General features: G+C 60.8%; 187 protein-coding genes, 1 tRNA gene and 8 pseudogenes (1 of these 196 only partly in view). 99 read left to right on the forward strand and 97 right to left on the reverse strand.

From position 1 onward, the window contains the following. Window positions 1-338: 338 nt before the first annotated feature. Window positions 339-560 carry a hypothetical protein gene (locus ACZ5Y5_RS14950; protein WP_464811293.1) on the forward strand — a complete coding sequence of 74 codons (222 nt, stop codon included), beginning with the start codon at window positions 339-341 and terminating at the stop codon, window positions 558-560. A gap of 13 nt (window positions 561-573) precedes the next feature. Further along, window positions 574-1,272, forward strand: coding sequence for a spermidine synthase (locus ACZ5Y5_RS14955; protein WP_464811294.1), 699 nt, complete (start codon window positions 574-576; stop codon window positions 1,270-1,272). Here the strand turns inward: ACZ5Y5_RS14955 and ACZ5Y5_RS14960 are convergent. From ACZ5Y5_RS14960 to ACZ5Y5_RS14975, 4 genes are all read right to left on the reverse strand, one after another. Continuing rightward, complete coding sequence (locus tag ACZ5Y5_RS14960) at window positions 1,269-2,078, reverse strand: transglutaminase-like domain-containing protein (protein WP_464811295.1); 810 nt, start codon at window positions 2,076-2,078, stop codon at window positions 1,269-1,271. The genes ACZ5Y5_RS14955 and ACZ5Y5_RS14960 overlap by 4 nt on opposite strands. Window positions 2,079-2,216: 138 nt before the next feature. After that, entirely contained in the window at window positions 2,217-2,390 is a 174-nt protein-coding gene (locus ACZ5Y5_RS14965) for a hypothetical protein (protein WP_464811296.1), read from the reverse strand. A gap of 238 nt (window positions 2,391-2,628) precedes the next feature. Beyond that, a complete protein-coding gene (locus ACZ5Y5_RS14970; protein WP_464811297.1) occupies window positions 2,629-2,844 on the reverse strand; it encodes a hypothetical protein in 216 nt (71 codons plus the stop codon). A gap of 294 nt (window positions 2,845-3,138) precedes the next feature. Further along, window positions 3,139-3,921 carry an SDR family NAD(P)-dependent oxidoreductase gene (locus ACZ5Y5_RS14975; RefSeq protein ID WP_464811298.1) on the reverse strand — a complete coding sequence of 261 codons (783 nt, stop codon included), beginning with the start codon at window positions 3,919-3,921 and terminating at the stop codon, window positions 3,139-3,141. Between the two features lie 27 nt (window positions 3,922-3,948). On the opposite strand from ACZ5Y5_RS14975, the gene ACZ5Y5_RS14980 reads away from it, so the two are divergent. Next, complete coding sequence (locus ACZ5Y5_RS14980) at window positions 3,949-4,347, forward strand: L,D-transpeptidase family protein (protein WP_464811625.1); 399 nt, start codon at window positions 3,949-3,951, stop codon at window positions 4,345-4,347. Here the strand turns inward: ACZ5Y5_RS14980 and ACZ5Y5_RS14985 are convergent. The 3 genes from ACZ5Y5_RS14985 to ACZ5Y5_RS14995 form a co-directional block, all read right to left on the reverse strand. After that, complete coding sequence (locus ACZ5Y5_RS14985; RefSeq protein WP_464811299.1) at window positions 4,335-4,712, reverse strand: response regulator; 378 nt, start codon at window positions 4,710-4,712, stop codon at window positions 4,335-4,337. The two genes, ACZ5Y5_RS14980 and ACZ5Y5_RS14985, sit on opposite strands and share 13 nt — an antisense overlap. Next, the gene (locus ACZ5Y5_RS14990) at window positions 4,712-6,982 is read right to left on the reverse strand and encodes a PAS domain S-box protein (RefSeq protein WP_464811300.1); all 2,271 of its coding nucleotides are present in this window, start codon (window positions 6,980-6,982) and stop codon (window positions 4,712-4,714) included. The genes ACZ5Y5_RS14985 and ACZ5Y5_RS14990 overlap by 1 nt, the downstream gene beginning before the upstream one ends. 150 nt (window positions 6,983-7,132) lie before the next feature. After that, window positions 7,133-9,253, reverse strand: a complete 2,121-nt coding sequence (locus ACZ5Y5_RS14995) for an oxidoreductase (protein ID WP_464811301.1) — start codon at window positions 9,251-9,253, stop codon at window positions 7,133-7,135. A gap of 117 nt (window positions 9,254-9,370) precedes the next feature. On the opposite strand from ACZ5Y5_RS14995, the gene ACZ5Y5_RS15000 reads away from it, so the two are divergent. The 5 genes from ACZ5Y5_RS15000 (at window position 9,371) to ACZ5Y5_RS15020 (ending at window position 13,616) form a co-directional block, all read left to right on the forward strand. Then, the gene (locus ACZ5Y5_RS15000) at window positions 9,371-9,988 is read left to right on the forward strand and encodes a TetR/AcrR family transcriptional regulator (protein WP_464811302.1); all 618 of its coding nucleotides are present in this window, start codon (window positions 9,371-9,373) and stop codon (window positions 9,986-9,988) included. Window positions 9,989-9,999: 11 nt separating this feature from the next. Beyond that, window positions 10,000-10,431 carry a nuclear transport factor 2 family protein gene (locus tag ACZ5Y5_RS15005; RefSeq protein ID WP_464811303.1) on the forward strand — a complete coding sequence of 144 codons (432 nt, stop codon included), beginning with the start codon at window positions 10,000-10,002 and terminating at the stop codon, window positions 10,429-10,431. Window positions 10,432-10,479: 48 nt separating this feature from the next. Beyond that, window positions 10,480-12,483 carry a pyrroloquinoline quinone-dependent dehydrogenase gene (locus tag ACZ5Y5_RS15010; RefSeq protein ID WP_464811304.1) on the forward strand — a complete coding sequence of 668 codons (2,004 nt, stop codon included), beginning with the start codon at window positions 10,480-10,482 and terminating at the stop codon, window positions 12,481-12,483. 63 nt (window positions 12,484-12,546) lie between these two features. Beyond that, window positions 12,547-12,993, forward strand: coding sequence for a VOC family protein (locus tag ACZ5Y5_RS15015; protein ID WP_464811305.1), 447 nt, complete (start codon window positions 12,547-12,549; stop codon window positions 12,991-12,993). A gap of 164 nt (window positions 12,994-13,157) precedes the next feature. Then, window positions 13,158-13,616: a hypothetical protein gene (locus ACZ5Y5_RS15020; RefSeq protein ID WP_464811306.1), complete on the forward strand. Its 459-nt coding sequence runs from the start codon at window positions 13,158-13,160 to the stop codon at window positions 13,614-13,616. Window positions 13,617-13,650: 34 nt separating this feature from the next. Here the strand turns inward: ACZ5Y5_RS15020 and ACZ5Y5_RS15025 are convergent, their stop codons facing one another. The 6 genes from ACZ5Y5_RS15025 to ACZ5Y5_RS15050 form a co-directional block, all read right to left on the reverse strand. Then, window positions 13,651-14,244 (reverse strand): nitroreductase family protein, encoded by a 594-nt coding sequence (locus ACZ5Y5_RS15025; RefSeq protein ID WP_464811307.1) that lies wholly within the window; start codon window positions 14,242-14,244, stop codon window positions 13,651-13,653. A gap of 179 nt (window positions 14,245-14,423) precedes the next feature. Beyond that, a complete protein-coding gene (locus ACZ5Y5_RS15030) occupies window positions 14,424-16,946 on the reverse strand; it encodes a TonB-dependent receptor (RefSeq protein WP_464811308.1) in 2,523 nt (840 codons plus the stop codon). 383 nt (window positions 16,947-17,329) lie between these two features. Next, complete coding sequence (locus ACZ5Y5_RS15035) at window positions 17,330-19,600, reverse strand: TonB-dependent receptor (RefSeq protein WP_464811309.1); 2,271 nt, start codon at window positions 19,598-19,600, stop codon at window positions 17,330-17,332. A 58-nt stretch (window positions 19,601-19,658) separates the two neighbouring features. Beyond that, window positions 19,659-20,951 (reverse strand): sulfotransferase family protein, encoded by a 1,293-nt coding sequence (locus ACZ5Y5_RS15040; protein ID WP_464811310.1) that lies wholly within the window; start codon window positions 20,949-20,951, stop codon window positions 19,659-19,661. A gap of 222 nt (window positions 20,952-21,173) precedes the next feature. After that, window positions 21,174-22,247 (reverse strand): AraC family transcriptional regulator ligand-binding domain-containing protein, encoded by a 1,074-nt coding sequence (locus tag ACZ5Y5_RS15045; protein ID WP_464811311.1) that lies wholly within the window; start codon window positions 22,245-22,247, stop codon window positions 21,174-21,176. Window positions 22,248-22,426: 179 nt separating this feature from the next. Continuing rightward, window positions 22,427-23,695, reverse strand: coding sequence for a hypothetical protein (locus ACZ5Y5_RS15050; protein WP_464811312.1), 1,269 nt, complete (start codon window positions 23,693-23,695; stop codon window positions 22,427-22,429). Window positions 23,696-24,140: 445 nt separating this feature from the next. Here ACZ5Y5_RS15050 and ACZ5Y5_RS15055 point away from each other — a divergent pair, with 445 nt between their 5' ends. From ACZ5Y5_RS15055 to ACZ5Y5_RS15070, 4 genes are all read left to right on the forward strand, one after another. After that, entirely contained in the window at window positions 24,141-25,085 is a 945-nt protein-coding gene (locus ACZ5Y5_RS15055) for a VOC family protein (protein WP_464811313.1), read from the forward strand. Window positions 25,086-25,155: 70 nt separating this feature from the next. Continuing rightward, window positions 25,156-26,385 carry a cytochrome P450 gene (locus tag ACZ5Y5_RS15060; RefSeq protein WP_464811314.1) on the forward strand — a complete coding sequence of 410 codons (1,230 nt, stop codon included), beginning with the start codon at window positions 25,156-25,158 and terminating at the stop codon, window positions 26,383-26,385. Window positions 26,386-26,420: 35 nt separating this feature from the next. Further along, window positions 26,421-26,897 (forward strand): nuclear transport factor 2 family protein, encoded by a 477-nt coding sequence (locus tag ACZ5Y5_RS15065; protein ID WP_464811626.1) that lies wholly within the window; start codon window positions 26,421-26,423, stop codon window positions 26,895-26,897. Between the two features lie 205 nt (window positions 26,898-27,102). After that, the gene (locus ACZ5Y5_RS15070; RefSeq protein ID WP_464811315.1) at window positions 27,103-27,963 is read left to right on the forward strand and encodes a hypothetical protein; all 861 of its coding nucleotides are present in this window, start codon (window positions 27,103-27,105) and stop codon (window positions 27,961-27,963) included. 64 nt (window positions 27,964-28,027) lie between these two features. Here the strand turns inward: ACZ5Y5_RS15070 and ACZ5Y5_RS15075 are convergent, their stop codons facing one another. Further along, window positions 28,028-28,945: a helix-turn-helix domain-containing protein gene (locus ACZ5Y5_RS15075; protein WP_464811316.1), complete on the reverse strand. Its 918-nt coding sequence runs from the start codon at window positions 28,943-28,945 to the stop codon at window positions 28,028-28,030. 269 nt (window positions 28,946-29,214) lie between these two features. Here ACZ5Y5_RS15075 and ACZ5Y5_RS15080 point away from each other — a divergent pair, with 269 nt between their 5' ends. Together ACZ5Y5_RS15080 and ACZ5Y5_RS15085 are read left to right on the forward strand one after the other, a co-directional pair. Next, window positions 29,215-30,036, forward strand: coding sequence for an SDR family NAD(P)-dependent oxidoreductase (locus ACZ5Y5_RS15080; RefSeq protein ID WP_464811317.1), 822 nt, complete (start codon window positions 29,215-29,217; stop codon window positions 30,034-30,036). A gap of 2 nt (window positions 30,037-30,038) precedes the next feature. Further along, the gene (locus ACZ5Y5_RS15085; RefSeq protein WP_464811318.1) at window positions 30,039-30,950 is read left to right on the forward strand and encodes a VOC family protein; all 912 of its coding nucleotides are present in this window, start codon (window positions 30,039-30,041) and stop codon (window positions 30,948-30,950) included. Window positions 30,951-30,963: 13 nt separating this feature from the next. Here ACZ5Y5_RS15085 and ACZ5Y5_RS15090 read toward each other — a convergent pair whose 3' ends face one another. The 3 genes from ACZ5Y5_RS15090 to ACZ5Y5_RS15100 all read right to left on the reverse strand — a co-directional run bounded on the left by ACZ5Y5_RS15090 (window position 30,964) and on the right by ACZ5Y5_RS15100 (window position 33,859). After that, on the reverse strand, window positions 30,964-32,181 hold the full coding sequence (locus ACZ5Y5_RS15090; protein WP_464811319.1) for an MFS transporter: 1,218 nt from the start codon (window positions 32,179-32,181) through the stop codon (window positions 30,964-30,966). Between the two features lie 191 nt (window positions 32,182-32,372). Next, window positions 32,373-32,834 (reverse strand): SRPBCC domain-containing protein, encoded by a 462-nt coding sequence (locus tag ACZ5Y5_RS15095; protein ID WP_464811320.1) that lies wholly within the window; start codon window positions 32,832-32,834, stop codon window positions 32,373-32,375. Beyond that, window positions 32,831-33,859 (reverse strand): aldo/keto reductase, encoded by a 1,029-nt coding sequence (locus ACZ5Y5_RS15100; protein WP_464811321.1) that lies wholly within the window; start codon window positions 33,857-33,859, stop codon window positions 32,831-32,833. The genes ACZ5Y5_RS15095 and ACZ5Y5_RS15100 overlap by 4 nt, the downstream gene beginning before the upstream one ends. A gap of 244 nt (window positions 33,860-34,103) precedes the next feature. Between ACZ5Y5_RS15100 and ACZ5Y5_RS15105 the strand changes: the two genes are divergently transcribed. Next, window positions 34,104-34,625, forward strand: a complete 522-nt coding sequence (locus tag ACZ5Y5_RS15105; protein ID WP_464811322.1) for a VOC family protein — start codon at window positions 34,104-34,106, stop codon at window positions 34,623-34,625. 71 nt (window positions 34,626-34,696) lie between these two features. Then, window positions 34,697-35,479, forward strand: coding sequence for an SDR family oxidoreductase (locus tag ACZ5Y5_RS15110; protein WP_464811323.1), 783 nt, complete (start codon window positions 34,697-34,699; stop codon window positions 35,477-35,479). 120 nt (window positions 35,480-35,599) lie between these two features. On the opposite strand, the gene ACZ5Y5_RS15115 is transcribed toward ACZ5Y5_RS15110, so the two are convergent. Beyond that, window positions 35,600-37,933 (reverse strand): TonB-dependent receptor, encoded by a 2,334-nt coding sequence (locus ACZ5Y5_RS15115; protein WP_464811324.1) that lies wholly within the window; start codon window positions 37,931-37,933, stop codon window positions 35,600-35,602. A 282-nt stretch (window positions 37,934-38,215) separates the two neighbouring features. Here ACZ5Y5_RS15115 and ACZ5Y5_RS15120 point away from each other — a divergent pair, with 282 nt between their 5' ends. The 3 genes from ACZ5Y5_RS15120 to ACZ5Y5_RS15130 all read left to right on the forward strand — a co-directional run bounded on the left by ACZ5Y5_RS15120 (window position 38,216) and on the right by ACZ5Y5_RS15130 (window position 43,615). Further along, window positions 38,216-39,361 carry an LLM class flavin-dependent oxidoreductase gene (locus ACZ5Y5_RS15120; RefSeq protein ID WP_464811325.1) on the forward strand — a complete coding sequence of 382 codons (1,146 nt, stop codon included), beginning with the start codon at window positions 38,216-38,218 and terminating at the stop codon, window positions 39,359-39,361. 318 nt (window positions 39,362-39,679) lie between these two features. Beyond that, window positions 39,680-41,032, forward strand: a complete 1,353-nt coding sequence (locus ACZ5Y5_RS15125) for an FAD/NAD(P)-binding protein (protein ID WP_464811326.1) — start codon at window positions 39,680-39,682, stop codon at window positions 41,030-41,032. A gap of 291 nt (window positions 41,033-41,323) precedes the next feature. After that, the gene (locus tag ACZ5Y5_RS15130) at window positions 41,324-43,615 is read left to right on the forward strand and encodes a TonB-dependent receptor (RefSeq protein ID WP_464811327.1); all 2,292 of its coding nucleotides are present in this window, start codon (window positions 41,324-41,326) and stop codon (window positions 43,613-43,615) included. Window positions 43,616-43,711: 96 nt separating this feature from the next. On the opposite strand, the gene ACZ5Y5_RS15135 is transcribed toward ACZ5Y5_RS15130, so the two are convergent. From ACZ5Y5_RS15135 to ACZ5Y5_RS15165, 7 genes are read right to left on the reverse strand one after another with little or no spacing between them, the layout of a single operon-like run. Continuing rightward, window positions 43,712-44,869 carry an LLM class flavin-dependent oxidoreductase gene (locus tag ACZ5Y5_RS15135; protein ID WP_464811328.1) on the reverse strand — a complete coding sequence of 386 codons (1,158 nt, stop codon included), beginning with the start codon at window positions 44,867-44,869 and terminating at the stop codon, window positions 43,712-43,714. Window positions 44,870-44,883: 14 nt separating this feature from the next. Continuing rightward, window positions 44,884-45,837, reverse strand: a complete 954-nt coding sequence (locus tag ACZ5Y5_RS15140; RefSeq protein WP_464811329.1) for an LLM class flavin-dependent oxidoreductase — start codon at window positions 45,835-45,837, stop codon at window positions 44,884-44,886. Beyond that, window positions 45,834-46,442 (reverse strand): nitroreductase family protein, encoded by a 609-nt coding sequence (locus ACZ5Y5_RS15145; protein ID WP_464811330.1) that lies wholly within the window; start codon window positions 46,440-46,442, stop codon window positions 45,834-45,836. Before ACZ5Y5_RS15145 ends, ACZ5Y5_RS15140 begins: the two co-directional genes overlap by 4 nt. Next, window positions 46,442-47,296: an ABC transporter ATP-binding protein gene (locus ACZ5Y5_RS15150; protein WP_464811331.1), complete on the reverse strand. Its 855-nt coding sequence runs from the start codon at window positions 47,294-47,296 to the stop codon at window positions 46,442-46,444. The genes ACZ5Y5_RS15145 and ACZ5Y5_RS15150 overlap by 1 nt, the downstream gene beginning before the upstream one ends. 14 nt (window positions 47,297-47,310) lie before the next feature. Further along, entirely contained in the window at window positions 47,311-48,075 is a 765-nt protein-coding gene (locus tag ACZ5Y5_RS15155) for an ABC transporter permease (protein ID WP_464811332.1), read from the reverse strand. Further along, a complete protein-coding gene (locus ACZ5Y5_RS15160) occupies window positions 48,072-48,866 on the reverse strand; it encodes an ABC transporter permease (protein WP_464811333.1) in 795 nt (264 codons plus the stop codon). Before ACZ5Y5_RS15160 ends, ACZ5Y5_RS15155 begins: the two co-directional genes overlap by 4 nt. After that, the gene (locus tag ACZ5Y5_RS15165; RefSeq protein ID WP_464811334.1) at window positions 48,866-49,909 is read right to left on the reverse strand and encodes an ABC transporter substrate-binding protein; all 1,044 of its coding nucleotides are present in this window, start codon (window positions 49,907-49,909) and stop codon (window positions 48,866-48,868) included. Before ACZ5Y5_RS15165 ends, ACZ5Y5_RS15160 begins: the two co-directional genes overlap by 1 nt. Before the next feature lie 348 nt (window positions 49,910-50,257). Between ACZ5Y5_RS15165 and ACZ5Y5_RS15170 the strand changes: the two genes are divergently transcribed. From ACZ5Y5_RS15170 to ACZ5Y5_RS15205, 8 genes are all read left to right on the forward strand, one after another. Continuing rightward, window positions 50,258-51,310: an ABC transporter substrate-binding protein gene (locus tag ACZ5Y5_RS15170; protein ID WP_464811335.1), complete on the forward strand. Its 1,053-nt coding sequence runs from the start codon at window positions 50,258-50,260 to the stop codon at window positions 51,308-51,310. 98 nt (window positions 51,311-51,408) lie between these two features. Further along, entirely contained in the window at window positions 51,409-52,515 is a 1,107-nt protein-coding gene (locus tag ACZ5Y5_RS15175; protein ID WP_464811336.1) for a sigma-54 interaction domain-containing protein, read from the forward strand. Between the two features lie 218 nt (window positions 52,516-52,733). Next, complete coding sequence (locus ACZ5Y5_RS15180; RefSeq protein WP_464811337.1) at window positions 52,734-53,858, forward strand: ABC transporter substrate-binding protein; 1,125 nt, start codon at window positions 52,734-52,736, stop codon at window positions 53,856-53,858. Window positions 53,859-53,869: 11 nt separating this feature from the next. Then, window positions 53,870-54,613: a class II aldolase/adducin family protein gene (locus ACZ5Y5_RS15185; RefSeq protein WP_464811338.1), complete on the forward strand. Its 744-nt coding sequence runs from the start codon at window positions 53,870-53,872 to the stop codon at window positions 54,611-54,613. A 55-nt stretch (window positions 54,614-54,668) separates the two neighbouring features. Then, the gene (locus ACZ5Y5_RS15190) at window positions 54,669-56,030 is read left to right on the forward strand and encodes an LLM class flavin-dependent oxidoreductase (protein WP_464811339.1); all 1,362 of its coding nucleotides are present in this window, start codon (window positions 54,669-54,671) and stop codon (window positions 56,028-56,030) included. Between the two features lie 12 nt (window positions 56,031-56,042). Continuing rightward, complete coding sequence (locus tag ACZ5Y5_RS15195) at window positions 56,043-57,101, forward strand: ABC transporter substrate-binding protein (RefSeq protein WP_464811340.1); 1,059 nt, start codon at window positions 56,043-56,045, stop codon at window positions 57,099-57,101. Window positions 57,102-57,172: 71 nt separating this feature from the next. Next, window positions 57,173-58,894 (forward strand): ABC transporter ATP-binding protein, encoded by a 1,722-nt coding sequence (locus ACZ5Y5_RS15200; RefSeq protein WP_464811341.1) that lies wholly within the window; start codon window positions 57,173-57,175, stop codon window positions 58,892-58,894. A gap of 4 nt (window positions 58,895-58,898) precedes the next feature. Then, window positions 58,899-60,767, forward strand: coding sequence for an ABC transporter ATP-binding protein (locus ACZ5Y5_RS15205; RefSeq protein WP_464811342.1), 1,869 nt, complete (start codon window positions 58,899-58,901; stop codon window positions 60,765-60,767). Between the two features lie 74 nt (window positions 60,768-60,841). Here ACZ5Y5_RS15205 and ACZ5Y5_RS15210 read toward each other — a convergent pair whose 3' ends face one another. From ACZ5Y5_RS15210 to ACZ5Y5_RS15220, 3 genes are all read right to left on the reverse strand, one after another. Then, the gene (locus tag ACZ5Y5_RS15210; protein ID WP_464811343.1) at window positions 60,842-60,994 is read right to left on the reverse strand and encodes a hypothetical protein; all 153 of its coding nucleotides are present in this window, start codon (window positions 60,992-60,994) and stop codon (window positions 60,842-60,844) included. A 212-nt stretch (window positions 60,995-61,206) separates the two neighbouring features. Further along, window positions 61,207-62,331 (reverse strand): DUF1214 domain-containing protein, encoded by a 1,125-nt coding sequence (locus ACZ5Y5_RS15215; RefSeq protein WP_464811344.1) that lies wholly within the window; start codon window positions 62,329-62,331, stop codon window positions 61,207-61,209. A 214-nt stretch (window positions 62,332-62,545) separates the two neighbouring features. Next, window positions 62,546-63,412 carry a helix-turn-helix domain-containing protein gene (locus ACZ5Y5_RS15220; RefSeq protein WP_464811345.1) on the reverse strand — a complete coding sequence of 289 codons (867 nt, stop codon included), beginning with the start codon at window positions 63,410-63,412 and terminating at the stop codon, window positions 62,546-62,548. Between the two features lie 306 nt (window positions 63,413-63,718). Between ACZ5Y5_RS15220 and ACZ5Y5_RS15225 the strand changes: the two genes are divergently transcribed. The 3 genes from ACZ5Y5_RS15225 to ACZ5Y5_RS15235 are packed head-to-tail and all read left to right on the forward strand — an operon-like array spanning window position 63,719 to window position 68,791. Beyond that, a complete protein-coding gene (locus tag ACZ5Y5_RS15225) occupies window positions 63,719-65,821 on the forward strand; it encodes a TonB-dependent receptor (protein ID WP_464811346.1) in 2,103 nt (700 codons plus the stop codon). Between the two features lie 40 nt (window positions 65,822-65,861). After that, window positions 65,862-67,463 carry an arylsulfatase gene (locus ACZ5Y5_RS15230; RefSeq protein ID WP_464811347.1) on the forward strand — a complete coding sequence of 534 codons (1,602 nt, stop codon included), beginning with the start codon at window positions 65,862-65,864 and terminating at the stop codon, window positions 67,461-67,463. Next, window positions 67,460-68,791 (forward strand): MFS transporter, encoded by a 1,332-nt coding sequence (locus tag ACZ5Y5_RS15235; protein WP_464811348.1) that lies wholly within the window; start codon window positions 67,460-67,462, stop codon window positions 68,789-68,791. The genes ACZ5Y5_RS15230 and ACZ5Y5_RS15235 overlap by 4 nt, the downstream gene beginning before the upstream one ends. A gap of 101 nt (window positions 68,792-68,892) precedes the next feature. Here the strand turns inward: ACZ5Y5_RS15235 and ACZ5Y5_RS15240 are convergent, their stop codons facing one another. Further along, a complete protein-coding gene (locus tag ACZ5Y5_RS15240) occupies window positions 68,893-71,445 on the reverse strand; it encodes a TonB-dependent receptor plug domain-containing protein (RefSeq protein ID WP_464811349.1) in 2,553 nt (850 codons plus the stop codon). A gap of 343 nt (window positions 71,446-71,788) precedes the next feature. Here ACZ5Y5_RS15240 and ACZ5Y5_RS15245 point away from each other — a divergent pair, with 343 nt between their 5' ends. The 9 genes from ACZ5Y5_RS15245 to ACZ5Y5_RS15285 all read left to right on the forward strand — a co-directional run bounded on the left by ACZ5Y5_RS15245 (window position 71,789) and on the right by ACZ5Y5_RS15285 (window position 79,914). Next, complete coding sequence (locus ACZ5Y5_RS15245; protein ID WP_464811350.1) at window positions 71,789-73,120, forward strand: LLM class flavin-dependent oxidoreductase; 1,332 nt, start codon at window positions 71,789-71,791, stop codon at window positions 73,118-73,120. Beyond that, window positions 73,117-74,697 (forward strand): FAD-binding protein, encoded by a 1,581-nt coding sequence (locus tag ACZ5Y5_RS15250; protein ID WP_464811351.1) that lies wholly within the window; start codon window positions 73,117-73,119, stop codon window positions 74,695-74,697. The genes ACZ5Y5_RS15245 and ACZ5Y5_RS15250 overlap by 4 nt, the downstream gene beginning before the upstream one ends. Further along, on the forward strand, window positions 74,694-74,963 hold the full coding sequence (locus ACZ5Y5_RS15255; RefSeq protein ID WP_464811352.1) for a 4Fe-4S dicluster domain-containing protein: 270 nt from the start codon (window positions 74,694-74,696) through the stop codon (window positions 74,961-74,963). The genes ACZ5Y5_RS15250 and ACZ5Y5_RS15255 overlap by 4 nt, the downstream gene beginning before the upstream one ends. Before the next feature lie 346 nt (window positions 74,964-75,309). Next, a complete protein-coding gene (locus tag ACZ5Y5_RS15260) occupies window positions 75,310-76,644 on the forward strand; it encodes an LLM class flavin-dependent oxidoreductase (protein ID WP_464811353.1) in 1,335 nt (444 codons plus the stop codon). A gap of 25 nt (window positions 76,645-76,669) precedes the next feature. Continuing rightward, entirely contained in the window at window positions 76,670-77,341 is a 672-nt protein-coding gene (locus ACZ5Y5_RS15265) for a peroxiredoxin-like family protein (protein ID WP_464811354.1), read from the forward strand. A gap of 44 nt (window positions 77,342-77,385) precedes the next feature. Then, a complete protein-coding gene (locus ACZ5Y5_RS15270; protein WP_464811355.1) occupies window positions 77,386-78,234 on the forward strand; it encodes a hypothetical protein in 849 nt (282 codons plus the stop codon). A 21-nt stretch (window positions 78,235-78,255) separates the two neighbouring features. Further along, window positions 78,256-78,669: a DUF6152 family protein gene (locus tag ACZ5Y5_RS15275; RefSeq protein WP_464811356.1), complete on the forward strand. Its 414-nt coding sequence runs from the start codon at window positions 78,256-78,258 to the stop codon at window positions 78,667-78,669. Then, window positions 78,666-79,490: a hypothetical protein gene (locus ACZ5Y5_RS15280; protein ID WP_464811357.1), complete on the forward strand. Its 825-nt coding sequence runs from the start codon at window positions 78,666-78,668 to the stop codon at window positions 79,488-79,490. The genes ACZ5Y5_RS15275 and ACZ5Y5_RS15280 overlap by 4 nt, the downstream gene beginning before the upstream one ends. A 13-nt stretch (window positions 79,491-79,503) precedes the next feature. After that, entirely contained in the window at window positions 79,504-79,914 is a 411-nt protein-coding gene (locus ACZ5Y5_RS15285; RefSeq protein ID WP_464811358.1) for a DUF6152 family protein, read from the forward strand. Between the two features lie 44 nt (window positions 79,915-79,958). Here the strand turns inward: ACZ5Y5_RS15285 and ACZ5Y5_RS15290 are convergent, their stop codons facing one another. The 11 genes from ACZ5Y5_RS15290 to ACZ5Y5_RS15340 all read right to left on the reverse strand — a co-directional run bounded on the left by ACZ5Y5_RS15290 (window position 79,959) and on the right by ACZ5Y5_RS15340 (window position 91,244). Further along, window positions 79,959-80,435, reverse strand: a complete 477-nt coding sequence (locus ACZ5Y5_RS15290; RefSeq protein WP_464811359.1) for a DUF6644 family protein — start codon at window positions 80,433-80,435, stop codon at window positions 79,959-79,961. A 29-nt stretch (window positions 80,436-80,464) separates the two neighbouring features. Next, the gene (locus ACZ5Y5_RS15295; protein WP_464811360.1) at window positions 80,465-80,986 is read right to left on the reverse strand and encodes a DUF6644 family protein; all 522 of its coding nucleotides are present in this window, start codon (window positions 80,984-80,986) and stop codon (window positions 80,465-80,467) included. A 72-nt stretch (window positions 80,987-81,058) separates the two neighbouring features. Beyond that, window positions 81,059-83,341 carry a TonB-dependent receptor gene (locus ACZ5Y5_RS15300; RefSeq protein ID WP_464811361.1) on the reverse strand — a complete coding sequence of 761 codons (2,283 nt, stop codon included), beginning with the start codon at window positions 83,339-83,341 and terminating at the stop codon, window positions 81,059-81,061. Between the two features lie 122 nt (window positions 83,342-83,463). Beyond that, entirely contained in the window at window positions 83,464-84,513 is a 1,050-nt protein-coding gene (locus tag ACZ5Y5_RS15305; RefSeq protein ID WP_464811362.1) for an ABC transporter substrate-binding protein, read from the reverse strand. A gap of 1 nt (window position 84,514) precedes the next feature. Further along, window positions 84,515-85,381 carry a TauD/TfdA dioxygenase family protein gene (locus ACZ5Y5_RS15310; protein WP_464811363.1) on the reverse strand — a complete coding sequence of 289 codons (867 nt, stop codon included), beginning with the start codon at window positions 85,379-85,381 and terminating at the stop codon, window positions 84,515-84,517. A 210-nt stretch (window positions 85,382-85,591) separates the two neighbouring features. Continuing rightward, window positions 85,592-86,551: an ABC transporter substrate-binding protein gene (locus tag ACZ5Y5_RS15315; protein WP_464811364.1), complete on the reverse strand. Its 960-nt coding sequence runs from the start codon at window positions 86,549-86,551 to the stop codon at window positions 85,592-85,594. Window position 86,552: 1 nt separating this feature from the next. Beyond that, complete coding sequence (locus ACZ5Y5_RS15320) at window positions 86,553-87,641, reverse strand: LLM class flavin-dependent oxidoreductase (RefSeq protein ID WP_464811365.1); 1,089 nt, start codon at window positions 87,639-87,641, stop codon at window positions 86,553-86,555. 99 nt (window positions 87,642-87,740) lie between these two features. Beyond that, the gene (locus ACZ5Y5_RS15325) at window positions 87,741-89,015 is read right to left on the reverse strand and encodes a rhodanese-like domain-containing protein (protein WP_464811366.1); all 1,275 of its coding nucleotides are present in this window, start codon (window positions 89,013-89,015) and stop codon (window positions 87,741-87,743) included. After that, window positions 89,012-89,626, reverse strand: a complete 615-nt coding sequence (locus ACZ5Y5_RS15330) for a cysteine dioxygenase family protein (protein ID WP_464811367.1) — start codon at window positions 89,624-89,626, stop codon at window positions 89,012-89,014. Before ACZ5Y5_RS15330 ends, ACZ5Y5_RS15325 begins: the two co-directional genes overlap by 4 nt. Next, window positions 89,623-90,423 (reverse strand): ABC transporter ATP-binding protein, encoded by an 801-nt coding sequence (locus ACZ5Y5_RS15335; RefSeq protein WP_464811368.1) that lies wholly within the window; start codon window positions 90,421-90,423, stop codon window positions 89,623-89,625. Before ACZ5Y5_RS15335 ends, ACZ5Y5_RS15330 begins: the two co-directional genes overlap by 4 nt. A gap of 2 nt (window positions 90,424-90,425) precedes the next feature. Then, complete coding sequence (locus ACZ5Y5_RS15340; RefSeq protein WP_464811369.1) at window positions 90,426-91,244, reverse strand: ABC transporter permease; 819 nt, start codon at window positions 91,242-91,244, stop codon at window positions 90,426-90,428. 285 nt (window positions 91,245-91,529) lie between these two features. Between ACZ5Y5_RS15340 and ACZ5Y5_RS15345 the strand changes: the two genes are divergently transcribed. Next, the gene (locus tag ACZ5Y5_RS15345) at window positions 91,530-92,366 is read left to right on the forward strand and encodes a LysR substrate-binding domain-containing protein (RefSeq protein WP_464811627.1); all 837 of its coding nucleotides are present in this window, start codon (window positions 91,530-91,532) and stop codon (window positions 92,364-92,366) included. Window positions 92,367-92,383: 17 nt separating this feature from the next. Here the strand turns inward: ACZ5Y5_RS15345 and ACZ5Y5_RS15350 are convergent, their stop codons facing one another. From ACZ5Y5_RS15350 to putA, 4 genes are all read right to left on the reverse strand, one after another. Next, complete coding sequence (locus ACZ5Y5_RS15350; protein WP_464811370.1) at window positions 92,384-92,515, reverse strand: hypothetical protein; 132 nt, start codon at window positions 92,513-92,515, stop codon at window positions 92,384-92,386. 7 nt (window positions 92,516-92,522) lie between these two features. Next, on the reverse strand, window positions 92,523-93,551 hold the full coding sequence (locus ACZ5Y5_RS15355; RefSeq protein ID WP_464811371.1) for an ABC transporter substrate-binding protein: 1,029 nt from the start codon (window positions 93,549-93,551) through the stop codon (window positions 92,523-92,525). A 398-nt stretch (window positions 93,552-93,949) separates the two neighbouring features. Then, window positions 93,950-94,162 (reverse strand): hypothetical protein, encoded by a 213-nt coding sequence (locus ACZ5Y5_RS15360; RefSeq protein WP_464811372.1) that lies wholly within the window; start codon window positions 94,160-94,162, stop codon window positions 93,950-93,952. Between the two features lie 131 nt (window positions 94,163-94,293). After that, window positions 94,294-97,899, reverse strand: a complete 3,606-nt coding sequence (gene putA / locus ACZ5Y5_RS15365; RefSeq protein ID WP_464811373.1) for a trifunctional transcriptional regulator/proline dehydrogenase/L-glutamate gamma-semialdehyde dehydrogenase — start codon at window positions 97,897-97,899, stop codon at window positions 94,294-94,296. Between the two features lie 98 nt (window positions 97,900-97,997). On the opposite strand from putA, the gene ACZ5Y5_RS15370 reads away from it, so the two are divergent. Beyond that, a complete protein-coding gene (locus ACZ5Y5_RS15370) occupies window positions 97,998-98,465 on the forward strand; it encodes an Lrp/AsnC family transcriptional regulator (protein ID WP_464811374.1) in 468 nt (155 codons plus the stop codon). 247 nt (window positions 98,466-98,712) lie between these two features. On the opposite strand, the gene ACZ5Y5_RS15375 is transcribed toward ACZ5Y5_RS15370, so the two are convergent. The 4 genes from ACZ5Y5_RS15375 to ACZ5Y5_RS15390 form a co-directional block, all read right to left on the reverse strand. Beyond that, the gene (locus ACZ5Y5_RS15375; RefSeq protein ID WP_464811375.1) at window positions 98,713-101,244 is read right to left on the reverse strand and encodes a M14 family metallopeptidase; all 2,532 of its coding nucleotides are present in this window, start codon (window positions 101,242-101,244) and stop codon (window positions 98,713-98,715) included. Window positions 101,245-101,309: 65 nt separating this feature from the next. Beyond that, window positions 101,310-102,755, reverse strand: a complete 1,446-nt coding sequence (locus ACZ5Y5_RS15380) for an amidohydrolase family protein (protein ID WP_464811376.1) — start codon at window positions 102,753-102,755, stop codon at window positions 101,310-101,312. A gap of 135 nt (window positions 102,756-102,890) precedes the next feature. Further along, window positions 102,891-105,860, reverse strand: coding sequence for a TonB-dependent receptor plug domain-containing protein (locus ACZ5Y5_RS15385; protein WP_464811377.1), 2,970 nt, complete (start codon window positions 105,858-105,860; stop codon window positions 102,891-102,893). Window positions 105,861-106,409: 549 nt separating this feature from the next. Further along, window positions 106,410-106,850 (reverse strand): Lrp/AsnC family transcriptional regulator, encoded by a 441-nt coding sequence (locus ACZ5Y5_RS15390; RefSeq protein WP_464811628.1) that lies wholly within the window; start codon window positions 106,848-106,850, stop codon window positions 106,410-106,412. 159 nt (window positions 106,851-107,009) lie between these two features. On the opposite strand from ACZ5Y5_RS15390, the gene ACZ5Y5_RS15395 reads away from it, so the two are divergent. After that, entirely contained in the window at window positions 107,010-108,059 is a 1,050-nt protein-coding gene (locus ACZ5Y5_RS15395) for an ornithine cyclodeaminase (protein ID WP_464811629.1), read from the forward strand. 366 nt (window positions 108,060-108,425) lie between these two features. Here ACZ5Y5_RS15395 and ACZ5Y5_RS15400 read toward each other — a convergent pair whose 3' ends face one another. Then, window positions 108,426-110,642 carry a glycoside hydrolase family 3 N-terminal domain-containing protein gene (locus tag ACZ5Y5_RS15400; protein ID WP_464811378.1) on the reverse strand — a complete coding sequence of 739 codons (2,217 nt, stop codon included), beginning with the start codon at window positions 110,640-110,642 and terminating at the stop codon, window positions 108,426-108,428. A 913-nt stretch (window positions 110,643-111,555) separates the two neighbouring features. Here ACZ5Y5_RS15400 and ACZ5Y5_RS15405 point away from each other — a divergent pair. The 7 genes from ACZ5Y5_RS15405 (at window position 111,556) to ACZ5Y5_RS15435 (ending at window position 123,293) form a co-directional block, all read left to right on the forward strand. Further along, complete coding sequence (locus ACZ5Y5_RS15405) at window positions 111,556-112,344, forward strand: SDR family oxidoreductase (RefSeq protein WP_464811379.1); 789 nt, start codon at window positions 111,556-111,558, stop codon at window positions 112,342-112,344. A 626-nt stretch (window positions 112,345-112,970) separates the two neighbouring features. Continuing rightward, complete coding sequence (locus ACZ5Y5_RS15410) at window positions 112,971-113,309, forward strand: hypothetical protein (RefSeq protein WP_464811380.1); 339 nt, start codon at window positions 112,971-112,973, stop codon at window positions 113,307-113,309. Then, the gene (locus ACZ5Y5_RS15415; protein WP_464811381.1) at window positions 113,309-114,019 is read left to right on the forward strand and encodes a cellulose synthase operon protein YhjQ/BcsQ; all 711 of its coding nucleotides are present in this window, start codon (window positions 113,309-113,311) and stop codon (window positions 114,017-114,019) included. The genes ACZ5Y5_RS15410 and ACZ5Y5_RS15415 overlap by 1 nt, the downstream gene beginning before the upstream one ends. A gap of 5 nt (window positions 114,020-114,024) precedes the next feature. Then, window positions 114,025-118,392, forward strand: a complete 4,368-nt coding sequence (gene bcsA / locus ACZ5Y5_RS15420; RefSeq protein ID WP_464811630.1) for a UDP-forming cellulose synthase catalytic subunit — start codon at window positions 114,025-114,027, stop codon at window positions 118,390-118,392. Continuing rightward, window positions 118,389-121,838 carry a cellulose biosynthesis protein BcsC gene (locus ACZ5Y5_RS15425; RefSeq protein WP_464811382.1) on the forward strand — a complete coding sequence of 1,150 codons (3,450 nt, stop codon included), beginning with the start codon at window positions 118,389-118,391 and terminating at the stop codon, window positions 121,836-121,838. The genes bcsA and ACZ5Y5_RS15425 overlap by 4 nt, the downstream gene beginning before the upstream one ends. A 35-nt stretch (window positions 121,839-121,873) precedes the next feature. After that, window positions 121,874-122,299 carry a cellulose biosynthesis protein BcsD gene (gene bcsD, locus ACZ5Y5_RS15430; protein ID WP_464811383.1) on the forward strand — a complete coding sequence of 142 codons (426 nt, stop codon included), beginning with the start codon at window positions 121,874-121,876 and terminating at the stop codon, window positions 122,297-122,299. Further along, window positions 122,289-123,293 (forward strand): glycosyl hydrolase family 8, encoded by a 1,005-nt coding sequence (locus ACZ5Y5_RS15435; RefSeq protein ID WP_464811384.1) that lies wholly within the window; start codon window positions 122,289-122,291, stop codon window positions 123,291-123,293. The genes bcsD and ACZ5Y5_RS15435 overlap by 11 nt, the downstream gene beginning before the upstream one ends. Window positions 123,294-123,556: 263 nt before the next feature. Here the strand turns inward: ACZ5Y5_RS15435 and ACZ5Y5_RS15440 are convergent. Beyond that, window positions 123,557-123,904, reverse strand: a pseudogene (locus ACZ5Y5_RS15440) (winged helix-turn-helix transcriptional regulator). A gap of 101 nt (window positions 123,905-124,005) precedes the next feature. On the opposite strand from ACZ5Y5_RS15440, the gene ACZ5Y5_RS15445 reads away from it, so the two are divergent. Both ACZ5Y5_RS15445 and ACZ5Y5_RS15450 read left to right on the forward strand, forming a co-directional pair. Next, window positions 124,006-125,031 (forward strand): zinc-binding alcohol dehydrogenase family protein, encoded by a 1,026-nt coding sequence (locus ACZ5Y5_RS15445; protein ID WP_464811385.1) that lies wholly within the window; start codon window positions 124,006-124,008, stop codon window positions 125,029-125,031. Beyond that, window positions 125,024-125,335 carry a putative quinol monooxygenase gene (locus ACZ5Y5_RS15450; RefSeq protein ID WP_464811386.1) on the forward strand — a complete coding sequence of 104 codons (312 nt, stop codon included), beginning with the start codon at window positions 125,024-125,026 and terminating at the stop codon, window positions 125,333-125,335. The genes ACZ5Y5_RS15445 and ACZ5Y5_RS15450 overlap by 8 nt, the downstream gene beginning before the upstream one ends. A gap of 9 nt (window positions 125,336-125,344) precedes the next feature. On the opposite strand, the gene ACZ5Y5_RS15455 is transcribed toward ACZ5Y5_RS15450, so the two are convergent. Next, a complete protein-coding gene (locus ACZ5Y5_RS15455; protein ID WP_464811387.1) occupies window positions 125,345-126,286 on the reverse strand; it encodes a GlxA family transcriptional regulator in 942 nt (313 codons plus the stop codon). 117 nt (window positions 126,287-126,403) lie between these two features. Between ACZ5Y5_RS15455 and ACZ5Y5_RS15460 the strand changes: the two genes are divergently transcribed. The 3 genes from ACZ5Y5_RS15460 to ACZ5Y5_RS15470 all read left to right on the forward strand — a co-directional run bounded on the left by ACZ5Y5_RS15460 (window position 126,404) and on the right by ACZ5Y5_RS15470 (window position 128,986). After that, complete coding sequence (locus ACZ5Y5_RS15460; RefSeq protein ID WP_464811388.1) at window positions 126,404-127,057, forward strand: SDR family NAD(P)-dependent oxidoreductase; 654 nt, start codon at window positions 126,404-126,406, stop codon at window positions 127,055-127,057. Between the two features lie 29 nt (window positions 127,058-127,086). Next, window positions 127,087-127,851: an SDR family oxidoreductase gene (locus ACZ5Y5_RS15465; RefSeq protein ID WP_464811389.1), complete on the forward strand. Its 765-nt coding sequence runs from the start codon at window positions 127,087-127,089 to the stop codon at window positions 127,849-127,851. 520 nt (window positions 127,852-128,371) lie between these two features. Beyond that, complete coding sequence (locus ACZ5Y5_RS15470) at window positions 128,372-128,986, forward strand: TMEM175 family protein (protein ID WP_464811390.1); 615 nt, start codon at window positions 128,372-128,374, stop codon at window positions 128,984-128,986. Between the two features lie 446 nt (window positions 128,987-129,432). Here ACZ5Y5_RS15470 and ACZ5Y5_RS15475 read toward each other — a convergent pair. The 10 genes and pseudogenes from ACZ5Y5_RS15475 to ACZ5Y5_RS15520 form a co-directional block, all read right to left on the reverse strand. Further along, window positions 129,433-129,879: pseudogene (locus ACZ5Y5_RS15475) on the reverse strand (tyrosine-type recombinase/integrase); the annotation flags it as partial. A gap of 13 nt (window positions 129,880-129,892) precedes the next feature. Further along, window positions 129,893-130,644, reverse strand: a protein-coding gene (locus tag ACZ5Y5_RS15480; RefSeq protein ID WP_464810428.1) for an IS5 family transposase whose coding sequence is annotated in 2 segments (ribosomal slippage) — window positions 129,893-130,308 and window positions 130,308-130,644 — 753 coding nt in all. Because the reading frame shifts where the segments join, the coding sequence is not laid out codon by codon here. Between the two features lie 55 nt (window positions 130,645-130,699). Then, window positions 130,700-130,894, reverse strand: a pseudogene (locus tag ACZ5Y5_RS15485) (tyrosine-type recombinase/integrase); the annotation flags it as partial. Between the two features lie 309 nt (window positions 130,895-131,203). Continuing rightward, the gene (locus tag ACZ5Y5_RS15490) at window positions 131,204-132,082 is read right to left on the reverse strand and encodes a hypothetical protein (protein ID WP_464811391.1); all 879 of its coding nucleotides are present in this window, start codon (window positions 132,080-132,082) and stop codon (window positions 131,204-131,206) included. Next, complete coding sequence (locus ACZ5Y5_RS15495) at window positions 132,082-134,649, reverse strand: excinuclease ABC subunit UvrA (RefSeq protein WP_464811392.1); 2,568 nt, start codon at window positions 134,647-134,649, stop codon at window positions 132,082-132,084. Before ACZ5Y5_RS15495 ends, ACZ5Y5_RS15490 begins: the two co-directional genes overlap by 1 nt. Window positions 134,650-134,735: 86 nt before the next feature. Further along, complete coding sequence (locus ACZ5Y5_RS15500; protein ID WP_464811393.1) at window positions 134,736-135,575, reverse strand: aldo/keto reductase; 840 nt, start codon at window positions 135,573-135,575, stop codon at window positions 134,736-134,738. A gap of 53 nt (window positions 135,576-135,628) precedes the next feature. After that, a complete protein-coding gene (locus tag ACZ5Y5_RS15505) occupies window positions 135,629-136,204 on the reverse strand; it encodes a type 1 glutamine amidotransferase domain-containing protein (RefSeq protein ID WP_464811394.1) in 576 nt (191 codons plus the stop codon). 67 nt (window positions 136,205-136,271) lie between these two features. Continuing rightward, window positions 136,272-136,616, reverse strand: a complete 345-nt coding sequence (locus ACZ5Y5_RS15510) for an antibiotic biosynthesis monooxygenase (protein ID WP_464811395.1) — start codon at window positions 136,614-136,616, stop codon at window positions 136,272-136,274. 289 nt (window positions 136,617-136,905) lie between these two features. Then, window positions 136,906-137,307: a hypothetical protein gene (locus tag ACZ5Y5_RS15515; protein WP_464811396.1), complete on the reverse strand. Its 402-nt coding sequence runs from the start codon at window positions 137,305-137,307 to the stop codon at window positions 136,906-136,908. A gap of 113 nt (window positions 137,308-137,420) precedes the next feature. Continuing rightward, a complete protein-coding gene (locus tag ACZ5Y5_RS15520; protein ID WP_464811397.1) occupies window positions 137,421-138,680 on the reverse strand; it encodes a PAS domain-containing protein in 1,260 nt (419 codons plus the stop codon). Between the two features lie 877 nt (window positions 138,681-139,557). On the opposite strand from ACZ5Y5_RS15520, the gene groL reads away from it, so the two are divergent. From groL to ACZ5Y5_RS15545, 5 genes are all read left to right on the forward strand, one after another. After that, the gene (gene groL / locus ACZ5Y5_RS15525; RefSeq protein ID WP_464811398.1) at window positions 139,558-141,180 is read left to right on the forward strand and encodes a chaperonin GroEL; all 1,623 of its coding nucleotides are present in this window, start codon (window positions 139,558-139,560) and stop codon (window positions 141,178-141,180) included. 195 nt (window positions 141,181-141,375) lie between these two features. After that, window positions 141,376-141,750 (forward strand): hypothetical protein, encoded by a 375-nt coding sequence (locus tag ACZ5Y5_RS15530; RefSeq protein WP_464811399.1) that lies wholly within the window; start codon window positions 141,376-141,378, stop codon window positions 141,748-141,750. Between the two features lie 6 nt (window positions 141,751-141,756). After that, window positions 141,757-142,041: a hypothetical protein gene (locus tag ACZ5Y5_RS15535; protein ID WP_464811400.1), complete on the forward strand. Its 285-nt coding sequence runs from the start codon at window positions 141,757-141,759 to the stop codon at window positions 142,039-142,041. A 12-nt stretch (window positions 142,042-142,053) separates the two neighbouring features. Then, the gene (locus ACZ5Y5_RS15540; protein WP_464811401.1) at window positions 142,054-142,278 is read left to right on the forward strand and encodes a hypothetical protein; all 225 of its coding nucleotides are present in this window, start codon (window positions 142,054-142,056) and stop codon (window positions 142,276-142,278) included. A 79-nt stretch (window positions 142,279-142,357) separates the two neighbouring features. Continuing rightward, a complete protein-coding gene (locus ACZ5Y5_RS15545) occupies window positions 142,358-142,486 on the forward strand; it encodes a hypothetical protein (RefSeq protein WP_464811402.1) in 129 nt (42 codons plus the stop codon). 427 nt (window positions 142,487-142,913) lie between these two features. Here ACZ5Y5_RS15545 and ACZ5Y5_RS15550 read toward each other — a convergent pair whose 3' ends face one another. The 8 genes from ACZ5Y5_RS15550 to ACZ5Y5_RS15585 all read right to left on the reverse strand — a co-directional run bounded on the left by ACZ5Y5_RS15550 (window position 142,914) and on the right by ACZ5Y5_RS15585 (window position 151,259). Next, a complete protein-coding gene (locus tag ACZ5Y5_RS15550) occupies window positions 142,914-143,600 on the reverse strand; it encodes a hypothetical protein (RefSeq protein WP_464811403.1) in 687 nt (228 codons plus the stop codon). 29 nt (window positions 143,601-143,629) lie between these two features. After that, the gene (locus tag ACZ5Y5_RS15555) at window positions 143,630-144,556 is read right to left on the reverse strand and encodes a hypothetical protein (protein WP_464811404.1); all 927 of its coding nucleotides are present in this window, start codon (window positions 144,554-144,556) and stop codon (window positions 143,630-143,632) included. Window positions 144,557-144,607: 51 nt separating this feature from the next. Next, window positions 144,608-145,216 carry a hypothetical protein gene (locus ACZ5Y5_RS15560; protein ID WP_464811405.1) on the reverse strand — a complete coding sequence of 203 codons (609 nt, stop codon included), beginning with the start codon at window positions 145,214-145,216 and terminating at the stop codon, window positions 144,608-144,610. Between the two features lie 136 nt (window positions 145,217-145,352). Further along, window positions 145,353-146,516, reverse strand: a complete 1,164-nt coding sequence (locus ACZ5Y5_RS15565; protein ID WP_464811406.1) for a hypothetical protein — start codon at window positions 146,514-146,516, stop codon at window positions 145,353-145,355. 70 nt (window positions 146,517-146,586) lie between these two features. Further along, window positions 146,587-147,339 carry a hypothetical protein gene (locus ACZ5Y5_RS15570; protein ID WP_464811407.1) on the reverse strand — a complete coding sequence of 251 codons (753 nt, stop codon included), beginning with the start codon at window positions 147,337-147,339 and terminating at the stop codon, window positions 146,587-146,589. Further along, complete coding sequence (locus tag ACZ5Y5_RS15575; RefSeq protein WP_464811408.1) at window positions 147,305-150,178, reverse strand: HsdM family class I SAM-dependent methyltransferase; 2,874 nt, start codon at window positions 150,176-150,178, stop codon at window positions 147,305-147,307. The genes ACZ5Y5_RS15570 and ACZ5Y5_RS15575 overlap by 35 nt, the downstream gene beginning before the upstream one ends. 49 nt (window positions 150,179-150,227) lie before the next feature. Beyond that, window positions 150,228-150,416, reverse strand: a complete 189-nt coding sequence (locus ACZ5Y5_RS15580; protein WP_464811409.1) for a hypothetical protein — start codon at window positions 150,414-150,416, stop codon at window positions 150,228-150,230. A 369-nt stretch (window positions 150,417-150,785) separates the two neighbouring features. Next, complete coding sequence (locus ACZ5Y5_RS15585) at window positions 150,786-151,259, reverse strand: hypothetical protein (RefSeq protein WP_464811410.1); 474 nt, start codon at window positions 151,257-151,259, stop codon at window positions 150,786-150,788. On the opposite strand from ACZ5Y5_RS15585, the gene ACZ5Y5_RS15590 reads away from it, so the two are divergent. Continuing rightward, entirely contained in the window at window positions 151,221-152,372 is a 1,152-nt protein-coding gene (locus ACZ5Y5_RS15590) for a hypothetical protein (protein WP_464811411.1), read from the forward strand. The genes ACZ5Y5_RS15585 and ACZ5Y5_RS15590 overlap by 39 nt on opposite strands. A gap of 477 nt (window positions 152,373-152,849) precedes the next feature. Here the strand turns inward: ACZ5Y5_RS15590 and ACZ5Y5_RS15595 are convergent, their stop codons facing one another. Next, window positions 152,850-154,463: a GMC family oxidoreductase gene (locus ACZ5Y5_RS15595; RefSeq protein WP_464811412.1), complete on the reverse strand. Its 1,614-nt coding sequence runs from the start codon at window positions 154,461-154,463 to the stop codon at window positions 152,850-152,852. 509 nt (window positions 154,464-154,972) lie between these two features. Between ACZ5Y5_RS15595 and ACZ5Y5_RS15600 the strand changes: the two genes are divergently transcribed. From ACZ5Y5_RS15600 to ACZ5Y5_RS15610, 3 genes are all read left to right on the forward strand, one after another. After that, window positions 154,973-155,659: a pentapeptide repeat-containing protein gene (locus ACZ5Y5_RS15600; protein WP_464811413.1), complete on the forward strand. Its 687-nt coding sequence runs from the start codon at window positions 154,973-154,975 to the stop codon at window positions 155,657-155,659. Between the two features lie 99 nt (window positions 155,660-155,758). After that, on the forward strand, window positions 155,759-156,109 hold the full coding sequence (locus ACZ5Y5_RS15605) for a hypothetical protein (RefSeq protein WP_464811414.1): 351 nt from the start codon (window positions 155,759-155,761) through the stop codon (window positions 156,107-156,109). A gap of 764 nt (window positions 156,110-156,873) precedes the next feature. Further along, a complete protein-coding gene (locus tag ACZ5Y5_RS15610) occupies window positions 156,874-160,566 on the forward strand; it encodes an RNA-directed DNA polymerase (protein WP_464811415.1) in 3,693 nt (1,230 codons plus the stop codon). A 95-nt stretch (window positions 160,567-160,661) separates the two neighbouring features. Here the strand turns inward: ACZ5Y5_RS15610 and ACZ5Y5_RS15615 are convergent, their stop codons facing one another. Together ACZ5Y5_RS15615 and ACZ5Y5_RS15620 are read right to left on the reverse strand one after the other, a co-directional pair. After that, window positions 160,662-161,375 carry a hypothetical protein gene (locus ACZ5Y5_RS15615; protein WP_464811416.1) on the reverse strand — a complete coding sequence of 238 codons (714 nt, stop codon included), beginning with the start codon at window positions 161,373-161,375 and terminating at the stop codon, window positions 160,662-160,664. Between the two features lie 28 nt (window positions 161,376-161,403). Next, complete coding sequence (locus ACZ5Y5_RS15620; protein ID WP_464811417.1) at window positions 161,404-163,149, reverse strand: RNA-directed DNA polymerase; 1,746 nt, start codon at window positions 163,147-163,149, stop codon at window positions 161,404-161,406. A 523-nt stretch (window positions 163,150-163,672) separates the two neighbouring features. Here ACZ5Y5_RS15620 and ACZ5Y5_RS15625 point away from each other — a divergent pair. Next, window positions 163,673-164,305, forward strand: a complete 633-nt coding sequence (locus ACZ5Y5_RS15625) for a tyrosine-type recombinase/integrase (RefSeq protein ID WP_097093754.1) — start codon at window positions 163,673-163,675, stop codon at window positions 164,303-164,305. A 272-nt stretch (window positions 164,306-164,577) separates the two neighbouring features. On the opposite strand, the gene ACZ5Y5_RS15630 is transcribed toward ACZ5Y5_RS15625, so the two are convergent. Together ACZ5Y5_RS15630 and ACZ5Y5_RS15635 are read right to left on the reverse strand one after the other, a co-directional pair. Beyond that, window positions 164,578-166,179, reverse strand: coding sequence for a GMC family oxidoreductase (locus ACZ5Y5_RS15630; protein ID WP_464811418.1), 1,602 nt, complete (start codon window positions 166,177-166,179; stop codon window positions 164,578-164,580). A 48-nt stretch (window positions 166,180-166,227) separates the two neighbouring features. After that, a complete protein-coding gene (locus ACZ5Y5_RS15635) occupies window positions 166,228-166,602 on the reverse strand; it encodes a RidA family protein (RefSeq protein WP_097093752.1) in 375 nt (124 codons plus the stop codon). 183 nt (window positions 166,603-166,785) lie between these two features. Here ACZ5Y5_RS15635 and ACZ5Y5_RS15640 point away from each other — a divergent pair, with 183 nt between their 5' ends. Beyond that, the gene (locus tag ACZ5Y5_RS15640) at window positions 166,786-169,113 is read left to right on the forward strand and encodes a TonB-dependent receptor (protein ID WP_464811419.1); all 2,328 of its coding nucleotides are present in this window, start codon (window positions 166,786-166,788) and stop codon (window positions 169,111-169,113) included. A 39-nt stretch (window positions 169,114-169,152) separates the two neighbouring features. Here ACZ5Y5_RS15640 and ACZ5Y5_RS15645 read toward each other — a convergent pair whose 3' ends face one another. After that, on the reverse strand, window positions 169,153-169,722 hold the full coding sequence (locus ACZ5Y5_RS15645; RefSeq protein WP_464811420.1) for a TetR/AcrR family transcriptional regulator: 570 nt from the start codon (window positions 169,720-169,722) through the stop codon (window positions 169,153-169,155). A gap of 80 nt (window positions 169,723-169,802) precedes the next feature. On the opposite strand from ACZ5Y5_RS15645, the gene ACZ5Y5_RS15650 reads away from it, so the two are divergent. From ACZ5Y5_RS15650 to ACZ5Y5_RS15660, 3 genes are all read left to right on the forward strand, one after another. Further along, window positions 169,803-171,050, forward strand: coding sequence for an MFS transporter (locus ACZ5Y5_RS15650; protein WP_464811421.1), 1,248 nt, complete (start codon window positions 169,803-169,805; stop codon window positions 171,048-171,050). 25 nt (window positions 171,051-171,075) lie between these two features. Beyond that, on the forward strand, window positions 171,076-172,392 hold the full coding sequence (locus ACZ5Y5_RS15655; RefSeq protein ID WP_464811422.1) for an NAD(P)/FAD-dependent oxidoreductase: 1,317 nt from the start codon (window positions 171,076-171,078) through the stop codon (window positions 172,390-172,392). Window positions 172,393-172,484: 92 nt separating this feature from the next. Beyond that, entirely contained in the window at window positions 172,485-173,261 is a 777-nt protein-coding gene (locus ACZ5Y5_RS15660; RefSeq protein ID WP_464811423.1) for an SDR family NAD(P)-dependent oxidoreductase, read from the forward strand. 362 nt (window positions 173,262-173,623) lie between these two features. Here the strand turns inward: ACZ5Y5_RS15660 and ACZ5Y5_RS15665 are convergent, their stop codons facing one another. The 7 genes and pseudogenes from ACZ5Y5_RS15665 to ACZ5Y5_RS15695 form a co-directional block, all read right to left on the reverse strand. Next, window positions 173,624-174,040, reverse strand: a complete 417-nt coding sequence (locus ACZ5Y5_RS15665; RefSeq protein ID WP_464811424.1) for a RidA family protein — start codon at window positions 174,038-174,040, stop codon at window positions 173,624-173,626. 25 nt (window positions 174,041-174,065) lie between these two features. Next, on the reverse strand, window positions 174,066-175,325 hold the full coding sequence (locus ACZ5Y5_RS15670; protein WP_464811425.1) for an aminotransferase class V-fold PLP-dependent enzyme: 1,260 nt from the start codon (window positions 175,323-175,325) through the stop codon (window positions 174,066-174,068). A gap of 638 nt (window positions 175,326-175,963) precedes the next feature. Beyond that, window positions 175,964-176,467 (reverse strand): Hsp20/alpha crystallin family protein, encoded by a 504-nt coding sequence (locus ACZ5Y5_RS15675; RefSeq protein ID WP_464811426.1) that lies wholly within the window; start codon window positions 176,465-176,467, stop codon window positions 175,964-175,966. A 55-nt stretch (window positions 176,468-176,522) separates the two neighbouring features. Next, entirely contained in the window at window positions 176,523-177,020 is a 498-nt protein-coding gene (locus ACZ5Y5_RS15680; protein WP_464811427.1) for an Hsp20 family protein, read from the reverse strand. A gap of 240 nt (window positions 177,021-177,260) precedes the next feature. Then, complete coding sequence (locus tag ACZ5Y5_RS15685) at window positions 177,261-177,449, reverse strand: hypothetical protein (protein WP_464811428.1); 189 nt, start codon at window positions 177,447-177,449, stop codon at window positions 177,261-177,263. 484 nt (window positions 177,450-177,933) lie between these two features. Continuing rightward, entirely contained in the window at window positions 177,934-178,368 is a 435-nt protein-coding gene (locus tag ACZ5Y5_RS15690) for a hypothetical protein (RefSeq protein WP_464811429.1), read from the reverse strand. Between the two features lie 20 nt (window positions 178,369-178,388). Beyond that, window positions 178,389-178,520 (reverse strand): annotated as a pseudogene (locus tag ACZ5Y5_RS15695) (IS3 family transposase); the annotation flags it as partial. 250 nt (window positions 178,521-178,770) lie between these two features. Here ACZ5Y5_RS15695 and ACZ5Y5_RS15700 point away from each other — a divergent pair. From ACZ5Y5_RS15700 to ACZ5Y5_RS15715, 4 genes and pseudogenes are all read left to right on the forward strand, one after another. Then, window positions 178,771-180,129 (forward strand): site-specific DNA-methyltransferase, encoded by a 1,359-nt coding sequence (locus tag ACZ5Y5_RS15700; protein WP_464811430.1) that lies wholly within the window; start codon window positions 178,771-178,773, stop codon window positions 180,127-180,129. 61 nt (window positions 180,130-180,190) lie between these two features. Next, the gene (locus tag ACZ5Y5_RS15705) at window positions 180,191-180,721 is read left to right on the forward strand and encodes a DUF5681 domain-containing protein (RefSeq protein WP_464811431.1); all 531 of its coding nucleotides are present in this window, start codon (window positions 180,191-180,193) and stop codon (window positions 180,719-180,721) included. After that, a complete protein-coding gene (gene terL / locus ACZ5Y5_RS15710; protein ID WP_464811432.1) occupies window positions 180,718-182,193 on the forward strand; it encodes a phage terminase large subunit in 1,476 nt (491 codons plus the stop codon). The genes ACZ5Y5_RS15705 and terL overlap by 4 nt, the downstream gene beginning before the upstream one ends. Before the next feature lie 239 nt (window positions 182,194-182,432). After that, window positions 182,433-182,602, forward strand: a pseudogene (locus tag ACZ5Y5_RS15715) (IS110 family RNA-guided transposase); the annotation flags it as partial. A gap of 105 nt (window positions 182,603-182,707) precedes the next feature. On the opposite strand, the gene ACZ5Y5_RS15720 reads toward ACZ5Y5_RS15715, so the two are convergent. After that, the gene (locus ACZ5Y5_RS15720) at window positions 182,708-184,129 is read right to left on the reverse strand and encodes an NAD-dependent epimerase/dehydratase family protein (protein WP_464811433.1); all 1,422 of its coding nucleotides are present in this window, start codon (window positions 184,127-184,129) and stop codon (window positions 182,708-182,710) included. Between the two features lie 368 nt (window positions 184,130-184,497). On the opposite strand from ACZ5Y5_RS15720, the gene ACZ5Y5_RS15725 reads away from it, so the two are divergent. The 3 genes and pseudogenes from ACZ5Y5_RS15725 to ACZ5Y5_RS15735 all read left to right on the forward strand — a co-directional run bounded on the left by ACZ5Y5_RS15725 (window position 184,498) and on the right by ACZ5Y5_RS15735 (window position 186,604). After that, window positions 184,498-185,352 carry an SDR family NAD(P)-dependent oxidoreductase gene (locus ACZ5Y5_RS15725; RefSeq protein ID WP_464811434.1) on the forward strand — a complete coding sequence of 285 codons (855 nt, stop codon included), beginning with the start codon at window positions 184,498-184,500 and terminating at the stop codon, window positions 185,350-185,352. A 2-nt stretch (window positions 185,353-185,354) separates the two neighbouring features. After that, entirely contained in the window at window positions 185,355-185,810 is a 456-nt protein-coding gene (locus ACZ5Y5_RS15730; RefSeq protein ID WP_464811435.1) for a nuclear transport factor 2 family protein, read from the forward strand. Continuing rightward, window positions 185,807-186,604 (forward strand): annotated as a pseudogene (locus ACZ5Y5_RS15735) (SDR family NAD(P)-dependent oxidoreductase). The gene ACZ5Y5_RS15730 and the pseudogene ACZ5Y5_RS15735 overlap by 4 nt, the downstream one beginning before the upstream one ends. Window positions 186,605-186,675: 71 nt before the next feature. Here the strand turns inward: ACZ5Y5_RS15735 and ACZ5Y5_RS15740 are convergent. Beyond that, window positions 186,676-188,031: a glycoside hydrolase family 1 protein gene (locus tag ACZ5Y5_RS15740; RefSeq protein WP_464811436.1), complete on the reverse strand. Its 1,356-nt coding sequence runs from the start codon at window positions 188,029-188,031 to the stop codon at window positions 186,676-186,678. Between the two features lie 183 nt (window positions 188,032-188,214). On the opposite strand from ACZ5Y5_RS15740, the gene ACZ5Y5_RS15745 reads away from it, so the two are divergent. Continuing rightward, on the forward strand, window positions 188,215-190,662 hold the full coding sequence (locus ACZ5Y5_RS15745) for a TonB-dependent receptor (protein ID WP_464811437.1): 2,448 nt from the start codon (window positions 188,215-188,217) through the stop codon (window positions 190,660-190,662). 166 nt (window positions 190,663-190,828) lie between these two features. Here the strand turns inward: ACZ5Y5_RS15745 and ACZ5Y5_RS15750 are convergent, their stop codons facing one another. The 3 genes from ACZ5Y5_RS15750 to ACZ5Y5_RS15760 are packed head-to-tail and all read right to left on the reverse strand — an operon-like array spanning window position 190,829 to window position 194,976. Next, window positions 190,829-191,275: a nuclear transport factor 2 family protein gene (locus ACZ5Y5_RS15750; protein ID WP_464811438.1), complete on the reverse strand. Its 447-nt coding sequence runs from the start codon at window positions 191,273-191,275 to the stop codon at window positions 190,829-190,831. 31 nt (window positions 191,276-191,306) lie between these two features. Then, on the reverse strand, window positions 191,307-192,785 hold the full coding sequence (locus ACZ5Y5_RS15755) for an alpha/beta hydrolase domain-containing protein (protein WP_464811439.1): 1,479 nt from the start codon (window positions 192,783-192,785) through the stop codon (window positions 191,307-191,309). Between the two features lie 13 nt (window positions 192,786-192,798). Then, window positions 192,799-194,976, reverse strand: coding sequence for an outer membrane protein assembly factor BamB family protein (locus ACZ5Y5_RS15760; protein WP_464811440.1), 2,178 nt, complete (start codon window positions 194,974-194,976; stop codon window positions 192,799-192,801). Between the two features lie 348 nt (window positions 194,977-195,324). Between ACZ5Y5_RS15760 and ACZ5Y5_RS15765 the strand changes: the two genes are divergently transcribed. The 3 genes from ACZ5Y5_RS15765 (at window position 195,325) to ACZ5Y5_RS15775 (ending at window position 199,912) form a co-directional block, all read left to right on the forward strand. Further along, entirely contained in the window at window positions 195,325-195,894 is a 570-nt protein-coding gene (locus ACZ5Y5_RS15765) for a TetR/AcrR family transcriptional regulator (RefSeq protein WP_464811441.1), read from the forward strand. A 133-nt stretch (window positions 195,895-196,027) separates the two neighbouring features. Continuing rightward, window positions 196,028-196,339 (forward strand): hypothetical protein, encoded by a 312-nt coding sequence (locus tag ACZ5Y5_RS15770; protein ID WP_464811442.1) that lies wholly within the window; start codon window positions 196,028-196,030, stop codon window positions 196,337-196,339. Window positions 196,340-196,558: 219 nt separating this feature from the next. Beyond that, window positions 196,559-199,912 carry a glycosyl hydrolase gene (locus ACZ5Y5_RS15775; protein WP_464811443.1) on the forward strand — a complete coding sequence of 1,118 codons (3,354 nt, stop codon included), beginning with the start codon at window positions 196,559-196,561 and terminating at the stop codon, window positions 199,910-199,912. Between the two features lie 254 nt (window positions 199,913-200,166). Here the strand turns inward: ACZ5Y5_RS15775 and ACZ5Y5_RS15780 are convergent, their stop codons facing one another. From ACZ5Y5_RS15780 to ACZ5Y5_RS15790, 3 genes are all read right to left on the reverse strand, one after another. Beyond that, window positions 200,167-201,228, reverse strand: a complete 1,062-nt coding sequence (locus ACZ5Y5_RS15780) for an alpha/beta hydrolase (RefSeq protein ID WP_464811444.1) — start codon at window positions 201,226-201,228, stop codon at window positions 200,167-200,169. 173 nt (window positions 201,229-201,401) lie between these two features. Next, window positions 201,402-203,906, reverse strand: a complete 2,505-nt coding sequence (locus ACZ5Y5_RS15785) for a TonB-dependent receptor (protein ID WP_464811445.1) — start codon at window positions 203,904-203,906, stop codon at window positions 201,402-201,404. A 634-nt stretch (window positions 203,907-204,540) separates the two neighbouring features. Then, entirely contained in the window at window positions 204,541-205,308 is a 768-nt protein-coding gene (locus tag ACZ5Y5_RS15790; protein WP_464811446.1) for a hypothetical protein, read from the reverse strand. 206 nt (window positions 205,309-205,514) lie between these two features. Between ACZ5Y5_RS15790 and ACZ5Y5_RS15795 the strand changes: the two genes are divergently transcribed. From ACZ5Y5_RS15795 to ACZ5Y5_RS15815, 5 genes and pseudogenes are all read left to right on the forward strand, one after another. Then, window positions 205,515-205,640 carry a hypothetical protein gene (locus ACZ5Y5_RS15795; protein ID WP_464811447.1) on the forward strand — a complete coding sequence of 42 codons (126 nt, stop codon included), beginning with the start codon at window positions 205,515-205,517 and terminating at the stop codon, window positions 205,638-205,640. Window positions 205,641-205,713: 73 nt separating this feature from the next. Further along, window positions 205,714-207,225, forward strand: a complete 1,512-nt coding sequence (istA, locus tag ACZ5Y5_RS15800) for an IS21 family transposase (RefSeq protein WP_464811448.1) — start codon at window positions 205,714-205,716, stop codon at window positions 207,223-207,225. Further along, a pseudogene (gene istB / locus ACZ5Y5_RS15805) lies at window positions 207,212-207,945 on the forward strand (IS21-like element helper ATPase IstB). The gene istA and the pseudogene istB overlap by 14 nt, the downstream one beginning before the upstream one ends. 159 nt (window positions 207,946-208,104) lie before the next feature. Next, window positions 208,105-208,269, forward strand: a pseudogene (locus ACZ5Y5_RS15810) (histidine kinase dimerization/phospho-acceptor domain-containing protein); the annotation flags it as partial. Window positions 208,270-208,299: 30 nt separating this feature from the next. Then, window positions 208,300-209,187 carry an ATP-binding protein gene (locus ACZ5Y5_RS15815; RefSeq protein WP_464811631.1) on the forward strand — a complete coding sequence of 296 codons (888 nt, stop codon included), beginning with the start codon at window positions 208,300-208,302 and terminating at the stop codon, window positions 209,185-209,187. A gap of 221 nt (window positions 209,188-209,408) precedes the next feature. On the opposite strand, the gene ACZ5Y5_RS15820 is transcribed toward ACZ5Y5_RS15815, so the two are convergent. The 4 genes from ACZ5Y5_RS15820 to ACZ5Y5_RS15835 form a co-directional block, all read right to left on the reverse strand. Continuing rightward, window positions 209,409-212,021 (reverse strand): AAA-like domain-containing protein, encoded by a 2,613-nt coding sequence (locus tag ACZ5Y5_RS15820; RefSeq protein WP_464811449.1) that lies wholly within the window; start codon window positions 212,019-212,021, stop codon window positions 209,409-209,411. Next, complete coding sequence (locus tag ACZ5Y5_RS15825) at window positions 212,018-213,568, reverse strand: esterase/lipase family protein (protein ID WP_464811450.1); 1,551 nt, start codon at window positions 213,566-213,568, stop codon at window positions 212,018-212,020. The genes ACZ5Y5_RS15820 and ACZ5Y5_RS15825 overlap by 4 nt, the downstream gene beginning before the upstream one ends. 473 nt (window positions 213,569-214,041) lie before the next feature. Beyond that, the gene (locus ACZ5Y5_RS15830; protein WP_464811451.1) at window positions 214,042-214,278 is read right to left on the reverse strand and encodes a hypothetical protein; all 237 of its coding nucleotides are present in this window, start codon (window positions 214,276-214,278) and stop codon (window positions 214,042-214,044) included. 70 nt (window positions 214,279-214,348) lie between these two features. Further along, a complete protein-coding gene (locus ACZ5Y5_RS15835; protein ID WP_464811452.1) occupies window positions 214,349-214,561 on the reverse strand; it encodes a helix-turn-helix domain-containing protein in 213 nt (70 codons plus the stop codon). A 113-nt stretch (window positions 214,562-214,674) separates the two neighbouring features. Here ACZ5Y5_RS15835 and ACZ5Y5_RS15840 point away from each other — a divergent pair, with 113 nt between their 5' ends. From ACZ5Y5_RS15840 to ACZ5Y5_RS15870, 7 genes are all read left to right on the forward strand, one after another. Further along, window positions 214,675-215,886 carry a hypothetical protein gene (locus ACZ5Y5_RS15840; RefSeq protein WP_464811453.1) on the forward strand — a complete coding sequence of 404 codons (1,212 nt, stop codon included), beginning with the start codon at window positions 214,675-214,677 and terminating at the stop codon, window positions 215,884-215,886. Continuing rightward, window positions 215,883-216,566, forward strand: coding sequence for a PDZ domain-containing protein (locus tag ACZ5Y5_RS15845; RefSeq protein WP_464811454.1), 684 nt, complete (start codon window positions 215,883-215,885; stop codon window positions 216,564-216,566). Before ACZ5Y5_RS15840 ends, ACZ5Y5_RS15845 begins: the two co-directional genes overlap by 4 nt. Then, on the forward strand, window positions 216,563-217,243 hold the full coding sequence (locus ACZ5Y5_RS15850) for a hypothetical protein (RefSeq protein ID WP_464811455.1): 681 nt from the start codon (window positions 216,563-216,565) through the stop codon (window positions 217,241-217,243). The genes ACZ5Y5_RS15845 and ACZ5Y5_RS15850 overlap by 4 nt, the downstream gene beginning before the upstream one ends. Beyond that, window positions 217,240-217,635, forward strand: coding sequence for a hypothetical protein (locus ACZ5Y5_RS15855; protein WP_464811456.1), 396 nt, complete (start codon window positions 217,240-217,242; stop codon window positions 217,633-217,635). Before ACZ5Y5_RS15850 ends, ACZ5Y5_RS15855 begins: the two co-directional genes overlap by 4 nt. Window positions 217,636-217,821: 186 nt before the next feature. Further along, complete coding sequence (locus tag ACZ5Y5_RS15860; RefSeq protein WP_464811457.1) at window positions 217,822-218,409, forward strand: DUF3489 domain-containing protein; 588 nt, start codon at window positions 217,822-217,824, stop codon at window positions 218,407-218,409. Further along, window positions 218,409-218,813 carry a DUF2924 domain-containing protein gene (locus tag ACZ5Y5_RS15865; RefSeq protein ID WP_464811458.1) on the forward strand — a complete coding sequence of 135 codons (405 nt, stop codon included), beginning with the start codon at window positions 218,409-218,411 and terminating at the stop codon, window positions 218,811-218,813. The genes ACZ5Y5_RS15860 and ACZ5Y5_RS15865 overlap by 1 nt, the downstream gene beginning before the upstream one ends. Continuing rightward, window positions 218,810-220,459, forward strand: coding sequence for a recombinase family protein (locus ACZ5Y5_RS15870; protein WP_464811459.1), 1,650 nt, complete (start codon window positions 218,810-218,812; stop codon window positions 220,457-220,459). Before ACZ5Y5_RS15865 ends, ACZ5Y5_RS15870 begins: the two co-directional genes overlap by 4 nt. 192 nt (window positions 220,460-220,651) lie before the next feature. On the opposite strand, the gene ACZ5Y5_RS15875 is transcribed toward ACZ5Y5_RS15870, so the two are convergent. Then, window positions 220,652-220,726: transfer RNA gene (locus ACZ5Y5_RS15875), tRNA-Gln, on the reverse strand. Between the two features lie 125 nt (window positions 220,727-220,851). Here ACZ5Y5_RS15875 and ACZ5Y5_RS15880 point away from each other — a divergent pair. Continuing rightward, the gene (locus ACZ5Y5_RS15880; protein ID WP_464811632.1) at window positions 220,852-221,379 is read left to right on the forward strand and encodes a MarR family winged helix-turn-helix transcriptional regulator; all 528 of its coding nucleotides are present in this window, start codon (window positions 220,852-220,854) and stop codon (window positions 221,377-221,379) included. Window positions 221,380-221,448: 69 nt separating this feature from the next. Beyond that, window positions 221,449-221,763 carry a hypothetical protein gene (locus ACZ5Y5_RS15885; RefSeq protein WP_464811460.1) on the forward strand — a complete coding sequence of 105 codons (315 nt, stop codon included), beginning with the start codon at window positions 221,449-221,451 and terminating at the stop codon, window positions 221,761-221,763. 59 nt (window positions 221,764-221,822) lie between these two features. Here the strand turns inward: ACZ5Y5_RS15885 and ACZ5Y5_RS15890 are convergent, their stop codons facing one another. Further along, complete coding sequence (locus ACZ5Y5_RS15890; protein WP_464811461.1) at window positions 221,823-222,683, reverse strand: PAS domain-containing protein; 861 nt, start codon at window positions 222,681-222,683, stop codon at window positions 221,823-221,825. A gap of 361 nt (window positions 222,684-223,044) precedes the next feature. On the opposite strand from ACZ5Y5_RS15890, the gene ACZ5Y5_RS15895 reads away from it, so the two are divergent. From ACZ5Y5_RS15895 to ACZ5Y5_RS15920, 6 genes are all read left to right on the forward strand, one after another. Then, complete coding sequence (locus ACZ5Y5_RS15895) at window positions 223,045-224,982, forward strand: YadA family autotransporter adhesin (protein ID WP_464811462.1); 1,938 nt, start codon at window positions 223,045-223,047, stop codon at window positions 224,980-224,982. Then, on the forward strand, window positions 224,957-225,760 hold the full coding sequence (locus ACZ5Y5_RS15900) for an OmpA family protein (protein WP_464811463.1): 804 nt from the start codon (window positions 224,957-224,959) through the stop codon (window positions 225,758-225,760). Before ACZ5Y5_RS15895 ends, ACZ5Y5_RS15900 begins: the two co-directional genes overlap by 26 nt. 167 nt (window positions 225,761-225,927) lie before the next feature. Further along, entirely contained in the window at window positions 225,928-226,335 is a 408-nt protein-coding gene (locus ACZ5Y5_RS15905; RefSeq protein WP_464811464.1) for a Csu type fimbrial protein, read from the forward strand. Between the two features lie 13 nt (window positions 226,336-226,348). Next, window positions 226,349-227,092, forward strand: coding sequence for a fimbrial biogenesis chaperone (locus tag ACZ5Y5_RS15910; protein WP_464811465.1), 744 nt, complete (start codon window positions 226,349-226,351; stop codon window positions 227,090-227,092). A 12-nt stretch (window positions 227,093-227,104) separates the two neighbouring features. After that, complete coding sequence (locus tag ACZ5Y5_RS15915) at window positions 227,105-229,477, forward strand: fimbria/pilus outer membrane usher protein (protein ID WP_464811466.1); 2,373 nt, start codon at window positions 227,105-227,107, stop codon at window positions 229,475-229,477. 15 nt (window positions 229,478-229,492) lie between these two features. After that, the gene (locus ACZ5Y5_RS15920) at window positions 229,493-229,966 is read left to right on the forward strand and encodes a Csu type fimbrial protein (RefSeq protein ID WP_464811467.1); all 474 of its coding nucleotides are present in this window, start codon (window positions 229,493-229,495) and stop codon (window positions 229,964-229,966) included. Window positions 229,967-229,987: 21 nt separating this feature from the next. On the opposite strand, the gene ACZ5Y5_RS15925 is transcribed toward ACZ5Y5_RS15920, so the two are convergent. Further along, window positions 229,988-230,686: the 3' portion of a TIGR03619 family F420-dependent LLM class oxidoreductase gene (locus tag ACZ5Y5_RS15925; RefSeq protein WP_464811468.1), read on the reverse strand. Its footprint extends 201 nt past the window's final position; only the last 699 of its 900 coding nucleotides appear in the window; its start codon lies off the right edge, out of view — the gene reads right to left on this strand; its stop codon occupies window positions 229,988-229,990.

Below are 230,686 nucleotides of genomic sequence, written 5' to 3' on the forward strand. Positions count from 1 at the left end.
TTTGGCCAATGCGGCGCCCTTGCAAATAAAAAAGCATGTCTCTCCGCGCCACTGCCGCAAGCGCCTGATTACAGGCCGCGCCGTGGCGCGAGGGACATATATGAAAGTGCGGCTCAGGCCGCGAGGATCATCTATGAATAAATTTTCCAAACCCGATAAACGCCTAACGCATTCCTCATCTTCACGCAGGCAAGAGGCGCGGTCCGCTGCTCCTCGCCGCCCGGCAACCCTGTCGAGCTGTGAACTGAAGCGCGTCGTCATGGCGATGGTGGGCTGACCTCCATTCCCGGCAGCGCATCTGCGCTGCCGATCGTTCAAATTACCAATCAGGAGTCTCCATGAGCCGAGAAGCAATCCGCCCCTATCTGATCTCCAAGGATGATGATGGGAACTTCCGGCTCACGGTTCGGGAGACCCGTTATAATTCTCAAGGCTATCCGCTGGTGACGTCGCATCTGCAGGAGGAGACGTTCAAGTCCGCGGCTGCGGTGCGTACCTTCGCCCGCGACGTGTTCAAGGCTGAACCCGGTCAATACGCCCTGACTAAGTCGCGGCCGTAAACGCGGAATGAGCATGCTGGCGGCACAAGATGACAGCGCGGAAATTCCGGTAGAACTGGTCGACACCGCGCAGCTTCCGGGCGGCGGTGAATTGCTCCTGTGGCGCAGGGGGGATGATTATTCCATCCAGTTCGAAGACGACGAGCTGATGGGCAATCAGGTTCGCCATTCGGAAGAAGCGCTGGCCACGCTGGTATGCGAACGGCTGCCCCATCGCGATGGCCGTATCCTTATCGGCGGGCTGGGGATGGGCTTCACGCTGGGAGCGGCGCTGAGGTCGCTTTCATCAAAGGCTGAGGTCGTCGTGGCCGAACTTGTCCCTGAAGTCGTCAAATGGGCGAAGGGGCATTTGTCCCACCTGTTTCAGAATTATCTCGACGATCCGCGCCTGTCGCTTGAAATGGCTGATGTGCATGACGTGATCATCAGGCAGTCGGCGGCTTTCGACGCCATCCTTCTCGACGTGGATAATGGTCCTGACGGGATGATCCACCTTCCCAACGAACGGCTCTACTGCAACTGGGGATTACGGGCAGCCCGTGGCGCACTGAAGCCAGGTGGCATCCTCGCGATATGGTCAGCCTATACGGATGACGATTTTGTCGATCGCCTGCACAAGGCCGGTTTTGAGGTGGAGGAAGTGAGCATCCCTGCCCTGGCTGGCGAGGAACATGTCACCCATACGATCTGGCTTGCGACCAAAGGCAATTAGGTCGGGGTGACGCTGTCCGTTGCGTCGGGAGCGAGCTGTGTCACGCAAACCTCCTGACTAACTAACTCCGCATATCCGAAGATGGTCATGAAGGAGATGTCGGTGGCATCTCGTCCAACCGCAACGCGCACAAGCCCTTCCACCGGAGCAAGGCCGCTGGCATCGATGAGATGCCAGTCGCCGTCCAGCCAGACATCCACGACAGCGTGGAAATCGGGTGGCTCCAGCTTCCAGGCATAGGCTGAGACGAGGCGCGCGGGGATACCCGCTGCCCTGGCGAAGGCCGCCATCACATGCGAAAAGTCGCGGCATACGCCCTCGCGCGCCACGAAGCTGTCGACCGCGCTGGTCGTCCCGTGGCTCGCACCTAGCCTGTAGTCGATGTTTTGGCGTATCCATTGCGCCATCGCATCGATCTTCGCTCCGCCCTCCAACTCGCCAAACTCCCGCGTCACGAAAGAGACGAACCGGTCGGACTCGCAGAAACGGCTGGGCCAAAGATAGGGTATGACATGTGCAGGAAGATCGGGGCGCGAGGAAATCGGCAGTCCGACCAGCGATCTGGCCGTCCGCTCGACATCAAAAATGCCGCTATATTCCGCCAGAAAGTCGCCCTGAGCGCTGGCCCAGGTTCTGCGGCCGATGCCGTCGTCCCCCGGCACCGTGCGCAGCGGCTCGGCAGCGCTGACGGTGAGCAGGTCATTCACCAACCGTTGCTCCGGCATCTGCGCGCCCTCGATCGCCAGCAGCACATCGGCCTGGAGCGGCATATGGTAGGCGAGCCTGGCTTTTACTTTAAGGCGCATGCGATATCCTGATCTGCTCGCGGCCGGTTCAGCGCCGCGAGCGACCAAAGAACTTCGCCAAGCCGACTCGCGTTCCGAGCGCGACCCACAAGCCGCATCGGACGCAGAAAGGCAATCCAGCCAATGGGACTGTGGTCGTCAGCTGCGCAAGCGCATCACGGCTTCTTGTCCTTCGCGGCTCAGCACATCGATGATCTTCGCATAGGCGCGGGCCTGCTCCTCATGTTCGCTCTTCTGCCGCGGGCATTTCGCCAGAAGAGCTTGGGCCAGCGCGGCGAGCCTGCCGCGTTCTAGACGGCGGAACTGCTCCATCAATATCTCCGCGTACCACTCGGCAACTGCCTGGCGATGTGAGAGGGAGAACGCTTCACCTCACCCAGGATCAGCTTGTGCTTCATGAGGACACGAAGAGCATCCGCGTCTCTGGGGTCGAGCAACACGACTCTCGAGCCGCCCGATAGGAGGGGTTCTACGGTGGATACCCGGAACATATGTTTCGCGCACAGCGCTTCGATGGCGTCAGGGCTTTGATCGATGTGGATGGCCCGGCTCATGCTTGAATTCCCCAGGGCCCAAAAGGAAAGGGGTTGAAGTGCGTGGACCCGTCCACCTTCTTCGACCGATATGGGAGGCGATGATCACGAATGAGGCGGGCATAGTCTTGCGCCAGCCCCTGATGCGCGATCCGTGATGATGCACAAGACGCCGATTGCGCGCGCAGCAACTCTTCCTGCTCGCATCGCAGCAAATGATTGAGATCGTCCATGGCGGCTCCTCGGCTTGCAAGCGGGAGCGCGTTGGTCTCTCAGTCACGGCGGATGCCTGCAGCAAATTCCGCGCAATGTTTATGGCATAGCGGATATCCGCCGTGCTGTCGCGCACAATATCCTGGGTCGCTTCGATCTTCATAGTTTGGTCGGCGATGAATAGGCCCCCCGTTCTGGTCATTACGAGCCCCGCGTCACGGCCGGAAATCAGTCAGTAGCTTATCACGCTTGTGGACCAGTTATCTTTCAGGCGTCATTCTCCGCGCCAATCTTCTTTACATTCATCGCGTGGATTATCGCGGCACGACCTGCGGAGGGCGGCCGATCATGGCTCCGGCGTCGACGGTGATCAGCTGCCCCGTCACCGCGCTGGCGTCGTTGACGAGCCACCGGATGGTGGAAGCAATGTCCTCCGGCGTGCACAAGCGGCCGAGCGCGGACGCCTCCTCAAAGATTTTGCGAGCCTGGTCGAAACCGGCCTCGCCCAGCCCCCTACGCAGCCAGTCGCCATCGATCACGCCGGGCAGAACGGCGTTGACCCGAACTGGAGCCAGATTGCGGGCGAGCGCCATGGTCAGCGTGTTCAGCGCGCCCTTGGACGCCCCATAAGCATAGGAGCTGCCGGTGCCGTTCAGGCTGGAGATCGATGAGACCAACACGATGGCACCCCGTTCCTGTGTGCTCATCGCTGGCTGCACGGCCCGCGTCATCTGATAGGCACCGATGACATTGACGCCATAGATGCGCTGGAAATCCTCTGCGCCCTGCCCTTCCAGATCGCTCATCGACACGAATTGGGTCAGTCCCGCCGAGTGCACCAGAGCATCGATGCGACCCCAGCGTTCAACCGCCGCCGACGCGAGCGCCCGGCAGTCCTGGTCGTTGGCGACATCGGCGCGCAGTGCGAAAGCGTCGCCGCCCCCTGCGAGGATGTGAGACACAACATCAGCCGCCGCGTCCGCGCTGCGGGCATAGTTCACCAGGATGTCATATCCATCAGCAGCGAGAGCTTTGGCCGACGCGGCCCCGACGCCGGTGCCACCACCGGTAACGATCGCGACGGGTCTATCAGCCATATCAATCCTCTCTCCAGCCTGCTTTCAATTTGCTACCAGCTTTCCCGGCGCGGGAAAGCCGCCAAGGCCGGAGCGGATGCGCGTCAGAGCGGAGCCGGCTCCGGCAATATGATGGGCGCAGTCAAGTTCATGCTGCCAAATCGCCTCGGCATCTACCTTCACGACACGCCCGGCAAATCGGCCTTCGTGAAGCAGGATCGCCGTCTGAGTTCGGGTTGCGTACGGCTCGCCGATGCGCCGTTGTTTTATCGTTGGCTTATGCGCGGCAAGGTCATGACTGCTGCTGCCGCGCCCGAAACGCATGTGCCACTGCCGCAGCCCGTTCCTGTTTACATCCTCTATCTTACGGCCTTGCCGACCGAAAAGGGCATCGTTCTTCAGGATGACGTTTACCAGCGCGACACCCCCGCCGCCTACTCATCCTGAAGCATGTTCGCCAGCATCCTTACCACCCTGCGAACATCCACCGGCTTCTCGAACCGGACGACGCTGGCGAACTCCTCGGGAATAGTGCTGCGATCATAGCCCGTGACAAAGGCGAAAGGCACGGCCCGCTCCGAAAGCGTGCGCGCTAGGTCGAAAGAGGGCCCCTGCCCCAGGTTCACGTCGACGAACGCGCAGTCGGGCTGGACGTCGGTAAGAGCGCGACCCGCATCCGCTTCGTCCGCGAAGGGACCAATGACGGTAGCGCCCTCGTCTTCCAGCGCAGCCTGGAGATCGGAGGCCAAGTAAAAATCATCCTCGACGACAAGGACCTGCGCATTGCGCAGGCTGTGCGCAGTATCACCCATCATCCTACTCCGTTCGGCTGAAGGATACTGTCTCCCGGGCGCAGCGGGAACTCGATACAGCTTTCAAGGCCACCGGGCTTCAGCGTGATGCTCCCTTTCCCCTTCAGTTCATAAGGGATGCGGCGGGATATGAGTTCGGAACCGAACCCCTTGCGTCGCGGCGCTGAATCGAGAACCGGAACACCCCGCTCGACCCAGTGCAGGACCAGCCATTGCTGCCCTTTGCGCATCTCGCTTTTCCAATGCACCTGAAGCCTGCCGCTGGGCCGGGTGAACGCGCCATATTTGGTGGCGTTTGTCGCCAGTTCGTGGATGGATAGGGTCAACACCTCTGCCGCTTTTGGCGATAGTTCGACGTCTGGGCCCGCCAGTTCGATCTGCCCTTCCTGAGCCGCCTGAGCCAGCAGTTCGTCGCGGATAATATATTCCAGATCGACCCCCGCCCCGGCCTTTCGGGTCAGCAACACCTGCGTGCGAGCGAGCGCCGAAATCCGGCCCTGGAGATGCTGTATATATTCCTCGGTCGGGCGATCCCCATTGTCAGACCGGCTGATGATCGACCGTATGACGGCCAGAATATTGCGGACCCGATGCTGCAGTTCCGCCAGCAATATCTTTTGCCGTTCCGTAGATTCCCGCCGCTCCGTAATGTCCATCACGGCGCCGATCATGCGAATGGCCTCGCCTGCCTCATCATAGATGAAGCGGCCGCGGCCATAGAGCCAATGGATTGATCCGTCCGGATGCACGACGCGGAATTCTCGCACATATTCCTCGTGCGTTGCCCTGGCATGCCGAAGCGCCGTCTCGGCGCCTTCCAGGTCATCAGGGTGGATCCGCTCAGCCCATGCGCTATAGCTCGGCTTCACCTCTCCGACCTGATAGCCCTCCATCCGGAAATGCTCGTCCGACCAGTGAACTTCGTCGGTCAGCACGTTCCAGTCCCACAATCCCAGTCGACCGACCTCGACCGCGCTGCGCAGGCGTTCCTCGCTCTCCTCCATTATCTCCTGGTTCAGCTTCGCCTCTGTGATGTCCTCGCCGATGCCGCCGATCAGCGTGACCTCACTACCCGCAGTGACGATCGGGAAGTCTGTATTACGCAGCCAGCGGATTGCGCCATCGCCCGGCCGCTTGACGCGATATTCGAAGGTCACATGCTCGCCCGCGCGAACCCTCTCCATGGCATCTTTGGCCGCTGCCCGGTCTTCCGGCACGATCAGTTCCAGCCAGCTGCGATAATTGTCGCCGGACAGCGCCTCCTCCCGGCTGAGGCCGTAAATCGTTTCGAACGCGGGGGTCAGATATTGCCACTGCATCGTGGCTGCGTCGCGTATCCACAGCACATCCTGTGAAGCGTCGCCAAATTGCCGGATTCGCTCCTCACTCTCGCGTAATGCCTCGGCGCTGCGCTTGGCATCGTCTATGTCCGATATCGTTTCCACGACGCCGGTGACATTACCCTTCTCATCAAAGGTCGGCGCCGTCGCGACGCTGGTCCAGATCTCGCGGCCGTCGTCATCGGTATAGAGCATCTCCTGCCCGGGCGTGACGCTCTCTCCGCGAAATGCCCTGGCGGCAGGGAAGTCATCGGGGTCCAGCGGCCGGCCTTCCTTGTCCCAGGCGCGCCATCGCGCAACCCGATCCGGATCACGCGAGGGGATGACTCCCGTGGGCAAAAACCGGCGGAATTCGCTGTTTGAAACCACGGCTTTCCCGTCCAGGCCTATGACGGCTGCGCCGACCGGGACGCTTTCAAAGGCTGCGGCCAAGCGCGCTTCGGTGCTGCGCAAGGCGGCTTCCGCCGACCGGCGCCGGGTCACTTCGAACAGAGTCTGCAGAACGCCGCTGGCATGGCCATCGTCATCGAATAGCGGCGACCAGCTGGTGTCGAACACATGTTCCGCCAAACTGCCATCCGGCTCGCGGAGCGCCACTATATAGTCAAGGAGCTGCACGGCCCTTCCGGCGCGCGCTTCATTAAGCAACGGAGCCATCACCGCGTCATAGACCTCAGGCCATCCTTCGGCCACCGGGCGGCCAAGCAGCTGCGGATGACGATCCTTGGCGATATCGATATAGGCATCATTATAGAATTGAAGATGCGCGGCGCCCCACAGGATCGTCGCGGGCTGAGGCAAGGCCAGCATTATATCGATGGCCGTCCGCAGCGCTCCGGGCCAGCCTTCCATAGCCCCCAGCGTGGTCGCCGACCAATCATGGTCTCTTATCCGGGCCGCCATCTCGCCAGAAGCGTTCGGCCATGTCATTGCATTTTCTCCGGCGTCATGCCTGGCCAACGCCTAGCCCGCGAAACCGTGCGCGAGGCCGATCCTAATTCCTACAGTCGAACGCTGCAATTACATCTGGCGACAAGAACTGGCGGCTACTCCGCCATCGCGGAAACTGAGTTAATTGCCTTAGATCTTAGCGGCGGCGTCCGCCGCCCCGCGCATGGCCCCTTCTATATAGCCGATGCCCGTCGCATCGCCGATCCGATGCACTTGAAAGCCTGCCGCCTCCAACTCATCGCCCAGCTCGGAATCACCGCGAGCGCCCTTCGCGACGATCACATGATCAGCGTCGAGCGCGCGTGCCAAACCATGGCCATCTTGAAACGTCACGCTCTTGCGCCCGATGACGATGCCGGATGACGAGGGGTATAGTTCAGTCCCATGCTCGCGCAGTTCATCCAAAATGCGCATGCGGCGGACAATAGTGAGACCCTTGCCGAAGCGCGGCGCATCGTCCACCACCGCGACACTACGGCCCCGCTCCATCAGAAATTCGGCAAGCTCCAGCCCCACTAGCTCACCGCCGATGATGACGATCCGCTTGCCCAGCGGCATCCAACGGCGGGTGGCAGCGCGAACAAAATCGAGATTGGCGGTGAGGCCGGTCGCCGCGCCGATCTTCGTCGCAAGGCGCGTACCTACGCCCATCTTGTGCTTCAGCTGTTCCGATTTTTCACCCAGCATCAACTGGCGCAGCTCGTCGCCGGATAGCACATGCGGAAGGTCACTGCCTGGTATAGGAGGCATCTCTCGAACAGCGCCCGTGGCGACGATGACCGCGTCGGGCGCAAGGCTGCGCATCAACTCGACCGTGCAGGCTGTGCCTAGCCTCACATCGACGCGCGAGCTTTTGACCTTGCGTTTCAGCCAGTTCAGCAACAATTCGTTCGGCGTGTAGGCAAGCGCTGCAAAGCGCAAGGTGCCGCCAAGCCGGGCCGAACGCTCCACGAGCACGACCTCATGTCCCGCTTCATCAAGCCTGCGGGCGGCTTCCATGCCTCCTGGACCGCCGCCGACGATAACTACCCGCTTCCGTTCGCGCGGGCGGTCATCGCGAAGATATTCGAAACCGGTCTCGGCGTTGACGGCACAGCGTAGCGGCTGGCCATGATAAATGGCGCTGATGCACGTATAGCAATAGATGCAGGGCATCACATCTTCGCGCTGACCTTCGGCCAGTTTCCGCGGCAGATGCGGGTCTGCGAGCAGCGGACGCCCCATCGATACGAAATCAAGCGAGCCGTCGGCTATCGCTTGTTCAGCGCGTTCAGGCGTGATGCGGCCGGACGCGATCACGGGAATCGAGATGGCCGCCTTGATGCGCGCGCCGAAGGGGATGTTAAGGCCGGGTTCGTGCGGCGTGTGCGACGCGGAATGCAGCTTGCCGAAACTGGGATCATGATAGGCAGTGACGGTGATGGCATTGACGCCCGCCGCCTCCACCATCTTGGCGACGCGGACGGCATCCTCGATCGTTATCCCGTCCTTCTTCCCGACTTCACGCGAGTCCAGTTTGCACCAGATGGGGAAGTCCGCACCCACCGCCGCCCGCACATCCGCTATGACTTCCAATAGAAAGCGTGCCCTGTTCTCCAGCGGGCCTCCATAGTCGTCCGTCCGCTTGTTCGTTGCTGGCGAAAGGAAGGAGGACAATAGGTAGCCGTGGCCGCCATGGATTTCGAGGCCATCGAAACCCGCCTGTTTCGCCCGGAAAGCCGCCGCCGCGAACTGTTCGCGGACAGTCCGGATATCCTCGACCGTCATCACTTTGAACTCGACGGACGCTATCTTGCCAAAGGGTGCCTCCGCAAGTTCCTCAAGCAGGAAGCTTTCCGTGAAGTCGCCCTTCGGCGCATCGGGAATGGATGGGCACCAGACAGGACGGCCCGCCAGGAGATCGCCCTGCGCCACAAGCCCGCCATGGTGAATTTGCGGCGCGATCTTCGCGCCATGGGCATGCACCGCTTCCACCAGCGCTTTCAGCCCCGGGAGAAAACGGTCGTCGGAAATGGCGATCTGGTTGATTTGATTGCTGCCGACGGGCCAGGCGACGCCAGCAACGCCGGTGATGATCAGCCCCACGCCGCCTTTTGCCTGTTCCTCATGATAGGCGCGGATGCGATCACCGCAATGACCGTCCGGCTCGGCTAGGCTGGCGCCCATCGCGGTCACGGCGATGCGGTTGCGTAACGTCATCGTCCCTATGTGGCCTGGCGACAGCAGAGCCCCGAACGCGTGCTTCGGCATGCCTTGATCCTCTCCTACTTGTCGCCATTTTGGCCATACACATCATTTGCCCGTACACTATGTATTGTCAAGCTGTAGGCTAGGGGATAAGGCTTGCCGAAAGACGGGAGATGAGATGTGAACGCGGCCAGCCCCCGGCGTAATCATTTGCAGGAGGAGCAGCGGACCCGCACACGCGGCTTGATCGCTCACGCCGCATTGAAGGTGTTTTCCGAACGCGGCTATGTTGCAAGTTCGATAGAACAGATATTGGTGGCGGCGGGCGTCAGCCGCGCCGCTTTTTACAGCCATTTCGACGGCAAGCTGGCAGTCGTGATGGCCATTGCCGAAGAATTCGAGCCTGCGTGGAAGCCTGTTTTCCGTTACCTCGCGGACTTGCCCAACCCTCAACTCCCCGAACTGATGGAATGGGCGCAGCGCCACCTCGATCTTCACCGGTCCAATGCCGAAACCTGCACACTCCTCACCCAGGTCGCTACGCTGGAAGAGCCACTCTATCGCAAGGTCTCGCTTCAGCGCGACGCGCTGATCGACATGCTGGCGGAGCGGCAACCGGCTTTCGCCGCCGCCAAGCAGGACGCCGATGTCATGCTGGAGGCGCAGATCCTCCTCTTGGGGATCGACCAGACCTGCTTCCACCTCGTCCGTCAGCATGTGCGCGATCCGGGCGGTAGGGCGACAAGGATCATGGCGGAACAGATGCTGCAATTCATGCAAAGGCACGAAAGCCGATGAGCGGAGGGGATATGACCTTGGAGGATTTGATCGCCCATCACCAGATCGCGCGCCAGTTGGCCGAGTTCGCACGGGCGATGGATGAACGCGACTGGGGCAGGATTGCCGAAATACTTGTCGATGATGCAGTGGCCGATGTTGGTGAAGGCCGCCTTGACGGCAGCGCCGCCTTCATCGCCACCATGCGCCGCTATCTCGACGCATGCGGGCCGACGCAGCATCTCCTGGGCAACCTCCTAGTCGATGTGAATGGGGATGAGGCACAGAGCCGCTGCTATGTCAGCGACATGCATTTGGGCCTTGGAGAACGCGAACATCTCACCTTCGCCACCTTGGGTGACTATCATGATCGCTGGCGCAAGATCGACGGCAGCTGGCGCATGGTGGAGCGGATCAAACATAACCGCGCCCATATTGGCTCATTCGACGTGTTCCAGATGTAGTTTGCGGGCCGGACCGCTCAATCATTCACACCAGATGAGAGAATAGATGTGACCTCCAGCGCGCCTGCTCGCGGTTTCCGAAGGCTGAACCGCATCCTCCTCCTGATCCTGTTGCCGGTCGCGCTGATCGGCCTGGCTCTGCACGGCTATGCTCAGGGCTGGTTCACGTCCAACCCGCATATCGAGATGACGGGACCGGTGGCCGGTTGGGATCATTGGGGTGGGGACGCTGGCGGGACGCGATATTCCCCACTGACGCAGGTCACGCCGGAAAATGCCTGGGCGCTGAAGCCCGCATGGACCTACCATATTGGGATGATCAAGGCGCAGGGACAAAGCTCCCCGACATTTGAAGCGACGCCGATCATAGCGGAAAATCGGCTCTATACCTGCTCGGGCATTACACGGATCGTGGCGCTGGATCCCGAAACCGGCCGCGAAATCTGGGCCTTCGATCCCAAGTCCGACAATTTCAGCACATATCAATTGAACTGCCGCGGGGTCACTTATGTCCGCGATCCCGCCGTTGCCGCGAGCGCGCCGTGCGCTGGACGCATCGTGGCGGGAACGCTGGACATGCGCTTGATTGCGCTGGACGCGGCGACCGGCCGCCTTTGCGCGTCGTTCGGGGCGGGCGGCATCCTCGACCTGCGGCAGGGGCTGGGGAAATATGAGCGCGGAGACATGGCGGTATCGTCGCCGCCCGTCTTCATCGACAACAAAATCGTCGTGAACGCGCGCGTGATCGACAATATGCGAGTGGACGTTCCCGCTGGCGCTATCCGTGCCTTCGATGTTCATTCAGGCAAGCTCGCCTGGGCTTGGAATGCCGTCCCGCCGGGCATGGAGACTGCACGGAGCACGCCGTCGGGCGAGGCACTCGTCCGCGCCACTCCCAACAGTTGGGCACCGATGTCGGCAGACCCGGCGTTGAACATGATCTACGTGCCCATGGGCAATGCAGCGCCGGATCATTTCGGCGGAGAACGCCGAGGGCTTGATTATTATTCAAGCTCGGTCGTCGCCCTGGACGCTTCCACCGGCAAGGTGCGGTGGCGCTTCCAGACGGTGCATCATGATCTATGGGACTATGACCTGCCATCGCAGCCGGTGGCCTTCGACCTGCCAACGTCCGGAGGCGTCGTCCCCGCTCTCGCCCAGTCCACCAAGCAGGGCCACATCTTCATCCTCGACCGCCGCACCGGCAAGCCGGTCTTCCCGGTCGTAGAGCGCCCTGTTCCCCAAGCTGGCGCAGTTCCTGGCGAAAAACTCTCCCCAACGCAGCCCTTCCCTGCCAATCCAGCCTTCATCGTCCGTGCAAAGGATCTGACCGAAGAAGACATGCACGGCTTCACGCCTTATGATCGTGGCAAATGCCGCGACCTGTTCCGCTCGGCCAACTATCAGGGACTGTTCACGCCGCCATCCACGCGGGGCTGGATACAATTTCCAAGCTTCATGGGCGCAACGAACTGGGGCGGCGTCTCGATCGATCCGCGCCGCAATATTCTGATCGTGAACACGACGCAGGCGGCAGCCTTGATGAAGCTCATTCCACGCCAGCAGGTGGCGCAGCTTCAGAAAGCGGGACAAAATGTACTTCCCTCGACGGGGTCGCCTTATGGCCTTACGCTGGGCCCGATGCTGTCGCCCTTTGGCGCGCCATGCAACCGCCCGCCTTGGGGCTCCCTCATCGCGATCGATCTGAAGGCGGGCAAGAAGCTGTGGGAAGTTCCGTTTGGGACGACACGCGACCAGGCACCCTTCCCGATATGGCTGAAGACGGGCGTCCCCAATATCGGCGGATCAGTCATAACCGCTTCCGGGCTGGTGTTCATCGGCGCAGCGACCGACAGCTATTTCCGCGCCTTCGACATCCACACTGGGCAGATCGTCTGGAAGGCGCGCCTGCCCGGCGGAGGACAGGCCACGCCGATGACATACCGACTGCGCAAAAATGGCCGCCAGTTCGTCGTGATTGCCGCAGGGGGTCACAAATATCTGGGCACTCGCCAGAATGACGCTCTGGTCGCCTATGCTCTCCCGGAGTGACGCGCTGGTACAGGCGATGGGATCAGACAGAGCCAAAATCATGTCAAACATGTGGAGATCGCCATGAATCTCAAGGGCGTGAACAGAGTGATGATTGCCGTCAACGATCTCAACGAGTCCAAAAAACGCTATAGCGATCTGCTGGGCGCGACCTTCCATGATGCCCACTGGACCGGCGAACCTTTCGGCATTCTTGTCGCCATCTCCTGGGATGCGGGGATAGAATTATGCGCTCCCATGCCGGACCGTAAACATGACTCCGCCGTATCGCATTTTCTCGCGACCCGTGGCGAAGGGGTGATGAACGTGTTTTTCGGGGTGGAAGATGGCGATGCGGCAATGGCCCGCGCGCGCGCCAATGGCTTTGAATGCGTCCATTCACTGGACTACTCCCAAGAGGAGATTGATGCCCATCTGGGAGGCTTTTTCAAAAGATATCAGGAGTTCATGATAGACACTGCTGAACGCTGTGGATTTGCCATCAGCTTGGCGCGAATTGACCCCAAATAATTCCCTTTTCGATCAAAAGAGCCAGTTAGAAGCTGGGCCCGAGGCGTCGCCCGGGCAACCGCTACTGCCTTCTGGCTGTTAATGAGGCTGAGCCTCCATGTATCTCGATTTGCTCGAACGGGCCCGGATGCTTTAAGCTGAGTTGGTTCGCAGAGGAGAGTCGCGTGCGCTTCTTGCTTCTCATCGGGTTGGCTATTCTCGCCTCCTGCGGGTTTGGCGATAAAAAGCAGGAGGCCGTTACCGCAGCGCCGAGCAACACGTTGGAGACGCAGCAAACCGCTCCCACTGTTTCAAGCCCAAGCCCCGCCAGTCAAACACCGCCTCCGCCCGACTTCACCATGCCCGACTTTGCGCCGCTATATCCAGGAGCGACGATCCAATCGCTCAACAGTGCTGTCGATCGATCCAATAATGAAGTTCGGCTGGCGACCACTGACGATGCCGCCAAAGTGGTCGCCTTTTACCGCGACAGGTTTGCGGAAGCGGGCATGAAGAAAACCTCTGAATTCATATCAGGAGGAACGGCGATGATGTCAGCAATTGGCAAGGGCAGGCAAGCTTCGATCGCGATCACAAAGGAAGCCGGCCATAACGCCGTCATAGTCACCTATTCGGGCGAATAGTTTCTCCAGGAAACCGCGCCCCGCAAGAGCCGGTTTATCCCTGGAAATTTCCCACGCCGACAAATTCGGAAATGTCCTTGCGCCCGCTTGGCGCTTCCCGCGCCTGAAGCGCTTCGGGTAGGATTGCCTTATCTGCGATACGGCCGATCGCCACGGCCGCCTCGATCCGAAAGCGATCGGGGACATCCAGTTCCTGCCGCGCCTTGTCGAAGTCGATCCCGGTCATGGCATGGCTGTGATAACCGAGCCGCGTGGCCTGCAGCGCCATCAGCGCCCAAGCCGCACCGGCATCGAAGCTGTGGCTGTGCGAAGGCTTGGCATCTTCCGATCCGCGCGTGGTAATCAGCGTGTCGGACAGGATGAAGATCAAGGCTGAGGCATTTTGCACCCAGCTCTGGTTGAAGGGCAGAAGCAAGCCGAGGAAGCGATCCCAGTCCGCGCCGTCGCGGGTGGCATAAAGCAGCCGCCAGGGCTGATAATTGAAGGCCGATGGCGCCCAGCGCGCGGCTTCGAATATGGTATCAAGATCGGCCTGCGGTATCGAAGACGCATCGAACGCACGCGGCGACCACCGATCAAGAAAAAGCGGTTCGACGGGGCGCGTCACGGCGCGAGCAGCAGCTGACATATTTTCTCCGATAAATTTGCGCATCGATATCGGGGGAGAAATCGAAAACCGCAAGCCTTCGCGATCAAGCGGAGTCGTATGACCGCTTCCGCGCATGACAAATCGGCCGGCCCCGCGTTGCTGGACCGGCCGATTGCTTAACCCCGGCGCTCAGCCTTCAGCAGAAGGCCGGCCTGCTCTCACTCTCCGCCAAAACGGTAGCGGAGCTTGAGGCCGTACATGCGTGGCTCGCCATAGATCGTGGCCCAGGAAAGCAGGGAGCCGCCCTGATACACGTCGGTGTTGCTGATCCGGTAGAGCTTGTTCGTGGCGTTGGTCACAAACACGCCCGCATCGAAGCCGGAGCCTGCGATATTGTTCCAGTCCAGCGACATGTTCAGCAAACCAAAGGCCTCAAGCTTTTCGCCCGGTTGCTGCGGCGGAACCACCGTCGCTTCGCTATGCTGCGGCGAATTATGCGCATAGTTCACGAAGAAGGACATGTTGCCCAGCCTTTCGGCGATGGGCAGGTTCACCGCCACATGAAAGCTGTAGATGTACGGCACCACATATTGGCCGGGCAGGCAGGTCAGGTCCGTGGGCGTGCCGGGGGGTGGTACCAAGCCGGAGCAATCCGCCAGCAAGCCGTTCGATATAAGGCTATATTCGGTATACTTGAAATGCGTGTAGCTGAAGTTGCCTCCAATCTCAATTGGCTTCCATGGACGGATGGACGCATCAAGCTCAACGCCCGAGACATGGGCCTTGGCCGCGTTGATTCGTGCGCCGCTAGCGCGGGTGACTTCGTTGAAGTCGCCAGTCGCCTTCTGGATATTCTGGTAATTCAGATAATAATAGGATGCGTTGAGCCGTGTGGGTACGCCAGCAATACGGAAGTCCGATTTGAATCCCGCCTCATAGGAGGTCACCTTTTCCGGCTCGAAGGTGCGCGTGTTTTCGCGGACGGCATAGGGATTGAAACCGCCCGCCTTGTAGCCGCGACTGATCTTACCGAAAATCATCAGGTCGCGGACCGGCTTGTAATCAAGCCCGACCAGCCAGGTCGCCGCCTTGCTCTTTAACGAAGCGGTGAAATTGCAGTCCGAAACCGCATTCACCAGCCTCGAGTCAGCCGAGCAGACGAACTGACCCGTCAGGGTTGGCGTATAGCTTTGCGAGAAGCCGTTGATCTTGTCCCAGGTATAGCGGAAGCCGCCTGTCAGGCGCAAACTGTCGAGCGACGGCGTCATCGCCCCGAAATCAAATGTACCTTGTGCGTAGAGCGCCTTTGATATCGTCGCGACATAACCGGGTGTCGCGTTGGCGACGCAGAATGATGCGCCTGTAAACGCTGCGGGGCAGTAATTTATGGCGCTACCTGCTTGATCACCGTCGGGCTTCTGACTGTAGTAGAAGGCACCCGCAGTGAAAGTTAGCCTGTTGTCGAGATAGGTTCCCTGTATCTGCAACTCTTCAGTGAACTGCTTGTAACTGTCACGAGGCAACGTGACGGGTGATGTATTATTATATACAACTGGAGTTCCATTCCCTGGGAGCGTGACCTGTCCCGGCGCGGGCAGCTTGTAGGGATCTACGTCATATTGCTGAAGGACGGTGCCATCGCCATCATAACGGTAGAAGCTCTTGAACTTCTGATAGCTGATGATGTTGCGCAGGACGAGTTCGTCGTTCAGGTCGAACGACAATGTGTCCGTGATGCCCCAAGTCTTGGTCTTTTGATAATCATCAACGCCATGCGCCGTCTGGCGAGGACCAAGCGCGTTCGCTTGGGCAGTCGCCGCGCGATAAACGTTGCATGATGCTACCGCGCCCGGGATCGTTGGGCCTTCAATACAGAAGGGGGCTGGTGAACCATCAGCGGGATTTATAATCGCCTTCAGGCCATCGATATTGAAGCCCTTGTGGATAAGGCCGGTGCCGTTGAAGCGCGAATAGGCGCCATAGGCCATCAGATAATTTTCGATGCGCTCGGTCGGACGGAAGGTGATGCCAATACGGCCGGAATACCAGTGCGTATCGTCACGATCCTTGTTCCAGATCACGTCATGGGTGTAACCGTCGCGATCATGATAGGTGCCGACCACGCGGACCAGCAGCTTATCATCGACAACGGGCACGTTGATGACGCCTTCGATCTCCTTGGCGTCGTAGTTGCCATATTTGGCAAGCAGCGAACCGGAAAAGTTGTTGGTCGGCTTGTGCGGTACGAGCAGGATCGCGCCGCCAGTCGTATTGCGGCCGAACAACGTGCCCTGCGGGCCTGCAAGAACCTGCAGATTTTCAAGATCGACGAAGTTGCCGGGGCCACCCTGCTGGCTGAGCGTAATCGGCGCAGGCAGCGGCACTTCATTCAGATAAAGCACGACGCCGGGCGAAGCCTGGAAAGTCGCGCCTTGTCCGCGCAGTGTGAAGGTCTGGGAATCGCGCGATCCCTGCCCCGCTGATCCGACGACCAGTGACGGCACGCTGGCGTTGAGGTCCTGGGACTGGGTGATATTCTGCTGCTGCAGGCGCTCTGGCGAAAAGGCCGTGATGGAGATTGGAACGTCCTGCGCACGTTCCTCGCGGCGCTGCGCAGTCACGATGATATCGGCTGTCGCGCCGAGTTGGGCGGCTGATGTGTCCTGCGCGAAGGCTGGAGTGGCCGCCAGTACGGCGACAGACGCAACGGTACCAAAAAGCAGTGCGGAATGCCTGGTCAAGTTCCCCTCCCATTTTAGCTCGCCGCGTTTGTTCAAGCGGTCGAGGCTTCAGATTATGATAAGGAAACAATCTTCGCAATCGAGCAATGCGCAATTGTGATGTATTTTGGCCACTATGATGAGCTATTTTATTTTGCATAGGAGGGCCTGCGTCAGGCCGCTTGCAAAGGCACACGCTTCGATCGGTCTAGCTCGCACCCTCCTGCATTTGACGCGATGACGGCCAGAGCGTGTCCCAAAGCGTCGCGGTCAGTGTTCGCCAGCGGTCTCTCAAACCGCGCGCAAGGTGCTTTAGCGTGTGGCGGAAAGAGCGGAAGACGAAGCGACATGGGGATCGCCGAGGTGGGAGGGAGCGAAGGCCCCCTGCCCCGTCATCGAAAGGCTCAGAATTTCAGAGTCAGGTCCACGCCATAGGTCCGCGCTGGCAGATAGTAGCCAGCCAATGTCGGCCCTACCGCGCCGCTGAAGGTGAATGAGCGGTTGTTGGTGAGATTCTTACCCCAGGCCTGAACCGATGTCTTGAGGCCGCCGATTGGGAGGTCGGCCAGCGTGGCCCGCGCATTGACGAGCCAACGTTCGGGCGTCTGTGCCTCTGCCTTGTAGATTGGATCGGTGGCGGTGAACTGCTTGGCCGTACCTTGAGTATCCGCACCGATGGAGAGAATGGCACCGTTGCTCATCTCCGGGAAGGCATAGTTCGCGCCAAACGATGCCGTCCATTTCGGGCGATAGGCCTCAAGGAAGGTGTCGGGGTCACCGACCGACGGATCCAGTTCCTGATATTTGAAGTTGGTGTAGCCGTAGTTGCCGGTCAGAGTGAGGCCCTCGACGGGTATGAAAGTCGCTTCGACCTCAGCACCCCAGATGCGTGACTTGCCCGCATTAAGGATGATCGCCGACCCATTGGGGAAGACCGTGAATTGAAGGCCCTTATAGTCCTGGTAGAAGGCAGCGGCGTTCAGGCGCAGCCGGCGATCCATCAGATCCGTCTTGGCACCGATTTCATAGTTGGTCACTTCTTCCGGCGCGAAGGGCGTGCCATTGTTCGTGCCGCCCGACAGGTACCCGGTCGAAGTTGAGGCATAAACCATCACATCCGAGTTGGGCCGATAGGTTATGTTCGCGAGATAGTTGAACCGTTGCTTGCGGTAGTGGAAAGTACCAAGGATCGGGCCGTTGCTATAGACGGCCACCTTGCGATCGAAGGTTTCTCGGCCGCCCAGGGTGACGTCAAGCTGATCGGTCAGATGGAAAGTTGCCTGTGCGAACGCCGCGTAGGAAGTCGACTGGAAACGATTGTCCGGAACCGCTGGTGCGTTGACGACGAAATTGGGTACGGTCTGAAAGAAGAAGACCTGCGGAACGCCCGGCCCGCCGCTCACCAGCTTCTCATTGAAGTAGAAGAGGCCGCCGACGACGTCCAATGTATCCGTGGAAACGTTAAGCTGCAATTCCTCGGTGATCTGCTTGAAGTCAGTTTCGCTGACAATGGTCGTCGCCAGCAGCGGGTCGCCTGTGCTGTCGTCGATCAGGCCGCCAAGACCGTCGAGCTGATTGATGGAATTACCCCTCTGCTTGCGCAGAGCGGCGATATTCTTGACCTTCACACTGTCGGACAGCGTGAAGTCCGCAGTTAAGGTGTGACCTTGTACCAGTTGGTGTGAGTTGGAGGTGAACCAGTTATTTACCGCCTTGGGCCGCTTGTCATGTTCCGTGAAATCACCGCTCACCGTTCCCCGACCGAACAGAAAGCTGTTGTAGAAGTTAACGGTGCCCTGGCTTTGCGCGGGAGGCAAGATAGAGGCGGTGGCGCCCGGTGACCCCTTGTTGAGCGTGCGATCATATTTGTAGTTGATATCGACGTCGCTGTTAGGATTGTAACGCAGCGCCGCACGGAAGGCAGTCGTATCCTCGGCCCCCAGCGTATCAGCGGCGCGGTAGATGGTGCGACGCCCATTGGTCGCGTCGGTGAAGTCCCAAGTTGTGCCGGCGCCAATATTGCGAACGTCACCGTCACGCTTCTTCTTGTAGAAGTTAAGCTGTGCGCTGAACCCATTCCATTCCGGCGTGTCCAGGCGAACCTTGACACGGCGTAGGTCGTAATTGCCGAGCGAGCCCTGCACATAGCCGCCAAGCTCGCCCGTAGGGTTGGCGGTAATGACGCTGATCGCGCCCCCGGTTGAGTTGCGGCCGAAGAGTGTGCCCTGCGGACCGCGTAGCACCTCGATCCGTTCGATGTCGGCAAAATCGAACTGCGCGCCTACCGCCCGGCCGAGATATACCCCGTCCACATAGATGGAGATCGGATTATCCGATTCCGGCGCAGTGTTCGATGCCAGGATGCCACGGATTGAGAAGCTGGCGATCTGATTGCCGCCTATCTGCGGAACGGTGATGACGTTCGGCGCGAAGGCCGAAATGTCGTTCACCGTTTCGATCCGGTTGTTCTGGATCTGCTCGGTGCCGAGCGCCGACACCGCGATGGGGACATCCTGCAGATTTTGTTCGCGCTTCTGCGCAGTCACGACGATATCGGCGACTTGGCTGCGGCTCGATACAGTATCTCGGGCGTCGGGCTGTAGCTGTGCGAACCCGACATGCGGCACAAGCGCCGCCAGCGCAACGCCTGATGCCAGCAAGTAATGTGTCTTCATGATTGTCCCCTCCTGATTGTTCTGCGTGGCTTAGCCATCTGTCAGAATGATGATGTTGTCACACTTCGTTGGGCACGTTGAAGTAGTTTTGATAGCGCGAGTAGTTTTGCCGTTCAGCCTGAATGACAGGGTCGTCCGCCTGCGACTTGGTATATTTTGAGCTGTTTCCGTGGGATCCGCCGTGACGGCTGTTGAGGAAACTCATCATGCGATCGAGCGCCTCTGGCGTCAGTTCCAGCCGGAGCGAAGCATAGATGTCGCGAATTGCGCGCTCGGGCGACTTCATGAATTCGGCATAGATGGAGTTTGCATAGGCGCCCTCGCGCATGGTGCCATCCTCGATCCAGCTAATGACGTCATCCCACATCTTGATTCGGCCATCGAGTGCCGTCCACTCGTTTCCCGCCGTCCTCTCACCGTAGATATGATCTGTGCGCCACGAGAAGATGGTGCCGCCCACATTGGTGACAGAATCGGACGAGGCAATGGGATCGCGGTGAGGCAGTATGATCTTGGCGTCTGGATAGGCCTTCAGCAGCTGCGGAATGCGCGGCATGTGCGTTGGGTTCTTGAGCAGCCAATGGCGCTTAGGGTGCTTCCACTGCAACAGCTTCAGCACCTTCTTATGCCAGTGGAAATGATAGGCCGGGTCCTGGCTGTTGAAGTAGCTTTCATAGCTGTGAACGTTCATCGCGGTCGCCCAGACTTCGGAGAAGAAGGCGAGATAGGTGAACTCGATATCTTCGACCGGCAGATCGCCGCCCCAAGCATGCATGCTGCGCCATTCGGGGCTGATCGAATGGACGAAATCGACCCGATCCTGCGCCTTTGAGATCCAGCGGTCGATCTCCGCCTGGTCGGCGTCAGGACGCGCATCGGGGAAGAGCGCTTCCCAGCGATGCACCGAACGGAACTGGGGATCTTGCGAAAGCGTCTCATGCAGGATGGTGGTCCCCGAACGGCCGAAGCCAAGGATGAAGACCGGTTCCTTCACCACTTCCTGATCGATTTCGGGATTTCGCTTATAAGCATCGACGACGCGCAGCCGGGCCTCCAGATAACCGAGGATGTCGGATCGGGTCAGGATACGGCCGACGAAATTCAGCGCTGCATCTTCCTCGATCGACTTGAGCAACAGGCGGAAATGATCGCGCCAGCCATCTTCCTCAAGATCGTCAAGGCCGGTATTGCGGCGGGCGGTATCGACCAGCGACGCCTCATCAAGCGGGACGATGCCCTTTATGTCAAGCTTGGCTCCGAGCGCGTTGAGATCGGCCGCCCATTGCGGGCGAGGTGGCAGCTGCCACGCGGCGCGCCGTTTCAAAAGACCTTCGTCCTGTTGCAGTTCCATAGCATCTCTCTCCGGCTTTTGGCGGTGCCCGCCTTTGAGCGAAAATTTACCTACGCAGTCCCGCGCGTCCAGCGCCACGGACAGACAAAAAGCGTCGATTTAAGGGACAAAAGATTGCTACCTCTGGATGCTCGCAGCGGGGGGGAGCGGCCACCACACAATGGCGCCAATGCGCCATTCAGATGAGGTCGCGAGTGCCTGTTGGGCCGGTGCCCGGCTCGGTCAGCCCGCGTCTGCCACGGTCATGGGCTCGCCGCTTGCGGCATGCTTGCGGAAGGTGCTCGGCGACAAGCCGGTGCAGCGCTGAAAAGCCCGAGCGAAGGCGCGGCTGGAGGAATAGTCCAGCTGGTGTGCGATGCGATCGATGCTCGTCGGTCCGGTCGCCAGAAATTCCTGCGCGATCTCCGTTCGGACGAGGTCTTTGATATCCTGGAAGGCAACCTTTTCGTTCACCAGCCGACGGCGCAGCGTCGCCTCGCTTACGCCAAGGCCACGCGCCAGTTCATCGGTTGTGGGAACATGTCGCCCACTGTGCAGAGCAGAACGATAAATCGCCGCTACACGCTCACTCAGGTCAGCCTCAACATGTTCCGCAACGATGAGATTGTCTGGGAAAGCTTTAAGGAAATCGTGCAACTGCGCGTTGGATCGGACGATGGGCCGCTTCAGCTGTGCGGCGGGGAACAGGATGGCATTGTCGGGGGCATCATGATGCGGCCTGATGCCGAAGGTGTCGCACAGTGCACGGCTATCCTTGGTGGCGGGATGGCGAACGGTGTAGTTGCATTGCAGCGGTTCGCCGGTCAGCCAGTCGAACAGCCGACTAAACAGCATCAGGGCGTTGACTGAGAAAAATTCCTCCCAGCATTGCTCGAGCGGCCCGAGCCCCATCTTGAAAAACGCAATGTCGCCTTCCACGCTCAATTCCGACGAGCCGAAGCGCTCTGCCGCCAATGTTCCGAAGACAGTGATGCGCTGAATGGCCTCTTCCAGCACCGTGCTGCTGATGACGGCATGGCACATGAGTTGAAATTCCTGGAGCCGCATGCCGGGATGCTGCGGTGATTCCAACTTGGAGCGGATCGCCGCGACGCAAAGCTGCCGAAGCCTCACGAATTGGTTCAGCGATATGCCGGGTACGCTGGCGTCTCTGAGATGAGCTAGGTTGAAGGACAATTTGCACTGGCGAAGAAGGCAAGTCGTGTCGATGCCTAGGCTTTCCGCCTTTTCAAGCAACGCTCGGATATGATCCGCCGCGATATGACTTGCGAACGATACATGCTCCGCGGCTTTCATGGGCTCTCCTTCCCAACGACGACTGGGCTACTCCTTCTCCATCTGCTGGTCTGACGGGGAGGAGTATCCTGCACATCATGTTTTATTTTTTGTCGTTCTACATTCTAATGTTTTTTGCTCTCGTTTAGCCTGAGTTGACTGCGTTGGTTATGGATTTACCCTTTGCTGGAGCGCCCGGCCTAACCCATGACGCGTTCATAGTGGCGGCGCCACTCCGCATGTTCCGCTTGCCGCTCTTCGGGGGTGAGGCGTGGAACAATGGCAGGTACACGCTCGCGCAGTGCGTCGAAGGGCAATGCTTCTACCTCCAGCCGAGGCGGTTTCGCCTCCGTGCCGCCGTCCGAGAAGCCGATCCAGCGCAGAAAGATCACGCCTTCGTGCAAGCCATCGGGATCGACCCAGTTGGCGACGCCGGGGTCCTGGTGCGACACGACGAAAGTGTAGCCTCCATCGGGATTGGGCTTGGCCCGACCCGTGCCGATCGCCACTGGCCGCTCAAGCAGATTGCCGACGCCGCCCCAGAAGTTGGACACCGGAACGACCGCGTATAGAGCGGTGCCAAGTGTGAGGGAGATGAGTAGGGCCTCGCCGTCGGATAGGCGGTAATGACCGGGCGCATAAGCTTGCGCGACCGAATACATGCTTTCCTGATGGATCTTGGGCGAACCGAAGCTGTTAGCCGGCGTAGTGAGGACGAAGTTGCGGGTGACGAAGACCAGATCATCGACATGCTTGCGAATGTGCCGTTCGGCGGCCGCCGCCATCTCGTCGAAGGAGTGGGATGGCCGTGTTGGTTCGGGGCCGAGGCGCCTGATCGTCAAGGCGATCGGCGACTGATTGGCGGGGTCGCTGATGACGTCGCGGATCAGCATCTGGACGCTTTGCGCGTTGCTTTCGAAATGATTGGGGTTATCGCCTTCCGCTCGCGGTCCGATGGTAAGCGTGAAACTGCCATCCTCTTCGACATGAAGCGCGGAGAGAGACAAATTCTTCTGATATGCCTGCTCGGCGGTCAGCATGGCGACTTCAAACGCGATGGGGCGACCGGGCGGCATTTGCCCTTCGATCACATATTCTGACGCGCCCTCGATCGGCGCAAAGCGGTAGATATAATCGGGATTGGGATGGCCGCTTTTGGTGGCTGGTATCTCGTCGTCGCCCAGTCGGTGCGCCAGGCGGGCGAAGGCGTGAATACGGGGACGAAGCGGGTCTTCATTGGCGGCGTTCATAAGGCCGCAAAAAGCGGCCTGCTCATATTCGGCTGGAAAACGGTCGAGATGCTCTTCATTCGGGGCCATCGCTTCGCGCCAATGCGCCTCGACGCGGGCGATCGCCGCCTGAACCCGCGGGTCGCGGCGGAGCCGGGCGGCAATGCGCTCCACATACTCCTGATCCTCGGTTGCGAGCGGCGTGGAAATGGCTTCAGTTTCCCCATGCATTTGGGTCAAGGCGACTCTCTCCCTTCAACGGCGAAAGTAGCTTCGCCGCGTGTCCGTTGAAGCCTGACCGCGGGTCGTCTTCGACTGAATGTCGGGTAAGTTCAGACGACCCGTCGTTCCCCAGAATGCTCTGGGTTAGCCTTCACCTGCTTATACTTTTGTTATTGCTCAGTTCAGCCCTGGATGAAAGGGGCTCCCGGGGCTGCGCCCTATACCCTCGACCCGTTTTCGCAGCGACCGGCGCATCCTGTGCCCCGGAGTTACGCAGACTGAAACTGACGATCTAGGTCGCCGCTCCCCCTGTTGCGCTGTCTCCGCACGCCACTTAGTCCGGGCTTGCGGATCGAGGCATTGCACAGCCCAGCCGGAAATCGCCCGCGGACGAAGGTTGAACCCGGCCAGACGTCGCACACATGTTCTTTCGTTCAGAGCGAAGGCGACGGGGAGAATTGACTTGCTGAAACAGATCTACGTCGTCGATTTCGTGGTGGATCGGATCGATGCGGCTAAATCCGACTTTGATCGCCTATTCGGCACCGAGCCGCTCGTCATCGAGCCGAGCATGGCGCCCGGTGTGAAGCTCAACGCCATCTATTACCAGATGCCCGGCGAGGGTGCCGGTATTCACGCAGTCGGCATCTTTGATCGAAGCGGGGATGGCCCGAAGGAAGAGCCCGAAGGCGTCATCCTCATCGGCATCCTTTGCGACGACGTCGATGCGACCGTTGCGGAGATGCGCATGCGCGGCGTCGAATTCCTCTACGCCGAACAGCACCGCTATGCGGTCGGGCGCAACAATCTGACCGCGCCGATCCACGGTGTGAGTTATTCGATCGCGCAGCACGACGAAGGAGGGTATGAGCGCGCCAAGTCGATGATGCGCACCGCCAACGGTTCGGTCGAATATGGCGATCCGACTCAGAACGGCATGCTGCGCCAACTTTACGTGATCGACATCGTCGTCCGCGACCTCGACGCGGCGATCGCCAGCTACCGATCCCTGTTGGGCGTCGATCCAATCGACACGACCGCAATCAGTGACTCCGGCGGTGAAATCCGCTCTGCTCATTTCCCGGCGCCTGGCGAGGGCAAGGGCATACATTCGGTCGGCCTGTTCCAACTCACCACCGACGCGCCGCAAACCGCTGGCGGAAAGCGGCTGCAGCAAGCGCTCGATCAGCGCGGCGAAGGCGTCTTCCTCATCGGCTTCCTCGTCGATGACATCGACCGGGCACAAAAGGAGCTAGAGGCGCGCGGTTTCAGCTTCGTCGATCCGGAGCCCCATGCCTATCCGATGGGGCGCGGCAACACGATCACGTCCTTTCACGGAACAGAGATCTGGTTCGCCGAGCATCATGACGGGGCTTACAGCGACTATCGCAAACTGGCGAACGCCTGATGCAAGCCGCAGGCTCTCTTCGATAGCGGCACGATGGCCGGTCATATCCTGAGAGGTACGCACAATGGGGGTGACGCACATTGACGAAGCCGAGCTTCCCTTCATAGATATCCATAGCAACGCCTATGCGACCAACCGGCAATCGGTTGTCGGAGAGGCGCTCAGGCGCTCCTGGGTGGCGCGGTCCGCTACCGGCGTCCACATCCTCGATTATGATGTGATCCGGGAGATGGTGCGCGACAAAAGGCTGGACGGCGCAGGCACCGGTTTTTTCGAAAGCAAGGGCGGCTCGCCCATGCTTGTCGATTACTCACGCGACGGAATGTTGCCGCTTATCCAAGGCCCGCGGCACGATCGTATCCGCCGCGTGCTCCAGCGCGGCTTTGGGTCGGGGCGGATCAACGAGATGCGGCTCGTGATGCGGCGCGTCGCGGAGGATCTTATCGGCCGTATCCCGCCCGATGGCCGCTTCGACATGACTGCGGATTTCAGCCATTGGTATCCACTACGCGTGCTGTGTGCACTGATCGGCGTCCCGGAAGGCGATGTCGAGCGCTTCAGCCAATGGACCGTTACGCTTGGTCTTGTCGGCCGAACGCCGCTCGACCCGCATCTTGCAAAGATCGATGACGCGCTGACCCGCCTCTACGGCTATTATCGCGAACTGGTCGCCGAACGCCGCGATGATCTGGGCGACGATTTCATCAGCACGCTGATCCGGACCCAGGCCGAAAGCGAGACGCTTACCGAGGAGGAAATGTTCGGCGCCCTCGTCAATTTCCTGTTCGCGGGCCACGACACCACGCGCTACCAGCTCGGCTGGGCCATGTATCTTCTGCTCGCCAATCGGGACCAGTGGGACATGCTTGTCGCCGACCCGTCCCTCGCCGGCAACGCCGTGGAAGAAGCGATGCGGCTTGAGCCGTCGCTTGACGGCTTCGTCCGCCAGGTCCGGGAAGATGTCGTTTACCGTGAAATCCTCTTCCCGGCGGGAAGCTTCATCGGCCTGTGCGCGCTCGCCGCGAACAATGATCCCCGCATCTTCCCTGACCCCGAACGGTTCGACATCACCCGGCCGAACGCTTCGAAGCAGCTGACCTTTGGCCTTGGCCAGCGCCTGTGCCTCGGTAACGGGCTGGCGCGCGCCGAGATGGAAGAAGCGCTCATCCTGTTCGCGACGCGCTTTCCTGGCCTTGAAACGGACGGGCCGCCGCAGGTTCCTGAGGGATATACGTCGATGAAGGGGCTAGAGCATTTCCCGCTCATCCTGAACGGCGTGCATGCGGAAAGGCTTGCGTAAACGAGAGGACACGGGGGCAGAGGGCGGTGATCGATATGGTTGACGACAGCGGCATGCGCGACTGGTGGGACCTCAATCGTTTGATGGTCCGTTACGCAAAGGCGTGCGACAGCTTCAACTGGACCGATTATCGCGGGCTTTTCACCGACGATGCGTGGATCGATTATAGCCGCGCCTATGGCCGCGCGGGGACGCCCGACGAGATCACCCGCTGGATGCCGACGATCATGAACCCCGCCTCGCTGCCGCATACTCAGCATATGCTGGCCAACCTCAATGTCGAGGTCGCGGGCGATGCGGCGATGGGCGAAGCCTATTATCTCAACCCCGATGTCGTCGCGGGGCCGGGAGGCAAAAGACTCCTGATCAATGGCGGCCAATATCGCTTCTCGGCAAGGCGCGAAGCTGGTGCTTGGCGCCTCGCCCGGCTGGAGGCTGAACTCTATTGGAGCACTCAGGGCGAGCTTATCGACATTCTCGCCCTCGAACTCACCTCCCCCGCACAGTCCTGAGCAAAGAGCGAAACCGCCGGGTTTGATTCCATCGTCGTTGCTGTGGCTTAGTTTGGAACGCAAGCGAGCAGCGCCGTGACTACGGTGTTCGCAAGCATCGCCCGAGAAGGTTCGGGGTAGCAGATACCGCTACTCCCGGTTGCCCATGCTTGCGGGCTTCACGCCCCCTTCTACGCTGCTGGAGCAACAACAGACGGAGTGGAAAATGCCTTTAGGAATGGGACATGCGGAGCCGGTCTCCATCTCAATCGCAGTGGATGATTTTGCCAAGACGGTGAAGCGCTGGAGCGCACTGATCGGGGCAGAGCCGGTCATCCGCGACTATACCGAGGACGGGCGGCGCCGGGCGCGCTATCGGACGCGATCCTTCGCTTATATGGACCTGATCGAGGCGGGCATCGATGTCGCTGCGGGCGACACGCTGCTCACCTTGATGGTCCCCAATCTTGAAGAGCATGTCGCAGCCGTGCGCGACGCTGGCGGCAGGACGGAAAAGGACGCCGACGGCAACTATCATCTCGACGCCAACGGTGTCGACATCGTCTTCACCTCCCGCCGGCCCGAGGTGTTTGGTAGCCCGATGACGATCCTTCCCTATGTTCTCGACATCACAGTCACCAACATCGCCGACTCGGCAAAGCTTTGGGACGCGATTATGGGCATAGAGGGCACTTACACATCGAAGGAAACCGATTCCGCGGGCCAATTCTCTATGCGCCATTATGTTACCGCGGGTGAGTGTCATGCGATCGGCCTGATGGAAATCGAAGACGATGACTTTATCAAGCGTGACTCCCTTGGTTCATCACACCGCTTCGTGCAAAAGAACCGCGGCGAAGGGACGCTGTGTGTAGGATTCCTCTCCAAGGACGGCTTCGACGCCCATATCGCCGCGCTCTCCCCGGCTGACCGCGACCTCCTGATTTTCGAGGAACCGCGCAGCTACCAGATGGGCCGGAACAATATGTCGCATGCCGACCAGACCGGCGGCGTGTCGGTTGTCATTGCGCAGCACTTCGCGGGTTGGGGCGGCGATCCGAGGGATGCGAAGCTGGAAAACGCTTGATCTTGCTCCCGGCGCCCGTCAACGGGCGCCGGGCCGCCTTGACACCGCTGCGGGCGAATGGCGATTACCTGACCTCGCGCCGAAAACTCTGCATTTCGCCTCTAACGGCGCAGCCTGCTTCGCTTTCGTTGCACTTGGGTTCCTTCAGGTGCCCATTACGAAGCGGGAAACCCCAGAATTTATTCTGCTTTGCGACAAGCAAGGTGATCCAATGCTTCTTTGCATGGCGCATATTCCGATCGACTTGGTGCAGAACGCGCGCGGTCCGCACGAGTTGGCGCATCATGTCCTCGATTTGTACCAGCGACGCATCTGATAGCTGCACGGTTTCATATCCGAAATAATCATTTGTCTCGGCAAAGGGCATGTTCACGAAATGCGTGCGGATGTCGCGTTCCATCACTTTGCGCATCGGGCCGCCGCGACGCCATTCGATCGTCCGCGATCCTCGGATGCGTACCCGGTTACCGGGAAGAAGCTCGATGAGCTTGAGACGATCGAGCCGGGTCAGGAGGTGAATGAGCGTTGGTTCGTCCAGATCATATTCGTCGAAAATCTCTTTGACGGTCCAGCCGCTGTATAAAAGAAACCGCACCAGTGCGAGCGCATCGTCAGAGGCGAGCGCCTGCTCCTGTTCAAGATTGAGGTCGCGTCCGCTTCCCGTATCCTCATGTTTGGCAAGTTCGGCGAGATCAATCAGCGTGAGACCGAGGCAGCCGCAAATCTCTTCAAGCGCCTCGACCGGCACACGGTCCGAATTGAGGTAACGCTTCACCGTCATCACGCTAATGCCGAGATGGTCAGCGATGTCCTGGTAGCGGAAACCGCGGCTCCGAATTTGCTGCTTGAGGGCGTTTTTAAGTAACTGGCTCTGCCCATGGTTATTCGTCCGGCACTGGCCCCACTGGTCGCTCGGAGGGGCGGCGTCGGTCGGTGCAGGTTCCCCGAACTCGCCAGCGGGCAATGCGTAAGCGGTCGCCATTTCAATACCTCTCCAGTCCATAATTGGACATCGATTTGCTATTTTTAGTAATCAATTTATTTTGCAGCATTCCGACCCCGACCTGCAATGTCAACGAGATTCCAGCGGACGCGCGCAGACGCACAGTAACATCTGAAGAAACTCAGGGTAACGGAAGCTGCCGCGTACGGAATGTGGACCTCGACCCTTGGTCGCTCCGTCTTGTCCGTCGCAATCATCGGCTTAGTCTACCGGAACAATGCGGGCGAACGCCAGCAAGGAGAGCGGGAATGACGAGCGCGCAGGCGAACTGGAATTTCGAAGGCGCCCATGTGCTTGTCACCGGCGGTTCAAACGGCATTGGGCATGCTACGGCTCTCGCGTTTCGCGAAGCAGGCGCGGTGGTCACGATAACCGGTCGACGCCCGCGCGCGGCCGATTATGGCAGCGACCTTTACGGCATGACCTATCGTCAGCTTGAGATTGCGGACGATCGAGCTGTCGAGGCGGTGGCGAAATCGCTCGAAAGGCTGGACATACTGATCAACAATGCTGGCGAGCCGATGCCCGGCGGGCCCGACCAATGGCAGCCCGATGCATTCGAAGCGTCGCTGAAGGTCAATATCTCAAGCCTCTTCCGGCTCTCGACCGCTTGCCTGCCGCTATTGCGGGAAAGCAGGCTCGCAAGCGGCGCCTCGATTATCGGGATCGCGTCGCTCACATCCTTCTTCGGCTTTCCCCTCACACCCGGTTACGGCGCGGCGAAAGCCGGACTGGTCGCGCTCACCAAGACGATGGCGGCGCAATGGGGCCGCTACAATATCCGTGCAAATGCGATCGCGGCGGGCACGATCGAGACCAATATGGGTGGCGGCCCCAATCCCCACGCTCCCAAACTCGGCTGGGAACGGGCTTTCACGGCGCGAACGCCGCTCGCGCGCAAGGGAAATGCCAGCGAAGTGGCCAACCCCATATTGTTCCTGTGCAGCGACGCCGCGCGCTATATCACAGGGGAAACGCTTCTCGTCGATGGCGGCTATGCTTCGACGATGTGGGAAATCCCCGACGTCGATGAGATGCTCGCCCTAGCCAGCGGCGCTGGGGAAACTTGAGCATGCCCACCCTTTCGCACCGCAGCCTCTGCGTCACTGACATCGAACGGTCGCTGCGCTTCTATTGCGACGCGCTGGACTTCGTCCAGACCCATCGGCTGGCAGACCTGGAGGGGCCTTGGCTCGACCGCGCTAACGGACTTGCGGAATGTCGGATCGAAGTTGCCGGCATACACAACCTTCAAGGGATCACGCTCAACCTCATCGCCTTCGCGAAACCGGGCCCTGTCGGTACGACGCGGCGGCGTCAGATGTTCGAGATCGGGCCGACCCACATCAATTTCTATGTCCGAGACCTCGACGCCACCCTTGCGCGGGTGCGCGCGGCGGGTGGCACTGTCCTTGAACATACCCGCATCGATGCCGAAGGCGTCTCGATGCTCTATTGCACCGATCCAGACGGCATTCGGGTCGAGCTGTGGACGAGTAACCCGTATGACGCGGGCGGCATGGCGAGCGCGATTCCGGGCGTCGACATCAAATTTTCCCATTCGGGGATTTGCGTACCCGACATCGCTCGCTCGCTCCCCTTCTATGAGGCGCTGGGCTTCACCGCTGCCGAACGGTTTGATTATCGATCGCCGCCCGGTCAGCTCGACAGGATGAGCGAATGTGAAGGTTCGCAGCTTCTCGCACAGATGATGCGGATGAAAGATGATGTCGTCGAACTTCTCCAGTACGACCATCCGCCGCTCATAGGCGCGCGCGACGGCAGTCCCCGGCCCACGAACCAGATCGGCCTCGTAAACCTCGCCTTCCACGTTGAGTCTATCGACGACCTCCTCCCGCGCCTCATCGGGACTGGCGGCAGCGTGATCCCGGAGAGTCGCAGCAGTTGGGGGCCGGAAGAGCAAATCCAATGTCTCGACCCCGACGGCGTGCGGATCGAACTTGTCGCAGCAGTCGCAGGCTGACCGGCTGTTCGGCTCAAGCCGCCGCCAAGCTCGCCAAACGTGCTCCGCGCTCAAGCCGGGCGAGCAGCAGCGCCATCACTCCTGCGACGGCAAAGCCTGCGATGTGCAGCACGAAGGCGAGCGTATAGCTGCCGGTGAGGTCACGCAGATAGCCGGCGAAAGGCGCGGCGCCGAACATGATCGGAAGCGTCATCGGACTCAGCATCCCATAAACCTTGGGAAATTGCCTCGGCCCGTAAAGCGATGAGATGACCACAGCGGTCGAAACCATATAGCCGCCTCCGCATGCGCCCACGACAGCGGCGACAATGACGAGCAGTGTGAAGCTGTTTGCGACGAGGAGCAGTATCCAGGCAGCGCCCTGAAAAAGCGCGCTGATGGCGAGCGCGATTCCTCCGCCCCATTTCTCGGCGATCCAGCCAAAGATGGGCGACCCCAGGATGCCCATGCCGCCCGCGATCGAAAGAATGAGCGCCGCCCCCTCGATTGGAAAACCACGCTCGAACATCAGCGGCGCGAGATGTGCCGACTTCGTGATCGCGCCCGACACGATGAACGATGATGACGCAACGATGAGCCAGAAGGCAGGGCTGGCCATGAGTTGCTTGGGCGATGTTCGCGCACGCGGATCGACGATGGTTTCGCCCTCGCCAGGCGGCGCATCGACCACGAACAAGATCATCGCGAATAGAGGCAGGTAGACGAGGGCCAGGGAGATATAGGTCCATCGCAGCCCGAATGATTGCAGGAGGGCTACGCACAGTAGCGGAACGATCATCACCGCAAGCGGCATGTTGACAATGCCGAGCGCCCTGCCCTGCGCCTTACCGAACCAATTGCAGGCCAATGCATTGCTCGGCATCACGCCGCAGAGGGATATGCCCGGCCCGATAAGAAGTGCGTTTGCAGCGAGCATCCAAACGGCGCTGTCAGCGAAAGCAAGAGTAAGATAGCCTAAGCCACTTAACGCGGCGCCCAACAGCATAACGAAACGGATCGAAGTCCGCCCGATCAACCAAGATGTGATCGGCGCGAAGATGCCGGTGGCGAGCAGTACCATGCCGAGCCCGAGCGAGGCGATGGCGCGGGTCGTGTGGAGATGGTCCTGGCTGGCCAGGATGAGCGCGCCGAACGAGCCGAACAGCATCCCAGGAGCAAGATTTTGCGCGAAGAATGCAATCACGAGCATCCGCCAGCGTCGCGGGTCGGGCGCGGCGATCATCGGGGGCATGCTGACGTCGTGCGAGCGGGAATAGGTGTGCCTGAACGCGCAGCCGGACGACGAATGATAATTCTCATGACCGGAGCGTCGTCCCGAAGCGCCACAGGAACAAGCTTGTTCGTGAAAACCAAGCCTGTGGGATCATCTCGAGCATCCAGGCATAACTGATTCTGATACCAGCGCCTCACCTGTCGCCCACTTCAGCCGGTTTCGTCGGAAAGCAATTGCTCGCATCGAGCCTTCAGCGCTCCGGCAAGGCGGTTGAAACTATCCGCGATCGCGAAACCATAGGCAGCAAGAGCGGCGTCGGCACCCGGCCCATCGAAGCTGTCAGTGGTGCGATAAACGGTACTTCCGCTCCAGGTCGGCGCGATATACTGGTCACGCCGCGTCCGGATGGATTTGTCGGAATAGCCCCAGGCAATATGGAAGGGCGCCTCAATCCCAAAAATATGATGCTCCACCATCACCTCCTTCCCCAGGATCGCCGCATCGCTGATCCAGAGGCGGATCGGCTCGCCGACTTGCAGCTCAGACTCGGCGCGGCGATTGAGCGGGTTCCACGCCTCATAGCGCGGCAGATCGACCAGCACGCTCCAGACGAGCGCCGTCGGCGCTTCGATGATTACGGGAGTCGAAGAGATGACACGTGCCGGGTTCATCGGGCGCGGTGATTGTCGAGAAGGTCGGAGCGGAATTGGCTCACCATCCATGCGGCCTCCAGAAAATCATGCGGAAAGCCGGGCTCGACCGCCGAGACTGTGCGGAGCCTTGCGATATGCGCCTGCTCAAGCGTCAGAGTGATACTCGCGAGCGAGGGACCAAGCTGGTCCGCCGTACGTGCGCCAACGATCGGGATAATCGGGGGACAGCAGGCGGGAGGACGCAGCGCCGCCAGCGCGATTTCGGCCGGTTCGCGGCCGATCTCCGCTGCCACCGCCAAAAGCTCCGCAACGATAGCGCGTTGTCGAGCATCGCTCTTGGCGCCGTTTAGACGACCGGTCGCGCCGGGCACTTCATATTTGCCGGTCAAAAGACCGCCGGCGAGCGGTGACCAAGCCGCGACCCCCAGGTCCAACTCGCGCGCCATCGGGATGATCTCACGCTCCGCAGTGCGTTCAATAAGACTGTAATTTGCCTGGACGCCGATGAAGCTTGACCAGCCACGCAGCTCAGCAAGCATGTTCGCGCGGCTCACCTGCCACGCTGGCGTGTCGGAGGCAGCGATGTAGAGAATCTTCCCGGCTGAGACCAGATCGTCGAGCCCGCGCATTATCTCCTCGATCGGCGCGGTTCCGTCCCACCAGTGGAGATAATAAAGATCGACATGATCGGTCCCCAGTCGTTTCAGGCTCGCCTCAAGCGAGCGGACCATATTCTTGCGGCCGTTACCGGCGGCTGGCCCATATTTGCCCTCAGCTGCGAGCGTCGGCGTATATTTGCTCGCGATGACATAGCAGTCACGCGATCCCGCGACGAGCGATCCCAATATCTCCTCGGAGGCGCCTTCGTTATACACATAGGCGCTGTCGAAGAATGTTCCGCCCGCATCGACAAAACGCGCGAAGACAGCGCGGCTCTCCTCGATGCTGCTGCCGAGCGTGCCCCAATTTTCCCCAAATGTCTGGGTGCCGAGACAGAGTTCGGATACGCGCAGCCCCGACCGGCCGAACAATTTATAACGCATGCTTCTCCTCCATCACGACTTTGGAAGAGGTGTGGCGCGCTGTCGCGCCATGCTTTCGCCGGTCACAGCCCCTGCGTCCTCCAAGACCAGCTTCTGTGACTCCGCCAAAGTTCGCAATTGCGCTTGGCGTAACCGCAAGGCGCACAGGACGGCACTAAGAGCAGCGCTGTGCTCCGATAGCTGGAGCCGTCGCGCCGGTGATGATAGCGCTCCTTCAAGACACGATCGCGAGGAGACCGCGGATATGGCAGAGAGGCAAGCGCACGGCCCTGCCGGCATGAAGATCGTCCAGTTGGGCTTCACGGTGCGCGATCGTGAGGCGGCCATCGGCGAATGGATCGGCACGATGGGCGCCGGTCCCTTCTTCGTTGCCGATGTCGCAATGCCGATGACCTATCGGGGCGAAGAGCGTCCGGCGCAATGGAAAGTCGCGCATGGGTGCAGCGGCAACCTCTTTATTGAGCTGATTGAAGCCGCTCCGGGTCCATCGATCTACACTGCCCGCGACCTCGGTCTTCATCACGTCATGGTCGCAACCGACGGCGGCTATGCCTCGCTTCTCGCGCATTTTCTCGCGCGCGGGTGTCAGATTGCGGCCGAGCATGACTCCGAGATGGCGCGCTTCTGCTATCTGGAAGGCGCTCCCGAACTCGCGCCCTTCATCGAACTTTACGACATGCCGCCGGCCGTCGCCGACCTGTTCGGACGCATTCGCGCCGCGCATGAGGCATGGGACGGCAGCGACCCGGTTCGCCCGCTCGCCTGACGCCAGGCCTTTCAGAACGACGCGAGCAGGCTGAGCTTGTTATTGCATCGATGCCGGCGGGGAGAATGCCTATGCTATTGGAAGACAAGGCGATCATCATCACCGGGGTTGGCCCCGGTATGGGGCGCGAAATGGCGATGATCGCAGCGCGAGAAGGCGCTCGGGTTGCAATCGCCGCGCGCTCGGCCGACTTCCTCTCCCTAGTCGTGGATGACATTCGCGCGGGAGGCGGCGAAGCGATCGCGGTGCCGACGGATGTCGGAGATACCGGGCAATGTGAGCGCTTGGCGCAGACTGCGGCGGCATCCTTTGGCCGGATCGACGGGCTGGTGAATAGCGCCGTGTCCTCGCTTCCAACGGGTCCCGTTGAAGGCGGCGATCTCGATGCCTGGATGACCACGATGTCAGTGAGCTGCTTCGGCGCGTTGCGGATGTATCAGGCCGTCCTGCCCGTCATGAAGCAGCAGCGGGACGGCGCGATTGTCAACGTCTCGTCAATGGCCGCGATCAAGCCTTCGCCGGGCCAGGCCGCCTATGCGGTGGCCAAGGCGGCACTCGAGGGCGCAACGCGGCAACTTGCAGCCGAAGCAGGACCATTCCATGTTCGTGTCAACTGCGTACGACCCGGTTGGATGTGGGGTGCCTCGGTCGAACATCATCTGACTGCCGAGGCGCAGGCGCGCGGCGTGTCTGTCGAGAGCCTTGCCGCGGCTGTCGCCGCGAACATCCCGCTCGGCTTCGTGCCGCCCGACGCCGAATGCGCAAAGGCCGTACTCATGCTGCTTTCCGACTTTGCGCGGATGGTCACCGGCGCGACGCTCGACGTGAATGGCGGCGAGATGATGTCGCCCTGATATTCATCGTTACGAGCAAGTACGGCGCCTCGCCGATAGATACGATCGGCACACAAGAAAATCCGGCGGATACGAAGTCAGTATCCGCCGGACAGGGAGGGAGCTTGTGGATTTGCCCGATCAGAATTCAAAGCTGGCATCGACCCCGTATGTGCGGGGACGGTTGAACGATGCGGCCGCGATACCGCCCACGTCGCTGAGATAATCGATAACCCGGCGATTGAAGATATTCTCTGCCCACAGCGACAGCTTGACCTTCGAGCCCGCGACCGGGATGTCGACGGCGCTGACGCGACCGTTCACGATCCAGCGCGCTTGGGACGTCGCTGCCCGATCAAGCGCCGGGTCGGCGAAGGGCGAGAGCGCGAATTTGGTGTCGCTGCGGTAATTGGCGTCAACCGCGAAGGCGAGATAGGTTCCTCCGCTCATCGGCAGGGTTTCATAGCGAATGCTCGGCGCAAAGGTGAGCTTGGGCGACAATGGCCGGACCGCGAAGTCCGAGATATCCTCAGGCGTTCCGGAAAGCAGACTTGAGATATATTCCTTATATTTGAAATCCAGATAACCGAGATTGGCGCTGATCGTCAGACCGCGAGCCGGCACAAGTGTCGCCTCCGCCTCAATACCCTTGATCTGTGCCTTGCCTGCATTTTCATAATTGAGGACGGTGGTGAATACGGACACCTGGAGATTCTTATAATCCGAGATGAAGCCTGCGAGATTGAGGCGAAGGGCATTATCGAAAAACTCACCCTTCATGCCGATTTCATAGGCGCGTAGGCTCTCGGGATCGAACGACTTCCCGTTGTAGAGCCCCCCCGACAAATAACCCGTGCTGATCTTGCCATAGACCATAATGTCCGGCGTCGCCTGATATTCGATCACCCCTTGATAGGTAAGGCGGTCGAAATTGGCCTTGTTCGTCGTGGTTGGGGTCGTCAGGAAATTGATTTCCTTGCGCTGGTCCCAAGTCTGACGGACACCGGCGGTCAGCTTGATCTGGTCGGTGATCGCGAAGCTACCCTGCGCATAGACCGCCGCAGAGGAATTGCGCACGCGGACATTGGCGAAATGGTCTGCCGGCGTGATATCGACCGAGCCTCCGGCAGGCGGGAAGACCTTGAAGAACATGACCTCGGTCACGTCGGTCGCCTTTTCCTTGAAATAGAATGCGCCCACGGTCCAATCGAAACGATCCCCGTCCCCGATGAACTGGAGTTCGTTCGAAAATTGCTTCTGTTTGCGGTTCGAAATGGCATCGAGCACAGTGAAGTCGTTGCCGGTCCCGCCGAACGGATCGATAAGATGATTACCCTCGAACGCGTTGCCCAGCGCGACCTGCTTCAGCTTGCGATAGGCGGCGATATTCTTGGCCGTCACCTGGTCGCTTAGCTCATAGGACATGGTCAGGCTGTGACCTTGGGCGCGGAGCGTGTCGGTGGCGCGCTGGGGCTCATAAAGTGCGCTCAGCGGCCGCGTGCTGATGATGTTGGTGCCGCCGAGCTGAGGCTGGAGCGACAGGATAAAGGCCATGGTTCCGCCAAGCGGGTTGGTCCCGGGGATATCGGCTGGGCCGCGCAGCCCGATTAGCTGAAAGGCTTGCTGAGAACCTTTGAAATCGGTGTAGTCGAACTTGTAGTTCGCCACAAACGGGCCGCCGTTGTCGAACCGTACTGCCGCGAACACCGTATCTGCGTTGCGCTCGCCCAGGGTTTTGGCGGCGACGGCCCGGCCGATGAGGCCGTTGGTGCCGGCGGTATAGTCCCGCACCACGCCCGCCGCGAGATTCTTGACATAACCGTCAGTCTCCCGGTGCTGATAGGTGATCGAGGCCGAAATAGCTCTAAGCGCCGGAAAATCTATCCGCGTCTTACTGCGGAAATCATTGAACCGCCCGTAGCTCAGCTCCTGCTTGATGCCGAACTCGCCCGTTGGCTCGCGGGTGATGATGTTCACTGCGCCGCCTGTCGTGTTCCGGCCGAACAAGGTGCCCTGCGGCCCGCGCAGCACCTCAATGCGTGCAATGTCGGCGACATCGAACAAGGTTCCTGACGAGCGGCCGAGATAGACGCCGTCGATATAGAGGCTGACGCCGTTGTCCAGCTGCGGCGTCGTTTCTCCGCCAAGGACGCCGCGGAGCGAATAGACCGGCAGCGCTGCATTGCTCGGCTGCTGTTGAACTTGGAAGTTTGGAACGATCGCGCCAAGGCCGCTCACGTTGACGATGCGCATGCGCTCTAGCGAGTCTGACGAGAGAGCGGTGACAGCCACCGGCACGCGCTGCAGATTTTCCTCGCGCTTTTGCGCCGTGACTACAATGTCCTCGAGCCCGCCTGGCGCTGGCGTGGCAGGTGCGGTCTGCGCGAAGGCGGGTGCGGCAGCAAGCGCCGCCAAAGCTGTGAGCGAGACGCGTCCAAGCAGGCCGGTCCACGCCTGAGTGCGATAAGTTGACATGCCATCCTCCCCAAAATCCTCGGCCCGTCCGGCGGCTCGTCGCGGTCGCTCGGCTCGGCAAGCAACATCTAACCACCGCAGAGGCATCACTGAAAGCGCCGCGGCGGCTTCGCGCCGGTCGCTGATCCACGGGTCGCGATACCGTTCTCGCCGGTAACTCATGACGAACCCGGCGACTGCGCTCCATCCGATCGCTGTTGCTGCCGGTGGACCTGTCCTACTCTCAGCCGCATCAAATCACCGCCCTATAGAGGCGAAAGATCAGGCAAGAGAGGACGCTCAATGAAATTCTCGCTCATCTATGAGGCACAGATCGTCGATATTTCCCGCGCCGCCGAGCAGCGTTGCTATCAGGAGATCATCGAACAGTGCCAGTTCGCGGAAAAGCAGGGCTTTGACACTGTCTGGGCGGTAGAACACACCGCACTTACGCAATATGCGCATATGTCCGCTCCCGAAACCTTCCTGGCCTTCATCGCAGGAGCGACCACGACGCTGAATGTAGGCCATGGCGTCATCTGCCTTCCGCCCGCTATGAACCATCCGATCAAGGTCGCCGAACGTGTCGCGACGCTGGACATCATGTCGAAGGGCCGTGTCCATTTCGGGATTGGCAAGGGCGGCACGCAACAGGAAGCGGGCGCCTATGGCTATGACTTGGCGACGTTGCAGCCCCAAATCGACGAAATGATGTACCTGATTCCCAAGATCATGGTTCAGGACGAGATTGAACATGATGGCGAGTTCGTGAAAATCCCGCGCCGGCCCATTCATCCCAAGCCTTACCAGGATCCGCACCCGCCGATGTATATGGCGTGCACGTCGGAACCGACCTTGGTCCGCGCGGGCGAGCGCGGGTTGGGTGCGCTTGTCCTTGGCTTTTCGGGCCCCGACGAGATTGCGCGCAAAAACGCCATATATCGACAGGCCTTCCGTAACCGCAGAGCGGAGGATCAAGTCGGCTTCCGGCCGAATGAACATCTCGCTGCGCTCTGCCCGGTCATCTGCCTCGAAGACCGCGAAGAGGCGCGTCGCATTGGCCTTCGCGGACAGCGCTTTTTTGGCGAGGCGATCCACCATTGGTATGGGGGCGGACCGAAACCGCGAACAGACGATCTTGACGCCGATCAGTTGGTCGAGGAATTGCACCGTTCGGAAGAACGGCTGGTGGCTCGTTTGGGCGATGCCTTGATTCCGGTGACGTTGGATGTGACCGAACTGTACAACGAGAAAAACGCCTACGGCACGCCGGAAGACGTGATCGCTCACCTCGAAAAGCTATTTGAAGCGGGAGCGGACGAAATACTGTTTCTTCCCCAAATGGGCACGGTCCCACACGAAGCGATCATGGAAACAATTCGCCTGCTCGGCGAGCAGGTGATTCCGTATTTCCGACAGAAGACGAAGCTTGACCCCGCCAAATCTTAGCCGGAGAAGCTGAATTGAGGGTTAGGGGTGCGCAAGGATTGCTGGGCAGGGCGGGACCAATGCTAAGGGTTGTCGCCACGAAAATACGTCAAAGGTAAAGGAAGCAACCGGCGGGCTAAGTCTTGGCTGTCACCTTCTAATGACGAAACGCCGGTTCGGACCCTTTGGGGTCATTAAGTTGCAGATTTCGTGCGCGAGGCGCAGACTGTCCGCCCCTGTATACCAAATTGCAAAGATGCCTACAAACAGGTCAAAGCCACGGCAGCCTTTGCAAGAGATGATTTGACTCCGCTGCAGAGCCTGCGCGAATGACTTGCCATGCTGAAGGTTGATCACGCCGTCATTATTGGTGGGGGGTTCAGTGGAACCCTGCTCGCCATGAACCTGCTGAGATATGGTTCGCTCAGGGTCACGATCATCGAGAAGCGAGCGGATCGATTGGGTCGAGGCCTTGCCTACGGAGCAGCGCAGGAGGGGCACATCCTCAACGTGCGGGCTGCAAACATGAGCGCGCTTCCCGACCGGCCAGATCATTTCGTCGAGTGGCTGGCGAAGCAGGGGATGGGAGGCGAAGGCAGCTTCGCCACCAGGCGGGATTACGGCGCATATCTGTGCGTTCTGCTGAAAGAGATGAGCAGTCAGGCGCAAGGGAGGCTCACGGTACTGACCGATGACGCCATCGACCTGCTGCGAACCGAAGCCGGCGTTCGCGTCATGCTGCGCTCAGGCGGCCATGTGGATGCCGACATCTCGACGCTCGCCCCGGGTAATTTGCCGCCGCACGACATCGCTGCCTTCGACGGCATTGAGGATAGCGCCTATGTCAGCGATCCATGGGCTGAAGATGTGGCGGAGGGTTTGCAGCCGGCCGATGAGGTCCTCCTTCTCGGAAGCGGACTGACTGCCATAGACTGCGCCCTTAGCCTAGAGAATGCCGGATTCCGGGGCCGCATAACGGCGCTTTCCCGTAGAGGACTGAGGCCCCATGGCCATCGGCCAGCAATGCCCTATGTCCCGCGTGCCGATCGCCCAGCAGGCAGTCTCTCGAGCCTCGTGCGGCAGGTGAAGCGCCGCAGCGCGGAGATAGGCTGGCGCAACGCCGTGGACGAATTGCGCCCTTTCATTCAGGACATGTGGCGGGCCGCAACCGGAGAAGAACGGAGTCGGTTCTTGCGCCACCTTCGCCCCTACTGGGACGTGCATCGCCACCGCATCGCACCTCAAGTCGCGGAACGACTGGGACGCATGCAGGCAGATGGGCGTCTGCAGGTACGGGCCGGGAAAGTGGTGAAGGTGACACCCGAAGGAAAGTCGCTCGTCGTCCTACTTCGCGAGCGCGGGCAGGCAGAGGTCGAGGCGCTGCACGTCGCGCGGGTCATCAACTGCACAGGTCCGCTTGGAGATTTGCGCCGAACGCGTGACCCGCTGCTCCAGCGCTTGGCGGAACGAGGCGATATCCGTCCCGATCCGCTTTCCATCGGCATAGATGTCGATCGTCAGTGTCGCGCAATCGCCGGCGATGGCGCGGCGCAAACACGTCTGTTCGTGGTCGGTCCCATGACACGCGGGGCGCATTGGGAGATCGTCGCGGTTCCCGATATTCGCCGGCAAGTCTGGGCGCTCGCACGCGAGATAACCGGCGCCCACTGGGTCGAAGCCGAAGGGCTTTAGACGGCGTTCCAAAGCGAGCCAGCCAGATACTCGGTTGTTGCTGAGATAGCAGCAGCATCTCTGTCGGTTGTGTAATTTCGACCAGTGCATCGGCAGAGATTTGCACAACAACGTTTAAAAACAGCATCTTAAGAAAATGGCACAGCATTTGCGACGGATGCCCCCGTCCGATCCGCGCAACGCGGACTTGTTTCAACAAATGGGGGAACCTCCTTGTCCAGACCTATCCACTCGTCCCGAACCCGTCGCATCTTTGGCGCCAGTGCCTTCGCCCTGTTGGCAGCAGGGCAGATGCCGGCCGCTCTCGCGAACGAAGCCACCGCGCCTGCGGACAGCAACATTCCGGCTGATGTTGCCGACGCCGATTCCGGTGCCGGCATCGTTGTAACAGCACAGCGCCGGGAAGAGCGTCTGCAGGATGTGCCCGTCGCCGTCACCGCCTTTGACAAAGACCTCTTCTCGGTGGGAGGTCTCGGCCGCTCTGCGAACGAAGTGCTGAACTATGTGCCCAATGCGTCGGCCGGCACGCAGCAACATGGCCGCCCGCGCTGGTGGATCCGCGGCGTGGGGGCCGGGCAACAACAGCTCGACCTCGCCAATCCGGTCGGTTTCTATCTCGACGATGTCTACATCAGCAACTCGAGCGCGACCGGTCTGCCGCTGTTCGACCTGGAGCGCGTGGAAGTGCTGCGCGGGCCGCAGGGCACGCTCTGGGGCAAGAACACAACCGGCGGTGCGATCAACGTCATTTCCAAGCGGCCCTCGCTCAATGGCCAGGACGACAGCTATGTGAAGCTGGAATATGGCAGCTACGATAACAAGATCGCCGAGGGCGGCGTGGGCACGACTTTGGTCGATGACAAGCTGGCGGCGCGCGTCTCGTTCCGCTTTGACGACCGTGGCGGACGCTTCGACAATCTCTACACCGGGAACAAGTCGAACGCGATCAAAGACAATTTGATCCGGGGCCAGTTGCTCGCCAAGCCGACCGACAATCTGCAGGCGCTGCTGAGCGTTCATTATCGGGATTATGACACCAACGGCACCTATTGGACGACCGCCAGCTATCTGCCCAGTGGCGTGGTCCGCAACGGCTATGCGCCGTCAACCGACATCAACGACATCAGCACCAACGCGCCTGAATATAGCCGCAACAAGCAGTTCGGCGGGTCGCTGCATGTGGACTGGGATCTCGGTCCGGCGGCGCTGACATGGATCGCGGGCTACGAACGGTTCAAGACGCGCGGCGCGGGCGACACCGACTATACGCCGCTGGAAATCTCGCGCAGCTTCACGGAGGCGCGAACCAGTCAGTGGACACAGGAATTGCGGCTGGCATCGACCGGCGAGAGCCGGCTGAGCTGGATCGTGGGCGCTTTCTATTTCAACGAGAAGATCCGTTCCAACGCCTTCTCTGCAACGCTGCCTCAGAGCGCCGTTCCGGCTCAGCAAATCACCCCAATCGGCCCCGCCGCCGCCTTCAGTAACACGGCCTACAATCACAAGGCGGAAAGCGGTGCTGTGTTCGGCAGCACGACCTTCCGCTTCACGGACGCGCTCAAGCTGACGCTGGGTGGCCGGTGGACGCGTGAGACGAAAACGCTGGACCTCGTTCGCCGTGCGTCGCAGGCATCCTCTGTGCAAGGGGCGGTGACTAGCTGGAGTAACTATGCACAGTGGTGGAACAGCTACACCGGCACCTATGGCCCGATCGGATCTGTCGGCAGTAACTTTGCCGGCAATCTGAAGCGCACCTGGGACGCTTTCACCTATGATTTGACACCGTCGTGGAACATCGATCGCAACAACCTTGTCTACGCCAAATTCTCGCATGGCGTAAAGTCGGGCGGGTTCAACACCGCCGCGACGCTGGCCGTCGCGCTGACGGCTGTCGAACCGGAAAAGCTCGATGCCTATGAGATCGGCTACAAATCGACCTGGTTTGACGGTCTGCTGACCTTCAACGCCACCGCCTTCCATTATGACTATAAGAATGTGCAGGTGAATGTCGTTGGCCCCAACCCTGGGGCGGTTGGCGGGGCGACCGTTTCCTACCTCCAAAATGCGGCGAAGGCGAAGGTCGATGGCGCGGAATTCGAGCTTGGGCTGACGCCAACCGAAGGATTGAAGTTCAACGCGGCCCTGGGTCTGCTGGATACGGAATATACGAAGTTCATTGTCCAGAACGACACGAGGAGCTTGGCCGGCAACCGCTTCGTGCGATCGCCCAAAGTCACGTTGAATGTCGGTGGTTCCTACAAGTTCGCCCTGGCGGACCTCGGCTCGCTCGAACTGGCGGCGGATGCGCGCTATCAGTCGCGCCAATTCTACTATGTAACGCCGCAGGACCCGGTGAGCCGCTCCTATCTTCAGCAGAAGCCGTTCACCGTGACTAATCTGCGTGCCACATACACGACGCCGAACGAGAAGCTGAGCGTTACGGGCTTCATCAACAATCTGTTCGACGTTCGCTACCTCAACCACTCGCTTCCGGCGGCGAACGCGGCGCAGAACATCACGGGCGACACGGTGGCATGGGCCGATCCGCGCACGGCGGGCGTGGCTGCGCTGTTCCGCTTCTGAATAAGAGGAGGCCGGGGTCCCCGGCCTCCTCTCCAATAAGAAAAGGGCGCCGGGCAAGTTTCCCGGCGCCCTTTTCTTGTCAAACTGGCGGCTGGTTTACTCTGCCGCCGCCAGCAATGCGGGTGCCTGACGGCCGAGCAGCGGCAGCACCTCTTCTCCAACACGATAGGCTTCTTCAAGGTGGGGCGTAGCGGCGAGGATAAAGGCGTCCGTTCCGCGGGCGATAAGATCGTCGAGGCGCGCTGCGCACTGCTCATAGCTGCCGACGATGCCGAGCGCCGGGCCGCCCCGCAGCAGGTTGAAGCCACCCCACAAGTTAGGCGCAACAATCAACTCATCATAGCGCCGGGCCTCGGTGGGCCTGAGGGCCGCCTGTCGGGCCGCGCCGACCGAGTCCGTCGCCTGCCCGCGCCAGCGCTGGCGGGTCCCGTCACTCACGTTGTTGAAGCCCTTTTCGATATCGGCCCAAGCCTCCTCTTCGGTAGCACGGGCCACCAGATCGACGCGCACCGCGCATTTCTGCTCGCCGCCAAGCGCCGCCGTACGCTCCTTCACCCGCGCGAACTTGTCGCCCAACTGATCGAACGGCTCCAACCAGGAAAGATAATAGGCGGCATGTTTCGCCGCCGTTAGGAGAGCTGCTTCCGACGAACCGGAGAACCAGATTTCGGGAAACTCTTCACCTTGAAGGACCGGCGCCAACCCGCCGGAGCGCAGCTGGTAGAAGTTTCCATCATAAGAGAAGTCGGATGAATCCCAAATCCCCTTGAAGATATCCAGAAACTCGCTCGTCCGGCCGTAGCGGTCGTCATGGGCGAAACTGTCGCCCCACCAGAGCTGGGCCGGGCCGCCACCTCCGGTAATGATGTTGAACAACAGCCGCCCGCCCGTCGCCCGCTGCAGGCTCGCAGCCATGCGCGCTGTATGAACAGGATTGCCGAATCCCGGCTGAAACGCGATCATGAAGCGGAAGCTCTTAGTCTCCCGCGCGAGCAGCGATGAGATGACCCACGGATCGTCGGTATTAGGGAAGGACGGTATCAGCCCGCCCTGAAAGCCGACGCTCTCCGCCGCCTGCGCGATTGCCGCGAGATGGTCGATATAGGTGAAGGCGTCGGGCTCACCCGCACGATCGAGGCCTGGCGCGATATTACCGGACTTGAGCGGCGACCAGTCACCTCGTTCATAGCCGCTGGTCTGGATGCTATTATGGCAGCCATGCGTCGGCAGGCGCCAATAGAAGTCGATGGACATGGAAGTGGTCTCCTTCAGGCGGCGGCGCGCGCGTCGCCGGTCAGCGCGCGCAGGCGGGGCAGAAGATGCTGGCCGATGCGATAGGCTTCCTCCAGCGAAGGCCCTGCTTCCAGCACCAGTTCGCTTATACCGGCCTGAACGATCGCGGCGAGTTGTTCAGCCGCCTCCTCGTAGCTGGCGACGAGCGTACCAGGCGCGAGATCGCGGCCTCTTGCATCGCGCTCGGCACTCACCTTGTCTTCACGTACCAGCAGTGGCTGGATCAGACCCGCGCTAATGCGCCCACCCGCCAGCGCCTTGAGCCGCGCGACACCATGGAAAAGCGCGTCGGTGGGAGCCGGCTGAAAGAGATGGACATCGGCATGACGCGCCGAAAGCGCCAGCGCCTGCTCGCCCTCTCCCTGCAGGAAGACGCGCGGAAAAGGCACGCGGTTGAGCGGGGCGTCGAAGCCGCCATTCTCCACCTCGAAATGCGCGCCCTTATAACTGAAGGGGCGCTGCAGATGGATGCCACGGGCCACGGTCAAAAATTCATCAAGCCGCTGCCCCAGATCATCTTCGTCCACGAAATCGGCCTCGGCCTCGCGGGACGCCGGTTCAGCGTCTGGCGCGATCGCCCAGCCAAGCCGACCGTGGGTCGATCGCTGAAAGGTCGTCGCCTGCTTGGCCGCATAGACCGCCGATCCCACCGAAGCTGTAAATTCCGGCACGACGGTCAGGCGTGGCACCGCGCGAGCGACGATGGCGGCAATGATGCGACTTTCGTCGGCCTCGATGCGGTGGCGCACGAACAAACCGTCATAGGCGGTCTGCGCGGCAGCTTGAGCGACCTGGAGATAATAGTCGAAGCGGTTCTGCTGGATCACGCGACGGTCACGAGCAAGCGCAGGCAAAGGCTGCCGGTTGCGCGGGTCAGAACGCTGCGGGTCGGCGGCGGGGTCGAGGCGCCAATAGATATTCAGTGTCACGCCGCGTCCCTTTCCCCTGCGAAGGCCGGGCTATCGAGCGTTCCGGCGAAGACGGTTTCATCGAGCGGGCGGCGGCCGTTGGGCTCTTCGCTGCCGTGAAATTCAGGGTCCAGCCCTTCGAGTTCCCCCTTGCGGCCAAGTGCAATGATGGCCTCGATCGAAAAATCCTGCGGGATGTTCAGGCGCTCACGCGCGGCCTCGCGATCGAAGCCCCCGATGCCGTGCGTGTGCCACCCCAATAGCAGCGCCTGATGCGCGAAGTTCGCCCAGGCCGCCCCCGCATCGAAACTGTGTGAACTGTTGGGCACCCGCTCGCCGCGCCGCTCGAGTTCGCGCGCGGAAAGGATCAGAATCAGCGCGGACGCCTTCGACGCCCAGAGCCGGTTGCGCGGCATCAGCAGGCCAAGATAGGTTTCCCACCAGGCATCGCCCGGTCGCGTGACCAGAAAACGCCACGGCTGCGCATTCATGCCCGAGGGCGCCCATCTCGCCGCTTCAAAGGCCGTCCGCAGCACGGTGTCCGGTACGGCTTCGCCGGTGAAGCTGCGCGGCGACCAGCGGTTGGTGAAAAGCGGGTCGATTGGATGGTCTGCAATACGGCTCATCAGCGGGCCTCTCTGCTAGGCAAGTGAACGAGATTGTCGGCGGTTAGTGCGGCGTCCGCGCCTGATGTGAGTTCAGCCAGGATCTCGTCCTTCAGCCGGTGCAGCAGCGGCGCGCGGCGGTCGCGCGGATGCGGCAGGTCGACCTCCACGATGCGGCGGATGCGGCCAGGGTTGGGCGACATCACGATGACCCGGTCGCCCAGATACAGCGCTTCCTCCACATCATGCGTCACCATCACCATGGTCGAGCGCTGCGCCATCCATATGCGTTGCAGTTCGTTCTGCACATGAACGCGGGTCAACGCGTCGAGCGCGCCAAGCGGTTCGTCCAGCAGTAGTAGCTTGGGTTCCGTCACCAGAGCGCGGGCGATGGCAGCGCGCTGGGCCATGCCGCCCGACAACTGGTGCGGATAGGCTTTCTCGAAGCCCTTGAGGTTAACCAGCGCGATATGGTCGGCGACGATCTGCGCGCGGCGCGCCTTAGGCGTTTCGGTGTTGAGCAGCGCCAACTCGACATTCTGCTCCAGCGTCATCCATGGGAACAGCCTGTGGTCCTGGAACACGATGCCGCGATCCAGGCTGGTGGTGGCGATGCGGCCGCCGTCCAGCCGCAGTTCGCCGCTATAGTCGGTGTCAAGGCCAGCGATCAGGCGCAGCAGCGTGGACTTGCCGCAGCCCGATGCGCCGACGATGCTGACGAATTCGCCGGGGCGGACGTCGAGATTGATGTTGTCGAGGATCTTGCGCGCCTGGCCGCCGATGTCGAAGCTCTTGTCGAGGCCGCTGACAGTCAGCGCGCCTCGGCTGGAGGTGGCGGGGGCACGCTCTTCGCGGGCATGGGGATGGGGGCTCATGCCGTTTCTCCGGATCATGACTGGGATGGTTGCCAACGCAGCAGAGACTGGCGCAGGCGGCGGAATAATTGGTTTATGAGGAAGCCCAGAACGGCGGTGACGCTGATCACCACGAGCATGATGTCGAGCCGCTGTTGCACCTGCGCAGTCTGCATTGCCACGCCGAGGCCGGAGCCTGCGCCGGTGAGCAGTTCTGATCCGATGGTGGATATCCAGGCAAAGGCCAGCGCCTGCGTTATGCCAGTCAGCACCAGCGGCATGGCGGCGGGCATTAGGATAAGGCGGATGCGCTGAAGCGTGGTGAAGCGGTAGATGCTGCCCAATTCAAGGTAGCGCCGCTCGACCTGTGCCACGCCTGCATGGCTGTTCAGCATAGACGGGAAGAAGGCGGACATGGCGACGACGATCAGTTCCGTCCCCTCGCCCACTCCAAACCACAGGCCGATTAGCGGCAGCCAGCCGATCATCGGCACCTGTCGTAACGCGTGGAGCAGCGGCCCGAGCAACCGGTCAATCGGCTTCCAGATGCCCATGGCGATACCCGCCGCGACGCCCAGAGGAGCGCCGACGGCCAGGCCGGTGAAGGCGCGTTGCAGCGTCGCCAGTGTGTCGCGTGCGAGATCGCCGCTGCGCAGCAGCTCGGCGAGGGCCGAGGCAACGGCGGCTGGCGACGTGAAGGTCGCCTTGTGGGCGCTTGCTTGCCACAACAGGATCAGGAGCAGCGGGGCTATAAGACCGATGGCGAGCCGCACCGGCCAGCGGGAAAGTTGTGCGCTCATGCGGTCCTCCACCGGGTGGCCCGACTTTCGATCCAGCGCGCGCCGCGATCCAGGAGGAAGCCGATGAGCCCGCTGACCACGACGCCCGCCAGCACGACGTCGATCTGGAACAGCTGCCGGCCCATTTCCATCATCTGGCCGATGCCGCTGTCGGCAGCGAGCAGTTCGGCCGCGACGAGCACGACCCAGGCGCGGGTGAGCGAAATGCGCAGCCCTGTCAGAACGGCGGGCACGGTGGCGGGCAGCAGGATGCGACCGATCAGCTGATGCAAGCGCAGACGGTAGACTCTGGCAACGTCGAACCAATTGCGGGGTACGCTCCTGATGCCGTCGAAAGTCGCGAGAGCCATCGGGAAGAAGGCGGCGATCGCCACCACCGCGATCTTGAAAGGCTCGTCAATGCCGAGGAACATGACCATCAGCGGTACGAAGGCGATGACGGGCACCTGCCATATGGTGTGGAAGAGGGGCGAGAGCGCCGCTTCGATCAGTCGCGACAAGGCAAGCGCGGCGCCGAACGCCATGCCCGCGCTCGCCCCGATGGCGAAGCCCACGAGCAGCCGATAAAGGCTGTCGCCGACATGTCGCTGCAACTCGCCCGATGCGGCCATCTCGATCAGCGCCCTGGCAACACCGCTGGGCGGCACCAGCACCTGCGGCGGAAAGAGACCGCTGGCGCAGGCAAGCTGCCATAGGCCGAGCAGCAGCGCCGGGGCAATGAAGGCCGCCAGAGGCACATGCCTCCGTCGAGATTCGATGGGTGCGGACACGGTGAGAGTTTGGCTGACCATCAGCTTCGCGCCTCATGCGCCCAGAACTGTTCCAGCTTCAGGTCCTTCAGCGCCTTGTCGACGAAGCGTTCGTCGATCAGCGCGTCGGCATCCACCTTGTTGCGGATCAGGCCGCGCTCCAGCGCATAGTCGGCAACCGAGCGATAATGCGTGCGCACGGCAGGATTGAACACGGGCGAGAAACGCTCGCGCCAAGGGATGCCGCTATTAGCGTAATCCTTGGCCACGATCTCCTCTGGCAGGGCGCCCCGCGCAGCGTTGCGGATGACTTCGCCCTTGTTCGCTTCGTCCGATGACCAGGCAGCTGCGCGGACGAAGGCATCGACGACCAGCTGCGTCAAATCAGGATGCGCATCGACGAAATCCGCTCGGCCGAACAGTTCGGCGCGCATCTTCCAGTCGGCCGGCGCATCCCTCGTTGACCAGATTACCCGGCCGATGCCCTTCTGTTCGACCAGCAGCCCGTCGGACAGTAGCACGGCGGCATCCACGCTGCCGGACTCCAGTGCGGCCGGCGTGGCCGAGGGATTGATGTTGACGATCCTGAAATCGCTGAGCTTCAAGCCGCTGCTATCGACCAGCTTGGAGAAGGGAAGCTCCCACGGGCGTCCCCGATGCAGCGCAATGCGCTTGCCCTTCAGATCCGCGACGCTCTTTGCCGCAAGTCCCTTGCGCACGACGATATAGACGTCCTGCCCTTGGCCGACCGGCGCGACAACCTTCAACGGCACGCCGCCCGCAACTGCGATGGCAGCGGGAAAGTCGCCATAAGAGGCGAAGTCGATCCGCTTGCCCGAAAAGCCTTCGTTGATGAGCGGTCCGCCAACTGCCGTCGAGACGGGCGTGAAGACAAGCTTCACCCCCTTCTTGGCCAGTTGATCCTTGAGCCAGCCTTGCTGGATGACCACGCCATTGAGGCCATTGAATACCTGCTTGCCCTGATAGGGGTAAGCGATCGAAGCTATGGTCAGGGTCTTGACCGCCTCGCCGCCTGTTGCACCGCCCGATCCTCCGCAGCCGGCCAGCAGGGCGCAGCCCAGCATGGCCATGATCAAGGCCAGAACTTGACGGCATCGGGAAAGGAAGGACGCGCTATACTGATAGGCCACTCTGCAAGGCTCCGTACTGCAAACCGGGTTTGTCGAAGGCTCATGCATGTCGTGTGCCAAGCGATCATTCGCGCGGTTCTGCGCGAGTCCAGCGAAGCCTTAGGTATCCCGCTGCTGATTTCGACACAGGAGCAGCCGGTCCATTGCGCCAAATGAAGCGGCCATTGCCGCTTACGACACTGTTCCGGCTGCCCGAGAGGTGCATCGTCCATCTGGCACGCCCCTTGCGATGCCATTCGACCTATGGTGGAACTGGGGCGATCCCCGCGTGGAGAAAAGAGGATGTCGAACAGCGTCGCGCATCGGGACGGACGAGCCGGTCTTGATAGCATATGGGTGACGCGCTGTCCTGTGCCCGCCGCGTCCGGCGTCGCCTGTGCCAAGGGCTGGATGGCGGATGCCTTTGGCCAGGAGGGCATCAGCGTCAGGCGCGTGCTGGAACTCGGCCTGAACCTGGTGGCCAGCGATCCCGAAAACCAGGCCCGGCACCTCTTCCGCGAGGGTGGCAATATCCAGGCGCTGGCAGCGCGCGCGTTAGGAGCCCCAACACGCGTCATCGGCCTTACCTGGATCGACGAAAGACAGGCCATCATGGTCCGGCCCGATGTCGGCGTGCTTGATCCTGCCGACCTCAAGGGGCTGCGCTTCGCCCTGCCGGGTTATGGCCGCACTCGTGGCGAGAGTATCGCACGCGGCATGGCGCTGCACGGAATTAAGAGCGCGCTGGCGCTCGGCGGGTTGACGCTCGATGATGTCCAGATGACCGAAATTCCTGCTCCTCCCGTGGAACAGGCAAGTGTCGAGGGCATGCGGCGGCTGTGGCTTGGCCTTGAGTGGCTCGCCTCCAGGCGGGTTGACGCGGTCTATGTGAAGGGCGCCGCCGGTGCCGAGGCCGCACAGCGGCTAGGGCTGGAGGTAGGCATCGACCTTGACGCCTATCCCAGTCGCCTCGCGCGCGTGAACAACGGCACACCACGCCCCATCGTCGTCCACCAGCACATGATTGATCACCATCCCCAACTGGTCGAACGGTTTCTGGAACAAAGCCTGCGTGCAGCCGACTGGGCGGCCTCCCACCCCGCCGAACTCAATACGATCATCGCGCAGGAAACGTTGTCGGGCATTGATGGCGTGGAAGCCGCCTATCGCAACAATTTCCACCGTTCGCTGCACCCGGACCTGTCCGACGAGCGGGTAGAGATGCTGAAAATCCAGGCTAGATTCCTCTGGCTCCATGGCTTTCTGGAGCAACCGGTGGAAGTTGAAGAGTGGATCTGCTCCGAACCTCTAAGGGCCGTGCTGGAGCGCCGCGCGGAACTGGCTACCTCCCTCTGAACACCCCGCTGATAGCTCAGCTAGTCGGCCGACTTAATTTTCTACTAAATTAGAAGACAATTAATTGCTATCTTGCGGCCGCCAGAGATGGAGGAAGCATGAAGAACAGTTCGCAAAGCCGGGTCGATGATGGCGCTAAGGTCGGCTTGGTTTCCGCCACCAATGGCGACGGCAGGCCCTTGCTGGCTTATGATTGCGACCAGCATCATGCGGTGGGGCCGCGGGCCCGCGCGCTGATCTTCAACGACCCGCGTTCGCGCGCACTACTGCCGCTGATCGAACGAATCGCGCCTAGCGACGCCAATGTGCTGATCATGGGCGAAACCGGGACGGGCAAGGAACTGGTCGCGCGTTACGTCCACAGCCTCAGCAACCGCGCGCATACGCCATTCGTGGCGGTCAACTGCGGCGCCTTTTCCGAATCGCTGATCGAAGGCGAGTTGTTCGGCTATGAAAAGGGTGCCTTCACCGGCGCCAATGTCGCCCGCCCGGGCTGGTTCGAAGCGGCCAATGGCGGGACGCTCTTTCTGGATGAATTGGGCGACCTCTCGTTGCCGCTACAAGTGAAGCTGCTTCGTGTGCTGCAGGAACGGGAAGTCGTTCGGCTGGGGTCCCGGAAGGCGGTTCCCCTCAACGTTCGTGTAATCGCCGCCACCAACGTCGAACTGCAGCAGGCGGTGAACGAAGGCCGTTTCCGATCCGACCTGTTCTACCGCCTTCAGGTTGTGTCTATCCCTCTGTTGCCTTTGCGCGAACGGCGTGCCGACATACTCCCGCTCGCCCGCCACTTCCTTGAGATATATGGCACGCGCGCCGGTGTCAGCCGTCTGGAACTGAGCGCCGCTGCAGAAGAAGCCCTGTTTCAGCACGGTTGGCCTGGCAATATCCGCGAACTGGAAAACGCCATTCACCGCGGCACGCTGATCTGTGAGGAAGGTCGCATCCAGCCTGCCGATCTCGGGCTCGGGGAAGTGGCGGGAACTGCGGAGTCGAGCGGTGATGGTACTTCGCTGGAGGAAGCGGTACGCCCGTTCATTGGACGGCTGCTGAAGGGTGAGCATGACCAGTTGCTCGACAGGCTGGTGGCCTTCACGGTGACTGAAGCATTCCGCGAGTGCGGGGAGAACCAGATCAAGACGGCCGAGGTGCTGGGCATCACGCGCAATGTCGTGCGGACGCATCTGAAGAATCTCGATCTGATCTGAAGGTTGAAACGCCTCCTCGTCATCTCGGCCACAGCTGGGATGACGTTGTTTGCGCTGCGACCCTTCACTTCCGCGTCGCTTCCGCTGCAAATGCAACAGCGCCGCTGCTCAATAAGCCGCAGCCGCGTTATCCATCGACGCGCCGCCCCCCCCGAAATTCCGCCATTTTCTGGATTGGCACAGCTCTTGCGTTTTCCTCCGGACAACCAACCGGAGACATGCCAGCCGTGCCAACCCAGCCCAACAGCACCGCCATAAAGGCCGACCAGCCCGACGAAATCTGGTTCACCCGCTGCCCCGTGCCGACCGCTACGGGCATCGCTTACAAGCTGGGCTGGCTGACCGAGAGTTTCGAAGCGGACGGCATCGCCCTCAAGACCTTGCAGGAGTCCGGATCCGAGCTCGGCCGCCACCATTATGACCACCGGCTGCCGACGCTGATCCGCGAGGGCGGCAACATGCTGGCGATCGCCGCCCGCGCGCAGGGAGAACCGACCAAGCTTATCGGCCTCACCTGGATCGAGGAAAGCCAGTTGATCCTCGCTCGCCCGGACTCCGGCATCCGCACTGCCGCCGATCTCAAGGGTAAGCGGCTCGCCCTGCCCGACTGGAGCCACAACGATATTCCCAGCCATGTGCGCGGCACCAGTATCGCGCGTGGCATGTCACTGGCGGGCTACAAAGGCGTACTGGCGTCGGCTGGGCTCACGTTCGATGACGTGGACCTGATCGAAACGCCTGACCGGCTCCGTAACATCAGCGGCAGCGGGCGCGACCTGCTTCCGCGCGGGGAAGGTCGGCGCAGCGGCGTCGGCCGACTCTGGCCGATCGAGGCGCTGGTGGAAGGCAAGGTCGATGCCATCTATGTCAAGGGCGCGGCTGCGCTCGACCAGGCACGTGAAAATGGTCTGGTGGTTGCGATCGACCTCGACGGCCTGCCCGATCCGCGTTTTCGCGTGAACAATGGCACGCCGCGGCCGATCACCGTGCACCAGAGCCTGATCGACAATCATTTCGACCTGCTGGTCCGCTTCCTCGCCGTAACATTGCGGGCGGCAGACTGGGTGGCGGAGCAGCCCGATCGCCTGCGGGACATCTTGGCCTATGAAACCGACGGCAGCGCAGCGGCCGTCGATCAGGCCTACGCCAAGTTGCACGAAGGGCTCCTTCCGACGCTGGATGCGGAACGGCTGGCCCTCTTCGAGCAACAAAAGAAATTCCTGTTCACCCACGGCTTCCTCGACGCGGATTTCGCGCTGTCCGACTGGATCGATCCGCGCCCGCTCGAAGCCGCCCGCGCCTTCAACGAACAGCGTCCCGCACCGGTCGCCATCCCCGCCTGAAAGGAAACATCATGTCTGACGTCAACGGACTTTCGAAAGCTACGATCGACTTCGTGCTGCAAACGGAGAAGGACGCGCGCCGCGCCTTCCGCGTCTTGCGCGAAACCCGCACCATTTCTGCCAGCGGCACCTTGTTCTTCGCCGTCCGCGTGCCTGATGAAGAGAAGATCATCACGCTGAACTATGCTGGGCTGTGGGAAGACGATCCGGATCAGGCCGTCACCAGCGTGATCGGCTTCGACGGGACGCTTTATTGGGGCAACGCCCCGGGCGGCGCGGCCCGTTATCTCAAGATCTTCAAGAAATATCCCGATTTTCAAGCGATCAGCCACGTTCACACGCCCCATCTGGGCGCTTATTCGCAGGCCCATTCGGAACTGCCGCTGCTCTATGTGCCCAACCGTCGCTTCCGCTTCACCGCGCAGCTGCCGGTCTACATCAACCGCCGCCAGCCGGAGCCGGACTTCATCCTCGATTCCATCGAGCAGGACCGGGAAGTTCCCGGCATCGTAGAAGCCAATGGCGGCGCGACGATCTGGAGCTGGAAGGGGTTGCGCGACCTCACCAACAATATCGTGCTGCTGGAGGAAGGCGCACAGTTCCAGATTCTTGCAGCGGCGCTCGGCGGCTCCAAGCCCTTCGGCCCCGGTGTTCTGGAGCAGCAGTGGAAGATGGGCAAGCTGGTGCCGCCCGAAGCGCGCGTCGATGACGACGGCACGATCCACCTACCCGAAACGGCGCAAGCCGCTGAATGACCATGATGGCCGGCGCTTCCCCGCGCCGGTCACCTCCTGACCCGGAGCATTTTCCATGTCCCAAAAGAAGCGCCAGCTCGCGCTTGCCGTATTCCTCACCCGCCACGGCCATCATCCTGGTGCATGGCGCCAGCCGAGTACGGCCGAAACCGGCAAGCCGGATTTCCGCTATTGGGCCGACCTCGTCCGCACCGCCGAGCGCGGCAAGCTGGACGCCGCCTTCTTCGCCGATTTCGTGGGACAAAGCGGCGACAGCACCAAAGGCATAGCGCGCCGCCACGCCTTCCTTGATTTCGAACCGCTGACCGCGACGGCCGCTCTGGCCAGCATTACCAGTCATATTGGCCTGGTCGCGACAGTGAACACCAATTTCGAACAGCCCTATGCGCTGGCCCGACGCTTCGCCTCGCTCGATCACATCAGCGGCGGTCGAATAGGCTGGAACATCGTATCGTCGCTGGCCGACGGCGCGGCGAAAAGCTTCGGCATCGAGCAGCCCGCCAGCCATGCCGAACGCTACGAGCGCGCCCACGATTTTGTCGAACTGGCCAAAGCGCTGTGGAACAGCTGGGAAGACGACGCCTTCGAGGGCGCGGACAAGGAAAGCGGCATCTATCTGAACGCCGACGCGGTCCACCCGGTCCACTACCGCGGCCCCTATTACGGCATCGACAGCGTGCTGGACATGCCTCGACCGATCCAGGGTTATCCAGTCTTCGCGCAGGCCGGCAATTCGGAAGTCGGCCGCGATTTCGCCGCCCGACATGCCGAGATGATCTACGCCGCCGCCCAGTTCATCGAAGATGCGCAGGCCTTCTACAAGGATGTGAAGGCGCGCGTCGCCAGCTATGGCCGCAATCCCGATACGCTCAAGGTCATGCCCGGCCTCTCCTTCACGATCGGCTCCAGCTTGCAGGAGGCACAGGACAAGTTCGGCGCACTGGAGGAGAAGGTCGATTTCTCCGGCGACCTCAACCTCATGGGCCAGGATGTCAGCGCCTATCCGCTCGACGGCCCGTTGCCCGATCTGCCTGAGCCTGAGAATGGCAAAGGCCGCTGGCGGCAACTCACAGCGCTGGCGCGGCGCGAGAATCTCACCATTCGCCAGCTCTTCCTGCGCTTCAACGCCGTGAGAGGGCACCGGGTGGTGTTGGGTACACCCGCCGACATCGCCGACCAGATTCAGGACTGGTTCGAGCGCGATGCCGCCGACGGCTTCAACCTCATCCCGCCGCTATTGCCCAGTTCGCTGGAAGATTTCGTCAATCTGGTGGTGCCCGAGCTGCAGCGGCGCGGCCTGTTCCGCACCGAATATGAAGGCGTGACGCTGCGCCGACATCTGAACCTCCCGCGTCCCGCCAATCCCAACGCCCGGACGGTTTCAGCCGAAGCCCCCCTCCTCGAAGCCGCACAATAAAGGAACAGACGCATGAGCCAGAAACTCGACACCCTTTGGTACACTCGCTGTCCGGTGCCGACCGGCCTTGGCATCGCCATCCAGCAGGGTTGGCTGGAAGACGCCTTTCGGACGCAGGGCACCAGCCTGTCCTCGCTGCTCGAATCCAGCGACTTCTCCAAGCGGGAGTCCCACTTCTCGCATACGGTGCAGAACAGCGTCCGGCATGGCGGCAACATCCCCGCGATCAGCGCGCGAGCGCGAGGCCGCGATACCCGCGTAATCGGCCTTTCCTGGGCGGACGAGACCCAGTTGATCCTCGCCAGCCTGGAGTCTGGCATCAAGACGGTGCGTGACCTCAAGGGCCGCCGCTTCGGCCTGCCGAACTGGAAGAATGTGGAGATCGACTTTTCGCGCGCCCAAGCCATTCGCGGCTTGGAAAACGCGCTACGGCTCGAAGGTCTGGAAGTGTCCCACGTCGAACTGATCGACCAGGATATCGACACCCATTATAGCGACGGTCAGGCCCAGAGCGTCGGCGGCACGCTGGCGTGGAACGGGCGCAGCACCAGCCGGGCGCGTGCGAACAACCTGGAACTCATCGCCCTGCTGCGCGGCGAAGTCGATGCGATCTTCCTCAAAGGCGCGAGCGGTGCGCAGATCGCGCATCAGTTCGGCCTGACCACCGTGATCGATACCGGCATCCACCCCGATCCGCTGGTCCGATCCAACAACGGCACGCCGCGCACGCTCGCTGTGGACGGCCATCTGATCGACAATCATTTCGACGCCGCCGTCACCATCGTAGAGCAGGTCCTGCGCGCCGAGCATTGGGCGCAATCCCACGCCTCCGAGGTGCGACGCTACCTCGCGCGGGAAACCAATAGCAGCGAATATTGGGTGAGCATCGCCTATGGCGAAGATGCGCAGACGAAGCTGAAAACCGACCTTGCCGAACGTTCGGTCACCGCGATCCAGGACTTCACCAACTTCCTGCACCGCTGGAACTTCATTCCGCAGAGCTTTGACGTGCGCGACTGGATTGACGCGCGCCCGCTCGAAGCGGCACGTTCGCTCGCTTTGGCGAGCTGACCGCCACCATGGGGGAAAGGGGATTATTGCGCCGCAGCCCGTTGCTGCGCTGCCTTGCCATTTATGGCGAGATGCCCAGGCGCTTTCTGTTGACCGCCGTCCTGCTCGCGGCGGTCAACATCGCGCTGGTGGCGCAGCAGGTACTCGTCGGCCATGCGGTGCAAGAGGCGCAGCATGGCAAGCTGGTGATCGCCAGTTCCAGTGGGCTTGATTATGGCCGCACCTGGTTCTGGGTCATGCTGTTGCTCGGCCTGTCGCTCGGCCGAGCGGCGGTTCAATATGGCGCAGGGCTGCTCTCCCTCTCTATCGGCCAGCAGTTGCTGACGATCTTGCGGGCGCGCATCCTGACGCAGATTCAGCGGCTCGACCTTGCCTATCACTGGCGCCATGGCGTCGGCGAGATGGTGACCCGCATGACGCGCGACGCCGACAAGGTGCGCGACGCCCTTATCAACTTCTGGCGGCAGATTTTCGAAACGGGCCTGATAGTCGCCATCTCCCTTGCCCTGCTGTTCCTCTATTCGCCTTGGCTCGCGCTGGTTCCCGCGATCCTGCTGGCGATCGGCATAACTCTTCTCTGGTCGGAAGCCGACGCACTGGTAACGCTCGATCGTCGCATCGGGGACGCCTATGACGCGGTGACGCAGGACCTGTCGGAAGGCGTCAATGGCGTCCGCGTCATCAAGGCGTTCTCCTTGGGCGAAGCGCGTGCAGAACGCTTCCGCCGTCATGTTGATCTGTTCCGCGCCGAAGCACGCGCCGCGATCCGCTATGCCTCGCGCCACGTACCGTTGCCGCAGACGATCATCGCGCTATCTCATGCCTGGGTGCTGGGATTTGGGGCCTGGATGGTCGCGCAGAGCAGCTTGGGACTAGGCTCGCTGGTCGCGGCGATGCTTGTGGTGAACACGCTCGTTCTGCGGATCGAAGGGATCGGTCGGCTGCTTCAGGTTATTGCCGATGCGCGTGCGTCAGCCGCTCGAATATGGGAGGTGCTCGACGCAGAGCCGGTGATCCGCTCGGGCACGCAGCCCCTGCCCCCTGGTCCGCTGGGGGTTCGCCTGCGTAACCTGTCCGCCTCCCCGTTGGGCGATGGCGCTACTGTGCTGCGCGATCTGAGCCTCTCGGTCCAGCCGGGCGAGGTCGTCGCGCTGGTGGGCGCGACGGGATCGGGCAAGAGCATTCTCACGGCGCTTCTCCCCCGCTTGGTCGAAGTGGATGAGGGTGCGGTCGAGATTGGTTCTGATGAAGCGGGCTGGCAGGATGTGCGGGCAACGGACTTGCGCGACCTGCGCCGCCGCGTCCATGTGTTACCGCAGGAAAGCTTTCTCTTTTCCGATACGCTGGCTGCCAATCTGCGGCTGTGTGCGCCCGACGCCACTGAGACGCAGCTGCGCGAGGCGCTGGACAATGCCGCCGCTGGAGAACTGCTCGAACGACTGAGCGAAGGGCTGGACACCCGCGTTGGGGATCGCGGCGCGACCCTCTCTGGCGGCCAGCGCCAGCGCGTCTGCCTTGCCCGAGCCTTGCTGGCGGATGCCGACATCGTCGTGCTGGATGACGCGACCAGCGCGCTCGACGCCCGCACTGAACGGCGCGCGATTGACAATATCCGCGCCCTGCGAAGCGGCCGCACGCGGCCGCTCACAATGTTGATCGTAGCGAGCCGCCTGTCGACTGCCCTGATTGCAGATCGTGTTGCTGTGCTCGGTGAGGGCCGGATTATTGCGCAGGGCACGCCAGAACATCTGGCGAAGAACAGCGCGTCCTATCGCGCCTTGATGGGACTTTGAGGTCATGAATGCATTTCGCGGCGACAGCGCCCTTTCCGACATCGAACTCGAGGAAAAATTCTCGAAGCGCAGCTTGAATCAGAGCGTTACTACCCGCCTGCTCCCGCTCGTGGCGCCCGTATGGCGGCCGATCGCAGCGGTGATCGGGATCGAAATGGTGCAGGTGCTAGCCATCTTCGCGCGACCAATGCTGATTGGGCTGGTCGTTGACCGCGGGCTGCGCGAGACAGGCGTGGACGCACCCCTGATCGCCTGGGCATGCGCGGGTCTTGCGGCGACATGGGGTCTGCGCTTCATCCTCGGGGGGCTGTCCCAATATTGGGCCGGCGTCGCCGCCATTCGCCTTCTCAACGATTTGCGCACGCGAGTCTTTGCACATGTCCAGCGCCTTGGCGTGGGCTATTTCGACCGTACCAAGGCGGGCCGCATCATCGCCCGCGCGGACCGGGACGTCGACACTCTGGAGCCGCTCCTTATCCAGGGGCCGCCCGAATTTCTCTCGGCCGTGCTGCGCCTCTGCCTTTCGGGCTTCCTTCTCTGGCTCATCGCCCCGGCTCTTCTGGCCGGCCTCGCCGCAGTGGTGCCGGTACTGATCCTCGCCACCATCCTCTTCAAACGTGTGGCGCAGCGAAGCTGGGCCAGAGTCGCGGAAAATCGCAGCCGCTTCACTGCTCATCTGGTCGAAACTGTGGCGGCCGTCCGCCTGATCAAGCAATCCGGGCGGGACCAGGAAAATCTCGCGAAATATCAGGGGCTGCTCGAAGACTTCAACTCCTCGCTGATCTTCGGCTCGATCCGATCCGGATGGTTCGCACCGTTCACCGGCCTGTTGACGACCGCCGGCCTGGCGATGACGCTTATCATCGGCGGTCGCGGGCTGGCCTTGGGTACACTTACCCTCGGAGAGCTAACGCAAAGCCTGTTCTACGTCTTCCTCTTCCTCGCCCCGCTACAAGAGTTCAGCGACCTGTTCGAGCGCTTTGCCAATGGGACTGCCTGTGCCCAGCGCATCTTCCTGCTGCTGGATACCGAACCGGAAATTTCGGATGTCGCCGCCGCGCTCAATCCCCCTCTTGTCGAGGGTCATATCGAGTTTCGAAATGTTACATTCGGCTATCATCCGGACCGGCCGGTCATCCGTCGCCTGAACCTCACGATCGAACCGGGCGAATTGCTGGCGATTGTTGGACCTACCGGGCATGGCAAAAGTACGCTGGTGCAACTGCTCACCCGCTTCTATGATGTGGATGCCGGTGCGGTCTTTTTGGACGGCCAGGACATCAGGAACTTCGCTGAACGAAGCCTGCGCAGCCACATCGGCGTCGTTCTGCAGGACAATGTGCTGTTCGGCGGCACCGTGCTGGACAACCTGCGCCTCGCCAAGCCGGATGCGTCCGATGAAGATCTGATCGCTGCATCAAAGCAAATCGGCGCCCATGAAGTGCTGAGCGCCCTTCCCCATGCATATGCGACGCAGGTCGGGCCACTCGGTAGCCAGTTGAGCCAGGGGCAACGCCAGCTGGTCTGCCTTGTACGCGCCTACTTGGCCGACCCCTCCGTTCTGGTGCTGGACGAAGCGACCTCCGCAATCGACGTGAGTACCGAGCGAAGGATCCAGCAAGCACTGCGCGTACTATGCGAAGGTCGAACCGCCTTAGTCATCGCGCACAGGCTGGAAACAATCCGATCGGCGCACCGGATAGCCGTCATTGAAAATGGGCAGGTGGCCGAGGTGGGATCGCATTCTGCACTGATTGCAAAGGGCGGACATTATGCAGCGCTGCATGAGAGCTATGAAAGGGCTGCGAGTTTGGATCACGCCGACTCTGCCCAATATGACGATTTACCTACTGCATCACGCGCGGCCTTATGATCTTCGACCGGCGTGTGCGAAAAGCGGGCCATCTTAAAATGCCTACCCCGGTCCCCCGGATGTTCTTATACACCTCAAGTGCCGCTGGTGGGATGGACCAAGGTTTCCAACGTCTGGGCCGCGTCTGCTCGACATAAATAGCCTTCCATCATTTCCAGATCCTCGCGCGTTGCGCGGACGGCGGCCATGGCGGCGGCGGCAGGCTTTATCATGGAGCGGACGTCCATCATCTCTCCCGGGCTTGCCCTCCGGAAAAAGTCCATGAGCATCGGCCGCCCCTCCACCCGTCGACAGATTCGATGCACCATCCTCACACCCCTTTGGCCGCGGTCAGCGAAACCTAGGAGCCCGGGCCTATATGGAGGGTGACGATGCCCTTGGCTGACCAGGACAAGACGAAGCCCTCACTTCCGGGGCGGCAACAGCTTACTCAATGAGATTAGCCGAGAGACACGACCCGGCATTCGGGCGTCGGATGCTGATCAGTATCGATCCAGCGCCAGAGCGCCGTGCCCGATCGGTGGCCGGCGAGGTCAATCCAGTTGCCATAGCCCGGGTCTCGATCCGCACAGACGACGATCACGCGTCCATCCGGCTCGTACCTAGCTTGCGCGCTGTTAACCCAAACCTTCTGGTGGACATGATCGAGCGATTCCATCCACCAGTTGTCGAGCTGGAAGTTCCACATCCGGCACTGCTTCGGCGGCATCACCTCCAACTCCAATGCCTCACCCGGCTTCAGATCGAAATAGATGTGGCCGTACCAGATTTTTGGATCGCCACCCGCACGATACCAGGTCGACTGGTCCTTCCCGTCATAAATCCTGTTAGGCTGCGTTTTGAACCATCCCGACCAGTCGGCGAACGTGTTGGCCGTCCCGCTGACCCACGCGGCTGTCGCGTTCAACTGCTCAGTGATCGCTTCGGGCGTCAGCAGCGCCTTTGCGGTCGGCCCACCGATCCGCTCCACATTGATCTCGGCAGGGACCTGCGCCGCCTTGTCCTCAAACGTCTGACGGATGATCACCAGGGTCGAGTCATTGGCCAAGGGAAGCCAGTTGCCTGGCTTTTTCGTGGCGCTCGCGATGATCTCGAAACTACCGTCAGGACCAAGATCGATGTCAGCGAACTCGATCTCGCCGGTCGACTGCATCGTTCCATCGACTGCGTAACGGTTCGCCTTGCTGCCTATGCTGAGATAGGGAACAGTGCCGCGCTTGCCCCAGATACGATAGTCACGATCGCCGCTTACCACGATCTGCTGATAAATGTTGTCGGGATTATCTGCGCCGATCTTGATCGCATCGTCGCACAGGAGAAAAAGCCGAGGGAAATCAGGGTCTGAGGAATCCACCAGCATATTAAGCGCGGTACGCGTCAGTCGGGACAGGTAGCGCAGTCCCTCGGCCTGATCGAGCGCATTCTTCGGCGCGCCGTCCCGCGATAGGATCCTACCGGCTTGAGCGAGTTTGGCGCAGAAATCTTGCCAGACATGTTCCAAAGATTCAGCTTCTTCCGGCTCTTTCTCATGCGATCGCACAAGGGCGTCTGTTGCATTTGTCATGGTGTCGCTCTCCATTGAAGGCTTACATCATCCTCTCGCCCTGTCGCTCAGGCAATGCACCCGCGACGAACATGCGCGTCTCACGACATTATGCGCGCCTCGCAGCCTCAACCGGGCTGAAGCATTCGCCTTGCAGCTACCGCGATATAGAGATGCCGGACGATGAGAGGAGTGTCAGGACCAACCGACCGGGGCTGCGTTAGAGCAGAGACTGCTATCCCACGCGCGCGGGATAAGGTTGGGGCACATCGCCTGAGCGCCGTCGCTGGCGATAAGCGTTGGGGCTCATGCCAAGCACGCGGCGAAAGGCGGCGGCAAAGGCCGACGCGCTGGCGAAGCGCAGCTCCGCGGCGATCTGGCCGATTGGCAAATCATTGCGGGTTAGCAGCGTGCAAGCGCGATCGATCCGCAATGCGGCCATGTAGGCTGCAATGGATTGGCCCGTGCTTTGGCGGAATGCCCGCATTGCATGGCCGGTGCTGACACCGCACAGCCGCGCGATGTCGCCAACGCCGCTGTCCCAGTTACCGGCCCGAAGATGATCGTCGATTCGGCGAATCTGCCATGGCGCGAAACCGCCTTTATGCAGTCGCGACGGTTTACCCGCCATAGCACGTTCAAGCTCGCCTGCGATCACCAGGCCCAAGCCTTCGACGATAGCCTGGCTGCCGAAGCCTGGAGCGAGCGTCTCCTGCGCAATTCGGCGGAGACTGGAAGCGACCACGCCGTTGCGCATATCGATGCAACCGCTGAGCATCGCGGGATCGGCTCGCAGCGCCACCCGCTCCGGCAAGCGGCAATGCAACATGAGTCGCGCTGGCATTGCTTCAGCCTGAACACGCAGAGGAAATCCCGCGGGAACCGCCACTACCGCGCCCAAGGGCGCATCGCCACAATGCCATTCGTGCGTAAGGAAACGCCCTCTCGAACCGTTCGGCTCTGGCGACATCCATAAACCCAACGTCGTCTGTTGACCACAATGCGTCCGGTCCAGCCGTTCTACGCTGGGATGTTCGGCAACTGCCGCCCACACGCCGCCTGCCTCGATGTCGCTTAATATGTGCCAGTCGTCTGTCTGCATGGTGCAGGCCATTTCTTGTCAAGGCAATCCAGCCGTTAAGTGCAAGGGCCGACCTCAGGGACGGTCGCGGGGCAACCGTCCAGACTGTCGATCGCCACATCACCCTCCGACCCACGATAGCACGCTATCGACAACGCTAGTATTTTTTGTCGCTATATGTCTATGGTTTTAGTAGAGCTTTGCGCTTGAGGTCCATGCGGGTTTGACAACGGGGTAAATATGATACGTAAATTCAGATACTTAAGCGTTAAAACCTTTATCCTTCTGAGCGTTGCGCCCATTCCAGCGTTCGCTCAGGATGTGCCAGTGAACGAAAGCCCTTCGACATCCGGTCTAACAGACATCATCGTGACGGCCGAACGACGGCAGCAGAATGTCCAGGATATTCCGATATCCATCACCGCCTTCGATACGCGAGTGCTGGAAACGAAAAGGATAACCGGGATAGCCGACCTTCTGGGCGCTGTTCCTAATGTGCAGTTGACCCCCTTTCCCAACGTCGCCACCAGCCAGCGCATCTTCATTCGCGGTGTCGGCAATGTGAACGACCAGATCACGCAGGACCCAAGCGTTGCGGTCTATGTTGATGGCATTTATTCCGCCCGTATCCAGGGGCAGGCAACAGAAGTAGCCGAACTGGAACGCGTGGAGGTGCTGCGTGGGCCGCAGGGTTCGCTTTATGGCCGCAATGCTACCGGCGGAGCGATCAACTTCATTACGCGGTCGCCGCAGTTCGGCAAATTTTCCGCCAGTCAGCGTGTGAGCGCAGGAAATTACGACCTGTTTGAAGCACGTACCTTCGTCAATATACCCGTAGCCGAGCGGCTGGCGGCGCAACTCTCCTACTATCATTCGCAGCGTGACGGCTTTGTCGAAAATCTTGGCACAGGCGCCCCGCGCTTTGGCGACCAGCGGCGAGACGCCTATCGCGCCGCGCTACGCTGGCAGCCGATCGATGGTCTGGACATACGTTACAGTTATGATCGGAGCGACGTTGGGGACACGGCACCTTATGCATTGGTCCCAGTTGGCTTTTATCCCCTCAAGGCTGATCGGCCCAGCCAATCGTCGCCCTTCGTCACCAACCTTCAACGCAATGACATCACCGCTCAGGGGCATAGCCTTATCGTAAGCGCCGATGTGACCGACAGCTTACAGATCAAGAGCCTGACTGGCTATCGAAAGCTCGATACCCAGTATAATCAGAACAACGCTCCCGGTCTGTTCGGCCCCTTCCCGGCAAACCGCAACCAGTTCTTCCAGAAACAGGATCAGTTTTCCGAGGAAATTCAGGCCATAGGAGAGATTGCCGGGAAGCAGATTCAATATGTCGCGGGGCTATTCTATTTTGAAGAATCGGCGACCAATTACGACACATCGCGCCAGTATAATTTTAACGCCGCCAACCCAGGCCTCAACTTTGTCGAGCGCAATGTCGACGCCAACAATAAGGCCTATGCCGCCTACGCCCAACTGACCTACAGCCCTGACGCCCTGAACGGGCTGCATGTCACGGTTGGCGGCCGCTATTCCTACGACAGGCGCAAAGGCAGTTTCCAGCGCAGCGTCACGCCTGCCAGTGGGCCGCAGGTGGTCGGTCCTTTTGGCGAAGGACGTCGCACATCAAAGGATTTCAGCCCGAACGTCACGATCGCCTATGACTTTTCTCGCGACGTCAACGTCTATGCAAAGGTGGTAAGCGGGTACAAGACCGGCGGGTTCAACGTGAATGCCTCGGCCCTTGCCAAATTCATCGAAGGCTTTGGACCTGAAGACGTTCTGTCCTATGAAGCGGGCCTCAAGTCGGAATGGCTTGATCGCGCCCTGCGGTTCAATCTGGCGGCTTTCCACATGGACTATAAGGATATCCAGGTCGGGGTCCCGGATACGCTGAACCCATCGCTGGTGGATATCATCAATGCAGGAAAGGCGCGAATTCGCGGCTTTGAGCTGGATCTGACGGCGCTGCCTGCGCCTGGCCTGACGTTTACGGCGAGCTACGGCTATCTGGACGCCCGTTTCACCCGCGTCGTCAATGCAGCCGGAGCCAACATCGCCTCCCGCTTCCCATTCGTTCAGGCTCCGAAACATACGCTTTCCACCGCCATCAATTATGATTTCGGCGCCACCAGTATCGGCACCCCAAGCGTCAACGTGAGTTACTCCTATGTGGACAAGCAGTTCAGCCAGCCGGGCGACGCGCGCTATATCATTCCCAGCTATGGCCTGCTCGACGCCAAGCTCACCCTGTCGGACATTCCTGTGAGGCCGGTGGCGGCGAAGCTGTCGCTCTGGGGCAAGAACCTGACCGATGCGGAATATTACATCACCCACGCGAATTTCTTCGCCCCCGGGGCACAGTTCGGCACGCCCCGTACCTACGGCGTTGATCTGACGGTGAGTTTCTGAAGCGTCCCGCCAACGATAATCTGATGAATAGGAAGAGTGCATGCGCCCCAATTTTCTTTTGATCGTCGCCGATGATCTGGGCTTTTCAGATCTTGGGGCATTTGGTGGAGAGATTGAGACACCCAATCTCGACGCGCTTGCAACGAAGGGCGTACGCTTCACCGATTTTCACTCGGCGCCGGCCTGTTCGCCGACGCGCGCGATGCTGATGACCGGGACCGATCCGCATATCGCCGGCATCGGCACCATGCTGGAGGTCGCCCATCCCGACTTCGCCGGTGCGCCCGGCTATGAAGGACATCTCAATGATCGCGTGGTCACCGTAACCGAATTGCTGCGCGACGGCGGCTATCATACGATATTGTCGGGCAAGTGGCATTTGGGCCAGACTGAAAGCAGCGTTCCTTCAGCGCGCGGGTTCGATCGCTCCTTTTCACTTCTGCCAGCCGGCGGCAGCCATTATGGCAAGGGCGACACCAACCGTTTTTCAATGGTCGATCCCAATTATCATGAAGACGGCGCGCCTGTCGAACAATTGCCCGACGATTATTACTCTTCAGACTACTTCGCTACCCGGATGATCGGCTTTCTTGAAGATCGTCCCCGGGACAAGCCGTTCTTCGCCTATCTTCCCTTCACGGCACCGCACTGGCCGTTGCACGCGCCAGACGAAAGCATCGCCAAATATCGCGGTCGTTATGACGACGGTCCGGATGCGCTACGCGAAAAGCGCCTGAGGCGGCTCAAGGAACTGGGCCTATGCGCGCAGGACGTCATCCCTCACGATTTCGTGGATGGCGAGGATTGGTCGGATCTGTCGGACGACGACCGCGCCTGGTCGTCGCGCGCCATGGAAGTCTATGCTGGCATGGTCGACCGGATGGACTGGAACATAGGCCGCGTAGTCGACCATCTCCGCGCATCTGGGGACCTCGACAACACGATCGTCCTGTTCCTGTCCGACAATGGCGCTGAGGGCGCGATCGTGGAGGCCATGCCGATCTACGGGGAGATCATCGAAGACCGGATCAAGCGCTATTTCGACAACAGCATCGACAATCTGGGACGGCCCGATAGCTGCATCTGGTATGGTCCACGCTGGGCGCAGGCGGCCACGGCGCCGTCACGCCTTCACAAGGCTTTCACGACAGAAGGCGGCATCCGCGTCGTCGCCTTCGCCAGCGGTCCCGGCATCGGCCCCTCCGGATCGATCGGCCATGCGTTCAGCACCGCGATGGATATTCCCGCCACTCTCCTCGACTGGGCCGGCATTTCCCATCCCGGTGATCACTACAAGGGCCGCGCCATTGCTCCGCTGCGGGGCCGATCCATGGCGGCTTACCTGGCAGGTGAAGATGCGCGCATCCACCCGCTCGGCGCGGAAACCGGCTGGGAACTGTTTGGCAGACGCGCGATCCGGCGAGATCAGTGGAAGGCGGTCTGGCTTCGCCAGCCCGAAGGCGTGGGTGCCTGGGAATTGTTCGACCTGTCGCGCGACCCCGGCGAAACCGACGACCTCGCAGGGCGGCAACCCGAGATACTAGCGGAATTGATCGGAGCTTGGGATCGCTATGTCGCTGAAACCGGGGTGGTGTCTGTTCCGGCCAGCATCTTCGAACTAGACCTTAATCTCGTCGGATGACCGACAGCCCTTCGCCCGATCGTATCCCGGGCCGCCGCCTGTCCGCCTTCGCCGCAGTGGGTGTAGCGACCGGCGGCGTCAATGTGCCGCTCCAGTCCTTTCTTCCAGCCTTCTATGTCGCGGCGACGGGGATGAGCCTTCAGGCCGTGGGGTTGATCTTCATGATCAGCCGCCTGTGGAGTGCTGCGTCCGATCCGCTGGTCGGCTGGCTTTCCGATCGCACCCACGGACGCTGGGGGCGACGCAAGCCATGGATAATCGGGGGCGGGCTGGTTTTTCTGTCGGGTCTCGTCGCGATCTTCTTTCCTCCTGCAGGAGCAGGCCAGCTTTATCTCGGCTTTTGGGTGCTGTTCCTATGTCTCGGCTGGACCGCCACAGCGACGCCACTCTACGCCTGGGGCGGCGAAATGGCCGCGGCCTCTGCGGAACGCAGCCGCATCCAGGCATTCATCCAGACGGGAGCGGGGCTTGGCGTATTCCTCGTCCTGCTCCTCCCGGCGCTGTTCGATACGTTCGACTATGGCGACATCACAACACGCGTGCCCACCATGGGCGCGCTCATCGCTGTCGCGCTGACGATCGGGCTGCTCCTGATCGCGCGCCTGTTTCACGAGCCGCCAGTGGAAGCGCACCGTCGTCCGGCCGGTGAGGGACGCCGGGCACTGATCGATATGGCGCGTGACGGAATGCTATGGCGCATCATCCTATCAGACCTTTTCGTGACCTTGGGTCAGGGATGCAGGGGCGCTGTATTCCTGTTCTTCGTGACGCATTATCTGGGTTTTAAAGCCGTTAGCGCAATGCTGCTGCTGCAATATGCCGCCGGCCTGTTTGCAGCGCCGCTATGGGCGCGGATCAGCTATCGGTTCGGCCGGATCAATACCCTCATCATCGCGGAAAGCGTGCAGGTGCTTATCAATCTGTCCCTGCTGCTTGTAGCGCCGGGACAGCTGTGGCTTTTCATCGCTCTGCTACTGGCGCAAGGGCTGACCCAAGGATCCGGCAACCTCATGTTGCGCGCCATGATCTATGATGTCGCTGATCGTCAGCGCGCCAAGACCGGTGTGGAGCGCGCCGGCCTGCTTTCATCAATATTCAACATCACGACCAATGCCGCCTTCGCTCTTGCAATCGGCATTGCCTTCACGGCGGTTGGCTGGTTCGGGTTTGACCCAAGTCATGTCAATGATCGCCAGGCGCTCCAGGGGCTACATCTGTTCTTCGCATGTGGCCCCGCGCTAGGGCATCTGCTGTCAATCATCATTATCTGGCGTGCGCCCGCGAAGGCGGCTGGTGACACGCCGACCGGTTATGCAGCCGACTCTTGAACAGCGCTGTCGCAGATCCATGTCCTATCTTGGACAGGCAGCTGCGAGGCCACGCCTCCGCGCATCGAGCGGCAATTCCAAACACCGACTCGCAGCGAGGATCAGAATTTCACCCCCAGCCTGGCATAGTAAAAACCGCCGCTCAGGCCGAACGGGGCGAAATTGCCGTATAATCCGAGGCCGGTGGCAGCCTGCGTGACGCCGATCGGGTCAGGATAGACGTCGAACAGATTGTTTGCCCCTACCGCCAGATTGATCGCCGGGCTCACCTGAGCCGAGATGTCGAGGTCGGTGATCCATTTTGCACTGAATGTACGATCATCGGCAGTGGAGATCTGACTTGTGCCGGTCTCCGTATATTTGCCAAAGCGCGTGACCCGCAGCAGGTTGCGGACAGGACCGATCGACCAATCCGCGCTCAGCACCAGCTTGTCTCGCGGCGTGGCGCGGACGAGGTCAGCGCGGGCCTGCCTTCCGAACAATATGGTGTTCGACAGGTTGGCGGGATTGTCGGCCACCCGCAGCAGCTTGGTTTTGTTATAGCTGTAGGCCGCGTTGAGCTTCAGTTCGCCCAGATCTGCGGTATGCAGCGTATATTCGCTCACCACGTCGATGCCGCGTGTCCGCGTATCGACGCCGTTGATGAAGAATTGCGCGCTGCTAATGCCCGGGACGCCCCGTGCGGCCAGGATCGCCGTCACCTCGGGGCTCGTCAGGATCGACTTCGCCTCCGCGCTGTTCAATATCTCCGTCTTCACGATCCGGTCCTTGATGCGAATCTGATAGGCATCCACCGTGAGCCGGAAAGGCCCCTTCTCAAAGGTCGCTCCCACCGTGAAGTTCAACGACTTTTCGGGAGTCAGGGGCTTTGCTCCGAAATATCCCGCGATCGGGTCGTTGGGCGCGAGGAACTTGACGAGCTGGGTCACGCGATCGCCATTGATCGTGATGCTGGTGTTCTGCGAGGTGGAGAAACCCTGCTGTGCGAGTGACGGCGCGCGAAATCCGGTGTTGACGCCACCACGTAGCGCGAAGCCAGGAAACAGTTCATAGCGGGTCGAGAATTTCCCGCTGACCGTATCGCCGGAACTATCGGTATAATGTTCGGCACGACCTGCAACACCTACGAACCAATCTGTGCTGATATTCGCACCGACATCGACATAGGCAGCAAAGTTGTTGCGCGTCAGCACGAAGGCGTCGGCGGGCGTTGTCCCGGTGAACGACACCAGGCTCGCGGCGGGGCGCTGGCCGCCATAGGCAAGCTGGAAGGGCGTCGTTCCCCGCGGTATCACATAGCCGCCATCGCGATAGCTGTCGGGCTCGCCCGCCTTGTTCTGGAAGCGTTCCCACCGATGCTCGATGCCGAAAGCCAGCGTGAGCGGTTCCGCAAGGCCGACGTCGAATGTCCGGCTGAAATCGATATTATTGACCCATAGGCTCGCAATCTGCTTGCCCATGAAGAAGCTGGTCTTGCTGCTGGGTCCGAGCGATGGGTTGAGCGTATCGACCGCGCCCAGCTTCACATGATCCTGTCCAAAGCTGCTGCTGAAATCTACATCCAGCCCCGCGAGGGTCGTCCGCAGGCCTGCCGCAAACTGGAAATCGGTTTCCCAGATGCGCCGCTTGGCCAGGAAGCCGTTGGGATAGAGTTCGGGCAGTGAATTGACGTTGTTCGCGTTGAACTGACCGCGCCCATCCTTGATGTCGCGATAGCTGATCGTCGAAAAGCTGTAGAGCGTCGTCTGGTCGCTCAGTGGCAGTTCGGCATTATAGCTGCCGTTGACGATATAGTCGCGATTGGTGCGGCCGTAATTGCCCGCGCGGTTGCGGTCGATCGTGGCTTCTCGCGGGTCGCGGGAACCATCTGCCAGGCGCGGATAGAGATCGACGGAGTCAGCGACGATCGCTCCGGACGGATCGGCCCGATCATGGAATTTGCCCTCTACAGCGAAGCGGATGAAGCCGCCATCATGCCCCAGCCGCGTGCCATAGCTAACCGACTGCTGGACCAATTCTCCGCCTTTTTCATAATGGCTCCCGGCAGTCGTTCCGAACTCACCTCCTTGCCGTGTCGCATCCAGGATGAAGTTGATGACGCCTGAAATAGCATCCGATCCATATTGCGCGGCAGCGCCGTCGCGCAGCACCTCGACGCGTCCGATTGCGTTGGCGGGCAGCAGGTCGATATCGACCGGCGTGCTGCCGCCCGAAATTCGCGACAGGTTATTGATCAGCGAAGTCGTGTGCCGGCGCTTTCCGTTCACCAGCACCAGCACATAATCGCCGCTGAGCCCCCGGATCGAGATCGGCTTCGCGCCGGAGGAAGTGCCGCCGCCGCCCAGCGCAGGGACCGTGAGGGAAGGTACGATATTGCCCAATATGTCCTTCAGACCCGCACGGCCCGTCGCCTGCAGCTCGCGCGTGTCGATCACATCGATCGGCACCGGGCTGTCGGCCACCGTGCGAGGCCGCGCACCTCGCACGCCCGTCACCACGATGGCAGCGCCCTCCGCTGCGGCGTCAACGGTTGCAGCAGCAGCGGATTCGGCTGCCAGATCGTTGGCCGCCGCCTGTGATGACACCGTGCCGCCAAGCGCAGCAGCAAGCGCGAGAACCGAAGTGGACGGCCGCGACGATATGAAAACGGACATTAATTATTCCCTGATGAATATTTATCAGGGACACAGCTAGCGAGAGGATGATTTTCCGATAAACAATTTAAACTGCACACAGCTTGAGTTTAACTTTAAGAAGAAACGCTCATAAGCATATCAGTTTTTGAAATGATGCAGCTTCGCACGCATTCTCCCTCGTAAGTGAGCACCAGCCGTAATTCGCGAAAGCTGGACGCCGGTGTCGCGTAACCGAATCCGCCTCTCCAAATGGGGCGCGACAGGTTCAGAAGCTTCAATAATCCTATGAGCAAGCTTCGATATTCACGACCAACTCGCTCTCCTAACATGCCGCCAAATTTTGGCTTTTCAGGACGACATCATGAGCAACAGGCAGCTTCATCTTGGCGCAATCCTAACGGGCGTCGGCAACGATCAGCATAATTGGCGGCATCCTGATGTGCCAGGAGACGCCAGCATCAACATCAACTGGTATATTGAAAATGCGAAGCTCGCCGAACAGGCGAAGTTTGATCTCGTCTTCATCGTGGATTCACCCTTCATCACGCCCGATACTTCGCCACACTTCCTGAACCGGCTCGAACCGCTGACCCTGCTCTCCGCCGTCGCCACCCACACCTCCCTTATCGGCCTCGTCGGCACGCTGACCACCAGCTATTGGGAGCCCTATAATGTCGCGCGCCAGTTCGGCTCGCTGGACCATATCAGCGGCGGTCGCGCAGGCTGGAATGTCGTCACCACCGGCCTGGAAGGCGCTGCCAAAAATTATGGCCGCGAAGAGCATTTCGATCATAGCGTCCGCTACGAACGCGCACTGGAATTCGTGCGCGTGGTGCAGGGGCTGTGGGACAGTTATGAGGATGACGCCTTTCCCCGCGACAAGCAGAGTGGGTTGTTCCTTCACAGGGACAAGCAGCACGCGCTGAACCACAAGGGTAAGCATTTCTCCGTCGCTGGGCCGCTCGCCCTCACTCGCTCGCGTCAGGGTCAGCCGGTCATCTTCCAGGCGGGTGACAGTAGCGAAGGGCGGAATCTGGGGGCCCATATCGCGGAGGGGACCTTCGCCGCCTCGGCCGATTTCGAGTCCGGCCAGCAATATTATGCGGACCTCAAAAGCCGAGCCGCTGCGATCGGCCGCAATCCCGATGAGATCAAGGTCTTGCCTGGCCTTGACCCTATCCTTGCTGACACGGATGAGGAAGCACAGCGCATCGCCCGGGAGCGGTCGGACAATCTCGATATCGACAAGCTGCTCGTTCAGCTCGGCCGCGCTTTCAACTATCATGACTTCCGTCAATATGATCTGGACGCTCGTTTCCCCGATCTAACCGGAGTGACCCTCAACAGCTACAAGGGATCGGCTGAGCGGCTGATCCGCACTGCGCGTGAGAAGAAGTTGACCCTAAGACAGGCCGCCTATCTGACGCAGGATAACAAGCAGTTCATCGGATCCCCAGAAAGCATAGCAGACGAGATCGAGCGCTGGTTCCTGGGGCGCGCGTCGGACGGCTTCAACCTGCGTGTCGGCGAACCTGACAGCTTCGCACTGTTCAGGGAGCGGGTGGTCCCGATCCTTCAGCGCCGCGGGTTGTTCCGCATCGAATATGAACATGACACGCTGCGCGGCCATTTGGGCCTGCGCGTGCCGGAACATCGCCACGCCGCGCGGCCGGTCGCCATCGCCGCGGAATGAGCGAAGGCATCACCGGGCATGCCGACGTCCTCATCATCGGCGGCGGCATGGCTGCGGCTTGGGCAGCGATCGCCGCTGCAAAGGCTGGCGCATCCACCATATTGGTGGACAAGGGTTATGTCGGCACCAGCGGCGTGACCGCGACCGGCGGGCCCAACCATTGGTGGGTTCCGCCCGACCCTGATCTGCGGCGCGAGGCGATCGAGAAAAGAGAGGCCGCCGCCCTTGGCCTTGGCGATCCGGCCTGGATGGAACGAGTGATCGATACCACATGGCGCACGCTCCCCGATCTATCGCCCTATTACCCCTTCGGCTCGGATGGAAAGGGCGGCCGCTACTATAGCGGCGTGCGCGGCTCCGAATATATGCGCGCGCTCCGTGCTTATGCGACAGCAGCCGGAGCGCGCATCCTAGACCATCATCCCGCCACTCAATTGCTGGTGGACGAGGACGGGGCCGTATCCGGCGCGTGCGGACACGCGCGGCTGGTGGGGCAGGATTGGAAAATCCATAGCCGCGCCGTGATCATGGCGACCGGCGGCTGCGCCTTCCGATCCGGCCTGATCGGCAGCTACGGCAATACCGGCGACGGTTATCTGCTGGCGGCCGAGGCTGGGGCCGAACAGTCCGGCATGGAATTTTCCATCCAATATACCGTGTCCCCCGCTTGGGCGTCGACCCGCACCCTGCCCTATGGCGCCGCACGCTATTATGATGCCGGTGGTGTAGAGATCATTCAGCCCCCTCGCGGCCACTTTCATTATCAGGCGCTGGGCGCGGCACTTCTCAAAGGTCCGGTCTATGCCGACCTGATCGATGCGCCGGCTCAGCTACATCCGATCTTGAAGGATATTCAACCCTTCACGCCGCCTCCCTTCCTTCGCAAGGGGATCGACCTGTTCAAGGACCGCTGGCCGATCAAGCTGTTCGGCGAGGGTACGATCAGGGGCAATGGCGGCTTACGTATTGTCGATGAGGATTGCGGAACGACCGTTGCTGGCCTCTATGCTGCGGGCGACGCGGCGACGCGCGAACTGGTGACAGGCGCGATCAGTGGTGGCGGAGCGGTCAACAGCGCCTGGGCGCTGACCTCGGGACAAATCGCGGGAGCGGCCGCGGCACGTCGGGCGCTGTCAATGCGCAACCGCCGCCAAGTCAAGGCCAACCCCATAGGCAATGTCGGCATCCATCCCGCATCGGCGGAACGAACTCTCGACTTGAAAGCGATCGAAGCTGAGGTCGATCACCATATGAACGGATACCACCATTCCCTCTGGCGAAGCGAACGACAGTTGAGCGACAGCCTGGCCCTACTTGACGGTCATTGGCGCACATTGAGCGACCATGGCCGTGCCGAGGGGTTGAGGCTGGTCCGGCTGCGCGAAACGGCGTCACTGACGGCCACAGCCCGCTGGTGCACGGCCGCGGCTTTGGCCCGCAAGGAAAGCCGGGGTATCCACGTCCGTGTCGATGCGCCGGATTTCAGCCCCGATGGCACAGTTCGCCTGCTGACCGGCGGGCTGGACCAGGTCTGGACGCGGCCGGAACGCCGCGCCCTTGTGGAGGCAGCGGAATGATTGCGCATATTTTCGAAGACCTCTGCAACGGCTGCAATAGCTGTGTCGCCATCTGCCCGACACATGTGCTCGATGTAGGCAACGCCACTCCCGTTATCGCCCGGCTGGACCAGTGCCAGACCTGCTATATGTGCGAACTCTATTGCACATCCGACGCCATCTATGTCGCACCCGACCAGCACGTGGCAGAGCTGATCGATCCCGAGGCCATCCGCGCGTCCGGCCATCGGCAGCATCCGACACGATCATGGATGGGACCGTCCTGATGATGACAGCCATCTCGATCGCTACCGCTTGCTTGGACCTTTGTTGCAGGAAGGCTTGGAAACCGCAGGCCGCCGCTATCATACTCTGCAAGTGGCTGAACCAGACCGAAAATCGACCTAAATCGACGCCGCCCTCGATTGCAATTCGGGCGCGGCTCGCTTCCCGGCGTGGCGCTCGGCCAATCTCATCGACCCGCGGACGGTGCTCTTCACCATTACCTACCGGCACTAGCTGATGGCCGCCTCTATTTGATCATCTCATAGAAGAACGACCGATGCGCGTTGGTCCGCGTCCGATCCGGGCAGTAAAGTTTCACCATCATCTTTGTTTTGCGCGAGAACGACCATGCCACAACGCCACATCAAACTTGGTTTCATCCTGCACGGTGTCGGCCGCACCTGGAACGACTGGCGCCACCCTGATCGGGACGTGAATGCCAGCACCAGCCTCGCCCATTACCAGAAACAAGCCGCCACGGCGGAACGCGGCAAGTTCGACTTCCTCTTCGTTGCCGACAGCCTGTCCATCACCGAAAAGTCGAGCCCTCATTATCTAAACCGCTTTGAACCCATCACCATCCTCTCGGCTCTGGCCGCCACGACCTCGTGCATTGGCTTGGTCGCGACGCTAACCGTCAGCTATTCAGAGCCCTTCAACGTTGCGCGCCAGTTCGCCTCCCTCGATCATTTGAGTGAAGGCCGCGCAGGTTGGAACATCGTCACATCCTGGTTGGGCGACACCGCCGCGAACTTCAGCAGGACCGAACATCCGCCTCATCACGTACGCTATCGCATTGCTGGCGAATATCTCGACGTGGTGCAGGGCTTGTGGGACAGCTGGGAAGACGGCGCTCATGTCGCGGACAAGGAAAGCGGCCAATTCGTCGATCCCGAAAAGCTGCACCGTCTCGATCACCGAGGAGAATTCTTCCAGGTGCGCGGTCCCCTTAACATCAAGCGCGCGCCTCAGGGTCAGCCCGTCATCTTCCAGGCAGGCGCATCAGAAGACGGCCGCGATTTCGCAGCCAAACGCGCCGAAGTCATCTTCACCCACGCCGAGGATGAAGAAGCCGGTCAGGCCTATTATGCGGATGTGAAGGCCCGCGCAAAGGGCATTGGCCGCGATCCCGATCAGCTCTTCATCCTGCCCGGAATCGCCCCCATCATCGGCGACACCGACGAAGATGCCGAGGCGCGCTACCGTGAACTAGCCTCACTGGAATCCCTTGATACGGGCCTCGGTTTCCTCTCGCGCACCTTCAACGATCATGACTTCCGCCAATATGATCTCGATGCGCCCTTTCCCGATGTCGAACATATCGGCCTTAACAGCCAGCAGAGCGGCACGCTGCGCATACTGCGCCAGGTGCGGGCCGAAAATCTGACATTGCGTCAGGTTGCCGAGCGGCTCGCGACACCGCGCGGCGCATTTGTCGGCTCGGCTGAAACAGTGGCTGACCGCCTGCAGCATTGGTTCGAAGGCAAGGCAGCCGATGGCTTCGTCATCTTTGAGCCTTTGCCCGGCCAGCTCGACCTGTTCGTCGACAGGGTCATCCCAATCCTTCAGGCGCGCGGCCTCTTCCGCACCGATTATGAAGGCACAACCTTCCGCGAGCATCTGGGCCTCGCGCAACCCGCAAACCGCTACAGCAGCCGGGTCGCCGAAAAAAGCGCCGCCTGATCCCTTAGACACAGGAGAAAATGCGATGGCACAGGAGAGCTTGACCGAACAGTTCCAGGCACTGCATGCGGAGCGCATCCGCACATGGAAGCCGGAACAGCTGGCGAAGAATGTCGATCGGCGCTCGCGATTATTGGCCGATTTTGACCCCTTGGCTGTCGTGCAGGTCGGCGACACGGTCGATCCGTTCGAGCTGGAGGACGCCGACGGCAAGAGGCTGACGCTCGATCAGCTTGTGGCGGATGGCCCGGCGGTATTGATCTTCTTTCGCTATGCGGGCTGCCCTGCCTGTAACCTGGCCCTCCCCTATTATGACCGTCAACTCCGGCCTGAATTGGACAGGGCTGGCATAAGGCTCGTCGCCCTCAGTCCCCATCTGCCCGAAAAGGGGCTTGCCGCGATCCGCGACCGTCATGGGCTCGGCTACACCATAGCCAGCGACCGCGGCAACCATCTGGGGCGCCGCTTCGGTATCACCTTCGATCGCGAGGTCGTGCCCGAAGGTCAGCCAAGCCCTGGCTGGATCGGTGAGCTGACTGGCACGGACACCGCTGAATTCCCGCAGCCTGCGGTCATCCTCATCGATAAGGATCGGGTGGTGCGCTTCGTTGATGTCAGTCCCGACTGGCTCGCGCGCACCGAAGCACCCGCGATCCTGGACGCTGTTGGCCGTATCGCGAAAAAGCGCGCCGCCTGATCTCTCTTGCTCTCCCCTCACGAAAGGCGCGGACCTCCACCCCCATGAGAATTTCGCCCATCCTGGCGCCGCTGCTCGTCGCCTGCGCCCTAGGCTGGACTCCGCTCGCTGTCGCTGCAGAGCAAGGCGAGCCGGTGAACAAAGCGCCGACCGTCCAGGATTGGACGGCGATCGCCAGCCTTCCGGACCTGTCGGGCGTCTGGTCGCCCGGCCCGCTCGATCGCTTCCCGCCGGGCAGCAAGACCGCCCCGCCCTGGCGACCCGAGCAGGCCGCGCAGATCACCGCCCTCCAAAAGCTGGAGGAGGATGGCAACCCGCAGAACATCTACGTAAACTGCCTGCCGGAGGGACTTCCCAGCTCGGTCACGCAGACCCTCAATTCGGTCGAGTTCCTGGTAACGCCGGGTCGCGTGACGGTGCTTGGTGAATTTGACGGCAATCGCCTCCGGCGCATCTGGACTGACGGTCGCCCCCATCCCGCCGACCCCGATCCCACCTTCAGCGGCCATTCCATAGGGCACTGGGAAAAGGGCGTGCTGATCGTGGATACGATTGGCTTCCTGCCCCAGGTCTTCATCCCGATGGGACAGGGCGTCGGCCTACCCAATAATGGCGACATGCATGTCGAGGAGCGCATCTATCTCACCGGCCCCGACACGCTGAAGGTCGATATCATCGTCCATGCGCCCCAGGTGCTGACAGCCCCGTGGCAAGCCAGCCGCACCTTCACCCGCCACCGCGAGCGGAAATATGACCTGGTGGAATCCTCTTGCCGCCAGGGCGATTTCTTCGACGATGTCGATACGAAGGGCAACGCCGCCTTCACCCCCATTCCCAAGGATGCGGGCGGCGCGCCTCTCCCGCCTGATCAGGCGCAAGCGCCCACCCCATAAACTTATCTGGAACAGGACCTCATGCCTCGCCTTTCGCCGCACCTCCTCGCCTCCGCCTTGATGCTGGCATCGCCCGCCATGCCGCTCCTCGCTCATCACAGCTTCGCGATGTTCGATCCGTCGAAGCCCATGACGTTCGAAGGCACGGTCCGGACGCTACAATGGACTGCCCCCCATGCGATCCTCTGGATACAGGCGGGCCAGGTCGGGAAATATGCGCCGGGCCTCTGGTCACTGGAATTTCCGACCAGCCCCGGCAACCTCAGCAAGATGGGCTGGTCGCGTACATCGCTGAAACCAGGTGACAAGGTGGTCGTGGACATAAACCCGATCCGCGACGGTCGTAGATCGGGTCAGTTCAAGAAGGTGACGATCGTCGCTTCAGGAAAAGTCCTCATCGTGGGCCCGATCCCCGGCGCACAGCCACCCAAATGAGGCGCACCCTTCCCGCGCTGGGGTCAGCCCTGGCCCTGCTGCTCGCACCGCCGACCCTCGCGGAACCGCCCGCCGATCCGATCAATCCTGCGCCAACCGCCGCCGATTGGCGCGCCATCGCGGCGCTGCCGGACTGGAGCGGCAGCTGGTCGCCCAATATCGCGGACCAGAATGCCCAGATCACCACAAACCCGGTTCCCTGGAAGCCGGAGATTCAGAAACAGGTGGATCATTGGACGGCGGAGGAGCAGGCCGGCCGTCCCAAGGGGCTGCTGATCGATTGCTTGCCCCATGGCACGCCGACCTTCATCCTGATCACGCATAATGCGCTGGAGATCCTTTTCTCGCCCGGCCGCGTCACCATCCTCGGGGAGTCGGACGGCAATCGCCTGCGCCGCATATATACGGACGGCCGCCCGATGCCCGAGGACCCCGATCCCAGCTTCCACGGCTATTCGATCGGTCATTGGGAAGCGCAGACGCTGGTGGTCGAGACTAAGGGCATCCTGCCGCAGGTCTATCTGGCGGTCAGCGAAGCGGTCGGCATCCCCAATAATGGCGACATGACGGTCAAGGAACGCATACACCTGACGGACCCTGATACGCTCGTCTTCGACCTCGAGATCAATGCTCCCCACATATTGACGCGCCCATGGAAAACCACGCGCATCTATCATCGCAAGCGCCAGCGCAGCCATGAAATCGTCGAAGGCGTCTGCCGCCAGGGCGATTTCCATGATGCGACCGACCGATGGGGCAATGTGATTTTCGAACCCGCCTATCAACAGGATGGCAACGTCCTGCCTCCACCAACCAATTGAGGATTATCGTCCGATGAACCGCTTGCTTGCCGCTATCGCCTTGGTCGGCATAGGCGCCACGTCCCTTTCCGCCCCGGCCGACGCGCATCACAGTTTTGCGATGTTCGATCCTTCGAAGGCGCGCACGCTCAAGGGAACGGTCAAGGAATTCCGCTGGGTAAACCCGCATGTCTCGCTCTTCGTCCTGGCCGAAGGCCCCAGCGGCGCAGCACCGGAACTATGGGCGGTGGAGCTTACCAGCCCGGGCAATCTCACCCGGCTCGGTTGGACCCGCAAGTCGCTGAAGCCCGGAGACAAGCTGCTTGTTGAGATCAACCCACTTCGCAATGGCCAGAAGGGCGGCGGATTCCGCAAGGCCACCTTGATCGACACGGGCCAAGTGCTTCAGGCCCGCCTTATCGACATCGAAAAGAAGGGCTCCTGATCAAATCCTCCCCATGCTGGGCGTGGGGAGGATGCTGCGCTCCCCTACAATGTGAATCCAATCCATCGGCCGAACGTCACGATCGTCAGCCACAATGTCAGCGAAGCGGCACCCGACAGCCGCGGCGCGATCGCACCGGGCCTTGCCAGATGGCGATGGGCGAACAGGTGAAATGCCAGCATGTTCACGCCGGCCAGCACCAGCAGGCTCAGCTTGGCGAGAAAGTAGAAGTTGGCGCTGTAGCTGATCGGGTTCGCCGCAAACAGCAGCAAGCCGGTCAACAGCGCAAAGCCGAACGCGACCCAGGTGATGGGCAGGATCGATCGGATGAGGTCGCTCGCCTCCCGCTTTTTCCATATCAGCCCCAGCAACCGCAAATCCACCAGCGCGATGGACCCCACCACCAGCGTCAGCGCAATCACATGCAGCGATTCAATCGCCGGAAAGGCAAGTTCGGAATCGGTCAGCGCGATCGACAGCCGGCTTTCCGACAACCAAATAGAAAAATCCTCAAGGTTCATGGCGGATGTCCGTAAATGAGAGGAAAATATCAGGCGGGCGCACCGGGCCACGCATCGACATAAGCGATCCACCGCCCAGCCACGATCACCGCGAGCCAAAGCAGCAGCGCGACCACCGCTATGCCTTTGCGCCGCACCGAGATGGCGGCTCCGCCTTCAAGCTTCAGGGCAAACGCGCGGCGATGGGACCAGGTCAGCAGCCCCGCCACAAGGATCAGCGCCAGCTTGATCCAGAAGATGGTGCGAAAAATGGCACGCGTCGGTTCCCCGGCGATCAGCAGCAGGCCGGTCGCCGCAAGCACCAATATGGCGATGCCGACCGGAGCAAGAAAACGGTCAAGCACCGCTTCCACTGACTGGCCCCGCTCAACGATCCCCACGACCCGCAGGTTGATGAGCAGCACGCCCAGCAGGACCACGGCGACGCTCAATATGTGAATCGTCTGGAGGGCGGGCACGACCCAGAAATAACCGGCGACCGCAGACGATAGCCAACTGGCGCTCAGCCATTGGGAAAAATGCAGAAGCGTAGTGGTTATCATCCGGGTCATTCCGTTTTGGCTGTGTATAAGAGGGAAATACACGCCTGATGCCTTGGCGAGGATTTGATTTCCCTCAACTGTTCAGAAGTTTTTGTTGATGAAGATGTTGATGGTGCGCGGCTCGTTATAGGCGCGGTAATAGTTGGGATAGACGCCGGAATTGGCCGGTGAATAGCCGCCAGCCTGGCCCCGGCGCAGGTCAAAGATGTTCTTCACCTGGATACCAGTCGTAAGGCTTTCATCCTCCGTCGTGTAGTTGACGGTGCCGTTGACGAAGGTCTGCGCCCGCACCGCAATCTGCGGCGTATTGTAGATGTCCGCATATCGGCGCGATTCATATTGCGCGTCCACGCCGACCCTCCAGGCACCCGGAATGTCGAGCGGCAGGCGGTAATTGGCTGACCCTGCAATTTGCCATTTTGGCGATAGCGGGAAATCCAGCCCGACCAGGGTCGTGCGCCCAGCAACATTAGGGGGCAGCGTAGCGGTAAAGCTGCGGTAATCGGTCTTGAGGTAGGACAGGCTACCGGCAAGGTTCAGCCCCTCGACCGGCGAAGCGGTCAGTTCCAGTTCCCCACCCCAGCTCTCCGCCTTGCCCGCATTGATCAACTGATTGGTTACTGTGCCCTGCGCCGCGGTACTGGTCGCTCGAACCTGAAAATCCTTGATGTCATTGTAGAAGATGGCGAGATTGGCAGTCGCAAGTCCTCCGAACAGCTTCGTCTTCAATCCCGCTTCGTAGGTCGTCAAAAGCTGCGGCCGATACGGCGTCTGACTTCCCAGGGCGGTATTGGTCCGCAGGTCATAGCCGCCGCTCTTGAAGCCTTGCGACCAGGACAGATATTGGAACACGGACGGCGACCATTCATATTGCAGGCCGAATTTGGGCGTGAAGCTCGAAAAGCTCTTCGGCCGCGCAGTGACGTCAAAGCTGGTGAAGCTGCTGTTCGGGGCCGTACCGTTCGGGAAAAGCCGGAAGAAGGCGTCCGGATCATATCCCCAATCCTGCGGATCATGCAGCGCCCAGCGCGTGCCCTGCTGCCCGATATTGCGGAACTTGCGCCGATCGGTCGTCCAGCGTCCGCCTACCGTCAGGGTCAGTCCGTCGCTCGCCTGGAAGTTCAACTGACCATAGGCGGAATAGCTGGTGGTGCGCAGCCAGTTATTGGTATGCGTGACCGTGCCGACATTGTCGATCGGGCTGCCTGCTGACTGGCTTAGCCGGTGGTTATGGAAATATTCGTTGAAATAGTAGAGACCGAAGACGAAGTTGAATCGGTCATATTCGCCGTTCAGGCTGAATTCCTGCGTCTTTTGATATTGCCTGAATCCGGCATAGCTGTCGCCCTTGATCGCGGTGACTCCGTCATTGTCGTAATAGATCGGACCATCGATACCGCGATAGGCCGTCACCGACTTGGCGACGAGGTGGCTGTCAATATCATATTGGACCGTCAGCGATCCGCCATAGGCATTGGTGTGATTATAAGGCAGCGTGTCCGTCCAGGTGAGGTCGGGATCGGTCTTTCGGCCGGTGCCAGTCTGACCATCAGGCTGGTTGACGGGCGTATAATAGCTTTGGGTCGATCGGTCGAACATAGCGTCGCCGCTGAGCGTGACCGTCAGCCGCTCCGACAAGCGCGACTTCAACTTGCCGCGCAAAATGGTGAGATCCAGATCGTTCACATCCCGCTTTAACGGCACGCTATATTGCCAGCCGTCGCGGGTGTGACGGATGATCGAAAAGGCGCCATTCAGCTTGTCGTCGGGCAGGATGGCGCCGTTTATCCGCGCCTTCAGGTCCAGATTGTCGAAGCTGCCATAGGCCGCGCTCACATAAAGCTGACGGTCTGCGGTCGGCTCCTTGGTGATGAAGCGGATTGCGCCCGCGCTGCTGTTGCGGCCGTACAGCGTTCCCTGCGGGCCGCGCAGCACCTCCACCCGCTCAAGGTCAGGCGTGTCGTAGAGCGAGCCGACAGTGCGCGCGAGATAGACATCATCGACATACACGGCGACTGATGGCTCGGGATAGGTGTCGATCTCGCCGATGCCTCGGATCGAATAGGTCTGCGTGGTGTAGGCGGTTGATCGCTTGGGCGCGAGCAGCCCCGGCACGCGTCCGGAAAGATCCCGGAAGGTGGCGATATTCTGCTGTTGGATGCCTTCCGCACCGATGGCCGTCACTGCGATCGGCGTCTTTTGAAGGCTCTCCTCGCGCCTTGAAGCGGTGATCACGATTTCGGCGGAGGCGCTGGCGTCGGCATCCTCCGGCGTCGGGGCCGCATATGCGGTACAACTCAGGACCCCAAGCAGTGGCAGAGAAGAACCAGACTTCAGAATAGAAAGAAAAGCATATCGTTTCATTAGCGTTCCCCTTTCGGGTTTTGGCTAATTCACGAATAGTTACGTTCCAAGAGATTTATCTATTGTTTGTAGTAATTAGAAAACGAACAATATCATACTTGACTATAATAAATACATAAAGATCAATTTAAGGATTGCCTAGCGTATCGCAAGACGTCCCGATTGAAGCTGCTATCATACCCCTGATCCGCGCGCGGCACGCCGGGGATGATGCCTGCATCATGATAGCGCTGGAAAATCTTTCCCTGATCGCGAACAAGTTGGGGGTCGATCAGCACCGCCGTCCCCAGATTCGAAGCAACGGTGAAGCTGGCCACCTCAAAGGGTATTCCGGTTTCCTTCGCCAGCACGCGCGCATAGTCGTCGGGATGGCGCTGCCCCCAGGCGCGTGCTCGCGCCAACCTCGCGATATAATCGGCCAGCAAGGCGCGTTTGCCTTCGATCGCCGCATCGCTTGCAGCATAGAAGCCGACGCCCGTTGGTAACTTGGCTCCATCGGCCAGGATGCGGTCGCCATCCTCCAGCACGGCGATGCCGACATAGCTGCCCCATGTCGACCAGGCGTCGATCGATCCGCTCGCCAGCGCTGCCTTCGCCTCGCCATTGGACAGGTAGGTCCATCGGATGCTTCGCGGGTCTATGTGTTCCCGCTCCAGAAGGCGCAGAACCAGGTCCTGCCCGGCCGATCCCCTGATGGTAGCAACTCTTTTGCCGCGCAGATCGGCCAGCGTGCGGACCGGCGACCCCTTGCGCACGACGATCGCCGAAGCCTTGCCTGCCGCATTGCCGGACGGACGATAGGCCGTCACCGCCTTGATCCGCGCGCCGCTCGCATAGGCGAAGGCGAAGGGCGCACCGCCCACGCCGCCAATGTCGATCGCCCCTGCATCCAGCGCCTCCAGCAAGGGAGAAGCCGCAGGAAACAAGGCCCATTTGATGCTGTAGGGCACATCGTCCAGCTCGCCCGCCGCCTCCAGCAACGCGCGAGCGCCACCGCGCTGGTCCCCCACGGTCAGGCTGGGCAGGGCCGCACCAGCGGCATCTACCTCGTCCCCCGTCAATCGCCAGGTCAGCGCCCCTAGCGCCGCAAGCAGCAGGACAACGCCCGCGACCCACGGCGCAAGCCGGCCGACACCCTTTTTCATATCATGGACCAGCGGGGCAGCGGTCACGTCAAAGATCCGCGTAGAGGGGTTCGTCGGCGATCAGAACGCGATGGAGCAAGCGCGGATAATCGCCATAATTTTTCACCGCATAGTGAACCGCCGCGCGATTGTCCCAAAAGGCCACGGAACCCGGCTTCCACGAAAAGCGCACCTGGAATTCGGGCCGCTTATACTGGCGCAGCACTTCCTCGATCAGTTCGCGGCTCTCGGCCAGTTCCACGCTCAATATCTGAGGCTTCTGCGTCATGTTGACCCAAAGGATCTTCTCGCCTGTTTCGCGATGCGTGCGCACCACCGGATGCGCGACAATCGGATAATCATGCCCATCGGCATTCAGCGCGGCACGATAATCATGGGTGACATGCAGCCCCTCCAGCCGTGTCTTCACCTCTTCCGGCAAGCCTTCATAGGCGAGATGGGCATCGACCCAGATCGTGTCGCCACCGACGGGCGGCAAGTCCACCGCGCGCAGCACCGCACCCCATGTCGGGACTAGTCGCCAGCTCGTGTCGCTATGATAGGCATCGCCTGGCTTGATCGTTCCGGCCTGCCGCTTTTCGAAACGGGCATTGTCGCGCGCGGCGATATTGTGGATCGGCGTGATCTTGGGATCATGGGTGGTGCTGGGGTGAGTATAGAGCGGCCCAAACTCCCGCGCGAAGGCCGCATGGCTGTCATTGTCCAATTGCTGGTCGCGGAAGAACAGGACCTTATATTTCAGCACTGCTGCACGGATCGCATCTCTCTGCGCAGGTGTCAGCGGCTTCGCGATATCGATCCCATGGATCTCCGCGCCGATGGTGGGTTGCAATGGGCGAACATCAATTGCGCTCAAATCGCTATCATGGATAGGGGTGGCTGTGGCGGTGGACATATTCGCGCTCCTGCTTGCCAGACTCTTTCATCGAGCCAGACTGCGAGAATAGGCGTAAGTCCGTCCGAAATCTCATGACTATTTCTCGAACCAATATAAGTCATACTCGTATCAAAAATACATAACTACCAGATCCGGATGACGTACAAACATTTAAGTACGACACATTATTATGCCAATAACACTGATATATATGGAATTTACACCTCATCACTCGCCCGAACCGAAGCTCTTGTCAAAGGCATCCGCAACCGGCCGCCTTCCTTCGATCAGCCCCGCCTTCTCAAAGCGGCGCGTGATGTCTTCCTCATGCGCCACCACCTTTGCGTCAATCGATCTCGACACGCGATTGTTGCGGTCGAAACTGGCGCGCGCGATATCCAGCGGCAAACCGGTTTCCTTGGCCAGCACTTGCGCAAATTCGTCAGGATGCGCCCGCGCCCAGGCAACCGCCTTCGCCTCCCGTTTCAGGAAATCGGCAAGCAGCGCGCGCTTGGGCGCGATCGCCCCGGCATGCGCGATATCGATGTAAAGCGGCAGCCCGAACTCCTTCGCGTCCACCACCGCCCGCGCGCCCTCCTTGATCGCCACGTTGGTATAGGGCGTCCAGGTCGCCCACGCGTCGATGGCGCCGCTGTCGAACGCGGCCTTGGCGTCGCCCGGCGGCAGGAAGGTCACGCGCACCTGGTCAGCCGGAATCCTGGCCCGCTCCAGCGCCTGCAACAGCAGATGATGGCCGATCGATCCGCGCGTCGTCGCAACAGACTTGCCCACCAGATCGTGCGCCGACCGGACGGCCGATCCATTTTTGACCAAAATGGCGAGCGCCTCGCCCGCCTGCTTGGCCGGCGCCTGCACCGCGATGGCCTTGACCGGGCTACCGCTTTGATAGGCGAAGATGAAGGGCGCATCGGCCACAAGGCCAAGATCCGCCGCACCGCCGCCCACAGCCTCTAGCAAAGGCTGAGCCGCAGGAAATTCCGACCACTCAACCTTGTAGGGCGCGTTCTTCAGCACGCCGGAGGCGATCATCATCGCCTTCACCTGCCCCTTTTGATTGGCAACGCGCAGGACATTGTCGTCCCCGCCCGCGAATGTCGCGGCGGCAAGGCCAAGCCCCGCCGCCGCAATCAGAACCACGCCAGCGGCGACGGCCGTCTTCCTCCCCACCTCAGCTCGCCAGTGCGATGCGGGTCTTGTCCCGCTCGGCCACCTTGCGGCGGACGACGGGCAGCAGCTCACGGCCGTACACAATGGAATCAGCCAGCGGATCGAATCCGCGGATCAGAAAATGATCGATACCGATGTCGTAATAATCGAGCATCGCATCGGCGACCTGTTCGGGCGTGCCGACCAGTCCCGTGCTGTTCCCCGCCGCACCGGTCAGAGCCGCAACGCCGGTCCACAGCCGCTTGTCCTGCCGCCGGGAGGCAGCGGTTTCCAGCAGGCGCAGCGATCCGGCGTTGGGCGGACGATGGCCCCTGATCGGTAGCCCAGCGGCCAGACGATTCTCGCGCACCTGCTCTTCAATGTCCGCCGCCAGCTTCCAGGCTGCTTCCTCGGTATCGGCGACGATCGGCCGCAACGACAGGGAAAAACCCGGATCACGGCCATGGCGCGCGGCGGAACGACGCACCTGGCGCACCGTATCTTGCACCGCCTCCAGCGTCTCGCCCCACAGCGCATAGACATCCGCGTGACGCCCGGCGACCTCGATCGCCTCGGCCGATGATCCGCCGAAGAAGACAGGCAAATTGTCCGGCTTCACGGAACTGAACGCCTGCCGGACGTCATAAAATTTGCCTTTGTGATCAAATGGCAGCGCGGCCGTCCATTCCTGCCGCAGGATGGTGAGATATTCGTCGGTGCGCGCATAACGCTCCGCCTTCACCGTCTGCGTATCGCCGTCGCGCGCCATCTCCTCATCCGCGCCGCCGGTGATGATGTGCACCGCGACCCTGCCGCCCGACAGCTGGTCCAGCGTCGCCAGCTGCCGCGCCGCCACCGTGGGCTGAGTGAAGCCGGGACGATGCGCGACAAGGAAGCCAAGCTTGCTGGTGATGGCCGCGGCATGGGCCGCGACGATCTGGCTTTCGGGACTGTTCGAACCGAACGGGATCAGAACCCGGTCGAACCCGCCTTCCTCCTGCGCCTTGGCCGCCGCCTCGACATAGACTTTGTCCAGCGCACGGCTGCGCACCGCCGACTGCGTTTCCGACCCGTTGTTGAAACCGATATAGCCTATGAATTTGACGCTCATGATAAACTCCAAAATGTGCGTGGGATCACCTTCGCCACCGGCTTCAGCGGCGCGGAGCGTTCCCCTTCCGCGATGGGGAGGATCAAACCGCGCAGACCCTCAAATCACGAAAAATCCGTGCGTGCCGTCCCGTTCTAACTGCGCGACGAGGCCATATTCCCAATCTAGATAGGCTTGCATCGCGGCGGCCTTGTTGTCCGTTCCCTCATAAGGGCGCTTGTATCGCCCCTCCGGCCCGCGCGGGCTGGGCGCGCGGTCAGGCCCATGCTCCAGGACGACCGAGGACCAATCCACGTCGATCACGTAAACCTCCCAACCCAGTTGGGCGAGCCAGGAAGCGGTCATATCGGCGCGGGGTCCAAGGTCATCGGCAACGACGATACGCGCGCCACGCACTGGCGCATTATGGTCGGTTTCCTGCACCAACTGCCCACCTTGGGCATTGCGGAATCCGGGCAGGTGGCCGCCTTCATATTCGCGCGGCTGACGGACGTCATACAGGTAAAGCGTGCGGCCCTTGTCCGCCTTCAACTGCTCCAGCTCATCCCAGCCGATGCGCTTCACCCCCGCGCGGTAGGCCACCTCCCGGGCATGGGCACGGGCCTCTTCTATCGATGGATTATCGACCTCCGGGGCGACGAGAGTCTGTCCGGTTTCCAATTCCTGCCCCGCGAGCGTCCAGCCGATCGTGCCGTTGCGCAGAGCGAAGACCCTGTTGGGCAGACCGGCATTGACGAGCGACTGCGCGCCGATGATCGACCGCGTGCGGCCCGCGCAATTGACGATGATCGTGGTATCCGGATCGGGGGCGATGCTCTGCGCGCGCAGCACCAGTTCCGCGCCCGGCACGCTGGTGCCGGTCGGGATGCTCATCGTGTGATATTCCTCGTAACGTCGGGCATCGAGGATCTTGATGTCGGCTTTTTCACGGATCAGGGCCTGCACCTCTTCGGCCGCGAGGCTCGGCGTATGGCGACGATGCTCGACCAGTTCGCCGAACGCCTTGGAATAGCTGTTCACATCCTCGAACAGTTCATAGCCCGCGTCCGCCCAGGCCGTCAGCCCCCCTTCCAACTCACGCACATTGGTATAGCCAAGTGCTTCAAACCGTACCGCTGCCTTGCGCGCCAGTCCTTCGCCATTGTCATAGACGATGACCGGCGTGTCGAGCCGGGGAATCCGCCAGCGCGCCTCTTCATCGATCCGGCGCAGCGGAATTTGCGCCGCGAACAGCGGATGGCCCTGCGCGAATTCATGTTCCTCCCGTACATCGACCAGCGCGATCTCGCTGCCGATCAGCAGCGCACGCCGGATATCCTGCGGCGTGGCGAGTGAGGTGCGGTCTTTCACGCGATCCAGAGTATCGATGCTCATGCGTTTCTCGATCTGTCCCAAAGGTTGGGAGTCACGCTGTTCGCGTAACCCGAAATGAAGCTCTTGGGCGTGCCGTCCGCGGCGTAAGTCGCCCGCTCGACCGCCCCGATATTCGCGCCATAGACATGGATGCTGATGGATGGCCGGTCATTCAGTCCATTGGTCACGCGATGAATGTCGCCGATGCGCGGCGACACGGCATCGACCGCGCCTTCGTGCAGGAAATCTTCGCCATCCTCGACCAGGCCGCCACTGGGCAACCGGCGAAAGCGCTCGACCTTCTCGACGCCGCGCAGCACGCCCACCAGGCCCCAGACGCTATGATCGTGAATTGGTGTGGATTGGCCCGCCCCCCAGACGAAGCTTACGATGCTGAACCGTTCGCGGCTGTCGCAGTGGAGCAGATATTGCTGGTAGCGTTCGGGATGAGGCCGGGCGAATTCTTCGGGCAGCCAGTCATCTTCGGCAATCAGCCGCGTCAGCAGGGCGCGGCCGCTCTCCAATATCGCCTGCTCGTCTCGTGTCGCCGCCAGCAGGTCGGCGAAGGCGGTTATGAATCCGCGCAAGCGTGCCGTGTTGACGGGCCGCTCTATCGCCGTGACGGCATTCATTCGGCCGCCTCTGCGATGGGCGCGAAAGGCAGCACGCGGTCGCCGTGATCGTCACCGCCCAAATAGGAAAGCAGCTTCTCGCGCAACCGGGCCGACAGGGCTGATCGTTCGCCCCGTCTCGCCGTAATCCGTTCCTGCGCGACGATGCGGCCTTTATCGAGTACCAGCACCCGGTCGGCGAGCGCGATCGCTTCTTCTACGTCATGGGTGACGATCAGCACCGCGGGCCGGTGCGCGCGCCATAGCGACAGAACCAGATCATGCATCCGGTATCGGGTCAGCGCGTCGAGCGCCGCAAAAGGCTCATCGAGCAGCAGCAACTGAGGTTCGCGCACCAGAGCGCGGGCCAACGCCACGCGTTGCGCCTCTCCACCCGACAGCGTCAGAGGCCAGGCGTCCAGCCTGTGGCCCAATCCCACTTCCTTGAGCGCTGCTTCGCTTCGCTCGCGCGGACGGTCGCCTTTCAGGCCGAGCGCCACATTCTTCCACACCGGCTTCCACGGCAGCAGCCGGGCGTCCTGGAACACCACCGCGCGCGACGCAGGCACTTCCACATCTTGGCCGCGCACCTCGTCTAGGCCGGCCAGCGTGCGGAGCAGCGTCGTCTTGCCTGATCCTGATCGGCCAAGCAGCGCGATGAACTCGCCCGGCGCGATATCCAGGTCTAGGCCGTCGATGATCGTGTTGGCGCCAAAGCGGCGGACGAAGTTGCGGAGTCTTACGACGGGTGCGGGATGCGGCAGGTCGCTGAGGGCGGCAGCGCTGCGCAGGGCGGAAAATCCACGACGAGCGTCCATGTTCATTGCTCCACTATGCTGGGGCGCCAAATCAGGGCGCGGGCTTCGATGGTGCGGACTAGCCAGTCGGCGCCAAGGCCGAGAATGGCATAGACCATGAGGCAGACCACGATGATGTCGGTCCGCATGAAATCGCGAGCGTTGTTGATGAGGTAGCCGAGGCCGGCCGACGCGTTGATCTGTTCGGCGACGACAAGGACCAGGATGGCTACCGACAGGGCATAGCGCAGGCCGACCAGCAGTGACGGCAGCGCGGACGGCAGCACGACATGCCAGACCTGTTCGGATCGGCTGAGGCCAAAGCTCTTGGCCGCATCCAGCAGCCGCAGATCGACGCTGCGGATGCCGCTATAGAGGTTCAGATAGACCGGGAAGACGGATGCAAAGGCGATCAGGGCGACCTTGGGCGTTTCCCCGATGCCGAACCACACGATGAACAGCGGCGTCAGCGCCAGCACAGGTATGGTGCGCTTGATCTGCATCAGCGGATCGACCGCCAACTCCCCAGCGCGGGAAAGGCCCGCAATCAGGCCCAGGCCCAGGCCGAGCCCGATACCGATCAGCAGCCCCGCAGCCACTCGGGCGAACGATACCAGCAGGTTGGACGGCAATTCTCCCGTCAGCACCATTTCTGCCAACGTGCCGATCACTGCGGAGGGCGCAGCCAGCGTCCGCTCGGGAATCAGTCCGGTGCGTGATCCCAGTTCCCACAGCAGCAGCAACAGCACGGGCGAGATCCAGCGCCCTCCAAGCTGCGCAAGCGAAAAGCCCCGGAGTGCGGGTCGCTTTCCGTCCTGCCGGTCCAATGTCAAAGCCGTCATGCACTCGCCCTTCTGATCGAAGGGTGAAGCCCAACATGATTTCTCTACCAATTCAATTAAGTTTTAATCGAACGATCTATGAGGACCGCTCATAGCGGACGGCTCTACCCTTTAGGATCGCTACAAATCCCCCATTCTGGCGGTTTTCCCTCGCAACTGCCTCACGTGGATAGTTTTTCCTTGACCGTCTAAATCTCTACTAAATTGATTGACATATGAGTTGCTGTGATAAGCACGGCTTCTCCAAAAACCGTTCAATTCACTATTTCTTTCATGGGATTTGTCATGCCGGTCAACCTGCCTACCAATCTGCTGCGCAGTTTCGTCGCGATCGTCGATACCGGCTCGATGCTCAACGCGTCGGAACAGGTGTTCGTCACCCAATCCGCTCTAAGCCTGCAGATCAAAAGGCTGGAGGAACTGGTGCAGCAAACCCTGTTCCTCCGGGAAGGACGGCGGCTCAACCTCACTTCGGCAGGCGACGTCCTCCTCGACTATGCCCGCCGCGTCCTCGCCCTTCATGACGAAGCAGTCGCGGCCGTGAACGCCGGCCGTTTCGCGGGCCCCGCCCGTATCGGCATGGTTCAGGATTTCGCCGACAGCCTGCTCAGCGGCTTGCTCTCCCGCTTCGCCGAACTTCATCCGGAAGCCCAGATCTACGCCCGCGTCGCAGGTACAGCGGAACTCCAAACGCTGCTCGAAAGGCGCGAACTGGACATCGTCCTAGGCTTCGCGGCTCCTAATGATCCTTATGCCGTAACCGTCGCGCCAATGAGTTGGTATGGTGACAGCGCTCTCGCCGAACGGGATGTAATCCCGCTCGCGGTTCTCGAAGAACCTTGCCGCTTTCGGGAGGCCGCCATTCGCGAACTCGAAAATGCCGGGCTGCAGTGGCGCATCGCTGTTGAGACGCCCAACCTCGCGACCTTGAAGGCAGCGGTCGGCGCCGGGCTGGGAATCACCTGCCGGACGCATCTGTTTCTGAGCGACAGCGAAGCGCTCGACCATGAAAGCCTCCCGCCACTCCCCCGCGTCGCAGCCATCTTGAGGGCAGGGGACAAGCTCGACAAGGCCGCGCACCGTTTGGCCGAACTGGCGCGGGAAACGGTCCAGACGCTTTAGCCGGACCAGCCCCGCAGTCAGACCGCGCCCTCTCCTTCCGCCAACTGCTCCGCGGTTCGCTCGAACAGGACAATATTGGGATCGCGCAGCAGTCCGGCACGCCCGGCATGATAAAATCTGATCAATCCTTGCAGCAGACTGTGCAACATGTTCATCCTAATCCCTTCTGTCAGCCTGGCTCCGAAGACCGGCTATCGTGCCAGTATCTAGTGCGAAGGCGTCCCTGACATCGCGCTTAGGGCCGGGCTGTGCCTCCCCTCGGGAAATGGTCGCGACTACTTGCCGCGCGTCATCGACCAGCTTGTCGCTGAATTCCACGCTGTGTGGATTATTGCGGCGTGCATAGGACAAGGCGACCTCAACCGGTAACCCCGTCGTCTTAGCCAGCGCTTCGCCATATTCCCGTTCATGCGTGTTGGCCCATGCATAGCCGCGCGCCAACCTCTGCTTGAAGTCACGCAGCAGTTCTCCCTTTCGGCTGATCGCATCGGGGGTGGCGACATGATAGCCATAGCCGGTGACCAACCCGGTCCCATCCACCAGCACGCGCGCGTTGCCCTGAAGCAATGCCGCATCGAGGAACGGCGCCCAGGTCGCCCAGGCATCGATCGATCCCGCGGAAAATGCGCTAAGCGCGTCATTTGGCGGCAAGAAGACGGAATGAATGTCCTTGGCTGTCAGCCGCTCCTTTTCCAGCACGCGCAGCAATAGATAATGGCCTATGGAGATTTTGCCCGTAGCGACCTTTTTGCCCTTCAGATCTGCAACGGTACGTATTGATGATTTCTTGGGCACAAGGATGGCGACGGACCCGCCGCCACTACCCAACGCTACCACCGACACGACCTTCAGCGGGGAGCCACCGGCATAGGAAAAGAGGAAAGGCGCATCGCCCACCAGACCCACATCGGTCGCGTCGGCGGTCAGCGCCTCGAGCAGATGCTGTGCAGCGGGAAATTCCGACCATTCGATGCGGTAGGGCAGATCCTTAAGCACGCCCGACGCTTCGAGCAGGGCGCGCGTCGTTCCCTTCTGATTGCCTACTCTTAACACCGGAAGACCGTCCGCTCTTCCGCCAGGCCGCAACAGCAATGCGGCGGCGACCAGTCCCGAAAGCGCAATCGTTGCCAGAATGATGACTGTCCTGCGCTCAGGCCGATGTCCGGTGGATGGTTGTACAGTCATATCTCGCGACGCCTTGCGATCCGTGCCGGGCATCTCGAGTGCCTTGCCGGATCATATTGAGAGAACGACTGGTGGCCGAACGGCGCCATCGGGTATTGGGTAAGGACGATAATCAGGCATCACGATCAATTGAGAATAACTTTGCGGACCAACATTTGATCTAATAATTGGGCTCGTTCGTTAACGCGCTGGGCGGACGCCTGCGCTGGTGGGCATGACCCGCGCATCCGTATAACCGCCAGCGTCTGGCCGCCTGCTGCCAAGGCACCCACAGTCTGTTGGCACAATCGGTTCGCCCTTTCCATCAACGAGGAAGAGCGGTGGATCAGGGTCGCCCCTCCCCCGATAAGAGCGTGATAAAAGTCGCGAAAAATGACGTCGTTAACGATCACCGGCGGTTAGCCCACAGCAGCGTTGGCGATGCCGGAGAAATGTGCGGGATCGCCGGCGCCCTGTTGCTCACGCAGGCCCTGTTTCATTTCCGCTAACAACCATAGCCCGTTGTGCCAGTTGCGCGAGCCGCCTGCGGAACTCGTCGCATGGGACGGACATTGGACGTTTAGGAACCACTCGGAACACGAAAAATGGACTCCATCGGCCACCTGGATCATCAATCGATCGCCCCCAACCGGCACGAGCGGAGGAAAGCCAGGGCGCTCGCCGGCCTTCCGAAACGCAAGACCTGCGGCTGCGGCTCGCACGCCCACCATCGTTCTACGGACAGCCGCAGCAGTCAGCCGGACTAATCCAGCATCATCAGGCTGGCATTCCCGCCCGCAGCGGTCGTATTGATCGACGTCGAAACCTCCTCCAGCAACCATTCGACCGCATAGGCAAGTTCCGGCTTCTCCCGCGCCGCATGAACCGGGATGATCGCGCCATCGCGAGCCGCGACATCCTGCGCAACTTCCATAATACGCTCGGGTCCGCCCTCGACCAGCGCCGCCCCCACTGCCCCGTCATCCCGCCCAGAGAAGCGTGCGGCGATTTGAGGCGGCAGGCGTTCAGGCAGCGCCATTCCCTCCACCACGCCGTCATTTCCGCTCGCCAGCACCGCCGCCATCTGCTCCAGCAATCCGGCGCGGGTCGCCGGCCGCATCAGCAGGCGTCCGCGTGGATGCAACGCATAGCCGTTGCTCTCGCCTACCGGCCCGTCGAGCATCTGGCCAGCCCCGAGCAACGACGCATCGGCATAGCGCCGGGCCATGGCGGCCGCATCGCCCTCGCCTTCGCTGTCCAGCCAAGCCGCGAACGCCCGGATCGGTGCATCGGCGTCTGAAACAGGCTGGACAGCCGCAGCCGGAACCGTGACTAGGCGGCTGATGTAGAGCGGCCCGCCCGCCTTCGGCCCCGTCCCGGAAAGCCCGCGCCCGCCAAAGGGCTGTACGCCGACTGTCGCGCCGATCATGTTGCGGTTGACGTAGAGATTGCCGGCCCGCACCCGCCCGGTCACATGCGCCACCGTCCCGTCCAGCCGGGTGTGAAGCCCGAAGGTCAGGCCATAGCCGGTCGCGTTGATGTCATCGATCAGGTCATCCAGCTCTTCCCGGCGGAAACGCAGGACATGCAGGATCGGGCCGAAAACTTCCCGCTCGACATCGGCGATCTTCGCTATGTGGATGATGGTCGGCGGGACGAATGTGCCGTGCGCCGTGTCCGTGTCCAGCCCCAGTTGATCGACCCGCTGTCCTCGCGCGCGCATTTGCTCGACATGCCGCAGCAGGTTTTCCTGCGCCTCCCCTGTGATGACCGGGCCGATATCCACCGCCAGCCTGTCCGTGCGCCCAACGCGCAATTCGGCCAGCGCGCCGTGAAGCATATCCAGCGTGCGGTCGGCCACATCATCCTGCAGGCACAGGATGCGCAGCGCGGAACAGCGCTGGCCCGCGCTGTCGAACGCCGATGCGATCACGTCCGCGACCACCTGCTCGGCCAGCGCGGAGGAATCGACGATCATCGCATTCTGCCCGCCCGTTTCCGCGATCAGCGGGATCGGCCGCCCCGCCGGGGAAAGCCGCGCCGCCAGCTGCCGCTGGATCGATCGCGCCGCCTCGGTCGATCCGGTGAACAGAACGGCGGCGATCTCCGGCGCGGACACCAGCGCCGCCCCGATCCTGCCGTCGCCGCATATCAACTGAAGCGCGTCGGCCGGAACGCCCGCGTCCTGCAATATCCGCACCGCCTCGGCCGCGATCAAAGGCGTCTCCTCGGCTGGCTTGGCCAACACAGGGTTGCCCGCCACCAGCGCTGCGGCGACCTGTCCTGTGAAGATCGCCAGCGGGAAATTCCACGGACTGATGCAGACGGCGGGTCCGAGCGGCAACTGCGCCGCCCCAAAGGAAGCGCACGCCTGCGCGGCATAATAGCGCAGGAAATCGATCGCCTCGCGCACCTCGGCGATGGCGTTGGGCAGGGACTTGCCTGCCTCCCGCACGATCAGCCCCAGCAGCACCGGCATCCGCGCCTGCAGCGCATCCGCGGCCCGCTCAAGGATCGCCGCGCGCTCGCCGACCGGCACATCGCCCCAGCGGCTCCCTGTGGCCCGGGCCACGGCGGACTGCGCAGCATTTTCCGTGCTTTCGGCCACCATGCCGACCTTGTCGCGATGATCGGCGGGATTGATCACGGGCCGCGGCGGCGAGCTTTCCCCGGCGGGTGTCGCGGTCCATGCGATCCCCGCACTGTCCCTCAGCGCCGCCGTCAGGTCGGCCAGCGCCCTTTCATCGCTAAGGTCGATGCCCGCCGAATTGCGCCGGTCCCGGTACAGGTCGGCAGGCGCGGCGATCCCGTCATGCTGCGCGCCCGGATCGGGCATCCCCAGCACCTGCTCCACCGGATCGGCGACCAGCGCCTCGATCGGCACGGCGGGATCGCCGATCCGATGAACGAAGGAGGAGTTCGCTCCATTTTCCAGCAACCGCCGGACCAGATAGGCGAGCAGCGTCTCATGCGTGCCCACCGGCGCATAGATCCGGCACGGCCGGTCCAGCGCGCCTGCGCCCACGACCTGCTCATAAAGCGGCTCGCCCATGCCGTGCAGGCACTGAAACTCCCAATCGCCCAGGATGAAATCCGGCCCGGCAAGATGATAGATGGCCGCCAGCGTCTGTGCATTATGGGTGGCGAATTGCGGGAACACCCTGTCCCGCGCCGCCAGCAGCTTCCGCGCACAGGCGATATAGGCGACGTCGGTATGCAGCTTGCGCGTATAGACCGGATAGCCCTCCAGCCCATCGACCTGCGCGCGCTTGATCTCCGCGTCCCAATAGGCGCCCTTCACCAGCCGGACCATGATCCGGCGTCCCGATCGCTCCGCCAGATCGATGATCCAGTCGATCACGAAGGGACAGCGCTTGCCATAGCCCTGCACGACGAAGCCCAGCCCGTTCCACCCGGCCAAGGCTGGATGGAACGCCAGGCTTTCCAGGAGGTCGAGCGACAGTTCCAGTCGATCCGCCTCCTCCGCATCGATGTTGAAACCGATGTCATAGCCTTTGGCGAGCGCCGCCAGTTCGGTTACGCGCGGCAGCAGTTCGGCCATGACCCGATCCGCCTGCATCCGGCTGTAGCGGGGGTGGAGCGCCGACAGCTTGATCGAAATGCCCGGCCCGGCATAGATGCCGCGCCCACCCGCCGCCCTGCCGATCGCATGGATCGCCCGCGCATAGTCCACATGATAGCGCGCCGCGTCGGCGGCCGTCACCGCCGCCTCGCCCAGCATGTCGTAGCTGTAGGAAAATCCCTTCGCCTCGATCGGCCGCGCCCGCGCCAGCGCCGCCTGGATCGTCTCGCCCCTGACGAACTGCTCCCCCATCATGCGCATCGCGAGGTCCACCGCGCGGCGGATCACCGGCTCACCCGCGCGCGCGACCAGCCGGGTCAGCGCCGCGCCCAGCCCGCGCTCATCGACGCTGCCGACCAGCTTGCCCGTGACCACCAGGCCCCAGGTCGCGGCATTGACGAACAGGGGCCGTCCCCCGCCCAGATGCGCGCCCCAGTCGCCGCCCGCGATCTTGTCCCGGATCAGCGCGTCGCGCGTCCTGTCGTCAGGTATCCGCAGCAACGCCTCCGCCAGGCACATCAGCGCCACGCCTTCCTGGCTGGACAACGCATATTCCTGCACCAGCACTTCAACGCCGCTGCCCCGCCTGCCCGCGCGCAGCCCGGACACCAGCTTATAGGCCTTATCCCGGATGGGCGCAGCCAGCTCCTTTGGCACAGTCGCCGCCGCGATCAGCGGGCGAAGGCACTCCGCCTCGTCCCGGCGATAAGCTTCGGTGATCGCGCGGCGCAGCGGGGTGGCGTCACGCACGGCGGGTGCGAAGGCGGCGAAGGGCTTTTCAAACATGATCCTACGCTACATCATCACGCAAAGTCTGATCGTCTTGTCTTGCACCAGCCAAAAGGCGTATGGACTTCTTTATCAAAGCTTATCGGGCAAATAAGATGGCGGAACAACAATTTGCAGTTCATCTGGACGACTTCGATCGAAAGATCCTGGACGTGCTTCAGCAGCATGGCCGCATGCCGGTCACCGAACTTGCCGATCGCGTCGGCCTTTCCAAGACGCCGTGCCAGGTGCGCCTGAAGCGGCTGACCGACCGTCGGGTCATCCGCGCCTTCCGCGCGATCGTCGATCCGGTTGTGCTGGGGCTGGACCATATCGCCTTTTGTGAGGTGAAGCTAAGCGACACGCGCGAAACCGCGCTGCGCGATTTCAACGAGGCGGTGCAGCGCATCGCGGAGGTCGAGGAATGCCACATGATCGCGAGCAGCTTCGATTATCTGCTGAAGGTCCGCACGACCGACATACGCCGCTACCGGCTCGTGCTGGCCGAAAAAATCTCGGCCCTGCCCCATGTCGCCAGCACATCGACCTATGTTACCATGGAAACGGTGAAGGACGACCGCTGACGCGCGCATGATATGCCGAAGGGAGCGAACCTGCGGCTGGTAGCTGCCGCCTGATCGCCCCCCTTCACGCCTTGCTGCGAAGGCGCTGCCCTTTAGACCGGTCGTGTAAGGCCGGACCTTTTATAGCGAACTGCATTGATCACAACTCATAGCCATTCGGGCTGAGCCTGTCGAAGCCCGCGCGCGTCCTTCGACAAGCTCAGGACGAACGGAGATAGGAATGAGTCATGACCAACGCACTTTGGTATTACTCTTCGCCTGCCCATTGGATGGCGTTGAACAGCATCTTGAACGTGCCTTCGGTCTGGCCCCGGTTCTGGACGCCGAAGCCGAACATCACGACCTTGCCCTGGCCCTGCCGGAACGACACGGCGGCGGCCTTGCTGGTCAGCTTGTCGGCGCCCTTCGCCCAGCCCGACATCAGGATATTTTCCTCATGCTCGGGGTAGGTGGCGGACACCTGGGTCGAGACATTGGCCATGCTGTTGAGCGGCTGATAGGCGATCGGCTCGTCGTAGAAGACGGGCATGGTCGCTGGCAGGCCGTAGTTGATCGGGCTTGCCGGGTTCAATTCGACCTTCAGCATCGATCCGGGGATCGAGAAATCGGTGCGCTTGACGCCGCTCAGCACATTGCGGACCGGGATGTTGAGCGCCGGATCGTTCAGCACCTCGCCCGACGTCCGCATCGTGATGAGCGTGCCGCCCGCATCGATGAACTGCCGCAGCGCGCTCAGACCTTCCTTGCCGATGCCGCCATCATAGGGCGCGGGCAGATCTTCGACATAATCTTCGCCCTTGGCCTTGCCATCGACCATGATGTCGCGACCGACATCGGGCAGGATGATGACGTCATAGGCACCGCGCAGCTTGCCCTTGCGCATGTCGGCATTGGCGATGTTGGCATATTTGAAGCCATATTGGTCCATGATCCAACGCGTCCAGCCCTCGTCCATCGAAGCGCGCCACGGCTTGTAGAGGCCGATGCGCAGCGCGCCAATCTTCTTGGAGCCCGTCGGCACGGCGGACACCGCATTGCCGACCGCATGCGCGCCGCTGACGATCTGCGCCAGCCCGCCCTTATTCTCGACGATGAAGCTGCCCGCCGGGAAAGTCACGCCGCCCGCTTCGAACCCGGTCTTCGCCACCCAGGTTCCGGCCCCGGCCTTTTGCGCAGCATTCACCACCTTGAACACGCTGTTGCTGTCTCGGCTGAAGGCATAATAGCTGCCCAGGCCGACCAGCGTCCCTTCGGGCCAATCAGTCGCCGACAAGCGCGTGCTGCCGCTCACCGCGTCATTTGGCAGCGCCACGCGGTCGACCTTGACGTTCATCATCATCGGCAGCGTCCAGGTGGTGACGTCGAACGGCGCCAGCACCGGCGATCCGACATCGGCGCGCACTTCGGGATAGGTCTGCTTGGTCAGCAGTTCGTTGGCGAACTTGCCAAGCGGCTGGGCGGTGGGAACCAGGAAGGCGTCGGGCGTCGTCAGCACCTCAATCGCATTTTCGTCGAGCAGATGGGCGAGCCGCGCGGCCGCGACCGGATCACGCTGGTCGCGGGGGATGCGCCAATATTCGCCCTGCGTGCCCGCCGCGATCTGGCTCTTCGCCGAAACCGCCGTGCCCTGCATCAGCTGTTCCTTGTGGTCGGACACCGCATCCAGCATCGCGCGCGACGAGATCAGCTCATAATCCATGATGTCGCGCAGGCGCCACGTGCCGCCCGGCCAGGGGCTGGGAAAGTTGCTCGACACCTTGTAATCGGAAAAGCCCTTTGCCCCGCCGGCCAGCTGGGTGCGGTCGATCTGCACCGGCGTCGCCATGCGGGCGGACGCGACTTCGACGATCAGGCCATAGACATTCTTGAATTCCGGATTGCTGTCCACGCTGCCGGGATAATAGACGTCGAACGAGGCGTTGCTGACCACGCCGGTCTTGCCATTGCGTTCCAGATCCCACGCCGCGCGCGTCCCGATCAGGTTGACGCCGCGCCAGATGATCGGGTCGACGGACGGCGCGATCGGATCGGCATAGGGCGGCACGAACAGCCGCGCGCCATTCATCTTCATCTGGTGGATGTCGATCCACACGCTTGCATGCCAGTCCTTATAGACGGACTTGGTGACGTTCTTCGTTTCCGCCTGCGTCAGCATGTACCAGTCGCGGTTATTGTCGTGGCCGACATAATGGTGGTAGAGCCACGGCATCGGGCCGCCTTCATATTTTGTCCCCAGCATCTTGCGATACCAGTCGGTGACCATCACCTGCCCGTCGGGATTGAGCGACGGGATCATGAAGACGATGATATTATCGAAGGTTTTGCGGAACGTGGCCTCATCTTCACTGGCGAGCTTGTGCACCAGTTCGAGCGACATCTGCGAAGAGCCGATTTCCGACGAGTGGATATTGTTGCTGAGCACCACGATCGCCTTGCCCTGCTTGGTGAGCGAGGCGATCTGAGCGTCGGTCAGCCCGCGCGGATCGGAAAGCCGGGCGGCGATCTGCTGATATTCCGCGCGCCGCGCCAGATTTTCCGGCGTAGAGATGACCGCCGCGATCATGGCGCGACCTTCGGTGGACTGGCCGATCTCCTCGATCTGGAAGCGCGGCGAACTTTTGGCGACAGTGCGGATATAGCGTTCCATCTGGCCATAATCGGCCAGTGTCCGGTCGGCGCCAATTTCCATCTTCAGATAGTCTGACGGGCTGACGACCTGGGCATAGGCCGGGGTGGTGGCGATCAAAGCAGCAAGCGCGCAGTAAACCGATCTCTTCATTCGCATTGCTCCGAAATATTCAAGCGCTGACGTCTCGCCAGCATGAGTGTCGTGGGTCCGCCGTCTCAGGAGAGGCGGTAGAGTTCGCGGTTATTTTCGTGGAGGACGCGCTTTGCGGCGGCGACGGCTTCTTCATGCGTCAGCACGCCTTCCTTCACATAGACGCCCAGCGCCTCGCTCATGAAGCGCTTGGTCCAGCGGCCCGACAGCCAATATTGCTCGGGCACGCTCCACGCGTCGCTGCCGTATAGCGTCTTGGAAAAGGGCACCGCTTCCCAGATTTCGCGGAAGCGGTCGGCCAGCCCCTGATGGATGTAGGGGCTCATGATCGAAAATTCATAATAGCAATTGGGATAGAGATGGCAGAGCCAGGTCTCTTCACCGATCAGCGGATAGCCGCCGTGGATGGGGATGACCTTGGGCCGGCGCATGACGCCGTCCTTGTCGAACCGCACCATCTCTTCCAGATAATAGGGGTGCTGGTTGCGCAGGATCACGCCGGGCGCTTCGCCGTCGCCCGCGTGGAACTGCATCGGCATGTCGCGCGCCAGACATTCTTCCATGGCGAGCGTCAGCAGATAGAGCAGCATTTCCCGCCCGCGCGAGTTCTGCTCGTCACGATCCGGACCCCGGCCGTTGGTGGGCCGGTTCGCCTTATATTCGTCCCAGGACTTGGCCGCCACGCCGCGATCATAGATGGGCCGCAGCAGACCGAGGCGCGGCAGCAGGTAGGATTTCATGCCATAGGTCTTGATCCCGACATTGCCGATGCCGTCGAGCGCGTCGCGGACGCGCTTCAGGAACTCGCCTTCCAGTTCCTCGAACGAACTGTCCTTTTGCAGCAACTCGCCCTGCAACCGATCGACGCGCGCCAGGCCACGAACCTTGACCGGGCGAATGGCGTCCTGATAGGAACTGACGCCGTCAACCGTCGTCCCCTCGCAACAGCCGGTGTCGGTCATCACATTGGCGATGTTCACGTCGCGGAACAGGTCGTTGATATATTGGGTGTAGTTGCCGCCGCGCGCATTGCGGGCTTCGATGACTTCCTCAAGAACCGGCTTGCACCCAAGATAGGCCGCCATTTCCTTCGTCATCATCTTAACGAAGGCCAGTTCGCGGACATCCTTGACGACTTCGCGCACCACCTTGGTGATGCCGTATTTCCGGTCGAGGCTGGCCTTGACGCCGGCGTCTCCCTCCAGCCATTCATTCCAGACGCCCTTGGGAAAATAGGCTGGCACCGCCATCCCGGCCAGCGATATGCGGATCAGGAACAGTTCGACCGTGGTGACCTTATCCTTCGTCCACATCGCCGGGGTCAGCGCGTGGCAGTGGGTGTCGTCCATTTCCATCGCATGAATGTCTGCGTAGATTTTCTCGGCAGTGGCGGTCAGCGCGCCGGACGCATAGCGGCTGCGGGAGGTCTGCGCCGATGCGCTGGTGCCGTGGAGCAGCGCAAGGCTTCCGCCACCGGCCGCTGCATATTCCAAGAGTTGACGGCGATTCATGAAGCTGTGCTCCGTCCTTGATGATCAGGTGGCAGAGTGGCGTTCATTCCGACCGCCTGATCCATTTCTTCAGATCGACATTTTCGTGCATCGGGAACCGCCGCAGGTGCAGTTGAACGGCTCCCGATGCGCCGCTTACATCTTGAACCGCACGCCAGCCTGGAACCTGCGGCCGATCACATCAAAAAGACCGGCATTGGTGGTGACCTGCCAACTATAATTGCTGGACGGCGTCGCCACGACCGGGGGAGCGCGGTTGAAGACGTTATCGACACGCAGGAAGGCTTCGACGGTCCCGCGCGCATCCTTCATGATCTTGTACGCCACATATGCGTCTATCTTCAGATAGGACGATACCTTGTTGTTGTTGATCGTCTGGTTGATGGAGTTAGATGTCGGGCAACCACTCGTGCATTCAACATAATCATTATTGTAAACGCCCGAGCTGATACCGCTCGCCATTCCGTAGAACACCAGCCTGTCACCCTGATAGCCGCCCGTCAGCGTCCAGCGCCAGTCGGGCAGCGTGCCGCTTGCTGTCTGGCCGGCCAGTTCGGTCGGAACGATGCCATTGTCGATCTTGTAGGAAATCACCCGGGTGGCAAGGCCGCGCAGGAACAGTGAACCCGATGCGTTGGGCAGGATGCGGTCAAGCCCGATCTGATAGCTCGCCTCGATATCAAAACCCTTGGTCTGCTCGTTCACGAAGTTGAACGGCACGGTATCGACACGCGTGATGAGGTTGGTCACGGGATCACGGGTGATGAAGCCGCAAAGCTGCGTCGCGCCCGCCGAGCATTGGTTGACCAGCGTCTGCCGGGCGATGGTGCCGATCGCGTCGGAAATCTTGATCCGATAATAGTCGACCGAAGCCCTGAAGCCCGGCAGGAAGGATGGCTGGGCGACGACGCCGAGCGACAGGCTGTCTGCCCTTTCCGGCTTCAGATTGATATTGCCGCTGCGGACATTGAGCGTCTGATAGGAAATGAAGCCATTTTCCGGATCGGTCGTCGGGTCGGGAGAGGTGACACCCGCGCTGAACGCTTCGTTGAAGTTGGGCGCACGGATATCGCGCGAACGCGTCATGCGGAACCGGATGTCCTCGACCGGCGCATAGGTCGCGCCGATCTTCCATGTCGTCACATAGCCCGATGTGCTGTAGTTGGTCGCGCGAACCGCCGCATTGAGTTCGAGGTCCTTGGCCCAGGGCAGATCCTTCGCCAGGGGAACGACGGTTTCGACAAAGCCTTCCAGCACATTGTAGCGGCCGAAGGTCGGCTGATAATTGCCCGACCAGAATGCCCGCGCCATCGACAGCGCATCGCTCTCGCCGGTCGTGCGCTCCGTGCGATATTCCCCCCCGAACGCGACGGATACCGGGCCTGCCCATGTGGAGAAGGGCTTGCCGTTGATTGACGCCTGATAGACATTTTCATGGAAGATCTGGGTCAGTTGCGACAGGCCGGTGACATAATTGACCGCCGCCTGGCTGTTGACGCCGACGCCCATGACGTTGAACGGAACGCACGGGTTGGTCGGGTCGGTCAACGTGACGCGGCACACGATCGAACCATTGGGCGCGCGCACCGCGTCCGACGCCTGCACGATCCGCGAAATGATCGTCTCGTCATCGCTGTGGAACACCAGCTTGCTGCGGCCGAACTGCGCGCTTGCGTCCCAGATCCAGTTCGAACCGAAGGCGTCGAAATTGCCGCCGCCGCCGAAGACGAAGGACCGCGCGGTGCGCCATGTCTCGCTCTTGACGGCGGGAACGTCGGCAAGGGTCGAACCCAGCGTGAAGGACGTCAGGCCCTGAGCGGTCATTGCGTCCTTCACGCTGGTCGGAAGGAAGGCGTTGTCCGATCTGATGGTGAAGCGCGATCCGGTCAGCACGTTGCCGCAGCAGACCGAGAAGCCATGCGCGCGGGAATATAGTCCTTGCGCATAAAGCGTGATGTTGTCGGTGACGTCATAGCTTCCGTAGGAAAACAGCGACGTCCGCTTATTCTTGCCGACCAGGTCGACGGCATAATTGTTGTTAGTGTCGATCCAACTGCCGCCCTGGATGAAGGGCGAGCTGATCAGATTATATTGAAGGTTGCGCGGCGTCCCGCCCGGCCCAAAATAGATGTTGCGCAGAGGACCGCTGGTAATGATCCCGCCGGGCGCGCCGGTGGACAGCCCTACGCGATCAAGCACAAGGTTGAGTGGCTGGCCATTCGTCGCGGTATAGTTGGGGTTGGTGACGATCGCCCAACCCTTCTTCATCCAGGCGCGCGGGTTGGCGTTGACAGTCCCTGCATTGCCGCCGTTGCAGGCCACACCCTCATTGCACGACCAGCCCCGGATACCCTCCTGATAGGCCAGGTCGCCGCTGACCAGAATATGGCCCCGGTCGTCGGCAAAACTTGTGCCGGCGGCCAGCGAGGCGCGATAATTAGGATTGTCGCCATAGGTGCTTATGCCACCCTGCACGGTGCCCTTGATGCCCTTGAACTTCTTGTCCAGCACGAAGTTGACCACGCCCGACACGGCGTCGGAACCGTAGGCGGCCGATGCACCGCCCGTCACCACATCGATGCGAGACACCAGAGAATCCGGCAGCACGCTCACATCGACCGTGTTGTTCAGCGCCGCGGGAACGACACGGCGGCCGTCTAGCAGAACCAGCGTACGCGTCGTGCCTAGACCGCGAAGGTTCAGCACGCTGCCATTGGCGATGCCCGCCGCGATCGAATAGTTGCCGTTGGCGCTCGAAACGCCTGGCGCCACTGCGGGCAGCATGTTGACGACATCGACAAGGTTGGTCTGTGCCCTGGACTCAATCTCTTCCTGACCGAGGACGGATACGGGTGTCGGTGAAGCAAATCCATTACGGATAATTCTGCTACCGGTAACAGTGATCGTCTCGACCGAAGCCGACCCTTCGGCAGAAGAACTATCCGCCGCCGCTTCAGGGATTGGTGCTGGTGATTCTGCGGGAGATTCCTGAGCAGCGGCGGCTGCGGAAAAGGCGGATATTGTCAGTGCAGCACTGGCGATCGTTGTTCGAAGCATCACCCTTGTCGTGCTGAAAGCTCGCCGCTCTTCGTCGCGTTCAATCATTTGCCTACCCCTTTTACTGGCTGGAATCGCTGGTTACCGCCTCGCTTTGACCAAAGCGGGCTTCCTCCTGATGCAGTTTTGAAGGGTAATTCTCGACGATCGAACTACTGCACGATTCGTCCCCTTTCTGTATGAGACAAGGCTGGCGGAGCAACTTTTACTTGTCTAGACTTCAAGCTGTCACATTTTGCTGCTAAATTGATCATAAATGTCAGCCTTAATATCAAAAATGTCAGTGTCGCTGGGTTGGGGAGATTTCCCGATCCCACAGAGAGTAACGCCCCAGCTGCAAAAATCCGCCAGTCGGCCCCTCCCTGCCGCAGGTACGTAGCGTCGGGCATCGGCCCAACCGCCTCTGCGCAACGGCTATATTTCGGATGTTTTGGACGACCTGCGGCCGATGAACGGCTCGCCCAGCCACGCCATCGATGGAATCAGCAATGCAGGAACAGCGCACGCCACTGCAGCGCTCAAGCGCACATGCTCAGCCGGCCGGCCATAATCTGCTACACGCGCCCAGCATTGGCGCGCCACCTGGCCGGAAAAAAATTAAATAGAGCTCAACAACAAGCTCGTTTCGCTGTTAGCCACGCCTTCGATAAGGCGCACCTCTCTCAACACCCGGTCGAAATCAGCGAGGCTGGCGGCGCGTATTTCGGCCACCATGTCCCAATTTCCATTGGTCGTGTACATGGTCAATATTTCTGGAATGCCCCGCAGCCGGTTGATCACCTGGGTCGTTGATTTACCCACGACCTCGATCATCATCACCGCGCGCACGGCCATATCGTCAAAATCATCGCGAACGCGCACGGTGAAGCCCAGCAAAGTGCCTGTCTCAAGCAAACGATCGAGCCGATTCTGCGCAGTCCCGCGCGCGACGCCGATTGCGTCTGCAAGTTTGGCTAGGGACGCTCTGCCGTCCACGCGCAGATGCGCAATAAGACGGCGATCGAGCGCGTCCGGCATATATTTCGCTACGACTGTCATGGCTGGCCGAATCCCGGAATAAGGGGGAGGATCGAGCAGTTTGTGCAAACTGATTGGGCAAACATATCAGTGAGTCGCCGATTCGCAAGCGGTGTTTCGATTTCGCTCGCTACTGAAGACGCATATCGTCAGGCGCATCACTCAAGGAGTATTAGCAACATCATGCCCCCCTCACCTTCAGCGCTCGCATTCATCCCCTTCGTCAGTGTCGAGAACATGATGCGTCTGGTTCACCACTTCGGCATCGAAGTTGTGCTCAGGGAAATGACTGACGCGGTGGAGGAAGACTATCATCGCTGGGCCGCCTTCGAAAAAACGGCGCGGGTGGCGTCCCACTCGCGCGATGGCGTGATCGAACTGATGCCGACGTCGGATGGAGAGATTTATTCGTTCAAATATGTGAACGGCCATCCCAGCAACACCGCTCGCGGACTGCAGACCGTGACGGCTTTCGGCGTGCTGGCGAAGGTCGAAAGCGGTTATCCGCTGATGCTGACGGAAATGACGATGCTGACGGCGCTGCGCACGGCGGCGACCTCCGCGATGGTGGCTCGCCGCTTGGCTCCGCCAAATTCGCGTGTCATGGCGATGGTCGGCAACGGCGCCCAGGCCGAGTTTCAGGCGCTGGCCATGAAGGCGGTCGTCGGCATTGAAGAAGTCCGTCTCTACGATATCGACCCAGCGGCGACGGCGAAAACTTTGCGCAACCTCGCCTCGACTGGCCTGCGGGCGGTGCCCTGCGCCACTGCGGAAGAAGCGATACTTGGCGCGCAGATCATCACCACCTGCACCGCGGACAAGGCGTACGCCACGATCCTCACCGACAATATGGTGGGTCCCGGAATCCACATCAACGCCATCGGAGGCGACTGTCCCGGCAAGACGGAATTGCACAGGGACATCCTCCTGCGCTCCCAGACCTTCGTCGAATTCGAACCGCAAACCCGTATCGAGGGTGAGATCCAGCAGATGGAGGAATCTTATCCGGTCACCGAAATCTGGCGGGTGCTTCAAAATGAGCTGCCGGGTCGCACGGACGATCGCCAGATCACCCTCTTCGACAGCGTCGGCTTCGCGATCGAGGATTTCTCGGCGCTGCGCTACATCTACAGCAAGCTTCAGAATACCGACTTCTTCCAGCAGATCGACATAGTAGCCGACCCGGACGACCCGCGCGATCTGTTCGGCATGCTGCAGCGGGCGGCCTGATCCGACCGGCGAGGCGCGGCACCGGCAACCGCGTTGGTCCAAAATCCGCCGGATCGGTCATCCGAAACCGCAGATTTCACCGCGTAATCAACCTCGCTCTAGGCTAGAGACGCCATGGTTACGCCGGTGAACCTACACCATGCGTTGGGACTTGCGTTAAGCGCACAATGCTTGATGGTCGAAATGATGCTGTTGGATTGCGTTCCCGCTATCTGTTTGCAGCCGAACCAAAATCATCGATCTCACGACATAATGAGAGGTTCCAGCGCCGTATTTTCTTCAGCGGGCGATTTCAGCGTCCTCAGGTGCAGCCCGGAGCAGCCATGGCGCGTGCCATGAGCCGCTCCGGCGGAGCTCCCTGCCCCCTTACGCCACCTTCAGGACCGATGGCTTGAGGTTGACCGAGCTGTTCCCCGCGAAGATGGTGAACTCACCCGGTTCTACGCGCCAGTTCATGTCCTTGTCCCAGAAGGCGAAGGCGTCCGGCGTCAGATCGAAGCTGACGGTGCGACGCTCTCCCTTCTTCAGTGTGACGCGGCGGAAGGCCTTCAGTTCCAGTATCGGACGCGGGACAGATGAGACCATGTCGCGCACATAGATCTGCACAACCTCGTCGCCGTCCCTCGTACCGGTGTTCGCCACATCCACGTCCACCCGAACCGTGTCACTCGCCTTGATGGTGGCGGCGGAGAGGCGCGGTTCCGACATCTCGAAGCTGGTGTAACTAAGGCCAAAGCCGAACGGGAACAGGACCTTCCGCTTGCCCTCGACATAGGGGACCTTATCCGCCGACGGATGGCGATTATACCAGGCTGGCAATTCACCCACCGAGGCCGGGAAGCTGACGGGCAGCTTGCCGCCCGGATTGACCTTACCAAACAACACGTCCGCAATCGCATGACCGCCCTGCTCACCGGGATACCAGGCTTCGACAAGCGCCGACGCGCCCGTCGCCAGCTTGTCCACAATCAGCGGGCGCCCGTTGATGAGGATCGCGATCACCGGCTTGCCGCAGCCGAGAATTGCTTCCACCAGCGCGTCCTGATCGCCAAAAAGCCCTAAGGAACTACGGTCGCCAGGGAGAGCGCTTATCACCGCCTCGCGCGTGATCGACTCATTGTCGCCCACGCACAGAATGACGACGTCGGACCGCTTCGCGACCTCTACCGCTTCGGCAATGCGCCGCTCGTTATCAGCCTTGGGAACCAGGCGGATCGCCACGGTCTCAGGCGCGCCTTCCCCCTCCTGGGTGATCCAGACGCCGTCAGACTGTTCGACGACGGCATTGGCGCCGACAGCGGCGCGGATGCCTTCCAATACGCCGACCGCCTGGGCAGGCTCGCCGGAATAGCCGCCTCGCATCGGTTTTTTGGAGTTGGGGCCGATGACCGCGATACGGCCTATATGTTTGGGGCTCAGCGGCAGAACCCCGTCATTCTTCAACAGCACCATGCTACGCTGAGCGATCCTGCGCGCCAATGCGGGGCCAGCGGGATCTTTCAGCACGCGTGCCGCGCGGACGGGATCGACATAGGGTCGCTCGAACAGACCGGCTTCGAACTTGAGCGCCAGAATGCGAGAGACGGCGGCATCGATGACCGATTCCTTCACCTTGCCTTCGCGGACGAGCGCGGGAAGCAAGGCATAGGATTGCCCTTCAGGCAGATCGACATCGACGCCAGCATTGATCGCCAGTGCAGCTGCTTCGCGGGTATCAGCCGCCATCTTGTGCACCGATGCGATCTCCCGAATGCCGTTATAGTCGCTGAAATAGGCGCCCTGGAAGCCCATCAGTCCACGCCCGGTCCGCTGGAGCAGTTCGGCATTGGCATGCGCCGGAATGCCTGCAACCTCATTGTACGACGGCATGATGATGGCAGCATGGGCGTTTTTAACCGCGCGCTGGAACGGCGGAAGATAGACTTCGCGCAAGGTCCGCTCAGACATGTCGGCAGGCCCCACGTTGAGACCATTCTGCGGCGTGCCATGGACATAGTGTTTCAGCACCGCAAACAGCCGATCGGGCGCGATCGGGCGGCTCGCGCCCTGCAGGCCGCGCACAGCCGCCGCGCCCATTTCGCCGACATGATAAGGATCTTCGCCGAAAAATTCCTCGCTGCGGCCCCAGCGCGGATCACGCAGGAGATCGACGACCGGACTCAGGGCGACGGTGATGCCGCGGAGCCGCGCCTGACGACCGACCAGCGCAAATCCCTGCTCCACCAGTTCAGGGTCCCAGCTGCTCCCCAGCGCGGTGGGCGTGGGCAGCATGGTCGCGTCCTTGACAGCGAGGCCGTGCGCCGTTTCCTCATGAAGCAACACAGGAATGCCGAGCCGGCTATGCTCTACCGCGAAGCGCTGGACTTCGTTGATGAATGTGATGGCATCTTCGGCAGTACGATAGCGCGATTTGGCAAAATTGTTCGTTCCGGCATTGTCGGATGGGCGCGCAAGTTGCCCGATGCCATTGGGGAATGCCGCCTTGGCCTTTTCCAGGTTGAACTTGCCTGTTGGCGGATCGACCATCTTGCTTTTGGTGAACCATATGCACTGAAGCTGGGCCACTTTTTCCTCAAGCGTCATGCGCGCAAGCAGATCGCTTACACGTTGAGCAACAGGCAGCCGGGGATTTTTATACCCCTCTTCAGTCGCAGCGAGTGCTGGTGTGGCCATAATCGCACCTAGCGGTGCGGAAGCTAAAAGATTACGCCGCGAGATTTTCATGCATCCCTCATCTGAAATTTATAGAACGCTTGCGTTCGAATAGGCGCAGCTCCCGTGACGAACAAGCGGAACTTTCTCGTCCGCGATGCCTCTTCATTAACAGTCACGTTCCACAACGCCCAGTTGCATACTTACCGACAAACATTCCGAAGGCTTCAGCCAAGCGAGACCTCCTTCGCCTGCGGGACGATTAGGAGCATCTGTCATGTTGCTGACGGGCTCAACGCAGAAGAAGTCCTGATCTTGCGGGCTATACACCGCGGTGAACGGAAGCTTTTGGTGGTCGCCGCGATTGGCGTCGATCGAACCGAAGCTCAGCGGCGCGCCAGACACGGAAAATCTATTCCAATCGGCCTTTGCAACAGCAGAGTTTGCCGAAGGAGTTGCAGCGTTCAGTGAACGACGCCCCCCCCCATTTTTCAAGGGAACTTGCCCACACCGATGAGTACGGCCGATAAGTACGCAGGCGGTTCGGAGCCTCGCCCGTGCTGAACAACGGCATTTCCTGAACCGACAACAACGCGTCAGCGGCAACCATAATTCCGCTCGTGCTGTCGTTTCCGCGAACGACCGATTTCGGCCGCGTATCCGCGAATTTCCGCTTCCCAACCGCCGCCCGTCCGCTAGATGCCGCTTGCACATCTGACAATGATGTTATGTGGAACGGGGCGCGTAATTCTGGCGGAGATCAGATGCTACGTCTGGAAATCACTAGCAGTTTCCGAAGTGATCCAGTGATGCGGGCCTATGACGAGCAGCGAGGAGAGAGAAGATGGATAGGCGACTGAGCGGCAAACGAGCCATGATCCTTGGGGTCGCCCCTCAAAATGTCGGGGCGGCTATTGCACGCACCTATGTCGATCATGGTGCACAGGTCGTTATCGCCGGTCGCAGGCCGGAACCGCTGCAAAAGGTTGCGGAAGAAATCGGCGCGCAATGGATCGCCTGCGACATCACCGACGAGAGAGACCTCAACAAGGCGGTGGAGGATGCCGCCACCAGAATGGGGGGACTCGACATCGGCGTGAACAGCACAGGGTGGGGCCTGCTCAAGCCATTTCTGGAGACCAACCGTGAAGAGCTGGAGCGCATGGCTGCGGTTCAGTTCACTGGCCCATTCCAGTTTTTCCAAGCGCTGGTGCGGAACATGCCCCACGGGGGATCTATCATCCAGATATCATCGGTGACGGCCACGATCATGTTTGAAGATCATGCCGCCTATATGGGCACCAAGGCGGGTATCGATCATGTCATCCGCACCATCGCCAACGAGTTTGGAGATAGAGGTATCCGCGCCAACAGCATCGCGGCAGGCGGCGTGGCAGACGCACCCATGTCCGGCGGTGGGATGGCCATTCCCGCGATGCGTCGGCTCTACATGCGGGAGATCCCGCTTCAGCGGCCAGGCATGTCGGCTGACGTCGCCAATGCAGCACTCTGGCTCGCGAGCGAGGAATCAAGCTTCGTCACAGGTCAGGTGATCCATGTCAGCGGCGGTCAGACGCTGCGGCGCAATCCCTCTATCGCGGAAGTCTATGCCGCCTTCGGAGGTGAGCAATGAGCCGCTAAAAGGGTGATGACCAATACTTCAGCAGGGCCCATCGACCCTTCTTTGCCGTACAGGAGCCAATTTCTAGTGCCCAACTGCGGACGGTCTGGTTTCCGTCCCGACTGCCCGCGCCCAGCGGCTTTCTGCCTATCCTATGAGTAGTCATCCACAGGTCGGTGCCGAAGACCAAACATCTGGAACTTGGCGGCCGAGGCCGGATGCCTCGCCTGTTTGGGCGATCGTTTCCTCAAACGAGATACCGTTGCATCGTTCGCGCACTGAATGACCCAACTTCCAATGGTCTTTTTTGGCAGCTCAATCGCACAACTCCGAATGCGGCGGATCAACTGCGGGCGTTCAGGCACGCCCCCATTCTTTGCCTAGATTTCACGATGCGACATACTCAATTATCTATTCTTGGGTCGAGAATACAACAAACTTGGCTTTTTCTCTGTTCTGTAGCGCCTGAGGGATAACCAGAGCGGGCACTGTCCAGCTGTGCGTCCGCCATATCTGTACCATCCTTCATTTCTGTACCGTCTTGGGGCAGTCAGCTTCCGCTATGGAATTAGTGGTTGATGAATAAGTCATTTTTAACGAAAGATATATATGGGGCGATACAAAGGGGATTCTCACAAATGCGGTCTGATGCTGCCAATCTATTAGCGCGCCTCGGGCGCAAGGATTTCCGCTATCGAGAATTTACCGACAGCTTCGCCGACATGGAGTTGTGGCCGATATTCGAAGCTCTGCTAACCGACGAGAGGATTGTCGGCCGCCCGCTGTCGGCGCTTGCGGCCCGCAATGTCGAAGACATTATTCCAGCCGCCAAGGCTCCGGCCGCGCCTCCAAGAAACGATGGCCTGTTCGACGGCTATGCGCAGGAACGGCACACCCCTGCCGCGCCCGTTTACCACAACGACCTGCGCTCCTTCCTTAGCCGCCTGTCGCAGGATGATGCGGAGAACCGCCGCTGATGCCCCTCATTCTTTGCCATTCGCCCAAAGGCGGGACCGGGACCAGCTTTGTTGCTGCTCACTTTGCCATGCATCTTGCTCAGAACGGGCACGAGGTCGTCGCCCTGGATTTTACCTATCAGGACGCGCTGAAACTGTATTTCGGACTGCTTCCCAACCAGAATGTCGCGGAATTTACTAGCGGCGGCACAGGGCTGGCGGTGGCTGGGGTCGAGCTTTGCTCCGCCTACCGGCTCGGCCGCGACCCCGCCTTCCTGGCGGCGCTGCGAGGGGAGCGGCCGCCCTTTGCCGGACGGAAAATCTACGTCGCCGACGTGGCGTCGGCCGACCACGATTTGAAGGATTTGCTAATGTCGCATGCGCAGCTGCAGATTTGCACGCTGCTGCCCCACCCGGTCTCCCTCGCCGCGCTGGCAAAGGTGCAGGAAGGAACGCCGACGGTCGAACTGTCGCGCACCGTTTATGCGCTGAACAAGGTCGATGATACGCACCGCTTCTCGCGGCACACCCACATCTTCTTGCGCGAACTGCTCGGCGACAGGCTGATCGGTACAATCCGGCGCGACGAGGCGGTCAATGAAGCGGCGGCCATGTTCGAGCCGATTGGCAAATATGCCCCCGCCAGCGCCGCGCTCGCCGACATCGTTCATATCGCCCGCCGCATCGAGACACGCGCTGGGATCGAAGCAGAGGCGGACAGCCTGTCGTGAAATTCATGTCATCGCCGCTCGCCAAGGCGTTCACTTTGCTGTGCGCGACTGTCCTGACCCTTCTCGTGATCGGCGTTCCGCTCGATCTGGAAGCGCAATGGCTGTTCACGGCCATCACCATTGTTGGTGCAATCGTGCTGGGCCGATCGCACACGCGCAAGGCGACGCTGGCCTTGGGAATATTGTCGGTGTTAGTATCGACGCGCTACATGTTCTGGCGCACGACCCAGACGCTGGAGTTCGGCACCCTCCCGGAATTCTTCTTCGGTGTCGGTCTTTATCTCGCCGAAATCTATGCCTGGGTCATCTTGCTGTTGGGGTTCTTGCAAACGAGCTGGCCGCTCAATCGGCCAGTGGTCGAGATTGAGGGCGAGCCAGAGCAATGGCCTTTCGTTGATGTCTTCATCCCGACTTATAATGAGAGCCTGGCCATCGTGAAGAACACGGTGTTCGCCGCTTTGGACATGGATTATCCGGCTGACCGCTTCCGCGTCTTCATTCTGGATGACGGACGTCGGGCCGACTTTCGCGCCTTCGCCCGCCAGGTGGGCTGCGGCTATCTGACGCGCGCAGACAATCTTCATGCCAAGGCGGGCAATCTCAACGCGGCGATGAAGAAGACCAATGGCGACCTGATCGCGATTTTCGACTGCGACCATGTGCCGACGCGCGCCTTCCTGCAGATGACGGTCGGCTGGTTCCAGCAGGATCCCAAACTCGCGCTAATGCAGACACCGCATCATTTCTATTCGCCCGACCCGGTGCAGCGGAACCTGGGCACGGTTGAGGATCTGCCGGGCGAAGGCGACCTTTTCTACGGCCCCGTTCAGGGCGGCAACGATCTCTGGAATGCAGCCTTTTTCTGCGGTTCCTGCGCACTGATCCGGCGCGAGGCGCTGATGCAGACAAACGGTTTTGCTGGCGAGACCGTCACGGAGGATGCCCACACTGCCCTCAAGCTGCAGCGCATGGGCTGGAACACTGCCTATATCAGCGCGCGGCTGTCGGCTGGCCTCGCGACTGAGCGGCTGGTACTGCATATCGGCCAACGCATCCGCTGGGCGCGCGGCATGACACAGATCCTGCGGATAGACAATCCGCTGCTGGGGCGCGGGCTCAAGTGGCAGCAGCGGCTCTGTTACCTGAACGCGATGCTGCATTTCCAGTTTCCACTGCCACGCATCGTGTTCCTGACCAGCCCGCTGGCCTATCTGATCTTCGGCCAGAACATCATCCATGCATCGGCGTCACTGATCTTCGCCTATGCCGCGCCACATCTTTATTGTTCGATGGTATCGGGCGCCCGTGCGCAGGGGGGTGACCGGCGGCCGTTCTGGGGTGAGATCTACGAGACGCTCCTTGCCTTCCACCTGGTGCCCGCGACGATCATCACGCTGTTCCAACCCCGCAAGGGCAAGTTCAACGTGACGGACAAGGGCAGCCTGCTCGACCGGACCTATTTCGATCTGGCTACGGTCAAGCCGCACCTCATCTGCATCGCGCTGATGGTGCTGGGCATCGTGCTGGGCCTGGTCAAGCTGGTCTTCTTCCCGCATCTGTTCAACATCCAGGGCGATACGCTGGCGCTCAACACGGTCTGGGCGGTCTTCAGCCTCATCATCCTGCTGGCGGCGGTATCGGTCGCCCGCGAGACGCGGCAAGCGCGCGAACATATCCGGATCCAGACGAAGGTCCCCGTCACCATTTATGTGCAGGACGGTCATGTGTTCGAAGCGACAACCATCGATCTGTCGATGGGCGGCGCCGCGATTACCCTGCCGCAGGATGTGACGCTGCGTGACCGCACGGTCACGCATATCTCCCTGCCGATGGGCGACGAAAAGCTGACGCTGCCGGTTGAAACGATCCGCAGCGAACATGGCCAGGCTTTCCTGCGCTTCCAGCCGCTGGACAATACGCTCGCGCGGCATCTGGTACGCGCCATTCTGGGCCGCGCGGACGCGTGGCAACCGACAACTCCTCCCGCGCCCGTTTCGGGGCTGCGTTCCTTGTGGGATATCATCGTGGTCGATCTGGTAACTTTGAAGCGTCTGTTCCGGCTGAACCGCAGCGAACGAAGGTCGGCCAAGCGGCTGCGCGCGGCAACTGCCGCCGCGATGAAGACTTCGGCGGCGGCGGTACTGCTAGGGGTCGGACTACTGGCCCCGCAACCCAAGGCGGAAGCGCAACCCGCGGCTGTCCCCGCAAGTGACGCCGCCCAGCCCGCCGCCACCCCTGCCCCGTCCGCTGGAGCACGGCAGCAGCGGCTGAGCTTCCGTGACCTGCAGGTCAAGTCGCCTATCCGGCTGCAGGGCACGCGGGGCGAGATCGGCATTCCTTTTGGCGTCCGGCGCAGCGATGTCGTGACAAAGGCGTCATTGACGCTGAACCTCGCCTGGTCGCCCGCTATGCTAGGCGACATGAGCCAGCTGGTCGTGCTGCTCAACGGCGAAGTCGTGCAGGTGCTACCGCTGCGGCCTGGCGATGCGCATGGCCAGGCGATCACCGTGCCGATCAACCCAGCCCTTTTCCTGCCGGGCGACAACCGGTTGAACCTGCGCCTGCTGGGTCATTACACCCGCGATTGCGAAGACCCGTTCCACAGCTCGCTTTGGGCCAATATCAGCAATGTGCGGTCCTGGTTCGACTTGACCGTGCAGACGCTGCCGCTGTCTCCCGACCTTGCACGCCTGCCAGGGCCCTTTTTCGACCGCAGCGACAATCTGCCGCTCCGCCTGCCTTTTGTCTTTGCAGGAAGCCCCAGCAATGGCGAACTGGAGGCGGCAGCGAGCGTCGCATCCTGGTTCGGCGGCATGGCGAGCTATCGCGGCTTTTCCTTCAAGCCGGTCTTCAACCAGCTGCCGCAAGGCAATGCCATCGTCTTCCTGCTCGGCAATCGGCCGGTTGCAGGCGTGACTATGCCGGTGCGTGGGCCATCGGTCGCCATCATTCGCAATCCGCGCGACAATTTCAGCAACCTGCTGGTCGTCATGGGCCGCAATACGCAGGAACTGAAGCTAGCCGCCGCAGCTATCGCCAGCGGCAGGGGTGTGTTCGGCGGCGCGCAGATGGCCTTCGACAATGTGCGCATTCCCTCTTACCCGCGCTATTCCGCGCCGCGCTGGATCAGCACCGACCGGCCAGTGCGTCTGGGTGAGATCACCGACGCCTTCGCCTTGCAGGGCCTTGGCCTCCCACCCGGCCCGCTGACGGCGCGGTTCCGCATCACCCCCGACCTGTTCTTCTGGCCGCGCCAGGGTGGGTTGATGGAACTGCGCTACCGCTATCCAACCGCTGACTGGCTCGACAAGCGTGGCTCGCGCCTCGATGTGTCGATCAACAATCAGTATCTGCGCACCCTTCCCGTCGCGGGCGGCGACTGGTGGGATCAGGTCTTTCATGGAGCGGGTCCGGTGTCGCAGGACAGCCGCGCCTCTCTCGTCTTGCCGCGTTACAATCTGTTCGGCCAAAATGAGCTGATCTTCGACTATAACCTCCTCCTCGCAAACAAGAAGAAATGCGAGGGGACGCTCCCCGAAAATGTCCGGGTGAGCATCAGTCCCACGAGTACGATCGACTTCAGCCATGCCTATCATGCGCTGCAGATGCCGGACCTCGCCACCTTCGCGGGCGCCGGCTATCCCTTCACCATCCGCCCTGACCTGGCGGAGACGGTGGTGATCATGGGGCGCAACCGCTCGGCTGGCGCGATCGAGGCGTTTCTGGGGATGATGGGGCGCTTTGCGGATTCCACCGGCCTGCCCGCTACTCGCGTCAGCGTGACAGATCAGGTCGAGCCGTCCGAGCTGGAGGGCAAGGACATATTGGTGGTGGGCGCGAGTATGCTGGCCGGATCTGAGCAGATCTTCGGCAAATCGCCGGTCCGCTTCCACGACGGCGCCCTGCAGGTGGCAGAGCGCAGCCCGTTGCAGAATGTCCAGAGCTTTTTCTCCCTGGACGCTCGCGCCGAGCCGGAAGACGCGCAGCAGATCATCTACAATGCCCATGGTTTTTCGGGCATTGTCGGCTTCCAGTCTCCCTTCGATGGCGCGCGGAGCGTTGTAGCCCTGCTCGCCGACGATCCCAATATGCTGCCGCAGCTGGTGAATGGCATGGCCGACACCAAGATCAACGCGCAGATCCAAGGCGATCTGGCGGTGACGGACGGTGACGGCATGACCAGCTTTGCGATCGGGCCGACCTATTGGGTAGGATCGCTGCCCTTCTGGATGCGTATCGCCTATTGGTTCAGCCAGCGACCCATCCTGATGGCCGCGAGCGGCCTGCTGCTGGCGCTCCTCCTCGCGGGACCTGCCTATTTTTACCTCAACCGGCAAGCCAAGCGCCGCCTGGACGGAGCCGATGAAGCATGAACGGAACGATGATGATACGTAGGTCGCTGGCGACCATCCTCTTGGCTTCTGTTGCCATGCCGACGGTGGCGTTGGCCGAAGTGCCGGGTGTCGCCGCGCTGATCCAGCAGGGCCGCTATTGGCGGTCCAAGGGTCGACAGGACCTGGCCAACCAGGCCTATCGTCGCGCGCTGGCGCTCGACCCGGCCAATGCCGAAGCGCGGAGAGGCTTGAGCGGTGCAGACAGCAAGCCCGCCGCAGCGGCCCGTCCTGCATCCAAAAGCTCTGCCGCGCCGGCCTCGGCGCAGCAGCAGCGCGGCCCGGCGGCAAGCGAGCCGGCCAGGGCAGCCGCGCCGGCTCGTCCAGCGACGCCTAGGGACAGTGGCGGCGACGCACGGGCGGCAGGTTTTCGCGCACTCAACCGCGGCGATTTGGCCGAAGCGGCGACCTTGTTCGAGCGGGCGTTGAACCGCAATCGGGGTGATGCCGACGCGCTGGGCGGATTAGGGCTCGTACGGCTGCGGCAGAATCGCTTCGGCGAAGCGCGCGACCTGCTGGAGCAAGCATCGCGCCGGGGCAACGCATCGCAATGGGCACAAGCGCTCAGCACGGCCCGCTTCTATGGCGATCTGGGCGATGCGCGAGAGGCTCTGGCGACCGGGCGCTTGCCCGAGGCTCAGGCGAAGGCCGAGGCTCTGGTGCGGTCCGGCCATGCCGACCGGCAACAGGCTCTGGAACTGCTCGCAACGATCTATGAGCGGCAGGGCCGTTATGCCGATGCCGCCGACATCTATCGGCAGGCGTCCAATGAGGGGGCGACGACAGGCGAATCCGAACTCCGGTTGAAGAGCCGTGCGGCACGGGGCCGCGCTCTCGCCGCAATGGCGCGCGGCGACGAAGTGACGGCGGAACAGGAGTTTCAGTCGGGGCTGCTGCTCGACCAGAATGACCCGTGGATCCGTTATGAATATGCCCGTTTCATGATCGATCGCGGGCGCGTTTCCGATGCCGACGCGCTTGTCCGCTCGCTTTCCAATTCGTCGAACCCGGACGCGCTTTATGCAGCCGCGCTCATCACTGCATCTCTCAAGCGGCGGACGGCAGCTGAAGCATTGATCGACCGCGTGCCCGAAGCGCAGCGCACGGACCAGATGCGCAGCTTCGCGGTGGGGATCAAAACCGATCAGGCGATCCAGCGCGCCCGCGACATTGCCGCCCTGGGGCGGCAGGCAGAGGCGCGCGCGGCGTTGCAGCAGTTGAGCGCCACGCCTGGGGTCTCGGCCACGCGGCAGGCCGCGATCGCCGATGCACTTTACGATTTGGGCGACCCTGACGGCGCAGCGGCTTTGGCGCAGCAGGCGCTTTCCGGCGAAATAAGCGACGTCGATGGCTATGAGCCGGTCGTGCGCGTACTGGCCAAGGCCGGGCGCGACGATCTGGCGACGGCGGCGCTGCAACGGGCAGCGCAGATGGCGGGCGGATCGCCCGAGGGGCAGCGGACGCTTGGCCGGATTACCGGCGGCATGACGGCGGCGCAGGCGGACCGTCTCCGGCTGGCGCAGCAATATGCGCCCGCTTTCGACCTTCTCCAGTCGGCGTGGAATGCCTCGCCCGGCAATAGGGAAGTGCTGTCTGCGCTGGCCCGGCTCTATCAGTCGGGTGGCATGCCCGCGCGGGCGGCGCAAAGCTATCAATTGATCCTCGCGCAATCGCCACGCGATCGGGATGCTCTCTTGGGCCTCATCGATACCGCGGGCGCGGCGGGGGATACGGCGCTGGCGCGGCAGGCGGTCGATCGGGCGATCCAGCAGATGCCGAATGATCATGAAGTCTATATGGCCGCCGCGCGGATGGAGCAGGCGCGAGGCAATGAGGGCGCGGCGGTTCGCTACCTGAAGCGCGCACGCGAAATCTATGCGCAGCGGATGGGAGATGGGTCGGTCCTGACCGCCGCCAATCCGTTCGGCTCTGCGAGCCTGGGCGGCAATCCTTTCCGCGCGCAGCAGGCGGCTGTTGCGCCCGCCCCCGTAAACCCCTTCGCATTGGGTGGCGGGTCGCGCCTTCCCACCTATTCGGCACCCGCAGGCTTTCCCGGCCAGCCGATGCCAGTGGCCGCCACATCCCAATTTGGCGGCGCTTCATTTGGCGCGTCTCCGGCTCTTCCCTCATCGGACGGCGGAGCGATTGGCGATCCCGTTCTAGCCCGGCTGGAAAATGACATCCGCTCCCTCACCGGAGAGAGTGGGCCGCGCGCCGACGTCGAAACAGCCTATCGCGAACGGTCCGGCGAAGAAGGGCTCAGCAATCTGAAGGAACTGACCGGATCGGCGGCGGTCTCGACTGGTGTCGGCAATGGCCGCATCTCGGCCAAGGCCGAGGCAGTCGTGCTGGATGGCGGAGCGCCCAGCGCATCGGGGGCCGCGCGCTTCGGCGGCAATGCGCTGAGCGAAGGGGCGGCGATCGTCGGGCAGGTGAGCCCACGCAACGCCGCCGTCGGGACGCAGCACGCATCAGGCGTCGCGCTGTCCGCCTCTTACAAGAGCCCGCTCATCACGCTGGAGGCGGGCACGACGCCGCTCGGCTTTGGCGATACCAAGGCAGTGTGGCATGCTGCGGTGACGCCGCGCTTTTCTGCTACCGCATCTGGCAAGATCTGGTTCGAACGGCAGCCGGTGAAGGATAGCGTGCTATCTTATGCGGGCGCGCGCAACCCGGCGACGGACCCTCAACTCGTACAGGCGATGAGCACCATCATCGCCAATGCGGGCGCACGCGATCCGGTGACTGGCCAGCGGCTGCTGGACGTGCCGGGGCTGTTTGGCCCTTACGGCATGGGCGAGCGCTGGGGCCAGGTAATGCGAACCGGCGGCGGCATGTCGTTCAGCTATGACCGGGATGGCTCGGGCTTTTACGGTGACGCGGCGTACCATCGCTATCGCGGCGAGAATGTTCGGAACAACCGGGGCATTCAGTTGAACGCCGGCGGATACATGCGTTTCTATCGCGGCGATAATTCATCGGTCACTGGCGGGATCAACGTCAACTATCAGGATTTTGCCAATAACCAGAATTTCTTCACATACGGCCATGGCGGCTATTTCAGTCCGCAGAGCTTCCTGAGCGTCAGCTTTCCCTTCCGCTATGCCTATGACAGCAGCAGATGGGAGGTGCGCGGTAATTTCGCGCCCGGCTATCAGAGCTATGACCAGGAAGCCGCCAACCTCTATCCAACCAGCGACGCGGCGCAGGCGCTGCTTAACCAGTTGAAACTTGTGAATGATGATGTGCGTTCGACCTACGACGCCATCAGCAAAACGGGTTTCGCGCTCTCTGCTGACGGTGCGATTTACTATCGGGTAAGCCCTTCTATGCGAGTGGGAGGACAGATGGGAATCAACACGTTCGGCAATTATGACGAGTTCCGGTCAATGATAGGGATTCGTCAGTCGCTTGGAGGCGATCGGTGAATGAAGCAACGCGCGGGCCAGTGCCGGCAGATGATGTGACTGACGGAAACGGCGTGTTTGCGCTGTTGACGGCGCTTACCGCCAGCGAGGTCTGGGGTACGGCGTCACCCGCGCAGGCGCGGGGCTTCTTCGCCGCAGTCGGGCGGCGATTGGCCTCGATCGAACCGATCGAGGAAGCAACGGATCTGACCATATTGGGCGCACGCCTTAACCGGCTCTGGGCTGCGCTCGACTGGGGCCATGTGATCTTCTGCATGGAAGATGACGGCATCGTCGTGCGACATCAGGGCCTGCCTCACGCCATTGACGGCGATATCGAAGGACTGTGGCCCGAGCTTGTCAGCGCGCTGCTGGAAGGTGCCTATGACAGTTGGTTCCGCGCGCTGGGCAGCGGGCCGTCGCTAGTGACGCGCCGGATCGACTATAACGGGGGTGCGTTGGATCTGTGGCATGGCCGTTGACCGGCGTACATTTACCCTCGCCTCACTTGCCACTTTGACAGGTTCCTGCGCGAGAGCGGGCGAAACGCGGACGGCAGATCACGAAGCACTATGGCCTCGGTTCAAGGCGGCGTTTCTCGACCGTTCCGGGCGCATCATCGACAATGGCAATGGCGGTGTGAGCCATAGTGAGGGGCAGGGCTACGGCCTGTGGCTCGCGCTGTGGGCGAACGACCGCGCGGCCTTCGATGCAATTTTCGCCTGGACCGAGGCGACGCTCGCGCGGAAGGATGTGGCGCTCTACGCGTGGCGCTACGACCCGCGGCAGGCGAACCCGGTTGCGGACCGGAATAACGCGACCGATGGCGACATCTTCATCGCCTGGGCGCTGGCTCAGGCGGGCGAAGCATGGCGTGCTCCAGCCTTCACCCGCCGGTCGGAGGAAATCAGGGCAGCCATTCTCAGCCAGTTGGTCGTGGAACGCTTTGGCCGCAGGCTGCTGCTCCCTGGCTTGGAAGGTTTTTCCTCGCCCAATGTGGTGACGGTGAACCCCTCCTATTTCATCTGGCCAGCATTCGACAAATTCCAAGCACTGGATGGCGCGACAGTATGGGGCGGCGTCATCGGCGACAGCGAAAAGCTCCTGGCGGCGGCGCGCTTCGGCTCCCGGCGGCTCCCTACGGATTGGGTAGATGTGACCGCGAGCCCAACGTTGGCGCCCGCTGCTTCCAAGCCGCCACGATTCGGCTTCGACGCCATCCGCATTCCGCTCTATGCGCTGGCAGGCGGCCGAGCGAGCCTCGCTGCGCCGGTCACGGATTATTGGCGTGCATATCGACGCAAGGGTCAGGCGATACCCGCGTGGATCGATGTGCTCTCAGGCCAGGCAGCGGATTATCCGCTGTCGGCGGGCGGGCTCGCGGTTGCGGATCGGGCCATGGGAGCGAGGACTTCGTCCGATCTGTCGAGCGACTATTATGCCGCCGCGCTGCAGATGCTCACGCGGGCGCTATAGAAATAGTGCCCTGCGCCGGGCAAATATAGCTAGACTGACGGCAAGGACGAACGAAGGCCTAGACTGAGATGTGTCAGGAAGCGGTCTTGAAGCCGAGCTTCCGCGCCTCCCGACAGCGCGTGATACCTTGAAGCGCTCTTCTGAGGCAAGTCCGGCTTCCGGGAGGAAAGCCGCCCCGGCCAAACGACCCTTTGTCGCCGTTCAGCGCTTAATTTTTGCTCCTCAGGTGCAGACAGTCCGCTTGCAGACCCGACAAGGGGGACTTAGCGGCGAGCGAAAAGGTCCATATTTGCATCGCCCCATGCCTTTAGCGCGTCGATGATCGGCGTCAGGGTGCGCCCACGCTCTGAGAGGCGATACTCCACTCTTGGCGGAACCTGAACGAATATCTCGCGCTCGATCAGTCCATCAGCTTCCAATTCGCGCAACTGGTTCGTGAGCATGCGCTGCGTTACGGTCCCGCTACGCCGCCTCAGTTCATTGAACCTGACAGGTCCGTCCTAAAGATGATAGAGAATCACGGCCTTCCACTTGCCGTCGATCAGACTGATGGCAGCCTCCACGGTGCAGCCGGGCGTGCAATCGAGGCGGGAATGGCGGGCCTTGGACAACGACGGTATCCTTTTTGACACTATTGGCGGGTTTTGTGCGTATGGCACCCGTTGCCACCGTGCCTAGATGGGGAGGACAACTGCAAAAGGAAGTATCTCCCATGCGCGCCATCGCCTATCATCAAGCCGGTTCGATTGACCGGCCCGACGCTCTTCTCGATCTGGAACTGCCACGCCCTGAGCCGAGCGGCCGTGACCTGCTGGTTGCCGTTCAGGCGGTGTCGGTCAATCCGGTGGACGCCAAGGTCCGCGCCGGCGCCAGCCCCTTCGACGGCCGCGAGGAACGCATATTGGGCTGGGACGCGGCGGGCATCGTCGAGGCTATCGGGCCGGACGTCACCGGGTTCAAGGTCGGCGATCCGGTCTTCTACGCAGGCGATATTGCGCGGGATGGCAGCAATGCCGAATATCAGCTGGTCGACGAACGCATCGTCGGCCACGCGCCTTCCACCCTGTCGGTCGCCGAAGCGGCCGCCCTGCCTTTGACGGCGATCACCGCGTGGGAAACCTTGTTCGACCGGCTGCGTGTGCAGGATCGGACGGAGGAGAAGCCCGCCACCCTCCTGATCATCGGCGGCGCAGGCGGTGTCGGATCGATCGCGATCCAGATCGCGCGGGCCCGCACCGACCTCACGATCATTGCCACGGCATCGCGCCCGGAAACTGCCGATTGGGTGCGCAGCCTAGGCGCCGATCATGTCATCGACCACAGCCGGCCGATGGCGCCGCAGATCGCAGCTCTCGGACTCAATGCGCCGCGCTTCGTCTTTTCGACGACCCACACCGATCGGCACCTTGCCGACATTGCCGAACTGATCGCGCCGCAGGGCCGCTTCGCATTGATCGACGATCCGGCCAGCCTCGACATCGTCAGTTTCAAGCGTAAGGCCGTGTCCGTTCATTGGGAATTGATGTTCACCCGGTCACTGTTCGACACGGCGGACATGGCGGAACAGGGCAAGCTCCTCGACGAGGTCGCAGTGCTGGTGGACCGGGGCGCGATCCGCACCACGCTGACGCAAACGCTGTCGCCGATCAATGCGGCAAACCTGATCGCCGCGCATCGCCAGATTGAAACCGCCACCACGCGTGGCAAGATCGTGCTGGAGGTCTGGAGCCATGACTGAAACGGATAGCAGTACCGTGGTCCATCTGGTCGCGCGCCTCGTCCCCCATCTGGGCAAGGCAGGCGAGCTTACCGAAGTGATCACGGAGCTGTTGCCGCAGGTCCGCGCAGAACCCGGCTGCATCGCCTACCTTGCGCATGAAAGCCGTGATGATCCAGGTGTCATTGTCATGATCGAGGCCTGGGCGGACCAGGCCGCGCTGGACGCCCATGCCGCTGCGCCGGCGTTTACCGGCCTGGCTGCCCGTTTCGACTCCCTGTTGGCCAAGCCGCCGACGCTGGAACGGCTGACGCTTCTCGGCTGATCTCTCGCATCAGGCGGCGCGCATCATCCGTCGCAGCGCCTGGGGCGGTTGCCCGTAGTTGCGCATGAACACCTCGCGCATGCGGCGCAGATCAATGAACCCTACCTCGCGCGCCACTGCCTCGAGGCTGTGGCGCGTATCTTCCAGCAGCAGCCGGGCGGCCTCGAGCCGCAGCTGCTCCACGGCCTTGGCCGGCGACTGACCGGTTTCGGCGCGAAACGCCCGGCTGAACTGCCGGGGCGACAATGCCGCTACCTGGGCGAGTTCCTCTACCCTCAGCGGATTGCCGAGATGACTGCGGGCATGGACCAGGGCTTTCTGAATGCGATCGCTGCTGGGCGCCAGGTCCAGCATCTCCGAATGCTGCGACTGCCCCCCTGCGCGGCGATGATGCATAACCAGCCGCCGGGCGATCGATCGGGCGACTTCATGCCCGAGATCCTTCTCGACCATTGCGACGACGACATCGAGGCCGGCCGTCAAGCCGGCCGAGGTCCAAACCTTTCCTTCATTGATGAAGATGCGATCGTCCTCGACCCGAATGCCGGGGAAGGCGTCGCGCATCAGCCTTGCATAGGCCCAGTGTGTCGTCGCGCGCCGACTGTCGAGCAGCCCCATCTGTGCAAGCAGGAAAGCGCCGGTGCACAAGCCCGCTACCCGCCGTGCCGACTCAGCCGCCGCACAGAGCGCCGCCAGCGTCGATGCCCCTTGAAGCGGCGGCGGCGTCAGCCCGGCCATCAGCAGCAAGGTATCGACCGCTCCAGCGTCGCAAAGCGGCTCGGTCGGCACGGCAAAGCCGCTGGATGATGCGACCGGTCCACCTTCCACCGAGTAGATGCCCAGCGTGTAGAAGGGTTCCTCCACCACGACATTGGCCAGTTCGAACGCGGCTTGCGCTCCGAGCGCCAGAAACTGGAAGCCCGGCGTCAGCACCATCGCGACGTGCGGCATCGCTACATCTCCAAATGTCTCAAATCATGTCGTTATACGTCATTTAAGCCATTGTCCATCCGATCCATAAGGCGGGTGTCGAAAGTCACCGACCGCTTCTTGAAAAAGGAACTATCAATGACCCTTGGAACCGCACTCATCACCGGCGCATCCGGCGGCATAGGCGCCATCTACGCCGATCGCCTGGCCCGCCGAGGTCACGATCTGATCCTGGTCGCTCGCAATCGCGAGAAGCTGCAGAAGCTGGCTTCTCGCCTGTCCGATCAAACGAGGCGTTCCGTGGAGGTGATCGCCGCCGATCTGGGCGATGCCGGAGACCTTGCCTCCGTCGAAGCCGTGCTGCGCCGCGACGCCAGTATCACCATGCTTGTCAACAATGCCGGGGTCGGCACGCATACGCTCCCTGCCAGGGTTCAGGAACAGATCGCCATCGCAGCGGCCAACGGATGCGACTATTGCCTTGCCGCCCACACCGGCGCCGGGCGCGCGGCTGGGCTTTCCACCACCGACCTTGCCAATGCGCAGCTCGGTCGTGCCAGCGATGGCCATGCAGTGGCGATCCTGAGGTTCGCGTTGGCCGTCAATGCCGATCATGGCCGCGCCGGCCCGGCCGCTCTGGCGCAGGCTCGCGCTTCGGGCCTAGCGGACGCCGAGATACTGGAAGTGATCACCCATGTCGCGGTCAGCATCCTCACCAACAGCATCAACAACCTCGTCGGCACCAGCCTCGACTTTCCGCGCGTCGCCCGCGTCGAGGCGGCGGCTGCCTGACCGGGCTCGCGAACAGAAGGAGCAGATTCATGAAACTCACCGGCAACACCATCTTCATCACCGGCGGCACCAGCGGCATCGGTCGCGCACTTGGGCAAGCGCTGCACGAGCGCGGCAATCAGGTAATCATCTCCGGCCGCCGCCGCGCCCTGCTCGACGAGGTAACCGCCGCCCATCCGGGCATGGCCGCGATCGAGCTCGACATCACCGACCTTGGCAGCATCGCGCGCGCTGCCGAAACGATCAGGCGCGATTTTCCGGAAACCAACGTGCTGCTGAACAATGCCGGCATCATGCCGTTCGATGATGCGGCAGCGGAAATCGACGACGCCATGGCGCAGGGGATTCTCACCACCAACCTGCTCGGACCGATCCGCACGACTTCCGCGCTGATCGAGCATCTCAAGGGCAAGCCGGACGCGACCATCCTCTACACCAGCAGCGTCCTTGCCTTCGTGCCGCTCGCGACAAACGCCATCTACTCGGCGACAAAGGCTGCGCTGCATTCTTACGCCCTGTCGCAGCGCTTCCTGCTCCGCAACACCAGCGTGAAGGTTCAGGAGATCGCCCCGCCTTGGGTAGATACGGATCTCATCTACAAGAGCGGCGATCCGCGGGCGATGCCACTGGACGAATTCATCGAACAGACCATGATGGCGTTGGCCAGCGATGATCCAGAAATACTGGTCGATGCAGTGAAGCCGCTGCGCGACAATCCGGGAGCGCAGGAACATGCGCTGGTCACGGCCTTCAACCAGAGCATAGCGGACAATCCTATCCCAGTCGCCGCGTGATGGGCATAAGCGGGGTCATCGCTGGCCCCGCTTCTTTCGTCGACCCTTCTTTGCCGTACAGGAGCCAATTTTCAATCTCCAGCTCCGGAAGGGCAGCTATTCAATCTACACACCTCAAAGCTGGCCAATTGTGAAGGACAGCTTCGGTGGCGAGAATCGATGATGACCGTCATTCGCTGCGATAGTGCTTGAGCCAACATAATAAGATCTGTTGACCAAACCCGACTAAAATAGCTTGGTTCAGCCATTTCGTCAGAATGCGCCGGGCCACGAATGGCCGGGCCAAGCGTGTGCCGTAGCTGCCTACCTCGCCACATCAGGTCGATGGTCGCGTGTTCGCGTGCTTGGCGGCAACTCCGAACAGAGTCTTGAATTGATCAAACAGGCCTTTGCCGCTGCCCTGTCCTTCGGTCTTCTGCTGGATCGTTTTCACCGCGTCCGACAGGGCGTCGAGATCAGTCTTGGTCGCATATCCGCCCTTCCCAGATGCGGTCCTCGCTCATTCCATGGGGTACTGGCCATGAAAACCGACCGGCTGATGGCGTTCACTGACGCGGTACTGGCGATCGCCATTACGATCATGGTCGTTGATCTGCGCGTGCCCGCCGCTCCCGGGTGGGACGCATTTCGGCCCGTAATCCCACTGATCGTCGCCTATGCGCTCGCCTTCATGAATATCGGCATCTTCTGGACCAACCACCACCACATGCTTGCGACTGCAAGCCGCGTGAACGGACGCGCGCTGTGGGCCAATCTTTTCCTCCTCTTCTGGCTGACTTTGATGCCGTTCGTAATCCGTTGGGTCGGTCTTGCCGGACTCACGCCTCAACCCGTTGCCGGATATGGAGCCGTGACCGTGATGGCTGCTGTCGGATACATCTGGCTCGAACGCGAGCTGATCCTGGCAGAGGGCACGGAGTCGCGCATTCGGGCCGTGGTCGGCTCACGCAAAAAAGAATGGGTGAGCTTCTGCCTCTATGGCCTCGGGATTCCGGCTGCCTTCATTTCGCCGTGGGTCGCTATTGCGCTCTATATCGGGGTTTCCCTCGTGTGGTTGATTCCCGATCGCCGCTTTGAGCGCTGGCACAGCTTGCAGCAGTCGGGTGCGCGTCTCCCGCCTTCACCTCAATCGTAGACTCGTATCCCGGGCCACTTCGCCTCGCTGCTAGGGAAACCTGCCTTTCGAAGTAGGGGCGATCTGGACACCGCCGAAGCGCAGCTGTCCGCCCCGACACGGCCTCTTGTGATGCTGTCGCCGATCCGAACCGACGTGAACGTGATTGCGGAATGTCTGGAGCAGTGCGACCGGTGAAGCGCGACAAAGCCTTTCGGCCACTGGCGACACCACCGTCGAGTGGGTAATCTGGAGCCAAGGTCATTTTCGGCACAGACACGGCCCGACAAGATAGGACTTGGCCCGACGTAAGATGGCAATTGAGCGGTCCGAGCGCAACCCAAGGGTACCGGGCGACCCAGTGTCCGCCTTCGAGTACGCGTCGGGTTCGTGAACGGCGACAAATTGGCGCGTGGCGGACGCGAATTCGGATCTGGCTCCTCGCAGATGGGAGGAGCCAGTCCGCATCAAATTTCGGTTCCTTCTGCCAGAGTCAGGGCATACTCCACATCGACCCCGAGATATCTAACGGTGCTTTCAATCTTGGTATGCCCAAGCAGGATCTGGACGGCGCGGAGGTTCCCGTGGCTTTGCAGATGATCGACGCCTTCGTCCGCCTGAGAGAGTGCGTGCCATAATCCTCACTTGGCAAGCCGATGCCCGCCACCCACTCATCCACTCATCCACTAGGCGGGCATACTGGCGGGTGCTCATATGGGTCGCGTGTCGGTGCGGCTCGGGAAGGCATAATCCTCTAGGGAGCCTCCCCTCAACTCCAACCATCGGAGCAGGCTCGCTCGAGCATCGTCCATCAGCTCGAACTGCACGGGCCGCCCGGTCTTTTGCTGAACGACGATCGCCCGCGTCCTAATTTTGCGGTCGCAAACAATATCGCTGATCTTGATCTTCACTAAGGCTTGTGGGGATTCATCGTGAACTGATGACGGCTGCTGCGAGGTAGATCATGGCGGAGAAGCTGCGATCCGTTTTGCAGGCACGCATTGCGATGCGTTTGAATTCCTTGAGTTTGCAGAAGAAGTTCTCGATCAGGTGGCGCCACTTGTACATTTCGGTATCGAGCGGGATGGGTTTGGCCCGTCGCGGGTGCTGGGAGATGACGATCTTTGCGCCTCGCTCGTTGAGATCGGCGACGATCTCGTTGCTGTCGAAGGCTTTGTCGGCGAGCAGCGCCCCGAATTCGATGCCTTCGATAAGGGGAGCGACCCCTACGGTATCGAAGCGATGGCCAGGCATCAGATGGAAACGCACAAGGTTTCCCAGAGCATCGGTCAGCGCCAGTATCTTGGTCGTCATTCCACCTTTGGAGCGGCCAATGGCCTGGCGCGAAGTCCCCCTTTTGCGCCCTGACCATGCCGGTGCACCTTGACTATAGTAGCATCGACCATGGCATATTCCATGTCCGGCTCATCCGACACAGCATCGAATATCCGTTTGAAAACATCGGCTTCCCGCCAATCCCGAAACCGCCGGAACGCCGTGCTCCAGTTACCGAATATCGCAGGCAAATCGCGCCACGGACTGCCCGTCCGCACGATCCATAACACCGCTTCCATAAACAACCGGTTGTTTCTGCCGCTGCGCCCCGGGTCTGTCGGCTTGCCCAGGCAGTGTGGTTCCATCTGCGCCCATTGGGCATCGGTCAGTACAAAGCGATCCATCCAAAGCCTGAATCACATCTACCGCAAAATGGGAATCCTAAATCCCCACAAGCCTTAGGTCACAGCCGCGAAGCTTGCTGTCGATGGCGAGATCAAAGAGCGCACGATCCCGGGTTCGCCCATGCTGATCAAGAAAGAAGCGGATCGCCCAGATCTGGCGGGGCTTTAGCGCGCGCTTGGCGCCGACTTTGCGTCCCGCGTTCCACGATACCCGCTCGCGAGCGGCGGGATCAAATTCTGACAATCCCATAGCACTTCTCCTCGGACCACAATGGCCCGGAGGAAGAACGCTCGAAGGGAGAACGACCCTTATGCGACGTTCAGGACCCAGTTATCGGTCCCGAGGTCCTGACGGTCCGCTATTTAATATACGCCCCTCGAAACTGGGCGCTTCTGACTGGCAGTTCCAAGACAAATTAATACGATAAGTTACTGTTCATTTGCTATTGCAGTAGAATGAGCATCATCTCTGGCGTCGCGCCGCGTGCATTCAATCACCGATGCGTTGAAGGCGAAACGGATGGGCCTGCTACGGCGGCGATGGGGCGACGCCCTCCCCCTAGCCGCTTCTGGCAAGCCAGAGCGCGAGGTTGCGTGCATAGAGCCGGGTCGACCGGCGCGCCTCAGCCGTGCGGGGCAGTGCATCGCCTGGCGGCTCGCTGACGAAACTGGGGGCACCGGCGGCCGGGTCCCAATTGTAATCGGCAAAATGGTGGAAGGTGGACTGGGCGATCGCCGGACCCCCGGCCTCGGACCGCTCGAACGCCACGGCAATATTGAACCGGCGGCCGGTAAGGGAGCTCTTGCCGCTGGCGATCACCCGTGCACTCGGATCGTCGGGCGGCGCGCCCACCGCGCCTTCATGCGGATGGGCGGGCAAATAGCGCAGCGCGCTGCCCTCCGCGTCTGGGTCCGCGAAGACGGGATGGAGGTCGCCGACGATCTCGACCTGCTGGTAATCGCCGTTCGCGCCGGAATGATAATTGGGCCAGGAAATGGTCGGCGTCTCGCTGTCGTCGTTGCATTGACGATCGAGATCGGGCTCCGGATTCCTCGAATGGAAATAGTGGGCGGCGCCGACGCCACCCAAAGTGCAGACCGACGAACCGAGATCCATATGGTCGCGCGTCACCATCAGCCCGCCGCCGTTTTTGCGGAAGCGCGAGATGGCCGCGCAATCCTCGGCGTCGAGACCATCTCCGGTATCGACGGCGAACAGCCAGAGCTCGTCATAATCGGACTTATCGAGTGTTGAAAGTACGGCGTCTGGCCCGGTCGCCGTGTCGCGATCGCGGGCGGTCACGCGGGTTATCGCCGTACCGTTCGCATCGCGAAGCCCGGCAAGCGTGTCGCGCAACATCGAAAAGCGGCCGATATGCCAGTCGTCCTCGGTCGTCGGGATGGTGGTCTGCAGAAGAATGCGGATCAGTGCGGCCATCACAGTCTCTCCTTGGCAGGTCGAATCGTCCGAGCGGCTGCATCGCGGCCGAGCGCACGATCGAGATAGGGCGCGGTACGGCTCGCCCGGCTGGTGGCGACCTTGGACGGCGGGCCGCTCGCGACGACCCGGCCACCGTCGTCGCCGGCTCCGGGACCGACATCGATCACCCAGTCGCTCGCCGCGGCGACCTTCATGTCGTGATCGACCAATACCACGCTGTTGCCGGCATCGACCAGCGCATTGAGCTGACCGAGCAGGCGTTCGACATCGGTCGGGTGCAGGCCGGTGGTCGGCTCGTCGAGCACATAAAGCGCACCGCCGCGCCGGGCGCGCTGCAACTCGGTGGCAAGCTTCACCCGCTGCGCCTCGCCGCCCGAAAACTCGGTCGCGGGCTGGCCCAGGCGGAGATAATTGAGTCCGACCTCGCGGAGCACCTTGAGCGACCGGCATACGCTCGGTGCGTCGCCGAAGAAATCCCAGGCTCCTTCCACGGTCAGCGCGAGCACGTCGGCGATGCTCTTGCCGAGATAGCGGATTTCGAGCGTCTCGGGATTGTAGCGAGCGCCGTGGCAGGTGGGGCACGGGGCATAGACGCTCGGCAGGAAGAGCAGTTCGACCATCACGAAGCCTTCGCCCTCGCAGCGCGGACAGCGGCCCTTGACGACGTTGAACGAGAAGCGACCGGCATCGTAGCGGCGCTTCCTGGCTTCCGGAGTCGCTGCGAACAGTGCGCGGACATGGTCGAATAGGCCGGTATAGGTGGCCAGGTTCGAGCGCGGGGTGCGTCCGATCGGTTTCTGGTCGACCTCAATCAGCCGCCTGATCCCGCCGAGGTCGCCGACAATTCGTCCCTTCGTCGCCGCAACAGGACGGTCCTCGAGCGCTGCTTCAGCGTCGGGTTCCTCCGGTGCCGCGACGGGGCTGCCGAGCGCGTCGGCGACCAGCTCGACCAGCGCCTGGCTTACCAAGCTCGACTTGCCCGAACCGGATATGCCGGTGACCATGGTCATGACGCCCAGCGGGAAGGCGCAATCGACCTGATTCAGATTGTTGCGCGAAACCCCCTCCAGCCGCAGCCAGCCGGTGGGTTCGCGCATGCGGCTCGGCATGCGATCGCCTTCGTCGAACAGATGCCGTCTCGTCTCTGAAGCGGCGACATCGCGCAGCCCCTTGATCGGGCCGCTATAGAGAATCTCGCCACCCTGCTCGCCTGCGGCGGGGCCGACATCGACAATCCAGTCGGCGCGGCGGATGACGTCCATCTCGTGCTCGACCACGAACAGCGAATTGCCCAGAGCCTTCAGCCCGTCGAGCGCGCGCAACAGGGCCTCGGTGTCGGCGGGATGTAGCCCGGCGGACGGCTCGTCCATCACATAGACGACCCCGAATAGGTTGGAGACGACCTGCGTGGCAAGCCGTAGCCGCTGCAACTCGCCCGGCGACAAGGTCGGCGTACTGCGCTCCAGCGTCAGATAGCCCAGGCCAAGGTCGGTCAGCACCGAAAGTCGGCGGCACAGGTCGGCGGCGATGCGCTCGACCACCATGGCCTTTTCCGGGTGGCTCTCGCGCAACGCGGCGAGCCTGCTGGCCCTCGCCTCGGCATAAGGCGCGAAAATCCTGGAGAAGTGCGCCATGGGCAGGCTGCTCATCTCGGCAAAATCGAGGCCTTCGAAGCGGACCGACAGGGATTCCGGGCGCAGCCGCTTGCCGCCGCACACCGGACACGGACTGGCGATCATGAAGCGCGCCGCGCGCTTCTTCATCATCGCGCTCTGGGTGGTGGCATAGCTGTGGGTGACATGGCGCTTGGCGCTGGAGAAGGTGCCCATATAGGCCGGCTCGGTCTTGCGCCGGATCGCGCGCTGAATCTCGTCATGGCTCCAGCCGGGATAAACCGGGACCTGGGGCTGCTCCTCGGTGAACAATATCCAGTCGCGCACCTTCTTCGGCAGTTCGCGCCACGGCGTGTCGACATCGATGCCCAGGCTGATCAATATGTCGCGCAGATTCTGGCCGCCCCAGGCCATCGGCCAGGCGGCGACGGCGCGTTCCCGGATCGTCTTCGACGGATCGGGCACCATCGACGCCTCGGTGACCTCATGGACCCGGCCGAGGCCGTGACAGCGCGGGCAGGCCCCTTCCGGCGTGTTGGGTGAGAAGCTGTCGGCGTAGAGCAGGGACTGGCCCGGCGGATAGTCGCCGGCGCGCGAATAGAGCATCCGCAGCAGGTTGGAGAGGGTCGTGACGCTGCCGACCGACGATCGGGTGGTCGGCGATCCGCGCTGCTGCTGCAACGCCACCGCCGGCGGTAGCCCTTCGATCTCGTCCACCTCAGGCACTTCCATCTGGTGGAAAAGCCGCCGCGCATAGGGCGAAACCGATTCCAGATAGCGGCGCTGCGCTTCGGCATAGAGGGTGGAAAAGGCGAGCGACGACTTGCCCGATCCCGACACTCCGGTGAACACCACCAAGGCGTCGCGCGGTATGTCGACATCGACATTTTTGAGGTTGTGCTCGCGCGCGCCGCGAACCCTGACGAAGCCGGAGGCCTTGATATCCCTCATGCGGACCTCCTGCCCACCAGCCACCCGCGAACATCCGCGTGGTGGCGCCATGTTCTACATGCCCCGGACGAGAAGGCCAAATCGGCTTACAACATCGGAAGACGGCGTGGCGCGGGGCCGAGCGGAAAGGCGGCGTCTATCCGCGCGATGTCGTCTTCTGTGAGCGTCAGCGAACCCGCCCCTGCATTGTCCCGGACATGCTCTGCGGAGGACGCCTTGGGGATGGCCAGCAAGGATGGCTTGCGTACTAGAAAGCTGAGCGCCACCTGACGCGCGGTTGCGCCATGATCTGCGGCAATCTGCGCCAGCACAAGACCGCCCGGAGTTGATGGACCCGGAAATTCGCCATGGCCGAGCGGGCTGTAGGCAACCACGGCGACGCCATGCGCTTCACACCAGGGCAGCACGGCATGCTCGATCGCGCGCTCGCCCAGATTGTAAAGCAGCTGATTGCAGGCGATCAGGCCCTTGCCGCCGGCTTCCCAGGCTGCATCGAGGTCGCTCACGTCGAAGTTGCTGACGCCCCAGGACAGGATCTTGCCCTGCTCTCGGAGCCGCTCGAAAGCCGCGAAACTTTCTTCCAGCGGATGCGAGCCGCGCCAGTGCAGCAGGTAGCAGTCCAGCCGGTCGGTCCGCAGGCGCGCGAGCGAGCGCTCGCACGCCGCCACCGTCCCGCTGCGCGAAGCATTGCTGGGCAGAACCTTGGAGACAAGGAAAACCTCGTCCCGCCTGCCCGCAATAGCCTCGCCGATCACAAGCTCTGCATCCCCATACATTTCAGCCGTGTCGATATGATCCATCTCGAGATCGAGGCCGTAGCGCAGCGCAGCAACTGCTGAGGGCCTGTGCGCGTCGTCGATATACCAGCTTCCCTGACCGATTATCCCAACCTCCCGCGACAAGGGGCCGAACCGCCGCCGCCGCATGGTCGTGGGGTCTGGACAAGGCGCCGCCCGCTGACGTTCACCCGTTGGCGGTCTCACTGGGCCGCCGCCTGCCGCGCCTGCGCGCGTGCACTCTCGAACAGCGCAATGACCGCCTTGTTGAACGAGGGGATATCATCGGGGTTGCGGCTCGTCACCAGGCCGCGATCGACCACCACTGCTTCGTCCACCCATTGCGCTCCAGCATTCTCGAGGTCGGTCTTGAGCGATGGCCAGGATGTTAGCCGCCGACCGCGCGCCGCACCCGCCTCGAGGACGGTCCAAGGGCCGTGACAGATCGACGCGACCGGTTTTCCGGCGTCGAAGAAGCCTTTCACAAACGCCACCGCCGCAGACAGCGTCCGCAGCGTATCGGGATTGATGACGCCGCCCGGCAAGAGCAACGCGTCGAAATCCTCGGGCCGGGCTTGGTCGAGCGGCATGTCCACCGGAAAGGTGTCGCCCCATTCGGTGAAGTTCCAGGCCTTCACCTGCCCCTCCTTCGGCGACACCAGCCGGGTCCGAGCGCCCGCCGCGTCAAGCGCCCTGCGCGGCTCGGTCATCTCCACCTGCTCAAAGCCGTCGGTGACCAGAATTGCGATCTGGAGGCCGTCGAGGGTTTTCGTAGCCATGTCCTTCTCCGTCTCGATAATGCCTGCGAGGGACGCGGGCGGCTTCTGATGTCCCGCATACGCGGCCTCAGCCGCGCACCTGTCCGCTGTCCCCGGGCAATTTGTAGGCGAGCACATCGGCATGCTCGATCCTGAGGGCGCCCTCCAGCAGTTCAGGCGTACGCGCAACGAGGGCGCTTCCCACCTTGCCTGCGAGATGAGCGGCGCGACCCTGGTCGCCCGGGAAAGTGTCGAAAATCGCGAAGTCCAAATCGCCGAACCGCACCGCATACCAGGTCGTCGTGTCGGGCTCTTCCATCACCGCGGCGAGGCCGTCCCTGAGGAAGGATTCAACCTCGTTGCCCTTTCCATGCTGGGCCACGAGACGGACGAACAGCGCCTTCGCCGCCGATATTTTCTGTTCGTCAACCATTCGTCATTCCTTTTCATGAGAGGGGCGGGTGCCGTTCAGATGCCCGAAATGGTGCGTTCCTGCATAACAGCCGGGCGCATCCCGATACCTTGACACCTGTCAGCAAAGGTAGCTGCGCACCGCATGTGCATCGAAGCGAGCGGTTTGATTTTTAACGGTTGCGGAAGCTTTGGCGGCGGCGCGGAAAATGTCAGCCTTCAACAATCCGGCCCGGAAAGCACGGAAGGATCGCGGATTTCGACGTAGTGAGATGTCTTGAGCGCGATCGATCCCCGGCGGCACAGAATAGTCATGGTGCGCTCACCTTTTTCATTGCGGTGCCGAGAGGCTCTGCGATGTCGTAGCGCGTGATCGGGAGCACGACCGCATGGTGTTCGCCGCGTTCAACCCTTTGAGACATCGCCGCCAGATAGGCTCCGACCTTTTCGCAAGCCGTGGTTCGGCTTTGTATCAGGAGATGATGTTCGAGCCGGCGGATCGTATCGCCCGCGCATCGCTGCATCAGGGCAGCGACAGCAGGGTAGGAACCAGTGAGCAGGTTAATCTGCTCCCGCGCGAATGACGCGATCCTCGTGTCGTTTGAAACAGCGTCTATGAAGAAAACCGGGTCGTTGGGCGAAAATCTCACATATGCCCTGGCAAAGGCAAGGATGATGGTCTGTCTGTGACCGTCGGGCCGCAGCATTTCCATTCGACTCGCCCTCCAGCGTCAGCCAGCCGTTCCTGGCGACCACCTGGATATGCTCGCCCGAACAAGGCAGTTCGCCCTTGATCGCGGCGAAGGCGTCGCGGGCGATCTCGGGGTCAGCGACCGCCCTTCAAGTCGCCCTCGACCTCGTCAAACTCGGCGTCGACAACGCCATCGTCGGCCTTGGCCTGCACTACGGAAGTCCGCACGCTGATCCCGAGTCCGTGCGCGATTATCTTGTGCGGTTCGCCTGCAACAAGCCCATCAAGAACCTCCCGCTCGCGAGGGGACAGGTCGGCAATTTTCCGCGCCGCTTCCACGACCCTGCCGTAAGACCTTGGAGTAGACTCCTTTTGCCGACTTTCGAGCGCGGCAAATAACCCGCGCGACAGGTCAGATTGGAGAAGCTTCAGTCGTTCGCTGAGCCGCTCACGCGCTCTCGCCTCGGCTTCAAGGGTCAAGCTCACTTCCTGAAGCTCGCTGTTGCGTATCTCGATGACGAGCGCGAGACCTTGTTCGACCATCTTTCGCTCTGTGATGTCGAGCGCGACCCCAATGAAAGAAACAGGCTGTCCGTCCTTGAACCGAGCAGCCCCATGGGTGGCGACCCATCGTTCGACCCCGTCCGCGCCGAGCACGCGATACTCGACATCGTACAAGCCATCGCCCGCAGGGTCGTAGGCGCGCTCGACAGCCGTCTCGACCCGATCGCGGTCTTGGGAGTGAATGCCGTCAAGCCAGACCTGAAAGGTTACTTTCGTGCCGTCGGACAATCCCCACATCCTGCGGACCCTGTCGTCCCAAGTCAGGAAACTTTTGCCGTCATGGATTTCGATCGAATAAAGCCCCAGGCCTGCAAGTTCGACCGCTGAGTTGAGGCTCTCTCGGCTTTGCCGGGCCGACTGATGCGCGCTGATGGTCTGATAAGCAGCGGCGGCGAACCGCGCGAGGCTGGTGAGAACCCGCCCATCCTCGGCGTCGAACTCACGCGACGGATCGTGGCTGATCGCCCACACCGTGCCGATCGGCACGCCATCGTGATGAAACGGCGCAAGCAGTATCTCCTCGATGTGTGGCGTCGCCTGTCCCGTTGCTGGAAACTGCGCGAGCGCATCGCGGAAGATCAGCACTTGGTTGTACTCGACGACTTTGCCGCACGGGCTCGCAGAGCGCGGCATGCTGCCATTGACGAACGGCGCCCACGCGCCAGCCACCGCCGGCCAGACAAACTCATCCGTCTCCTCGCGCAAGAGACTGACCCCCGCTGAGTCCGCGTTGCAAATCTGGAGGATGAGCTCGCACAGCAGCCTGAGCACATTGTCGGGCCGCTGCGCCATCTCGTCAGATAGCGCGATGAGCGCCGCGTTCTCGCGCACAGAATCGGGCGGTCGTTGGGGTCGCGATGAGAACCGCCGCCGCGTTAATAGAGCCGGATCGACTAGAGACTCGTTTTGCATCTCGAACCGGCGCGCTTTTCGTCGCCCGCCTCCAATTAGGACGAACTCATTCAAAAACCACTCCAGAAGACGTATGGCGACAGTGTTCGCCGATCCGTTCTAACTGCAGGTTCTTCGATCCGATCCGTCGTCGCCAAAATCCTCGTGGATGGCATGCTGGAAACTCGTTTCGAGCTCGCCGCGCAATCCGACTTCGCCACCATGGCGCCACTCTTGACGCCATCGGCGCATCTCTGTGGCTGTAGACAATGCGCTTTATGCCGCAAATGGGCAAGCGGATAGAGCTAGCCGAGCTGAGGGCGGCGGGACTGGGGTGCACGCGCCCTACGGCGGCGCCCCCTCTCCTTGGGAGACGCCGTTATTTTTCTCTCAGACCCATGGAAATTGACGATCATCAGGGCGTCCGTGCCAAGGAGGTGGTGACGTGAGAACGAGAAATCCAGGGGCAGGAGATGGCACCGATATGAGGTCGCGAAAGTTGAAATGCGCGCACTCACGCACTGCTGGCAAGAAACTGGTGGGCATGTGGGCGCGAACGAAGGGGCGATCGTCCTCACACCTGGAATTGAGCGCCACTTCAACTTTCGCGCCCCTCTTCACTACGCCAGCCCACTAACAAACCAATCGGTCCACTCGGTGGGGGCAGATCACTTGTGATTGATCCCGGCAAGGCACATATCATGATCATTGGCGGTCGGATTTGAGACTGTCAGCTCGCAAATTGGCAGCGCTGGCTTCCGCTTGTGAAAGCGACGATTTGGTCGCAGACCAGCGCCAGGAAAGTCGGACCTAAGCCATGACAGCCAAAGACGTGAAATTCGCCCACGAAGCCCGCGAACGCATTGCGCGCGGCGTCGACATCCTTGCCAATGCCGTGCGCGTGACGCTCGGCCCCAAGGGGCGCAACGTCCTTATCGATAGGAGCTTCGGGGCACCCCGCATCACGAAGGACGGCGTCACCGTCGCCAAGGAGATAGAGTTCAAGGACAAGTTCGAGAATATGGGCGCGCAGATGATCCGCGCCGTCGCGTCCAGAGCGCATGAACATGCGGGAGACGGCACCACCACGGCGACCGTCCTCGCCCAAGCGATCGTGCGAGAGGGGATGAAGTCGGTATCGGCCGGCATCGACCCGATGGACCTCAAACGCGGCATCGACCGGGCGGTCGCCGCCGTCGTGGCCGAACTCAAGGCCCGGTCCAAGCCGGTGTCGAACAATCAGGAAATCGCCCAGGTCGGTATTGTTTCAGCGAATGGCGATGCGGTCGTCGGCAATCGGATCGCCGAGGCGATGGAGAAGGTCGGCAAGGACGGCGTGATATCCATCGAGGAAGGGGCGAGCGTCGAGTTCGAGCTGGATGTGGTCGAGGGCATGCAGTTCGATCGCGGCTATCTATCGCCCTATTTCGTCACCAACAGCGAGAAGATGGGGGTCGAACTGGAAGACCCTGTCATCCTGATCCACGAAAAGAAGATGGGCAATGTGCAGGCAATGCTTCCCGTGCTGGAGGCGGTCGCGAAATCGGGCCGTTCCCTGCTCATCATCGCAGAGGACATCGAAGGGGATGCCCTATCGACGCTGGTCGTCAACAAACTGCGCGGCGGGCTCAAGGTCGCCGCTGTGAAGGCGCCGGGCTTTGGCGATCGCCGCAAGGCGATGCTGGAGGATCTGGCCATATTGACGGCGGGTGACATCATCACCGAGGATCTTGGCATTAAGCTGGAGGATGTCACGCTGGACAGGCTAGGCACGGCCAAGCGCGTGACGATCACCAAGGACAACTGTACAATCATCGACGGCGCCGGCAGTTCGGAGGCCATCAAGACCCGCGTTGCGGTGCTTCAGGCCCAGATGGAAACCAGCACGAGCGACTATGACCGGGAAAAGCTCCAGGAGCGCCTTGCCAAGCTGTCCGGTGGCGTCGCGGTAATCAAGGTCGGCGGGTCATCGGAACTGGAGGTCAAGGAACGCAAGGATCGGGTGGAGGACGCTTTGCACGCGACCCGCGCCGCGGTGGAGGAAGGCATATTGCCCGGCGGCGGCACGGCCCTGCTCTATGCGTCGAAGGCGCTGGACGGCCTTGACACCGTCAATGACGACCAGCGGCGCGGCATCGACATCATCCGTAGGGCGCTCCAGGCACCGCTCCGCCAGATCGCGCAGAATGCCGGATATGACGGCGGCGTGGTCGCCGCCCGATTGCTGGACGGGAGGGACGAAAATCTGGGCTTCAACGCGCAGAGTGAGCAATATGAGAACCTCTTCCAGTCCGGTGTCATCGATCCCACCAAGGTCGTCCGCACAGCCTTGCAGGACGCGGCCTCCATTGCCGGACTGCTGATCACCACCGAAGCGGCGGTTGCCGAACAGGGAACTGAAAGCGATGGTCCGCAGGCGGCTTCCGACATGAGATTCTAGCTGGGGACATCCGTCACCGCGGCGCCCTGACGAATAGATGCGACGCGTTCGGACATTTCATGGTAGAAGCCATCATCACCTCGGTCGTGCCGCAGGCATGTTGTGACAGAGACCTTTGTGCTCCCGCCTGCAAACGGGAGATCGCGCAATGCCTGACCGTCCGAGCCGCTCCCGCGCTGTCGCTGCGACATCGTCATGACCACCCGCATGACACGCACATCGATGACATTTGCGGCGCCGTTTCATCTGACGGGCTTCGAAGCGCCTTTGCCAGCTGGCACCTATGTCATCGAAACGGAAGAAGAATCGCTCGAGAGTCAGGTCCATACGGCCTTTCGTCGGATGGCAACGACGCTGCGTATCCGAACCGGGACGACCATCGAACATCATCAGGTCGATCCCGAGGATTTGGAGGCGGCATTGCGCCGAGATGGAGATGCCGCGCGAGAAGGGTTGGTTTCAGTTGGTCCGCCAACGGCGCAAACCCGCCTCTCTGATGACCTTCCGCCCAGGGACTGGCGTTGGGTCCCGCTGTGGGTCCGAAACACGCCCTTCAATGGTAGGCGGTAGTCGGTCATGCTCAACAATTCAGCAATGTGCAGGCAGCAGGCAGCGCATCATCGGCAGATTGCTGCCGCCTCCTCCCTTGAAAAGGTACGAACGATTGCGCTGGCCGCCGCCACCGCTTGGGACGTGCAGGCCAGCGAGGCTGAAGCGCGCGAAGCAGGAAAGCCGGATATGCTCAGCGCGGAAGACGCGGCGATCGCTCTGGAATTTCGGCGGGAGGACGAGGAAGAAGCGCGGATGCGCGCCATCGACACATTGGACAAGTCCGCTTTCGACCCTCTGCAACAGCTGTGATGAGATGCGTGTATGACCGTTCAGATTGAGCAATTCGGCATCTGGCTGATATGCCAGCACGGTCGGCCCGGCTGGATGGGAGACCTTGCACGGGCGGCGGCAGGCGACCGGACATTTCCGCGGTCGGGAGACCCTGACAGCGTACGGGGTCATCTCAATCGGACGCATGCGGAAGCAGACATGTTTGAGGCGCTGGAGGATGCGGAAGCGCTCAGGTTCGGTTTCGGAGGGCACTGATGCAGCCGCCCGTGACAACAACTTCCCTGCCGCTCATGATGAAACCGCAGTTCAAAATTACTGCTTGAAGGAGCCCCAGATGGCGAAAGGTCAAAAAAAATCGAACCGCGAGGTTCGCAAGCCCAAGGCTGAAAAGCCCAAGAAGCACAACGCCTCCAACCCTTCGCAAAAGCCCGGCGGGTTGCAGATAGTGACCTTGAAAAGCTGAAAACCTTCCACCGGTCGATCGGGCGCGCCAGGCATTGCGGCGCCGAGTTCGCATGCTCAAAAATGGTCTTCGGTACAAGGCGGCGGGCCTCCGTTTCCTTCCATGTCTGAATTGCTCTGCATTACTTCAGCCATGGTCGACCCTTCCCGGTCGCTCAGCCGCTGATTTTCCGTTTCCAGATGCGGTCGGTCCGCTATACCATCTCAATCCTTCCCAGTTGGATTCAGAGGAGGTCGAGCAGGAGGTCGGTATCGGTGTCAGGGTCGAAGCCTTTATTGTCTTCGCTCGACCAAGCACCAAAGAAGTCCTCGACCAAACCCTCTGTCGCAATTCCGATGAGCGCTATCGGGCTCTTATACTTGCGGTAAAAGTAGCCGACGCGCTGATAATCGTCGTCATCGACAAAATCCTCTCCCGCTGTCTCGTATCACACGGTGTGCCAGATGTCATCGACCTGCGAGATCGAGAACGGCCCATGCGCCTTTTTGAGAATCTCCCCTTCGAGGCAAGCGAGATTCAACTGAGCCAGTTCGGTAAACAAGCGCGCAATGTCGATCGCGACATCAAGATCGACAAGGTTCGCGCCGAATAGCGACAGCCCAGTCGCTGGGAATCTATACGAGAAGAGATCGCGCTGCTCCTTCGCGGCGCGGAGGATCGGGCCACACCGCTGTTCCTCATCCGCGCTCAAGCGCTTCAGTTTGTCGGCGGCGACGTTGAGAATCTTGCTGTGCGTCATCTCGATGGTGGTCAGACCCTGCCATGGAATGCACGGCAGGGTGAAGATGAAGGCCCGGCAGCAATTCAGCATCAGATAGTAGCTGAGATAGGGCCTGACTGCCTGGAGGTTCTCGTCACGGGCATAAAGAGCCGTATTCGCCAGTAGGGTCGAGGACAAGACGAGCTTCAACGCTAGATAGCTTCGGATGAACCATTCGGCGTTGCGCTCATCATCGAAGCCGGTTGCGATCGGAGCCGCCAGCGCGCGAGTCCTTGCAATATATTGCAGGATCGCCGTGTCACCCGACTTGGGGAGCTCTTGGTAGCGATATTCGAAGTCGGAGCCCGCTAGGCGAGCGATGCCCGCAGCATCGAGTCCGGTGGCGGTGGTCATGTGTGGCTGGACCTGTATAGAGTTGTTGATCAAAAGCGTCGCGGGCGCCTGCCGCCTCTGCGCGCGGTACCAGCTTTTCGATCGGGGTCGATCCGGTAATAGTCCAGCATTGAGTGCGCCGAGTTGCCTCCTCCGTGCAGCATGGCGACAATAATCGCCAGCGCGACAAAGGCATCAGCAGTGTCAGCTTCTGTTGGTGCCTCGTGCTTTTCATTGTGGGCGATGGCGTTTCGAAGCAGTTCCATCGACTTAAATCTCGTCAGCAAAGAACCCCAGAACGGGATGCTGTTGAGACCGCCATGTCGCTCGAGTCCGGTAGCGACCACCAGTTTTCCGAGCTTATCCGGGAGCCGGTCGTTGTATGGGATCTTGCTGTTTTCTCCGTCGCCATGGAGGGTGCGACGTCGCGCCTCGATCACGCTTTCCAGCGCGGAAAAATAGCAGAAGAACGCTTGTTTGGATCGCCCCTCGAGCTCAAAAGCAAAGCCTTCGGCCAGGGTCTCTCCCGCGAAGCCTAGGAGACCGCCGTAGGTGCATCCAAGGATGGACAGCCTCAGCGATATGTCCAAGTTGAGTTCGAAGGATACGCCCTTGAGATGTCCACGCAGGATGATCTGGCAACCGAAGCGGTCGATCAGTTCGATGCCATACCGGATCGCTCCGATGTCCCCGTCGCTCGACGCCTTCGGCAATTCCTCATCCGCAATCGGCTCGTCGATATCGTAGCCATAGTCTTCGAGTTCGACATCGAAAAGGTACAGCCAGTCGTCGTGCAGGGATTCGCGCTGCCACAGCGGGTAATCTCGATCATCCATCCCGGAATAGGCGACCGCCTCATAGTCCGGCTGCGGCTCCGATCGGATGATCTTCGTCTCCCGCTCGGCGACCCCCAGTTTCGTGAGGACTTGCTCCCTGTTGCTGGCAAGCAAGCTGCACAGTTTGTTCCAATCTTTCATTAAGCGCGCGTCCCCACCTCGCGAAGATCACGATACTGCGATCCGGATCATCTAGGCCCGCCCCCGATGGGCCCAAGCCTTCATCGCGTACTTTTCGAGATCGTTGATGATCTGCATGGCAAGCTTTGGCGAGACCATAACCTTCTGCCCGAAGTTTCCGTCGGACTTAAAGTGCTGGCCCTCGTAGGTGATGTCCACCGTTCGATAGGCGTGGTACGCGCCATTGTAATGGGCGACCGCGTTGCGGATGTGGTAGAATAACGCGATTTCGTCACGCTCATTCTGGGAAAATCCCAGAATGCCGTTATGGAAGTCAGCTTGCAGCATGGTTGTCTGCGTTGCGTAGTCAGGCGTGGTCAGGTCTTTGATAACCTGCTCGAATACACTCCACCCCGACATGACCAAGGCCGTGATCGCATCCTCTTTCAGGTTGGCCACGACTTCCGGTGTGATTGACTGCAAGACCTTGACCGCGAGTTCATCGTTGAACTGGCCTGCCATAGCAGCGGATACGCTCGATAGATCGCGATGTTTTTCGATGTCTCCGCCTTCAAACCAGAGCAACATCCCCATCTTCACATAGAAGCAGGACTTCATCGTCTCGAAATAGCCGAGCACTTTATCGCTCGTCAGATCGTTGACGCTCTCATTGGTATTCATCGATCATCCTTCATGTATCCCGTGAAGCGTTAGGGTCAGGCGGTCCATTTAAGAAGTTGTCCCAGCCTGCTCGCAAATAGACTGGCCATCGGCTGCACCAGTGAGCTTCCACGCAGAAAATTCTCTTCGTTTAACATTAATCGAAGAAACTGTTGAGAAGCTGGAAATCGAGTTGCACAAGCTTATCGATCGGTTTGAGATACCGCTCTATATCCTTGAACAATGCAGGCATGTCAGCCAGTTGGCTGTCGGTATAAATTAACGCATAGATGCCGTGCTTCTTGAAGAAGGAACGGTGCTTGGTCATCTCCTTCTCAAAATTGTCCTTCGCCATGTCATTGATCTTGGCCTGAGTAAGGCCCTTCAAGCCGGACAGGTAGCCGTGGGTCGACCAGGGCGAAAGCTCGTAGCCGACCTTCTCCATCGTGAACGGATTTATGATTGTGAAATCTAGGCGGTATTTATGGGCGGTCGACTTCCCTTCGAACCGATATTCCGGGATTAGAAGCGGCACATTTTCCGGCTCGTCGGCATTTCGGACGAAGTCGAGATAGAGCTTCGCGACCGCCTTCTCATAGGGCGAGCCCGACGCCCGGACGAGCGTGTGCTTGAAAAATGTCAGATAGGCCTCGACATCGGCGAACTGGATTCGATCGGGATCGCCGCCGACGACCAGTCCGCTTTGAAGGATGTGGCCGATAGTCCAGTACCGCTTGGGAAAATGCCGAATCTCGCTGCGATCGTTGACCCACTCTCCGTTCCTGAACACTGGCGTGATGAGCAGACCATAATCAGCCTTGTTCTGCCCGATCCAAATTACGGACTCATCAAGGTGTGGCCGCTGGCGGGCCAACTCTTCCAAATGATTGAGGTACATACGTTTCAGGAAGAGCCTGAAATATTTCCGCGCTTCCGAAGACGCTTTAATCGTCTCATAATTTGTTCGATGAGCGTTCTGAAACTTACCTTTGGGCGACATCGCCGCCTTAAAGCCCTTCATGTAGAGAGCGGCATATTCGTCGGGCGACATTATCACTTCATGGTGAAGGTCAATGAACTCAGCCGCCTTACCCCCGATCATCGCGTTCAGCGAGCTTTGTGTAGTGTAGCCAGTCTCCAGCAATACCTGTGGTAGCATCTTCGCGAGTTCCGCCTTAATGTCGGCGATCATGCGGTTGCGCGCCGTCTTCACAGGATCTCGCACCTTGGGCTGGGCTGGCGTAACAACGCCCGCCTTTGCCTTTGCGGTGATGGCGGACGGCTTTGTAAGCTTGATCTTTTTGGTTGTTGGATTTGCCAAGTTTTTGGTCTCTTCTTTGGCTGGCCAGTGCTTGAAGCGGGCATGGACGGATCCGGAGCCAGGGCAAGTCCTACATCTCGATCCACAAGTGATCAATTCGGATAGGATCGAGACCCGTACGTCGCAAATGATTCGATTCCAACGCCGCAACCCGTTTAGCTTTGTTATGGGTGACGAGTTTAAGCTTATCGGAAAGCGACCATCCCGTTACGGGTTCACCGACAATGCCATCGACCCAGCTATCGATTTGGTTCTGCCAGTGGGCGACGTCTTTGTCCTGCACGTAGCCGATCATGGCGGCCCGAAGGTGCGCCGATCCATGGTGGCCGGCTTTGAAACGCTGGATTCCGCCCGTAGAACTAAATCGGCTAATGAGATATTCTCGTTCGTCCCGCTTTGCGCCTGATGGCGTTGGCAGCCGCTTGCATTCAATCGGCAAGAGCAAATCATATTCAGTATATTCCCGCCCTGCGATCCAGATAACCGCACCGCTCGGCGCTGCCACTAGGTCAAGGGTACGCGAACGATTACCGTCGTCGGGTTCTTCACGGCGAAATTGAAGAATGTCCCACCCCTTCGAGTGGCGCGTCAGGCTGTTAAGTCGCCCGCAAAGCTGAGTAGTAAGAATGTCTTCCCCTGTTTCCAATGGGCGCGCTGGATCGTCGCGCCACTCAGGCAGAGTGCTCCCGATAAAGCCGATCAAGGATGAGAGCCATTCGCCCGCTTGATGAACCGTAGGGTTTAATGAGCCCGAGTATCCTGCGCCCCCGCTTTCCTCCGCAAGCATTTCAAAAGCCCTGCGCGCGAAGGTCCGCCAAGACATCATCCGCATCCCGTAGCGCAATAGAGCGCGTCCAAAAGCGATGTCGGTCGGGCTTAAGTAGGAAGATGAAATTCTGGTCGTAAAGGCGAGTGATCCGCGTAATCATCAGGCCTGACTGGCGGCGCTCATGTAGCAAGGCATCCAACTTTTGGCGAAGCTCCTCAGCACCTGACCAGTCGACATTGCCTTTTCCAAAGGCATAGGCTTTGCAGATTGCTCCCGCCCATTTGTGGGCCTGGAGCACACGCAGCGGGTTGCGGCCATACACCATGTTAATCTGATCAATCAGCACCTCGTCAAAGGTTCGGAGCGCCTCCTCTGGTACGCGCTTCATGAGATCAGAGTCAGCCCCGCGACGAATGAAGTCACGCTGATAATCGACAATATCCTGTGCAATGATCCGCTCATTGGCGCTGAGATCGAGGTTCTCGTCTTCCGGATAGGGCAACGCCAGGATGTCCGCGCTCAGAACTGCCGTCGCCCGCTGCACGAACATGCTGGGGCTGACCCCCGCGACATAGGCTTGCAGAACGGTCCGCTCCGTAGTGAGCCAAGCCTCCACTGCCTTTAGAAGCGGAAGATCCTTCTGATCCGCTGCCAGGCCGACGATGCGGTGTTTGTAAGCCAAGTAATGGCCTTCCCACAGGCCGTGATGAAGCTCATCATTTTCCTTGATGAGGAGAAGCGGTGGCGTGAAGCGCTTTGCGCTCTTCACGTCCTTGATTGGCTGATCCGGAATGGTCTTGATCGCATTAGCGTCGATTCCAGTCTCCGACAGCGCTTCCGTTGGGAGCACTGGTTTGCCAATGAGGTGGCTGGCAGGCCGAGAAATTTTCTTTTTGCCCGCGATATAACCTTCGCCGGCATCCCATCCTCGTGTTTTGGCGAGATCACGCAGCGTTGGATAGCTTCTCAGCCGTTCGATGAGCGCACGCGGGCGCGCGCCGCCCAGCAAATTGGCGCGCCATATATCCTGAGACGTTATGATGTCGGTTTGACGTAACCAGTAAAGGTCGTAATAGTCGATATCGAAGCCCTGCTCGGCAGTCGCTCGACCGTTCCGGCGGAAAACAGCATGGAGTATAGTGTTCTGCTCAACAGGTTCAGACGCCTCGATTAGGACAACCACAACCTTGGGGTCTGCTTCACCCTTTTTGAAAAGGCCGCGGACAGAAACAAAGTCGAGGATTTCTCGCGCTCGCCAGCGCTTGAAGAACCCCTGCCGGAAGGCTGAGACGTTCTGATTGTAAAGGAAGCCCGCCGGCTCGACCATCGCCAAGAGGCCACCGGGCACCAGCAAGTCCATCGCATCGTGTAGAAAGAGATAGGCAAGCTGGTTGTCTGGCAGCTTACCGTGAGCCTTAGCAAAAGCTGCGGCGCCCTTTCGTGCGCCATCCGTCGTCAGCTTGGATTCAAATGGCGGATTGCCGACGATGATCGCGACATTCGCTTTAATTAAACCCGCGATCTTAGCCGCAAAAAAACAGCTTCCATGCAACGTCTCGCCAGCAAGTCGAGGAAAGAGCTTCACGCTCGCGCGGATATCTTCAGGCTCCAAGGCGTCACAAAGGCTAAGGCAAAGACTGAAGGCCGCCAGCTCTACGGCTCCGTCCTCAAGATCGACGCCGTGTACACGAAGGAGCAGGTCGCGGAGCACCTCGACTCCGGGTCGCTCCCACTTGTTGCTCGCGCGCCAATGCAGAACGAGCCTTTTATAGGCTTCAACCAGGAAGACACCCGATCCACAGGCCGGATCGAGGATGACACCATCACCTGCCATGACGCGCGCAATGCGATCCCAGCTAAGCGCCTCCTCGAGCATTAAGCGAACCAGCGCCGGGGGTGTGTAGATTGAGCTGGCTGCATCCTTGACGAAGAGCTGGTAGATGTTGCTGATCAACTCCACCGGTAAGTCGCGGAAGGAATAGAGACGCCAGAAGCTAATTTGCCCCCCTTCATCTTCATAGCCCTGAACGAGACGCGCGTACCGATCGAGCTCGGTGCTCATCGAGAGAGCATCACGTTCGCCACTCTCTAGTCTGAATACATGACCATTAAAACGTTCCTCGAGCGCTTCGAGGAGTGAGACCAGGGCTGGCCCGTTTCCCAGTACCTCGAAGAAGCGGGTGGCGCCTGGTAAAGCTCGATTAAAATCGTCGGGCAGCAGCACCGAACGCTCTTCGAGGTAGGCGATCAGCAACGAGAGGATCAAAAGCCTGCGGCGTAAGCGGGCGTTGAGCAAATGACTTTCGGTCAGTTGGTGGGCAAGCGCTCTGACGCCTGCTACCAGCTTGCGGTGCGCCGACTTGGTAGCCGAGAGCATCAGGTCGCAGGCTTCAGGATCGTCCCAGATTGCACCGTTGCGGATACGCTGTGCATCCCACCAGATGTCGAGCTCAGAAATCTCTGCGCCGATCGTCAGGGTCCGGATGGGATTGCATATCGGAACTTCGCCAGAACCGACGAAGTCCGGTTCGTGAACACATCGGAACAATTGGATCGAGCCCGGCCCGACGCGGTATAGCAACGGCACGCCGCCCCAGCTCCACAAGCGCTTGTGGAGCGCTGCGAAGCGTGCATCGTCGGCGTGATCCTTCGCGTCAAAGATGAAGGCCTGAGCAACCGGCGCGCGCCCGTGACGCTGTGCCTCGAAAAACACCGCACGAGCGCCGTAACTGTCTGCCCGTTCGATTACGGCGACGACATCTGGCGATTGGCCGTTCGGATCAAAATCCTTCACGGCCACTAGACCGTCTACCGATGGAAGAGCCGCGCTTGTGCCAATGGCGAAAAGCCACTCAGCGCCCGCGAAAGAATCAGACGATGCGTGAATCGTCATCGTTGCCCCCTGCCATTGCAGGCAGCTGTTAGCTGATATGAGGAACGCATTATTTCTGCCGCTTCTTTTTCGACAGCAGGAATCCTTCTTTCAGGAGATCGGTCATCGTGATCCCCTGTGAACCAGCGAAGCCTTTGAATTCTTTCTTGAATTCGAGGCTTACCTTGAAGTTCAGCGATTTGTTTTCGCTGTCCGTGGCTCCATCTTGTGCAGGACGTTCGCGGTCGCTGTTCGCCATCTGACGTTCCCTCGCAACGCGACCTAGCCCATCCAGCCGCCTGACGTGAGTGATGGATAACGATTTCTGCTTTTCTGGCAAGCCGGAAACATGGAAATTGGGAAAGCCAGAAATAACGAATTCGGGATCTGGTACTCGCTCCTGACGAACTCCCGCTCAATTTTTGTGTTGGAACCCATAGAACCCGCGTCGAAATTCCGCCGCTTGGTACCATTGCGATGGGCAAGCAGCCGGCAGTTGCCGGTCGCGCGCTACGTGCAAGAGCCTGCTGCGCGTCGAGGAAGACGGAAGCCCGATCCACAAGCAAACTCGCCGAAGCTGCAAGGCGTCGAGAATATCGAACGATGTCAAATTCTCAGTTCAGCTTCGCTACGAGACGCAATCGTTGCTCCAGATGTACGAGAAGTGGGAGCCATCTGGCCTTGTCGCGGCGCATAGCTCCTGAAAGAAGCGGAACGGTTCTGTTGCGAATTTGGGGGAATCAAAGTGGGCGAGGCAAAACAACGCGCGCGTATTCGGGCGGAAGCCTTTGCTGCTACCGCGCCGATCAACCGTCGGCGGTTCAATCTCTTCGCGATCGGCACGCGCATGTCTCTCATTGCTCACCTTGCGGAGGAGGTATCTTGGTGGGCGGCAGCTGATGAGGCCCTGCTGGGAGTCGTTCTCCTCGATAAGATCGACGATGACTATGGCTGGCTGATCCTCGCCCGTGATCCGATCGGTCGCTTCCGCGCCATCGCCGTCAATTCCAGCCTGCCATCGCAGTTCCGGGCGGAGGAAGCGCTTCGCATCGAGGTCGCCCGGATGGTTCGCGAAGAGAATATTGCGGAGCTCGGCAACCAAGGCGACACGCCCAATGCACCAATCGACTTGCTGCGCGTGCCGGCTGGAACAGATCCGGCGGAGCTGCATCCTTACTTCCGCGAGCTGCTGGAGCGGCCATCCCGCTCACCCGGCCGCGCTGTCGTGCGTGAAATCGGACCATGGCTGACCCCAAAGGATCCCCACCTCGTCGAAGAGTTTCAGCGCAAAGCCTTTGACCAACGCCTTTGGGAGCTCTATCTCTGGGCGGCCTTTCGGGAATTCAATCTCGACGTCGAGCAGCTCGAGGCGCCGGACTTCCGCTGCTCCGCGCCCGGCATCGATTTCACGGTAGAAGCCACCACGGCCGCACCATCGACCATGGGGCCGCTCGCGTCGCACCCGGACCCGAAGACCGCAACTGAAATCGACGAGTTTCTGCGGAATTATATGCCGATAAAATACGGGTCGGCGCTCCACTCCAAGCTGATAAAGGTCAACGCGAAGGGCCTTCATTATTGGGAGCGAGAGGAAAGCAAGGGCAAGCCGTTCCTGTTGGCGATCGCCGACTTCCACAAGCCAGCCGCAGACGGCGAGCCTGCCTCCCTCACATTCACGCAATCTGCGCTATGGCAGTACCTCTACGGCCACCGTGTCCGCGCGGAGATGCGGGATGGCGCGCTCGTGATCATCCCCGAACCAATCGTGGAACATGAATTTGGCGAGAAGCGCATTCCCTCGGGCTTCTTCGACCAGCCCCTGGCGGAGAATATTTCGGCCGTCATATTCTCCAATGCCGGTACGATCGCGAAATTCGACAGAATGGGCGTGGTCGCCGGGTTTGCTGAGCCGGGCGTCCAATATGTCCGGTTCGGCTTGCGGTATAACTCGGATGCGAACGCATCGATGGGTACGCCATTCTTCGATAACGTCCAGTCCGCCGACTATGAGGAATGGTGGACCGACGAAATCCAAGTATTCCACAACCCGCGCGCCAAGCTGTGTCTAGATTTCTTCGCTCTTCCGGGCGCAACACATCACTATTTCAAAGATGGCGAGCTGCATAGCTTCGCGCCAGAGGGGAGCGTGCTGTCGTCCTATACCATGCTCATGACGACACATGACGAGGGCCCCTTGAACGCTCCGCCCGGATGACTATTGTTGCTAGATAGTGGCGTGTTTGGGGCAAGTGACCGGCGGTAGCTTCTACGATCTGATGACCGAGCAACAAGGGGAGCGTAACGATAGTTAGGCCGTTGGCAAGACGCTTACGGGGAATGTCGGCTTACCTTAGTTCCCAGCTTTTGAGCTGACGGTCCCATCCCTTCACTCCGAAGCTGCCATTCATCAAGCACGTGAACGCCCGCTTTCGTAGGATAGGTGCTCCAGACCGGACTGAGCGAAATGTCCCAGCTGCCGCCTATCAACGTCGGCCCTTGACTGATTGTTAGTGGAGGATTTCTCGCTCCTAGCTGCAGTCGGTTCCGCTTCTTACTGGGGCTTCAATCAGCGGCGGCATCAGATTGCGTAGAACGGCTTATTCGACGCCATCGTTCGTCCTTCGTTTCCAGTTGGGACATGCTTGAAGCGATCATGGGAATGAAGACGACCTATATTGGTTACATCATGAACCTAAGGCGCAGCCGCGGGTAAAGGCGTCCGGCCAAGGATTAGATCTGACGCTTTCTCCGCGATCATGATGGTGGGCGCATTTGTATTACCAGACACCACCTGCGGCATGACGGACGCATCCACGATGCGCAGTTGTTCGATGCCATGTACCCGCAGATTGGCATCGACGACGGCTTCAGCTCCATTGCCCATCTTACAAGTGCCGGCAGCATGATGATCGTTCGTCAGGGTCGCACGTATGTAGGCATCCAACTCTGCGTCATCGTCCATGTCGCGGACCGGAATATCTGCCTCGACGCCATATTCCCGAAATGCGGGTTGGCGATAAATTTCGATGGCCGTTCGCAAAGCTGAGCGTAGGCGCTTCCTATCTCCAGATTCGGCAAGATAATTCGCGTCGAGGATCGGCAAGGCCAAGGGATCGGCTGAAGCCAACCGCAGCTCACCTCGGCTCTCGGGCACGGTAAGCTCCATCCGATTAACCATGCCATGCTCTGGCAGGGGGTTACTCGTCAGTTGGTCGAGCCGAATAGGCACAAACTGATATTTGATGTCCGGCACCAGCTGTTCAGGCATCGAACGGATCATGCCCACTGCCTCAATCGAACATTCCGCCATGAAACCTTCGCGCCTCAAGACACCTCGCAACAGCTCTTTCCCAGCATGGAGCGGGTTGAGTAGTTTAGCTTGGGACAAAGGCGACGTGCAGGTCGCATGGGCAGTGATGCTCGCGTGATCGTGCAGATTGCGGCCTACCCCCTTTAAATCGGCATGAACGCTAATCCCGTGCGAAGACAACTGCTCGCCGTCGCCGATACCGGAGAGCAAGAGCAGATGCGGAGAATGGAATGCTCCAGCGGACAGTATCAACTCGCCCGCCGAAAATCGATTCCGGTCCCTTCCTTGACGCACTTCAATAGCTGTGGCTTTGCCCTTCTCGATCACGACGCGGGTGACATGTGCGCTCGTCATCACCGTTAAGTTCGACCGACTTCGCGCCGGTTTCAGGTAAGCAGACGCTGTGCTCCACCGGCGGCCTCGCCAAACCGTAGACTCAGCAGGCCCGAAGCCCTCGCGTCGTGCGCCATTTATGTCGTCATTATATGGATAGCCTGCTTCCACTCCGGCCCGGATGAAAGCCTTCGCCAAAGGATTTTTCACCTCGGACCGCGACACATGGAGCGGCCCTCCCACGCCATGATAGGCGTCCGCGCCGCGCTCATGATCTTCTGCACGCTTGAAATAAGGGAGGACGTCACGATAGCTCCAGCCTTCATTCCCCATGGCTGCCCAACCATCATAGTCTTCCGCAGCGCCCCGACAGTAGAGCATCCCATTGGTCGAACTTGACCCGCCCAGCACCTTGCCGCGCGTATCGCGTAGGACACGGCCGTTGACATGAAGCTGCGGCGTGGTTGAGTAGACCCACGCGAACTTTCCAAGGCGGTACATGGAAGAGAAAAAGCCCGGTATGTGGATCAGCGGGCTGCGATCGGCAGGACCGGCCTCGACCAACAGCACCTTCAATCCTGTGTCATCCGTCAATCGGTTAGCCAACACGCAGCCCGCTGATCCCGCCCCGACGATGATGATGTCATAATGCTTCGGGGTCATAGCCACGCCTCTCCTACCGATCCTTATGTCGGCTGGGATTGTCGCAAACCCACCGCCATGCTTATGTGACCGCGTGGTACTCACCGGTACGGTTGGCGTAAAGGAAGAACTGAAATCCATTCTCTGACAGGCTTGAGCTGCCGCGCGACGATCAGCGCCAGGCATTCTCTGCTGGCACCGTGGAATGATGCTGAGGGACATCGCTTGGCGGCCGTCATGCGTGCCCCTTCGACGAAGTCATAGGCGAGATTTCACGGGCCATACCCCTGCCTCCAAAGCAGACGGTGCAAAAGTCCCCAAAGTCGGTCGAGCGTGTGCCACCAAAGCTTGATGAACGAACGGCCGGTTTCAGGGAGTCGAACCGTCCAACGGCCGCTTTGTCGGCGGCAGCCGCCGTTAAGGAGGCTAGCGTCAACAGCAGGAACTCCGCACCCAACTCATTTGATACGGCCGCCTTGCTCGGCTGCGTCCGGGCTACCATCCAATACTAACAGTGGTAAGGACGGCGGATGGAAGACCCTGTTGCTCATCCGGTGCTGAAACAGCTGACCCTTTCCAGAAGCGATATGGAGCGGTTGGCGGGGAAACCGCACACAGTGGTCGAATGCGAACTCGTCCGGGTCGATCTTTCTGGTCTGGATCTGTCGCAATGGTCGTTTGAAAAATGCGACCTTCGGGAGGCCGACTTTCAGGGAGCGAAACTGGAACGCTCCGCGTGGCGATCATGTCGCGCGGCCTTCGCCTCATTCGCCGGCTGCGACCTGTCCGAAGCGTCCTTCGCCAATAGCGATTTTAACAACGTCACGCTCAAACGCGGCAATCTCGACGGCGCAAAAATCGTGGGGTGCAAGTTCACGGGCGCAGACTTGACTGACGTGAGGGCGTTGGAGATCCGGTTCGAGGAAACCTTGCTTATAAATGCCAAGATGCCGGGGCGCGATTTTCGGAAAGCCACGCTGACGCGCCTGGATTTTTCGCAAGCTGACCTGCGCAAATGTGATTTTCGCCATGCCACCTTCAACAATTGCAGTTTGCGTGAAGCGCTGCTGGATGCCGCACGATTTGACGGTGCCGATCTGCGCGGTGCGGACCTTGGCGGTGTCCGGCTTGGAGATGCATTACAGTTCCGCGGTGCGACAATCTCAAGCGAGCAGGCAAGTCAGCTTCTGAGTGAGCTCAGACTGAAAGTCCGCTGACGTTCCAGATTGCCCCACAACACAAATCGCGGCTGCGCCGATATTTTCCAAGCCTTGAACGTGATGAACGATTGGCCGCTATCGGGGGCGCTACCGTCGGTGGCTACGTCTCCTAAGTTGGCGGGAGCTACCAAACCGGATCGCCGCGGGCATAATCTGAAGCTTGTGCTGCGCTCGGAAAAGGAGCGCCCGGCGAAGATCGATCCGGACCTGGTCGCGCTGCTGCAAAAAGCAGAGGCTATCCGGCATCAGCTCTTTACCATCAGCGATCCTAACCGGCGGCCTGATCGCGTTGCCGAGCGGATGGCGCGTTTGGCGTTCCTCGCTCCGGACATCGTCGCTGCGATTCTCGAAGGACGGCAGCCGGTATCGCTCACATCCCGGCGGCTCCTGAAATACACAAGCGTCCCGCTCGATTGGAAAAGCCAGCGCCAGGCGCTCGGCTTTTAGCCTCTCTTCCAAAACTGTGGACCACCTGAAAAGGCCTCGTGAGACGCGGGGCCTTTTTTGTGGGATTTGCGCGGAAAAGCGTGTCTCTGCGGTCCACAGATTTGGAAGAAGGACGCGAAAGCGCGCAGAACGACGCCATTCTGAGGGCACGCAGTAGAGCGGCCGAAAAGTACCTCGTCATGTCGGAATGTGTGGCTGAGGACGCAGTCCCGTGCGAACCCGTCTCCGTGTCGAATTCCCTGCTATCGGACGGTTTACAGCGAATCTATAGCGATCACGCTCATGAACGACGACGAAACAGCCAGCAAGTGACGGAAAATACGCCCTTAAATGGGGGAATTCCCTGGCGACTTAACAGGGAAATTTTTGTGGACATCAGGGAGCTTACTCCGATTATCTGGAACAATCAGGAGGGAACAGGGGCGTGGCATCCATGCGCCACTTCTCGCCGTTCGCCGGAGCTTGTGGATTTCCTGGAAGCAGTCATTCGTTGGCAATTGTGACCGACCGGAAGGAACTGGGACATTCGCGACAGTCAGCTTCGGAGCACTGCGCTGTTGATCACGGACACCGAGCAGGCCTGCAGGCGCAGTCCGTTACCGTGGCAATACCTGCTGCTGGCGGCAACGGTTTCGTCGCGTAATAGAACAAGTCTCGTAGCGCGGGGGCGTGACAGGTTGCTAAGCTTTCGCGCATAGGATGGCCAACGGACCAACCGAGCGCCAGTGGCGTTGCCTATATCCGTCCGGGGGGGATAAACTGACATGCGGCGCCTATTTCCGACATTGGACCTAGTTAGCCAAGAATATGTACTTGTCCAGGCGTGGAAGAAGTCAGCATCCTACATACGGCACCACAACTGGTTCTCCGACACGCTCGAGCTCGATCGCGCCGCTGCGAACCTCCCTGAATTCTTGTCCCAGCTATCGGAAAAGCTACGCTCGGGCGCCTACGAGACGAGTGGGCTAAAGCTCGTGCCCGCGCCCAAGAGCCAACGCTGGCACGTCAACGGCGAGGGCCACTGGCTGCCGCGGAAGGCTGGGACGGCAAAGATTCGCCCTCTCGCCCACGTGTCGCTTCCTGACCAGGTCGCCGCCACCGCGGTGCTGCTATGCTTGAGCGAAAGGGTCGAAACCGCCCAAGGCGATCCGCGCCGCGACTATCGATCGCCCGCCGGGCGACGATCGGTCATGTCCTACGGGAACAGGCTGTTTTGCGATCCCATGGAAGCCGGCGATCTGCTCGTCCATCGCTGGGGATCATCGAAACTCTATCGGGCCTTCTTCCAGGACTATCGCGTATTCCTTAACCGGCCCGAGACAGTGGCCGCAAGCTTGGTCGAGGATGAGCAATCCGTACTCATCGTCCAGACCGACCTGAAGCAATTCTATGATCGCGTCACGCCCGAGGCGCTCCATACCAAGATACGGCAACTTCAGCGACCCGGCGATGACGAGGCATTCTTCGAGCTCGCCAGCGCTGTCCTCGATTGGGGATGGGTCGAAGCTGATCAAAAACAGGCTTCCCTATATAAGCAGCGGGCGGGGATACCCCAGTTTGAAAGGATCGCGCTGCCCCAGGGACTGGTCGCCGCGGGTTTCTTCTCGAACATCGTCATGCTCGACTTTGATCGAGCGGTCCTTGCTGCGCTTGGACGGGAGATCGCAACGGGCGTTTGGCTTAGGGACGCCTGTCGATACGTCGATGACATCAGGCTCACGATCTCGACTGCATCAGGCGTTATTCCTGCTGATGCGCAAGAGCGCGTCGCGGGATGGCTGGGCGAACTTCTCGACCAGCACAACGCGGGGCTCCAGATCGCCCCGGAGAAGACAACGACCGCATCCTTCGGTGGCCAGGAACAGCCGCTGGTTCGCCAATCCAGGAAGATGGAGCGGATCCAGAGCGCGATATCAGGCGGATTCGATGCCAGCGGCGGCGAAGAAGTGATCCAGGCAATCGAGGCGCTGGTTCGCTCCCAAGCAAGCTTGAACGGATTAGCTGACGCATCACGGCCAATGGCGCTGAAGGCTGTTCCTGACGTAAAGGACGAGACCATCGGGCGCTTCGCCGCCGGTCGTTTTCGCACAACTTTCCGTTCCCTCCGACCGCTGCTCGACGACCGCCCCTTCAAGGACCCGGGGGATGTCGGAGACGAGACCTACAGGCGCACGCGCCTTTCCCAAGCCGAACTGGACGATGACGCGCACGCATTCGCGCTCATGCTCATCGAGCGCTGGATAATTGATCCGTCCAACGTCCGGCTCCTCAGGATTGCCTTGGATCTTTGGCCATCTCCCCAGATCCTGTCGGAGATCCTCAATTTGTTCGAGCCGTATCTGGCCGGCAACATCCGCCTGTTCGCGCCGCGCCGCATCGCCTATTACTGCCTGGCCGAGATTCTGCGGGCGGGCGCGACGGAAACCGGCTTCATAGAAGACAGGGAAAGCTTTCCCGCCAACGTCAACCTGCCGGGCTATCGGAAGCTGTTGCTCAAATGCGCGATCCGCATCGTCGAAGGAAATGCCAGTAACGCTCCTTGGTACGTGGTCCAGCAGGCTCTCTTGTACATCACCGTGCACGAGCCTGCGCTAGCGCGCCTCCCACGGCTGCCAAGGTCAAATGCCGCCTATTGGCGGATGGTCGCGTTTCTTCAGGGTGATCAGGCAAGGCTTGGCGATCGGGAATTCGCGATATCGGCAGTTGTAGCGCGCCGGTCGTTCCTATCGATGGAACGCGCCATCGACTTGATCCGCACGTCCCTCACGCCCGGACGGTTCAGTGAAATTGCCGCTCGCGACATCGAATTTGCCCGCGACCTCTATCGGGCCGTAGAGCACGACGTGACCGTTGGGCCTGGCATAGCGGAAGATATCGGCATCGCGGCTTGGTCGAGCGGGTCGGGCATGCAGTCGCTGCAGCAATATGTCCACGACCATGGGCCCATCAATGCCTTGCGAAATGAACTGGGTGTCCTGAGCTTCGCCCAGAAATTCCTAGAGGCCGCCAAGCGGGGCGAAATCCCTTCGGTCGTCACGCCTTCCACGATACAAATCGCTATGGAGAGCGTCGGCAAATACGCGATGGTGAATGCTGTCACGATCCGCGCGGCAGAGACTGCCAAGACGTATAAATCAATCTATACAGCGCCTTCATGGGCCAATGAAACCCAACGCTGGCGATTCCAGCTGGGCTACCTCCTTCGCTTCGTCCTGACGGCCCGGATCGATTTCAGCCTCCCGGTCCGTCGTCCGTCCTGGAAGGAAGCACAGCCACTTTATCGCCCGACGCGAGGCCATTGGTTCCAGCGCCAATACGGGTTCTACAACGGGCACGAGGCCTTCGGGGACGATTGGCTGCCAATCTCTCAATTTACACAGGACCTTCTGTTTTCGCTGCTTATCTGGCCGGGATGCCGGGACAGCCAAGACGATGGCGACGAGCTTTCGCTCGAGGCAACCCTTGCCAGCGTCACAGCGGCAGTCGAACGCGCGCGCGCGGCCATCGGTCCGGCGACCGGGCTGCTGATGATCAAGGTCGCCGCCCCGATCCCGGGTACGAGGAAGAAGGGCCGCCCGCTTCGTGCATGCGTCGTCCAATCCATCATGCCAGAAGAGGCTGACTTTTCCGTCAGCGACCTCGAGATGTGCGATGCCAGTCTTCGTCGCAAGCACCGCAAGCACCTCTCGACGGCGCTCGCTGCGGTCGAAAAGATGCTCGACCTGCGAGAAACGCATAAGCCCGACAATAAGCGGCTGGACTGGCTGATCTTGCCAGAACTTTCGGTGCATCCCGATGATGTCGCCACGCATCTCGTGCCATTTGCACGTGCATTCAAGACGGCGATCCTGGCAGGAATGGTCTATGAGCAGGTCGTGCCAGGGCTACCGCTGGTCAATTCGGCCCTTTGGGTCATTCCAAGGATAGTAGAGGGTCAGGGACTGCAGACGATCATCCGCCGACAAGGGAAACAGCATCTCTCGCCTGTCGAACAACCGTTCAATGATCCCACGGAACAGATCATGGGATTTCGTCCGTGCCAGTGGCTCGTAGGATATGAATGGTCGCCTGATGCAGCGAAGGACCCGTTATGGCTGACAGGTTCTGTCTGCTACGATGCAACGGACCTGAAGCTTGCCAGCGACCTGCGCGACATTTCGGATGTGTTTGCCATCCCCGCACTCAATCGCGATGTCGGAACCTTTGACCAGATGGCCCAGGCCCTGCACTACCACATGTTCCAACTTGTACTTGTCGCCAATAACGGGGCCTATGGCGGAAGCAACGCGCACATGCCGAAGGGCGGCCCGCACAGGCGGCAGGTCTTCCACACACATGGGCAGCCGCAGGCGACGATTTCATTCTTCGAGATCGACGATATTGAGGAGGTGAAATCGCGTCGGCAGCACGGCCTCGCGAGCAGTGGCGAGTGGAAGTACCCGCCGGCCGGCTGCTAGCGGGTATTGCCGCTCGACTTTTCGAATGCATGATCGCACGGGCGGGTCGGGCGCATTGAGTTAACCATTGAGCTTATCCTTCACCGTGCGGTGTTTCAACGCCGGTCGAAATCCTGTCCGACTGCGGATCGCAACAATTCGACGAGTTCAACGCGGTTTGAGGACGCCGACGCCGATCGAAGCAGATGGTCGTAATTCACCAGAAGAGCCGCGTTGCGCCGGGGGTTCAGCAGGAGCACGTCCGACCAGACCTCACCGTCGTTCTCTACGGTCCGGGCATACTGCAGCAGCCAGTACATGAGCACCTGTCGAAAATCGCTGGCACCAAAATTGCGTTCAGTATGCTTGACCTCGATGAGGGTCGAGCCGAGAGCGAAGTCTCCATTGCCGGAAGCCACCCAGCCAAGGCCGGGGATGAGGGGCGCGTGTTCAAGAATGGCAGAAGGCTGTTGAGCCCGGACGCTGTTAAGCATCGCCACTAGATTTCGTGCGGCATGGTCGGCGACCGATATGTCGCTCGGCTTGAGCTTCTCCGGGATCCGGGCGTCGAAATAGCGACGCTGTCGTGACGATGCGACCTTCAGACATTCGTCCCACGACGCTGCGCCGCCGACGCTCAGTTGGCTTTCGGCTCGGGCCATCGATATCTCGAAGAGCATCGCGTTCCGCAGGTTGCTGGCTTCAATCGCTTCAGCCGGAATCGCTTGGACGTCGGTGAAGGCGAACATCTTGCTGTTCAGAGCATTGACGAGCCCGCCGGTCAGGCGCGGGAACAGGATGTCGAGAACGCCAGGAATGTCACGCGCCACCGTCCTCGGATCGCGCGCCGGGAGGCGTCTAGCCGACATTTTTCACCCAGTTCTCGTAACAGGCTGCGAAGTCGCCTTGCGTGACGTTCTCGATCCCAAGTCCCCAAGCCTGAGATAGGGTGCCGAGCAACTGTTTTCGTGATTTCTCGCCTTCGTCGCCGAATGCGCCTGCCGCCAGCCACAGCATACGCTGTTCGTCGGCGCCGAGATTTTGCCACTGGTTGCGAAGTCGCGTGAAGCTCGACCGGTCGCGCCAATGCCGCCAGCAGTCGATGCAAGCCCGCCGAACCGATGCGGACTTCGTAGCATCGTAGGTCCGACGGACAAAGGCGCCGCGGATATCCGTCCGAAAGAACCGGATCGCCCGGAGATAATGAAGCATGTTGGCTTCGGGAACGAGCAGATGTGCAGCAGCAGCCGGAATGCGATCAAGCAGTCTATCGATGGCGCTGAAGATTGATGCGAACTCATCGTTGGCCCGAACCGCATAGACACCGCGCATGATCTTCGACCAGGATGCACGAAAGGCATCAAGATTGTTCGGGTCAAGGAGCGTGGCGCAGAGCTGCACCGCGACACGAGGTTCCTGGAATTTAAGGGCGCGTCCGATCTGCGCGAGCACGAAAGCGTCGGGTTGTGATTTCTCCCGCTCTAGGTCGAGCAGAAACGATATGTCGATCTTTTCGAAGGATTGTTTGAGTTTCTCGTACTCGGCGGTGGCGCTGTCGGAATACGGGTCGAAATGAAGGTCTAGCTCCCTCAGGGCGAGACTGGGAGCCTCGCCATCCCCCAACTGCGCCGAGACGAAGTCGCGATAATGTTTCGCGCTCAGAATCGTCGTTTTGCTCCGGTTAAGAGAAAGCCCGTAGTCGGCGAGCGCATGCGACAGATCCGAAAGCGCCTTATAGGCCTCCTGCCGCGAACTACAAATCAAGGTATAATCGTCGACATAGCGATGCCAGACGACTCCGCCATCGGTGAGCGATCGATCGATTGGTGTCATCATCACTTCGGCCAGGATCCGTGCGCACTGGCCACCAACCGGCAGACCAAAGGAACGGCCTGCCGCAAGCTGGCTTAGGATACGATCGATCTGCAGCGCCACGCTCGAGTCCGGCGCCAAATCCTTGACGACGTTTTCCAATCGATGGTGGTAGATGTGTTCGTAGAAGCTTGAGATGTCGGTCTGGATGACGACGGCGCCCTCCTGATCGAGGTCGAGCTCCTTCAGAGTTGCAAGCTTGTAAGTGCGCCACGATCTGCTGCGATCGAAAAAACTTGGGCCTTCGGACGAAAGCCGATAGGAGTGCGCCCGATCGCTCCGTTGGCTTTCATTCGCCTCTGCGATCGCCAGGCCCAGGCCATTGAGATAGAGATTCCAGAAAGGATGAATCTTCGTCGTAATGCGAAAGCCGTGCGGTCCTGATGGAACGAGCAGGCGTTCCGCCGCGATTGCCAGCCCGTTCATGAAATTGACGGCCTTTCCAACTTTGCCCGTCTCGATGTTCTGAAACAGGTCGAGGCAGAGCGCCGCGAGATCGTGGGCCTTCTCCTTCACAAAGCCGGAATCCAGATCGTAGGGCAGCGTGTCGTTGTCACCGCTGTGACCGATCTCGAGCGCCGCCCTTACAAAATGATTGAAGTCGACCTTGATCATCTCGGAAATACTTTTCGGACATATCGAGAGGACGGCCGCCTCGACGCAACCATCTTGCAGAAGGAGGAGTCGTGTGTCCAGCATAGGGCGGTTACAAGCTAGATGCTTGAGCAGCATGCTGACCCCTGAGAGACGGATGCGAGGACATGGACGGTTACCCGCCAGGGTCGATATGGCCTGCCGATGATGAGGACGCGGTCCAAATACGAGAGGTCTACTCGCGCTATGGCCTGGCCATGTATCAGGCGCAGGTGCTCGAACACGGAATGGTCAACGCGGTCATCGTCGCCCGCATGCTGCCGACGATGCGCAGACACCCGAACCGCTCGGCATGGGAGGACGCGTTCGACCGCCTACGATATCGAATTGGCCAAAACTTTCGGCAACATGCTGCGCGCGCTCGCGACGCCGCAAGCTCCGAAGCTGATCGTTCGAGGGAACAGCCACGATCCGTATGATGATTGAACGACTGGAGACAAAGATCTCAGTTCACTAGCGGACAGGTCGGTTCCCACCAGTCGCTGCCGGGATAGCAGACCGTCAGCACCTCGGAACGGAAAATGTGCGGCTGAGGGTCCGGGAAGGTCGGCCTACTCTGAAGCGTTCTACCTGTGGCCATCATGGCCTTAGGAGACGTGTCATGGGATTGTCAGAATTTGATCCCGCCGCTCGCGAGCGAGTATCTTGGAACGCCGGACGCAAGGTGGGGGCGAAGCGCGCGCTCAAACCCCGTCAGATCTGGGCCGTCCGTTTCTTCCTCGACCAGCATGGACGCATTCGGGATCGGGCCCTCTTTGATCTCGCCATCGATAGCAAGCTGCGCGGCTGCGACCTAGTGAAGATCAGAATCAGCGACATAGTTTGTGATAGGAAAATTCGAACGCGAGCCACCGTGGTTCAGCAAAAGACCGGAAGGCCAGTTCAGTTTGAGCTGATGGACGATGCTCGCGCCAGCCTCCTCAAGTGGCTCGAACTCCGGGGTGGATCCCTGGAGGACTACGCCTTCCCCAGCCGCACCGACCACGCGGCCCACATCAGCACACGGCAATATGCCCGCCTTGTCGATGAGTGGGTCAAAGGAATTGGCTTACCCAGTGAGGATTATGGCACCCACTCCCTGCGGCGGACCAAGGCATCGATCATCTACAAGGCGACCGGAAATCTCCGAGCCGTCCAGATCCTGCTCGGGCACACGAAGATTGAAAGCACAGTGAGATACCTGGGTGTGGATGTCGAGGACGCCCTCACGTTGGCAGAGGGCACAGAAATCTGAGATTGCCTGGCTCCTTGCCCTCGCGAGGAGCCAGGACCTATATCGCGTCGGCTCTGCGCCCCTTCTGACCCTTCAAGGAGAAAATGCCCGTTCCTGAAAGCGGACGTTACGAGTCACGCGTGCTTGTCAGTTCGCAGGGCCACCTGCATTTCGAACGACGCCCCTCGCCTTGGTCATGCGCAAGAGAAAACGACACGCTCAGTTGAATGGCATTCGACCTGTGTGAAGTATTCTACCTGCGCCGACGATGCATATAATCTCTCCCTTCGTCCTCAATCCCCGGCCAGGATCATGTCGGCGGCCTTTTCCGCGATCATGATGATCGTCGCGTTGGGATCGCCAGTGGTGATGCGCGGCATGACCGATCCATCGACGACCCGCAGCCCCTCCATCCCATGTACCTGCAGCCGCGCATCCACGACAGCAAGCGCATCTTGCCCCATGCGGCAGGTTCCGACCGCTTCATAATTGACGTTGCAGGTGCTGCGGAAAAAAGCGTCCAGATCAGCGTCGCTCACGCAGGCATCGCCGGGCGCATATTCCTGTCCCCGAAAACGGGCATAGGCGGGCTGCGCCAAAATCTCGCGCGCGATCCGGATGCCCCGGCGCAGTGCATCCCGATCCCGTTCCTCTGCAAGATAATTAGCATTTATGAGCGGCTGGTCCGTGGGATCCGCGGAGCGCAGTTTCAATTCGCCCCGGCTTTCCGGCCGGGTGAGGATCACCAGCTTGGTGAAGCCATGCTCGCGCACCGGCCTGCCGCCCGCGCCCAGCAGCATCGGCAGGAAATAATATTTGAGGTCGAGTTCATCATGCCCCGGCGCGCCCGAGCGCAGATAGGCAACCGCATCGGTGCCGCTGCTCGCCAGCGGGCCGCCGCGCGTAACCATGTAGCGCAAGGCTGCCGCCGCCATACGCACCGGACTGGTCGCGAATTTATAATCGGAGACGGGCTCAGGACAGCCGATCTGGACCTGCGTGCCGATATGGTCATGGAGATTCTGGCCGACGCCCTTGAGGTCGATGACGGTGTTGATCCCAAGCGGTTTCAGATGATCGCCTTCGCCAATGCCGGACAGCATCAGCAACTGGGCGGACTGGAATGTGCCCCCGCTCACGATCACTTCGCGGGCGGCGTGGACCTGGCGGGTCTCCCCGCCCTGTCGATATTCGGCGCCGACAGCGCGCTGGCCGCTCAAGAGCAGGCGGGTAACATGCGCTCTTGTGCAGACGGTGAGGTTTCGCCGCCCCCCCACCGGATGCAGATAGGCAACGGCGGTGCTCATCCTACGGCCGTTGCGGATGGTATGTTCAGAGGGCCCAAATCCTTCTGGCGCCGCGCCATTATGATCGTCGCTATAGGGATAGCCAGCCTGCTGCGCGGCTTCGATCCACGCCCGCTGGCCGGAGTTGCGGATCTCCGCGCGCGTCACCGGTAAGGGGCCGCTGCCGCCATGGAAATGGTCTTCGCCATGGGCACTGCACTCGGCGCGCGTGAAATAGGGGAGCACCTCTTCATAGGACCAGCCGCTGTTGCCGAGGCTCGCCCAATGGTCGAAAATCTCGGGACTGCCACGGCTATAGCACATGCCGTTGATGGAACTGCTGCCGCCGAGCACCTTGCCCCGCGCATCAGCCAAAATGCGATTGTCGAGATACCGCTGGGGCGTGGTCTGATAGTGCCAGCTTGCCATCCCACCTTGCAGCATCGGGAAGAAACCGGCTGGAATATGGATCAGGGGGTTGCGATCGCGCCCGCCCGCTTCGAGGAGGAGGACCCGAACGTGCGGATCGGCGGAAAGCCGGTTGGCAAGAACGCATCCCGCCGATCCCGCGCCCACGATAATATAGTCAAATTCCGTGCCTGATTGCATGTGGTCGCTCCAAGAGGAGAGGAATGGAAATGCGGGGGAAAGTGGGCGCTATAAGGCGTGTGGCAGCAGGGCGACGGCCTTGATCTCGACGATCGAGCCGGGATGGCCCAGCGCGCTGACGCCGATCGCAGTCCAGCAGGTGTTCTCGCCCTGCATGAACGCGGACTTCGCGGCTATGAAACCGTCCATGTGCGCGGGATAGCCGACATGGAAAGAGGTGAGATCCACGATATCGCCAGCACCGCATCCATGGCGGCGCAGAACCTCCCCCAGCGCGGTGAAGGCCAGCTCATACTGGCGGGACGGGTCGGGCGGCACGCTGCCGTCGACCTCGATGCCGATCTGGCCTGAGCAAAATAGGATGCGGCCAGCGATGCGTGCCTCGCAATAACCATAGCTGGCGGCGGCATCGGTATCGGACATGTCTTCCCTCTCCTTTTTTCCGTGACCTGCGGGCGCCGGGCGCGATCAGCGACGGCAGCGCGACCATATAGCTCGGCCACAAACACTACACAATGTCTTGTTTGTGCAGAAACTCTGTGTCAGCATACAAAGAATCAGGAGAGATAAGCCGAACCGGCTACGCAAAGAGAGGGGAATGTCATGATGTTACGGCGTTTATCGCGCAATTTGTTGCTTTCTGGCGCGGCGTTGAGCGCGATTTGCGGTACGGCCGGGGCGGCGGAAACGCAGGCGGAAAAGCCGGTTGTTCAGGCCGATGCTCAGCTCGGCACCATTGTCGTGACTGCGCGGCGGACGCGCGAAAATCTTCAGGAAACGCCAGTGGCCGTGACCGCCTTGACCGGCGAAATGCTGGACAAGCTTAATATCCGCGATGTGGTGGCGACGGCGCAATTCACCCCGAATCTCGGCATCAGCGCGCAGCCCGCGTCGATCACCGCCGCGTCGGTGTTCATTCGCGGCATCGGCAACGCGTCGCCTAGTGCAGTGTCGGAACAGGGCGTCGGCATTTATCTCGACGGCGTCTATATCGCGCGATCGGCCGGAGCGATCTTTGACCTGGTCGATCTGGAGCGCATCGAAGTGCTGCGCGGCCCCCAGGGTACGCTGTTCGGACGCAACAGTGTGGGCGGCGCGATCCAACTCGTAAGCCGCAAGCCCACCGACGATCCGGGCTTTGAGGGGAAAGCGGGTTATGGCACGTTCGACGACTGGTTCGCGCGCGCGCGGTTCGACACCGGCCTGATCGGCAACATGCCGATCAAAGCTACGGTCTCCTACATGCATCGGCAGAAAAACGGCTATTTCGACAATAGTCTGCCTCCGTCGAGCAAGGACCCCGGCGCCCTCAACAGCGATGCCGCCACCGCTGCTGTCCAGGGTGATTTCGGCAAGCTAACCGTCAATTACGGTTTCGATTATAATGTCCGTGAAGGCGCCCCGACCTTCTTCCAGGTCATCAATGCAACAGATGATGTTCGTACCTATTATGGAAGTTCCCAGGCTCTTGGCGGATCAGCATTTCAGATCGGGCCAGAAGGACTGCGCCGGGGTGAACAACAACCGGCCATGGACCTCAATGGTAACCCAACCTTCAGCGTCAAGGCGCGGGTCTACGGCCATGCCCTGACGCTCAATTATCAGCTTATGCCCGCCCTCGCGATCAAATCAATCACGGCCTATCGCGCCTATCGCCAGGATGGCGCCAACGGCCTGTCGGGCAACGGACAGTTGCTTGGCTTCACCTTGAGCCCGCTGCTGTTCGTCGACGGCACCGTCCAGCCCACCGGAGTCCAGCCGGTGACGCCCTATGACGGCTACACTACGCAGCGTCAGCGTCAGTTTTCTCAGGAAGTGCAGTTGCTGGGCGAAGCCGGGGCGTTCAAATATGTCGGCGGCGCCTTCTATTTTCATGAAAAGTCATCCGAAGCCAATTATCAACAGTTGACCTTCGTGCTTCCCGGTGGCGATGCGGGTGTAAATCTTTCGCCACTACAAGCCTTTCATGGCAAGGCGCGTTCCTATGCCGTTTTCGGCCAGCTCAGCTATTCGCCAAGCAGCGATCTGGAACTGACCGGCGGCGCTCGTTATACAAAGGACAGGAAATGGCTGACACTTGCTGGTGATGTGCAGCCCAACCTCGACGGTCAGGTATCCTATAACAACTTCTCTTGGCTGATTTCCGCCAATTACAAGCCGCGTCAGGACTTGATGACCTATGCCCGCGTGTCGAGCGGCTACCGCGCAGGCGGCATCAATCCGTCCGCCTCGGAGATCAACATCTTCGCGCCGGAGAAGGCCATATCCTATGAAGCTGGCGTGAAAGCCGAATGGTTCGATCGTCGCCTGCGCACCAATTTGTCGGCCTTCTATGTGGATTATAAAAATCTGCAAATTCCGCAATTTCTGGCGGGCACCGGCGGGGCAACATCGACCATCGCCAATGCGGGCCGGGTCGCCTATCGCGGGGTGGAAGCTGAACTCACCGCCATCCCTGTCCCTGGCCTGACGATCGACGGTTCGGTTGGCTACACCTCACCCAAATATAAGAGCTATCTCTACCGCGATCCCACCACGGACGCGGTGATAAATGTCGCGTCCGAAGCACGCATGTCGCAGACTGCCAAGTTAAACACCCATGTCGGCGCGCAATATGACCACGAATTCGGTATCGGCACCTTGTCACTACGCGCCGATTATTCCTATCGCAGCACCGTCTATTGGTTCACGCTGGACCGGATCAATCCCTTCAATCGCGATATCCGATCACGCCCGGACCATAATCTGCGCGCCCGTATCTCGCTGAGCGATATCGCGGTCGGCGGTGGCAAGCTGGACCTGGGCTTCTGGGGCGACAATCTGACCAACGACCGCAATATCGATTTCGGCATCGACTTCGGCAGCCTTGGCTATGGCAGCGCCTCCTTCAAGAAGAAGCGGACTTTCGGCGTGGACGCAAAGCTCAGCTATTGACGCTCGACCGGGACGGGGCCGCGTCCATCGCGGCCCCCCTCATGCTTCGCAACCGGCAATCAGCAGGTCGACAAGGTGACGCACATAGGCATCGGATGGGTGGTCCTTGGCGATCACGATCAGGCCCGCGATCGAAGTGAACAGGGTCGTGATCACCATCAGCGGGTTCACTTCCGCGCGGATCTTTCCCTCTTGCTGGGCGGCATCGAGCGGGCCGACCATTTCTTCGGCGATCGCGCGCCACTGGCGCAGCGTTTCCTCATTCACGAAGCCGGAGCCGAGATGGGCGATCAAGCCATTGATGGCGATTTCATCGGGCCGAGCCGAAAAGTCGCGAAAGGCGATGGCAATGACATGCAGATGCTCTCGCCAGTCGTGACGCGGTTTCACCCGAAAGGCCGCATTATGCGCCGTCAGCGCTTCGACGATCAACGCTTCGCGCGTCGGCCAGCGGGCGTAAAGGGTGGAGCGCGCAATGCCCGCCTGTTCCGCGACGTCCTGCATCGTGAACTCGGTCTCGCCGTTCTTGATGAACTGCAAGACGGTGGCGGCAACCGTCTGCCTGACCCTTTCCGTGCGCCCACCAGGGCGAATGCTGCCGCGTGTCATGCGCCCTCTTATCGAGCCGCGGCCAACAGACTCAAGAGCAAATCGCCCGATGCCACAGGCAATCGGAATGAAGGAAATACATGGTGAAGTACGGCAAAGGCAGTGTCCCCCTTGGCTCGGATCCGTGGGGGGTGATGGTGGTTCTGTCCGTCATCGGCTTCCTCCTGATTGGGGGTATGCTGACGTCGCTCACCGTCTATATGTCCGTCATGCAGCCCCTTTTCGGCTGGGGTGAAGCCGAAATGGGCGCCGGGCCGGTGGCGCTGCTGCTCGGCATGAGCGCGGGCAATCTGTTCGTGGGCCGGGCGATGCGGGCAGTCGGCATCCAGAGGCTGTTCGCCCTTGGGGCTGGCATGGCGGTTTGCGGCTGGGTCGCGGCAGGCTTCACCGGGACTTTAACGTTCTTCATGGCGGCGATGGCGCTGGCGGGCCTTGGCGTCGGCATGGCCACGATCGTGCCGGGCATCGCGGTCATCGCGCAGAGCTTCCACCGGCACAGGGGGTTGGCCATTGCGCTCTTCATCGGCGGTTGCGCGCTTGCCAGTGCGACCATGCCGATGATCAGCGGGCGGCTGATCGCGGCATTGGGCTGGCGCGAGACCTTCTGGACCATCGGCGCGGCGGCGGGCGTGATATGCGCAGGGCTGGTGTATGTACTTCCGTGCAGCCGATGCGGCGCCTCCGACGGAGATGGTGCGGAGAACCTCGGTCTGACAAGAGAACAAGCTCTGAGGAAGCCAGGCTACTGGTTGCTGGCCATCGTCCTCACGATCAGCCAATTGTCCTTGAATGCCGTTCTTTTCAACCTGATCGCCTATCTTCGGCACAGCGGCTTCGATCAGGCGGACGCGGTCACCGTCTACAGCGTCGCCAATTTCATGAGCCTGCCGGGACTCCTGATCGGCGGACTGACCTCCGACCGGATCAGCGCCCGCATCCTCCTGCCCGTCATCCTCGCCTTGCAGGCAGCGGGTACGCTAGCCTTGCTGGGGGTCGGCGGCGACCCTCTGTGGCAGGGCCGGACTGCGATCGCGCTTTTCATCATGCTCTGGGGCAGCGTGGCCGGTTTGCCAGCTCAGGCCGGATCCATGCTGCTGACAGAGATGATCGGCCAGCGCGCGTACCCCGCGATGTTGGGGATCATCTTCACCATTAACGGCTTTGTTGGCGCACTGGCACCGGTCGCGGTCGGCTGGGCCTATGAGGCAAGCGGGGGCTATGCCCTGCCGGTCTTCTGCCTTGGCACCCTGACCCTGGTGGCGAGCATCGCCTCGCTTTTCTGCCGCAGTGCTCCGTTCGTGGCGGCCATGGCAGCGCGCGCGAACTGACAGAATTTCCCTGGAGATTGAGTAGATGCAGAACAAAGCCGTCTTCGAACGGGGCGAGATTCCGATATCTGCCAGTGGCTGGACCAAGCCGCAAGGTCTCGCGCCCAACTGGCCCGCGCTGACGGAAGCGGTTTCCACCGATGTCGCCGTCATCGGCGCTGGCCTTGCGGGGTCATCCCTCGCGCTGCATCTAGCAGAAGCGGGTATTTCAGTCACCGTGCTGGAGGCACGCCAGCCCGGCTGGGGAGCATCAGGCCGCAACGCCGGGCATGTCCTCCCGATCCTGCGGGACATGCGTGTGTTCCGTCGCTTTCCGGACGAGGGGCGGCGATTTCTGAAGCTGTTCCGCGAACATCACACCATCCCCTTCGATCTGGCTGGCCGCTATGCGATCGACTGCGATGCCGTCCGCTCCGGCTACATAAACGGGATGAAGACCCGGCGGGCCTTTGAAGGATTCCTGCGGGAATTTTCCTATCTGGAAGACCATGGCCTGCAAAAGCTGGTCCGCATGTCAGGGGATGACATGAAGGCCCGTACCGGATCGGCCGCCTATCCTTATGGCGTGCTGTTCGAAGATGGCGGCCGTATCAATCCCTATCTCTTCACCAATGGCATGGTCGCAGTGGCCGCCCGGCTCGGGGCGCGCATTCATGGCGATAGCGAGGCGCTGGCGCTGGAGCGGGCAGGTGAGCGCTGGCGCATCCGCACGCGGGCGGGCAGCGTGCTGGCGGATCGCATTGTGTTCTGCACCAATGCCTATCCGACAGGGATCGAACCCGCATTCCGGAAAGCCTTTTATCCGCTGACCGCCTATGCCCTCACCACCAGGCCGCTGCCAGCCGGGGCGCTGGACCATATTCTCCCTGGTGGCGGCACTTTTGCGCAGGCGCCGATCGATCTCAATCCGATGGTCCGCGATCGCCATGGCCGCCTCATCCTTTCATCGATCCCGCGGGTCGGCGGAGCCCATGACGCGTCATGGCATTTCCAGTCACAATTGCGCTGGCTGCATCGCATCTGGCCGGAAACGCGCGGCATGAGAATCGAGATGGAGGATTATTGGACGGGACGGGTTGCCTTGCGGAAGGCGCAGTTCCCCGGCGTGTTCGAGCTTGGCAAAGGCATTTTCGGGCTGATGTATTTCAACGCCTGGGGCAATGTCATGGCGCCCTTGATGGGCAAGATTCTTGCCGACGGACTGGCGCGCGACGACATGGCGAGCCTGCCCTTCCCGGTCAAGCGACCCGAGCCTGTGTCCTTCAGCCGCAAATATGAGGTGCTGATCCGCCACATTTTGATCCCGGCTGCGCGGACGGCGCAACGATGGGGTTTCCTCTAGCCGATGAGTCTCACGCTTATCTGACGCAGCCAGCGGCGCGAAAGCGCCCAAGGCAGCTGAAAATACGGTCAACAGAAAGGATACGGAATATGATGGTTGATATTAGTCCCAAATTGGGGTGGCCCTCAACGGGCGTTGTAATAACCGGTGGAGCATCCGGCCTGGGCTTCGCATCGGCGCGGGCGCTGGCGGCGGTCGGCCGCCCTGTCGTGCTGTGGGACCTGAATGCCGAGCGTGCAGAACAGGCGGCGGCGGAGATCGCGGCGCAATTCGACGTAGAGACGCTGGGCCTGCGCTGCGACGTGCGCGATCTTAAGGCAATAACCGATTGCGCCGCGGAAACGCTGGCACAAATGCCCGACATCGGAGGGCTAGTTCATTGCGCAGGTGTGGTCGATCAAGAGGGACTGGATGGCCTGACTGAGGAAAGCTGGGACTGCGGTATCGCGGTCCATCTCCGCGCGCTGCCCTTCCTCATAAAGGCGTTCCTACCTGAGTTGGCAAGCCGGCCCGGGTCAGCCATTGTCGCTGCCGCATCGATCAATGCGACGCTCGGCAATGCGATCAACCCTGTCTACACGGCGGGGAAGGGTGGCGTGCTGTCGCTGGTCCGCTCTCTGGCGGACAGGCTGGCGCAGGATGGCATCCGCATTAATTCGCTTTCGCCTGGCCAGATCAAGACGCCGATGACCCGCCCCTTTATCGATACGCTAGCGCCCGGCCATTTCGAAAAACGCATCCTCCTTGGCCGCGTCGGCGAGGCGGAGGAGATCGGGCGCGTGGTCCGTTTCTTGTTGTCGGACGAAGCGAGCTATATCACCGCCGCGCAGATCGTGGTGGACGGGGGAAATATCTCTTCCCAGCGCTGAGCGGGGGGAGCGAGCAGCGCGGACTTCCACTTGCGCGTCGTCTAACCCGGGCTGGGCGCGGCACGGCCGGGTCATCTGCCGGGGCATGGCATCCGTTCTGAAACTCTTGTTCCTAAGCCGATAGGCGGGAATCGGCCAGCCTTGGTCCCTAAGAGGAAAAAGCAGACCGACTGGACCTCGCGACAGAAAAATGGCGCCTGAGCGTCCAGGAAGGGTCGACGTCGGAAGGCAGCAGGTGGGACATTCCTGCCGTTCCCAAACAATGCGTCGAACAGCAAGATTCTTGTCTGATCCCGGAAATGGGTCCGACTTTTCGTTTCGCCAGCTGCCGGAATGTGCTCTCCGTGCCAGCAGGACCTCTGTCAGTCGAAAGCCGCTATGCATTCAACTTCCAGCGGAGCGCCCAGCGCCAACCCGTCCGCGCCGAACGCGCTGCGGGCAGGAAGACGCTTGCCCTGAAAATAGGTCAGATAGACGCTGTTGAAGCGTGGCCAGTCGGCCATGTTGTCCAGCATCACGGTGCATTTGGCGACATTGGCATAATCCAACCCATTATCCTTCAGGACCTTGCCGATCGCGTCCATCGCTTCGCGGGCCGCTACGTCAAACCCTTCCTTGTCCGGGTCCAGACCAGTCGGAACCTGACCGATCTGCCCTGAAAGATAGAGCGTATCCCCCACGCGCACCGCTGGCGAGAAGGGCAAGGACGCGGGGAGCGGCTGTTGCGCGAAGGCGGGGGTAGCTGCCAGGAGGGCGATCTGCGCGAAAATGGTCTTCATGGGCGGAGCTCCAATGGCGGGATGGTCAGACACGCGGCAGCGCCGCAATCAGGCGCTCGATGTCTTTCTGGTCGTTATAGACTGATGGCGAGACGCGAAAATGATTGTCGTGCAGGGACAGCCGCACCTGCGCCTTAGCCAACGGCTCGGCCAGCAGTGCTCTCGCATCGGCTAATAGGCAGGTGAGCAATGGGCTGCGCGCTTCGGGGGGCGTGATGATGCGATAGCCTTTGCGAGAAAGTTCTTCGCGCAATTGCCTGATCAACGCCTGCGCATGCGCTTGAATGGCCGGGACGCCGATGCGTGTGATATAGTCGAGCGAATGGTCGAGCTGAGCAGGCACGGCGTGGCTGTAGGTTCCGGTCGCGAAATGGCCGATGGCGCCGCCGCGCTTCATAAAGGCTACCGGCCACGCGCCCGGCGGATCGAGCGGATAGACATGGGTCTCTGGTGGCGACAGGTCGATGCTAGCCGACGCTCCGGGCGTCGCAAAGCCATAATAGCCATATTCGGTGCGGGGCCAAAGATCGGCGAGGCCCCTGCGCACATAGAGGAAACCCAGCCCGAAATCCCCCATCAGCCATTTGTACGTCGCGCACGCCGCGAAATCGACACCGCTGGCGTGCAGATCTACGGGGATGGCTCCGGCGGCATGAATGATATCGGCATAAACCAGCGCCCCCGCGGAATGGGCTAGGTCGCACACCGTCTTCAGGTCATGGGTGAAGCCGTTATAAGTAGACACCAGCGACAACATCACCAGCTTAGTGCCGGGCCTGATCGCTTTCGCCATGTCTTCCAGCGCAATGCGGCCCTCTCGCGCCGTGACCCAATGGACATCGGCGCCCTGCCGCGCCATCTCCATATACATGGGGAAGGATGCGTAGAAGTGCAGCGTGTCCGTGACAATTCGGCCGCCCGCTGTCGGAAGCCCCATCGCGCGCAAGACCATCTGCTCGCCCATTGTCGTGCTCTGGACCCAGGTCAGCTCGTCCGCATCCGCATTCATCAGCCTGGCGAATTTACCCAACGGACGGGCCATGTCCTGACGCCTCTGGTTCTTCGCCATAGGGGTGAGCATCCGGCTTTCCAAATAGGCGTCGATCGCCGCTCTGGCGCCGATGCTGATGGGATGGCTCGATGCATTATCCAAATAAGCGAGCGGGCCGACAGCGAAGGACGCCTTGTCCGGCAGCACCGATGCGACAGATGCTTGCGTCGCTCCAGCCGCAATCGGCATGACGGCAACTGCCCCGCCCAGCGCCTGACGGCGGCTGAGCATCATGACACGATCTCACGGCATGGATCAGGCCAGCGGCTTTGGGTCCGGATTGAATACGCAAAGGTGGCTGGACTCGCCATCGACACCTCCGTCTGTATGCTGATCCATATTAGGTGAGACGAAGCAACGGTGTCGGTCCGCCATGCACTTGGTTCAGTAATCCCGCCGTCGCGGAGGCACGCCAGGTCTCGGCGGCGAGAACCCTGCACTGGGCGTAATCCTCCAGCGCGCGGGCCTCATCGACATTCTCGCGCCAGTGACGCTATCCGGCGTCGTTACGTTATCCATAGTAGGCGTCGGCGGCCGTCCTTGCTTGGGCGGGTCATTCCACGGGCCGGTCATTCAAGAGTCGATCGCGGAACGTCCTGAATTGTGAAGGGTTTCGGGCGCTTGCGTACGAAAGCCTCCAGTGCAGGAACCCGCGGGCCCCACGCCCTGGTCTACGTCACCCCAAGCGACTCTCCCGCGGAGCGGGTTCGCGCTGTGGTCGGCACCCGCCAAAATAGTTGCCAGTCCGCACCTGAGGAGCGAAAATCAGTCGTTAAACGGCGACAAAGGGTCGAAGGCGCTTCACGAGTACGCAGTGAAAGTATCGCGGAGAAAAGGCGGCGTGCCGCGCACAAGGCGGCACGCCTGAAGAGTCAATGCTGTGTCTGCGGCGCGCCGATCTGGATCCTGCGCCCCTTGTCCGGCGCATCCGATTTCGGAAGGCGCACGGTCAGCACACCGTCTCTGAAATCAGCGCCGCAATGTTCTTCGTCTGCGCCCGCCGGAAGAGCGATGGATCGTTCGAAGCGGCCGTAGAAGCGTTCCGACCAGCCCCGGTCCTTGTCTTCATGCTCGCTCTTCTTTTCGCCCCTGAGGGTAAGAACACCATTATAGATCGAGAGTTCGATATCCTTCTCGTTCATGCCGGGTAGCTCTGCGGTGATCGTCACCTGGTTTTCACTCTCCTTCACCTCCAGACTGGGCCACCCTGGCCCAGAAAGAGCGCTTCCGCCCACCATCGGCGTGCGGAAGAAGTCGTCAAAAAGCTTGTCCATCTCCCGATGCAGCTGAGCGAAGGGGCTTTGTTCCCTCTGCTGGTACGTCGCAGGCGCCGTATTCTCTTGCCGGCGCCACGGAACCAAATCACGCATTGCCATGATTCATCTCCTTGGTTTGCGGGCATTCATCGCTGCATGTTTAGCGGCGACCATTTTATTGCCTTCCCTCTAGCTGAAAGCCGTCGTCGTTCGCGATTGCCGGGGCGGCTTGCGATTGCGCGTGGTCGTCATTCATCGAACTGATCCGGATTTTCCGTGGCTTCATAGCCTCCGGAATCTCGCGCATCAGTTCGATCGACAGCACACCGTCCTTCAAGTCTGCGCTTCTCACCTGAACGTGATCGGCGAGTCCAAAGCGGCGCTCAAAGTCACGCACGCCGATGCCACGGTAAAGCACATGGCCTTCGTCGCCATCGCTCTTACGACCGGTCACCAAGAGCATGTTCTGCTGTGTCGAGATTTCGATCTCGTCCTGACGGAAGCCGGCCACTGCCAGGTCGATGCGGTAGCAATCCTCACCTTCACGGAGGATGTTGAAAGGTGGATAGCCTTCGCCGACACTTGCGGCCAACCCGTTTTCCAGAAGATCGAACAAGCGATCGAACCCCACGGTCGACATTCGAAACGGGGTAAAGTCAAAGTTGGTCCTCATATCCAAGTCCTCCATTGAGCAACAAGTCTATGAAGATGCGCCCGAGAGAGCGGGCGCTCTCCATACCGGACCCTGCCGGCATCCGGCAGCGATTTATCTGGTAAGCCCTGGTAGTTTTTCAAGGCCCTCGATCTAGCGAAAAAACGCCCGGTTTTGAATCCCTTGAGGGTTGAACGGGAATGGCAAGCGAGACGATTTCACCGAAGTCGCCCCGCCTGCCATTTCATTTCTGCATCGATTTTAGACCGCCTCTCGTCGAGGCAGGAGATCAGACGCCCACTGTTCCATCTGCCGCTCCACGGCCTGCGTCAGCATCTGCAGGTGCGCCATTTGGGGGCCGTCCGCCTGTCCGTTGGCCTTCAGCGTAGCCTTAACCCGCTTCAGCCGGGTGTGCTCCTCGTTGAGATACGCCAGAAATCGGTGCGACATGGCTCAGTGCGCGCTCCCGTCGAGATGCCGCAGTGCGTCCATCACATCATCCACCGAGAAGGGACGCCGCACCTTAGGCGGCTTCATCAGGGCGGGCTTGCCCTCAACCGAGTGAGCATCGGAGGCCCACGAGGCCAGAATGGATCGCTTTACCTCTGGCTCAAACTGGGGATGGTGAACTACATCTAACGGGTATTGAAAATGGGAGAGGGACATTGCTTTGCCTCCTTTCATCCTATCCTCTACCTTTAGCGGCCGATAAGGGCCGTCACGAAAATTATGCTCTTCGCCGATGCTGTTCAAGATCCGTGATGTGAATAGGTCAGCGACCGAAAGTCGAAGGCTGGGACATAAACTTGAGCCAGAGCACAGCAAACCGGCGAGGCTAAACCCCTACGCCCATTAAAGAGCTGACGGTCAGCAGCTGGAAAATAGAATCGGCCACTTGGATGGCAGAAATGGGTCGAAACCTGACCCTTTGCACTCAGGTCCCCAGCGTCGACGACGTGGGAATAAGTCCGAAATCTCGGCAGCCGTCCATGAGCGCGTCAAGTACGCCCATTTTTGCGCGACTTCGTGCCATAAGCTGCGCGCCAGAGACGGCCGCGAAGATGCTTCTCGCGCGCCGTTCGCTTTCCTCCAACGTAGCGGCGGTCGCGGCCGAAACCGCCTTGGTGAGCCACTTCACGTTGTCTTCGCCAAAAGCCTGTACCTCGCTCCTCACAGCTTCGGATAGATCGTCATGCTCGGCGGACATGAAGCTTGCCAGACACATGCGGTTGTCGTTCTCGAGCGATTGTCGCAAGGTTTTCAGGATAATGCAGCAGCCATTCCTTGGGATTGGAATGTCGGTCCCATAAAGCGCCGAGGGAGGCATCCGAGCTTTCCCAGTAGCGGCGAGCCACTGATCTGCCGCCACCAAGTGGACCGGTTGGTTTTTTATTGGATTAAAGCCGCTGCCGCCATATCCGGGTGGAGGTGGAGCGTAGCGGAACGGGGGGCCAGATATGGCGGTGTTGCCGTTTCAGGAGCCGGCGGCCGATAACTGAAGCTGCTATGTTCAAGAATAGATCAATCTTAAGAACTAGAGACATCGATAAACTATATGCATAGATGCGCTTGACATAAAAAGTAGTACTCGATCTCAGATTGCCCCCCCAACTCCTCTATTCGACATCAGAGTTTTTAAGAAAAGTTAATATCACGGTAATATACATGCCTGATACTAAAAACGCTGGCATGAAAGCCAGTGTGGGCGCTGACAGGGAGCGGCCGTTCACTTCCATCAAAGGGAATGAACATGACTACTCGAAAATCCAAGATGACCAAGACTACTGCTCCCGCGTCTATCCATGTGGACTGCGGCCCCGTGCAGATGCGCTCGCCTGCTGAGCTGATTGCCTATGCGCGCAACCCGCGCAAACATCCTGAAAAGCAGATCGTGAAGCTCATGGCGTCGATGCGGCGCTATGGCTTTACTCAGCCGGTGCTGCTGACGGCGGCGGGCGAGATCATCGCTGGGCATGCACGGGTGGAGGCGGCAAAGCGCTTGCAACTTGTTGCCGTTCCAACGCTCTGCTTGGATCATCTCAGCCCCGCGCAGGTGCGCGAATATCGCCTGGCCGACAATCAGCTGGGCGCGCTTGGCGAGTGGGATATGGAGCTGCTCACCGACGAGCTTCGCGCGGTCATCGAAATTGATGAGATCAGCTGCGTAGAGGCTATGGGCTGGGATATTCCCGAGGTGGAGATCATGATCGACGCCTCCCCTGCCCCTTCGCCGGATAAAGCCGATCCTGCCGACGAGCAGCTGCCGCTCTCGGAGAATTTCGTACCGCAGCTGGGCGACCTGTGGCTGCTCGGCAAGCATCGCCTGCTCTGCGGCTCATCCCTGGAAGCGGAGAATTGGGCGCGACTGATGAACGGCGAGAAGGCCGCCATGGCCTTTGTGGATCCGCCCTATAATGTGCCGGTAAACGGGTTCGTATGCGGGAGCGGCAAGGTGAAACACGAGGAGTTCGCTATGGCCTCGGGAGAGCTAAGCGAAGCGGAGTTCACCGACTTCCTCGCGACCTTCCTCGAACGCATGACCGCGCATATGAGTGACGGGTCCGTGACGGCCTGCGCGATGGACTTCCGCCACATGTACGAGCTTCAGACCGCAGCGCGCCGGCTCGGACTGTCGCTGCTCAACATGTGCGTTTGGAATAAATCAAATGGGGGAATGGGCAGCCTCTACCGCTCGAAGCATGAGCTGATCTTCATCTTCAAAAAGGGTAGCACGCCGCACATCAACAATGTCATGCTTGGGGTCCACGGACGCTATCGGAGCAACGTCTGGGATTTCCCTGGCATCAACAGCTTCGGCAAGGGTCGGATGGAGGATCTGGAATCCCATCCCACGGTCAAGCCGGTCGCGCTGGTGGCAGAATGCATCCGCGACGTTTCGCATCCGGGGCAAATCGTGACCGACGCCTTCCTCGGATCCGGCACCACCCTCCTTGCCGCTGAGCGGACCGGCCGGCGCTGCTTTGGCGCCGAGATCGAGCCCAAATATGTCGATCTCGCCATCCGGCGCTGGGAAAAGCTCACGGGGCGCGAGGCGATCCGGGAGAGCGATGGCCGCAGCTATGCCGATCTTGTTGGCGAGGCCGCTCTCGCAGCTCAACAGGCAGCCTGACCGCTGGGTTGCGAATATTCACAATGTGCTTTTCTGCCTATTCAGGATTCATTGCATCATGATGAACAATGACCCCAGCGGCGTCCCCCAGGATGGCGCCTCTCCCGCTGACCACCCTCGCATGATCGTGGCGCGCCCGCGGCGCAGGATCGTTCCTGCCCGGAAGGCTGCCGACCCCTCCCCCACCAATGCCACCGCCACGTCTCGCGGCGACTATGAGGTCGGATACAAGAGGCCGCCTAAGCGAACGCAATTCAAAAAGGGTCAGTCCGGCAATCCCAAGGGCCGGCCCAAGGGCGCCAAGAGCCTCCAGACCATCGCCCGTCGGCTGCTTACCGAAAAGATCAGCGTCCGCACCGCGCGCGGGGAAAACCGCGTCACGCGCATCGAGGCGATGATGATGAAGCTCATCGAGTCCGCCTCCAAGGGCGACTTTCGCGCCTTGCAGGCGATGTTCACCCTCTATCAGCAGATCATGCCCCACGAACCGATCGATGTAGCCACTGCCGATGCGCCGCTCAGCGCAGCCGATGCAGCGACGCTGGCTCTTTTCGCCGCCGAAATCCGCGAGGATGAAGGAACCGAGCAATGACCCGTCAAATCGACGTGCTGGCGGCCTTGCGCCGCCAGCATCTCTTCCCCTTTCTGGTGAAGGTGTTCGAGACGCTGCATCCCGGTGAACCGCCGCTCGATCCTGCCTGGTATTTACGCGCCATGTGCCATGGCCTTGAAGGCGTCGGGAAAGGCGAGCGCAACCGCTATCTGATCTCCGTGCCGCCCCGGCATCTAAAGTCCATCACCACGGCCGTCGCCTTTGTGGCCTGGATGCTCGGGCACCGGCCTTCGATGAAGATCATGGTCGCGACCTATAGCCAGGACCTGGCGCGCAAACATGCCGATGGCTGTCGCACCATCATGGAAAGCGCCTGGTACCGCCAGCTCTTTCCTGCCACCCGCATCAAGGATGGTGGCAACCGTCAGCTGGAGACCGTCACCACTGCGGGCGGTGTGCGCAAATCGGTATCGCTAGGCGGATCGGTCACCGGTCATGGCGCCGACCTCATCATTGTCGATGATCTCATGATGGCCGATGAGGCATTCAGCCCCACCGCGCGAGAGAATGTGCGGCGATGGTTTGACAATACGCTGGTCAGCCGATTGAACGACAAGCGCTCGGGCGCGATCATCTCGATCCAGCAGCGCCTGCATGAAGATGATCTTCCCGCCTACCTCATGGAAAAGGGCTATGACAGGCTAATCCTGCCTGCCATCGCGGAAAAGGACGAGAAGATCGCCGTTGGCGGCGGCCGCTACTACCATCGCCGCGTGGGCGATCTGCTGAACCCGGAGCGCGAAAATGACGAGGATCTTGCGCACATCCGCCGCGAGATGGGACCGCAGGCCTTCTCCGCGCAATATCAGCAGAACCCGGTTCTGCCTGAAGGCAATATGGTGCGGATCGAATGGTTCGGCCGCGTCGGGGAACTGCCTGAGCGAGAGCGCTGCCAGCTGGTCGTGCAAAGCTGGGATACCGGCATGTCGGACAATCCCACCAGCGACTTTAGCGTCTGCCTGACCTGGGGCTGGCACGAGGAGCGGTGGCATCTGCTCGATATCTTGCGCGAGCGCCTCACCTATCCCGATCTGCGGCGCGCCGTGCTTCTGCAGCATCGCCGCTGGCGGGCCGATCATGTGGTGATCGAAGATGCAGGGAGTGGCATTTCGCTTTATCAGGACTTCCTCTCCGAGCGGCGTTCCAGAGGGCGCGATGCCTTGTGGCCGGTCATGTCCAAGCCATGGGCATCCAAAGAGGAGCGGCTCTCCGGGCAGACCGGACAATTGGAGGCGGGACTATGCGTGCTACCCGCTGAGGCGCCCTGGCTTGATGCCTTCCTCGCAGAGCTGCGTGCATTCCCGAGCGGCCGTCATGATGATCAGGTGGACGCGCTCAGCCAATTTTTGGAGTTCGTCATGAACAAGCGCTCTTGGCTGCATGAGCCACGCGATCCGCTCACGGGAAGAAAGATCAGGATCAATCGGCCGGATCGGATTAATAGAAGATAGCGACGGAGTCGGTACTGCGAATTAAAATCCTCCCTCCAAGCGCGATTATTCTTCATCGGACCATTCGTGTTGAACATTGCCCAGCGATCAGCGGGAGGCAGTCAGCATGCGGCGCGTACGCAGCCAAGCTGTGAATTGCGGCAACAAGCCAGTAGTCGTGGTGCCAGGGCGACCGATACCGAAGCCATGGTCGCCGCGTTCATAGGCGGTCCCGTCACTTTGGCTGACAGAAGGCGCTTATGCGACGCGACATTGGCATTGATATCCACCGGACCTTTGGCGAGGTGGTGATCCGGGAAGACGACCGCATCAACCATGCGGGCCAGGTCGATATGACCCGCAGGCGTTGGAAGACTTCGGCAAAGGACTGCAATCCACTGATGAAGTGGTCATAGAGGCAACTGGCAACTGAATGGCTGGGTCGCGGGTATACCCACCAGGACATGCATGTGCACGTTGCGACATCGACCCGTGATCACGCAGGCGAACTACCTAGCGGTGATGCTGGCTTCTGTCAGCCCGCCGCGTCGCTCCAGACCTGGGCGAAAAAGCTGTTGCGCGCCGCTTCGGCGTCATAGCTGCCCGTGTCGATCATAGTCTGCGGGCACCAATGGCCACCCTTCAGGTACAGGCGCGGCGTCATGGCGAAGCGGTGTCCCGCCGCCGACTGCCATTCCACGGGTGCATCGGGGCCATCGAAGGACGCCGCCAAACATTTGCCACCGCGATATTCCGCCGCATCCTTCAGATCATCTATCCGCCACTCTTCCGGCTCCCGGCTTTCATCGTAGCCGTGATTGAGGAGGGTAGCCTTGCGCGACGGATGAGCGAAGTTGAACTTGGGCCAATCTCGAGGGATGGTCTCCCAAGCCGCGCGCGATCCGAAAAAGGCCTTGATCTTAGCTTCGTCATTATGTGCGAACCAGTAGAGCGATCCTTCGGGGGCTTGGGCGAGCTTTTCGATCCGCTGCGACACCACAGCCGGCAGCAGCCCGGGCACGGTGCGTGCGATCCAGGGCATATGTTTAGGCGCTTCCTTGAAATAGTCCCACAACGACTGTTCGCGAAATGGCACCAAGGCTTCCAGCCGGTCGGAGTCCGCATACCATTGGCCATGGAAGTTACGCGTCGCAAACCAGTGCGGGCGGAGTATCTTCTGGTAGTTGGGCATCTGCGCGGCCATGAATTCATGGTTCACGACCCGCGACGAGACGCCGCCGCCCAGATTGTAGAAGCCGCGCCAGAACTCCGCCGGGACGTCATCGCCGCACAAGGCCGCCATCAGGCGCCCGCTGTCATTTGCCGTTGACCATTCGAATACGCCGTTCAGCGGATTGTGAAACATGATGGGGTCGAAGATCTTCCACATCTCGTAATGCGCCATGCCGCTCTGGCGCACCGACGCCCAATGGGTGATGCCGCTCTGGGCTACGATGGCTTCGGCTTGGGTCTTGGTAGCGGCATAATGATCATAGACACTGATCTTGATCGGGTCGCCCGTCCGGCCCCAATGCACCGGCGCGTTGCGGCTGCCCGTTTCCGCGACGGTCCCGACGTAGATAAGCCGAGTCGTCTTGGGATCGCCGCGCTCATGGATCGCATTGACGATGTTCTGGGTGCCGCCCACATTGACCTTCGCCACGAGCTGCTGCGGCAGCCGGTCCGAAAGCGGCGATACCAGCGCGCCGACATGCAGGACCACGTCAGCGCCGCTCACCCCTTCGCGCACCGATGCGGCGTCGGTGAGGTCACCAAATATTATCTCCGCGGCATTCTTGCGCATGGTGTCGCGTACGACCGGATGCGCGTTCTCGTCGGGCCGCACAAGGATGCGCAGGCGCAGACCATCTTTCTTTTCGGCGACGCGCCTTACGATCTCGCGGCCCATGTTGCCGGTCGCCCCTGTCAAAAAAATCGTCTTGCGGCTGTCACCCATGATATCTGATTCCCACTGTTCACGACAGCTGATCTGGCGCTTCGCTCAGCGCTACGCCGCCGCTCTTGGCCCTGAAACGCTCAGCTTCCATCACTTTCAAGCCTTGCCCTTCCAGGCTAAAAAAAGGGGCTGGTCGAACGACCAGCCCTTTGGGGAGAGAAGCTTTAAGCCTGCTGCCTATCTAGACCTTTCCACGCGTCGCGCAACTACAAATTAATACATTCTTGCTATTTAATAATGTGTACGTAGTAGGTAACACGGCGTATCGGTACAGCCGCTGCAAGAAAAATGGCAATAGCCTACCTTTTTGATGCACAGCGAGCTATCAAATGCGCGATTGCGGCATATGCGCAATAGAGGAGAGAAACATGGCGCGCCTGTCAGATAAAATCGCCATCGTCACTGGTGGCTCCCGGGGCATGGGAGCCGCGACCGTGCGGCAGTTCGCGCGGGAAGGCGCAAAGGTCGTCATCGCGGACCTGCTGCCCCAAGGCGAGGACCTAGCGCAGGAATTGGGCACCGGAGTGCTTTTCCACCGGACTGACATCGCCAGCGAGGGCGACTGGCAAGCGCTACTGGCCGCCACCGAGGCTGCTTTCGGTATGCCGGACATCCTTGTCAACAACGCGGCAATGCAGCGTTTCCGTTCCATCCTGGAATGCGAGGCCGAAGACTTCCGCAAGGTTATCGACGTTAATCTTATCGGCACTTTCCTAGGGTTGAAGATCGTCGGCGGTGCGATGGTGCGGCGCCGCGGCGGTTCCATCATCAACATCTCGTCGGTCGATGGCATGCGCGGCGCGAACGGCTATGCCGCCTATTCATCCAGCAAATGGGCAGTGCGCGGCCTGACCAAGGTTGCCGCCATGGAGTTCGGCCCTCGCGGCGTGCGCGTAAATTCCGTCCATCCGGGCGGCGTCCAGACCATCATGGGCAATCCTACCGGCGCAGCTTCGGACGATGTCGATAAGGGCTTTGGCATGGTGCCGGCGCAGCGCAGCGGCCAGCCTGATGAAATCGCTGCGGCCACCCTTTTCCTGGCGAGCGATGAAGCCTCCTACGTCCTCGGTGCGGAGCTGGCGGTGGATGGGGGCTGGCTCGCTGGCATCTACAACCCGATGCTGTCCGGCGGGCCCGAAGATGTCGATTATGGCACGCGCACGGCGGCTCACGATACCAACAAGTTCCTGGACGATGCACTCCGCGCCAAAGAAGGGAATTGATCATGACTACATTACAAAGCTTGAGTGATGAGCGCGACATCATCCGTGGACTCAGCCAATTCGCGCGCATCCTCGACCAGAAGCGCTGGCAAGACCTGCACACGGTGTTCGCTCAGGATCTAACTTTCGATTATGGATCCGGCAGCGACCAACAAGGCATGGCCGCGCTCGAGAAGCAGATGCGCATGTTTCTCGACGTCTGCGGCGGGACGCAGCACCTGATCGGCAGCATCCTGGTGGACGTAAACGGAGAGTTCGCGGAAAGCCGCGCCTATGTTCAGGCACGGCACCAGCGCCGGGATGATCCGGCAGGCCCAATCTTCGATTCGACAGGCGAATACCGCGACCGATGGGAAAGACGACCCGAAGGCTGGCGCATCGTCCACCGCGATGCGGTCTGGTTCCTACATAGTGGCGACCCCGGGGTTTTGGCGGTAGGCGAAGATCAGTTAGGATGAACGTGTCATCGCTGGTTGACCGCTACGGCGCGCGCGCCTTGATCCTTGGAGGTACTGAGGGAATTGGTGCGGAGTTCGCTGAACTTCTGACCAGAGCGGGGCTCAATCTCACGCTTGTGGCGCGCTCGGCGGGCGCGCTGAACCAAACAGCCGATCGAGTCCGGCGGACGCATGCCGTCGATGTCATCGAACTCGACCTGAGCTCCCCGGACGCCCGGTCGAAAGCCGAGGGGATTGTCGCGGCGCATGACTTCGGCCTCCTCCTCTAGAATGCAGGCGCAACCCACGGGGTTAATCTGTTTCTGGACCAACCGGTCGATCGAGCGCTAAATCTGGTGGCGCTCAATTGAGGATCGCCGGTCGCGTTCGCGCATGCCGCGTTGAGCAGGATAGGGAAGAAAGGGCGCGGTGGGCTCGTGCTCGTGTCGTCCATGTCGGGCCTTGTGGGCAGCGGCTATGTCGCGACCTACGCCGCATCCAAATCCTTTGAGATCGTGTTGGCGGAAGGACTTCACTGGGAATTGCAGCGTGAAGGGGTGGATATCCTGTGCGCCGTCGCCTCGCTAACTAACACGCCCGCCATGCGGCGCTCAGGGATGATGGAGATAGAAGGATTGACGCCGATGGACGCGCGCACCTTTTCATTGGGAGCGATCGAGGCGCTGGGGACTACCCCGGTTTGGTATGCCGTAGGCAATAACGCCGAGGAGGGCATCCGGACGCAGCCGCGCGCCCTCGCGACAGCGAACGCTTCCGCCAACTCGGCCCGATTAGGGGGGAGTAAACATCGATGACCGTCCCTGATCCACGCAGGTGATCGTCTGAAGGTAACCCCCATCCCTCGCAGGGTGGGGGCTTTTCCGCCTCAAATTGCGTTGCGGCGGGCAATCGCGCCAAGGTGTCGGCCGCTCGGTTTGATTGTGCGCTTGAAATTGGTGCGATCAATATCGACCAGGCCGAAGCGCTGATGAAAGCCTTCGTTCCATTCCCAATTGTCCAACAGCGTCCAATGAAAATAGCCACGGACATCCGCGCCGGCGTCGATGGCCGCCTTCAATCCGGTCAACGCGCCGTTGATATAGTCGATGCGACGCGCATCATTGTCGGTGGAGATCCCGTTTTCGGTGACATAGATCGGCACCTTCACATGAGAAGCAGCATAGCGGACGATATTACCGATGGCGGCGGGATAATATTCCCACTTGCTCTTGGTGAATTCGGCATCCTTGCCAGCCTTGCGTGGTCCTTCCGGTCCAATCAAGTAACGGGTATAGCCCTGCACGCCCAGAAAGTCGCTACGTCCGGCCGCTTCCAGCCACTGCGAATAGACTTCCTGCCGCTTTTGCGCGACTTTGGCTTCACCTCCATCAACGGCCTGATCATCACCTATCGACACGATCGCGCCAACCGGGAACTTTCCTGGGCCAGCCTTGAGAGCAGCCATGGCAAGTTCGTGTGCCCGGATCATTGCCGGCACCGCTGTCTCCGGATCGCTGAACAGGAAGGACGAAAATTCATCGCTGCCGACCTTCTTGGCGGCGAGTTTCATAAGCGGGGCCGACATGGACGCGATATCCATGGGCTGGCCCGTCGCGCTCTGCATGTCTGGCGACCATTTAACGACGAGCGGCGCATTGGGCTCGTTGAACGGAACCGCCATGCCGATCAGGTCGCCCATATGCCGCGACACACGGTCGGCATATCGCGCGAAAAGGTCGGGCGCATCCGGCTTGTTCCAGGCGCCACGGGCGGCGAACCATCTCGGCGATGAGAAATGATTGAGCGTCACGTTGGGGAAAACTCCCGCATCGCGGCAGGCGGCGATGCAGCGGCGGTAATGATCCAGTTCCGCCAAGGAAAACTGACCTTCTTCCGGTTCGACGCGTGACCATTCGATGGAAAAGCGATAGGCGTTGAGGCCCATCGCCTTCACTAGCGCGACGTCCTCATACCAGCGGTGATAGCTGTCGCAGGCATCTCCGGACCGCTCCCTAAAAGGAGAAGGCTTCATATTTTCGACAACCCAGAGATCGGAGCTGACATTATTGCCTTCGGTCTGGTGACCCGCGCTCGAAGCGCCCCAAAGAAAGCCCTTGGGGAAGTTCCCCTTTGCCCCACTACGCGTCGGAGCAGCGGTAGGAGCCGAGGCGGATAGCAGCGCTGAGCCAGCCGCCATACCGACCAGGATCGATCGTCGATCGAGCGCATCAGCGAAATCCATGAAATATCCTCTTCATATCTTTATGGACCGCGCCGCGATCCCGAACACCGGTCCGGCGTTGTAACTCATCATTTATAAAAAGAATAGGGCTTGTCAATTTAATCGAGCTGCCATAACGATCCGCGCGTTTGTAACTCGCTACCAGATGCCACAGCATCGAACAGTATCTCTGGGGAGGAATTTATGCGTTTTAGGCAGTTTGCGCGCTATGCGCTCATGGCTGGTTCGGCCTTGGCAGTATTTGCCCCTGCGGCTCATGCCCAGCATGCAACTGAGGTACAGAACGATAGCGTTGCAGCTAATTCTGCATCGGGCGACATCGTCGTCACCGCAACTCGCAGTAGCAAGAGCCTGCAGGAAGTTCCGGTCGTCGTGACCGCCGTTTCTGGCGAGCAGATCAAGGAACTGAACTTCACCAACTTCACCGACATTCAGGCACTCTCGCCCGGCCTTTCCTTTACACCCCGCGGCACGGCGGGGACGGTCACCGCCCTTCGCGGCGTGAGCACCAGCAACACCACTGGTGCACCCCCGGCCGTCGTCATCTATTTCAACGAAGTGCCGATCAACGAAGCGATTGCCTTCCAGAGCCTGTACGACATCGGCCAGATTGAGGTTGTGCGTGGTCCCCAAGGCACGCTGCGTGGTGCACCAGCTCCTGCTGGCTCAATCACGCTTACCACCAAGCGCCCTAACCTTAATGAGGTCGGCGGCTATGTGCAGGGCATCGCAACGGATCAGTTGGGCCTGAATGGCCAGTTTGCCGTCAATGTTCCGATCCTGCAAGACAAGCTGGCTGTGCGCATCTCCGGCCTTTATGACCGCAACGAGAATGGCGACGTTCATAGCGTGACTACCGGGGTTGAATCCGGCGCGGACACGAAGAGCATACGCGCTTCGCTCCTGTGGGAACCGCTGTCGCAGTTGAAGATCCTCGCCACCTATCAATATCTGCGGAACGTCAGCAAGTCGATGCCGACCGTCGAGGGTTCGGGCCTGGGCTATAACGGACCAGCCATCGTCGATCCCCGCCAGCGCCTTGCCGTTCAGGAAGAGCTATCCTACCGCCGCCTGACCGCCCATTATGGCTCGCTGTCCGCGACCTATGATCTGGGCGACGCGTCGGTCAACTACATCGGCGGCTATACGAAGTTCCGTAGCTTCACGCCTGCGGGGGCGGGAGACGGCGATGCTGGCAACGTCATTCCAGGCTATTCCCAACCGCAATATTTCGACAATCCCGTCGAAAGCTGGTCCCATGAACTTCGTCTGGACGGCAAGACCTCCGGCGGTTTTCTCGACTACACGGTCGGCGGCTTCTACTCCAGAGCCAAGTCCGACGTGACGCGCCTCAGCATCTTCGCCTACCTGCCAGGCGCATTCGGCGCCCCGGGGTCAACCGCGCCTACGACGGGCAACCGCGTCGATCGCTACACACTGTTTGGCGATATCACACTGCCCATCAAGGATGTGAACAAGTCCGTCTTCGCCAGCGGTACTTTCCATCTCCCGACCAATACGGAGGTGTTTGTCGGCGCCCGTCACATCTGGTCTGACGTCACCAAGGGCTTCAACCTAACCTTCGATCCCGCGTTTGTGGCGGTCGATGTGGGCCTTCCGAGTGCTTTCTGTGGCTTCGTGCCGGGTTCGTCGGGCGGTTCCCCTATCTATGCCAACGCCTGTGACTTTCCGGTCAATGTTCCTCCCATCACTGAGCCACAGCCGAGCCGCAAGTTCAAGGCCTGGGTGTACGACGCGAAGGTGGTCCAGCATCTGAACGACGATGTGCTGGTCTACGCCGCTTATGGCCACGGGTGGCGCGGCCCCGGTTCCAACCAGGCGACACCGGTGCCGAACAGCGTCCGCACCGTCGCTCCTGAAAAGTCTGACAACTTCGAAATCGGTTTGAAGGGCGAATTTCTCGACAAGCGTCTCCGCTTCAACGCCGCCATCTTCCAGCAGGATTTCAAGGGCTATATCGCGCGCGCCCGGTCCATTCCCAACGTGAATGAAGGCGGTCAGGCCGTATCGGCCGAAGACATCACATTCAATGGCGACGCGCGCGTTCGTGGTGCGGAAGCTGAACTCTATTTCGCACCGAGCGATCGCTTCTATGTCCAGAGCTCGGTCGGCTACGCGAACGGCAAGTTCAAGAATGCGCTGATCCCCTGCCGCGACACTAATTTCGATGGTGTTCCCGACAATGGACCAACGCCCACCTCGCCATCGGCTTTCCCGGCTGGCACGCCGGTGGCCTTCTGCCGCACCAACGGAGCGCTCTCCGACGTGCCGAAGTGGAATGCGACGGTCGTATCCGAATACAATATGCCGCTGGGTCAGGCGACCGCCTATCTGCGCGGGCTGTTCACCTGGCAGAGCAAAACGACCGACATCGCCACGGGCAACAATTATGACAGCTACGGCATCCTGAACCTGTTTCTGGGAGCTCGCGAGATCGTTCCTGGCTTGGACGTCAACATCTTCGCGAAAAACATTTTCAATGTTCAAAAGGTCACCTTCCGCGATGCTGAATATGTCCTTGGCGGCTATCGTTCGGGCTATAACAATGTGAACTACACGGCGCCCCGCGAAGTGGGAGTCACCGCTCGCTTCTCCTTCGGCGGCGGTTAACGAAATGGCTCTGCCGGGTGGCAGATCCCACCCGGCAAGCGTCATCAGAAAAAAGGGGTATGATCCGGTCTGGATCTGCCCCTTTTTTATTCTGACCCGCGTTAGCCGGTCGTATTCGCGTCAGTGGCTCAATGTGGTTGAACCATTCGGCCCTTTCTCGCTTGCATCAGCCCACGTCCACCCGAATACGCGACAGCCGGATTTCCCGTATCCGCCATTCTCCGCCTGTGCGGACATAGCGCTCATGATAATGGCCGTAGCCGTGCATCCATGAGAAGGGCAGCGATGAGCCCTCCTGAACCCACAGCTTGTCCTCCATCGCCCAAATACCTGTCGCGCAATCCGGCCCCTCAATCGTGATTTCCGGCATATGTCCGTGATGGACGGTCTGGATATGCTCCAAGATCGGCGCAAGCTTCGCAACATAGGCGGCTGCCCCTTGAGTGAGCTGGCTTTCGTCGCGTTGACCGGTCGATTCCCGAAAGTCGGCCACCAGATCGGGTGCAAATGTCGCTTCCAGGCCCGCCCAATCCTTCATATCCATCATTCGGAAGTAGCGCGCTTTGAGCGCGTGAATATCCATGATGGCGGCAAGTTTCTCTACTTCGGTCACGATCGCATTCCCCCAATGATACGCCAGACAGTCACCAGCTCACCTTGTTCGCGGCTTCAATGGCGGCCTGCGTGTCGGACGGCAGCAATATGCCGCGCTTCTCCGCCGCCTTAGCCGCCTGGGCGAACCGCTTGTGGTACACGTCCGGCGTGCCGTAGAGCGCCTTCAACTGATCCTTGCTAAAGGGGAATGTCCGCCCCGATCCCCCGATGCATTCGCCTCGCCAATCATAGCGGGCGACCGGAACATCCACCCACGGCGTGCGGAGGCCGCCCTTCACATTGCCGTTCGCATCAAAATAGCCGGCCGGCTCAGGCACCGGCTCCTTCGGCCCTAGGAACGACGCGAGCTGAGGGAAGCTGGGCGCTGCCTTGCCGCTTTTGATCCACCGATCGACGGCAATGATCGCCGCGCCTGAGACATATTGCACCGGCAGGGTGTTTGCATAATCTACGGGACAACCGCCCGCGTTCAGGCCGAGATCGCGTGTATTGGCCTTGGCGACGCGGTCCATATAGGGGCCGGTCGTATGGGAACTGCCCGCCGGCGCCCAGAAACGCAGCATCTTGCCTTCCGGACGCGGCCCGCGTTCGGCGGAAGCCGTGGTGGTGTTGAGCACGATCACCGGCACGCCAACATCAGTGCGTACGACTGGGGCAGGCGTATCGACCCCCGACAACTTCAGATGTGCGCCCCTATGCAGATCTTGCAAGAAAAAGCCGTCAAACACGCCCGCGCGGGGCTGGATGGCATTGATATAAATCGCCATCCGTTCGCCAGCGATCGTGTTGCCCACACCAATTACGGCTTTCGGCTTCAAACCAGAAAATGGATCGGGCCCGGCTGCGGTCTTCTTGCTCTTGAGGGACGCGGCAATCTGCGTCAGTATGTCATAGGACATGTCGGTCGATGGCACCGATAAGCTTCCGTAGCGCTGCGGATCCCAGCGGGCGAGCGTGGTGCCGACCGGGATCCGCTTGCCGGCATAGGTGATCATCTGCGGCGGCTTTTGGTCGTCAATGCCTTCATGGTGCATCGACACCCCTACCCAGCCGAAGCCGTTGCGCAGCAGCGTCTCAGCGTTCCAGCGATAATTGGTATCCCGTTCCGTCCCGTAATATTCCTGCATATACTCGACGACGACAGTGCCATTGAACTTGGCGGCCGATGGTTTGCGAACGAGAATGCGCGTCTTGTAGGGAATATCTTCGCCCGCCACGACCTGCCAGCGGCCGTCCGTCCCGAGCGTCGTGCCCGGCGCAATCTTATAGGCATGGGCCTTGCCCGAAACAAAATATTCGCTTTCGGAATAACCATAGGGTGCCAGATCGACGATCGAGGCGGAATAGGGAAAACCCCGCATCCCGCCGGTCACCGGTCCTTCGGTCGTGACGCTACCGACGCTGGCACGCTGCGCTTTTACTTGTCCGGGCGCCGACAGGGCGCTCCCCGGCTGAACCAGCATCGTCGCCACCAAGAGGGGCACCAGCCACGTTCTGTTCGGTTTCATCTTTTCTCTCCGGCTAGTTCTTGGGTAAAGCAAAGGCGACGATGCTGTTGCGCCCTTCCGTCATAACGGAACTCATCTTGGCGATCGCGGGGTCGTAGGAACCGGCGGCAAGGGCGATGAACTGACGCCCTCCCGATTTGTAGACGGCGGGCACGCCGCCCGGCACCGACGGCAAGGGCGCTTGCCAGACCACCCGGCCGTTCGCCATGCTCCATGCCCGCAGCTTCCGGTCCTGCGTGCCTGCGAACAGCAGGTCGCCCGCCGTCGCGACGATGGTGCCGCGCGGGAACAGCGTGCCTGAATCCTTCAGGCCTGGCAGTTCGCCGAAGGGAACCTGCCACAGCTTCCGGCCGCTGTTCATGTCATAGGCGGTAAGGGTGGACCATGGTGTCGCGTTCGCGGGGAACATCTTCTTGCTGAAGAGGAAGTTATAGCCGGTCTTGAGCCTGATCGGCCCGCTCTTCGCGGCGGCCGTCGCCTCGCCCTGACCATCGGGGCCGGCAGCGGGCGCAGGCGCGCTCACCTTGCCCGCCTGCGCCTTGCTGAATCCCAGGAAGAGCAGCAGATCCTGCATCTCCTGCGTCTTGAGGTTGAACGCGGGCATCACCGCGCGGCCACGCGTCACGATTTCGCTCACCTGAGCCGCCGTCCGGCGCGTCGCGATCTCCGTCAGCGCCGGAATGGCGGGCGGCTGACCAGCGCGCTTCTCACCATGGCAGGTCGAGCAGTTCTGCGCATAGACCGCCGCGCCCAGATCTTCTGCGCTGGCGCCTAGGAACATGGTGCGCGGCTTGTCGGAAGGCGGCTCCATGCGCAAGATGGCCGGGACATCCATCCCCACTACAAAAAACCGGCCATTGCGCGGATCGACCGCCCCATTGCCCCAATTCGTCCCACCCGAGCTGCCCGGGATCTGCAAAGTCCCCCGTCTGCTCGGCGGCGTGAATATCCCTCCGTTGCGGAGCCCACCGATCATCGCCGCCACCTGCTTTCGCTCGGCCGGATCAAGATAGGGATTGAGATCAGCTGCCGTCATATGCTGGCGCACGAACGGTTCGGGCACCGTGGGAAATGGCTGGGTGGGAGACGCCTCTTCTCCCGGAACGTCGCTCCTGGGGACCGGTCGCTCCTCGATCGGAAAAACGGGCCGTCCCGTACGCCGTTCAAAGGTGTAGATGAACCCGGTCTTGCCCGCGACCACAACCGCCTCGATCCGCTTTCCACCACGGTTAAGCGTCAGCAATTTGGGCGCTTGAGGCAGGTCATAATCCCACAGGTCGTGATGGACGGTCTGGAAGTGCCACAGCCTCCTGCCAGTCCGGGCGTCCAGCGCCACTAGGGAGTTGGCGTAGAGATTGCTGCCCTTGCGATTGACGCCGTAGAAATTATAGTCGGCCGACGCGAGCGGCACGAACAGGATGCCGTTGGCGGTATCGAGCGTCATCTCGCTCCAGTTGTTGACACCGCCCACCTTGTTCCAGGCGTCCATGGGCCATGTCTCATATCCCGGCTCGCCTGGCTGGGGGATGCTGTGGAACGTCCAGCGCAGCTTTCCGTCGCGGACGTCGAACGCGCGAATATAGCCCGGGGGGCCGTTCCATTCGTCGCCGCCCGTCGTGCCGACGATGATGAGGCCAGCGAAAATCCGCCCGGGAGATTGCGACTCGATGCGCTTGATGGTCGCTGGGTCGCGTCCCAGACCCTGTTTGAGATCGATCGAACCATTTTCGCCGAAGCCTGTCACCGGCTTTCCTGTCGCGGCCTCGATTGCATAGAGGCGGTCATGCTGATTGTAGAACAGCCTCCGCGGCTCGCCGCGCCCCCCGCTCCAACTGCTAAGCCCGCGCATGCGGACGCCATCGGCTTCGACGCGCCAAAGCTCCCTTCCTGTCGCCGGATCAAGCGCCAATATGCCGCCGCTATAGGGCACGAACATGCGACCATCGATGACCAGCGGATTGCCGTTTGACTGGCCATTATGGGGCAACGGAATGCTCCAGGCTAACTGAAGCCGATCGACATTGGCGCTGTTGATGTCCTCAAGGGGCGAAAATTGCGCGGAATCGGGACCGCCCAGATAATCGGGCCAGTCTCTGCTCGAATGAGGCATGCCGGTCCCTCCGCACCCCCCAAGCAGTGCCGCAGCCATGGCGAGGCCGCCAATCGCGCCATAAGGCTGTCGCCCGTACATTAACGATCCCCTCCAAAGGACTTATGCCCGCACAATTTAGGCCGCGGTCAGCGTGTGAACGCCCGTGCCCCCAGCCGCTCCGAAAGCATCGAACGTGAAAGCCATCGCGGCTGGGTCAGCATTAAAGTAGAGATATCTATATATATTATGGCTGGCAAGAGGTTGCATGATTTGCTCGCCGATGACATTTCCTTCGCGGGGAGATATTGAGCTGAGCTCGGAACCGGTGAACGCCGGTTGAACACAAGGTCGGTTCGAGAGGAAAGCGGATTGCCAGAGGCCACAAAACAGGCGCGTACGACAGGGCGGAGGGGCCGCCCCTCCCGAGAGGGAGAGCGGGAGATTACGTTGGCAATCCTCGATGCCGCGCTCCAGCTTTTCCTGACCAACGGCTACGGCGCGACCTCGATGAAGCGCATCGGCGAGGAAGCAGGCGTCGCTCCCAACACGCTATATGCGCGTTTTCCCGAAAAGCCGGCGCTCTTCCGCGCAATCGTTGAATGGAAGGCCGCTGTCTGGAAGGTTACCAATCCTCCTCGCTATGCCAAGCCGGGGTCCTCGATATCCGAAGTGATCGAAGTCGCGCTCAATGCGATGTTCGATGCGATGGATCGTGAAGACGTGAGCGCCATGGGTCGGCTGCTCGCTCAGGAAACCGAACGTTTTCCTGAACTCGCGCAGATATATAGTGAAACTGCAGCCCGGGTGGGTCAGGAGGGCCTCATAGAGTCCATGCGGCGTAGCAGCGATTGCGGTTTGTCCGAAAAGGAATTGTCGGATCTGGCCAATACGATGGTGGAATGCGCGACAGGCCACATGAATCGGCGGATGTTCAACGGCAATAGCGGCCAAGAGAGCCACAGGCGAGCGGCCAAGCGCATCGCCAAACTGCTGTCGTACGGAGCTGCACGGCGCTGAACCAACTTATAGCGCAGCGGCGCACGACACTAAAATATATAATGCACTCTTGTTTATTGTTAAAATTGGCTTCATTCTAGCAGCAGCGCGCCCGTCCTAGATAGGACCGCGCAGAAGCTAAGGAAATGCCCGGATGATCAAATTCTTTACGCCGGCCCTACTCGGCCTGGTCGCCGCCACTGCCGCTCAAGGTCAGCAGCCTGCAGACAGCACTGCAGCTGCCGCGCAATATTCGACTGAGAAGACCGATGTCGGTTCGCTGATCGACAATCCCCAGACCAAGACAATCGTCGACAAGCACATCCCGGGTTTCAGCAGCAATCCGCAAATCGACATGGCCCGCGGAATGACCCTCCGCGCAATTCAACCCTTTGCGGCCGATCAGGTTACTGACGCCGCCCTGAGCGCCATCGATGGCGACCTTGCGAAGCTACATGCTAAGTAAAACACATTCCGGCCTTCAGTCGTAACAGGCATTGGCCGGGGCGTACTTCGCGAGACCCTCGCCCCTGCTTTCAGGCAATTTGGCGCTTTTCAGATAGTGGCTAGTGGCTGGCAGCCAATGTAAATAGATAATTATTGTCATTTTAACTTTGCTGCAGCAGGACGGTCGTCTAGATGATCCCGATCACAATAGGACGAGTAGGGGCAGGGAGGAAAGGTCATGAAGCGCGCTCTCAAACTTCTTCTGGCGACTGGCTCAGCGCTGGCAAGTATGCCGGCACTGTCGCAGGACGGGTTATTGGAAGGTTTCCAAAATCCTCCGCAGGAGGCACGCCCGCGCGTGTGGTGGCATTGGCTGAACGGGGCCATTTCGCAGGAGGGCATCAAGCGGGATCTCGATTGGCTGCACCGTTCGGGGATCGGCGGCGTGCAGATATTCTACGGCGCTATGCCCAATAATGACGGCGTCGTCACGCCCCCCGTCCGCTACATGTCGCCCGAGTGGAAATCCGCCTTCCGCAGCGCGGTTACCCAAGCCGCCGACAAGGGCATGGAAGTCACCATTCCCACCTCCGCCGGCTGGAGCGAGACCGGCGCGCCCTTCGTCAAGGCTGCGGATGGGATGAAGAAATTCGTCTGGACCGAAAGGGATGTGGCCGGCGGACGGCGCTTTCAGGGCGCGCTGCTACGCCCCTCCGACACAGCTGGGCCGATCGGCGGCATCGAATTTGGCGAAAACAGGCTGACACATGGCGCGATCGGTCCCCAGCCGCCGCGCCTTTATGTCGACAGCCGCGTGATCGCCTATCGCGTGCCGGCGACGGAACATGCGCTGCCCTTGCCCAAGGTCACGACTTCCAAAGGCGAAGTGCCGGCAGCCGGACTGTTCGACGGACGACTGGTGAAAGCGATCGAGATCGACCGTCCTTCCAACAAGAATCCGGGGTGGGTCCGCTTCGATTATCCGAAGCCTGTCACCCTCCGGTCGCTCACGGTGGTTCTGGAGCCCAAGAAACCCGAAATCGCCGTGTCGACAGAAATTCCGGCTAGGCTGGAGGCCAGCGAGGACGGTGTCACCTTCCGCAAGGTGGCCGACATAAGCGCAGGCGCGTTCACGCAGAACACGAACAGCTTCGCCCCCATCACCGGCCGCATCTTCCGCGTGATCCTGCAACCTGCGCCCGCCACGCTCCCCGCTTTGGACATGGCGCCCGGCGCGCTGCTGCAACCCGGCCTTGCCCTGGCTCCCCCCGGCAAGACGTTGACCATCTCCGAAATGGCGCTGAGTGGCGACGCCCGCATCGAACGATTCGAGGAAAAGGCGGGATTCGCGTCTCTGCCCGATTATTATGCAGTGCCGACGCCTGCCGCCGCTTCGGGACAGGTCATCACGAAGTCGAGCGTCGTCGATCTGACCAGCCGGATGAAGGCCGACGGAACCCTGGACTGGACGCCGCCCAAGGGGCGCTGGCGTGTGGTCCGGCTGGGCTATTCGCTGACCGGCCATATGAACGGCCCCACCACGGCCGATGCCACGGGTCTGGAGGTCGATAAGCTGAGCGCCCCGCGCGTGCAGGCTTTCATGAACCAGTATCTCGATCAATATGCGCAGACGCTTGGTCCCGACCTAGTCGGCAAGCGCGGCGTGCAGGCGACGCTCAATGACAGCATCGAGGCTGGATTCCAGAACTGGACCGACGACATATTGGACCAGTTCGCCAGAAGGCGGGGCTATAATCCGGCGCCCTGGCTGCCAGTCCTGACCGGCCGCATCGTCGAAAGCGCCGCCGCCAGCGACGCATTCCTGTATGACTTCCGCCGCACTCTCACGGATCTGATGGCGGAAGCGCATTATGGTTCGGTCGCGCAGGTCGCCCATGCGCGCGGCCTGACGGCTTATGGCGAGGCACTGGAGGCGCCCAACCGTCCCTCGCTTGGCGACGATCTGGCGATGCGCAGCCATGCCGACGTGCCGATGGGCGCGATGTGGACTTTCAAGCCCGACAAGGGGCCGCAGCCCGCCCATGCCGCCGACATAAAGGGTGCGGCCTCCGCCGCGCATCTTTACGGGCGGGCCTATGTTGGCGCGGAATCCATGTCGTCCATGTTCCAATATTGGGCGGCGAGCCCGCGCGAATTGAAGCATGTGGCCGACACCGAGTTCGCGCTGGGCGTGAACCGTTTCTCCATCCACAGTAGCGTGCATCAGCCGCTGATCGACAAGGCGCCTGGCCTCAGCCTGTGGCTGTTCGGCCAATATTTCAATCGCAACGAAAGCTGGGCGGAACAAGCGCGCCCGTGGGTGGACTATCTTGCCCGCACCTCCTGGATGCTCTCGCAAGGGCGCTACGCGGCGGACGTGGCCTATTTTTATGGCGAGGAAGCCCCCATCGTGACGCTCGCCGATCAAGGTCGCCTGAAGGACACACCTAATCGCTACGGCTATGACTTCATCAACGCGGACGCGCTGGCCGGCCTCACCTCCGTCAAGGATGGCGCGATCGTCACGCCGTCGGGCATGCGCTATCGGATCTTGCAACTGGGCGGCGCATCGCAGCGCATGACCTTGCCGACCCTGCGCCGCATTGCAGAACTGGCGGAGGCGGGCGCGGTCGTCCTGGGCGACAAGCCGTCCTCCTCGCCCAGCCTGGCGGACGACCCCGCCGCCTTCAAGGCGCTGGCGGACAGGCTCTGGGCCGGCGGCACGGAGACGCGCGTCGGCGCGGGCCGCATTCTTTCCGCCATGCCAGTGGAGGCCGCTCTTGCCCAGATCGGGGTAACGCCGGACCAGGAAGTGCTTGGCCGAACCGAAAACGCGCTGCGTTTCTTGCACCGGACTTTGGAAGACGGCGACCTGTGGTTCGTCAGCAATCCCGAAGGAAAAGCCTTCATGGCGGATGTGGCGTTCCGTGCTACCGGGCGTGCGCCCGAATTGTGGGATGCCGAAACCGGGACCCGCAGCCCCCTGTCCTACCGGACGGAAAACGGCCGCACCATCATCCCGTTGCGCCTCGAAAGCAGCGGATCGGCGCTGATCCTGTTCCGAAAGCCGACCGCCGAACCGGCGCGCACCGTGACCACGCCCACCGATCGCACGCTGGCGACGATCGAGGGGGATTGGTCGGTCCTCTTCCAGCCTGACCGCGGCGCACCCGCGGGCGCCGTAAAGACGTCTGTAGGTTCCTGGACCGACAGCAAGGAACCGGGCATCCGCTATTTTTCGGGCGTGGCGACCTATTCCAGGACCATCCGGGTTCCCCGTCGGATGGCGGGCAGCCGAACCATCCTGTCGCTCGGCGAGGTGAACGACCTTGCCGAACTGTGGGTCAACGGCAAGCATGTTCGTACGCTGTGGCACGCACCCTATCGCGTCGATGTGACCGATGCGCTTAAGCGCGGAGACAACCGTATACAGATCAAGGTGGCGAACCGCTGGATCAACCGGCTGATCGGCGATGCGCAGCCCGGCGCGGCCAAGGTCGCCTGGACCGTCGCGCCCGCCTATTCGGCCAAAGCTCGGCTTCTGCCATCCGGCTTGATGGGGCCTGTCACCCTGATCGAAACGCGTGACTGACGAGAAAAAAACGGGCCGCCACCATGACTGCCATGATGATCTCGTCATGGGCATACGGGCGACGGTGTGCCGGTCGCGAACATGCTCTTTGGCGAGGTCGATCCGGCACGGCTTGATCTTGACCTGACTGGCCCGCGCTTTCTCCTGCGGCCGATCCAGCCTTCGCGAGGCCCGAAAGCAGCAAGTTTATCGTCCACACCGGACGCCATAGGAGGCGGCAGGGCAGCGCTCAATGCGCCACCCTGCCGTCCTTTTTACCATTTCAGTGTGAAGGCGTCCGCAAGTGCCTGCTGCACCGCGGCTTCGAATCTCCGCGAAATGGCGGCCTTGGATGCCGCGCCTTCGAACCCGTGAAACGCGCCGGGCACGACATGGAGTTGGGTCGGGATACCCGCGGCCACCAGGCGGTTCGCATAATCCACATCCTCTTGCAGGAACAGGTCGATCGATCCCACGCCGATGAAGGTCGGCGGCAATCCCTTGACGCTCTCGACCCTAGCGGGCACCGCGCCCTTGGGGGGGCGGGCAGAGCCGGGCTTCACGCCGAGGAAGGACGCCCAACCGAAGCGGTTGGCGGCCGCATTCCAGGTGATGCCGCCCATCGGCCATGGCACGGCACGGGTGCTGCCGGTGCGATCGTCGAGCATTGGATAGGTCAGCATCTGGAACAGGATAGGTATCTCGCGCCGGTCGCGGGCGGCGATCGCCAGCATGGCGGCAAGCCCGCCCCCGGCGCTGCTTCCCATCAGGGCAATCCGGCCGGTATCGACGCCGAGCGTCGCCGCATTGCCGTGCAGCCATTTGAGCGCGGCATAACAGTCCTCCAGCGGGCCGGGAAACGGCGTTTCGGGCGACAGCCGATAGTCGACGGTCACGATCACGCAGTCGAGCGCCTTGGCGAGTTTCAGCAACTTGGCCGTTTCCGCCGCCGCATTTCCCGCGATGAAACCCCCGCCATGGATGTACAGAATGGCGGGGCGTCCGGATGCGCCCGCCTGTTCGTTCAGGACATAGACCGGCAGGTCCGGCGCGCCATGAGCGCCCGGCACGCGCACCAAACGCGCGGCAGGATCGGCGGGCGCGCCCACCAGCACCTTGCGCAGGCCCGGTAGCGCAGCGCTCGTCATCTCGCCGGCCGATTGGAATTTGAGGAAAACCGGAACCAGAGGGCGTAGTTCGGGATGCACGAACGGCGTGATATCGCCAGTCTGGATCACCGGCTCCGCAGCCGCCGCGTCCGCGAATTTCCCCTCGCTCACCAGGGACATCAGCCCGACTCCGGCAAGCAGCCCCATTTCCCTGCGATTGAAGTTCATGATCTTACCTTGTTACACTAAGTAGAGCGAATTAGCCCTGATCTCGGCGATCACCATCAACCGCCAGCACCGGAGGTTCTTGCGCGCGCTATGCGCGAGGACAGCTTTCGCTAGGAAATGAGGGGGGCCGGAAGCAGCCTCCCGACCCCCAAACTTGCAAGTTATTAGAGTAATCAATCGCTCCCAAAGGTGAAGCGGGCCGTGATCCCGATTTCTCGAGGTGCGCCGTAGCGAACCTCATGATATCCCGTGTTGATAAGGGGGTCAGCTGAGGCGCCTATGACATTCGCGATGATTTCGGAACCTCGGAAGGTCAGCTTCTGAGTATCGAACAGGTTCCTCGCAAACAAGGTAATCTCCAGGCCCGGAACAATCTCACGAGCGCCGACATAGAGATTCAGGATAGGTTCGGCAGCATAGGTGTTCGCTCCCGAAACTTCCGCCCTTTTGCCCTGATAAGTGAAGAGCCCGCGCACGAACGCTTCAGTATCACCAGAGAGCGGCTGTGTATATTCAGACTGTATGGTGAAATTCCACTTGGGCACCTCTGAGATCGGGCCATTAGACGTTCGGAAGAAAATCGGATTAGCTGCTGTAAACGCTCCTGCCAACTCGGCGTTTGTATCAGGCACGCCGTCTCCGTTCAAATCGGGGCGAAACGGCACTTGCGCATTTTTGAATTGCGACTTGGCGTATGCCACGTTGCCCGACGCAGTCCACCGGTCACTGATTTTGACGGAGAGATCAGCCTCAAAGCCACGCACGCGGGCATTGCCCGGGAACACAACCTGGCCAGAGCCCACGCCAAATGCAGTCCCGCAAAGTCCTTGGGCTTGCCCTGAGCCAGTGCAGAAAGGAACATCACCCGCAACACTATTAAAGCCCTTATAATCTTGCTGGAATATGTCGAAGTTAAAGCGAACACGCTTGTCAAAAAAGTCTCCCTTGAAACCAACTTCATACGAATCGCTCTTTTCCGGCGTGAGGGTCCGGAGGAAATCTAGCGCCGGCAAATCCACGCCGCGATTGGCTCCTGGTCCGCGGAAACCGCGACCATAAGAGAAATAGACGATTTTATCGTCGCCGAGATGCTGCACGATCTTGGCGTCGTATACCCACGCCTTGATGTCCCTATTTGAAGGAGAATCGAGTAACGGCTGCGTCGGCGTCTGCAGCACCAGCGGCGGTAGGGGCGGCGGCAGCGGAATTGCGAGCGTGTCGCGCACGCCGTTCGTCGTCAACCAGAACTGGAAGCCCTGATCTCGTTTAAAATGAATACGGCGAGCACCAAAGGTGATGTCGGTACGCGTCGGCAAGTGGAGGGTGCCGCTGGCGAAGGCCGATTTTTCAACACGTGTCTCCGGGATGAGGATGTCACTGCCCAGCAATGTAGCGGGACCGGAAGATGGATTAGCCGTCGGTGAAACGACATAGCCGCGATTTGATCCGACATTAGTGGGCACCCGGTTTGCGTTCTTGAGATAGTTCAGACCTACTGAATAGTCGAACAGACGGTCTCCGCCCATAGAGTCCAGGCGCAACTCGTGCATCGTTCCTTTTGTATCGACAAGGAAAAGTTGACCTGGCGAGTAATTAAGGACAGCGTTACCGATATCTGTGTCACCGGAATTAAGACCAGTATAGGACTTGAATTGAGAAACACCAAAAATATAACTTAGAGACGCTTCGTTGGCGATGTTCAGCTTCGCGTTAATTGAAGCATTGTTGGATGTAAATTGCCGAAGAGTAGTATTCTCCTGAACGACAATCCCGTCGCGGCCATCGTTGATGACAGGGCCGTTGTAGCCTGCCGGGAATGGCTGCGTCGCTGTCGGTACAAAACCCGTTCCCTCGACCCTGGTAAGGTCATAGGGATTGGCCCGCATATACTGATAATAAGCGAAGATGCTGAGCGGATTGATCGGCTGGAACAGCATCGAAGCGCGGATGCTCTTCGTATCCGCATGCGACTTGACGCCCGTTACGGGGTTGTGAAGGTCGCCATTCCGATTGACATCATAAAGACCAGCGATTCGGAAGGCGAGCTTTTCCTTGATTACGGGGATATTGACTGCAGCCTGGCCGTTGAAGCTTGGCTGGTCAGTGCCGGTTGCTATGAACGTGCCGCCATAATCGTTGAGGTCAGGCCGCCGAGTGCCAATCGTGATCGAACCTACAGGGGCCGCAACGCCGCGCAAAGTACCTTGTGGGCCGCGCAGGACTTCGATCTGCCCTACGTCATAGAGACCCTGGAACGCCACGAAATCATTGACCGGCACTTCGTTCAGGTAAATGACGACTGCAGCTGGAGCCGAAGTGGTAACGGTGCTGCTGATACCGCGCAGAGATGTGACCGTGCCCTGGTTGCCCGATTGGCGAAACGACAGGCCAGGCGATAGCACCTGAATGTCCTGGAAAGTCTTGATCTGCAGATTTTCAATTTGCGCGCTGGTGATGGCGGTTACCGTCACCGGAACGTCTTGCAGACGCTCGTTCCGGCGCGTGGCCGTCACGATGATATCCGGACTCTCGACCTGGGCCGAAGGGGAAGTTCGAGGCGCAACATCGGCGCCGCTTGCCGGCTGGCCAACTTGAGCCTGCGCGGCCGCAGCAGACGCCAGTGTCCAGAGCGCTACACCTGAAAATCGCAACGCGGCCCTGCTTATTCCAATAGCCATATAATCCCCTCCTAATTGGCCGATTCAGCCGTCGATCTACGCGAGATCGTTCCTCCTCAAGGGCGGCGGGCTCGTGTCGAGCTTCTGCTTCCGCCAATATGATTTACTACTACATAATAGAAAGGGCAAATCATTTTAACCACACGCCGCCGTTGAGATTTGGGCTTCGCTTTTGACGAATTTGCCCGGGCTTTGAATCGCGAATGCTTGGCGGATATCCTTCGAGCCATGAAAATCCAGCTGCGCCCCAACATGCTGTCGGATTGCTAGCAGCTTCGAAAATACTTGCCCATTTTTCAAAGGGAGTTGATTAAAGATAACGTCTCTTGGCCATACGTTGGACATATCGCTGCCGATCCCAGACACGGCCATACGCGTCAGCCGAGGCTCCGCGCACAGCTACGGGCCGCCTTAATATTAATACGCACGGCCTACTTATCGACTTCCTCAATAGCCCATAAGGCGCACGTCTACCGCCGTTCCGACCAAGCTCACCACGAGGCCAACCATTCCGGGGCAAAAGTCACCCATCTTTCATATGTCGGGGCCGATCAAATCGCAGCGATCTGATCGCGCCGACGCCCCGAATGGTAGGAGTCCCTCACCCGTTTCTGCTTGGAGAATTTCCCCACTCCTAGGAAGAAACCTCGGACGCGAAAGCCTCCAGATCGATCATGGAAGAGATCGCCACAGAGCTGGGAACAGGAAGGCTGTCCGGCAGCGACACTCCATCCTTCGGCCAGATCATCACAACAGCTTCGCAGATAGAATCCACCGGCTTGCAGGCGAGAATGTCTTCGATCGGTCCGGACTGCATATACAGGCTGATGCGATTGCTCGCCGCGCCGAACCTTTGCGCGACTGCCGCCGCAAACTGCGCGGTTCCTTGCGAGAAATTCTCCGCAGACGCATCAAGTGGCCGCCGCAACAAGATCGCCCGCTTGAGTACGGGACCTTTGAGGAACGGCAGAGCCGCGCCAGAGATCAGAGCCTCGCGTACCTCCATCACATGAGTGCTCTTCCAATTCGGATCGTTTGGTTTGCCGCACATTCTAGGCTTGGTTGCGCCAGGGCGTGAACCGAATTCGGAGATGATATCGAACGGCGGCTCCGTGCCAACGGCGCGGCGAACGTAATTTCGCTCATAATGAACTATACCCCACTTCGCAAAGATGGGAAGCGCGCCCGGGGCATGATGCCCTTCATACCCTTGAAATAGTTGGGTGGCGTTCACTTCAGGCCGTTTGGCAATGAACGACCAGCCTAATGTCAGACCAGGCTTCGCAGCTTGCATTTCTGAGGCCACCGCTGAGAGCTTTGATGTCACTGACAAAGTCGAAAGTACCGCTCCGCCGCGCAAGAACTGACGGCGCGTACCATTTGAAAAGCGCTCCTCATCCATTTCTTTTATCTCCTATCCGTGTATTATTCAATATGTACTCACTAACCGAGAAATTTACGGTGTGCTGTATATATAGCCACATTTATGATTTCATCGAATTTATACATAAGCAATAAATACTTGATTTTTTCTAGGCTCAGGACCTATTAAATTGCTTGCAGGGATGCAGATCGGTTGATTCAATGGCGGCGCAAGGAGGCGTTGTCATGAGTGATCTGATCTGGTTGGAGGCGCAGATGCGCCGGATCAAGCCATATTTTCCGCTGTCCCACGGCGTGCCGCGAGTGGATGTGAATCGGCCTGCAATATTGACCCCGTTTCTGGGGTGGTAGGCGTCCAAAATTGACCCCCTGAACGATTGCGGTTCACGCTCTTGCACTTTGTTGCTGCGGGAGCGGGTGGGAGATGCTGATCGTGGAGACGGTGGCGCGCATCCGGCGCGAGTTTTTCGTGAAGGGCAAGTCGATCAAGGAGATCGTGCGGGATCTTGGCGTATCGCGGAACACGGTTCGCAAGGTGTTGCGCTCGGGCGAGACGGCTTTCACATATGAGCGCAGCATACAGCCTTTGCCGAAATTGGGGCCATGGGCGTCGGAGCTGAACAAGCTGCTCGACGCGAACGACCGCAGGGCGCGGCGCGAACGGTTGACGATGGTCAGGCTGTTCGAGGAACTACAGGGACTTGGCTATCGGGGCGGTTACGATGCGGTCCGGCGATATGCTACCAACTGGCATCGAGAGCGTTCGGCAGTGACGGCGGCGGCCTATGTGCCGCTGAGCTTTGTTCCGGGGGAGGCTTACCAGTTCGACTGGAGCCATGAGGTCGTGGTCATTGCCGGGGTGACGACGACAGTGAAGGTCGCGCACGTGCGGCTTTGCCATAGCCGGATGTTCTATGTGCGGGCCTATCCGCGCGAGAGCCAGGAGATGGTGTTCGACGCGCATGACAAGGCGTTCGCCTTCTTCGGCGGCGCCTGCCAACGCGGGATTTACGACAATATGAAGACGGCGGTCGATGCGATCTTCGTTGGACGGGAGCGGCAGTACAACCGGCGCTTCCAGCAGATGTGCGGGCATTATCTGGTTGAGCCTGTTGCCTGCACGCCGGCATCGGGCTGGGAGAAAGGTCAGGTCGAGAATCAGGTGGGGCTAGTCCGTGAACGCTTCTTCACGCCCCGGTTGCGGTTCAAGAGCTACGCCGAGATGAACGCATGGCTCGAGGATCGCTGTGTCGCGCGATCGAAGCACGCTGCACATCCCGAGTTGAAGGACCGGACGGTCTGGGAAGTGTTCGAGACTGCGGATCGTCCCGCCCTGATCGCCTATCGCGGGCCGTTCGATGGCTTCCATGCCCTCCCTGCGTCAGTATCGAAGACGCTGCTGGTGCGGTTCGACTATAATAAATACTCGGTGCATGCGGCGGCAGCGGGGCGCCCGGTGGAAATCCATGCCTATGCCGATCGCATCGTTATCCGGCAGGAAGGCGAGATAGTGGGCGAACATGCCCGCCGGTTCGGTCGTGACCAGACGATCTATGATCCCTGGCATTACGTCCCGGTACTGGCAAGAAAGCCCGGCGCACTGCGTAACGGCGCGCCGTTCAAGGACTGGTCGCTTCCTCCAGCAATCGAGCGGGTGCGCCGCCGCCTTGGCGGCCATGCTGATGGCGATCGCCAGATGGTCGGCATCCTGACGGCGGTCATCAGCGATGGACTTGATGCGGTCGAAGCCGCCTGCGCCGAGGCGTTGGCCGGCGGCACCGTCAGCCGCGATGTCGTGCTCAACATCCTGACCCGTCAGCGTCAGCCATCGGCGCCGCTGACCATCGCTACGCCCGAGGCGCTCCGGCTCCATCACGAGCCCGTCGCCGACTGCGCCCGTTACGATAGCCTGAGGAGGTTCTATGGAACGTCATGAGATCCTGGAGATGATGGGGACACTCAAGCTTGCGGGCATGCGCCACGCCTATGACGAGGTGATCGCCGATGCGGTGAAGCGACAGCATGGCCCAAGTCGTGTGGTCGGTGATCTGCTGAAGGCCGAGATCGACGAAAAACAGGCGCGCTCAATCAAATATCAGATGACGATCGCCAAGCTGCCGCTGGCCAAAGAAATTACGGCGTTCGACTTTGCCGGAACCCGATCAACGAGGGGCTGGTGCGCGATCTGGCCACCGGCGCCTTCCTGGCCAACCAGCGCAATGCTGTACTTGTCGGAGGAACGGGGACCGGGAAAACCCACCTTGCCATCGCGATCGGTCGCTCCTGCGTGCGCACCGGCGCCAGGGTCAGATATTATAACACCATCGACCTGGTGAACCGGCTCGAAGCCGAAACCCGCGCCGGAAAAGCGGGGCGCATTGCCGACCACCTGTCCCGGCTCGATCTGGTGATCCTCGACGAACTGGGCTATCTGCCGTTCGCGCTGTCGGGAGGGCAGTTGCTGTTCCACCTCGTCAGCCGGCTCTATGAACAGACCTCCATCATGGTGACCACCAACCTTGCGTTCGGCGAATGGCCCTCGGTGTTCGGCGACGCCAAGATGACCACCGCGCTGCTCGACCGGCTCACGCATCATTGCGACATTATCGAGACCGGCAACGAGAGCTGGCGCTTCAAGAACCGCGAAGCCGCCTGAAAGCCCCGATGAAACGCCATCGGCATGGGGGTGAGCCGGCTGCGGGCTACGCCCGCCACCGCCTCACCCCCATGCCGACAATCCTCGCTCACCATTAGGGGGTCAATGTTGGACGCTTATCGAGGGTGAATATCCGGTGCCGATTGACAGCTTGCCGGCGGCATTGCACATGATTTCAACAATCTGATGACGGTCATGCGCGGTTCGGCAGACCTGATGTTGAGGCTGCCCGACATGCCGCTCGAAAAACGTAACCGATATTTGTCCGTCATGGTGGAGACCGCAGAGCGGGCAACGAGCCTGACCTCACAATTATTGGCCTTTGCCCGACGCCAGCCGCTGGAACCGGAAGTCATGGACCTTAGTGTCCGTCTGGACGCGATGGGGGAGATGCTGCAGCGCACGCTTGGAAGCCTCTATGAAGTGGAGCTTGACCTTGCTCCGGCACTGTGGCGCGTCGAGATAGACCCGACTGGCCTGGAAGCTGCCTTGCTCAATGCGGTTCTGAATGCGCGCGACGCGATGCCCGAGGGCGGCCGGATCACCATTTCAACGGAAAATGCCCCGACGCGCGAGGGCGACGGCGTCATATTGGCGATCAGCGACACAGGAGAAGGGATCCCGCCGGAGACGCTCAGGCGCGTCTTTGAGCCCTTCTTCACAACCAAACCCACGGGCAAGGGTACGGGTCTGGGCCTCTCCCAGATCCATGGCTATGCGGTTCAATCGGGCGGTACGGCCCGGATACACTCAGAGGTTGGCAAAGGTACCCGCGTGGAGCTTTGGCTTCCCCGCACCCAGAAGAAGCGGCAACCGGACATGGCCGCGCCCGACCAGACTAGGCGCTTCCCGGGATTGAAGGTGCTTGTCGTCGAGGATAGCGAGCACGTTCGCTACTTTGCCCGGCAACTGCTGGACGATCTTGGCTGTGATGTCATCGAGGCGTCGAACGGGCACGAAGCGCTAGAACAGCTAAAGGAACATGAGGTCGGTTTGATCTTCTCCGACATCGTAATGCCGGGGATGAGCGGGCTGGATCTGGCAAAGCAGATCCGCGAGACATACCGGGACATTCCGGTACTTCTCGCAAGTGGCTACAGCAGCAAACAGTTCATCCCTCAGGATGAGCGAGAGTTCCCTATTCTTCGCAAGCCCTATAAGCTGGAGACGCTCACGGCTGCGATCGGCCAACTCATGAGCGATCCATCTCGCAGGGCAGACGACACAAACGATAAGCGATGACATCGTTGCGATAAATTGCCTCTATTGCCCCTCCTACCGGCCAATGGAATATCCACGTCGAGATGCCGCGCTTCTGGTTTACGCTCTCGACCCTTTCCGGCCGTTCAGCAGCCAATTGCCGGCGCTCAGCTGCGGAGCGTCAGGTCTTCATCCAACCTCCCGTACGTGGGCCCATGCCTGTCAGCTTTCAAAACTGCAGCATTTCCGAGGAGGCCAGGAAATCACGATTTGCGTATAAATAGAGAAGAATTGTCATCTTCATTCGAAATTTGAAGATCTCCAGTCGCAATCTTATCTTCCACTTTCTTATACTTTATGCGCGTCCGCACACCCGTTTTCGGATCGATAACGCTCACAAATTCGTTTCGTCCAAATTTGGGCCTGCTGATCGATCGTTGTTCGATCTCCTTAGTCGCTGCCTGCTTCAGTCTATCTATAAGGGAAGAATATTGTAGCGCATTCACATCGCCAATAGTGCTCGTGGGCGAGACGAGTGAAAGTATCTCGCGCGCCGCTTGTATCGATCGATCGTAGTCATCCTCCAGTCGGTGCACCACCATTTCCTGGTAAACAAAGAAAGCAAACATCGCCGCGCTTTTTTCGGATAGTGACACTTGATTACGTCGAACAAAGTTCATAATCCGCTTAGCGGCTTCAATATTTCCGCGATTAAGCTCTTTCCCGACGCGATTTGCCAACGCTATGGTGTCGTTGGCCGACAAGTATTCAAGCGCTTCTGGCTCCCGCACGAGGCGCCAATATACCTCGAACGCCGCGTCTTCATCACTGTCATCTGACCTCGCTAACCAGATTGCCGCAGCGTTCAATTTTTGCTTAAGGAGGGACTGCCGCACAGTTTCAGAGTCTGTCAGCGCATGTCGCAACAGCGTTCTGAGCTGAAAGGAGTCCGTCTGCCAGTCCATTGATGTTGCTAAACTAAATATCGTTTCAAATCGACCAGCATCCGACCGCCTTTGCGCAATTTCTAGGAGGCTTTCAAAAACCTCTGGCCGCTTTAATTTAATAGCAATGCTAAGCAGCTTTGCCATATCGCTCTCATCAAAGCCAAGCATCCCTCGCGCTTTGCTGTACGGCACATCTTCATCAATGAGTATTTCGGACACCTCAGTCAGGATCGCGCCGTACTCCTCGTCGTTCTCGGCTTGCTGCAACCGCACTGATGCAAAAGCTGGCTTCATCCGCGGAGCTGCCGCGTCGTTAGCCGCTTCGTAGGCCTGCTTAGCCTCTACATCTCTTCCTTGAGTGGCATAAACCTGGCCAATATTATAATAAGCCGCGGAGATTACTTCGCACTTTTCGTCCTCTTGAAGGTTATCATCGTCCGGTGCCTGAGATATAACATCTTCGTTTATCCCGATAATCTTCTGAGAATATTGGGAAATAGACTTTTTTAAATAAGCCGTTCCTAGTGCATGCTTAGATCGTAGAGTATATGGACCAGCGGCAGTAGAAAGAACGGTCAATATCTCGATTGCCTCGTCCACTCTTCCCACCATCATTACCGAGAGACCCTTATGATAGTTGAGCATAGATCGTACTTCTACCGATCTACTCTGCCTTGCAGCCAGATCCAGCACAACTGCTGCATCATGATATTCAGCCGCATGATATAGGACCATCCCATACTGAAGCATTTCTATTTCGTCGAACGTATCGACCGTACCGCCAGAACTTAAGTACTGCCGAAATAGTTCGATGGCTTCTGAATACGCTCCGCTCGTGTAACGACGGCCAGCAGCGGTCAGTAACCCCTTCTGTCCCGCTTCCACTTGCGCCAACCATGTCTCTGACAAAGCGTGTTCAATGACTCGGTTCTTGATTGCAGGTGACGCGTTCGCCGATGCTGTTGTTATTCCCGCCAGATAAAGTTTGCTCCTCGCTCGATCGTCGAGCGTCTCACCTTTTCCATATAGGAGCGCGACCAATGCCGTCCGCACCTCCGGATCGTTCTCCGCTAGCGCACGTATATGATCCAAGGGCGCCCTATCATACCGCGTGAGATACAATTTCTGAATTACAGCATCCACCGATGTTGCATCGAGCACCTCAGATGACGAAGCTACATCTTCAAGCGCAGAGTACACGTCCCAGGTCATTCGCGGATTACCGCTCGTCCACCCGTAAACGGCTTCTTGTACATCCAGATCGAAGCGGATTTGTGCTTTCTTCAGGAGTGTTGACACTTCCGATCTGCTAAAGTCGTTTAAGTATATTTTCTCACCGATGTTAAATGGCGAAATATTTTTATCTTTTATCAGGTCAGTTGGTTCGGCGACTCCAGACAGAACATAAGTCAACCGTTCGTAAATTGCATGATTCGCACGCGCAAAGTACATGCTTCTTACTTGCGATAATATCCTGTCAGAATATGACTGCCCTACAAGCGAATCAATTTCATCCAGAATGATAATTACGCGTTCTTTGCCTGATGCCGTGAGTACGCGACGCAAATGCCGATCGTATTCAACGCTCGCATCGACTTCTGTTCCATTGCGGTCGCTGTCAATCGCAAGCCGAACATGATCAATCGGAAGCGCTTCAAGAAGACTGTCAATAAGGTGCCGAAACAGGCCCCTAGCGTCACTGAAGCCGATTGACAGGTCAATGTATACAGCTAACTCGCCATGCGCTTCCCGCCGGCGCTTCATACGTAGCAAGAGGTTAGTCTTACCCATCTGTCGAGCGACCAGGATATATCCTGGCCGACCCATCTCATCGATAACCTCATTGAGCTGACGGTCCGCATCTCGGTCCACGTACAGATCATCTGGGACAATCGTGCGGGCGCGCAGCGCCTTACTCCGGGTGGTCACGACACAAGCTCCTTCTGCACCTGCTGGCAGAGACTATCAACCGATTGACTACCAGCGGTCCCGTTTCGATAGTGTCGAAAAACCATCTTGACGAAGCGCGGTGATCCCCGTGCGGCACGAGCAATTTGCTCTCGTTCATCAGCGGATAACTGCGACCGCACCGTCGGAGCTAGCAACTGTATCAGTCGGCCGACATCGATCGCGCTCCAGGTCTCCACTGGAAGAAACTGAATTTTCTCACGTGCTTTGCTCGACAAGCCCGAATTAGTCGAAGTTACCGCCTCGCGCGACGAAAACACGAATCGTACCTGACCATATAGTCTATCATCAGCATCAACCAACTCTAGGAAGCGAGCAATCACGTCTGCAGACTGACTGAGCACACTGCTATCGACCGGCATTTCCTCAATAAGGCTCGCCACTACCTTGTCTGCGCGAAGCTTAAGAAGTGCTCGCCTCGCAAGCGCTGAGTGCTCGGCGAAGTTTGCTGTTGTGGCAGCCCCTGTACCATCGTCGGCCAGGACAGACAGCTCGGAACATAGCGCAGCAAATAACTGCCGCTCATCATTGATCTCATGCCCGGACATATTGATGTGGCATAGCCGCCAGCCGCTTGAATATATAGCCCGACGGGCTGCGGCTGTCTTACCGATGCCAGAATCTCCAGTAAGCCAAACATGGCCGCGGCCAATAATATCAATCAGGATTTTGTCGAAAGATCGAACAAGATAGTATGGCTCGTTATATGGCGTATAAACGTCAAATAATGGGTCTGCGGGCCGCTCGAATGTTCTGACTATTGAGTCAGAGGGGGGCACGTCCGTTTTAACAACTTCACCAATGATAAATCGCTTTAGAGTCTTGTATCGTATGTCATCTAAATTCAGGGGAGATACGATTGATCTGTGATCTGCCTCGATGATGACAGACTTATTATCCCGGCCGATATATGGCGCCGCGCTATCAGCAGGAACGGTTCGGTCACATCCGCCGACGATGTAACGGACATTGATAGATTCTTCTACTTTAAGCTGCTCCCAGTCAACATTCAACGTGGCAAGCCCATCCTGATCCTTGCAAAGCGTTTTCAGCTGCCTATGCGGGAAGGAAAATAAAGAGCCCACATTTGCGAGAGTTGCGCCCGTGCTCGGAACGGCCAAGAGTGCCATATTGCTGACGTTAAGGCTTCTTCCTGAACGTATGGCCGAAGTGACCATATAACGGGCTATCAATCCGCCAAGGCTGTGCGCAACAATAGATATTGAGTCGCGTGTCCCATGCCTCTCTTCTATGAAGGTGCGCAATCCATCAGCTAGATCCCTCAAGCCGGGGAGCGGTGGAGTAAACGGCAATCTAACAAGCCTTGTCGGATATGCGTAGTAATCAATGGTGACATCTTTGAAATCAGGATCCAATTCCATGCACGCTGACATTTTTCCCCAGGTCGACTTGGGCGATCCGGAAAGACCGTGTACAAATATTATCGCGCTACCGCCCCGATTATTATGGCCGTTTTCTACAGGTTTATTGGCGAGCGATGAATACACTTAAGCATTTCCGTTAACAGCGTTTATAATTCCCGCCCAGAGACTGCGCTGGAACGAAGTTGAGTCGGCTGACTCTTATGGTTTATTTCCAGAATCTTTCACATAATGAGAGTTCGAGTCGCCCGGCATCGATGCGAAGACCTGTGACTCCGCCAACCGACTAGAACCCTGGCTGCCTGTGGCCGAGGGGGTCATACGAAATATGTGACTTCTTGTTGTCATGAAAAAGCTAGACCACCCCCAGAATACAGCGTCAATAGTCAAAACGGGAACCTTTGCATGGCTCCCTTGGCATAGGCCCGGATCTTCGCGATAGTCGGCTCCGGAGCAACGGTACTGAATTGCAGACGTTTCAATCGGGCGCCAGAGTGAGTTCGGCACGACCTTACCGCGAAAGATGCCGCTATCCGCGCCCGCGCGGAGGAGACCCTTGCGGCCATGATCGCCGCCGCGCTCGGACAGCAGGACACCGCCTAACTGGACTGAGACACGTCCCGCTCCGCACCAAACTGCCGGGACGTGATATCTACCAACGCCTGCACGATGGTGTGGGCGTCACGCACCTGCGCCTCCAGAGTTCGCGCACGCTCATGCTGAGCAGCGACCGTCTGCCGCCCCTGCCCTTCCATTGCCAACGTCGCACCATCTTCCAGCTGCGCAGTCAGCAGCGCAAATAGCCGGGATATGAGCTCCGCTTGATCGTCATCCATGCCTCACCTCAGGGCCACCAAGCCCGGCGGCGCCATGGAAGTCCAGAACCAGCTTTTCTGGCGAAGCGCCCTACGCGTTGAGCAGATCGCCCGGCGCTATGCCGAACGGCCCGGCGAGCTTCTCCACCACAGTGATGGTGGGATTGCGCCGCCCGCGTTCAATGTCGCTCACATAGGTGCGGTGGATGCCGGCACGGTCGGCATAATCCTCCTGGCTCCAGCCCTTCGCCTCGCGAAGCCGACGTACGTTAGACCCAAGGCGCGCCTGTATATCCACGCCCATCTTAAAGACGCCATGTCGCTTATCGATCTACAGACGATCAGTGACATTCGGCTTGACTTCTATCGCTGACGAAGCGTTGGTCCCGTCACTGATTGTCGACAGGGAGACACGGTATGACGCTGATTATGATCGAAGAAGAAGGAGCGCGTGTCGTTCCCCGGGTGCCGCAGGGCGAGGCGCGGCGGGAGGCGGTGCTGCGGGATTTAATCGCCGCGCACCCTGCCATTCTGCCGGTCCATGACCTAGACCCGAGCTACGGCCGGCTAATTACCATCACCCGAGAGTTATCGATCCCAGGCGTCGGCTTTGTCGATGTGCTGCTGATGGACGAGCATGGCCGGCTGGTGGTGGTCGAGTGCAAGCTTTGGCGGAACCCACAGGCGCGGCGCGAGGTGGTGGGGCAGATCCTCGACTATGCCCGGGAACTCAGCCGCTTTGCCTATGAAGATCTGCAGCGGCAGGTGTCGATCGCCACTCGCCGCCAGGGCAATGTGCTCTTTACCCTCGCTCGGGAAGCGGGCGGGGATTTGGGCGAAGCTGAGTTTGTCGACCGGGTGACCCGCGATTTGGCTGCGGGCCGCTTCCTCCTGCTGGTGGTCGGCGACGGCATCGCCGAGGGCACCCGGCGCATTGGTGAGTATCTGCGCGATCAGCCCGGTCTCGCCTTCTCCTTCGGGCTCATCGAGATCGCCGAGTATCGCTGTGCTGATGGTCAAGGTCAGGAGCATGTGATCATGCAGCCCCGGGTGCTGGCGCAAACGGCAGTGATCGAACGGCATGTGATACGCAGCGAGGTGTCCGGCCTGGTGATCGATGCGGCCGACGTGTCCGAACCGAACCGGTCGAGAGATCCCTCCGTTTCACGGGCGCCTTCGGAAGCCAGCGATCGCTGGAACAGCTTTGTCGCCCGCTTCGTCTCCGACATCCGTTTCGATGATCCGGGGCAACCACCACCGCGCCGCGGCGGCAATGGCTGGATGCGCCTGCCCCTGCCTGAGGGTCTTTATGTCAACCTCTACCGCAGCGGCGGATCAGGCGGGACCATCGGCGCCCAGGTCCGCTTCCCCGGGGTGGATGGGGCGGCACTCTCCCAAAGTCTCGAAGCCGATCGGGATGCCATCACCGCCGAGTTCGCGGCCAATGGCCTGACCCTCGACTGGGCAGGCGGCGAGGTCCCCCTCCTGAGCGTGACCAGCCCGGCGCCAGCGCCCTGGGATGACAGCGCCGAAGAGGGTCAACGCGCCTGGCTGGGGCAAGCCGCCAACCAGTTCGTCAACAGCCTGCGGCCGCGGCTGCAGCGCCTGGGACAGGATCTTGCCGCATGAAGAGGATGAAGACAGGTATCATGCTGGCGATGCTGCTATCGGCTGGCGGCGCAATGGCGAAGGAGAGACCCGCGCCAGTCTATGGTCCCGCGCCTGAATGGCAGGCCTATCGTGAGCGTGGAGAGCGAGCGATCATCAGCCGGCTTATCGATCCGGACTCGGCCAGGATCAGTTGGCTGGGTGGCTATTATCAAGGTGAGTATAAGCCTTTTCTCGAGCCCCGGGTCTCGGGCTATGTCGCCTGCGGCCTCGTTAATGCGAAGAACCGCATGGGTGGTTACACCGGCGACCGCGCCTTTGTCGTCGTCATCGACAATGATTTGCTCCGCTATGTCGAGATCGACAATAAAGAGAATGGCCTGGTTGCCGCGCAGTGCATGGCGGCCATGCAGAAGGGCTTGCTGCCGCCAGTCCCCGCCGCGATTGCCACCGCCAATCCGGTCTCGCCCACGGGCTTGACCCTCAAGGCCATGCCCGAAGGGGCTTATGTAAGCGCAGTCGCGCCGGGCTCGGTGGCGCACAAGGCCGGGCTCCGTCCCGGCATGGTGATCGAGACCATCAACGCGATTGCGCTCCAGAATATGGGCGAGGCCATGATCAAGGTCATCGACGCGGCGGGCGGCAACGCCAGCTTGGGCCTGGTCGGCGGCAAGATCATCAAAATGGGGGAACAGCCGTGATACGCACCATCATGGGCGGGGCCATGTTCGCGGCCGCCGCTTTTCTGACATCTGCAGCAGCGCAGGCCAAGGAGGACTATGTCTATGGTCCCCAGCCGGACTGGGCAGACTATAAGGCGATGGGTGAGGCAGCGCTCCGCGCGCAGCTGCCCAACCCCGCAAGCTGGAAGGTCGAATGGCCCTATGGCTATGTTCAGGGGAAGTGGAAGCATAAGGGCAGCCACCAGAGCTATATGACCTGCGGTCTGCTCCGCACCGACACGCCCACTGACGGTCGCGCGGTAATCCAGTTTCTGACCGTCATCGACCATGGTCAGGTGCAGATCGCGGACATTGGGCAGAAAGATCCCAAGACGGTCGTCAACTATTGGTGCGGGCTCATGATCAGCAAGGCTGTTCTGACACCGGCGAGCGAAAGAGAAACCGCCGAGCTGCCAATCGCCAAGCTGGGCCTGACCATCCGCCCGATGCCGGAGGGCGCCTATGTCGTGAGCGCCGCCGACAGCATGCCGGCACGCGCCGCGGGGATCCGCTCGGGCATGGTGCTCACACGTGCAAACGGCATATCTTTGGCGGGCATGGGCTCCGCTATGGGCAAGCTGCTGGCGGGCGATGCGCCCTTGTGGACCTTTGAGACTGCCACAGGCGAGAGCATCGAAGTGCGGCGGACCCCATGAGCAAGGCGTATGTGCTGGACTGGTATAATGGCTGGAGTCCCGAGCAGCGACTGGCAACGCTGCCGATGCAGCGTGCCGCGCTGAAAGCCGGCGCGCTGCTTGCGCCCACATGCTGCTCGGTCTGCGGCTTTGACCCGCGCGAGCAGCCCGGCACGCCCAATCGGGTATGGCTGCACAATGAGGATTATGGCGATCCGCTTGCCACCTATGCGATATGCCGCCGCTGTCATTGGGCGCTGCATGAGCGGTTTGATGATCCGGCATCCTGGCTCGCCATCGTGGCGCGCCATGGCGCGGGCGACCAATGGTTCGAGCGGCTCAGCATGGATCCAGCGTCTAAGCGCCGGCCCTATATCGAGACCTATCCTGAAGGACTGCCCCTTCCTCGTTAATCCGCTGAAGCAGCGAAAAAGCTCCGTAAATCTGCACTTTCCATTCGACTTCGCTGCCGAACGGAGCGAACGCTGTGTCAGGACGACGCGGCCGAGAGACAAGCCGCTGCCCCGGGAGGCTCAAGCCACGGGGCTTTGGGTGGTGGGAGCGGCAATGCCGCCGCTCTGTAAACCGGAGACCACCCCATGAACAGCCTTGTCCGCCTGACCGACATCCAGCTCGTCCTCCTCGCCACCGCCGCGCAGCGCGACAATGGCAGCCTTCTGCCGCCACCCGAGACGCTCGGCGAAGGACCCGCGCGCATCCGCAAGGCGGTGGAGTCGTTGATCCGCCGCGGGCTTGCGGAAGAGGTGGCTATCCGCTCTTCGGCCGACGCCTGGCGCAAGGAGGGACGCAAGTCGATCGGGGTCGTCATCACCGACGCGGGCCGCGCCGCCATCGCGGTCGAGCCGGAGGAACAGGAGACGGCCGACGAAGCCGTAAGCCAGACGGCTCAGGCCACCGACGCAACGCCCGTGACCAGCCCATCGGATCCTCAACCCTCCCCAGCGGAAGAGGAACCCTCCGCCCCGGCAACCGGCACCAAGACAGCCCTGGTGATCGACCTGCTGCGCCGGGACAGCGGCGCCACGCTCGATGAACTGGCCGGCGCCACCAGCTGGTTGCCGCATACCACGCGCGCGGCGCTGACTGGGCTGCGCAAGCGTGGTTATGCGATCGAGAAGCGCCAGCGCGGCGAGGTCAGCTGCTATCATCTCGAGGCCCAAGCCTGATGGGGAAGCTCGAAGCCCAGATTGCTGCGCTGGCGGCGATGAAGCCAAGCGAGATCAAGGCTGAGTGGCAGCGGGTGCATGGGGGCTCGCCCCCGCGCGTCTCCACCGGCCTCCTTGCCCGGGCGCTGGCGCATGATCTTCAATGCGCAGCGCAGGGCGGGCTAGCCGAGCGGGTCCGCTTGCGCCTTGCGGGGGAGCGGCCGGTGCGGTCGGCCGCTCCCCCTGCCCTCGCGCCCGGCACCCAGCTGGTGCGCGAGTGGGGCGGGACCAGCCATCATGTGCTGGTCGAGGAGAAGGGGCGCTGCAGCTATAAGGGCAAGAGCTTCGCCTCGCTCTCCGCGGTGGCGCGGCATATCACCGGCGCGCACTGGTCTGGGCCCCGCTTCTTCGGGGTGCGCCCATGACCCAGAAGAAGCGGCTGCGCTGCGCGATCTACACCCGCAAATCGACGGAGGAAGGGCTGGATCAGGCGTTCAACAGCCTCGACGCCCAGCGCGAAGCCTGCGCTGCCTTTATCCAGAGCCAGAAGATCGAAGGCTGGTCGCTGGTCTCCACCCTCTATGATGATGGCGGCTTCTCCGGTGGCAGCATGGAGCGTCCCGCCCTCGCCCGGCTGCTCACTGACGTGCGGGAAGGGCGTGTCGATGTGGTGGTGGTCTATAAGGTCGACCGGCTCACCCGCAGCCTCAATGACTTTGCCCGCATCGTCGATGTGTTCGATGCGGCGGGCGCGTCGTTTGTGTCGGTCACCCAGCAGTTCAACACCACCAGCAGCATGGGACGGCTGACCCTCAATGTGCTTTTGAGCTTTGCCCAGTTCGAGCGGGAGGTGATCGCTGAGCGGGTGCGTGACAAGATCGCCCAGTCCAAGGCCAAGGGCATGTGGATGGGCGGCTCGGTGCCCATCGGCTATGACGTTATCGACAAGAAGCTGGTGCCCAATGCTGAGGAAGCGAAGACCGTCGAGCACATCTACCGGCGCTATCTGGCGCTGCCATCGGTCAAGGCGTTGATGGAGGAGCTCAAGGCCGCGGGCATCGTCAACAAGCGGCGGGCGGAGGACAAAGGCGGGCAGCCCTTTGTCCGGGGGCCGCTCTATCATGTTCTCTCCAACCCCATCTATATCGGCAAGGTACCGCATCGCGGGCAGCTGCATGATGGGCAGCATGACGCCATCATCGATCAGGTGCTGTGGGAGGCGGTGCAGGCAAAGCGGCAGGCGGGGATCGGCAACAAACGCGAACGCGGTAATGGGCAGCATGGCAGTCTCTTGACCGGCATGATCCGGGACCATGCCGATCGGCCCATGTCTCCGAGCCATGCGGTGAAGCAGCAGCGGCGCTACCGCTATTATGTCTCCAGCATGGCGGCGTCCGCAGATGATGCATCGGCCAAGACCCCTGCGTTTCGGTTGCCCGCCCCAGAGCTCGAACAAGCGGTGCTTGATGCGGTCATCGGCCTCCTGGCTGATCAGCGCATGATCATGGCCCTGCCGCAGGTTGATGCGCGGGCGCTGGTCCGTCGCAGCAACGCGGCGCAGGCGCTTAGCTCAAAAATGGCACCGGCAGGCAAGGCCGAGCTCCGCGCCCAGCTAAAATCGCTCGGCCTCGCCATTGTCGTGCATCAGGACCGAATCGAAGCATCGATCAGCCAGCGCCTGCTTGTTGCGCTGCTGGATGGCACTGCCCCTGCAGCTGAAGATGATGGGGTGCGCATGTCGCTAGCCATCGCTACCAAGCCGGATCGGCGTGGACACAATCTCAAGCTCGTTTTGCGTTCGGAAAAGGAGCGCCCGGCGAAGATCGATCCGGATCTCATCGCGCTGCTGCAAAAAGCTGAGGCTACCCGGCAGCAGCTCTTTGCTGTGAATGCAGAAGCAAAGGTTGATCGCGAGAGCGAGCGCATCGCCCGCCTCTCGTTCCTGGCGCCGGACATCATCGCCGCGATTCTTGAAGGCCGCCAGCCGCCATCGCTAACATCCCGGCGCCTGTTCAAATATGCCAGCATCCCGCTTGACTGGAAGAGCCAGCGCATAGCGCTCGGCTTTTAGCCGCTCCTAAAAAACTGTGGGACACTCAAAAGGGCCTCGTGAGACGCGGGGCCTTTTTTGTGGTTCCTGCCAAGGAATCCGCGTCTCTGTGTCCCGGGGTTTTCAACTGTAGGCCTGACAGCGCGCGGAACCGCGCCATTCTGAGCCCACGCCCGAGACCGGCAGAGAAGTACCTCGTCATGTCGGAATGTGTGGCTGGGGCGGCAGGATTCGAACCTGCGCATGGCGGTACCAAAAACCGCTGCCTTACCGCTTGGCTACGCCCCAGCATGTGCCCGGCGCCGCCGGTGCGGATCGGCATATAGCGTCTGTTGCGCGAAAGGAAAGCCTAGTCATTACCGTCTCGCTTCGCCAATATGGCGGCAGTGAAACCCGCTTTCTGGATGACCGGAATGAGTGCAAACAGTTCGCCCGCGACCGCGTCGGGATCGTCATCGCAGATTGCGCCTGCTTCGCCGCTATTCCTGCGTGAGGATGAGATTCGGCGCGGAATCGAGATGTTGTATTTCGGCTACTCGGCGCTCACCCGGTCCATCGACGAGAGCTTGGCCGCGCAAGGGCTCGGCCGGGCGCATCACCGCGCGCTTTATTTCATCTCGCGTCAGCCCGATCTGACCGTCAAGGATCTGCTGCGGCTCCTCGCCATCACCAAACAATCGCTTGGCCGCGTTCTCAATGACCTTATCGAGCGCGGCTATATCGAAACGCGGCAGGGAGCGAACGACCGCAGGCAAAAGCTGCTGCGCCTCAGCCCATCCGGCACAGCGCTTGAAGCGGATCTGTTCCGCGCGCTGCGTGAGAAAATGGCGGCTGCCTATGCCCAGGCCGGTCAGGGATCGGTCACCGGTTTCTGGCGGGTCTTGGAAGGATTGATCCCGGACGCCGACCGCTCGATGGTCTTCGGCCTGCGCAGCCGTTAAGTGCTGACGCAACCATATGCGCCCCATGACGGTTAAGCGGAAGCGTTTGACCGTCAAAGAGGGATCATCATGAAAAATGCGTTTCTGGCTGCTGCCATGGTCATGGCCGGCACGACCCTGTCCGCATGTTCGGATAAGGCGGCCGACAGCCTGGAAAATGCGGGCTCCGCGATCGGCAATGATGTCAGCGGCGCAGTCGATGAAGCCGCAGACAAGATCGACAATGGCCTTGATGATGCTGGCCGCGCGATCGATGAGGGCGCGAACAGGTTCGGCGCCGCGAGCGACAATGCGGCGCGTGACGCCCGGCGCGAAGTGGGCGAAGCGAAGGACGATGTCGGCTCCGCCATGGAGCGCACCGGGAACGACCTAAGGAAAGACTGACGCATAGCTCCGCCGACCGGGCTGGCTGCCCGGCGGCGGCTACACAAAGAAGGCCGCGTTCAGCTAGACGCTATCAGGAAAACGCCGCCCGCCTGACCATCGGCCGAATGCAGCGGCGCGGCGTTGACCCACACCGTCTTGTCGGGGGCCGAACTGCCCAACAAGGACGCCGCCAGACTGAAGGGCTTTCCTGAGGTCAGCAACCCTTCGATCGCGTCGCCGACAGCGCCTCTGTGCGAAGCATCAAACAAGCTCGCGAACCGCACGCCGATGATCCTGCTTTCGTCAGAATGGAGGAGTCTGCACAGCCCGGCAGAGATTTGGGTCACCACGCCGCGAATATTGAATGTACCCCGCGCTAGACCTGGCGCATTATCGATCAGACTTTCATAAGCGGCCGAACGTGCCCCCTTTTCGCGCAACGCTACTTTATCGACGATTTCGTCGGCAAGCAGTACGAAGCCGGAAATCAGGGGCAGTATTCGTACACTGTAAACCATCGAAGGCTGATCGGGAGGACTGATCTCAAATACTTCGGGAACGCCAGTGTCACGAACTCTTTCCAGAGCACGCATGCTGAAATTGTGGACGGTCCCCTCCAGGATTTGCGATAGCGGAAGGGTCCTGGCATCCTCCTCGCTCACCTCTATTCGTCTGCGCGCAGCCAGATTGATGCGCAGCAGCTTCAAATCCTTGTCGAACAGAATGGCCTGAGTCGAGATCAGGTCGATCAGCACGTCCAGTTTCGCTGCCAGCCTATTATCGTCATGAACCTGCACATGGCCGCCGCTCAACCGACGAAACATTTCGGTGGAAATCAGGGACAGGCCGATATTGCCGTGGTTCATGATGTGAACAGGCTCATTCTGCGCGCGGCGGGCATGAGCAGCGAAATGTCGGACCAGGTCAGTGGCTGTCACGATCTGGCCAGACGGAAAATCCTCCACTGACGTCGCTCCTTCCCTGCTTCATTGCGACCTTATGCAATTTACGTTCAACCGCCTCGGATCGAACGAAACGATATCGTAACGATAAGGCTTCTCCTCTCTCAAATCTAGCCCTTGGACGTGAAAAACATATTAAAAAATGGCGGAATTCCGCGGCTTGCGCCTTTGTCGGGCCGACAGGCGAAAATATGTAATTTTAGTAAAATCTTCCCCTGCCAGCGTTGTGGAGCCCTTAGGATCATAGGCTGCATTCTTCTGATCAGATGGGAATGCCGTCCCCTTCATCGGTCCCCGGCCGACGATGAGAGGCGCATTCTCAAACAGGGGAAGAGCTATGAACTCCAATGGATCGACAGCGGGTCCCGTCAACGCGCGACGGGCCCGCGACGTCCGCCACCGGCATGCACTTGCCCTTGCCGCCCTTGCGGCCTGCGCCGGACAAAGCGTGACCGCCCATGCCAATGTCGTGAGCGCCTGCTCGGGGGTCAGCCTGCCGCAGTCGGTCCTGACGGACACTATCGGCGATGTCATCACACCGGTACTCGCCCCGGTGGAATCGATTTTGGGGACGCTGACATTCGGGACCGTCGATCTGGGCATCAGCACGGCGCTCTCCAACGCGGCATCGGGCGCGCCGATCAACTTGAGCGTGCTCGACATCAACGGCAACAGCATCGATTTGACGAGCGATCCGGTCTGCGAGACGCGCGCCGACAGCTTCAGCCTGACCACGCCGAAAGGCATTTCCTTTGGCGGCAACAAGATCACCGGCCTCGGCACATCCGGCCTGACCGCGAGCGCGGGCGAGCTGAACGCCATAGCCATCGGCGATCTCGCAAACACGTCAGTGGGCGCTTATGGCGCCATCGCTATCGGGTCGGGAGCCTCGGCCACCGATGCAGGCAGCGTGGCGCTGGGCGCGGGATCGAGCGCCAACGGTTCGACCCTCAGCCTTCCCGCCTATCTTGTCGGCGGCACGGCCACCGCAGAGGTCAATATCGGCGGACGTCGCATCACCGGCCTGGCCGCTGGGGCCAATCCGACCGACGCCGTCAACGTGGCTCAGTTGCAGGCCGTCAATGACGCACTCGGCGCACTGTCGGGCAATGCCGTGCAATATGACGACAACACGCGCGCCGTGGTTACCCTACAGGGCGCTTCCGGAACGCGTCTGACCAATGTCAGCGCAGGGGCGCTCAATGCCTTCAGCACTGATGCGGTCAACGGCTCCCAGCTACAGGCCACAAATGATCAGGTCGCTCAGAACAGCGCGGCCATCGCCCAGCTTTCCTATGACTTTGCCGTGCTGAACGATCTGGCTGTCAAATATCAGGATTCCACCAAATCCACCGTGGTGCTGGGGGGCGTCAGCGGCACCCAGATCACCAATGTGGCAGCGGGCAGCGCCAGCACGGATGCGGCCAATATATCCCAACTGGGCGGCTCCTCCAGCTCAGGCGGCGGCGCTCAAGACGCCCTCCCCTACGATCCTGCTGCCCAGGCCTATAATGCAGTCAGAAACGGCATCGACCAGCGCATCACCGGCGTCGCGCCCGGTCAACTCAGCGCCAGCTCGACCGAGGCGGTCAATGGCGCGCAGCTTTACGCCACCAATGTGCAGCTCGCCTACAACATGACCGCCATGACCGATCTGGAAGAAGGCCGGGCCGGCTTTCTACAGGTGAACAACAACTCCGCCTATGCCAGGCCTGTCGCGAGCGGCACGGACAGCATGGCCGCCGGGGCAGGTGCCATCTCATCCGGCGCGAACAGCGTGGCGATCGGCACCCAGGCGCAGGCACAGGCGAGTTCCAGCGTCGCGCTGGGCTATGCTTCGGTCGCCGATCGGCCCAACACAATATCGGTCGGCAGCGTTGGAGCGGAACGGCAGATAACGCATGTGGCGGACGGCATCGCCCCAACCGATGCGGTCAACCTGCGTCAGCTTCAAGGCGGGATGGGGCAGGCCGTCAGTCTAGCAAATGACTATACCGATCTACGCTTCAGTCAGCTCAAAGCCGGACTGCGCGATCTGCGCCGGGATGCGGAAGGCGGCACCGCAGCCTCGATGGCAATGGCGGGCATCCCGCAATTCTCCGAAGCGGGAAGCAGCATGTTGGGCTTTGGCATGAGCAGCTGGCAGGGCGAGCATGCGGTCGCGATGGGGCTTTCCAAGGTTTCCGATAATGGCAGGCTGATCATCAAGGCGTCAGCCGCCTATAACAGCCGCAATCAGGGAGGCGCCAATGCTGGCTTCGGCATCGCCTTTTAATCGTCGCGCCGCCCCTGCCGCTGCCGTCATCGCCCTCTCGATGATGACCGCTTCGGTTGCGACGGCGGCTGATCCGGTCTTCCTGCCGGAAATCGCGCCCGTATCCGCCTTTCCCGATGCCCGCCACGCCACCCGCAGGGAAGGGATGTTCGTCCCGGCCGCTACGTTGCGGCTGCTCGTCCCCGACATGACCAAGCGCCAGGTCTATGCTCTGGTCGGCGCACCGCATTTCCATGAAGGCTTCTTCGGCGAACGTCAGTGGGATTATATCCTCAATTTCTACACCGGGGCGGGAACCGCCTATCGGATATGTCGCCTGCAACTGCGGTGGGACCGCCGGCTGCGCCTGCAAAATGTGGCGTGGAACAGCGAAGAATGCCGTTCCGCCGTCTATCTGGTTGAGGAAAAGGAGGAGGCCGCCGCCTCGCCCGCCGAGCCAGCCCCTCAGATGCCGCCACTGTCGGTCTATTTCGAATTCGACAGAGCGGATCTTAGCGAAGCCGCCCGGCAGGATCTGGCAACGCTGGCTGCTGCGATCGCGGCTTCCGGCCGCTCCCTGTCCGTGGTGGGATTTACCGACAGCGCTGGCCCGGATGCACATAATGACCGGTTGAGCTTGATGAGAGCTGATGCGGTCGCCGCGCAACTTATGTCGCTCGGCATCCCCGCCGCCCGCCTTCAGATATCGGGGGCTGGTGAAAGGTCGCCCGCGCGCGACCGTGGCGACGCCGCTGAACCGTTGAACAGACGAGCCACTATATCTGTGATAAATTCGTGAAATCCGATACTCTCATAACCGATTATAAACTAATCTAGATTAATGATATAAATAGGATATAACTATAGTGAGACTTTCCAATGCGTCGTGCAATGAAGTTCTCAATTCCCCTACTGGCCGCCATACTGGTTCCTCAGGCGGCTTTAGCAACGAACGCAACAACTACAATGGGTATATCAGCCACTGTATTGAGCGCGTGCGTTGTAACCGCCAACAGCCTGGCCTTCGGTAATTATAATCCGACCTCCGCCACCGCCACCGACGCGACGGCGACCTTCGATGTCCTCTGCACCGCCGGAACCAGTTACAGCGTCGGCCTGAACGCCGGTACGAAAGCCGGTGCGACTGTTACGACGCGGCAAATGAGCAGCGGCGCGAATGCCCTGAGCTATTCGCTCTACAGCGATTCCGGACGCAACACGAATTGGGGCAATACGCCCGGAACGGACACACCCTCGCCAACCACGGCAGGGGTGCTGCCTTCGACCTTCACCGTCTATGGCCGCATTCCCGCGCAGCAGAATGTGCAGGCGGGAAGCTACACCGACACGGTGACCATAACGGTTAGCTACTGACGGACCCATGATCATGGCAAATGAGAGGATGTGGCTGCGCGCCATCATGGGTGCGGCGATCGTAGGATCGTGCATGTGGGCACTGACCCTGACGGCGACGGCCGCCACCCTGCGCCTCGCGCCGGTCCGGATAGAGGTCGCCCCGAACAAGCAATTCTGTTCGCTGTCCGTGTCCAACGACGGCAAGGAACCGGCTATCGTTCAGATACGCGGCTATGGCTGGACGAAGGACAAGGACGGCAACGACCTGCTGGATCACGCAAGCGGCCCGGCCGTCAATCCGTCCATCGTCAACATTCCAGCTGGAGAAGCCCGGCTGATCCGCTGCAGCCTGCCTAACCGCGCTGGCCCGGTCGAGGAAAGCTACCGCCTCATCATCGATGAGCTGCCCGGCGCCAATCCCGCACCCGGCACCGTCAAGACGCTGCTGCGGATCAGCATCCCGCTGTTCCGCGCGCCAGCCGGAGCCGCCCCGGCCCCTGCCTGGTCAATGGAAAAGGCTGGCGATGGCGTAACATGGCTGGTCGTCGCCAACCGCGGCAACCGTCATGCGCAGGTATCTGCGCTCATCCTCCACCCTCATGGCCCGCAAGCAACGCCCGTTCGCGTGGCGCAAGCTTTCTACCTTCTCGCCGGGGGCCAGGCCAAGCTGCTGTTGCCCTCTCCGCCCCCGTCCGGCATCGCGGCTGTGGAACTGGAAACGACACAGGGCCGCCTGTCAGCTTCTCCCCCATCGGCCGGCACAGGCGCCGACTGAGGATCGCGTGCCATGGCTGGCCGGGCATGGACGCGTAAGGACGCCTTCGAGCCACCTGTCCGGCTCATCCTGCTTGCATTTTCCCTTTGCTTGTCAGGGCCGGCAAGTGCCGTGGAGACACCGGACCTCTCTTCACTGCCCTCCGTGGAAACCGGCATGGCGGCGGGCTGGCGCTTGTCCGTCCAGACGCCCTTGCCGGTAAACGTCGTCATTAACGGAGAAGCAGCGGATGAGCCCTGCCTGGTCACCGTCCGCGAAGGGCGTCTCTTCGTCGCATCCGCCGCGCCGCACGCATGGGGCCTGCGCCTACCCGGCGGGGTGGCCGCCATTTCCATCGGTGGAGAGGATTTCATGCCGCTCGACGGCGTAACCGGACTGTCCGCCCGCCTGGACGGCAGCGGCGCGATGCTGCTGATCGACGCCGATCCCAGGCTGTTCCCCGAAGTTCATCTGGGCCGCACGCGGCGTAGCCTGCCCATAGGAAAAGCCGTCCCCGCCCAGTTCATCGGCTACGATGTTTCCTTGGCGGAATGGGATGGGGATCTGTCCGCATCCGCGTTCATCGATGCGGGCCTTTCGGGCAATTGGGGCGTACTCGGCACCACCGCGACCCTGCAAAGCGAGGGGCGAGGCTTCACCCGGCTGGACAGCAATTTTCAGCGCGACTTTCCCGATCAGCGGCTGCGGCTCGTCCTGGGCGACACGCTGACGCGGGGCGGCGACTGGAGCCGACCGGTCCGCTTCGGCGGTATCCGGATCGGCACGGATTTCTCCTTGACGCCCGACGACATCACCTACCCCCTCCCTGTCCTTCGAGGCTCAGCCGCCATGCCGTCCACAGTGGAGCTGCTCGCAACGAGCAGCCTGCAGAGGTTGGACGTCCAACCCGGTAATTTCTCGATCGATTATCAGCCGGTCTTCACCGGCACGGGCGAAGTCACGATGACGATCCGCGATGCGGGCGGCAATGTGCGCAACGTGACGCGCAGCTTCTACACCAGCCCCAAGCTGCTGCGCGAAGGATTGGACGATTTCTCGCTGGAAGCCGGTTTCCTGCGTCAGGATTTCGGCTGGCGAAGCTTTTCCTATGGCGCGCCCTTCGCCGCTGCATCCTGGCGTCATGGACTGACCCGCACGCTGACCATTTCCGGCCGTGCGGAGGCAAGCCGCGACAGCCAGGCGGCCGGGCTGGGCGTCGGTCTGATCATAGCACCCCTCGGGGAATTCAGCTTGGCCGCAGCGGCTTCCCATAGCCAATGGGGCAACGGCATATTCTGGCGCGGGCAGTTTCAACGGATCACGCCCCTTTATGCGATCACTGCCAGCTATCAGGAAGAAAGCGCCCGTTTCATGCAGATCGGTGAGCCCCGTCCTTCCTTGGGCAAGCGGAGCGAGCTGACCGTCGCGGGCAGCGTCACGCTGGGCAAAGCCGGCAATGTAAGCGCCAGCCATGTCGAAAATGACGAGGGCGGAAACCAGAGGTTCGCAACCAGTTCCCTCTCCTACGCAGCCAGCCTGGGACCGGCCTATCTGGCAGTCGGCGCGCGACGGACCCGCTATTCGGCGACGCGTGATGACGGCCTGTTCGGCTCCGTCACCCTCCCCTTCGGCCGACGCGCCAATATGGCGGTCTTCGCGGAACGCAGCCGGACCGCAGCGACGCTCAGCCAGTCGCCGCCCTTCGATCGGGGGCTCGGCTATCGCTTCCTGGTGGCGCGCGATCACGACAATGACATGACCATGGTGGAAGGCGGCGTCGCTTGGCGGCATGCGGCAGGAGAACTGGAGCTGTCAGCCGCGCGCAACGGGGCCTCCACCAGCATGCGTGTGCAGGCCCGCGGCGCTTTGCTGATGGCGGGCGGCGAAATCTTGGCGGCCCCGCGCCTCGACTATGCCTTCGCCCTGGTGGATGTGCTGAGCGATGCGGAAGCAGCCCTGACGTTCGAAAATCGCCCGGTCGCGCGTCGCGCAGGCAATGGCAAGCGGGCGATCATCACCGGCCTTCAGCCCTATGCCGCAAACCGCATCGGCGTGGATCTGGACGCCCTACCGATCGATACCCTGGTCACCTCGCCAGAGCAGCTTGCCGTGCCGGGATATCGCCAGGCCGTCAGGATCAGCTTCGGCAGCGCGTCCGTGCGCCCAGCTACATTGCAGCTCGTTGACGGCACCGGAACGCCACTCCCCATGGGGCTCGCCGTATCGGGCGCGGATGGATCGCCGGGCGTCACCGGGCAAGATGGCGAGATTTACCTTCCCGACGCGCATCCCGGCCAGCAGATCAGTGTGCGGGGGACAGAGACAGCATGCCAGGCCATCGTTCCGTCACTGCCTGAAGGGGTCGGCCTCCCCCGCCTTGGCCCGGTGCCCTGCGTCACATTGTAGGAGGAATGAGCGGAGATGACCTTGAAAGCCTGCCTTGCCTCCATTGTCGCCACCCTTGCCCTGTCCTCTCCGGCCGCCGCCTGCACATTATGCAGTTGCTCGGCGTCGGCCAGCGGCGTCAGCTTCGGAAGCTACGACCCCAGCGGCAGCAGCCCCACGGACGCATCGGGCACGGTGACGCTCAGTTGCACAGGCGTCGTATCGCTCTTGGGCACGATAGACATTGCGGCCAGTCCGGGCACATCCGGCGACCTGACCGCGCGCCAAATGGCGCAAGGCGCCAATCGCCTTAACTATAATCTCTATACCGACAGCAGCCGCACCAGCATTTTGGGGACAGGCGCGAACGGCACCGGCACCATATCCGCGCCGCTCAACGGCCTGCTCGTCTTCAACCAGTCTGTCACGGTGTACGGCCGCCTACCTGCACGCCAATGGGTGAAATCTGGCGCTTATGCCGACAGCGTCGTCGTAACGATAACCTATTGAACATGGATTGGCCGACCCCATTCAATTGCGCCTGTGGATGACCCGGTCGGCGAAGCGGCTGATCGCATCCTTCTTCACTGAAAGCTGGCTGATGTCGGCGCCCGCCTCGACATAGCTTTCCATTTCCCAGGGTGTCGGCATCCATGGAATGACGACCATGTCGCCCACCCCATGTTCCGCCAGCCGCGCCTCCGCACTTACGGACAGCGGCTCGACGAGCGAGACGACCGGCGAAAAGCCGGATTGCGGCAGGCCCATTTCCGATCGCAGCGTCTGCAACCGACTGACGATCGCGATCGTGTCATCGACTGTCGCGGGCAGGCCCAGCCACCCGTCATTCGCTGCCGCACGGCGCAGCGCTGGCGCGGCCTTTCCGCCTACCCAGACGGGCACCGGCTCAGGCGGCAAAGGACGCAGCAGCACGGAATCGAACTGAAAGAATTCGCCCTCATGGCTCACCGTCTCGCCTGCCCACAGCCTGCGGCAGATCGTCAATATCTCGTCCAGCCGCCGCCCCCGGCTCGCAAAGTCCACGCCCGCCGCGTCATATTCCTCCTTCAGCCATCCGGCCGACACGCCGCATATGACGCGGCCCGATGTATAGGCTGAAGCCGTGGCGACCATGCGCGCGACCGTGAAGGGATCACGCAAGGCCGCCAGATAGATGTTGGTCGCCAGCCGCAGCGTGCGCGTCTCCGCGCCCAGCAATGTCAGCGTGAT

This window comes from Sphingobium sp. TomTYG65 (assembly GCF_055395525.1).

What these genes read in the sequence shown, in the direction of transcription:
- ACZ5Y5_RS15370 (WP_464811374.1), top strand. Translation starts at nt 97,998, where the DNA reads ATGGCGGAACAACAATTTGCAGTTCATCTGGACGACTTCGATCGAAAG.
- ACZ5Y5_RS15330 (WP_464811367.1), bottom strand. Translation starts at nt 89,626, where the DNA reads ATGAATGCCGTCACGGCGATAGAGCGGCCCGTCAACACGGCACGCTTG.
- ACZ5Y5_RS15865 (WP_464811458.1), top strand. Translation starts at nt 218,409, where the DNA reads ATGGGGAAGCTCGAAGCCCAGATTGCTGCGCTGGCGGCGATGAAGCCA.
- ACZ5Y5_RS15840 (WP_464811453.1), top strand. Translation starts at nt 214,675, where the DNA reads ATGACGCTGATTATGATCGAAGAAGAAGGAGCGCGTGTCGTTCCCCGG.
- ACZ5Y5_RS15250 (WP_464811351.1), top strand. Translation starts at nt 73,117, where the DNA reads ATGAGCGAAGGCATCACCGGGCATGCCGACGTCCTCATCATCGGCGGC.
- groL (WP_464811398.1), top strand. Translation starts at nt 139,558, where the DNA reads ATGACAGCCAAAGACGTGAAATTCGCCCACGAAGCCCGCGAACGCATT.
- ACZ5Y5_RS15385 (WP_464811377.1), bottom strand. Translation starts at nt 105,860, where the DNA reads ATGATTGAACGCGACGAAGAGCGGCGAGCTTTCAGCACGACAAGGGTG.
- ACZ5Y5_RS15535 (WP_464811400.1), top strand. Translation starts at nt 141,757, where the DNA reads ATGCTCAACAATTCAGCAATGTGCAGGCAGCAGGCAGCGCATCATCGG.
- ACZ5Y5_RS15115 (WP_464811324.1), bottom strand. Translation starts at nt 37,933, where the DNA reads ATGTCAACTTATCGCACTCAGGCGTGGACCGGCCTGCTTGGACGCGTC.
- ACZ5Y5_RS15545 (WP_464811402.1), top strand. Translation starts at nt 142,358, where the DNA reads ATGGCGAAAGGTCAAAAAAAATCGAACCGCGAGGTTCGCAAGCCCAAG.
- ACZ5Y5_RS15190 (WP_464811339.1), top strand. Translation starts at nt 54,669, where the DNA reads ATGTCCCAAAAGAAGCGCCAGCTCGCGCTTGCCGTATTCCTCACCCGC.
- ACZ5Y5_RS15530 (WP_464811399.1), top strand. Translation starts at nt 141,376, where the DNA reads ATGACCACCCGCATGACACGCACATCGATGACATTTGCGGCGCCGTTT.
- ACZ5Y5_RS15490 (WP_464811391.1), bottom strand. Translation starts at nt 132,082, where the DNA reads ATGGCCGCACTGATCCGCATTCTTCTGCAGACCACCATCCCGACGACC.
- ACZ5Y5_RS15880 (WP_464811632.1), top strand. Translation starts at nt 220,852, where the DNA reads ATGAGTGCAAACAGTTCGCCCGCGACCGCGTCGGGATCGTCATCGCAG.
- ACZ5Y5_RS15155 (WP_464811332.1), bottom strand. Translation starts at nt 48,075, where the DNA reads ATGAGCGCACAACTTTCCCGCTGGCCGGTGCGGCTCGCCATCGGTCTT.
- ACZ5Y5_RS15375 (WP_464811375.1), bottom strand. Translation starts at nt 101,244, where the DNA reads ATGAAGAGATCGGTTTACTGCGCGCTTGCTGCTTTGATCGCCACCACC.
- ACZ5Y5_RS15400 (WP_464811378.1), bottom strand. Translation starts at nt 110,642, where the DNA reads ATGACGCTTGAGGAAAAAGTGGCCCAGCTTCAGTGCATATGGTTCACC.
- ACZ5Y5_RS15125 (WP_464811326.1), top strand. Translation starts at nt 39,680, where the DNA reads ATGCTGAAGGTTGATCACGCCGTCATTATTGGTGGGGGGTTCAGTGGA.
- ACZ5Y5_RS15915 (WP_464811466.1), top strand. Translation starts at nt 227,105, where the DNA reads ATGGCTGGCCGGGCATGGACGCGTAAGGACGCCTTCGAGCCACCTGTC.
- ACZ5Y5_RS14960 (WP_464811295.1), bottom strand. Translation starts at nt 2,078, where the DNA reads ATGCGCCTTAAAGTAAAAGCCAGGCTCGCCTACCATATGCCGCTCCAG.
- putA (WP_464811373.1), bottom strand. Translation starts at nt 97,899, where the DNA reads ATGTTTGAAAAGCCCTTCGCCGCCTTCGCACCCGCCGTGCGTGACGCC.
- ACZ5Y5_RS15215 (WP_464811344.1), bottom strand. Translation starts at nt 62,331, where the DNA reads ATGACAAATGCAACAGACGCCCTTGTGCGATCGCATGAGAAAGAGCCG.
- ACZ5Y5_RS15105 (WP_464811322.1), top strand. Translation starts at nt 34,104, where the DNA reads ATGGCAGAGAGGCAAGCGCACGGCCCTGCCGGCATGAAGATCGTCCAG.
- ACZ5Y5_RS15540 (WP_464811401.1), top strand. Translation starts at nt 142,054, where the DNA reads ATGACCGTTCAGATTGAGCAATTCGGCATCTGGCTGATATGCCAGCAC.
- ACZ5Y5_RS15090 (WP_464811319.1), bottom strand. Translation starts at nt 32,181, where the DNA reads ATGCCCCCGATGATCGCCGCGCCCGACCCGCGACGCTGGCGGATGCTC.
- ACZ5Y5_RS15795 (WP_464811447.1), top strand. Translation starts at nt 205,515, where the DNA reads ATGAGTGATCTGATCTGGTTGGAGGCGCAGATGCGCCGGATCAAGCCA.
- ACZ5Y5_RS15415 (WP_464811381.1), top strand. Translation starts at nt 113,309, where the DNA reads ATGCCCCTCATTCTTTGCCATTCGCCCAAAGGCGGGACCGGGACCAGC.
- ACZ5Y5_RS15295 (WP_464811360.1), bottom strand. Translation starts at nt 80,986, where the DNA reads ATGACCCGGATGATAACCACTACGCTTCTGCATTTTTCCCAATGGCTG.
- ACZ5Y5_RS15630 (WP_464811418.1), bottom strand. Translation starts at nt 166,179, where the DNA reads ATGCAATCAGGCACGGAATTTGACTATATTATCGTGGGCGCGGGATCG.
- ACZ5Y5_RS15680 (WP_464811427.1), bottom strand. Translation starts at nt 177,020, where the DNA reads ATGAGGACCAACTTTGACTTTACCCCGTTTCGAATGTCGACCGTGGGG.
- ACZ5Y5_RS15645 (WP_464811420.1), bottom strand. Translation starts at nt 169,722, where the DNA reads ATGACACGCGGCAGCATTCGCCCTGGTGGGCGCACGGAAAGGGTCAGG.
- ACZ5Y5_RS15590 (WP_464811411.1), top strand. Translation starts at nt 151,221, where the DNA reads ATGGTTCGCGAAGAGAATATTGCGGAGCTCGGCAACCAAGGCGACACG.
- ACZ5Y5_RS15570 (WP_464811407.1), bottom strand. Translation starts at nt 147,339, where the DNA reads ATGTCTTGGCGGACCTTCGCGCGCAGGGCTTTTGAAATGCTTGCGGAG.
- ACZ5Y5_RS15205 (WP_464811342.1), top strand. Translation starts at nt 58,899, where the DNA reads ATGAATGCATTTCGCGGCGACAGCGCCCTTTCCGACATCGAACTCGAG.
- ACZ5Y5_RS15620 (WP_464811417.1), bottom strand. Translation starts at nt 163,149, where the DNA reads ATGCTGCTCAAGCATCTAGCTTGTAACCGCCCTATGCTGGACACACGA.
- ACZ5Y5_RS15455 (WP_464811387.1), bottom strand. Translation starts at nt 126,286, where the DNA reads ATGCCGCACGTCGCGATGGTGCTGACGCCGGGCTTCCAGTTTCTGGCG.
- ACZ5Y5_RS15015 (WP_464811305.1), top strand. Translation starts at nt 12,547, where the DNA reads ATGAATCTCAAGGGCGTGAACAGAGTGATGATTGCCGTCAACGATCTC.
- ACZ5Y5_RS14975 (WP_464811298.1), bottom strand. Translation starts at nt 3,921, where the DNA reads ATGGCTGATAGACCCGTCGCGATCGTTACCGGTGGTGGCACCGGCGTC.
- ACZ5Y5_RS15135 (WP_464811328.1), bottom strand. Translation starts at nt 44,869, where the DNA reads ATGTCCATCGACTTCTATTGGCGCCTGCCGACGCATGGCTGCCATAAT.
- ACZ5Y5_RS15320 (WP_464811365.1), bottom strand. Translation starts at nt 87,641, where the DNA reads ATGAGCGTCAAATTCATAGGCTATATCGGTTTCAACAACGGGTCGGAA.
- ACZ5Y5_RS15290 (WP_464811359.1), bottom strand. Translation starts at nt 80,435, where the DNA reads ATGAACCTTGAGGATTTTTCTATTTGGTTGTCGGAAAGCCGGCTGTCG.
- ACZ5Y5_RS15335 (WP_464811368.1), bottom strand. Translation starts at nt 90,423, where the DNA reads ATGGACGCTCGTCGTGGATTTTCCGCCCTGCGCAGCGCTGCCGCCCTC.
- ACZ5Y5_RS15175 (WP_464811336.1), top strand. Translation starts at nt 51,409, where the DNA reads ATGAAGAACAGTTCGCAAAGCCGGGTCGATGATGGCGCTAAGGTCGGC.
- ACZ5Y5_RS15555 (WP_464811404.1), bottom strand. Translation starts at nt 144,556, where the DNA reads ATGAAAGATTGGAACAAACTGTGCAGCTTGCTTGCCAGCAACAGGGAG.
- ACZ5Y5_RS15495 (WP_464811392.1), bottom strand. Translation starts at nt 134,649, where the DNA reads ATGAGGGATATCAAGGCCTCCGGCTTCGTCAGGGTTCGCGGCGCGCGC.
- ACZ5Y5_RS15145 (WP_464811330.1), bottom strand. Translation starts at nt 46,442, where the DNA reads ATGAGCCGTATTGCAGACCATCCAATCGACCCGCTTTTCACCAACCGC.
- ACZ5Y5_RS15770 (WP_464811442.1), top strand. Translation starts at nt 196,028, where the DNA reads ATGATCAAATTCTTTACGCCGGCCCTACTCGGCCTGGTCGCCGCCACT.
- ACZ5Y5_RS15910 (WP_464811465.1), top strand. Translation starts at nt 226,349, where the DNA reads ATGGCAAATGAGAGGATGTGGCTGCGCGCCATCATGGGTGCGGCGATC.
- ACZ5Y5_RS15185 (WP_464811338.1), top strand. Translation starts at nt 53,870, where the DNA reads ATGTCTGACGTCAACGGACTTTCGAAAGCTACGATCGACTTCGTGCTG.
- ACZ5Y5_RS15720 (WP_464811433.1), bottom strand. Translation starts at nt 184,129, where the DNA reads ATGGGTGACAGCCGCAAGACGATTTTTTTGACAGGGGCGACCGGCAAC.
- ACZ5Y5_RS15595 (WP_464811412.1), bottom strand. Translation starts at nt 154,463, where the DNA reads ATGACCCCGAAGCATTATGACATCATCATCGTCGGGGCGGGATCAGCG.
- ACZ5Y5_RS15640 (WP_464811419.1), top strand. Translation starts at nt 166,786, where the DNA reads ATGTTACGGCGTTTATCGCGCAATTTGTTGCTTTCTGGCGCGGCGTTG.
- ACZ5Y5_RS15575 (WP_464811408.1), bottom strand. Translation starts at nt 150,178, where the DNA reads ATGACGATTCACGCATCGTCTGATTCTTTCGCGGGCGCTGAGTGGCTT.
- ACZ5Y5_RS15460 (WP_464811388.1), top strand. Translation starts at nt 126,404, where the DNA reads ATGACCCTTGGAACCGCACTCATCACCGGCGCATCCGGCGGCATAGGC.
- ACZ5Y5_RS14985 (WP_464811299.1), bottom strand. Translation starts at nt 4,712, where the DNA reads ATGGGTGATACTGCGCACAGCCTGCGCAATGCGCAGGTCCTTGTCGTC.
- ACZ5Y5_RS15435 (WP_464811384.1), top strand. Translation starts at nt 122,289, where the DNA reads ATGGCCGTTGACCGGCGTACATTTACCCTCGCCTCACTTGCCACTTTG.
- ACZ5Y5_RS15600 (WP_464811413.1), top strand. Translation starts at nt 154,973, where the DNA reads ATGGAAGACCCTGTTGCTCATCCGGTGCTGAAACAGCTGACCCTTTCC.
- ACZ5Y5_RS15845 (WP_464811454.1), top strand. Translation starts at nt 215,883, where the DNA reads ATGAAGAGGATGAAGACAGGTATCATGCTGGCGATGCTGCTATCGGCT.
- ACZ5Y5_RS15355 (WP_464811371.1), bottom strand. Translation starts at nt 93,551, where the DNA reads ATGACTGTACAACCATCCACCGGACATCGGCCTGAGCGCAGGACAGTC.
- ACZ5Y5_RS14990 (WP_464811300.1), bottom strand. Translation starts at nt 6,982, where the DNA reads ATGACATGGCCGAACGCTTCTGGCGAGATGGCGGCCCGGATAAGAGAC.
- ACZ5Y5_RS15085 (WP_464811318.1), top strand. Translation starts at nt 30,039, where the DNA reads ATGCCCACCCTTTCGCACCGCAGCCTCTGCGTCACTGACATCGAACGG.
- ACZ5Y5_RS15170 (WP_464811335.1), top strand. Translation starts at nt 50,258, where the DNA reads ATGTCGAACAGCGTCGCGCATCGGGACGGACGAGCCGGTCTTGATAGC.
- ACZ5Y5_RS15785 (WP_464811445.1), bottom strand. Translation starts at nt 203,906, where the DNA reads ATGGCTATTGGAATAAGCAGGGCCGCGTTGCGATTTTCAGGTGTAGCG.
- ACZ5Y5_RS15670 (WP_464811425.1), bottom strand. Translation starts at nt 175,325, where the DNA reads ATGATGCTCAGCCGCCGTCAGGCGCTGGGCGGGGCAGTTGCCGTCATG.
- ACZ5Y5_RS15470 (WP_464811390.1), top strand. Translation starts at nt 128,372, where the DNA reads ATGAAAACCGACCGGCTGATGGCGTTCACTGACGCGGTACTGGCGATC.
- ACZ5Y5_RS15245 (WP_464811350.1), top strand. Translation starts at nt 71,789, where the DNA reads ATGAGCAACAGGCAGCTTCATCTTGGCGCAATCCTAACGGGCGTCGGC.
- ACZ5Y5_RS14965 (WP_464811296.1), bottom strand. Translation starts at nt 2,390, where the DNA reads ATGGAGCAGTTCCGCCGTCTAGAACGCGGCAGGCTCGCCGCGCTGGCC.
- ACZ5Y5_RS15920 (WP_464811467.1), top strand. Translation starts at nt 229,493, where the DNA reads ATGACCTTGAAAGCCTGCCTTGCCTCCATTGTCGCCACCCTTGCCCTG.
- bcsA (WP_464811630.1), top strand. Translation starts at nt 114,025, where the DNA reads ATGTCATCGCCGCTCGCCAAGGCGTTCACTTTGCTGTGCGCGACTGTC.
- ACZ5Y5_RS15740 (WP_464811436.1), bottom strand. Translation starts at nt 188,031, where the DNA reads ATGGATTTCGCTGATGCGCTCGATCGACGATCGATCCTGGTCGGTATG.
- ACZ5Y5_RS15045 (WP_464811311.1), bottom strand. Translation starts at nt 22,247, where the DNA reads ATGAAAGCCGCGGAGCATGTATCGTTCGCAAGTCATATCGCGGCGGAT.
- ACZ5Y5_RS15165 (WP_464811334.1), bottom strand. Translation starts at nt 49,909, where the DNA reads ATGCTGGGCTGCGCCCTGCTGGCCGGCTGCGGAGGATCGGGCGGTGCA.
- ACZ5Y5_RS15230 (WP_464811347.1), top strand. Translation starts at nt 65,862, where the DNA reads ATGCGCCCCAATTTTCTTTTGATCGTCGCCGATGATCTGGGCTTTTCA.
- ACZ5Y5_RS15160 (WP_464811333.1), bottom strand. Translation starts at nt 48,866, where the DNA reads ATGGTCAGCCAAACTCTCACCGTGTCCGCACCCATCGAATCTCGACGG.
- ACZ5Y5_RS15130 (WP_464811327.1), top strand. Translation starts at nt 41,324, where the DNA reads ATGCCGGCCGCTCTCGCGAACGAAGCCACCGCGCCTGCGGACAGCAAC.
- ACZ5Y5_RS15195 (WP_464811340.1), top strand. Translation starts at nt 56,043, where the DNA reads ATGAGCCAGAAACTCGACACCCTTTGGTACACTCGCTGTCCGGTGCCG.
- ACZ5Y5_RS15775 (WP_464811443.1), top strand. Translation starts at nt 196,559, where the DNA reads ATGAAGCGCGCTCTCAAACTTCTTCTGGCGACTGGCTCAGCGCTGGCA.
- ACZ5Y5_RS15065 (WP_464811626.1), top strand. Translation starts at nt 26,421, where the DNA reads ATGGTTGACGACAGCGGCATGCGCGACTGGTGGGACCTCAATCGTTTG.
- ACZ5Y5_RS15350 (WP_464811370.1), bottom strand. Translation starts at nt 92,515, where the DNA reads ATGTTGCACAGTCTGCTGCAAGGATTGATCAGATTTTATCATGCCGGG.
- ACZ5Y5_RS15730 (WP_464811435.1), top strand. Translation starts at nt 185,355, where the DNA reads ATGACTACATTACAAAGCTTGAGTGATGAGCGCGACATCATCCGTGGA.
- ACZ5Y5_RS15650 (WP_464811421.1), top strand. Translation starts at nt 169,803, where the DNA reads ATGGTGAAGTACGGCAAAGGCAGTGTCCCCCTTGGCTCGGATCCGTGG.
- ACZ5Y5_RS15790 (WP_464811446.1), bottom strand. Translation starts at nt 205,308, where the DNA reads ATGGATGAGGAGCGCTTTTCAAATGGTACGCGCCGTCAGTTCTTGCGC.
- ACZ5Y5_RS15725 (WP_464811434.1), top strand. Translation starts at nt 184,498, where the DNA reads ATGGCGCGCCTGTCAGATAAAATCGCCATCGTCACTGGTGGCTCCCGG.
- ACZ5Y5_RS15285 (WP_464811358.1), top strand. Translation starts at nt 79,504, where the DNA reads ATGAACCGCTTGCTTGCCGCTATCGCCTTGGTCGGCATAGGCGCCACG.
- ACZ5Y5_RS14950 (WP_464811293.1), top strand. Translation starts at nt 339, where the DNA reads ATGAGCCGAGAAGCAATCCGCCCCTATCTGATCTCCAAGGATGATGAT.
- ACZ5Y5_RS15325 (WP_464811366.1), bottom strand. Translation starts at nt 89,015, where the DNA reads ATGAGCATCGATACTCTGGATCGCGTGAAAGACCGCACCTCACTCGCC.
- ACZ5Y5_RS15835 (WP_464811452.1), bottom strand. Translation starts at nt 214,561, where the DNA reads ATGGGCGTGGATATACAGGCGCGCCTTGGGTCTAACGTACGTCGGCTT.
- ACZ5Y5_RS15510 (WP_464811395.1), bottom strand. Translation starts at nt 136,616, where the DNA reads ATGGTTGACGAACAGAAAATATCGGCGGCGAAGGCGCTGTTCGTCCGT.
- ACZ5Y5_RS15380 (WP_464811376.1), bottom strand. Translation starts at nt 102,755, where the DNA reads ATGAATCGCCGTCAACTCTTGGAATATGCAGCGGCCGGTGGCGGAAGC.
- ACZ5Y5_RS15110 (WP_464811323.1), top strand. Translation starts at nt 34,697, where the DNA reads ATGCTATTGGAAGACAAGGCGATCATCATCACCGGGGTTGGCCCCGGT.
- ACZ5Y5_RS15580 (WP_464811409.1), bottom strand. Translation starts at nt 150,416, where the DNA reads ATGGCGAACAGCGACCGCGAACGTCCTGCACAAGATGGAGCCACGGAC.
- ACZ5Y5_RS14995 (WP_464811301.1), bottom strand. Translation starts at nt 9,253, where the DNA reads ATGCCGAAGCACGCGTTCGGGGCTCTGCTGTCGCCAGGCCACATAGGG.
- ACZ5Y5_RS15240 (WP_464811349.1), bottom strand. Translation starts at nt 71,445, where the DNA reads ATGTCCGTTTTCATATCGTCGCGGCCGTCCACTTCGGTTCTCGCGCTT.
- ACZ5Y5_RS15815 (WP_464811631.1), top strand. Translation starts at nt 208,300, where the DNA reads ATGGACCTTAGTGTCCGTCTGGACGCGATGGGGGAGATGCTGCAGCGC.
- ACZ5Y5_RS15700 (WP_464811430.1), top strand. Translation starts at nt 178,771, where the DNA reads ATGACCAAGACTACTGCTCCCGCGTCTATCCATGTGGACTGCGGCCCC.
- ACZ5Y5_RS15405 (WP_464811379.1), top strand. Translation starts at nt 111,556, where the DNA reads ATGGATAGGCGACTGAGCGGCAAACGAGCCATGATCCTTGGGGTCGCC.
- ACZ5Y5_RS15200 (WP_464811341.1), top strand. Translation starts at nt 57,173, where the DNA reads ATGCCCAGGCGCTTTCTGTTGACCGCCGTCCTGCTCGCGGCGGTCAAC.
- ACZ5Y5_RS15410 (WP_464811380.1), top strand. Translation starts at nt 112,971, where the DNA reads ATGCGGTCTGATGCTGCCAATCTATTAGCGCGCCTCGGGCGCAAGGAT.
- ACZ5Y5_RS15855 (WP_464811456.1), top strand. Translation starts at nt 217,240, where the DNA reads ATGAGCAAGGCGTATGTGCTGGACTGGTATAATGGCTGGAGTCCCGAG.
- ACZ5Y5_RS15505 (WP_464811394.1), bottom strand. Translation starts at nt 136,204, where the DNA reads ATGGCTACGAAAACCCTCGACGGCCTCCAGATCGCAATTCTGGTCACC.
- ACZ5Y5_RS15265 (WP_464811354.1), top strand. Translation starts at nt 76,670, where the DNA reads ATGGCACAGGAGAGCTTGACCGAACAGTTCCAGGCACTGCATGCGGAG.
- ACZ5Y5_RS15755 (WP_464811439.1), bottom strand. Translation starts at nt 192,785, where the DNA reads ATGAAACCGAACAGAACGTGGCTGGTGCCCCTCTTGGTGGCGACGATG.
- ACZ5Y5_RS15235 (WP_464811348.1), top strand. Translation starts at nt 67,460, where the DNA reads ATGACCGACAGCCCTTCGCCCGATCGTATCCCGGGCCGCCGCCTGTCC.
- ACZ5Y5_RS15860 (WP_464811457.1), top strand. Translation starts at nt 217,822, where the DNA reads ATGAACAGCCTTGTCCGCCTGACCGACATCCAGCTCGTCCTCCTCGCC.
- ACZ5Y5_RS15445 (WP_464811385.1), top strand. Translation starts at nt 124,006, where the DNA reads ATGCGCGCCATCGCCTATCATCAAGCCGGTTCGATTGACCGGCCCGAC.
- ACZ5Y5_RS14955 (WP_464811294.1), top strand. Translation starts at nt 574, where the DNA reads ATGCTGGCGGCACAAGATGACAGCGCGGAAATTCCGGTAGAACTGGTC.
- ACZ5Y5_RS15675 (WP_464811426.1), bottom strand. Translation starts at nt 176,467, where the DNA reads ATGGCAATGCGTGATTTGGTTCCGTGGCGCCGGCAAGAGAATACGGCG.
- ACZ5Y5_RS15900 (WP_464811463.1), top strand. Translation starts at nt 224,957, where the DNA reads ATGCTGGCTTCGGCATCGCCTTTTAATCGTCGCGCCGCCCCTGCCGCT.
- ACZ5Y5_RS15635 (WP_097093752.1), bottom strand. Translation starts at nt 166,602, where the DNA reads ATGTCCGATACCGATGCCGCCGCCAGCTATGGTTATTGCGAGGCACGC.
- ACZ5Y5_RS15040 (WP_464811310.1), bottom strand. Translation starts at nt 20,951, where the DNA reads ATGGAACTGCAACAGGACGAAGGTCTTTTGAAACGGCGCGCCGCGTGG.
- ACZ5Y5_RS15180 (WP_464811337.1), top strand. Translation starts at nt 52,734, where the DNA reads ATGCCAGCCGTGCCAACCCAGCCCAACAGCACCGCCATAAAGGCCGAC.
- ACZ5Y5_RS15360 (WP_464811372.1), bottom strand. Translation starts at nt 94,162, where the DNA reads ATGATCCAGGTGGCCGATGGAGTCCATTTTTCGTGTTCCGAGTGGTTC.
- ACZ5Y5_RS15275 (WP_464811356.1), top strand. Translation starts at nt 78,256, where the DNA reads ATGCCTCGCCTTTCGCCGCACCTCCTCGCCTCCGCCTTGATGCTGGCA.
- ACZ5Y5_RS15345 (WP_464811627.1), top strand. Translation starts at nt 91,530, where the DNA reads ATGCCGGTCAACCTGCCTACCAATCTGCTGCGCAGTTTCGTCGCGATC.
- ACZ5Y5_RS15025 (WP_464811307.1), bottom strand. Translation starts at nt 14,244, where the DNA reads ATGTCAGCTGCTGCTCGCGCCGTGACGCGCCCCGTCGAACCGCTTTTT.
- ACZ5Y5_RS15255 (WP_464811352.1), top strand. Translation starts at nt 74,694, where the DNA reads ATGATTGCGCATATTTTCGAAGACCTCTGCAACGGCTGCAATAGCTGT.
- ACZ5Y5_RS15150 (WP_464811331.1), bottom strand. Translation starts at nt 47,296, where the DNA reads ATGAGCCCCCATCCCCATGCCCGCGAAGAGCGTGCCCCCGCCACCTCC.
- ACZ5Y5_RS15625 (WP_097093754.1), top strand. Translation starts at nt 163,673, where the DNA reads ATGGGATTGTCAGAATTTGATCCCGCCGCTCGCGAGCGAGTATCTTGG.
- terL (WP_464811432.1), top strand. Translation starts at nt 180,718, where the DNA reads ATGACCCGTCAAATCGACGTGCTGGCGGCCTTGCGCCGCCAGCATCTC.
- ACZ5Y5_RS15005 (WP_464811303.1), top strand. Translation starts at nt 10,000, where the DNA reads ATGACCTTGGAGGATTTGATCGCCCATCACCAGATCGCGCGCCAGTTG.
- ACZ5Y5_RS15210 (WP_464811343.1), bottom strand. Translation starts at nt 60,994, where the DNA reads ATGGACGTCCGCTCCATGATAAAGCCTGCCGCCGCCGCCATGGCCGCC.
- ACZ5Y5_RS15745 (WP_464811437.1), top strand. Translation starts at nt 188,215, where the DNA reads ATGCGTTTTAGGCAGTTTGCGCGCTATGCGCTCATGGCTGGTTCGGCC.
- ACZ5Y5_RS15075 (WP_464811316.1), bottom strand. Translation starts at nt 28,945, where the DNA reads ATGGCGACCGCTTACGCATTGCCCGCTGGCGAGTTCGGGGAACCTGCA.
- ACZ5Y5_RS15080 (WP_464811317.1), top strand. Translation starts at nt 29,215, where the DNA reads ATGACGAGCGCGCAGGCGAACTGGAATTTCGAAGGCGCCCATGTGCTT.
- ACZ5Y5_RS15450 (WP_464811386.1), top strand. Translation starts at nt 125,024, where the DNA reads ATGACTGAAACGGATAGCAGTACCGTGGTCCATCTGGTCGCGCGCCTC.
- ACZ5Y5_RS15780 (WP_464811444.1), bottom strand. Translation starts at nt 201,228, where the DNA reads ATGAACTTCAATCGCAGGGAAATGGGGCTGCTTGCCGGAGTCGGGCTG.
- ACZ5Y5_RS15465 (WP_464811389.1), top strand. Translation starts at nt 127,087, where the DNA reads ATGAAACTCACCGGCAACACCATCTTCATCACCGGCGGCACCAGCGGC.
- ACZ5Y5_RS15425 (WP_464811382.1), top strand. Translation starts at nt 118,389, where the DNA reads ATGAACGGAACGATGATGATACGTAGGTCGCTGGCGACCATCCTCTTG.
- ACZ5Y5_RS15610 (WP_464811415.1), top strand. Translation starts at nt 156,874, where the DNA reads ATGCGGCGCCTATTTCCGACATTGGACCTAGTTAGCCAAGAATATGTA.
- ACZ5Y5_RS15685 (WP_464811428.1), bottom strand. Translation starts at nt 177,449, where the DNA reads ATGTCGCACCGATTTCTGGCGTATCTCAACGAGGAGCACACCCGGCTG.
- ACZ5Y5_RS14970 (WP_464811297.1), bottom strand. Translation starts at nt 2,844, where the DNA reads ATGGACGATCTCAATCATTTGCTGCGATGCGAGCAGGAAGAGTTGCTG.
- ACZ5Y5_RS15515 (WP_464811396.1), bottom strand. Translation starts at nt 137,307, where the DNA reads ATGGAAATGCTGCGGCCCGACGGTCACAGACAGACCATCATCCTTGCC.
- ACZ5Y5_RS15260 (WP_464811353.1), top strand. Translation starts at nt 75,310, where the DNA reads ATGCCACAACGCCACATCAAACTTGGTTTCATCCTGCACGGTGTCGGC.
- ACZ5Y5_RS15340 (WP_464811369.1), bottom strand. Translation starts at nt 91,244, where the DNA reads ATGACGGCTTTGACATTGGACCGGCAGGACGGAAAGCGACCCGCACTC.
- ACZ5Y5_RS15095 (WP_464811320.1), bottom strand. Translation starts at nt 32,834, where the DNA reads ATGAACCCGGCACGTGTCATCTCTTCGACTCCCGTAATCATCGAAGCG.
- ACZ5Y5_RS15310 (WP_464811363.1), bottom strand. Translation starts at nt 85,381, where the DNA reads ATGTCCACCGCCACAGCCACCCCTATCCATGATAGCGATTTGAGCGCA.
- ACZ5Y5_RS15035 (WP_464811309.1), bottom strand. Translation starts at nt 19,600, where the DNA reads ATGAAGACACATTACTTGCTGGCATCAGGCGTTGCGCTGGCGGCGCTT.
- ACZ5Y5_RS15100 (WP_464811321.1), bottom strand. Translation starts at nt 33,859, where the DNA reads ATGCGTTATAAATTGTTCGGCCGGTCGGGGCTGCGCGTATCCGAACTC.
- ACZ5Y5_RS15905 (WP_464811464.1), top strand. Translation starts at nt 225,928, where the DNA reads ATGGGTATATCAGCCACTGTATTGAGCGCGTGCGTTGTAACCGCCAAC.
- ACZ5Y5_RS15220 (WP_464811345.1), bottom strand. Translation starts at nt 63,412, where the DNA reads ATGCAGACAGACGACTGGCACATATTAAGCGACATCGAGGCAGGCGGC.
- ACZ5Y5_RS15870 (WP_464811459.1), top strand. Translation starts at nt 218,810, where the DNA reads ATGACCCAGAAGAAGCGGCTGCGCTGCGCGATCTACACCCGCAAATCG.
- ACZ5Y5_RS15500 (WP_464811393.1), bottom strand. Translation starts at nt 135,575, where the DNA reads ATGCGGCGGCGGCGGTTCGGCCCCTTGTCGCGGGAGGTTGGGATAATC.
- ACZ5Y5_RS15655 (WP_464811422.1), top strand. Translation starts at nt 171,076, where the DNA reads ATGCAGAACAAAGCCGTCTTCGAACGGGGCGAGATTCCGATATCTGCC.
- ACZ5Y5_RS15895 (WP_464811462.1), top strand. Translation starts at nt 223,045, where the DNA reads ATGAACTCCAATGGATCGACAGCGGGTCCCGTCAACGCGCGACGGGCC.
- ACZ5Y5_RS15550 (WP_464811403.1), bottom strand. Translation starts at nt 143,600, where the DNA reads ATGACCACCGCCACCGGACTCGATGCTGCGGGCATCGCTCGCCTAGCG.
- ACZ5Y5_RS15560 (WP_464811405.1), bottom strand. Translation starts at nt 145,216, where the DNA reads ATGAATACCAATGAGAGCGTCAACGATCTGACGAGCGATAAAGTGCTC.
- ACZ5Y5_RS15705 (WP_464811431.1), top strand. Translation starts at nt 180,191, where the DNA reads ATGAACAATGACCCCAGCGGCGTCCCCCAGGATGGCGCCTCTCCCGCT.
- ACZ5Y5_RS15070 (WP_464811315.1), top strand. Translation starts at nt 27,103, where the DNA reads ATGCCTTTAGGAATGGGACATGCGGAGCCGGTCTCCATCTCAATCGCA.
- ACZ5Y5_RS15300 (WP_464811361.1), bottom strand. Translation starts at nt 83,341, where the DNA reads ATGAAACGATATGCTTTTCTTTCTATTCTGAAGTCTGGTTCTTCTCTG.
- ACZ5Y5_RS15390 (WP_464811628.1), bottom strand. Translation starts at nt 106,850, where the DNA reads ATGACAGTCGTAGCGAAATATATGCCGGACGCGCTCGATCGCCGTCTT.
- ACZ5Y5_RS15120 (WP_464811325.1), top strand. Translation starts at nt 38,216, where the DNA reads ATGAAATTCTCGCTCATCTATGAGGCACAGATCGTCGATATTTCCCGC.
- ACZ5Y5_RS15760 (WP_464811440.1), bottom strand. Translation starts at nt 194,976, where the DNA reads ATGTACGGGCGACAGCCTTATGGCGCGATTGGCGGCCTCGCCATGGCT.
- ACZ5Y5_RS15885 (WP_464811460.1), top strand. Translation starts at nt 221,449, where the DNA reads ATGAAAAATGCGTTTCTGGCTGCTGCCATGGTCATGGCCGGCACGACC.
- ACZ5Y5_RS15665 (WP_464811424.1), bottom strand. Translation starts at nt 174,040, where the DNA reads ATGAAGACCATTTTCGCGCAGATCGCCCTCCTGGCAGCTACCCCCGCC.
- ACZ5Y5_RS15280 (WP_464811357.1), top strand. Translation starts at nt 78,666, where the DNA reads ATGAGGCGCACCCTTCCCGCGCTGGGGTCAGCCCTGGCCCTGCTGCTC.
- ACZ5Y5_RS15660 (WP_464811423.1), top strand. Translation starts at nt 172,485, where the DNA reads ATGGTTGATATTAGTCCCAAATTGGGGTGGCCCTCAACGGGCGTTGTA.
- ACZ5Y5_RS15830 (WP_464811451.1), bottom strand. Translation starts at nt 214,278, where the DNA reads ATGGATGACGATCAAGCGGAGCTCATATCCCGGCTATTTGCGCTGCTG.
- ACZ5Y5_RS15270 (WP_464811355.1), top strand. Translation starts at nt 77,386, where the DNA reads ATGAGAATTTCGCCCATCCTGGCGCCGCTGCTCGTCGCCTGCGCCCTA.
- istA (WP_464811448.1), top strand. Translation starts at nt 205,714, where the DNA reads ATGCTGATCGTGGAGACGGTGGCGCGCATCCGGCGCGAGTTTTTCGTG.